A 230,686-nucleotide genomic window follows, 5' to 3' on the forward strand; every position below is an offset into this window, starting at 1 on the left:
CTCTCATCGAAGGGTCGATCAGCGTGCTACGCCACGCCGCATGGGCGGTCGACGAGTTGCCGGCGGTCGAAGCCATCGAAGCGGCGCGGGTGGCCAAGATCTACTGCGCGCGTGCGGCGTTGACCGTCTGCGAGACCTCGATCCAGGTGCATGGTGGCATTGGCAACACCTGGGAGTGCCTCGCCCACATCTATCTACGGCGCGTGTTGGCCGCCACCGAAACGTGGCCCGTCAAGCTGGAGGAGCTGACCATTGGATTTCCGTGATTCGACAGAGGAGGCGGCGTTCCGGGAACGGTTGCGCGGCTGGCTGACCGAGCAGAAGGGCAAGTTCCCGACATCCGGTGACGAGTACTGGGCCGCGCAGGGTGCCTGGCACCAGGCGCTGTACGAGCAGGGCTTCTTCGGCACGTCCTGGCCGAAAGAGTACGGGGGTCAGGACCTGCCCCCGGTGTACGACGTCATCGTCGACGAGGAGATCGCGAAGGCAGGAGCCCCGGCGCGCCCCAGCCTCGGGTATCTGGTCGTCGCGTTCGGGCATCACGGGAGCAAGGAACTGCAGCAGCGCTTCCTGCCCGGCATGATCAACGGCACCGAAAGGTGGTGCCAGGGCTTCTCGGAACCGGGCGCCGGTTCGGACCTTGCGTCGCTGACCACCACGGCCACCCGCGACGGTGACGAGTACGTTATCCACGGTCACAAGATCTGGACGAGCTACTCCGATGTCGCCGACTGGTGTCTGCTACTGGCGCGCACCGACAAGGATGTGCCGAAGCACCGTGGACTCTCCGCGTTCGTCGTCTCGATGCATCAGCCCGGCGTGGAGCAGCGGCCATTGAAGATGATCAGCGGCGTCACCAAGGAATTCGGTCAGGTGTCCTTCGACGGCGCCCGGGTGCCCGCCGAGAACTTGGTGGGCAGCCTCGGTGAAGGCTGGAAGCTCGCGATGACCGTCGTCAGCCACGAACGCGAACCGTCGACCCTGGGCTTCTCCGCCCGCTACGGGAAGCTGGTGCGCCAGTTGGCCTCCCGGACCGAAAGTAGTACGCCGGAAGAGTTGTCGTGGGCGTGGGTGCAGACGGAGATGCTGAGGCTGCACGTGCGTCGGCGGTTGTCCGAGCAACTGGACGGCATCACCCACGGGCCGCAGGGGTCGTTGGACAAGCTGTTGATGACGTGGGTCGAGCAGTCCGTCGGCCATGCGGCGCTGGCCACCGTCGGTACGAGCGATCCCGAACTGTTCGGCGCGTACATGTACAGCCGCGCGCAGAGCGTGATGGGCGGAACCTCACAGATTCAGAAGAACATCATCGCTTCGCGCATCCTCGGGTTAGGGGTCTGAAATGTATGGAATGCCAGATGAAATCGATGTCAAGACCGACGGCGGTCTCCGCATCATCACCCTGAACCGGCCCGACGATCTCAACGCCGTCAATGACCCGCTGCATGTGGGTCTGGCCAAGATCTGGGAAGAACTCAACGAAGATGTCGGTGCGCGCGCGGCGGTGATCACCGGTGCGGGCCGCGCCTTCTCGGCGGGCGGGGACTTCAACTATCTGGACGAGTTGCGCAACGACGAAGCCCTGCGCCAGAAGACGATCAAGCACGGGCGCGATCTCGTCATCGGCATGATTCGGTGTCGCATCCCGGTCATCGCCGCTGTCAACGGTCCGGCGGTCGGGCTGGGCTGCAGCCTGGCGGCCCTCTCGGACATCGTCTACATGGCAGAGACCGCGTTCTTCGCCGATCCGCATGTGTCGATCGGACTGGTCGCCGCGGACGGCGGTCCGCTGGTGTGGCCGTCGCAGATAAGTCTGTTGCAGGCCAAGGAGTTTGCCTTCACCGGGATGCGGATCAAGGCCGCACGCGCGCTCGAGCTGGGGATGGTCAACCACGTCGTCGAAGACCCGCTGGCCGAGGCGATCGCGTGCGCGAAGAAGGTCATGGAATTGCCGCAGCAGGCGCTCGAGAGCACCAAGCGGTTGATGAACATACAGCTCGAGAAGGCGGTGATGGCGTCGCTGGACTACGCGAACCTGTCCGAGTACGTCTCGTTCGGGACCGCCGACTTCAACAAGATCGTGGACGGGCTGATCGCCAAGGACAAGTAGCTGATCATCCCCAACAGCCGCGAGCGACCGTGTTTGTACGCAACACGCCGTTATTCGACGGCATTTTGCGGTCGCTCGCGGCTAGCAAGCGTGGGCTCTCGCGCTACGAAGTGATCAGTTCTTCGGAGCGCTGGATCGTGCCCGTGATACCGCCGGCGTCCTGCTGAGCCAGCAGCACCGCGGCGTCGGCCATCGCCTCGGGCGGTTCGACCATCTCCGGCGGTATCTCCACACCACCGCCGCCGGCCTGCCACCCTTCGGTGAGCACGACCCGCGACGGGCTCAGACAATTCACAGCGATGTTGTCCGGCTTGAGATCTGAGGCCAGACCCAGATACAGCCGCTCCACCGCGGCTTTCGAAACCCAATAGGCGTTGGCGCCGTGGTCGATCATGCCGGCGCCGGTCGTGGTGATCGCCATCAGTGAGCCGCCGCCGCGCGCTCTCACATGCGGAACGACGGCCTTGGTCACCAGGAACACCCCGGTGAGGTTGACGTTGAGGCACAACTGCCACCGCTTGAGCGGCGTTGACTCGATCGGGCCGAGCCACAGCACACCGGCGTTGGCGACCAGGATGTCGATACCGCCGAACTCAGAAACCGTTGAGGACACCGCATTCTCGACCGACTCTTCGCTGGTGACGTCGCATTGCACAGGCAAGGCGCGACCACCTGCTGTCGTGATGCGCTCGGCGACGTCATGAATCGTGCCCGGCACCTTGCCCTGTTCCTCGGAACGCGCTGCGACCGCGACCGCGGCCCCCTCCCGGGCCAGCGCCGCGGCAACAGTCGCGCCGATGCCACGGCTGGCACCTGCGACGAAGGCGACCTTGCCGGTGAGCTGCATACGGCCGCCCTTCTTGCAACTGACACTCTCTCAGTCAGAGAATATCATTCTCGTATCTGTCGCAGCCGGGATAAGGTGGACGCGATGTCCATCGACGAGCTCATCGAAGCGGCGCGCGGCGGGTCGACCCGGGCGGCCGGCCGTCTGCTGAGCCTGGTCGAAAGTCCTCGGCGCGCCGAGGTGCTCGATTCACTCGGCGCGGTGCAGGCCCCGCGTGTAGTCGGGGTGACCGGCCCCCCGGGCGCGGGCAAGTCGACGACGGTCGGCGCGTTGGTCTCCGCGTACCGCGAACGTGACATGCGGGTTGCGGTGCTTGCGGTCGATCCGTCATCGCCCTACACCGGGGGAGCGCTGCTGGGTGACCGCATTCGAATGGCCGCGCATATCAACGACTACGACGTCCTCATCCGATCGGTGGCAACACGCGGCCACCTCGGCGGGCTGGCCGCGGCGGTTCCGGCGGCCATCAGGTTGCTCGCCGCATTGTCCTACGACCTTGTTGTGTTAGAGACCGTCGGTGTCGGACAGTCCGAAATCGAGATCGCCGCGATCGCCGACCCGACGATCGTGGTCCTCAATCCCGGTGCGGGCGACGCGGTTCAGGCGGCGAAAGCCGGTCTGCTGGAGGTTGCGGACATCGTCGTCGTCAACAAGGCGGATCGCGAAGGTGCCGATCAGACCGTGCGCGACCTGAAGGCCGAGACAAAGGCGCCGATCCTGAAACTCGTTGCCGCAGAAGGACAGGGCATCCCCGAATTGGTGGAGGTCATCGAGGTCCACCATCGCACCGACAGCCCGGAACGCCGCATGGCGCGTGCGCGTGCGCAGATCCTGTCCCTGGCGCAGACGCGTCTGCGAAGTCACCCCGATCTGGATCGCCTCGCGTCGCAGGTCGCCGACGGTGGGTCAGATCCATACAGCGCCACCGACCAACTGTTCGTCACCCCCGTAGAGCCTTAGCCGATCGCAGGCGCGTCCGCCGGAAACGGCTGCGTCGTCACCTCCCCGTCGGTGTTTCGCAGCAGCGCGTCGTACCGGCGGTGAAGGATCAGCCACGCGCTGCCGTCGCGGACGTACTCGTCGTGGTAGACGCCCGAGATGATCAGGTTGGTGCCCGCGGCGCGCTGACCGGTCTCCTGAACGAACCAACGGCCAACGGCGCGATTGGGATTCGACTCGTCGATTACGACCACCCCGGACATCAGCGCCTGCAGGAAGACGTTCCAGCCGTCGAGCATCGACGTGAAGAACGACAGCATCGCGTCGCGGCCGGTGAAGCGGCCCAACTCCGGCGCGTACCAGGTGCCCTCGGTCGTGAGTGTGCTTGCCACGCCTGCCGGGTCCCGTCGGGATGCGGCATCGGCATACCGGTGGACGAGGCTGCGGATCTCCTGCTCATCGCCCATGCGGTGCAACGTCATTCGGGGAGGCCGAGCATGCGGCTGGTCATCTGCTTCAGCTGTGTGCGCAGCGTCTCACCGTCGACGTCGGCAAGCAACGGGTGCATGACCGCGACGCTGATCGCGCTGGAGAGCATCGCCGCGTGCAGACGCGCCTCGACACCGGCTTCCGTGCCGAGCAGCGCGGCGTAGAGGCGCTCGATGAACCGTTGAAATGGTTCGTACTCGGCCTGCAGGCGGATGATGACCGGATCGAACATCGGGACACGGAAGGCGTCACGGCGGTCGATCGCCTGCTCGACCATCCGGTCGAGCAGCACCGCGCGTGCCCGCAGCGGATGCCCCTCGGCCTCGGCGGCTTCCAGCACGTCCTCGAGCTTGCTCATCTCTCGCTCCGTGATGGCGATGACGATCTCGTCCTTCGTCTTGAACTGGCGGTACACGGCCGCCTTCGTCACACCCATCTCGTCGGCGATCATCTGTAACGAGGTCCCACTGACGCCGTGCTCGGCGATCAGCTTCAACGCCGCATCAAGCACGCGGGTCTGGGCGGCAGTGCGGGTGATCTCGCTGAACTTGAGGCCATCCTTTGTGGACGTCACATCGACGAGGGTAGCCGATCGGCTACTTGGCTGGTCGTTTTGACGTCGACCGCGACGAGACGAAAACCGTCTCAGCGAGCATGCGGCGACACCAAGCGCGGTAGGCGTCGACGGTCCACCCGTCGCGGTGGACGATCCGCAGGTAGGTCTCGACGCTGCAGACCACCGCCGCAGTTTCGACCAGTTCGTCGAAGGGCACATCGACACGGATCCACTTTCGGTCGCCGAGCGCGCCGAGTACCCGGCGAAATTGGCTGTTGATGCTCGCGATCAGGGCGTTGAGATACTGCTCGAGTTCGGGGTCTGCGTTGGCGCCGCCGAAGAGTGCAGGCGCCAACGGCGCGGTCCGCTGGTGGATGACCACCGCGGCCTCGGCAAGGTAGTCCAATGCCTCGTCAAGGTCGTCGATCTCCAGAAGTCTGCGGCCGATGTCGAGGTTCAAGACGCTCTCTTCACCGGCCACGCCGACCGCGGAGTATTCGACCGCGGCGATCAGCAGCGCGGCCTTCGGGCCCTGTCCCTGAACGGTTTCGGCGGACACCCCGGCTGCCGCGGCGATCTTCGCGAGTGTCGTGCGCGCGTACCCGTCGGCGGCGAACCGTTCAGCGGCCGCGGCGACCACCCGCGACCGCGTCGCCTCCGCCTGCTGCTGCCGCAGTTGCGATCGGTACGCCCGCGAAGGCTGACCCGATATTGACTTGGGTGCCACAGTAATGAATACTACACAACCATAGTCATTCGCCGATTGGGCGGGGGAACAATGTCATCGATCGTCATCGTCAGCTTCCCCGCACACGGTCATGTGGCGCCGCTGTTGACGGTCGCCGAGAACTTCGTCAATCGTGGCGACGACGTCCGATTTGTCACCGGTGCACTGTTCGCCGACAAGGTCGCCGCCACGGGCGCGACCTTCGTGCAGGTCCATCCCGACGCCGACTTCGACGAGACGCCGCTGAGTGAGCGGTTTCCCGAACGCGCGAGGTTGAAGGGCCCCAGTGCGGCTGCGCACGATATCGAGCACGTCTTCGCCAAGCCCGTCAAGTATCAGTACGCCACGATTACGGCGGTTCTCGCGGCGCAACCCGCCGACGTCGTGATCGCCGACCCGGTTTCCCTTGGTGCGGCGTTCCTTCTGCGGGACCGCCGGCCGGTACGGCCGGCGGTCGTCATGTGCGGCATCATTCCCCTTCCCCTCGAGAGCCTTGACACCGCGCCGTACGGCATGGGTCTGCCGCCTGCACAATTCCTCAATCGGCAGCGGAATAGGCTGTTGGCCAGAGTGAATCGCCGGATCCTGCGGCGACCGCTCAACGTGATCAACGACCAGCACATCGAGGTGCATGGCTGCCCGTGGCCAACCACGCTGATGGACTGGGGCCGTCACGCCGATGCGCTTGTGCAATTCACGGTTCCATCGTTCGAATATCCAATGTCCGATGCGCCGGACAACCTCCACTTCGTGGGACCGTTGTCCGCCAACGGGTCCCAGGCTCCACTGCCCGAATGGTGGTCCGATCTCGACGACACGCGCCCCGTCGTCCACGTCACCCAGGGCACGGTCGCCAACACCGATTACGACCAAGCGATTACGCCGACGCTGCGTGCGCTCGCCGACCAGGATGTGCTGGTTGTCGTCGCGACGGGCGGGCGTCCCGTTGAGACGTTGCCGCCGCTACCCGCCAACGCCCGCGCGGCCAGCTTTCTTCCCTACGACGAATTGCTCCCGCGTACTTCGATTTTCGTGACGAACGGCGGGTACGGCGGAGTCCAATACGCGCTGCGTTACGGGGTGCCGATCGTCGCCACCGGCGGTAAAGAGGACAAGCCCGAGGTCGGTGCCCGCATCGCATGGTCGGGGGTCGGGCGGCGGATCAGAGCTGAACACCCGACGTACAAGGCGATGCGGCGCGCCATCCTGGACGTCCTGAACGGCCCGCGCTATCGCCAGGCCAGCAGTCGCGTGGCGGCGGACATGGCCGCAGCCCCCGGCTTCACGGGCCTGGCGGACATCGTCGATCGGCTTGTTGGCAGTCCCGCTGCACCGCAATCAGATTCCTGCGAAGTAGAAGCCCAACAGTAGTGCGACGAGGCCGATGAGCCATCCTCCGGTCGTCAATTTGAGCCACCGCGGCGCAAACCGAACCTCCATGAAGTGCCAGATGACCAATTGCGTCTTCACGGCGGCGATGAGCAACACGACGAGCGTGACCGTCACATTGACGACATGGGCTGAGCCCCCGCCACGAGCGGTCAGCCACGACACCACGGTCACGATGGTGAGCAGTGCCCACACCAGGGTCAGGGGGTTGCGGATATAGGACGCCATTTCACCTCATCAGATACAGCAGCGCGAACAACAGGATCCACAACAGATCGACCATGTGCCAATAGGTTGCCGCGGTTTCCACGAACGACATCTTGGGTCGCGCCGAGATTCGCAGACTGCGAATGACGAAGCCGAGAATCACCAGCCCGAGCATGACGTGACACAAGTGCAGCCCTGTCATGACGTAGTAGTACATGAAGAAGAGATTGGTCCCCGGCGTCAGGCCGGCGGTGACTTCGGGAACGTACTCGAACGCCTTCATGACCGGGAAGGCCACGCCAAGAGCGAACGCGATGACGAACAGTCGAATAGCCTCCGGCACTTTGCCGTTGCGCGCCGCCGAGGTCCCCAGCGCGACGAAAAGAGAACTCGTCAGCAGGATCACGGTGTTGATCGCGCCGATGTCCAGATTGAGCCGCGCCTGGCTCTCGAGAAACAGGTTGGCGTCCTGCCCGCGGTAGTACACGTAGCCGATGAAGTAGACGCCGAAGATGAGCAGATCGCCAATGACGAAGAACCACATGCTCAACTCGCCGGGAACGTGGTTGCGCAGGGGGGTGATTCGCCCGGTGTCGCGGATGTCGGAAGCGGATTCCGCGGCGACGTTCGTCATGCATTCGCCTTCGGTCGCGGATCAGAGGGCACTGGTTCGGGATATAGCCACGCGGTCTCGAGGGTGTCGTCGCGCTGATTCTTGATCGCCCGATAGATGCAGACGTAGACGATGATCTGCCACGACACGTAGAGCACCATGGCGAACCAGAACGTCATCAAGCCGTTCCAGGCGAACGGCCCCGATTTCGAGATCCACACGGGCGCGGCCATCAGTTCGGTGACGTACTGCCAGACGGTGTAATAGCCCAGCCATTTCGGAAGAATGTTGTTCTTGTCGAGGATGATCGCCAGGCCGAAGGCCATCCACATGACGCAGAAGCAGCCGAGTGAGCCGATATAGGCGAGGTAGCCGAAGTCATAGAGCATCGCCAGCGTCGACGGCTCGTAGCCGGAGCGAAACGCGCCGACGCCGAAGCAGAACATCGGGAAGAGCATGCCGACGATCGCGCCGGTCATCGATCCGATCATGACCGAATAACGCAACACCGGGCTGACCGACATCCGTTTGATCTGTATGAGATAGACGGCGTTTCCCACAGATGCGAGACCGAAGCACAACGTCAGGATCGCGCAGGCGATGAGCAGATTGTGGGACTGCATGAACTCGACGACCACGGGCATGGGACTGTTCGGCGGTCGGGGCGGCATCATCCAACTCAGCGGTACGAACACGATGCCGAAGATGTTGAAGAAGATCGGTACGAGCCAGAACGCAATCCACTGATCCCGCTTACGATTCCGGGGCCGCGGTGGTGCGGATTCAACCGGAGACCCGGGCGCCGCGATGACGGTGTCGCTCATGCCAGGCTCTCGCGCTCGTCGCCCTGACGGTTGACCACACCCAGCAGGACGAAGAACATCACGACGGCCCAGATCACGAGTACCGCGTTGCGCAGTATGAATGACACGGCGCCGTCCCACGCCAGCGGTCCGGTCTTGTACAGGATCGAAAATGCGCTCGGGATGAGCAGTAGTGCGGCCGCCACGTTGAAATGCGCCACCCAGCGCGGAAATATCGGATCCGGCCGTTCGTCGAGGTAGATGCTCACCGCAAGACAGAAGTTCTGCACCACGATGGTGCCGACGGGCGCGATGAAGAAGAACCACGCCATGTCGTTCAACAGGCTGATCAGCTCCGGGTCGCGGTCAGGGCGGAATGCGGCGACGCCCCAGCAGTAGTCGGCGAGGATGAACGCCGTCGTTCCGACGCCGACGCAGATGATGTACGCGTAGGTGAAGACGCTGCTCGACGTGGCGGTGCGCGATATCTGTACGGCGATGACCGCGAACAACGGCACCAGCGATCCTGCGATCAGATTGCACAGGATCACGACTCCCAGGATTCCCGTGACGTTCTCGCTGAAGATCGTCGCGACCTGTTCGGGGCTCAGATTCGGCGATAGCGGCGGAGAGAACAGCGGGAACAAGAAAAAGCCGATGATGAACAGCGCGCCGGCCGGGGGTGCCGTCCACAGCATGATGCGTTGACCACGGGTCGTCATCGACGCCGGTTCACGCGGCCTGTCGCGAGTCGCGGTGGCTGGCTGGCTCCTGCCTTCGGATCTCTCGTCGTCGTTCATGAGTTCGGTCATCGGTGTGGATGCCCTCCTGGCTCGTCGGCACGCGAGCGACTGTTCGACCATCCTGTCGAGCACATATCGCGCGTTCGCAGCACGAGGGTAGCCCAATATTTGACCGTTTGGTAGCCGATCGGCTACTTTGAAGTAGCCGATCGGCAACCGCCGATGGCAGGGGATTCTGTGCGCTCGCCTACCGGGTGCGGGCCGACACCGCCATACCCGCGCGAAAGCCGAATACCATTGCGGGGCCTAGCGTCCCGCCCGCGCCGCCGTACGCCTTGCCGGTCGCACCCGCCATCGCATTACCCGCCGCGAAGAGGCCCGGGATGGCCGCGCCGCTGACGTGCAGCACCCGCCCGTCGCGGTCGGTGCGCGGACCGCCCTTGGTGCCCATCGCACCGATCGATACCGGGACGGCGTAATACGGGGGAGTGTCGATGGGGCCAAGGGTCTTACCCGCCGAGGTGGTGGCCGTGTCGTCACCCCAGTAGCCGTCGTAAGCGCTTGAGCCGCGGCCGAAATCGGGATCCTGTTCGTGGGCGACGTTGTCGTTCCACGCTGCGAGCGTAGCCGCCAGGCCAGCCGCGTCGATACCCGTCTTCTCGCCAAGCTCGGTGAGATCGGCCGACGGCGTGAACCAGTCCGGTGCCTCCTCCTCGGGCAGAACACCCAGGAACCCGTATCGCTTGAAGTGCTGTGAGTCGAAAACGATCCACGCCGGATCGTTCGCATAGCCCCGCTTCGGGTCGAGGAAATGGAACGGCCCGGCCATCGAGTTGTACTCGCCCGCCTCGTTGAGGAAGCGTTTGCCTGCACGGTTGACGATGATGCTTCTGGGCCGGGTGCGTTCGAGCCGCACGCTGCGGCTGCGCGGGTGCCCCCCGAAGGTATCGCCGGGCAGCTGCACGATCGGCACCCACCACGCCTCGGCCATATTCGCCAGGTCGGCGCCGTGTGCCATAGCCATTCGCAAGCCGTCCCCGGTGTTGTGCGGCGGGGACACCGCGCCGCGCATCGGGCCGCGAAGATAGGCCTCGACCAGCTTCTGATCCCATTCGAATCCACCGGTGCCCAGCACCACGCCGCGACGCGCGCGAACGTTGAACTCGCTGTCGCCCTGTGTGATTCGGGCACCCGTGATTCCCAGCGCATCGGAGTACAGCTCCACCGCGCGCGCGTTGGTGTGCGGGACGACGCCCTGGTCGAGCAGCCCCTTCAGCAGTCCGGCGATCAACGCGGTCCCCGCCACGCAGTAGTCGCCCGAATGATCGTCGACCGAGGCGTGGATGCGGGCGCGGGTCTCGGCGTCGATGCCGACATTGCTGAAGTCGGCGGGGAACGACGTGATGCGCTCACTCCACTCGCCGAGCCGGGACCGGTCGAAGGGTTTGGCATTGAGTGACCGTCCGCCTGCCGGGCGTCCGCCGGGGAGTTCGGGCTTGTAGTCCGGGAATCCCTCGGCCACCTCGAACCGTAACTCGCTGTGGGCCTCGACGAAATCGAGCATCTCCGGCCCGGTGCGGACGAACGTGTCCACCAGGTCGTCGTCCATGAAGCCGAGCGACTGCGCACGCAGGTAGCTCATCGCATCCTCGACCGTCAGCTCACCCTCGGCCGCGCGGTCATGTGCCGGAATCCAGATGATGCCACCGGAAACCGCTGTCGTACCGCCGACGGTCGCGGCTTTTTCATACACCTCGACCGAGGCCCCGTTGGCCGCCGCCGTCAGCGCCGACGTGAGACCGGCGCCACCACTACCCAGCACGACGACATCGACCTCATGATCCCAATTGGTCACGTGCTCAATCCTTTCGGCGATCCTCAGGACAGGATCGCGGACAATTCGTTCGCCGCCTTGATCACCGCGTCCTTACCGTTCATCACCACGTCCTCGCGGTGCGAGATGAGGTTGATGCATGTGGGCGGCGACGGCGGTTGCCTGCGTACCGGCACGGCCAGGCCGTAGGTATTCGGCTCGACCTCGCCGTGGGTGATCACCCAACCCTGTTGCCGCGTCAGGGAAACCAAATCGCGTTCAGCGGGTCGCGGCGGCATGCTCGCCAGCAGCGCGAGCCCGGCGGCGCCGCGGTCCAGCGGATACCGGCTGCCCTCGTGAAAGGACAGTTGGTAGTACACGTTCGTCGGCACGATGACCGCGATGGCCACCTGTTGGTCACCCTCGGCGACGAGCAGCGACACCGTGCTGCCGAGTTCGTCTGCCAGCGCGCGGAGGGTGGGCAGGCTCAGCTGGCGCAAGTGGTTGTCAAACGATGCGCCGAGTACCGCGAGCGCTGCGGCCGCGCGGTAACGGCCGTCGTCCCCCTTGGCTACGAGCCGGAACTGAGACAGCGTGGACAGCAGGCGATACGCGATTGTGCGGTGCACGCCGATGTCGTCGGCGACCTGCTGGGCCGTCAGACCGGATCGGGAGGTCGCCACAAGCTGCAGTGCGGCCAAACCCCTCGCCAACGTCTGCGAGCCGGGCGCACCCGTCGGAGCGGCATTGGTGCTGGCCCCGCCGACCGAATCAGACATCGCGTCTACCTGACTTTCCTTGACATCTGCCACTCACGAGAGTGATGCTCTGACTATAGTGCACATGCATGTGCGATAAATGAGCACATCGCTTACAAGATACGAGAATCTAATTCTCGCCGTCAAGAGAGGTTGACGAGTGCCGGAAACGTCTCCGCTGCTCGACTTCGAGAGCGTCTGGAGTGACCTCCAGGGGGTCGCGTTCTCGCAGGGGTACATCGACGCCGCCGGCGTTCGTACCCGCTATCTGCACGCCGGCGACCCGGCGAAACCGGCCCTGATCTTGTTGCACGGGTCGGGCGGGCACGCGGAGGCCTACGTCCGGAATCTCGAGTCGCACGCCGAGCGCTTCTCGACGTGGTCGATCGACATGCTGGGTCACGGATACACCGACAAACCCGGGCACCCTCTCGAGGTGCACCATTACGTCTCCCATTTGATGGCGTTTCTCGACGCCATCGGCGCGGAACGCGCCCACATCAGCGGTGAGTCGTTGGGTGGCTGGGTCGCCGCACGCGCCGCAGCGGACCATCCGGACCGGATCGACCGGCTGGTGCTCAACACCGCGGGCGGATCGCAGGCCGATCCCGAGGTCATGAAGCGCATCGTCGCGTTGTCGATGGCCGCTGCGGAGAACCCGACGTGGGACACCGTGCAGGCGCGCATCAAATGGTTGATGGCCGACAAGTCCAAGGATTACGACGACATCGTCGCCAGCCGTCAGCGCGTGTACCGCCAGCCGGGATTTGCCGCAGCGATGAAGGACATCATGGCGCTGCAGGATCCCGAGATCCGCGCGCGAAACCTGCTCGGCCCGGAGGAGTACGGGTCGATCACCGCGCCGACCATGGTCGTATGGACCAGCGATGACCCGACCGCAGATGTCGCCGAGGGCCGCCGTATCGCGTCGATGATCCCCGGCGCGCGGTTCGAGCTGATGCCCGGCTGCGGGCACTGGCCGCAGTACGAGGACCCCAAGACCTTCAACCGTCTGCATCTCGACTTTCTGCTGGGGCGGTGATGAGCGCTTGCGCGAAGAACAGAGAGCCGAGATGACCGAGCCGGTGGACGTCGCCGTCGTCGGAGCCGGACCGTCCGGGCTGACTCTGGCGAACATTCTTGGGCTGCAGGGTGTCCGGACGCTGATCGTCGAGGAGCGCGACACCCTCATCGACTATCCCCGTGGGGTTGGACTGGACGACGAGGCGTTGCGCACGTTTCAGTCCATCGGTCTGGTCGACCGCGTCCTGCCGCACACCGTGCCGAACCAGATCCTGCGATTCTTCGACGCCAAACGCCGGTTGCTCGCCGAGATGGCACCGCCGGACGCGCGTTTCGGCTGGCCCAAGCGCAACGGCTTTGTCCAGCCGATGGTGGACGCCGAGCTGTGCGGTGGGCTCGACCGCTTCGATCATGTCGGCGTGCGGTGGGGACACCGGATGGAGAACTGCGTCGAAACTCCCGACGGTGTCACGCTTGAATTCGCAGACGGCAAGGAGCCCGTGCGTGCCCGCTACGTTGTCGGGTGTGACGGCGGGCGCAGCGCCACCCGACGGCTGATGGGAGTGTCTTTCGACGGCACCACATCGTCGACCCGCTGGCTGGTGGTCGACGTCGCGAACGATCCGCTCGGTCACCCGAACAGCGAAGTGGGAGCCGACCCCAAGCGGCCGTACGTGTCGATCTCCATCGCCCACGGCATCCGCCGCTTCGAGTTCCTGATTCACGACGACGAGTCCGACGAACTCGCCGATGATCCGGCATTCGTCAGACGCATGCTCGCGCAACGGGTTCCGCATCCCGAGCGGGTCGACATGATCCGCCATCGCGTCTACACCCACCACTCGCGTATCGCCGGCTCGTTCCGCAGGGGACGCCTGATGCTGGCGGGCGACGCCGCACACCTGATGCCGGTGTGGCAGGGCCAGGGGTACAACAGTGGTATCCGCGACGCCGCCAACCTGGGATGGAAGCTCGCCGCGGTCATCAACGGCCAAGCCGGCGACGCCCTCCTGGACACTTACGACATCGAGCGCCGCAAACATGCACGAGCAATGATCGACCTGTCCACCATGGTGGGCCGCGTGATCTCGCCGACGAACCGGAGGGTGGCCGCTCTTCGCGACCGCGTCATCCACGGCGCCTCGCTCGTCCCGACGCTGAAGCGCTACGTGCTCGAGATGCGGTTCAAGCCGATGCCGCGGTATCAGCAGGGGGCGGTGTTCCACGCCGAGAACAGTCCGGACAACTCACCGACGGGCACGCTGTTCATCCAGCCCCGCGTCGATACGCGCACGGATCAGAACGTCTTGCTCGACGACGTACTCGGCGCCGGTTTCGCCGTGCTGTGCTGGAGTAACAATTTGCGTGCCGTTCTCGGCGACGAGGCGTTCAGCCGCTGGAAGGCGTTGGGGGCCAGCTTCGTCGAAGCACGGCCCATGACCCAGCTGTATTGGACCGGCCACGACGACGCCGATGTGACGGTCGTCGGTGACCGGACAGGCGCGCTCAAGTCGTGGTTCGACGTCTTCACCGACTCCGTGCTGTTCGTGCGCCCCGATCGCTGCATCGCGGGCGCATGTATCGCGCAGCGCGCGCCAGAACTGAGCACGTCGCTGTTCGACGTCCTCTGTTTGACCCAGGAAGGAGGCTCGATTTCCCATGGCGAAACTGGCCCTGTGTTGCATGTCGCACAGTCCGCTACTGAACCTTCCGGGACCGTCGCGGGATCTTCTTGACGACGTCGAGTCCGCACTGGCAGCCGCGCAAGGTTTCGTGGCGGACTTCGACCCCGAACTGGTCGTGGTCTTCTCGCCAGACCACTACAACGGCTTCTTCTACCGGACGATGCCCCCGTTCTGCATCGGTACCGCAGCCCAGGGTGTCGGCGACTACGGCACCTATGCCGGCCCGTTGAATGTTCCCGGGGACATCGCAGACGCCTGCGCGCGTGCGGTTCTCGAATCTGGTGTGGACGTGGCGCTTTCGGCCGGCATGGACGTCGACCACGGAACGGTGCAACCGCTGGAGAAGCTCTTCGGTGACGCGACGTCGCGACCGGTGATCCCGATCTTCATCAACTCGGTCGCCACCCCGCTGGGGCCGCTTCGCAGGGTGCGGGCACTCGGTGCCGCCGTCGGCACCTTCCTGGCCACCTTGGGCAAGCGGGTGCTCGTCGTGGGTTCCGGTGGTTTGTCGCACGATCCGCCGGTGCCGACGCTGGCCACCGCACCGCCTGCCGCGCTCGCGCGCATCGTCGGTGGGGAACCGATGACGCCGGAGCAGCGGAAGGCACGACAGGTGGCGGTGATGGACGCTGCGCAGGCGTTCGCGCACGGCGACAGCCCGCTGCAGCCGCTGAACCCCGAATGGGATCAGGCGTTTCTCGACCTGGTCGACTCGAATCGCCTCGACGAGGTGGACGCGTGGTCGAACGGCTGGATCGAGCAGCAGGCCGGTCATTCGGCACACGAAATCCGTACGTGGATCGCCGCGTTCGCTGCGCTGGCGGCGCACGGCCGGTACGAGACGGGCCACCGGTTCTATCGCGCGGCACCGGAACTCATCGCCGGTTTCGCCGTCAGGACGGCGGTGTGCAAGTCGTGACCACCGATATGTTCGACCACACTGTCGATGTGCTCGTCATCGGCTCCGGTGGTGGCGGAATGACCGCGGCGCTGGCCGCCGATGCGTTCGGCCTCGACACGCTCGTAATCGAAAAGTCGCCGCAATTCGGTGGTTCCACCGCGCTCTCGGGCGGCGGTATCTGGGTGCCTGGGGCGCCGTCGCAGCGTGAAGCCGGCTACGTACCCGATCCCGACGGTGTCTTCGAATACCTGCGGCGGATCACCGGTGGCCTGGTCAGCGACGCACGGTTGCGCGCGTATGTCGACAGCGCGCCGGAGATGATGGAGTTCCTCGAGCGGCACAGCCGGTGGTTCGAATTCGTCTGGAAGCCCGGGTACGCCGATTACTACCCCGAATTGCCCGGCGGCTCGGAGTTGGGCAGCACCATCAACGTCCCCGCGATCGACCTGCGCGAGCTCGGTGACGAGGAGCAGAATCTGCTGCGGCCGTTGGCCCTGGTGCCCAAGGGGATCTGGTTCGCCCCCAAAGATCTTCGGCTGTTCTATCAGGTGCGACAGAACTGGCGCGGAAAGGCCGTGCTGGTGAAGCTCATCTGGCGGATGTTTCGCGCTCGGGTCTTCGGTGACCGGATGGCCGCGATCGGCCAATCGCTGGCGGCCAGGATGCGTCTGGCGCTCAAGGAACACGACATCCCGCTCTGGCTGAGCGCACCGATGACCGAGCTGATCACCGACGTCGACGGAACGGTTACCGGTGCGGTGGTCGAGCGCAACGGGCAAGCTCAGCGCATCGGCGCGCGGCACGGTGTCATCCTTGCCGCGGGCGGCTTCGACCACGACATGGAGTGGCGCAGGCAGCATCTGCCGGTTCTCGAGAAGGACTGGAGCTTCGGTAATCCCGCGTCGATGGGTGACGGGATCAGGGCGGGGGAGAAGGTCGGTGGCTCGACCGACCTGCTCGACGAGGCGTGGTGGTTCCCCGCCATGTGCTGGCCCGACGGCAGGCTCCAGTTCATGCTCAACGAGCGAATGATGCCGTCACAGTTCGTGGTCAATGGCGAGGGTAAGAGGTTCATCAACGAGGCGGCGCCCTACATGGACTTCGCGCACGCGATGATCGAAGGACACAACTCCGGCGTCGCGCACATCCCGTGCTGGCTCGTCACCGACATCCGTTCGTTCCATCGCTATGTCGTCGGTGGCCATCTGCCCATCCCGAAGGTGCCGTTCGCGCCGGTGCCCACGGGGTGGAAGGTACCCAAGGCATGGCTGGAGTCCGGAGTCGTGCTGGAGGCCAACAGCTTCGAGGAGCTCGCGACCAAGATCGGCGCACCCCCTGCACAGCTACGCGCCACCGCCGATCGCTTCAACGAGTTGGCCCGCAAGGGTCACGACGACGACTTCAACCGCGGGGATTCCGCCTACGACAACTACTACGGCGACCCGACGCTGCCCAACCCCAACCTGTATCCGCTGGGCAAGCCGCCGTACTACGCGTTCCAGATCATCCTCGGCGACCTCGGCACCTCGGGTGGGCTGCGCACCGACGAGTACGCGCGCGTGCTCCGCTCCGATGACAGCTTCGTGAAGGGGTTGTACGCCGTCGGCAATACGTCGGCCGCGGTGATGGGACGCAGCTATGCCGGTGCGGGCGCGACCATCGGGCCGGCCATGACCTTCGGCTACGTGGCCGCCAAGCACATCGCAGACCAGTTGCCCGACAACGCTCTTCAGTCTGGGCCTCAGACCGGTTCGACACTCAAGATCGAAAGGTAACGAAATGAAGATCTCGCTGTTCTATGAATTCCCGCTGCCGCGGCCGTGGAGTGACGACGACGAGCACAAGCTTTTCCAGGACGGGCTCGACGAGGTGGAGGCGGCCGACAAGGCCGGCTTCTCCACGGTGTGGCTGACCGAGCACCACTTCCTCGAGGAGTACTGCCACTCCACTGCACCCGAGATCTTCCTGTCGGCGGCGAGTCAGCGCACCAAGGACATTCGCCTCGGCTTCGGCATCATGCACCTGCCGCCGGCGGTCAACCATCCCGCGCGGGTGGCGGAGCGCGTCGCCACCCTCGACCTGCTTTCCAACGGGCGGGTCGAGTTCGGCACCGGCGAGTCGTCTTCGGTGGGTGAGCTCGGCGGGTTCGGCATCGATCCGGCCGACAAGCGTGCGATGTGGGAGGAGGCCCTCGAGGTCTCGATCCGCTGCATGACCGAGGAGCCGTTCACCGGTTTCAAGGGCCAGCACGTCGAGATGCCACCGCGTAACGTCGTTCCCAAGCCGTTGCAGAAGCCGCACCCGCCGGTCTGGGTCGCCTGCACGCGCCCCGCCTCGGTATCGATGGCCGCCCAAAAGGGCCTCGGTGCACTGAGTTTCGCATACACCGGTCCCGGCCCGCTGACCGAGCGTGTCAATGGATATTACAAGGAGTTCGAAGAGAGCGCCGTACCGGTCACACCGCAGATGAACCCCAACATCCTCGCGATCGGGGGTGACCTGTCGATGATGGTCGCCAAGACCGACGAACAGGCCATCGAGCGGCTCGGAAAGGGCGGCGGCTTCTTCGCGTTCGGGATCATGCACTACTACATGACCGGCATGCACACCCCGGGCCGGACCGGTGTGTGGGAACGTCACCTCGAGGAGATCGAAAAGGATCCGAGCATCGTCTACGGCCCGGACCGCGGCCCGATCGGCAGCCCGGCGACGGTGCGCGAATTCCTGCGCGGCTACGAGGAAAGCGGTGTCGACGAACTGATCCTGCTCCTCACGCCGCGTCGGCACGAGGAGACGATGGAGTCCATCGAGCTGATGGGTAAGGAGGTCCTGCCCGAGTTCATCGAGCGCGACGAGAAGGCCAGGGCCGAAAAGGCCAAGCGACTCGAGCCCGTCATCGCGAAGGCCGAGGCACGCAGACCCAAGTCGAAGGCACCGCTGTTCGACGAGACCTACGCCTTCGGTGGTCTGCCCACCGGTCGCGAGAACTACACCGCCAACGAGGTGTCGCTGGCGATGGATGAGATGAACGCCGGTATCGAGGCGGCGGCGGCGAAACTCAAGGCGGGCGAGGGGTGGGCGAGCAGGAACCCTGCCGCGGACGCGAGGAGTGGCGTGACCGGAGCTGATAAGAGTTGATTCGGTGACTGACGAGCTGTGGCGTTACGACGGCCGCCGGGTCGTCGTCACCGGATGTGCTTCGGGTATCGGCGCCGAGGTGGCGCGCCAGCTCGCCGGTCTCGGTGCCGAGGTGATCGGCCTCGACATCCGGCCGCCAGAGTTCGACATCGGCGAGTTCATCTCGCTCGATCTTCACGACCCGGAATCGATCGACGAGGCGGCGGCGGCGAGCGGCGGTCGCGTCGATGCCCTGTTCAATATCGCTGGGGTGTCGTCGGGTATCCGCGATCCGCTGCGGGTGGTCACCATCAACTTCCTGGGTACGCGGCGATTCACCGAGGTGCTGGTGCCGTCGATGCCACCGGGGTCCGCCATCGCCTGTGTGTCGTCGTTGGCGGCGTCGGCCTACCGGGAGAACGCCGCGGTGACGGCGGGCCTGGTCGACACTGAGACGATGGCCGAGGGAATCGAATGGTGTGAGCGCCATCAGGAGGCGGTCGCCGACGGAGGGGGCTACCGGCTGTCCAAGGAGGCGATCATCCTGTACGGGATGGCCAATGTCGCGGCGCTGGGCGCCAAGGGAATCCGGATCAACTGCACCGCACCCGGCGTCACGGACACGCCGATTCTCGACCAACTGCGGTCGGCGTACGGCCAGGAGTTCCTCGACTCCTTCCACACGCCGTTGGGGCGCGCGGCCACGCCCGAAGAACAGGCCAGCGTGCTGGTCTTCCTGAACAGCACGGCGGCCAGTTACATCACCGGACAGGTGATCTGGGTGGACGGCGGCACGACCGGTGAGACAGACCTGGCGGGATCGGTGACGCGACGATGAGGGGCGAACTATGGCCAGCATGACCGACTTCCGGCGGGTCGCCGACGACGTCCGCAACTGGGGGCGTTGGGGCGACGACGACGAAATCGGCACGCTCAACTTCATCACCGCGGAGAAGATCGCCCAGGCCGCCGGTTTGGTCCGACACGGCAAGCTTTTTCCGCTCGGTGTCGATTTCGGATCATCCGGGCCACAGGGCGCATTCCACTTCCGGCAGAACCCGTTACATGTGATGACGATCGACGGCGGCGATGCGAGCACCCTGGCCGAGTACGGTCCGCCCTGGCTGAAGAATCCCGCCGCGATGCAGCTGAGCGAGTACTGGACCAGCGGCCCGATGCGTTTCAACGACGACGTCATCATCATGCCGCTGCAGGCCGCGACCCAGTGGGATGCGCTATCGCACGTCTACTACGAGGACAAGCTGTACAACGGATTCCCGGCGAGTTCGGTCACCAGCCTCGGCGCCTTCCACTGCGGTATTGACAAGGTCGACGGCAGGGGCATCGCGTCCCGCGGCGTGCTGCTCGACATCGTGCGCCTGCGCGGCGTTGAAACGTTTTGTGAAATGGGTGACCCGATCACCCCCGCCGAACTCGACGAGGCCGCCCGGCAGCAGGGTGTCACCGTCGAACGCGGTGACATCGTCCTGGTCAGAACCGGTTGGTGGGCACGATTTCTCGAAACCCGTGACGGTGCCGAACCCGGTGCGGGCCTGGACTGGACCTGCGCGTCGTGGCTGCACGATCACGAAGTCGCGGCGGTCGCGGCCGACAACCTGATGGTGGAGAACCCGGTCCCCGGCGTCGACGGTTGTTTCCTGCCGATGCACATGCTGTGTCTGCGTGACATGGGGTTGATGCTCGGCGAGTACTGGGATCTGACGGCCTTGGCGGAGGACTGCGCCGCCGACGGAGTCTACGAGTTCCAGCTCATCGCACCTCCTCTGAGGGTGACCGGCGCTGTCGGATCGCCCGTGAACCCGATCGCAATCAAGTAGGTGGGAGTCATGACCGCAAGCACAACCACCGGCGGAGCGCCGCTGATCGTCGGTCTTGGCGGAACGCTTCGCGCCAACTCATCGACCGAGCGGGCGATTCGCTACTGCCTGGCATCGGTCGAACGCCAGGGCGGACGCACCCGCTTCTTCAGCGGGCCTGACCTCGACCTCCCGATGTACGCACCACACGAGCTGGAGCGCACCCCCAAGGCGCTCGAACTGGTCAAGGCCCTGCGCGACGCCGACGCCGTCGTCGTCGGGTCGCCGGGATACCACGGTGCGATATCGGGTTTGGTCAAGAACGCGCTCGACTACATCGAAGATCTCCGAGAGGATCCGCGCGTCTACCTGGACAACACGCCGTGGGGTTGCATCAGTTGCGCCTACGGCTGGCAGGCGGCAGTGGGCACCCTGGGCCAGCTGCGTTCCATCGGACACGCACTGCGGGCCTGGCCGACACCGCTCGGTGTGGCGATCAACTCCGCCGACAAGATCTGGGACGACGCAGGGGAGTTGACCGACACGTCGGTGTGCGACCAACTCGACATGCTGGCCACCCAGGTGCTCACCTTCGCGCAGACCGCGTGGGAAACCACGTGAGCGCAGTGCGGAAGACCATTGTGGTCGACGGCCTTGTCACGGGTTATCTCGAGGCAGGACAGGGCGATCCGGTCATTCTGCTGCACGGCGGTGAGTTCGGTGTCAACGCCGAGATCGCGTGGGAGAACAACGTCGCCGCGCTCGCGCACCAGCATCGCGTCCTCGCACTCGAGATGCTGGGTTTCGGTGAGTCCGCGAAGGTCATCGACTTCAACGACGGTCGTGGGATGCGAATTCGGCATATCGCGCGGTTCTGCGCGGCGGTCGGCGTGGAGTCCGCGCATTTCGTCGGGAACTCGATGGGCGCGGTCAACCTGTTCGTCGACGCGACGTCCGAGTCTCCAGTATTGCCTGTGCGCAGCATGGTGACGATCTGCGGCGGAGGCGAGATCCAGCGCAACGAGCACTCGGCCGCCCTCTACGATTATGACGCCACGCCAGAAGCCATGCGGCGCATCGTTGAAGCCCTCTTTCACGACCCCTCGTATGTGGCCGACGAGGCCTACGTACAGCGACGCTACAAGTCGAGCATCGCACCTGGTGCGTGGGAAGCATTGGCGGCGGCGAGGTTTCGCCGGCCCGGGTTGGAACCACCGCCGCTGCCGTCGAGCGCACGGGCCTACGACCGGATCACCGTGCCGACTTTGATCATCGAGGGCGGCGGCGACAAACTGCTCCCGCGTGGCTGGGCGGCCGAGATTGCCGCGCAGATCCCCTGCGCGCGTTCGGCGGTGATCCCCGATACCGGGCACTGCCCGCAGATCGAACAGCCCGCGGCGGTCAACGACCTGCTGCTGGCGTTCCTGGCCGAGCAGCGTGAAGGAGCAGCGACATGACGGACGAACTGGCCGGCAAGGTCGCGATCGTCACCGGGGGCGCGTCGGGTCTTGGGGAAGGGCTGGCACGTCGGTTCGCCGCCGAGGGCGCCAAGGTACTGATCGGCGACGTCGACACCGACACCGGCGCCGCACTCGCCGCGGAGATCGGGGACAACGCGCTCTTCGTCGAAGCCGATGTGTCCGACGTCGATCAGGTGAGCGGGCTCGTGACGACGGCCGTTGACCGTTTCGGCGGCCTGCACGTCATGGTCAACAACGCTGGGGTGTCAGGCACGATGCACCGCCGGTTCCTCGACGACGATCTCGCCGACTTTCACAAGGTGATGGCGGTCAACGTGCTGGCGGTGATGGCGGGAACGCGCGATGCCGCCAAACACATGTCGCAACACGGCGGCGGCTCGATCATCAACCTGACGTCGATCGGCGGCATCCAGGCCGGCGGTGGTGTGATGACATACCGGGCATCGAAGGCCGCCGTCATCCAGTTCACCAAGTCGGCGGCAATCGAGTTGGCCCACTACGAGATTCGGGTCAACGCCATCGCGCCCGGCAACATCCGCACCGCGATCGTCCGCAAGTCGGCGACGGGGGAGGACCTCGAGAAGCTGGAACAGTTCGAGGCGAAGATCCGCGAACAGATGCGCAACGATCGGCCGCTCAAGCGTGAGGGCACGATGGAGGACGTCGCCGAAGCAGCGCTGTACTTCGCCACCGACCGCTCACGCTATGTCACCGGCACCGTCCTACCGATCGACGGCGGCACGTCCGCCGGCAAGGTGATCGCGCGTAAGCCCAAGTCCGACTAGCGGCCCTCGTCGGCGCGGTCGGCATGTTCGGCGACCAGTCGGGGGTATCGGCCGCGGTCGGGCCGAAAGATGTCGTGGGGCGAGTCGGGGAATTCGACCAGCTGTGCGTGTGGGAACAGCGTCCGGTACCGCGACCACTGCGCATCGCCCACCAGAAAGCGTTCGCGGCTGCGAACGGCGAGCAGCGGAAGTTGTTCTCGGGCAAGACGACCCCACATCGACCGCTCCTGCGCGGCGAGAAACGTCTTATTGGCGGCGGCCACGTCGAGCCGCTCGCTCACCGGCGTCCCGCGCCAGCGACCGGCGAGCAGGCGGCACGACATCTCAGGAGTCAGCACCTTCTCCTCGGGCACGTAGTCGCCGATCGCTACGGAGCGAATGCGTTCGAAGTTCGCGATCGCCCACGTCAGCGCGTAGGTGGTGCCCCGAGAGAACGTCACCACGTGGACCGGCCCGTCGGTGATGGCGTCGACCACCGCGCCGACGTCGGTGCTCAAGGTGGTCGCGTCATATCCGCTCACGGGAGCGCTGCTGCGACCATGGCCCCGCAGGTCGATCACGACGGTTCTGCGGCCGAACAGGGACAGGACTTCGGCGTAGTCCTCGGCCACGCACGTCATGCCGGGCACGAAGACCACGGGCGCGCCACGGTCGTCGCCGCCGGAGTCGAGGTAGTGGATCCGGGCGTCGCCGCTGTCGGTGAACCGCGAGTTGGCCATCGTCAGCGGGACTCTATGTTTCGCCGATATCGGCGCAGGCGCGGACCCCCGGAAAGCGTTCAAAAGCTTTAAATCAGTCGCTTGACTTAAAGACGGTGGCGCGGTTCACTGATCCTGTGACCACAGCCAGCAGGACCGTTCGCACCGAGCGCGCCAGCATCACGCGCGAGGCGATCCTTGCTGCCGCCGAGCGGTTGTTCGCCGAACACGGTGTTTACGCCGTTTCCAATAGGCAGGTCAGCGAGGCGGCCGGGCAGGGAAACAACGCCGCGGTCGGCTACCACTTCGGCACCAAGACCGACCTCGTGCGCGCGATCGAGCAGAAGCATCGCGTGCCCATGGAGCGAATGCTGGCGCGAATGGTCGCCGACACGGCCGACTCGACCGACCTGCGGGACTGGATTGCATGTTTGGTGTGCTCGCTCACCGATCACCTCGATCAGCTCGGTAACCCGACCTGGTATGCGCGTTTCGCCGCCCAGGCACTCGCCGACCCGGCCTACCAGAAGATCGTGGTGAAGGACGCGCTGGCTTCGCCGTCGGTGCTGTTGGTCGTGCAGGGCATCACGCGCTGCCTGCCCGACCTGCCGATGACCGTCGTCACCGAACGCAACATCATGGTCCGCAACCTGATGATGCACACCTGCGCCGACTTCGAGCGCGCCTTCGCCGAGGGTGCCCACATTTCGTCGATGCCCCGCACCACGTGGGGCTCGGTCGCATCCGGTCTCATCGACGCGATCGTCGGACTGTGGCAGGCGCCCATCACGGAGCGACCGTGAGGGTGAGTGTCGACCAGGACAAGTGCGTGTCCTCCGGGATGTGCGTCATGAACGCGAGTGACGTCTTTGACCAGCGTGACGACGACGGCGTCGTCGAGCTTCTCATCACCGAACCCGGTCCCGATCAAGCCGAAGGAACCCGAAAGGCCGCCGCGGCCTGCCCAGCGTTGGCCATTCACATCGAGGAATGACGGAGAATTCATGTCAGAGACCCTTGCCACAGAACACGTTTCGGCCGAGGTCCCCGAATACCCGATGGAACGGGCCGATCGCTGCCCCTTCGCCCCGCCGCTGCCGATGCTCGAGATGGGCGAGGCCAAGCCGCTGTCCCGGGTGCGGATCTGGAACGGCACCACACCGTGGCTGATCACCGGCCACGAGGTGGCACGGGCGCTGTTCGCGGATTCGCGCGTCAGCGTCGACGACCGGCGTGAGGGCTTCCCGCACTGGAACGAGCACATGCTGTCGACGGTGAACAAGCGGCCACGGTCGGTATTCACCTCCGACGCCGAGGAGCACACCCGGTTCCGCCGGATGCTGTCAAAGCCGTTCACGTTCAAGCGTGTCGAGGCCCTGCGCACGGCCATCCAGGAAGTCACCGACGAGTGCATCGACGACATCCTGGCCGGGCCCCAACCCGCCGACATCGTCGCCAAACTCGCGCTGCCGGTGCCGACGAAGGTCATCAGCGAGATGCTCGGCGTTCCCTACGAGGACCACGAATTCTTCCAGCATCACGCCAACGTCGGGCTGGCTCGCTACGCGTCCGCGGAAGAAGGCCAGAAGGGGGCCATGAGCCTCCACAAGTACCTGATCGATCTGGTCGAGAAGAAGATGGAAAACCCATCCGAAGACGCGGTTTCCGACCTGGCCGAACGGGTGACCGCGGGCGAGATCAGCGTCAAGGAGGCTGCTCAGCTGGGCACCGGCCTGTTGATCGCAGGCCACGAGACGACCGCGAACATGATCGGCATCGGTGTGCTCGCCCTGCTGGAGAACCCCGAACAGGCTGCGCTCCTTCGTGATTCCGACGACCCCAAGTTCATCGCCAATGCCGCCGAAGAGCTGATGCGGTACCTGTCGATCATCCAGAACGGTCAGCGCCGGGTGGCCATCGAGGACATCGAGATCGCCGGAGAGACCATTCGCGCCGGCGAGGGGATCATCATCGACCTGGCCCCGGCGAACTGGGACGCGACCGCCTATCCCGAACCGGACAAACTCGACTTCACCCGCGATGCCGGTCAGCAGCTCGGCTTCGGCTACGGCCGGCATCAGTGCGTCGGGCAGCAGCTCGCGCGCGCCGAACTGCAGATCGTGTTTCACACGCTGCTGCGCCGTATCCCCACGCTCAAGCTGGCGATCCCGTTCGGCGAGGTGCCCTTCAAACACGACCGCCTCGCCTACGGGGTCTACGAACTTCCGGTGACCTTCTAGCACCGACCAGCCCGCCCCACAGCCCGATTGGAGTACCAACGATGTCTACCCCGACAGCTACAGGATCGCCCACCCACCCCCGGACGACCACCCTCTATCCCCCCGAAGGCTTCGGTGCTCCCAAGAACCGGCAGGGACACGCCTCAGCGGACGGCTCAACCGGGCTTCCCAAGGGCACCGAGATCTTTTCGGCGGACAACCACATCTCGGTCGCCGACGACATTTTCTACGAGCGATTTCCCGAGGAGCTCAAGGGTGCGGCGCCGCGCATCTGGTACGAGGACGGCGCGTACATGGTCGGCATGAAAGGCAAGGCCTGGACAGGTGGCGACTTCGGACGCGTGCTCATGCAGTACGACGACCTCGCCGGCGCCGCCTCCAACAACATCGAAGCGCGCATCCGCGAGCTCAAAGAGGACGGCATCGACACGGAGCTGGCCTTCCCGAACGCGGTGCTGGCGTTATTCCACTACCCCGACAAGTCCCTGCGCGAGCGCGTGTTTCGGATTTACAACGAACACATCTCCGACCTGCAGGAGCGATCCAATGGCCACTTCTACGGCGTCGGTCTGATCAACTGGTGGGATCCCAAGGGCACCAGGAGCACCCTCGAGGAATTGAAAGCCCTCGGGCTCAAGACATTCCTGCTGCCGCTGAATCCCGGCAAGGACGATGAGGGCAACATCTACGACTACGGCAGCACCGACATGGATGCGGTGTGGGACGAGATCGAGGCTTCCGGCGTCCCGGTCAGCCATCACATCGGGGAGACGCCACCCAAGACGCCGTGCCAGAACAACAGTGTCGTGGTTGGCATGATGGTCAACGTCGACTCCTTCCGCGAACAATTCGCGAAGTACGTGTTCTCCGGAATCCTTGACCGGCATCCGTCACTGAAGATCGGCTGGTTCGAGGGTGGGATCGCCTGGGTGCCAACCGCACTGCAGGACGCCGAGCACATGCTGGCTTCCTACCGGCACATGTTCAACCACGAATTGCAACACGACGTCCGCCACTACTGGGACAACCACATGTGTGCGTCGTTCATGGTCGACCCGCTCGGCCTCCAGCTGATCGACCGCATCGGAGTCGACAACGTGATGTGGTCGTCGGACTACCCACACAACGAGAGCACCTTCGGCTACAGCGAGAAGTCGTTGGCCACGGTCGTCGAGGCCGTGGGCCCTGAGGATGCGGTGAAGATCGTGTCCACCAACATCAAGAAATTCCTGGGTATCTCGTGACGGCCGTGTCGTCTCCGTCGTCAGCGGGTCTGGCGCTGCTCGACATTCCGGATCTGCCGGATCGCGCCCGGATGTACCGAGAATGCGGCGCCCGACTTCGCGATTCCATGCGGGAAAAGGGCGTCGACGCGCTCGTGTTGCTCGGCAACGGCAACGTCGTGTACGCCACCGGCGCGAGCTGGCCTCTGCTCGATGCGGGGCTGTCCCACGTCGAGCGACCGGTCGCGATCGTGCTCGCCGACGATGAGCATCCGCACCTTTACATGCCGTTCGCCGAGGGCAGCGCGTTCGACACCGAGATTCCCGCGGACCACGTCCACGGTCCGCTGTACCTCGAATTCGACGAGGGCGTCGACCATTTCGCGAAGGTGCTCGCGAGCCTGGTCCCGACCGGTGCCTCCATCGCGGTCGACGAGCTCACCGGCGCGATGCGACGAGCCGCTGAACGGCTGTTCCCCGCTGGGCCGCCGACCGATGCCGCACTCGTTGTGGGTCCGGCCAAGCTGGTCAAGACCGTGGACCAGATCGCCGCTGTCAGAAGAGCCTGCCGCATCACCGAGGAGGCCCTCCTCGATGTCCAGCCGCTGGTCGCCCCGGGCGTGACCCAGATGGATCTCTCGGCGCGATTCGTACGGCGCGCCTTCGAGCTTGGCGCCACGACGAACATGATCGAGGGCATCTGGCAGGTGATGCCGACTACCCGTAGCAGCGGTGCGGTCTGGACGACCACCGGCGACCTGGCGCTGCCGCTGCTGCCCACCGAGAAGCGGTTGGCCAAGGGCGACGTGCTGTGGACCGACATCAGCATCACCTTCGAGGGGTACTGCTCCGATTGGGGCCGTACCTGGGTGGTGGGGCAGGACCCCACGCCCGAACAGAACGCGAATTTCGCCAAGTGGCGGTCGATTCTCGACGCCGTGCTCGCCGTGACGAAGGCAGGCGCCACGGCAGGCGACCTGGCACGCGCGGCAATTGCGGCCAACGGCGGCACCAAGCCGTGGCTGCCGCACTTCTACCTCGGCCACGGCATTGGCACCAACGCTGCCGAAATGCCGATGATCGGAACCGATCTCGGCGAGCAGTTCGACGATAACTTCGTGTTCCCGGCTGGCATGCTGCTCGTACTCGAGCCCGTCGTCTGGGAGGACGGCACCGGCGGCTACCGCGCTGAGGAGATCGTGGTCATCACCGAGGACGGATACCAGTCCATCACCGATTACCCCTACGCGCCCTACGGACTGAGTTGACACATGGCTGAAGAGATCATCCCCGACGACCTCACCCTGCGCACCGGGCGGCGCGAGCGCGCCATCGCTGCAATGGACGCCCACGATCTCGACGTCCTGGTACTGGGTCGCCAGGCCAACGTCCGTTATGTGACCGGGGCGCCCCAACTCTGGGTCGCGGGCACCCGTCCGTTCGCGCCGATCTGCCTACTGGTGCGTGCCACCGGCGAGATCCACCTCAACAGCACCTGGGATGAGGGCATCCCCGAGGAGATCGGCCACGACCATCTCTACGGACTGGCCTGGAACCCCATGACCATCATCGAGGTGCTCAAGGGCATCGACGGCGCGGCGACCGCGCGTCGCGTCGGAACCGACGCCTTGTCACCGTCGTTCGCGAAGCTGCTACCGATCGCATTCCCCAACGCGGAACTCGTCGATGCCGAGGTGGCGATGAAGGCGGCCCGGCGGACCAAGACGCCCGACGAGATCCGGGTCTTGAGAAGCGCACTCGGCGTCGCCGAGCGCGGGCTCGCGGCGGCGGTGTCGGAGCTCGCGGCGGGCACCACCGAGCAGGCACTCAACGGCGTCCTCATGGAGGCGATGACCGCGGGTGGATACAGCACCTCGGCGACCCAGGACGGTGCATGGATCACGTCGCCCGACCACTCGTGGCGCGTCGGTCGGCGCGACCGCAGGATCGCCGAGGGGGACCTGGTGGCCTTCGCTGCCGGCGCGCTTGCCGACGGTTACGTCGGTGAGGTCGGCAGGACATGGCCCGTCGGTGACGTTCCCGGCGCCGATGCCCTCTTCGGTCGGTCGAATGAGCTGTGGGAGAGGCTGATCGACGCGTGCCGACCCGGCGCTTCGGCCGGCGATCTGCTTGCGGCCTACGACGCCGCAGGTGAGGCACTGCCGCCGATACCCGTGGCACACGGTCTCGGCCTCGGCTTCGACCCACCGGTGATCTCGCCCGACCTGCCGCAGACCTCGGCGCACGAGCGGCTCGAGCCGGGCACCGTGCTCGCCGTCACCGCCTACGTGTGGGAACGGGGCGTCGGTGCGGTGTTCCGCCGCGATGCCGTGCTCATCACCGACACCGGAGCCGAAGTGCTCACGGCCAGCCCGTCGCCGGCGCAGGCCGCGGCCGGAATCAGCTGAAGGAGAACCCATGTCTGAGAACGGCAGTCGACCATCCCCCGAAGAGCTCATCCTCTACGACAAGGACCCGAAGACCAAGATCGCGACGATCACCTTCAATCGTCCCGAGTACCTCAACGCGCCCACGTCGATGGCGCGGCTGCGGTACGCCGATCTGCTGCGCGCGGCGACAGTCGACAATGACGTCAAGGTCGTCGTGATCCGCGGCGTCGGTGACAACCTCGGGAGCGGTGCCGACCTTCCGGAGTTCATGGAGGGGTACGACAACACCGACCTGCGGCTGGCCGAGTTGCGGCTGGAGGACGACGGCGTCGGCGAGGTCAACTATCCACCGTCGGGAACGTTCCGCAGCGGGGCGACAATCAGCGCGTGGTACGCGAATGTGCAGGCGGGCAATCGGCCACTGCAGGAGCTGAAGAAGATCAGCATCGTCGAGGCCAAGGGCTACTGCTACGGATGGCATTTCTACCAGTGCGCCGATGCGGATCTCGTGATCTCTTCCGATGACGCCCTGTTCGGGCACCCCTCGTTCCGTTACTACGGCTGGGGACCGCGCATGTGGACGTGGATCCAAATGATGGGCCTGCGCAAGTTCCAGGAGATGGTCTTCACCGGACGCCCGTTCACCGCCGCCGAGATGTACGACTGCAACTTCCTCAACAAGGTGGTGTCGCGGGATCAGCTCGAGGCTGAGGTCGACAAGTATGCGCGCGCGTGCGCGCGAAACCGGCCCGTCGACACGGTGTTCCAACAGAAGATCTTCTTCGAGGTCTACAAGCAGCACCAGGGCGAGTACATGGGCAGCCTGCTGTCCGCGTTCTTCGAGTCCATGGGTAGCGGTGTCGCCAACGACGATTCGGACGACCTCGACATGATGGAATCGATCGACAGCGGGCTGGCCGCCGCGGTCAACGACAACGACAGCAAGTTCCCGCCGGACTTCCGGTTGAGCAAATCGAACCGCAAGAAGGACACGTAGCACCTGTGGGGCCGCTGAACGGCTATACCGTCATCGACCTGTCCGTCGGCATCGCGGGTGCCTACTGCACCAAACTGCTCGCCGAGGCCGGCGCCACGGTCATCAAAGTCGAGCCGCCCGAGGGTGATCCACTGCGCCGATGGTCGGCCTCGGGTGCCGAGATCGCACCGGGTGACGACGGGGCGTTGTTCAGTTTCCTCGCGTGTTCGAAGCACAGCGTGGTCGCGGACCCGGACGACGACATCGATGACGTCAACGCGTTACTCGACGGCGCCGACGCGGTCGTGTGGTCGCGCGGGTCGACCGTCGCCGAACATGTCGTGCTCACACCTGCCGCGATCCTGTCCGCACACCCCCACCTGACGGTCACCTCGATCACGCCGTTCGGTCTCGACGGGCCCTGGTCTGACCGTCCCGCAACGGAGTTCACGCTGCAGGCGTGGTCTGGCGGTATCGTCGGCCTCGGTCGCGGCTCGGCCGATCGCGCACCCGTGTACGTCGGCGGGCAGGTCGGTGAGTACCTGGCGGGTGCCTATGCGAGCGCCGCGACGCTGGCGTCGCGATTGCGGGGCGGCGCAGAACTGGTCGACCTGTCGATGCTGGAGACCCAGATCCTCGGCCTGACCTATTACCCGGTGGCCTACTACGAGATGCTGGGCAGGCCATGGCGCGATGCCAGGCGGTTGACGGTGCCCGGGATTGCCCGCGCCAGAGACGGTCTCATCGACATCGGCTGCGGCACCGCGCAGCAGTGGTTCGACCTGTGCGCGATGACGGGGCATCAGGACTGGATCGACGAGGATTCGCCGCTGTCGATCACCGAGCAGGCCAACGAGAAGTCCGATGAGCTGTACGCGTGGGTCGAGAGTCAGACCGTCGACGAGATCAGGGACCTGGCCACCGCGTTCCGGATACCGAACGCCCCGGTTGCCAACGGGGCCAACGTCACCGGTCTCGATCACTTCGTCGAGCGTGGCTCCTTCGTGGTCAACCCCCGTGATGGCTTCTCCCAACCCGGCCATCCCTATCGGATGTCGCCGATGGTGCTTCGCGAGCCGGAACCTGCGCCGCGGCTGGGTGAACACACCCAGCACTACCGTTCGCGCGACAGTCATCCGCGTCGCGAAGGCGACGCCATCTCGGTCGGCCTACCGTTCAGTGGGCTGCGTGTACTCGATATGACGACGTTTTGGGCGGGCCCGTCGTGCACACACATCCTCGCGATGCTCGGCGCCGAAGTCATTCACGTGGAATCGACCCGGCGTCCCGACGGCACCCGGCTGATCGCTGGTATTCCCGTCACCGAGGACCAATGGTGGGAGAAGTCGCCGATCTTCTCCGGGCTCAACACGAACAAGAAGGGGTTGACTCTTGATCTGCAGAGCGCGGCCGGTCGCGAGGTACTCAACCGCCTCATCGCCACCTGCGATGTGATCGTCGAGAACTTCACGCCCCGCGTGATCGATCAGATCGGTCTCGATTTCGCTGCCGTGCAGGCTATTCGGCCGGACGTCGTCATGCTGCGGATGCCCGGCTTCGGTTTGGACGGCCCGTGGCGCGACAACCCGGCCTTCGCCTACGTGATCGAAGCCGCATCGGGAATCAGCTGGCTGACCGGTTATCCCGACCGCAACCCGTACGAGCCTTATTCGGTCGGCGACCCGAACGCCGGCATTCATGCTCTCAACGCCCTGCTCGTGGCGCTCGAGCACCGGCGCCGCACCGGGCACGGAATGCTCGTCGAGGCCGCGATGGTCGACGCCGCACTGAGCGTGGCCGCCGAACAACCCATCGAGTTCTCCGCCTACGGCGCACTGCTGAACCGCGACGGCAACCGCGGACCGACCGCCGCACCGCAGAACTTGTACCGCACCAACGAGATCGACGAGTTCGGGCGTGCCGACTGCTGGGTTGCTGTCGCGGTTGAGACCGACGAGCAATGGGCGGGTCTCTGCGAGGCCGTCGAGCGCCGCGACTGGGCGACGGACGCCGAATTGAGCACCGCGACGGGCAGGCGCGCCCGCCACGACGACATCGACGAGCACATCGCTAAGTGGTGCATAGACCGTACCGGCGACGACATCGTCGACGCTCTGTGGGAACGCGGTGTGCCGGTGGCCAAGGTCATGCAACCGCACCGCCAGACCGAGATTGCGCAACTGGCGGCTCGCGGCTTCTTCGAGGACGTCGGGCATCCGGTCAACGCCCGAACGCCGCACAGCACCCTGCCGTTCACGTTCTCGCGCGGCCCGGAGCGCGTCCACACCGCGCCGGCTCCGCTACTCGGCCAGCACAATCACGAACTGCTGTCCGAGCTGGGACTCACCAACGACGAGATCGCCGAGCTTGAAGCGCAGGGCGTGATCGGACATGCCCCGGCGATGGGGCCCAGCAAGGCCAAGACGGGCTAGCCTCGACCGGTGACCATCGAACCGTCGGACATCCTGCTCACCGGCCGGGTCGCGGTGGTGACCGGCGGGGGAGCGGGGATAGGGCGCGGCATCGCCGACGGGTTGACGAGGTTCGGGGCGAAGGTCGCCGTCTGGGAGCGCGACGCCGAAACCTGCGCATCGACCGCGGAAAGTCTTGGCGCACTGGGCATCGTCGTCGACGTGAGAGACAGCGGGCAGGTCGATGCGGCACTGCAGCGCACCGTGGACAACCTCGGCGACGTCTCGATTCTGGTGAACAACGCCGGCGGAGTGTTCAAGTCGCCGCTGCTGGACACCACGGAGAACGGCTGGGACGCGCTGTACAAGAGCAACCTTCGCCATGTGCTGCTGTGCACGCAACGGGTGGCGCGGCGTCTGGTGGCGGCCGGCCTGCCTGGCAGCATCATCAACGTCACGTCGATCGAGGGCGCCCGTGCGGCACCGGGCTATGCGGCGTACGCGGCGGCGAAGGCCGGCGTCATCAACTACACGAAGACCGCGGCCCTCGAGCTGGCGACCCACAACATCCGCGTCAACGCCTTGGCCCCCGATCTGACACTGACCGAAGGCATCATCGCGCTGTCCGGCGGCAGCATGCAGGACAGCGACGCTCCCGGCATTCCGATGAACCGGCCCGGCCATGTCGATGAGATGGCCGGGGCCGCAGTATTTCTCGCATCCGAGCTGTCGAGCTATATCACCGGCCAGACCATTCACGTCGATGGTGGCACGCACGCCGCGAGCGGCTGGTATCACAACCCGCAGACTGGCGATTACCAACTGGGTCCGGATTGATCGCCACTCGACGCCTCAGTGCGTCCAGCCCTCGGCGATCTGATCGTCGAATGCGCGGTCGATACGCTCGAACCTGCGCTGGATCGAGGCACGTGACGCCTGGTGTGGGATGACGTAGAGACGGTTGGCGAGAATCGCTTCGGCTGTCAGCCGCGCGACGTCCTCAGCCCGAACCTCGGGGTCCGTCGCCGCCGACGGCAGCTCCTGCGGGGGTTCGTCCGACGACGCGGGGCCGTAATCCGAGCTCCTGACCGCCTGGCTGTTGGCCATCAAGCCGGTGTCCACGATCATCGGGCAGAGCACCGAGACCCCGATCCCGTTGGCGCGTACCTCCCGCGACAGCGTCTCCGCCAGAGCCACGACGCCGTACTTCGCGACGCAGTACGGTCCGAGACCCACGTTCGGGATGAGGCCGGCGAACGACGACGTGAAAAGTATGTGGCTGTCTTCGGCCTGCGCGATCATCCGCGGAAGAAACGCCTCGACACCGTGGATGGGTCCCCACAGGTCGACGTCGATCACGAAGCGCCAGTCGTCGTGGCTGGTCTCTGCGATCGACCCCGCATACGCGATGCCCGCATTGTTGAAGACGACATGCACGGTGCCGAAGACCCGGAATGCCTCGTCGGCGAGGTGGACGACGTCGTCGAGCTTGCGGGTGTCGCAGACCACGCCGTGCGCGTCGAACCCGTCGTCGCGCAGCGTCGACACCGCCTCCTGCAGGCCGGCTTCATTGATGTCGGCCAGCATGAGACGGGCGCCGCGACGCGCGAATTCGTGTGCGGTGGCGAAGCCGATTCCGCTCGCCCCTCCGGTGATGACTGCAGCGCGCCCTTGAAAACTGTCCACGGCGCGACCCTATGCGGTCAGCGCGATCCGTTCGGCGGATCCCACGACGGATCGCCCAATTCGGCGCGAATGACGCCCCACGGATCGGCGTAGATACCCGGAGCTTTCCAGTAAGCGCTCCTGCGCTTCATCACCGCCCGGACGACCGGCACGATCAGGCGCGCCGGGTGTCGCTTCCACCCGAACGTGTCCGTGAGCTCGGCCATCATCTCCGACCACGAGTAGTGCTGGAACTTCAGCGCTTCCTGCGCACGCATGGTGTCCATCCAGTCGGTCACGAACCAGTCGGTCTCGCTGGCAGGGTTGCCCGGCCTTCCCTGGGGAATCGCCCCCGCCATACCCAACGCCTCGACAAGGGCCGGCGCGAGGTCGCCATAGCAGCGGCGGTGTGACTCGTCACCGGCGATCAAGAGGATTTCGCGTGCGGCGTCCGCGGTGGTCGCCGCCGCACATGCCCATGCGACATCGCGGACGTCGACGGTCTGCACCCTGTTGTCGCTCGGTAGTGCGCTCGCGAACAACATGGCGTCGGCGCTGAGCGGCAGCGCCGTGAGATCGGCGCTGAGCACGCCGCCGAATCGCAGCACCACCCATTCCAGGCTCGACGACCGGACGATCTCCTCGGCCTCTGCCTTGGTCCCGCTGTAGATGTCGACGGGTCGCATCGGGTCGTCTGTCGTCAGCGGCAGGGGAGTGAGATGCGGGTTGCGGGGGCCGAACACCGCATTGCTGGACGCGTGGACGAACCTGGGTGGATTCGGTTGCGCCTCGGCGATGCGTACCAGCGTCGCCGTCGCGTCGACGTTGACCCGCCGCGCCACTTTCGGGATGCGGTAGATCGCGGGGGCGATGATCGCGGCGAGGTGGATGATCGCGGACGGGGTGGTTTCGGAGACCAGTCGCTGAACCTGTTCGGTGTCGGTGAGATCGGTCCACCGCGTTTCGACGCCTGGCGGGAGCTTGTGCGCGGCTTTGACGTTGGCGGGTGTCTCCAGGTCGGCCACCACCACCCGCCGCCCCAGCGCCGCCAGCCGCCGCACGGTCGCGGAGCCGACGAGGCCGAAGCCGCCGGTGACGAGTACGCTGTCCGACATATGTCTCCTACCTGCGGATATGTTATTCTCTTTTTCGGAGAGTACTACTACTCGAGGTATCTCGGGTAACGGGGCACAAAGTTGGGAACAAACACATCATGAGCGACGGGGCGGACAAAAAAGTAGCCAAGTGGGATCCCGATCTCACGCGTCAGATTGCGGGCCGGGTCGGCCCCTTGATCAAGCGCTACTTCCGCGCGGAGGTGCGCGATCTGGACCATGTGCCGGCCGCAGGCGGGGCCCTGGTGGTGTCCAACCATTCCGGTGGCATGTTCACGCCCGACGTGCTCGTCTTCGCGCCGGAGTTCTACAAGAAGTTCGGTTTCGACCGTCCGGTCTACACACTCGGGCACGACATGATTTTCTTCGGTCCCATCGGGGACCTGCTGCATCGTGCTGGAGTCATCGAGGCGAATCGGGAGAACGCCGCCCAGGCGCTTCGGGACGGCGCGCTGGTGCTGGTGTTCCCCGGCGGCGATTACGACTCGTATCGTCCGACGTTCACCGAGAACGTCGTCGACTTCAACGGCCGCAAGGGTTACGTCAGGACGGCGATCGAATCCGGGGTGCCGATCGTGCCGATGGTGTCGATCGGTGCGCAGGAGACCCAACTGTTCCTCGCCCGCGGCGACTCGATCGCCCGGCGGCTGGGTCTCCATCGTCTACGGGCGGAGATTCTGCCGATCAGCGTCGGGTTCCCGTTCGGGCTGTCGGTGTTCTTCCCGCCCAACCTGCCGTTGCCGTCCAAGATCGTCACCCGGATCCTGGAGCCCATCGACGTCGCCGCTGAGTTCGGTGAGAACCCCGACGTCGAGATGGTCGATCTTCATGTCCGGGCCGTGATGCAGAAGGCGCTCGACGAACTCGCCAGCGAACGCCGCTTTCCTGTGCTTGGCTGACGGATCGTGGCAGACACTCTGGGACTCCTTCAAACGCTCTGGCGCGCGCGGCTGATAGCCCCGATGCGCCCCGACCGGTATCTGCGGATGGGCGCGGCGGTACGCCGGGTCGGCATGACCGCCACGTCGGGCTTCGCGACGGCCGCGCAGCGGTGTCCCGACCGGCCCGGCCTGATCGACGAACGCGGCACCCTCACCTGGAAGCAGATCGACGATCGTTGCGATGCCCTCGCCGCGGCGCTGCAGCAATTAGGAGGAGCGGCACTCGGTCCTGATGTCGCCGCTGGCGCGGCTCCGAAAACCATTGCCGTGATGTGCCGTAACCACCGGGGTTTCATCGAGTCGCTGGTGGGAGCCGACCGCATCGGCTCCAACGTCCTGCTCCTCAACACGTCGTTCGCCGGTCCCGCACTCGCCGAGGTCGTCGAGCGTGAGGGCGCCGATGTCGTCATCTACGACGAAGAGTTCACGGAGATCGTGAGCCGGGCGCTCGAGGGCAGGCCGGAAACCACACGCATCCTGGGTTGGACCGACCGCACCGACGTCGAGCTGACCGTGGACAAGCTGATCGACCGTCATGCCGGTCAGCGGCCCCGGCCCAGCGAGCGTAAGAGCGATATCATTCTGCTCACGTCGGGCACGACGGGAACACCCAAGGGCGCCAAGCGTTCTGCCGGCAGCGGTGGTGCCGGCGATCTGAAAGCGGTGCTGGACCGGACCCCCTGGCGCGCGGAGGAACCGATCGTCATCGTCGCGCCGATGTTCCACGCATGGGGGTTCTCGCAGCTGTTGTTCGCAGCCTTGCTGGCCTGTCCGATCATCACGCGGCGCAAGTTCGACCCAGAAGCGACGCTGGACCTGATCGATCGCTACAGCGCGACAGGCCTGGCAGTGGTGCCCGTCATGTTCGACCGCATCATGGATCTGCCCGACGACGTGCGCAACCGGTACAGCGGTAGGTCATTACGCTTCGCCACCGCATCGGGGTCACGCATGCGTCCCGACGTCGTCACCAAGTTCATGGACCAATTCGGCGACGTGATCTACAACAACTACAACGCCACCGAGGCGGGCATGATCGCCACCGCGACGCCTGAGGATCTGCGCGTCGCACCCGACACCGCGGGAAAGCCCGCCGACGGCACCGAGATCCGGATCCTCGACGAGTCGTCGAACGAGGTGCCCACCGGTGAGACGGGGCAGATCTTCGTTCGCAGCGGCACACTCTTCGACGGGTACACCTCGGGCACCACCAAGGACTTCCACGAGGGTTTCATGGCATCGGGGGATGTGGGCTACCTCGACGAGAACGGCCGGCTGTTCGTGGTCGGCCGAGACGACGAGATGATCGTCTCGGGCGGCGAGAACGTCTACCCCATCGAGGTCGAGAAGACGTTGGCCGCGCACCAGGAGGTGGCCGAGGCCACCGTGCTCGGAGTCGACGACGAGCAGTACGGCCAGCGATTGGTCGCGTTCGTCGTGCTCGAGCCGGGTGCGTCGGCTACACCGGACACCCTCAAACAGCACGTGCGCGAGAACCTCGCCAATTACAAAGTGCCGCGCGAGATCACGGTGCTCGACGAACTGCCCCGCGGCAGTACCGGCAAGATCCTGCGCAACGAACTACGCAACTCCTAGCCCAGCGCGGGGGCAGGCGCCATCGCCGTGTCGACGGTGCTCAGCGGCGGCAACCCAGCGGCCGCGCGGATCTCGTTCAGCCCATGGACCATCGCGTCGGTCGCCTCGTGGATGTCGTCGAACGTCTCGTCGTCGGACAAGATCGAGATGTCCACCTGGTCGACGTAGCTCCACACGGTCATGTTGAACGCGCTGCCCGCCGAGAGCACCCCGATGGAGTAGATCTCACTGACCGGCGCGCCGCCGATGTGGCCACGCTCGCGCGGACCGGGAACGCTGGACACCGCGACGTTCATCAGCCGGTTGTGCGCGGCGCGCTTCGATTGCCATCGAAGCAGTGCCGGGGTCACGGGCGGCGGTAGGTACTCCATCAGCTGTCCCTGCAGCTTCGGTCCGAGGAGTTCGTAGTCCTCCTTGGCGCGGGCGGTGGACAACGAGGTCAGCCGGACCCGTTCGAGCGGATCGTCGATGTGGATGGGCAACGACACCGAGAGCCCGCCGATCTCGTTGCCGGTGACGCGATCCGGTGACAGGTCCGTGCTGACCGGCACGGACGCGATCAGCGGACGGTCCGCGCGCCCGTCATATCGCAACAGCAGTTCGCGCAGCCCGCCCGCGGCCGTGGCCAGAACGATGTCGTTGAACGTGACGCCCAGTGTCTTGGCGGTCTCCTTGACCTCGGCCAACGACAGTGACGCCGTGGCGAAGGTTCGCACCGGAGAGATCACATGATTGAGGAACGTCGGTGGCGTGTGAAACATCTTCGCCAGGTCGGGATGATCGCTGCGCTCCTTCTTGCGCCGCCACAGCCGGGTGAATCCCTTGGCTGCGTCCCGCGCCAGCCCGGGCAGCGCCGCGGCGTGCGCGACGTGATCGCGACCCGCCGCCGCCAGCAGTTCGGTCGGTGTCGGCTCTTCGCAGACCACGTAGTCGTCGTTCTCGTCAGCCGTCGAGCCGGTCAGGTCCATGAGCCGGGCGAGCAGATTCGCCGAGGCCACGCCGTCAGCCAGGGTGTGGTGCACCTTGCCGATGAGCGCGAAACGGTCGTCGGCCATGCCCTCGGCGAAATGAAACTCCCACAACGGACGAGTGCGGTCCAGCGGCGTGCTGGCGATCCGGCCGATCACCTCGTCGAGTTCGCGACGGCCGCCGGGAGCGGGCACCTGGACACGGCGCAGGTGGTAGTCGAGGTCGACGGGGCAGTCCTCGATCCACATGGGATGGTGCAGTTTCCAAGGGATGTCGATCAGCCGGTAGCGCAGCGGATCGAGCAGGTGCAGCCGACGGGCCACGGTCCTACGGAACACGTCGAAGGTGAACTCGCCCGGATAATCGGCGGCATGGATGATTGCCACCTTGAGCGTGTGGGTGTGCAGATTCGGCGTCTCGCTGTACAACAGCATCGCGTCCATGCCATTGAGTCGCTTCACATCCCACCCCTTCGGACGGGTTCTATGCAACCACTCGGTACCCCATGATCGGGTGCTTTCGGCGAACGGGTTGGCGCGGAGCTGCTTAGGCGGTGATCGCTTCCAGCGCCGAGCGCGTGTCGAGGTCGACGAACGCGGCGCCGTAGCGCTGGGCCAACGCGAGGCAGATGTCGGCGCCCTGCCAGGCGTCCCCGCCGGACAGCGTCGCCATCCAGATGGCCAGCCCGTGCGCGACGGAGGCTCGGTAGCGCAGCCACACCTCGTCGGCGCTGGGCAACTCGTCGGCGGGCAGCTCGAGCGCCCCGCGGTATTCCGCCACCAGATCGCGCTCACCGCGTCTGCGGTCCTCGATGGTGAGCGCGCCCTGCAGGAAGTAGCCGAGATCGAGCGACCAGTTGCCGCGACGGGCCATCTGCCAGTCCAGGAAGCCGACCTCGTCGTCGGGCAGCAGGTAGGTGTTGCCGATGTGCGGATCGCCGTGCAGCAGCGTGGGCGGCGACTCAGAAGATCCCGCCAGCGTGCCGATGTAGCGGGCCCAGATGTCGACGAACAACTCGTCGCCGCTGAGCGCCGGAATCTCCGGGGGTACCGTATCGCCCAGCCGCTCGCGCGCGATGTGCAGCGGCGCGTACCGCATGCCTTCGAATGCGACGAACGGTTCGAGCCAACTGAGGGTCGGGTGGGTGTCGAGCCGTTGACCCCAGAACCGGCTGTGCATCCGCGCAAGCCCACGAACACCGTTGGCCACCTGATCGATGGACATCGGCCGGGTCGAGTCACGCGGATCGGCGCCCCTGGCGACGACGTCCTCCATGATCATCAGGAAGTCGGAGCGGTCCTCGTCGATCAGCGCCGCGTAGACGGTCGGGTGGTCGAGTCCGAGCTCGACGCCCGAGGTGAATAGTCGCGGTTCGTGATACAGCCCGCTGGTCAGCGCAACGAGTTCGACGTGCTCGGGATCGACGGCCTTGGCGAATACCGTCGCGGGGCCCGAACCAGCCGAATACGTCAACGCCAACCGCGCCCGCTTGTTGGTGCCGTCGTCGCGCAGCACCACCGTCACACCGTCGACGACCGCGCCGGGATGGTGGCGCGTGAGTGCCGCCGTCATCCAGTCGGGGCTGATGTCCTCCCAGCCGCGCGGCAGCGACAGCTCCGCGACAGTCACGTTGCGCCAGAACCTATTTCAGGCAGCTGCCGCCGTCGACCGGCAGCGTCACGCCGGTGACGTAGCGCGCCTCGTCGGACGCCAGGAACAGCACGGCGTTGGCAATGTCCTCGGGCTCGACCCAGCCGATCGGCAACGTGTGCATCATCTGTCCGACGACCTTCATATCTTCCGGGCCGGGGTTTTCCAGGTCGGGGCGGAACAACCGCATCGTCGGCTCGTTCATGAACAGGGGGGTGTTCACGTTGGTCGGGTGCACGGAATTGACCCGGATGTTCTGTGCGCCGAGCTCGACGGCGAAGGTGCGCATGAGGCCCACCACACCGTGCTTGGCGGCGACGTAATGGCCGGTGTGCGGGTAGGCCTTGAGACCGCCGACTGAGCTGGTCAGGATGATCGAGCCGCCGCGGCCGCCCTCGAGGATGTGCGGCACACCGGCTTTCACGGTCTTCCACACGCCGCCGAGGTTGACGTCGATCATTGCGGTCCAGTCGGTTTCGCTGGTCTTGTCCAGTGTCTGGCCACCGTTGCCGATGCCCGCGTTCGCGACGATGATGTCCAACCGGCCGAGCTGCTCGACGCCCGCGTCGACCGCGGCCTTCAACGCGTCGTAGTCGCGGACATCGACCTCTGCGGTGTAGATGCGACGGTTGTGGCCCTTCACCAGATCCGCAGTTTCGGCCAGATCCTCCGGCGTGGACGCCTCGATCAGGTCGACTGTGTCGATCTTCTTACAGATGTCGACGGCGATGATGTCGGCGCCCTCGGAGGCCAACCGCACCGCGTGCGCGCGGCCCTGCCCACGCGCCGCGCCGGTGATGAACGCAACCTTGCCTTCTACACGTCCTGCCATGTCTATCAATCCTTTTGGTGGTGGTTGGATATTTCAGGGAACGAAGGTGGGCATGGATTTCCAGCCGCGGACCGCCGTCGTCTGGGACGGCTCGGCATTCGGCCAGTCGACCTCCCAGGTCGGGAACCGCTTGAGGATCTCCTCGAGCGCGATGCGGCCTTCCAGACGGGCCAGCGCGTTGCCCATGCAGAAGTGCGTGCCCGCACCGAATGTCATGTGCGAGTGCTGCTCTCGGTGGATGTCGAAAACATCGCCATTCGGTGGGAACCGGCGGTGGTCGCGGTTGGCCGCTCCGATCAACAGGAGTATCGCGCTTCCTTCCGGAATCGTCTGGCCGTGGTACTCGGCGTCGCGCGCGACGTACCGGGCCATCTGCAGTGCCGGCGGTTCCCAGCGCAGGATCTCTTCGATCGCCTGCGGGATCAGGTCTGGGTTCTCCACGAGTTCGCGGCGCTGATCGGGGTTTTCGGCCAACGTCTTGCCGGCCCAACCGATCAGGCGGGTGGTGGTTTCGGCGCCGGCCGTGGCGACGACGGTCAGGTACATGAGCAGTTCTTCTCGGCGCAGCCGTCGCACCGTGCCGGTCTCGTCGGTGAATTCGACGTTGAGCAGGTCGGTCATGATGTCGTTGGACGGATGCTCGGTGCGGTAGTCGATGAACTCGGCGAATACCTCGCCGGTGGCCATCAAGTCGACTTCCTTGCTCTCCAACGTCGCTTCGCCGTGGTCGGCCACCCGACGCTGATGCTCTTCCGGAATACCCAGCAGCATTCCGATCACCCGCATCGGCATCTGCTCACCCAGGTCGTTGACGAAATCGAACTTGCCGCTGCCGACGAGCGGGTCCAGGCACCGTGCGGTGAACTCGCGGATCTGCGGTTCCAGGGCGAGCACCTTGCGTGGCGTGAACATCCGAGACAGCAGATTGCGCTGGATGTTGTGTAGTGGGGGGTCCTCGAAAATCAGTGTGCCGGGCGGGATCTCCATGCCGGACTTGATGATTTCGAGCAGTGCGCCGCGGCCGGAGATGAATGTCTCGTGGTCGATCAACGCCTTGTTGACATCTTCGTAGCGGCTCAACGCGTAGAAGTCATGCTTGTCGTTGTAGTACAGCGGCGCTTCCTCGCGGATGCGGGCGAACACCGGGTACGGGTTCATGTTCAGCTCGACGCTGTACGGGTCGTAGTACAGCTCGTCCGCCGTTTTCACGTCGGAATTCTCAGCACTGATCGTCACGGGTCGCCTCTCGCAGGACCAGAAAGGTATAAGACAAATGGCTGTCGTTTGTCTCACAACTCTGGCATCGGCTCCACAATGGTGTCAACCGGCGACTCGTTTCGGGCAATTTATACTCTCCGCTTAACAGAATCGGCTTCTCATCGTTGTTCCGCGAAGCGCAGAAGAGCCTCTTGGCCGTAGGACGCGACCAGCACGCCGTCCTCGGTGAGCACATCGCCGCGACCGAAGCTGCGGCCATGGGCGAGAACCGGGCTGTGTTGGCGCAGCAGCAGCCAGCCGTCGGTGCGAAACGGCCGATGGAACCACACCGTGTGCGACGTGACGGCCGAAGTGAACGTCGTACCGTTGCCCCGCTGATCCGCTCCCTCGATCGGGCGCAGGGCGGTGCCGATGAGCGTCAGGTCCGTGGCGTAGGCCGCCAGTGCCGGCGCCATCTCCTGGGCGACGGCTGGGGTCCGCATCCAGAACTCGAACTGCGGGGCACCGATGGTCGTCGCGTTGAGATCGATGGACGCCCTTGTCTCCCAAGGGATCAGGTCGAGCGGCAGCATGTACTCCGGACCGAGCACCGGCCCTACGCTCTCGACTTCCTGATGTTCGGGGCCGCCCTCGACGGCGTGCATGCTGACCGACGCCGTGGCGATGACACCACGGCTCTGGGTGGCCGTGATGGTGACCGTCCCGAACGACCGCCCCTCGTGCGCCCGGACAGCCTCGTAGCGGACCGGTTCATCGGCTCTGCCCTCGCGGGTGAAGATCGCGTGCTGGGATTTGACGGCTTTCTCCGGACAGGTGAGCGCTGCGATCCGGAGGAACTGGCCGAGCAATTGGCCACCGAACACCCGGTGGTACTCCAAGTGTTGATTCCGGCCCTCGTACTCTGCGGTCACCCCGTCGCCGGTCGAGGTCTTGGTGATGTCCAGGCAGCCGAGCAGATCGGTCCAGAGATCGGGCACCCGCCCAGTGTAAGTCAGATTCTCGGCGCTGAGAACGTAATTCTCAGGCCGATCAAGCCCTAGCTGGCGGTGAATCCGTGCGCGCAGAAGTCCCAGAGTTCGTCGGCAGTGATCGGGCGCGATGCCGCGTCTTCGGACTCTTCGCCGCTGGACTGTGCGTTGAACATCACGGTCTGCATGGTTATCGCGGCCATCCGCTTGGGGTTGATACCGGCACGCAGCTGACCTGCGGCGCTGGCTTCTTCCATGAGCTCGGTCAGCAGCGCCAGCAGCGGCGCGTGGGCGATTTTGACCTCGGACGGATGTGAGACGAGCAACCGAGGGGCGAAGTCGGTGAACAGGGGCCGCTTGGCCGTCGGGTCCGGACGCGAGGACTCGAACAGCAGCTGGATCGCCACCCGTAGCCGCTCGATCGGCTCGTCCGGGCCGCTGGTGGCGGCGCGGATCTGGTCGGCGGACCGGGACAGGGCGTCTTCGAACAACGCCAGCAGCAGCTCGTGCTTACCGTCGAACTGCAGGTAGAAGCTTCGTAGCGACTGGCGTGAACGGTCGACCACCTCTTGTACGGTGAAGTCGGTGCTGCCCTTTTCGATGATGATCGCCTGGGCGGCGTCGAGGAAGCGCTGAACGCGCTGAGCGGCCCGGAGCTTCGCGGTTTTGATCGATCGCTCGACCGCGCGCTGCTTCCAGGCGGGTTCTTCGCTGGGGATGGTCACCGGCGGCTCGGATGCTGTCCGAGTGGGGAGAACATGGACTGACTGTACCGGAGAACGTCTTGCCATTGCGGTCCTCGACCCCCTCGCGGCCAACGTGTCAGAGATTGTAACTTTCTCACGTGGAGAATAGTATTCTCCTTTTACTGGCAACAGTAGTCTTACCAAAATTTTGATCCGCCGGGAGCACTGTGCAGCTGACCTTCGACGCTGACGTCGAGGCGTTCCGTGCGGAGTTCGTCGCGTTTCTCGATGCGCACCTGCCGCACGACGCCGAGGCGCTGGAACGGTCGGGTTCCAGCAGCCACGTTCCCGAGTGGGCCAGACGCTGGCAACGGCTCTTGTTCGACAACGGCTGGCTGTGTCCCGGCTATCCGCCCGAGTTCGGCGGCCGCAACGCCACGATCCTGCAGCAGTACGTCCACCAAGAGGAATTGGCACGGCGCCGGACCTACCTCACCTTCAACCCGCAGGGCGTTGGCATCATCTCCGCGTCGCTGATCTCATTCGGCAACCACGAGCAGCAACGGCGCTGGGCGGTGCCGATCCTGCGGGCCGAGATGACCGCGTCACTGGGGATGAGTGAACCCGGCGCGGGCTCCGATCTCGCGTCGCTGCGTACCCGCGCGGTCCTCGACGGTGACGAGTTCGTCGTCACCGGCCAGAAGGTGTGGACGTCAGGCGCGCACGACGCGGACGTGCTGCTGACTTTTGTTCGCACCGATCCGAACGCGCCCAAACACAAGGGCATCAGCGTCCTAATGATCCCGACCGATCTGCCCGGGGTGGTGCGGCGCCCTTTCGCCTCGATGTGCGATGTGGAGGACCTCGATTTCAACGAGGTGTTCTTCAACGAGGTACGGGTACCCGCGAAGAACCTCGTCGGCCCCTTGAACGAGGGGTGGCGCGTCGCCAACGGATCCCTCGGCCACGAGCGGAACATGTTGTGGCTCAGTTACGCAGATCGGCTGGAGGAGATGGTCGAGGACTGGCGGCCATCGTCGACGTTGGACCGCGACCGCTTCGCCACGCTGGTCATGGACAACCAAGCGCTACGCCTGCTCGGGTCGGTCGCACTGGCCAAGGCCGCACGCGGCGACGAGGATCCGTCGGCCATGTCGGTGCTCAAGCTCCTCGGCTCGGAGGCGTCGCAGTTGGCGGCGGAGTACGCGCTGTCGGCGACGGGTCCCGATGCGCTGGCCTCACCCGGTTTCTCGGGTCCTTACAGCGCACAGCATCTCGATCTGTACCGCTCGGCGTGGTTCGAGCGCTATGCCCGCACCTACGGCGGCACGATCGCCGGTGGGACCTCTGAGATTCAACGCAACATCATCGCCCAACGAGTGTTGGGCTTACCTCGCAATTAGGAATCACGTGTACATCGATTACGAAGTCGCAGAAAAAATCGCCACCATCACGCTGAATCGGCCCGAGGCCGCCAATGCGCAGAACACGGAGTTCCTCGACGAACTCGACGCGGCGTGGACCCGCGCGGCGGAGGATCCCGAGGTGGCGGTGATCATTCTGCGCGCCAATGGAAAACACTTCTCGGCGGGTCATGATATCCGCGGGGGTGGGCACGTCCCAGACAAGATCACGCTTGAGTTTCTGGTTCAGCATGAGCAACGTCGCTATCTCGAGTACACGCTGAAGTGGCGTAATACGCCCAAGCCGTCGATCGCCGCGGTCCAGGGACGCTGCATTTCCGGCGGACTGCTGCTCTGCTGGCCTTGTGACCTCATCCTGGCCGCCGACGACGCGCTGTTCTCCGATCCGGTCGTGCTGATGGGTATCGGGGGAGTCGAATACCACGGCCATACCTGGGAACTGGGGCCTCGCAAGGCGAAGGAGATCCTGTTCACCGGACGGGCGATGACCGCCGACGAAGTGGCCGCCACCGGAATGGTCAACAAGGTGGTGCCTCGCGATCAGCTCGATGCCGAGACCAGGTCGCTGGCCGAGCAGATCGCGAAGATGCCGACTTTCGCTCTGCGGCAGGCCAAACGCGCGGTCAACCAGACGTTGGACGTGCAGGGCTTCTACGCGGCCATCCAGTCGGTCTTCGACATCCACCAGACCGGCCACGGCAACGCGCTGAGCGTCGGGGGCTGGCCCGTGCTCGTCAATCTCGACGAGATGAAGGCCAACATCCAATAGCGTCTCCCCGGTCTCAGGCGCGGCTGGTTTCCGAGGGGACGTCGTATCGCTCGATGTAGTCGGCGAACCGGTCCCTGATCTCGCCGGCCTGCAACCCGTAGTCCTCGAGCCGATATCCGTGGGTGCCGAAGCGGCCCTTGGGATTCGCCGCGACGCAGGCGGTGAGGGCGGCGCGGTCCCGCTCGTCGAGTTCGCGTCCACAGGCGGCGTAGATCTTCTCGACGGTGCCGATCGGATCGCCGACGAGGTCGGCGTATTGGACGTCGACGATTTCGCGCTCGGAATGTGCGCGTCGGAACGCTTCGCTGCGATCGATCGACTCGGCCAGCAGATCGGTCCAGTGCGCGGCGATGTACGCGGTGTGGTCGGCGTCGCTGAACGTACCGGTGAGCGTCGATATCAGGCTGCATGCCGATGCGCACAGCACCGTCGGATCACGATGCAGAAGAACAAGTTTCGCATCCGGGTACTCCGCGGCCAGCGCCGGTAGCGCGATCGCGTGGTTGGGGCTCTTCAAGGTCCACCGGCCGCGGCGGCCGCCGCTCTGCAGCACCTGTAGCACCCGCCGGTGATAGGCGTATGCCGATGTGTAATCCGCGCCGAGCAACCACCGACTGTAGTCTCCGACGTTGGCCATCGCCTCCCAGGTCAGGCTCTTGAAATCCTGGCCAAGAAGCGTGATGCACTCGGTCGGACCCTCGGCGTCCTCGTGATGGACGATCTTCATCTGCGGATTCAGCGACTCGAGCATCTCGATGGCCTCGTTGGCGGCATCGACCCGGGGACCGGAGCGGTAGTTCTCCGGCGAGGGCGGCGGCACGCTGTCGGCGGCCTCCCATCGCAACAGCGCGCGGTTCGCGGGATCCTGATCGAACAGTTGGCTCAGGAACGTCGTGCCCGCCCGGAACAGGCCGATAACCACCAGCGGGGCGTCCACCGGTTCGTCGCGGATCGCGGGGTGGTGGTTGTGCCAATCGTGGATTCGCAGTCGGTTGACGAGGCCGCCGATGATGTTCTGCTCCAACGCGAACCGGCCGATGTCGTTGAGCTGGGCCTGCTCGTCGATCGATGCGCAGAGCACGGTCAGACCCTCGACGAAGTCGTCGGGTCCGAAGTCCTCGGAGCCGGCGGTTTCTACCGCAGCCGACATGACGGCATCCGGGTTGAGCCCCGGCGCCTGCGTGCTAGTCACCCGCGACCGTCACGACCGTGCGCCCCATGGTGCGACGCTGCTCGTGGTCGTCGAGTGCCGCAGCGACCTGATCCATGGTGATCGTCCGACCCACCACGGGTCGAACCGACCCGGCGGAGACGAGTTCGAGCAGCGCCGCATGCACCTCGCGGCCAACCTCGGCTCCGAACATGTTGAGACCGAACCGGCGGAAGTCGACGGGCAGCTCGCCGTAGCCGAGGATGACGCCGAGGACCGAGAAATTGCCCATCGACACCTTACGCAGCGGACGGCCGGTGAGTCCCGATTGCGGGTCGTCGTTGAAACCGACTGGCAGGTAACGGCCCTCGCGGGCCATGCAGGTCCACACGGTCTCGGTGTGCTCGCCGCCGACCAGGTCGACCGCGACGTCGACGCCGCGTAGGTCGGTGCGCGCGTTCACCTCGTCGAACAGGTCGGCGGAGGTGTGGTCGATGAAGGATGCGCCGAGCTCCTCGCACAGCCGTCCCTTGTCGGGACCGCCCGCGACCGCGATGACGCTGGCTCCCGCGGCGACGCCGAGCTGGATGACCGCTGTGCCGACAGCGCTCGCGCCGCCGACGACGAGCAGCGTCTCGCCCGCAGTCAGCTTCGCGCGCCGGTGCAGCGCCAGGTAGCCGACGTGGAAGGGCAACGTGAAGGCCGCTGCGGAGACATCGTCGAGATCCGCTGGTGCATCGAATGTTCCGGTCACCGGCGCCACCGCGAACTCGGCCATACCACCCAGCGACTGGTTGGTCATGGCCACGACCCGTCGGCCCACCCATTCGGCCGCACCCTCGCCCGCCGCGTCGACCACGCCGCAGACGTCCATGCCGAGGGTGAACGGGATCTGGCCCATGACGCTGGCCACGGTGCCGCGGCAACGGGCGATGTCGCCGAAATTCACCGAGGCCGCCGACACCGCGATGCGGACCTCCCCAGGACCGGGCTCGGGGATCGGAACGTCGGCGACTTCAAGTGCTTCTGTGGGATCGCCGTGCCTGACGACGCGCACTGCCTTCACAGCGAGTTACGGTAATAAGCAGGGTTGCTTATGTCAACGAGCTGCGGGCGCGGCCACCGCGGCGGCGGCCATCGCCACCAGGTTCGCGACGAACGGTTCATGCTCGAGCTGTGGGCGGCCGTGGCGTGCACGTCGCTCGAGCAACCGAGCGCGGTCCGCGATGGCCCGGAGGATGAACATCACCATCAGTGAGAACCGTTCGGTGCGAAGCTCATCGGTGAGATGTCCGGTGCGCTCGGTCAGCAGCGCGAACACGTCGTCGCCGCCGGTGCTGGCCAGCACGGCCTGCAACTCGGCGCTGTACTGCGCCCGGTCCTCACCGGTCAGCTCGGCGATGATCAGCAGGCAGCATCGTCCGCGCCAGCCGCTGTCCGCGAGTTCGGCAGCTGGCCGCACGAGCGCTTCGATGACGGATTCGAGCCCCGCCTGGCGCCTGGCCGCCTCGAGCAGTTCACCTTCGCGGCGGGCGAGGAACTCCGCGTGTCGCTCGATGACCGCGCACAGCACACCGTCGCGCGAACCGAAGTGGTAGCGCAGTGCCGCCCGGTTGCGCTGCCCGGCCTGGCGGGTGATGTCGATGAGGGAGGCGTTGAAGACCCCGTCGTGAGCGAAGGCGCGGGCTGCGGCGTCCAGCAGTCCCGCCCTGGTCTTCGACGCGTCGGGTGGCACCCGTGAAGTCTAGGGTCCTTCGGCGTGGGTGCGAGCGACCGCAAAATGTACGCGCAACGCGGCGTGTCTACGTACAGACGCGGTCGCTCGCGACGCCGTGTGAGCCCGGACGAGACAAGGGGGGGTCGTTAGAGGTGGGCGAGACGGGGGACCGAGCCGCGGGCGCGCAGTCCCGCTCCGGCCCTGCGCGTGAGTTCTCTTGAGCTGCCGAGCAACCCGTCGAGAACTAACGTACGTTCGATGTGGTGGTGCAGCTCGTGTTCGGCGGTGAAGCCGATGCCGGCCAGCACCTGCTGGCAGTGTTTGGCCGCGGTGAGCGCTGCCTTGCCCGCGGCCGCCTTGGCCAGCAGCGCGGTCAGGTCGGGGTTGTCGTCGCCGGGTAGCGTCAGCGCCGCCTCGGCTCCTTCGATCGCCACGAGTGTTTCGGCGAGGCGGTGCCGGATCGCCTGGAACGACGCGATCGGCCGACCGAATTGGACACGGTCCAGCGCATGCTGGCGGGCGAGGGTCAGCATCGCCCTGGCGCAACCCGCCAGCCACCATCCGACCGCGCGTCGCGCGTCGGGCAGTCGAGGATGCCCGCCCTCTTCGACCCGGCGCAGTGGCAACCCGCCCAGGGCCGTACTCTCGTCGGCGCAGGCGTAGTCCCACACCACCCAGCCGCCGCCCGCGTAGGGGAGCGCCGGGTTCGAGCCCTCGTCGGGGCTCGAGGCAAGCAATACGACATCGTTGAGAACTGAAGCGTGCGAGCCTGTTTCACCCAACAGGCGGAACACGAGCGGGATGGCCACCTCTGACATGTCGGACAGCATCTCGGACCAGCCGAGCTCAGCCAGTGCCGCATCCAGTTCGGTGCCGGAGGTCGACAGCATCGTCTTGCGCAGGCCGTCTTCGAGGAGTTCCAGTGATTGGGCGTCCCATTCCGATGGTCCGGCCACGATCACTCCTTCCCGAGGTCGAGCAGTCGGCGGGCGATGATGTTGCGCTGAACTTCGGCGGTGCCGCCGTAGATCGTGGCGGCCCGCGAATACAAATACTCGGTGCGCCACTCGGTGTCGTCCAGCTCGATGACACTCGGGAGCAGGTCGTGCGCAGAGTCGTAGAGCTGCTGTTCGGCGCCGGCGAGTAAGACCTTGTCGATCGACGTGTCCGGGCCGAGCTTGTTGCCGTCGGCCAACCGGAGCTGGGTGGCCCGCGAGCGGCAGCGCAACATGTGCAGAGCCAGATATGTCTCGCCCAGCTCCGAGTCCACCGACTGGCCGAGGTTCTTCACCTCGGCGACCAGTGCGTCGAACCGCGAGTACAGGTAGGCGATGCGCTGCCAGAAACATGTCGAACGCTCGTAGGGAAGCAGGTCCATCGCGAGTTGCCAACCGTCGCCAGGGTTTCCGAGCATGCGGTCGGCAGGCACCACCACGTCGTCGAAGTACACCTCGCAGAATTCGTCGACGCCGTGCATCGTGCGCAGGGGGCGGACATCCACGCCGGGACTGTCCATGTCGACGAAGAAGGCGGTGATGCCCGAATGCCCGGGTCCTGTTCGGGTGAGGAGCACGCAACGCTTGGCGTACTGCGCAAAGCTCGTCCACACCTTCTGGCCGTTGATCACCCAATCCCCGGTCGAGCCGCGCTGTTCGGCACGCGTGGCAAGCGAGGCGAGATCACTACCCGAGCCGGGCTCGGAGAAGCCCTGGCACCAGGTCTCCTGGCCGGACAGAAGCCGAGGCACCATCTCGGCGGCGAGTTCGGGGCGCGCGTAGTCGATCATCGTCGGGGTCAGCACTTCGAGCATCGAGTACGGTCCTGGATCGTCGAGGCGACGGCCGACCACCTCTTCGCCGACGATTGCGCGCAGGATCATCGGGCCACCGAGGCCGCCTGCCGATTCGGGCCAGCCCCAGCGCATCCAGCCGGCGTCGTAAAGCTCCTTCAGCACGCGGGCATGCTGCGCCTGATGAGCGTCGAGCGAGTGGTCGCCGGGCGGGGGAGTCAGGTCATGGCTATCCAGCCATGCGACCAGTTGTGACCGGAACTCGGCGACTGTCTCGAACTCGGTGCCAGCCGTCAGGTCGCTGGTCATCCGGGCTCCGGAGCCGCCCCGGCGGCGACATCGGGCTCCGGAGCCGCCCCGGCGGCGACATCGGCCTCCGGCCGGCCGATCGCGTGCGGGCGTCCGGAGTCGTGCTCTCCGCTGCGCCGGATGAAGGTCATGGCGCGAGTCTTGAGCCGCCAGCCGTCGTCGGTGCGCACGTAGGTGTCCTTGTAGTAGCCGATTCGCATGTCGTGCTTGGAGTGCTCGATGAAGCACAGCGGCTGTGTTCCGGTGGCGGCGTCCGGGTTGTCGGGGTCGAGGTCGATCAGCGCGGTACCCGTCATGAACAGGCCCTTCGGCGCCGCATCGACCAACTCGGGAAAGCGGGCAAGCGTGTAGGTCGAGCCGAACGCACTGTAGGTGCCGTCGGGGGTGAAGACAGAGATCAGCCCCTCGATGTCGCCTTGGGTGATGGTGACGGCGTATTTGGCGAGCGTCTGCTGGATCTCGACCAGATCCTCGATCCGCTGTTGACTAGGTGACACTGTCATGTCGGTAGACCTTACCGCCCTTCATTACAAAGCTGACGTCTCGTGTAACGCCGATATCGGCGAGCGGATCGCCGGGCACGGCGATGATGTCCGCGAGATACCCCTCGGCGATGCGGCCGAGGTCCGGCTTGTCGATCAGGTCGGCGGCGACGACGGTGGCCGCACGCAGCACCGCGTCGGCCGGCATACCCCAATCGACGAGCGTAACGAGTTCATCGGCATTCTTGCCGTGCGGGATCGCCGGGGCGTCGGTGCCGACGGCGATCTTCACCCCGGCCTCGTACGCTGCCTTGATCGACGTGCGCGCCTTCGGGAACATCTCGGCGGCCTTGTCCTGCAACTCTTTCGGAGCCCTCGACACGTCCATCGCTTCGGCCAGCCTGCGGGTGGTGACCAGGAACCGGTCGTTGTCCACCAGCATCTGGATGGCTTCGTCGTCCATCAGGAAACCGTGCTCGATGCAGTCGATACCGCATGCCACGGCGTGCTTGACCGCCTCCGCGCCGTGGGTGTGCGCGGCCACCTTCAATCCGCGCCGGTGCGCTTCGTCGACGATGGCCCGCAGTTCCTCATCTGAATAGTGTTGTGCGCCAGCTTCTCCGGTCAACGACATCACCCCGCCGGATACGCACACCTTGATCAGCTGGGCGCCGTGCTTGATCTGATAGCGCACGGCCTTGCGGATCTCGTCGACGCCGTTGGCGATGCCCTCCTCGACCGTCAGCTCGAGCGCGCCGGGCATGAACGCCGCGAACATCGTCGGGTCGAGGTGGCCGCCGGTCGGTGTGATGGCGTGACCGGCGGGCACGATGCGGGGGCCCTCGATCCATCCGGCGTCGATGGCCTTGCCGAGTGACACGTCAAGCAGGTATCCGCCTGTCTTGACGAACAATCCAAGGTTGCGCACCGTGGTGAACCCCGCACGTAGCGTGCGCCGCGCGTTGCCGACCGCGCGTAGCACCCGGATCGCCGGATCGTCCTGCACCTGGGACAAACCGGGGGTTTCGCCCCGCCCGCCCATCAGGAGGTTGACCTCCATGTCCATGAGGCCGGGCAGCAGGATGGCATCACCGAGATCGATGACTTCGCCCTCGACGTCACCGCCGAGGGCGATGATGCGGTCGTCCTCGATGCGGACGATTCCCGGTCGGACGATCTCGCCCGCGTCGACGTCCAGTAGACCCGCGGCTTTGAGGGTCAGCATCGATGAGCCGCTTGCGCGAAGAGCGTTGGCACAGCTAGACCACCGGCTCCTTGATGAGATTGATGTAGGCGGCGCCGCTGTCGAGCACCCGGGGCTGTTTCCACACCTCGATGGGAAAGCTCACCATCACGATCGACTGGCCGAGGTGCACCAGAGCCTTCGCGTCCTCCGGCATTCCCTTGAGCGGGAAGCGGGCGTCGACGTAGACCATGATGTCCTCGAGCCTAGCCATGCCCGCGTCGTAGAGTTCCTGCATCTCCTCCATGGAGGAGTTCAGCCGCTTCTGGTAGCGCTCTTCCTCGGTCGGCAGGCACCAGTCGCTGAACCGCTCGAGATCCGCGAATTCCTCTGGAAGCTTAGACATTTGCGGCATCCTTCTCGGTCTTGCTGTGAGCCGCGCCGTTGGCCGACCCTTGTCCCGTCCCATCGCTCGCCCCGGCCCCGTTTGCGGCCGCCAGCGACTCCTTGTACCGGTCGACGTACTTGTGCGCGGTGTGGTGCAGGTGGCGCAGCAGGACTTCCTGGTCGCACAGCGGGAAGTCGAGAACGGCGCGGGTGCCGATCTGTGTCTGCGTGGCTTCCAACGTATTGGCGTCCTGGAACGCGTACTCCTTGAACGTCACCGCGGCCAGTTCCTGGGAGAGCCGTTCGCGCAGGTTCTTCGGGGGCACGAAGTACAGGTCGGCCTCGAAGATGTGGGTGTCCACACCGGTGGGCCAGTAGTTGTACGTCAGATACCAGCCCGGCACCCAGAACAGCAGGGTGAAGTTCGGGAAGAACTCGAACGAGTCCTGGCCCCAAGTCTTGTGGCGGCCCGGGTTGATCGCCGGCGGCAACTCGTCGGGCAGGATGCCCTTGATGGCGGGCCGGTCCCACGGCCCGAACAGTCCACTGTGCAGGATTCGCTCGATGGGCTTGACCATGTTCAGGTCCTTGGGCGGGCTCATGCCACCCCAGGACGAGATCATCGAGTGATCGCCCTTGATGTCGTAGTGCAGCGCCTCGAAGCCGAACTTGGCCAGTTTCTCGGCTTCCTCCTTCTCCGCCTGCTTCATGTGCAGGATCGGCGCGTGGTAAAACTCGACGAACGCGTCGATGAAGAGCTTCCAGTTCGACTTGATCTCCGCGCGGTAGCTGTAGTGCTCGGTCATCTCGTGGAAGGGATAACCCTTGAGACCCTGGCCGAACTCGCCCAGATACTCCTCGAGCGAGACCGCGTTGTCATCGAAGTTGACGAAGATGAAGCCCTCCCACACCTCGCAGCGCACCGGCTTGAGCGGGTAGTCGGCCTTGTCGATGTCGAAGAACTCCTGCTCCTGCTGGATGAAGGTCAGGTCGCCCTTGAGGTTGTAGCGCCAGGCGTGGTACTTGCAGACGAACTGGCGGCAGGTGCCGGAGACCTCTTCGCCGGGATAGTCGTTCCACACCAGCTTGTTGCCGCGGTGGCGGCACATGTTGTAGAAAGCGCGGATCTGGTCGCCGTCGTTGACGATGACGATCGACGTACCCGCTCCGACCGACGGCAGCTCGCGGGTGATGTAGCTGCCCTTCTTGGGAATCAGCTCGATGCGACCCATTTGCAGCCAGGTCTTGCGGAAGATGGCCTGCTGCTCCAGCTTCCACTGCTCCGGATCGATCGAGTCCTCGTAGTTGACCGGTGCGGTGCCGAGCTCGGGCCAGTTCTCGGTCCAGCTGCCGACGTCGGGCTTCTTGAAAAATGCCACGGTTTGTCTACCTCTCTGCGTGCTATTCGGAGTCGGGTTCCACGCCAAACGTGTTGATGGCCATGGCGAGTGCGCCATAGCAGCCGATCGTGAAGACGAGGTCCATGCGTTGACGTTCGTCGAGGTGTTCCGAGAGCGTCGCCCATGTGGCATCGGCGATCTCCGACTTGTCCTCGAGTTCGTCGACTGCCGCAAGGACCGCCCGGTCGAGCTCGTCGACGGCCTCGCCGCGCTGGATGCCTTCGATGACGTCATCGGACAGGCCGGCCTCACCGCCCATGCGAACGTGGTGGCGCCACTCGTACTCGCAAGCGCGGCGATGCGCGACGCGCAACACCGCGAGCTCGCGCAGCCGGTCGGGCAGTGGCGAGCTGAACATCAAGTGGTTGTTGAAGCGAAGGAAGGACCTGGTCAGCTTGGGGTGGCGGACGAGCGTCGCGAGCAGATTGCCCGCCGCCTCCGGATTGCGGCGCTCGGGAGGCAGCATGCCGGACAAGGCGTGGTCGACGGCGCCATCCCACTGGTCCGCGGGGAGCGGGGGCACACGCACCGGGCGGTTCCTCTCGTTCACGAGAATCAGGTTCTCATATTTCGCCAATAGATTTCCACCTTTCCGGCCGATGGTCAATGCCGTCGCCTGGATGTGCGGGTCGGTGGCCTGCCACTTACAGTCCAACGGTGCTGCTGGAAGGCTATGCGCGTCGTTTCGGACATTGATTCTCGTCGCAAGAGAAGCTAGTTTCCTCAGATAGAGAACCTGACTGGGTAACTAGTGTGGGTGCTATCACAGATTTCGACGGAGGGAACAGGCGTGAACAAAGAAGACATGATCCTGATCAGCGTTGATGATCACATCGTCGAGCCGCCGGATATGTTCAGGAATCATCTGCAGAAGAAGTATCTAGATGAGGCGCCGCGGTTGGTGCATAACCCCGATGGTTCTGATACCTGGCAGTTCCGCGACATCGTGATCCCCAACGTGGCGCTCAACGCGGTCGCGGGCCGCCCGAAAGAGGAGTACGGGCTCGAACCCCAAGGACTGGATGAGATCCGGCCGGGCTGTTACAAGGTCGACGAGCGGGTCAAGGACATGAACGCCGGGGGCATCCTGGGCTCGATGTGTTTCCCGTCGTTTCCCGGGTTCGCGGGCCGGTTGTTCGCCACCGAGGATCACGAGTTCTCCCTGGCGCTGGTGCAGGCCTACAACGACTGGCATGTCGAGGAGTGGTGCGGGGCCTATCCGGCGCGGTTCATCCCGATGACGCTGCCGGTGATCTGGGACGCCGAAGCGTGCGCCGCCGAGATTCGGCGCAACGCCAAGCGTGGGGTGCACTCGTTGACGTTCACCGAGAACCCCTCGGCGATGGGATACCCCAGCTTTCATGACTTCGATTACTGGAAGCCGATGTGGGATGCACTCGTCGACACCGACACCGTGCTCAACGTGCACATCGGGTCCTCGGGGCGGCTGGCCATCACCGCCCCCGACGCCCCGATGGATGTGATGATCACCCTGCAGCCGATGAACATCGTGCAGGCCGCCGCGGATCTGTTGTGGAGCCGCCCGATCAAGGAATACCCCGACCTCAAGATCGCCCTGTCCGAGGGCGGCACCGGCTGGATTCCGTACTTCCTGGAGCGTGCCGATCGCACCTATGAGATGCATTCGACGTGGACCGGTCAGGACTTCGGCACCCAGAAACCCTCGGAGGTGTTCCGCGATCACTTCCTGACCTGTTTCATCTCCGATCACGTCGGGGTGCAGCTACGCAACGACGTCGGCATCGACAACATCTGCTGGGAAGCCGACTACCCACACAGCGATTCGATGTGGCCCGGGGCCCCTGAGCAACTCGACGAGGTCCTCAAAGAGCACCACGTCCCCGATGTCGAGATCAACAAGATGACCTACGAGAACGCCATGCGCTGGTATCACTGGGATCCCTTCACCCACATCACCAAAGAACAGGCCACCGTCGGCGCCCTACGCAAAGCCGCCGAAGGCCACGACGTCACCATCCAAGCGCTGTCAAAGAAGGAGAAGACGGGCGCGAACTTCGCCGACTTCGCCGCCAACGCCAAGGAATTGACCGGCAACAAGGACTGAGTCCCACCGCGATTTCGGCGTGCCTGGTAACGCTCAGCGGGACCGAGCGCGCCGAAATCGCTATGCACGAATAGGAGAACACGTGTCTGGGGGCATGAGTTTCGAGCTGACCGAAGATCAGCAGATCATCCGCAAGTCCGTCGCGGAGCTGTGCAGCAGGTTCGACGACGAATACTGGATGAAAAAGGATCTGGCGCACGAATTCCCGCAGGAGTTCTACGACGCGATCGCCTCCGGCGGCTGGTTGGGCATGACCATCCCCGAGGAGTACGGCGGACATGGGCTGGGCATCACCGAGGCGACCCTGCTGCTGGAGGAGGTGGCACGGTCCGGCGCGGCGATGAACGGTGCCAGCGCAATCCACCTCACGATTTTCGGGATGCAGCCCGTCGTCAAACACGGCTCCGACGAACTCAAGGCCGCCACCTTGCCCCGCATCGTCAACGGCGATCTGCACGTGTGCTTCGGTGTCACCGAACCCGGTGCGGGACTGGACACGTCGCGCATCACCACGTTCGCCAAACGCGAGGGCGACAAGTACCGCATCAATGGGCGCAAGGTGTGGATCTCGAAGGCGCAGGAATCGGAGAAGATCCTGCTTCTCACCCGCACCACGCCTTTTGACGAGGTCACCAAGAAGACCGACGGTATGACCTTGTTCCTGACCGATCTGAATCCTGACCACGTCGACATACGCCCGATCAAGAAGATGGGCCGAAATGCGGTCAGCTCCAACGAGGTATTCATCGACGACCTCGTCGTCGGTGTCGAGGACCGTGTCGGTGAGGAAGGCAAGGGGTTCAAGTACATCCTCGACGGGCTCAACCCTGAACGAATGCTGATCGCCGCCGAGGCCCTGGGCATCGGCCGCGTCGCGCTGGAGAAGGCCGTGAAGTACGGCAACGAGCGCGTCGTCTTCGAGCGCCCGATCGGCATGAACCAGGGCCTGCAGTTCCCGCTCGCCGACTCGTTGGCACGCCTGGACGCCGCCGAGTTGGTGCTGCGCAAGGCGGCGTGGTTGTACGACAACGGCAAGCCGTGCGGGCGTGAGGCGAACACCGCCAAATACCTCTGTGCCGACGCCGGATTCGGTGCCGCCGACCGGGCTCTGCAATTGCATGGCGGCATGGGGTACTCCGAGGAGTACCACGTATCGCGGTACTTCCGTGAGTCGCGGCTGATGAAGATCGCGCCGGTCAGCCAGGAGATGATCCTGAACTTCCTCGGCGAACACGTACTCGGCATGCCAAGGAGCTACTGAATGGGTTACTTCGACCTGACCGGCCGTGCCGCACTGGTCACCGGTGCCGGCGCAGGCGGCGGCATCGGAGCGGCGGTTGCCGCGGCGCTCGCCGATGCGGGCGCGGCCGTCCTGGTGACCGATCTCGATGCGGACGCGGCATCGGCTGTGGCCGAAAGAATCCGCGCCAACGGCGGTAAGGCTGACTCGTGCGCGCTGGACGTGAGTGACCGCGAGGCGGCCGATGCGGCCGCCGCGCAGGCCGCCGGGCTCGGCGGGGGGGCGCTGCACATCCTGGTCAACAACGCCGGTGTCACGTCGCCCGCGATGTTTCCCAAGCTGACGGACGAGACGTTCCGATTGACGTTCGACATTCACGTCATGGGCACATTCCACTGCACTCAGGCCGCACTGCCGCACATCCCGACCGACGGCACCGGCCGCGTCATCAATGTGACGTCGGCGGCGGGGCTGACCGGAACGCTCGGCCAGGTCAACTATTCGGCGGCGAAGGCCGGCCTCATCGGTTTCACGAAATCACTTGCCCGCGAGCTGGCCCCGAAGAACATCATGGTGAACGCCCTTGCACCGCTCGCCGCGACACCGATGACGGAGACCATCCGGACCAACGAGAAGTTCGCGGCCAACATGATGAACCGCATTCCGCTCAAGCGCTGGGCCGAACCGTCTGAGATCGCGGGCGCCTTCGTGTTCATGGCGTCCGACGCCGCGTCCTACATCACGGGTCAGGTGTTGCCGGTCGACGGCGGCATGGTGATGTAGGTACATGAATGCACCGCTGGCGGGCGTGACCGTCGTTGCGATGGAGCAGGCGGTCGCCGCCCCGATGTGTACTCGTGTGCTCGCCGATTTCGGTGCGCGCGTGATCAAGGTGGAGAACCCCAACGGGGGTGACTTCGCCCGCGCTTACGACGATGTCGTCAACGGGCCGGGAGGTCTTGCCGCGCACTTCGTGTGGTGCAACCGGGGCAAGGAATCCGTCACCCTGAACACGAAATCGCCGCAGGGTTTGGACCTCCTGCACCGACTTCTTGACGGCGCCGACGCGTTCGTCTCCAACCTTGCGCCGGGATCCACCGCACGGATGGGCATCTCGGCCGCCGACCTGGCGCAGCGCCACCCCAACGTCATCCCTGTCGAAATCGACGGCTACGGACCGGGTGGTCCCATCTCGCACAAGCGCGCGTACGACCTTCTGGTGCAAGCTGAATCCGGGTCGTGTGCCATCACGGGCTATCCCGGGATGCCCGCCAAGCCCGGGCCCGCAATCGCTGACTTCACGGCTGGCCTCTATGCCGCGATCTCGATTCTGGCGCTGTTGTTCGCGCGCGGAAAGCGACCCGATGGCGCCACCGCCCCGTCGGTCGAACTCAGTCTGTTCGACGTCATGACCGATGTCATGGGCTACGCGCTGACCTACACGCAGCATTCGGGCATTGACCAGGAGCCACTCGGCGTCGGATCTCCCGCGGTCGCGCCGTATGGCGCGTTTCCGACCCGCGACGGCCAGACCGTCGTGCTCGGCACGACCAACGACCGCGAGTGGCAACGCGTTGCACGCGAGATCATCGACCGGCCCGATCTCGCCGACGATCCGCGCTTCGCGACCAATCCGGGGCGCTGCGAGCACCGGACCATCCTCGACGAGGCCATCGGATCATGGTGTGCCCAGCATGATCTGGCCGACATCCAGAAGACGGCCGACACCGCGGGTATCGGCAACTCGCGCTACAACCTGCCGAGCGAAGTCGTCGTGCATCCCCAATTGGCCGCCCGGGACCGCTGGCGCACCGTGGGTACCTCGGCGGGCGATATCCAGGCGCTGCGGCCGCCGCCGGTGATCAGTGGATTCGAACAGTCGATGGGTGCGGTGCCGGGGCTGGGTGAGCACACGGACAGCGTCCTGAGTGAGATGGGTTTGACCGCAGACGATCTCAGCCGGCTTCGCGCCGACGGCGTGATCGGGCCCGCATACCCATGACCTCAGAACAGGTCCTGCTCACCGAAGACCGCGACGGCGTGCGGACGCTCACGCTGAACCGGCCAGACCGGAAGAACGCCATCAATCCCCAGCTGTGGGAGGAGTTGGCCGACGCGCTGCGCGCCGCCGCACGGGACACCGAGTTGCGGACACTGGTGATCACCGGGGCGGCCGGGGCGTTCTGCTCGGGTGCGGACATCGGCACCGCGGAGGACATTCATCCCCGGCACAAACTGCGCAGGCTCAGCGAGGTTGCGCTGGCGCTGCACGAACTGACCGTCCCCACCGTCGCGAAGGTGAACGGCGTCGCCGTCGGCGCGGGCTGGAATCTCGCCCTCGGATGCGACTTCGTGGTGGCGACGCCCGAGTCGCGGTTCTGCCAGATCTTCTCCAAGCGCGGATTGTCGGTCGACCTCGGCGGCTCGTGGCTGTTGCCCAAGCTCGTGGGACTGCAGCAGGCCAAGCGGCTGGTGCTGCTGGCGGACATGATCGGTGCCGACGAAGCGCGATCCCTGGGCCTGGTCACCTGGATCAAGGCGGCCGACGAGATCGACGCCTTCGTCGACGACCTGGCGGCTCGCCTCGCCGCGGGCCCGCCCGTCGCACTGGCGCAGAGCAAGGCCCTGCTCAACGACGGCGCCGCGGTGACGTTGCGCGAGGCGCTGGCAAATGAGGCCCGCGCGCAACCGGGCAACTTCGCCACAGCAGACTCAACGGAGGCGTACGCGGCATTCGCGCAGAAGCGTGAGGCGGCGTTCACTGGTCGATGGGCCGTGCCGCCCAGATCGGAGTAACAAGATGCGTGAAACCGTGATCGTCGAGGCGGTGCGTACCCCCGTCGGCAAGCGCAACGGGGGACTGTCGGATATGCATGCAGCGGACCTGTCCGCCATCGTGCTGAACGCGCTCGTGGAGCGGGCGGGCATCGATCCCGACATCGTCGACGACGTGGTGTGGGGTTGCGTATCGCAGGTCGGTGACCAGTCGAGCAACATCGGGCGCTACTCGGTGCTGGCGGCGGGCTGGCCGGAGCACATTCCGGGCACGACCGTCAACCGTGCCTGCGGGTCGAGCCAGCAGGCGCTCGACTTCGCCGTGCAGGCCGTCATGTCCGGCCAGCAGGACGTCGTCGTGGCGGGTGGTGTCGAGGTCATGAGCCGGGTCCCGCTGGGGTCGGCACGAGCGAGTGGCATGCCGTATGGCCCGAAAGTGCTTGAGCGCTATGGCGACTTCTCGTTCAACCAGGGCATCTCGGCGGAGTTGATCTCGCAGAAGTGGGGCTTCTCGCGAACCCGGCTCGACGAGTACTCGGTGCGCTCACACGAGCTGGCCGCGGCCGCCCAGGACAACGGGGCGTTCGAAACGCAGATCATGCCGGTGTTCACCGACGGCGAGCCCGTCGTGGCCGACGAGGGCGTGCGGCGGGGGAGCACCGTCGAGAAGCTCGCCGGGCTCAAGCCCGCCTTCAAGGAGGACGGCGTCATCCACGCGGGTAACTCGTCGCAGATCTCCGACGGGGCCGCCGCGCTGCTGATCATGACCGCGGAGAACGCCGTCACGATGGGCCTGCGACCGATCGCGCGGTACCGCGCCGGCGCGGTCACCGGGGCGGATCCCGTGCTGATGCTGACCGGTCCGATCCCCGCGACCGAGAAGGTTCTGCACAAGGCGGGTATCGGCATCGACGAGGTCGGCGTGTTCGAGGTGAACGAGGCCTTCGCGCCGGTGCCCCTGGCCTGGCTGGCCGAGACCGGTGCCGACGAGGCGAAGCTCAACCCGCTCGGCGGCGCCATCGCACTCGGCCACCCACTGGGCGCGTCGGGCGCCGTGTTGATGACCCGCATGCTCAATCACATGCGGGACAACGGTATTCGCTTCGGCCTGCAGACCATGTGCGAGGGCGGTGGCACAGCCAACGCCACCCTTGTAGAACTCATCGCCTAGGGAGGACGCTGCGTGCGTAGAGATCTTTTCACCGAAGACCACGAGGCTTTCCGCGAGCTCGCGCGCGACTTCGTCGAGAAGGAGGTGGTTCCGCACTATCCCGAGTGGGAGAAGGGCGGACGCATGCCGCGCGAGGTGTTCAAGCAGATGGGGTCGCTGGGTCTGCTTGGTACGGCCATTCCCGAGGAGTACGGCGGTGGCGGTCAACCCGATTACCGATACTTCGTCGTGATGCAGGAGGAGGCGGCCCGGGCGCTGGTGACCCTGTCGACGGTGCGCACCCAACTCGAAGTGATCCTGCCGTACTTCCTGCACTACGCGAACGAGGAGCAGCGCAAGCGCTGGTTCCCCGGGCTGGCGGCCGGTGAACTCCTCACCGCTGTCGCGATGACCGAACCGGGTACCGGTTCCGATCTCGCGGGTATGCGCACGACCGCCGCGCGCGACGGTGACGACTGGATCATCAACGGCGCCAAGACATTCATCACCGGAGGTATGCAGGCCGACCTGGTGATCGTGGTCGCCCGCACCGCGACCGATCCGGACAACCGTCGCAAGGGGCTGACGCTGTTCGTCGTCGAGGACGGCATGCCCGGGTTCACCCGCGGCCGCGAGCTGGAGAAGATGGGCTGCAAGGTGCAGGACACCGCCGAGTTGTCCTTCGTCGACGTACGCGTACCCGTCGCCAACATGCTCGGCGAGGAGGGCGAGGCCTTCGGCTACCTCGGCCACAACCTGCCTCAGGAGCGGCTCACCGTCGCGGTGGGGTCGGTGTCGCAGGCGCGGTCGGCCATCGCCGCGGCGATCGACTACACCAAGAGCCGCAAGGCCTTCGGCACGCCGGTCGCGTCGTTTCAGAACACAAAGTTCGAGTTGGCCGCCTGCTCGACCGAGCTCGAGGCCGCCCAGGCCATGCTCGACCGGGCGATCATGCTGCACGTCGAAGGGGAGCTGGCGCCCGCCGACGCGGCGCGGGTGAAGCTGTTCTGCACCGAGATGCAGCAGCGGGTCATCGACCGGTGCCTGCAGCTGTTCGGCGGATACGGCTACATGATGGAGTATCCGATCGCCCGGCTGTACACCGACGCGCGCGTGGCCCGAATCTACGCAGGCACCAGCGAGGTCATGAAGGTGATGATCGCCAAGTCACTCGGCCTGTAGCTGCGATTTCGGTGTAGTTCGTCGCGTTGAGCGCGACTCGCTACACCGAAATCACGATCAATTTTCAACGAGACCCTTGTCACAGGGGAGAAACCTACCTACTGTGTGTTCACTAGGTTGGTTCGACGAAGGAGCCCCGTGACAGCCCCACGGCCCTATGCGAGCCTCCTCGCCAAAGGTGAGGATCGCAGGCAGCGGATACTCGCCGTCGCTGAGCGGCTACTGGCGCGCAACGGCTGGCGGAACACCTCGTTGGCGCAGATCGCGAAGGAGGCCGGGGTGAGCCCGGCGGGTCTGCTGCACCACTTCGAGTCCAAGGAACAGCTGCTCAACGCGGTTCTCGATGCCCGTGACGCCGACGACGAGATCCATGCCGACTACCGCTCCGGCGATCTGATCACCGAACTCAGCCGCGTGCCCGAGCGATTCGACCGTGCCCCCGAGTTGGTCGGGACGTTCACGGTGCTGCTCGTCGAGAACATCGCACCGGATGCGCCGCTGCACGACCGGCTGCACCACAGGTACCGCGAAGCGGTGAGCATCATCGTTGATCTCATCAAACAAGGCCAGAGCGACGGCCGGTATCGCCCAGATTTCGACGCGGCCGGAAAGGCCGTCGAGATTCTCGCATTTATCAACGGAATGGAGACCCTATGGCTACTCGATCCCTCAATCCCGCTGGCCGAGGTGTTCAAGGGGTACGCGGAATCACTGGGTCGCGACTTCTCTCCGAGGAGCTCGATGTGAGGTACCGACTCGACGTCGTCGCCCCGACCGCGCTGGACGCGGTGCGCTGCGCCGGCGGCTGGATCTACGACCGCGTGATGGCCGGTTGGGACGTCACTGTTCTCATCGGGAGCAAGGACGATCTGCGGCCGCTGCACATCCTCGGCGCCCAGACGCTCGACCTGCAGGCAGTGCTCGACCAGTGGGAGGACCGGCCCCACCCGCAGACCGTCGCCGTCGCCGCCGATCTCTTCGACCGCGATCCGCGGGTGCTCCAGCATGTGCGCAACGCACTCGAGCAGGGTGCCACCGAGGTGACGTTGTGGGGCGAAAGCCTGCCCGCCGAGTTGGACGGCAGCGTCGACTCCGCCCAGCATCACTTGAGTGCTGCCGCAAGGGCTTTCAAATCCCGTGCGCTCGCCGCCGCCAACGATCCGGAAGCGAATTCCGTCGCGGCCAGCGAGACGTTTCGATGCGGAATGATGGCCTCCGTCGCCGCGGATCTGGTGCCCGCCAGCTAGCGATTTGTGCACGTTTTGGTGCGCTCACCGCTCCTAAATGTACACAAATCGCGGTCAGGTGAGGTCGATCAGGATCTTGCCGATCGCGCGGCCCTCGGCGACGTGCTCGAGCGCCCGGACCGTCTCGGCGAGCGGATAGACCGCCCCGATGTGCGGGCGCACCGCGCCGCTCACCAGAAGTGCGCGCAGCTCGTCCTCGTTACGGGCGAATTCGTCGGCGGGAACATCCTGGAACTGGAAGCCCAGGACGTGAACCCCCTTCACCAGAACAAGATTCAGCGGGATGCGAGGGATGTCGCCGGAGGCGAAGCCCACGGTGACGAACCGTCCGCCTCGGCGCAGCGAGCGCAAAGCCGGCTCGGACAGGTCGCCGCCCACCGGATCGACGACCGCGTCGGCTCCACCGGGCAGGGCTTCACGCAGCAAGTCCCGCAACGCGCCTGAACGATGGTTGATCAGATGTCGCGCTCCGTAAGAAGCTGCGGCGTCGAGCTTCTCGTCCGACGACGCCACGGCGGCCACTGACGCGCCGAGTTGCGTGGCGAGTTGCACCGCCGCCATTCCGACGCCGCCGCCCGCGCCGAGCACGACCACCTGGTCGCCGGATTGCACTCGCGCCACCGATCGCAGCGTGTGATAGGCCGTGCGGTATGCGACGCCGAATGCCGCAGCGGTGCGGTCGTCGACACCGTCGGGGATCCCGGCGAGCCCGGCTGGGTCGACGGTGACCTCCTCGGCGAACGCGCCGTACATTCCGGTGCCGGTGACTCGGTCGCCAACGGCAAAATCGGTTGTGTCTGCGCCGTTTTCGATGATCACGCCGGCGAATTCACTGCCGGGGACGAACGGGACAGGCACGGTGACCTGATACTGGCCGGCGATCAACAGCACGTCTGGGAAGTTGACGGCGGCGGTCGCAACACGGACGCGGACCTGCCCCGCGGCGACGGCCGGAGACGGCTGGTCGTCGATGCGGACCACTCCCGGCGGTCCGTACTGCGGGCAGACCGCGGCTCTCACTGGTAGTCGCTGGATTCCGCGAGGTCGGCCGCCGAACGCATCAACGACGTGATGACCGGCCCGTAGGCGAGCAGCTTCCCGTTGTCTCCCGCGCGCTGAAAGCCCTGCTCCAGGACGATCGCGAGCTTCCACTTGGCCAGCACCAGGTAGTAGTCGAGATCGTCGACCTGACGCCCGGACACCTTCGCGTAGTGATCGATCACGGCGGTACGCGACGGCATGCCGCGCATGTCGACGTAGCTCATGGCCGACGGTTCATCGGTGTCCTCGGGCCAGCTCTGCACCATCCATCCCAGGTCGAGCTTCGGATCTCCGACCGTACCCATCTCCCAGTCGACGATCGCGGCCATTTGCGCCGGGGCGCCGTGTCGGTACATCACGTTGGCGAACTGGTAGTCGCCGTGCATCAGACCTGGGATGAAGTCCAGCGGGCGGTGGTTACGCAACCACTGCGTCGCGACGTCGAGGCCGTCGATCTCACGGCCCTTGATCCGCTCGAAGAACGCGGTCCACCGGTCGACCTGGCGTTCGTGGAACCCGTCGGGACGGCCAAGATCCTGCAGTCCCTTGGCTTTCCAGTCGACCTTCGACAAGAGCGCGATGCCCTCGGCCAGTTGATACGACAGTCCGGGACGTGCCGCCATATCGCTGTCGAACGGTTCGGGCCACTTACCGTGCTGGTCCATCGGGGACCAGCCGTCGACGTAGCCCATCAGATAGAAGGGTCGGCCGAGAATCGACGCGTCTGCGCAGACACCCACCGCCGCGGTATGCGGTACGTCGGTGCCGTCGAGCGCCTCGATGATCCGCCATTCGCGCAAGATGCCTTTGTCCCGGTCGGGCGGGGCACCCGCGGGGGGCATGCGGAGGACGCACACATTCTCGCCGCGGGTGACCTTGTAGATGACGTTCTGCGTACCTCCGGAAAGGAAGTCGGCTTGCAGGGGTTCGCCCTTGCCGGGGAGCTGCGCCCCGTCCATCCAGTCGGCGAGCCGCGCGGTGTCGATTTTCTCCTCGGTCACAGATTGCCCACCTCATTCTCGAGAAAGTCTGCGTACTTCGCCCGTGCCGCCTCGCGCTTGCGCGGTTCCCATTCGGTGGGCCACGTGTCCTCGGTGGGCCGGTAGTCCCTTAGCACCTGCTTGGCCACCGTCGTCTTGTGCACCTCGGTGGGTCCGTCGGCCAGCCCCATCACCGCGGCTCCGGTGACCATCCCGAGGAACGGCATCTCGTTGGTGACACCGAGAGCGCCGTGGACTTGCATTGCCCGCCAAGCGATGTCGTGCAGGACCGTCGGCATGGCGACCTTGACCGCGGCGATGTCCTTGCGCACCTTCTTGTAGTCGTTGTACTTGTCGATCTCCCACGCGGTGTAGAGCACCATCAGCCGGAACTGCAGCAGCTGGGCATAGGAGTCGGCGATGTAGCCCTGCACGAACTGCTTGTCCGACAGTCGACTGCCCTGCGTCTCGCGACTGAGCGCGCGTTCGCACATCATGTCCAACGCCCTTTGTGACATGCCGATGGTCCGCATCGCGTGGTGGATGCGCCCGCCGCCGAGCCGCGTCTGTGCGATGACGAACGCCTGGCCCTCGCCGCCAAGCAGCGCCTCAGCGGGCACCCGGACGTTGTCGTAGTGGATCAACGCGTGGGAGCCCTGGCCCTCGGGTTCGCCGTACAACCCGATGTTGCGGATGATGTTCACCCCCGGGGTGTCAGTAGGCACCAGGAACATCGACATCCCCTGGTACGCACTGACATCGGGATTCGTCACCACCATGACGATGAGGAACGAGGCCGTGCTGGCGTTGGAGGAGAAGAACTTGTGGCCGTTGATCACCCAGTCGTCGCCGTCGCGTACCGCGGACGTCGTGAACAGCGTGGGATCGGCGCCCGCGTGCGGTTCGGTCATCGAGTAGCAGGAGAACAGCTCGCCGTTGAGCAACGGCATCAGGTACCGCTGCTTCTGCTCGTCGGTGCCGTAGTGCGCGATGATCTCGGCGTTGCCGGTGTCGGGCGCCTGGCAGCCGAACACGATCGGTGCCCATTGCGAGCGGCCGAGGATCTCGTTGAGCAGCGCGAGTTTCAGCTGCCCGTAACCTTGTCCGCCGAGTTCGGGTCCGAGGTGAGTGGCCCACAGCCCGCGCCGTCGGACCTCCTGCTTCAGGGGGTCGATCGCATCGCGCCGCTTGCCTTCCAGCGGTGTGAACTGCAGGTGCGGAAAGGCGAGGTCCAGCGGTTCGATCTCCTCGCGGACGAACTCGTCAGCCCAGTCAAGCACCTTCTGATACTCGGGGTCGGTTTCGAAATCCCACGCCATGTGGGTACTCCTCTCAGTTGTAGGTCACTGGAAAACGACGACGACCTTGTCGGCCGCGCCGGGGGTGGACGCGATTCGCAGCGCCTCGTCGACATCCGCGAACGGGATTGTGTGGCTGACGATTACCGCGTACTTCTCCCAGTTCGCGACGATGTCGGAGGTGACTTCGAAGATCTCGTCCGGGTAGCCGATCGATCCGACGATGGTGATCTCGTTGCTCATGACGTTCAGGAAGTCGACGCCCACGGGCTCCTTGTGCACCGCGACGACGCACAGTCGCGCGCCCGTCTTGGCGGCGCCCAACGCCGCGTTGATCACCGGCGGCGCACCCGCGGCGTCGTAGTAGATGTCCGTACCCGCCTTGCCGGGAAACATCGACTCACCGGCACCGTGCAGTTCGATGAGCCGTTTCGCGACGTCCTCCTCGGCGGAGTTGATCACGGCGTCGGCGCCGACGGAGAGGGCCTTTTCCAGTCGTGCGGGAATCAGGTCGGCAACCACGACGTGGCCGACGCCGATGGATTTGAAGCCGATGGTGGCGCCCAATCCGATCGGTCCCGCACCAAAGATCACGACCTTGTCGGACGGTTTCGGTTGGCACCGGTTGACGCCGTGGCGGGCCACCGCCATTGGTTCGTTGAGTGCGGCCACCTCGAAGGGAATGTGATCGGGAACGACCTCGACGCTCGTGCCGCGGACGGCGTCCTCGATGAGCAGGTGCTCGGCGAGCGCACCGAATTTGCCACCGTTGCCGATGATTCCACTCGGCGCGATCATCGGGTTGACGACCACGTGGTCGCCGATTGTGAAACCGGTGACCGCACTTCCGATCTCGACGACCTCGCCGGCTGGTTCGTGGCCCAGTGGCATGTGTCCCTTGCCGAAGCCTCCCATCGAGATGTACAGGCTGTCGGATCCGCAGATTCCGCAGGCCCGCATCTTGATCAGGACGTCGTTTGGTCCGACCGTCGGCTTCGGCACGTCGATCACCTGGGTTTCGTTCGGCCCGGTGATCACCGTCGCCTTCATCGTCGCGCCTTGAGGTTGAACCCGGCGACCAGTGCGGCGATATCGGTGGTGACCACCTCGGAGAAGGACTTGTCGCCGAAACCTCCCGACGCCCAATGGCGCACGCCCTCGCTGACGTGCATCCCGGCGAGGTGCGACAGGTGCTTCACGTCGACATGGGCCGCAAGCTTGCCATCGGTTTGAGCCTTGACGAACAGTTCGCCGAACATGTCGGCATCGGTGTCGCTGCGCTCGTCGCCGGACAGTATCCGGTGCTCGTGGCGGTACCCCTCGAGAATGGTCTCGACGATCAGGTCGCGCGGGTTGCGGGCCATCGACCGTTCGAGGCTGCGCAACGCCTCGGCGATCACGTGCTCGATCTCATAGTCGGTGTCGAGCATCGCGTGCACCTTCTTCTGTGCCGCCCGCGTCGACAAGAGGCCGACTTCGAACAACACATCCTCTTTGGCGGGGAAATAGAAGTAGAACAGGGCGCGGGAGACGCCGGCGGCCCGGCAGATGTCGGCGACAGTGGTCTGGGCGTATCCGTTGGTGCGCCACAGTGCCATGGCCGCCTGCACCAGGCTGCGCTTCGTTTCGTGCGACCGCGCACGCTGGAAAGACGCTCGCCGCTGACCACTGTCAGCACCGTTGGCCACGACAGATTTGGGCACAGCCGCACTGTAACAGCTAAATTGGGGCTTGCATATAGTTGACGTTTGTCTAACTATCTAGGGGTGGCAGGTTCCCTCGATGGCAGACGAATATTGGTGACCGGCGGTGCAACGGGTATCGGTGCGGCGGCGGTCGAGGTGCTCAGCGGGGCGGGCGCGCAGGTCGTGGCGACGTATCACTCGACACCCCCGCCCGACGTCGATGGCGTTTCATGGCTGCAGTGCGACGTGCGCGACGCTGCTGCCGTCGACGACATGGTGGCCACCGCCGCCCAGCAGATGGGTGGCCTCGATGTGCTGTTGCACGCGGCCGGCATGTGGCAGGCGGGCATCCCCGGCCAGATCACCGGCGACGACATCGACTTCCTGATGGACACCAACATCAAGGCGACCATCTTCACCAACCAGGCCGCCTACGCGGTGATGCGCCGCAGCGGCGGCGGCCGCATCATCAACTTCGGGTCGGGGGAGGCCGTGATGGGCAGTCCGATCTCGGCGGTCTACGCCGCGACCAAGGGCGCGGTGTCGGCCTGGACCCGCTCGATCGCCAAGGCGTGGGCGTCCGAGAAGATCTCGGCGATCGCACTGGCCCCCGCCGTGCAGACACCCGGAGCCGACCGGCTGCGCGAGTTCCTGGGACCTGCGGCCGCGAAGTTCATCGATGAGGAGATCAAGAAGACGATTCCGCTCGGCGGCGCGCTCGGCGATCCGGTCGAGGATCTCGGTCCGGCGTTGGTGTTCTTCTGCAGTGCAGATTCACATTTCATGACCGGACAACTCGTGGCGATTGACGGCGGCCTCGTCATGCTGGGCGCCTGAGTCAAGGACAAGGAGCAACGATGCCCAACCAACTGCACCACGTCGTCATGCGCAGCCATTCGGCTGCGACCTTCACCGCGTTCCTGACTGACGTGGTGGGGATGACGGTGACAGCCGAAATGCACATTCCCGGAGAAGTATTTGAAGCTACGTTGGGATGGCCACCGTCCGACGGAGCCGACGTGACGATCTTAGGTGGCGGCGAAGGTGGCTTGATCGAGGTGCTCGACGTGCCCGAACACTTGCGTGATTTCGCTCCGGAGGGCCTGGCCGCTCTGTCGTTTCTGACCGACGACTTCTCCGGTACCAAGGACAAGGCGAGCACGTTCACGGACGACGTCACGGTATTCGACACCGGGATTTCGGGCGTTGACCTGTTCTTCTGCACGATGGGTGGGGTCCACATCGAATTCATGGGTGCCTATGCGCCAGAATCGAATTCCGACACAAGCGAGGCCACGAACTCCTCAGTGCGGCGGCGTGATTCGCTGCGAGCCTTCGCGTCGTCGCCAAGAGGGACCACCCGGACGGCAAGATCGGTGACGCCGGCGTCGCGGTAGCTGCGCAGCCGGGCCAGCACTGTTGCTTCGTCGCCCGCGGCCATGGTGTCCCCGACGTCCTCGGCGTCACCGTGTTCGAGCAGCCGGACGTAGTTGGGGGAGAAGTCGGCGTGGCCCAGCACCTCACTCGCGTACTCGCGAGCGCCGTCGGTTTCATTGTTCGAGCAGAGCGCGACGGGCACCCCCGCCACGACACGAGTTCCGGACCGCCCGGCGGCCTGCGCGGCCTCCGTGATGCGCGGCACCACGTAGTCGCCGATGGCCCGCTCGTCGGCCATCCACAGGATGGTTCCGCCGGTGCGTTCGCCTGCGATGCGCAGCATTGCGGGTCCGAGTGCGGCCACGAGTACCCGCATCTCGAAGTCCTCGGTGACATCCACCGGGCTATTCACGCGGAAGCTGTTGTTGTCCACTGCGATCGGGCCGGGACCGGCGAACGCCGCGTCCAGCACATCGAGGTAGTCGCGCACCAGCAGGGCCGGCTTGTCGTAGGGAAGTCCGAGTTGGTCGGTGATGATCCAGTGGTGAGACGGGCCGAGGCCCAGCGAGAAGCGCCCCGAGCAGGCCACCTGGGTGGTCATGGCCTGCTGCGCCAAGATGAGCGGATGGCGCGTCTGGATCGGCACCACCGCTGTCCCGATCTCGATGCGCTCGGTCACCTGACCAAGCAGCGCGACCGCTGTCATCGCGTCGAGGTAGCCGGGAACCTGGGGAATCCAGAACGACGCGAAACCGTCACGCTCGGCGGCCTTGCCGTCGTCGAGAAGCCCGGTCAGCCGGTCGGCGCGTGAACGCTCCTTGTCCGAACCGATCATCAGGCCGATCCGCATCAAAACCTCCTACGGCACATAGCGATCCCATTCGTGCGGTACGACGGGGTAGAACGGTGCGGCCAGCAGCGGTTCGACTCCGCCCTGGTCCCATCGCGAAGTCAACACCGGCTCAAGGCGTTCCGCGGTGGCAAGAGGATCGTCGTCGAGAAAGCAGTAGGTGACGGTTTGACCCACTGGTGCACTCGCCAGTCTCGCATCGACGTCCAGCGTCGCCGCCGACCAGATGCCGGCCACACCGTCGACCGCGAGCAACGGATCTGCCGGCGCGTCGCCACGTTCGAGCAGCAGGTACACACCCTTCACCGGCCACCACGGCAGCACGTCGGCGCCCACCTTGACCCGCGGTGCGGCAGACTTGCTCCGCACGTCGTAGACACCGCGCTCGACGGGTGGCAGCAGCGGCAGTTTGCGCTTGCCGCCGATCAGCGCCTTCGCCAGTGCGAGAAAGCCTTCCATGCCGCCGGGGTCTGTGAAGAAGTACGTCATGACATGGTCGATGGTGTCGTAGGGTTCGGTCTCCGTAGCGCGGGCGGCGCGGCATGCGGGCGTCGACACCAACCGCAGGGACGCGCGCACGGCCGACAGTCGGTGTTGTTCGGGACGGTGATCGAGTGTGTGCCAGCGCAGGTATTCGGCATCGGTACCGTCGGGGTGCCGCGTGGCCATCGAGACGAACAACGTGGTGATGTCGCCACGGCCGGTGGCAAGGACGTCATCGATTTCGTCGGACGGCGTTCCGGGCAGCTGCATCAAATGTCCTTAGGGCGTCAGTGGTTCGAACAAAGCGATTTCAGGATGACGGGCCGCGACCATGCGCCGGAACCCGTCACGCCAGTGCACTTTGGTCGCACCGAGTATTTCGTGCATGTAGGTGACGTCGGGCCATAACGGTGTGTGTGCGTCCGCGGTGTAGGTGAAGACCGGTTCGACGCCGACGAGCTCACCGAGGTAGGCGCAGTAGTCTTCGGCGCTGACCGTCTCGCTGCCGGCCCAGTTCACCACGATGGGCGGCGTCGCCGCGACCTCCATCGCCCGGATGCCGAGTTCGACGTAGTCGTCCTCGTAGAGCGGGTTGTAGTTGTTGGGTTTGTCGGGATGCAGCCGAATCGGCGTGCCCGCCAACATCATGTCGAGCCGGTCAGCGGGGGCTCCGCCTTCCGGGCCGTAGGTCGAGCAGATGCGGATGATCGTGAGCGGTATGTCGAACTGCTTCGCGATCCAGGTGCACACGGCCTCGGCGGCGATCTTGGAGAAGCTGTAGTTCGGACGCAGCGGAACGCCCGGCGGATCCGATTCCCGCAGCGGCCGCTGTCCCTGGTACCCGTACACCGATCCGGTCGAGCAGAACACGAAACCCTTTGCGGTGCGGCAGTGGTACAGCAGATCGCCGGATTTCTGCGCGTTCGTGTCGACACATTGTTCCCAATCACCGGAGCCGGCGTCGACGGCCGCGTGGAACACGTAGGTGAAATCGGTGGGGAGCGCGGAGAAGTCGCCGACGCTCATGTCGAATGTCACCGGCGTGATGCCGGCGGCCGTGAGCTTGTCGCGATCCGCGGGGTCCCTCAGCCGTGCGGCACCCCAGACCTCGTTGCGCTGTGCCAACGCCCGCGCGATCGGGAACGCGATTTTTCCCGTGGCGCCGGTGATCAAGATCTTCTCCGCATCGAGCATCCCTTCAGTCATAGCGCACGGCGACCCAAATGTTAAGTACTTGATACTGTTGATCCGTGCAGCTCACCTTCGATGCCGACGTCGAGGCGTTTCGCGCGGAGTTCATCGACTTTCTCGACGCACACCTGCCTCCGGAGGCCGAGGCGGAGACCGAGCGGTCCCGGTCGACCTCACACGTACCGGAGTGGTCGCGCCGGTGGCAGCGCCTCCAGTTCGACCACGGCTGGCTCCTTCCGGGCAATCCGCCCGAGTTCGGCGGCCGCAACGCGGGCATCCTCGAACAGTTCGTTCACCGCGAGGAACTCGCGCGACGCCGCATCTATCACGCGTTCAACCCGCAGGGCGTCGGCATCATCGCCGCCTCGCTGCTGTCGTTCGGCACCGAGGAGCAAAAGCGGAAGTGGGCGGTGCCCATCCTGCGTGCCGAGATGACGGCGTCGCTGGGCATGAGCGAACCGGGTGCGGGCTCGGATCTGGCGGGTTTGCGTACCCGTGCCGATATGGTGGACGAGCACTTCGTCGTCAACGGGCAGAAGGTGTGGACCAGCGGCGCCCACGACGCCGACGTCATCCTGACCTTCGTGCGCACCGACCAGGACGCGCCGAAACACAAAGGGATCAGCGCGCTGATCATCCCGACCGATCTGCCGGGGGTGGAGCGCCGGCCGTTCGCGTCGGTGTACGGCCGCGACGATGTCGACTTCAACGAGGTGTTCTTCTCGGATGTGCGGGTGCCGGCGGAGAACCTCGTCGGGCCACTCGGCGGTGGATGGAAGGTCGCCAACGGATCGCTGGGCCACGAACGGACCATGATGTGGATGGCGTTCGCCAACCGGCTCGAACAACTGCTGGAGGATTACCGTCCCGTCGGCGAGGTGAATCGGGACCGGTACGCGACGATCGCAATGGACTATCAAGCGCTGCGTCTGTTGGGTTCGGCGGCGCTCGGACAGGCTGCGCGCGGTGAGCGTGACATCCCCGGTGTGTCGGTGCTCAAACTGCTCGGATCCGAGGCCGAGCAGAGCGCGCTGCGGCACGCGCTGGACGGCGCGGGTGTCGCCGGTTTGCTCAGCCCGTCGTTGACCGGGCGCCACAACCCCTACAGCCCAGATCTTTTCACCGCCAGCTGGTTCACCCGGTACATCAGTAGCTATGCCGGCACCATCTCCGGTGGCACGTCAGAGATTCAGCGCAACATCATCGCGCAGCGCGTGCTGGGGCTGCCCGCCCGGTGAGCGAACTGGGGGTGGCCAGGGCTCGAAGCGCACCGAGGAACAACTCGTCCATTCGCGGGCTCAAATCGGCAAGGGCCGGGGCGCTGGCGAAGCTGGTGGAGCCGAACACGCGTTCCAGCACGCCGGTGTCCGTGGAGGCACCGATCGAAAGGCACAGGCAGGCAACGCCGTCGGCGCGTAGTTCTTCCAGGGCTTTGCTGGCGTCAGCCTCCGCGTAACGACCTTCGTAGCCCTCGTCGTAGGGGAAGCCGTCGGACAGGACGAGCAGCAGTTGATTCGGTGTGCCGGAACGGCTCTTGAGTACCTCGCCCGCACCGCGGATGCCTGCGCCGAGACGCGTGTAGCCAGACGGTTGAAGTTGGTTGAGCCGCGCCCGGCCAGCCGCGCCGAACCGCTGGTCGAAGCTCTTGATGGCGGGCAGGTGGACCGCACGCCTGCCGTGTGAGCGGAACGCATAGACGGCGACGCGATCGCCGAGCTCATCGAGCGTCAGGGCCAGCGTCGCCGCCGCTCGCCGTTGATGGTCGTGCACCGCGAGGCCCTCGGCATCGGTATCGGTGGCCGATCCTGACGCGTCGAGCAGAATGAGGACGCCCAGATCGCGAGTCAGCCTGCGGCGCTCCACGTATACGTTTTCAGGCGGTGAGAATCCTGAGCGCAGATCGACGAACAGGTCCATGAGCGCCTCGATGTCCAGCTCTTCGCCATCAGGCCTGGCGCGCAATATCTTCGGGGCGAGACCGATGCGCGACAACCGCCGCCGGAGCACGTCGTCGTGCGTCACGCCGGCTGCGCTCACATCTGCCGCGGATGTCAGGGGAAACTCGATCACACGGCACCACTCGGGCCGGTACCGGCCGTCGAAGACGTCCCACTCCGGATATAGCGCTCCGCCGATGCCCAGCGACGCGCCAGGCCTGCCGTCGTCGGTGAAGCGGATCGGGGTGGGAAGCGGTCGCGCGTTCAGACCGGCCGACCGTGCCCGGCGGGTTGAGCGGATTTGCATGCCGCCGCCTGCGGTGTCGCTGCCCTCCGATCGCGAGCCACCGAGGATCTTGCGCAGGAAGTTCGCAACCGCATCCGTCGTGGTGACCGGTGTCTCGAACATCTTCAGAATCTTGCTTCTCTGCGCGGGGTCGTCGTCTTCGTCGTCACCCTCAGCCGGATCACCGAGTGTGAGTTCCAGCCGCAGGTCTTTATCGGTTGCGGCCGAACCGGTCTCGTCGGCAGACGCCAACAGCAGGGACGGCTTGAGCGTGCCGAACCATGGCGGTGCACCGGAGACGCTCTTGCGGGTCCGCGCCATGTTCAGCGACTCGTCGGCCGTCGCGGTCGTCGGCTCCTCGTCGGGACTCACGTCGATGGCGGGCAACCGGTCGGCGAGAACGCGCAGTACCCGACGTCCCTCCAAGGCCAAGTACCGACGAGCTACCGACGGTCGGCCCCGTAACCCTTTGAGCAAGCGCGCATCCAGACTGCCAGCGCCGAGCAACGCGCTCTGGACCAGCACCTCGCGGCGCTGCCGCTCGACGGATACGCCCGCGGACACCAACACGATCTGGCCGTTGGTGTGGGCGCTCTGGCCGGCGGGTGCCTCTGCGATGTCGAGCGCCCGGCCCGCGATGAAGGAGGCCAACAGCCGGAACCGTTCCGGGTGGGAGGGGCTCACTGTCTAGGCAGAACGGCGTCAACGAGTTCATCGAGGGCGCGGATGACGTCGTCGTCGTCGGAGAGCACCTGAACGACGGCCGCGTGGACAGCGCTGCGCAACTCCAGTCCCTCGGCAGCCAGGCCTCCGGCGAGAATCAACATGCGTGTGGAAGACACCTCGCGCAGCGGTGAGCCGTCCAGATTTCTGATGGCGTAAGCGAGTTCGACCAGCGCCCGGGCGGTTTCGGTGTCGATCCCAGCTTCGTGGGCGACCACCTCGGTTTCGATCTCAGGGGACGGGTAGCCGAGCTCGATGGCGACAAAGCGCTGACGGGTGGATTCCTTGAAGTTCTTCAGCACGCTTTGGTACCCGGGGTTGTAGGAGACCACCAGCTGAAATCCGGGCGCCGCCTTCAGCGTCGTGCCGAGCCGGTCGATCGACAACACACGACGGTGATCGGTGAGCGGGTGGATCACGACAGTGGTGTCCTGGCGCGCCTCGACCACCTCGTCGAGATAGAAGATGGCACCGGCTCGCACCGCGCGGGTCAAAGGTCCGTCCACCCAGACCGTCTCGCCGCCCTTCAACAGAAAGCGGCCGATCAGATCGGCCGACGTCATGTCCTCGTGACCCGCGACGGTGATGAGCTCACGGCCGAGTTCGTGAGCCATCGCCTCGATGAAGCGCGTCTTCCCGCAACCGGTGGGCCCCTTCAGCAGAACCGGCGAACCGCGGCGGGCTGCCGCCCGAAACACCTCGAGCTCGTTCCCGACAGCACGGTAGTACGGCGCAGTCGAGCTCGTCTCGGCCATCGGCCGAATATTACTGAGAGCCATTGCCGTTCGCGCCTTGAATCGGCACGACAGGCGGGATCTCCACCCCTTCCGGTAGCACGAGTTCGCCGTCGTGGTTGACGAATCCTGAGCGGTGGGTCGTCAGTGGTAGGTCAGGATTCGGACACGGTCGGTCGGTTCCGTCGCCGCAGATGCCAGGGTTGAAATACGAACGCTTCTGCACGTCTTCGGGCCACGGATCAGCTTGCGTACCAAGCCAGGTGGCAGGCACGTTGTAGAAGAGGAAGAAGCATGCGCTCACGCCGCCGAAGATCGCCAGGAAGCGAACGAACTGCTGTTTGACGAACCCGCCGCGGATTTGGTCGAGTCCACGTTCGACGACGGTGCGGCCGCGGTCATCGGTGAAGAAGCGCAGGCAACAGAGCGCCGCCTGGACGCCACCCCACATCAAGCCTTCGTAGATCGGATATTGGTAATAGGTGCCGGCATTGATCGACAGTGACTGGATGGCGCCTGGGTAGGAGTAGAAGCCGATCGGCAGGAGGATCAGCCCCTCCATGATGAAGTCGAAGACGATGGCGATCGCGTAGGTGACCAACACGAGCCGAAGGTTGCTGATACCCGGCCAACGGCTCTTGATCTTGCGCATGAGCGCGCATCCGACGATGGTGAGCAGCAGCACCCCGTACATGTAGCCGGGAATATTGGTCAGCAGCGGTTCGGGCACCGTATGTCCCGGTTCCTCGTGCGCCACCCAGCCGGGAATGTACGGTGCCCAGGAACCCTGATTGAACAGCCATGCGTTGTACGTGCACCAGGTGCTGTAGTAGTTGAGCATCGGGTCCTGGAACATCATCAGTGCCATCGACACCAGCAGCATGCCGTCGAGCGTGATGCGCCGTTCCCGCCACCACGGTCGAATGATGAAGAACCACAGCGCGAATGGCAGGCCGATCCATAACACGACCGCGTTGGCGATCAACGGAATCTTCATGTACATCGGTGGTTCGCTCGGGCCGCTCGCCACCGGCTCGAAATAGGGCCCGCTGACCCACCGGACGAAGAGATACACCGTCAGCGCCAGGAAAACGGCCCCGACAGTCGCCCATATCTTGATGGAACTCGACGGCCGCGGGGTCTCCGTGCCGAGCACCGCGGTGCGACTGATCGACTCGGTGACGGTGGGCTTTTTCGACGGTCCGCTCACAACGACTCCTGGCTTGGAATGATGAACATGTTCCGGAAAGATACCAATGAGTATCTGAGTATCCAATAGGTTTCTCAGATTCTGTGTCAGACTTTAGTCATGGTCGAGCGCTGGACGCGGGAACGACGCGTCGAACACACTCGCTCCCTGCTGCTCGACGCCGCCGAGGAGGTGTTCGCCGAAAAGGGCTTCACCCCAGCCAGTCTCGATGACATCGCGCGCGCAGCCGGCTACACCAAGGGCGCCATTTACAAGCACTTCGCGGCCAAGGAGGACCTTTTCCTGGCCGTCAGCGATCGCTACTGGCGCCGATATTTCGACAACTTCGCCGAGGTGATGGCCTCTGCGAAGCAGGTCGGGGCGCGCGAATTCGACGAAATCGCCAAGCGATGGCGCAAGCTCAGCCGGGACCGCGGCGCCGAGCATGCCGCCCTTGGCCACGAGTTCACGCTGTACCTGCTGCGCAATCCGGAAGCGCGGGAGCGGGTGGCTGCCAAGAGGTCGGAGGTCGTCGAGGCGCTGGCGAAATTCATCGTCGACGGCATGGACCGGCTGGGCGGCACCCTGCTAATTCCGCCGCTGACGTTCGCGCAGGTGCTCGTCGCGACCAGCGATGCAGTCGTGCTCGGCAGCGAACTCGACGGCGTCGACCTCTACCGGCCGGTCATCGAGATGTACACGTCGGCGATCAAGTTGCCGTGACGTGCTGTTGGGTCGGCCTGAGCGCCCCCGCCCGTCTGGTCAGGTAGTCGATCTGAAGGTGGATCGAATACAGCACCAGCGGCGGCAGGACGATGAACGGAATGTTCTCACCGATGAACTTGAACCACAGCCCATACGCGCCCTGGCCGATGTCGTTGAATCCGGCGCCCACCTCGGCGAGGAAGTACACCGCGGTGCTGCTCATCAGCACTGCGATGCCGGCGAACGTCACCCATAGGCACCGGATGCGTGACTCGGTCGACAGCGTCGGCCGGATGAGTCGCGTCCACATCGTGATGACGACGATGCCGGTGGTGACCCCGACGACCTCCAGCGCGAACATCCACGGGTTGCCGCTGACGTAGCGGGTGTCGGCCAATCCGTATTGCCACCACAGCCACTTCCAGCCGGGGTCGGTGGTCGGCGTCCACATTCCGAGCGGGTGGCCGATCAAGAACATCAGCTCGTACCCGATCTGGCTGAAGGCCGTGTAGGGCAGGTAGAAGAGCGTGAGTTCGGCGGCCTTGTCGAGCCGAGTTCGATTCTCGCCCGGTGCATCCCAGAGGATGACGAAAGGCAGCAGGATCACCGGGATTCCGAACAGCAGATTCGCGATGACGTCGACCGTGAAGGAGGGGGGGATGAGCCCGACAGTCACGCCGATGGTCATCAATACGAAGACCGCGGCGGTGAAGATCGCGACCGCGAGATAGATCCTCGCTCGATGGGATGCCCACGGCTGGGCGAAATTCGGTTCGTGTTCAAAGGTGCTCGCCATCATCACGGGGCCTGCCATCTCGTGTATCAACTACTTGCGATTGATCTCGCGAGCATATACGGTCAGCGCTACAGGGCCCATAAGAATTGCTCGTCGCGTGCACGACATCTTTCAGCCTCGCGTGCGCGCCACACAGCGATATCGACAGGAACAGGCGATGGCGCGATTCCCTAAACCACCCGAAGGCAGTTGGACAGAGCACTATCCGCAACTGGGGACAGGTCCGGTGTCCTACGAGGACTCGGTTGACCCCGAGTTCTACGAAGTCGAGCGCAAGGCGGTTTTCCGGCGGGCGTGGCTGAACGTCGGTCGTGTCGAACAGATTCCGCGCAAGGGCAGCTACTTCACCAAGGAACTAAAGGTCGTCAACACCTCCATCATCGTGGTGCGCACGACGAACGGAGAAGTCAAGGCGTATCACAACATCTGTCGCCACCGCGGCAACAAGCTGGTCTGGAACGACATGCCGCTGGAAGAGACCAGCGGGGTGTGCCGACAGTTCACCTGCAAGTACCACGCATGGCGCTACGACCTCGACGGCAACCTCACCTTCGTCCAGCAGGAGGGGGAGTTCTTCGACCTCGACAAGAGCCGATACGGCCTGGTGCCGGTGCATTGCGAGGTGTGGGAGGGCTTCATCTTCGTCAACTTCGCGAAGACACCCGAGCAGTCCCTGCGCGACTTCCTCGGGCCGATGATCACCGATCTCGAGGGTTATCCGTTCGAGAAGATGACGTCGCGCTTCTACTACCGCTCCGAGGTCAAGGCCAACTGGAAGCTCTACATGGACGCGTTCCAGGAGTTCTATCACGCACCCGTTTTGCACGCGAACCAGTCGCCGACGGCCTACTCCAAGGCGGCGGCCGAAGCGGGGTTCGAGGCGCCGCATTACCGCATCGAAGGTCCGCACCGGTTGGTGAGCACGTCGGGTATCCGCGCGTGGGAGATGGCCGACGAGATGCGCAAGCCCATCGAAGATATCTGTCAGAGTGGGCTTTTCGGGCCGTGGGACAAGCCGGATCTGGGAGAGATGCCGAGAGGCCTCAATCCCGCGAAATGTGATCCGTGGGGGCTGGATTCGTTCCAGCTCTTCCCCAACTTCGTCATTCTGTTCTGGGGCCAGGGCTGGTACCTGACGTATCACTACTGGCCGACGTCGCACAACACGCACATCTTCGAGGGAACCGTGTACTTCCCGGCACCGCGGACGCCCCGCGAGCGCATCGCGCAGGAACTCGCCGCCGTGTCCTTCAAGGAGTACGGCCTGCAGGACGCCAACACCTTGGAGGCCACCCAGACGATGGTCGAATCACGCGTGCTCGACAACTTCGTCCTCTGCGATCAGGAGGTGCTCATCCGCCATCTCCATACCGAGACCGCCGCATGGGTCGAGGACTACCGGCGCAAGACCGCGGGCGTGTGACATGACGACCGCAGCTTCGACGACGCCGACTCCCGCCCGCCCGTCCAAATTACCGCCGGAGTTCGCCGACCTCGAAGAGTTTTCGGACTGGTGCCTGGGCAGCGAAGCCGAACGCTACGCCAAACGGTTGGCCAGTTCGATGCAGGAGATCCAAGCGTTCTACGACGCGATCACCGCACGCGCGGAAGAGGCCATCGCCTACTGCGACAAGTTCTCGCTGGACGATATGCCGGAGGACGTGCTCAACCTGATGCATCTGTTGTATTCGATGATCCAGGCGTCGTTCCCCGTCGAGTGCTGGAAACAACCCAAAGTGCCTGACTCGGGTGCGACGACATTGGACTGCGTATCGGAACCGGTGCCGTGACACCTCGGATCACCGTCCTGCGTGGCGCGCGCTGGGCCGACGTCGAGGCCGGCGAGGTCCGCTCGCCTGCCGTGATCGTCGTGGAGGGTGACCGCATCCTTGCCGTCAATCCAGTTGACCTGCCTCCGAATCCGGACGAGGACATCGACCTGGGCGACGTGACCCTGCTGCCGGGCCTGATGGACATGGAGCTCAACCTGCTCATCGGCGGTCCCGGCGGTCCGGAAGGGCTGCCAAGCCCCATGCACGGCGTGCAGGACGACCCCGCGTACCGCACTCTGCGTGGTGCGGTCAACGCGCGCACCACACTCGAGGCCGGATTCACCACGGTTCGCAATCTGGGCTTGATGGTGAAGACCGGCGGCTACCTGCTGGACGTCGCGCTTCAGCGGGCGATCGAGCAGGGCTGGCACGTCGGGCCGCGGATATACCCGGCCGGGCATGCGGTTACGCCTTATGGCGGACATCTCGATCCGACGGTGTTCCAGCGCCTGGCCCCGGGCATCATGCCGCTGTCCGTCGCCGAGGGCATCGCCAACGGTGTGGACGAGGTTCGTGCGTGCGTCCGGTACCAGGTCAGGCATGGAGCGAAGCTGATCAAGGTGTCGGCGTCGGGGGGCGTGATGTCACACAGCACTGCACCGGGCGCCCAGCAGTACTCGGACGACGAATTCGCCGCGATCGCGGACGAAGCGCATCGCGCCGGGGTACGGGTGGCCGCGCATGCCGTGGGGGACAGCGCTATTCGCGCCTGCATCCGCGCGGCAATCGACTGCATCGAGCACGGTTTCCTGGCCACCGACGACACCATCAAGCTGATGGCCGACACCGGCACGTTCCTGGTGTCGACCACCTACCTGACCGAGGCCATGGCGGTCGATCGAATCGCTCCCGAGCTTCGCAAAAAGGCCGAGGTGGTCTTCCCGCAGGCCCAGGCCATGTTGCCGAAGGCGATCGCGGCCGGTGTCCGCATCGCCTGCGGCACGGATGCGCCGGCGATTCCGCACGGGCAGAACGCAAAAGAACTGTGCGCGCTGGTATCCCGCGGGATGACGCCCATGCAGGCCTTGCGCGCGGCGACGATCACCAGCGCCGAACTCATCGAAGCCGACGGCGAGCTGGGACGTCTGGCCGCCGGCTGTCTCGCCGACATCGTTGCCGTACCGGACGACCCGTCACGCGACATCGCCGTCACGCTGGATGTCGGGTTCGTCATGAAGAACGGCGTCGTCTACAAGCGCTAGCGCACCGCTGAGAGGAGCAAGCGTGGAACAAACCGACAACATTCTCTGGCTGCTGAAGCAGGCCTGGTACTTCTCCTTGACGACGGTCAACGATGCGGTGAGCGACCACGGGGTGAGTACTGCGCAAATCGGTGTGTTGCGACAGTTGGCGACCGAGCCGGGTCTGTCCGGCGCCGACCTGGCACGGCGCATGCTGATCAGTCCCCAGGGTGTTCAACTCGCGCTGACCGCTCTCGAGCGACGTGGCCTGATCGTGCGAAAGAAGGATCCGCAACACGGCCGCATCCTGCAGGCATTTCTCACCGACCAGGGGCGTGATGTAGCCGAGGCTGTGGTCAACGACGCAATCGCCGCGCACGACAAGGTTTTCGGGGTACTGAGCAAGTCCGAGCAGCAGACGCTGCGCGACCTGCTGGCGCGCGTCGTCGAACAGGGCACCGGGCACGAATTGTTCGACGATCACATCGGACAGTAGGGGAGTATTCAGTACTTGAGATTAATGACAAGTACTTGATATATTGAGCGGGATGGGCGACAACAACGGAGCCGACGGATTCGCGCCGTTACGCGTCAAGCGGGTCGTGCGCGAGACCAGCGACGCCGTTTCCCTGGTGCTGGGTGTGCCCGACCACTGCTCGGCACGGTTCCGGTATCGGGCAGGCCAGTTCCTGACGCTGCGGGTCAATGTGGACGGTCAGGATCTGCGGCGCTGTTATTCGATGTCGTCGGCGCCGGTGGAAGACGAGCTTCGGATCACCGTCAAGCGCGATCCCGGCGGCGTGGTGTCCAACTGGCTCAACGACGCCGCCACCGAGGGTGTCGAGATCCATGCGGCGCCACCCGAGGGACGCTTCTGCCTACGCGACAACGGCGACGAGATCGTGGCGTTCGCGGGCGGCAGCGGCATCACGCCGATCATGTCGCTCATGCGGACGGCCCTGAGCGGATCGTCGCGTCGTATTCGGCTGTTCTACGCCAATCGCAATCGCGATTCGGTGATTTTCGACGAGGCGCTCGCTCGACTTGCCGAGCAGCACGCCGACCGTCTGGCGGTCGCGCACCACATCGATGACGACAACGGTGTGGTGACTCCCGAAGCGGTACGGACTTTCCTCGAAGATGCCGGTGCGGCCGACTACTACATCTGCGGCCCGCGTCCCTTCATGGACACCGTCGAGGCTGCGGTTCGGGAATCCGGTGTGCCGTCGCAGCGTGTGCACCTCGAGCGCTTCACGGTCGACCCGGTGCCTGTCGACGTCGGCAACAGTTCCACGGAGACGACCGAAACGGTCGTCATCGAACTGGATGGCAAGAAGACGACCGCCGACTACCGGTCCGGCAACACGCTGCTGCAGACAGCGCGCATGTCCGGTTTGCGGGCGCCGTCGTCGTGCGAGACGGGTTCGTGCGGAACGTGTATGGCACGCATAGTCACCGGGAGTGCCCGGATGCTGAACAACGATGCACTCGATGACGACGAAGTGGCTGAAGGCTGGGTGCTGACGTGTCAGTCTCTACCTACCAGCCAAACAGTCCACGTGGTCTACGAGTGATGGAGCGGAGGAGCGTGCGATGACGCGGGTGGCGGTGGTGACCGGCGGCGCCTCCGGTATGGGCGAAGCGACCTGTCATGAGCTTGGCAGGCGTGGGCACAAGGTGGCTGTTCTCGACCTCAACGGCGAAGCGGCGCAACGGGTCGTCGAAGAGTTGCGCGCTGAGGGCGTCACGGCATTCGGGGTGGCCGCTGATGTCAGCGACCGCACCGCCGTTGAGGAAGCCTTCGCGAAGGTGCGCACCGAACTGGGCCCGGTGCACATCCTGGTAACCAGCGCGGGCGCCGTGGACTTCGCGCCGTTCACCGACATCAGCGTGCAGGCCTGGCAGCGACTGATCGACGTCAATCTCACGGGCACCTTCCACTGCTGTCAGATCGCGGTGCCGGACATGCTGGAAGCCCGCTGGGGCCGCATCGTCATGATCTCCTCGTCCAGCGCGCAGCGCGGATCGCCGGGGATGGCGCATTACGCCGCGTCGAAAGGCGCGCTGTTGTCGCTGACCAGATCGCTTGCGCGGGAATACGGTCCGACGGGTATCACCGTCAACAACATTCCGCCGTCGGCGATCGAGACGCCGATGCAGCACGCGGGGCAGGCGGCCGGACACCTGCCCTCGAACGAGCAGATGGCCGCGAGCGTCCCGCTCGGCCACCTGGGCACCGGTGCCGACATCGCCGCCGCCGTCGGCTTCCTGTGTTCCGAAGAGGCCGGTTTCATCACCGGCCAGACGCTGGGTGTCAACGGCGGGTCGGTGATGTGACGACCACGAGTTCTCCGAGACGACAGGGAGGTTCGCATGGGTAAGTGGCCCAAACCGGCCGAGGGTAGCTGGACGGAGCATTACCCGGAACTGGGCACCGGACCGATCTCGTTCCGCGACTCGATCTCACCGGAGTTCTACGAACTCGAGCGCGAAGCGGTCTTCAAGCGCGCCTGGCTCAATGTTGCTCGCGTCGAGGAACTGCCGCGGGTCGGCAGCTACCTCACCAAGGAGATCGAGGTCGCCAGGACGTCGGTGATCGTCGTCAGGGGCAAGGACCAGCAGATCCGAGCCTTCTACAACGTCTGCCGTCACCGTGGAAACAAGTTGGTGTGGAACGACTATCCCCACGAGGAGGTCAAAGGCACCTGCCGCCAGTTCACGTGTAAGTACCACGGGTGGCGTTACGACCTCAAGGGTGATCTGACGTTCGTGCAACAGGAGGGCGAGTTCTTCGGACTCGACACCTCGCAGTACGGATTGAAACCCGTGCACTGCGACGTGTGGAACGGTTTCATCTTCATCAATTTCGACCATGAACCTCGGTGGACGCTGCGTGAATTCCTCGGCCCCATGATCACCGCGCTGGACGACTATCCATTCGAGATGATGACGGAGCGTTACGAATTCGAAGCGCGGAACAACAGCAACTGGAAGATCTTCGCCGACGCGTTCCAGGAGTACTACCACGTGCCGTCGCTGCATTCGCAGCAGGTGCCCAGCGCCGTTCGTCAACCCAACCAGACGTTCGAGTGCGGACATTTCCAGATCGACGGACCCCACCGCCTGGTCTCGACGGCGGGTACTCGCCGGTGGCTGCTCGACCCGGAGTTCATGTATCCCGTCGAGCGGGTCACCCGAAGCGGACTCGTGGGTCCGTGGCGTACCCCTGAGACGCATCATTCGGCCGGCCTGAATCCGGGCGGTATCGAGCCGTGGGGCATCACCAATTTCCAGATCTTCCCGAACCTCGAGATCCTGATCTACCACGGGTGGTATCTGCTGTATCGCTACTGGCCGACGTCGCACAACACCCATAAGTTCGAGGCCTACAACGCATTTCATCCCGCACGTTCGGTGCGCGAGCGCATCGAGCACGAGGTCGCGTCCGTGGTGCTCAAGGAATTCGCGCTGCAGGATGCGGGCATGCTCGGCGGCACCCAGGCGGCGCTCGAATACGGCCTGGACGAGCCGATAGTCAACGACTACCCGCTGAGTGATCAGGAGATCCTCGTCCGCCATCTGCACAAGGTGGCCGTCGACTGGGTGGAGGAGTACCAGGCCGAACGCATGCCCGAGCCGGAGGCGAGAATGGGCCACGGGGTGGGGGTCGGATCATGACTCGACTGCCCAGCGCCTTCGCCGAGTTCGAGCAGTACGCCGAAAAGTGGTGTCTGGCAACTGAACCGGAGCGGTGGAGCACCCGGTTGAGCACGCCCATGTCGGAGATACGCGAATTCTACGATGCGTTCACGCCTCGCTTCGAGGAGGCGATCGACTACTGCGACAAGTTTCCGCTCGACGATGTGCCCGACGACGCGCTGAATCTGCTGCATCTCGTCTACTCGATGATCATGGTGTCGATGGCCGTTGAAGTCTTCGGCACCCAGAAACCCGCCGACTCCGCCGACGCGGTCATGCATCGCGTCAGTGCGCCAGTGCCGTGACGGATAGGACGAACATGAGTCTGCTGACGATCAACAAACTCACCTCCTCGGTCGGTGCCGAGGTCGTCGGGCTGGATCCCGACCGGCTGGCCTCCGACGATGCGCTGGCCGAAGCGGTGCTCGAAGCGCTGGAAGACAATGGCGTGCTGGTCTTTCCGGGCCTCGGACTGGCGCCGGAGGCGCAGGTGGCGTTCTGCCGTCGACTCGGCGACATCGATCACTCATCCGACGGCCATCATCCGGTCGCAGGCATCTACCCCGTGACGCTCGACAAGTCGAAGAACGCGTCGGCGGCCTATTTGCGCGCGACCTTCGATTGGCATATCGACGGCTGCACCCCGACCGATGACGAACCTCCCCAGAAGGCCACCGTGCTGTCGGCGAAGCAGGTGGCCGAGCACGGCGGCGAGACCGAGTTCGCCAACTCCTATGCGGCCTATGACGCATTCAGCGACGAGGAAAAGCGGCGGTTCGGATCGCTGCGGGTGGTGCACTCGCTGGAGGCCTCGCAACGTCGGGTCAACCCCGACCCCTCGCCCGAGCTGGTCGCGCGGTGGCGCAGCCGCCCCACCCACGAGCACCCGCTGGTGTGGACACATCGCAGCGGCCGCAAGTCGCTGGTGCTCGGGGCATCGGCGGACTATGTCGTCGGAATGGACCTCGACGAAGGCCGGGCGCTGCTCGCCGAGCTGCTGAACCGCGCCACCCAGCCCGACCTGGTCTATTGCCACAGCTGGTCGGTCGGGGACACCGTCATCTGGGACAACAACGGCGTCCTGCACCGAGCGGCGCCCTATGACCCCGATTCACCTCGGGAAATGCTGCGAACCACCGTTTTGGGACACGAGCCGATCCAATAGTGGTGTGGACGCGCTGTGCGGGTGCACAGCTGCCTCGTTGACGCCGACGTGCCCACTGTGGAAATCTAATACCCACATATGAGAATCACATTCTCGTAGTCAGAGGAGTAGCGCATGACGGAGGACCTCACCTCGGTCGATTTCTTCCGGGACAGTCGACTGACGGATGACCCGTTTCCGTTCTACGAGGCACTTCGCAACAAGTGCCCCGTCACCCGTGAGGATCACTACGGCGTGACGATGGTGACCGGCTGGCAGGAGGCCGTCGACGTCTACAACGACGCGGAGACGTTCTCGTCGTGCCTCTCGGTGACCGGCCCGTTTCCCGGGTTTCCTGTTCCCCTCGAAGGGGACGACGTCACCGACCTGATCGTGAAGCACCGCGACGAGATCCCGTTCAGCGATCAGCTGCCGACGCTGGACCCCCCGACGCATACGAATCACCGCGCGTTGTTGATGCGGCTGATCACGCCCAAGCGCCTCAAGGAGAACGAGGACGCGATGTGGCAGCTCGCCGACGACATCCTCGACGACTTCCTGGCACCGGGCGAGGGTGAGTTCATCAAGGGCTTCGCCGGTCCGTTCACGTTGCGCGTCATCGCCGATCTGCTGGGTGTGCCCGACGAGGACCGCGACGACCTCCTCGAGCGGCTCGCGCGCGGCACCCACGGCAGCTCGGTGGGCAACGCCGACAAGACGATGAACAAGACTCCGCTGGAATACCTGTATGAGGTCTTCGCCACCTACATCGAGGACCGGCGGGCCGAGCCGCGCGATGATGTGCTGACGGGACTGGCGACGGCGTCGTTCCCGGACGGCTCGATGCCCGAGGTCGCTGACGTCGTGCGGGTGGCCACCAACGTCTTCTCGGCAGGGCAGGAAACCACGGTGCGGCTGCTCAGCACGGCGCTCAAGGTGATCGGCGACCAGCCCGACATTCAGCGCCGGCTGCGCGAAGATCGCAGTCTCCTCGGCAATTTCATCGAGGAGTGCCTGCGCATAGAGAGCCCGGTCAAAGGCGATTTTCGATTGTCACGGGTGCCGGTGACCGTCGGCGACCAAGAGCTCGGGGCCGGCTGCACGCTGATGGTGATCAACGGGGCGGCCAACCGCGACCCGCGGCGGTTCGATGATCCTGACACCTTCGATCCCGACCGCAAGAACGCCCGTCAGCACCTGGCCTTTGGCCGCGGCATCCACAGCTGTCCCGGCGCTCCGCTGGCACGTGCCGAAACGCGCGTCGGGCTCGAGCGTCTGCTCGATCGCACCACCGACATTCGCATCAGCGAGAAGCACCACGGCCCGGTGGGCAATCGCAACTATCAGTACATCCCGACGTACATCCTGCGCGGGCTCACCCAGCTGCATATCGAGTTCGACGTCCGATGAAGGTCAGCGTTGACGAAGACAAGTGCGCCGGCCACGGCATGTGCCTGACGCTGTGCCCCGAGGTGTTCGAGATGACCGACGACGGTTGGGCGGTCGCGAAGCCGGGTGAGGTGCCTGCGGAGCTCGAGAGCGCAGCCAAGGACGCCATCGCGAACTGTCCAGAACAAGCTATTTCTGAAATCGACGGTTAATAAAGGAGATCGAATGCCCAAGGCGTACATCCTCATCACCGAGGACGTCAAGGATCCGGCCGGGATGGCGGAATACGGCAAGCTCGCGAGCCAGGCCATGGCCGGTGCCACGCTGTTGTCGTTCGACTCGAAGGCCGAGGTGATCGAAGGGCAGTGGCACGGTACCCAGACCGTGCTGCTGGAGTTCGAATCCGAAGAGGCAGCCAAGGAGTGGTACTACTCCGATACCTACCAGGAGGCGGCCAAGCTGCGTCAGGCCGCCGCCGACTGCAACGGCGTCATCCTGCACGGCCTCTGATTTTTTTCCGCGAGCAGACGCGAAAACCCCCATCTCGATTCGAAATTAGGGGTTTTCACGTCCGCTCGCTGAGAGTTAAAGCACGCGGACCGGAACGTGTGACCAGCCGGCGACGTTCTGCATGGCGACACGCTCGCACTGGCCCCACAGCACTTCGTACCGCGGCATGCGGTCCAATAGCCGCTCGAGCGCGATCGCGGTCTCCATCCGGGCGAGCGCAGCGCCGAGGCAGCTGTGCACGCCGTACCCGAAGCCGAGGTTCTGTGCCTCGGTCCGGTCGCGATCGATGTCGAAAGTGTCAGGATCGGTGAACGCGTCCGGATCGCGGTGTGCCGAAGCCTGAAGCAGGAACACGGGTTTGCCCTCGGGGATCGTGACACCGTGGAGGTTGACCTCGCGCATCGATCGGCGGACGTTGTAATGCACCGGTGGTTCGTAGCGCAGAAGCTCCTCGACCGCGGCGGGGATCTTGCTGCGATCGTCGAGCAGCTTCTGCCACTGTTCGGGGTGGCGCGCGAACTCGACCACGGCGTTGCCGACCAATTTCGTGACCGTTTCGGCGCCGGCACCCCCGAGAAGCGTGGCGAATCCCGCAATCTCGAAGTCTTCGAGTGACTCGACCCCACCGTCCTCACGCTGGATCTCGGCAGCGACCAGCCGGCTGAACATATCGTTTTGCGGTTCGTTGCGGCGTTCCTGGATCAGCTGGAAGTACAGACCCATGGCTTCCGCGATGGCCGCCATGCCCTCCTCAGACATGTCGATCTGGCCCGGTTCGCGATGGAGCGAAGTGTCCACCCACTCACGGACTTGCTGGCGCTTGTCCTCGGGGACACCGAGCATCGTTGTGATGATGTCGACTGGGAAGTACGCCGAGAAGTCCTGTACGACATCGAAGCTCGCGGGGTCGGCCGCGTTCAGGTAGCGGTCGATCGTCTCGGTCACCATCGGACGCATCGCCTCGATCGCACGCGGGGTGAACACCTTGTTGACCAGGCTGCGCATGTGGCGGTGCTCGGGTGGGTCCATGAGGATGATCATCTTCATGGGGGGCGGCTCACCGGACCGGACCATCGCGAGGTCGAGGCCGTACGCCGAGGAGTAGGTCGCAAAATCCTTATAGGCCGCCGCGACGTCCTCGTGGCGGGACAACGCGTAGAAGTCCTCCGCCTCGTTGTAATAGACGGGCGTTTCCTCGCGCATGCGCCGGTAGATGTCCCAGGGCCCGTTGAAGTACTCCTCGGAGAACGGGTCGAAGACGACCTTCGATGCGGTCATTCGTCTTTGATGAAGATCGCCTGGCGCGGGCACTGCCGCACAGCTTCTTTGACGTGCTCCTCGTTTTCAGGTGTTACCTCGTCCTGGAGGACATGCAGATAGTCCTGGTCATCCAGGTCGAAGATCTCGGGGTCGATGCCCATGCACACCCCGTTGCTCTCACACAGACCGAAGTCGACTTCGATTTTCTGGGTCACTTCAGCACCCTCACTGGAACGTTGTGGTAACCCGCGACGTTCTGCATCGTCACCCGATGTAAGCCGTCCCAGTCGACCTCGTAACGCGGCATGAAGTCCAGCAGGTGCTCGAGCGCGATCACACTCTCCAGGCGGGCCAGTGCCGCCCCCAGGCAACTGTGAATTCCGTAGCCCAGGCCCATGTGCGGCGACTGGGTGCGGTCGCGGGTGATGTCGAATTCTTCGGCGCGGTCGTAGGCCCGAGGGTCACGGTTGGCGGCCGCCTTCATGATGAAGACCGGCTTGTGCGCGGGCACCGTGCCGCTGGGCACGTGTGCTTCTTTGAGCGTGTAGCGCACGTTGTACTGCACCGGGCCGACGTAGCGCAGCAGTTCCTCGACGGCATCGTGAACCTTGCTGCGGTCGTCGAGCAGCAACTGCCACTGTTCCGGATGCTTGGCGAACTCGACGACGGCGCTGCCGATCAGCTTGGTGACCGTCTCGGCGCCGGCGCCACCGAGCAGTGCACAGAAGCCGGTGATCTCGATGTCGTCCAGCTTGCGCATCTTGCCGTCGGGACCGGGAATCTCGGCCGTGATGAGTCGGCTGATCATGTCGTCCTGCGGATTCTGGCGCCGTTCCTGCACCAGGCCGTAGTAGTAGATGCCCGAGTCGATATTGGCCTGCATGTTCTTCTCGGACAGCTCGATTTGGCCAGGCTCACGTTCGAGGCTCGTGTCGATCCAATGCCGCACCTGCTGGCGGAACTCTTCGGGGACACCGGCCATCCGGGTGATCACTTCGACGGGAAACGGGCCTGAGAAATCCTGGACGACGTCGAAACCGTCCGGGTCGCACTTCGACAGGTAGTGCTCGACGACCTCGATGACGGTTTCACGCTGCGACTGAATGGCGCGGGGCGTGAACGCCTTGTTCAGCAGGCTGCGCATGTGGCGGTGGTCGGGTGGATCCATGAAGATGATGGACTTGTGCGGCCCCTCCTCGGACCGCACCATCGACAGGTCGCAGCCACGAGACGAGGAGAAGGAGTCCGTGTCCTTCAAAGCCGCGGCGACGTCCTCGTGCCGGGTCAGCGCGTAGAAGTCCTCTTCCTCGTCGTAGTAGATCGGCGCTTCGTCGCGCATGCGCTTGTAGATCTCATACGGGTTGTCGAAGTAGTCCTGCGAAACCGGGTTAAATTTCAATTTGGGCTTGGTCATGGTCTCTCTTTCGCCGCGTGGCTAACGTCTACGTGCGTTACGCAAGGCTGCATTTGTGTAACGTATAGTATGCCTCACAAGAGGCTGCTGAGACAGCGGAATCGCATCTGTTTCATGGTTGAATTCCGGCGTTGATGACGTTGTCGAGGAGCCCGATCGTCTCACCGAGCTCGGCAGCGATCTTGCGCACGACCTCGACGTCCTTTCCGATGAACTCGCGGGTCCGTTCGACGAAGGAGTCCACCGATCCGCCCGCCGCGACAAAACCCGCGACCCGGCTCGACCCGCTGCCGTGCGTGATCGCCTCCAGCAGCTGTGCCTCGTCCACGCCAAGGCGATCGCCCAGCGCGACGGCCTCCCGCAACAACCCGATCTGGGCGGCGAACAACGCGTTGTTGGTCAACTTGACGGCCTGGCCCGCGCCCAGCGGACCGACGTGCAGAATCGGGTCGCCATAGGCGGCGAGTACCGGCCGGACGCGCGCGACCGCATCAGTGGGACCACCGACGAAAATCGTCAGCCCGCCGCCGGCGATGTTGTGCGGGCCGCCGCTGACGGGGGCGTCCAGCACGTCGACGCTGGGGGAGTGTGCCGCGATCGTCTGCACGGTGCGCGGACTTCCGGTCGTGTGCACGACGAGGGCGGAGCCGGGCGACATCGCCGAGAGCACGCCGGGCGAGCACACCTGCACAACCTGCTCGTCGGTGAAGACGCAGACGATGAGAACGTCTGCGTCCCTGGCGATGTCGTGGAGACCCGCGACCGCCTGTGCGCCGAGCGCAGTGACCTCCTGGCGCTTTTCGTCCGTCCTACCGAGTGCGCGGACGTGATGGCCGGATTCGACGAGACGGGACACCATCGGGCCGCCCATGCGACCCGCCCCCACGAATCCGACGCAAGTCACCGCGGATGGTCCATCGATTCCAGGGCGGTGTCCGCCGCGGTGAACACCGAGCCTTCGGGCGCTGACGCGGCGGCGGCGATGCTGGCTGCGTGACGAACGTCCTTCTGCAACAACGCGCCCGCGATCGGCGCGAGGCCTTCGACGGTCCCGCCGAAGATCGCGATGCTTCCCAGCGCCTTGCTGGTCGCCGATCCCCCGTTGAGCACCTCGGCCAGCCGAACCCGCGGGATGCCGAGGGACTCGCCCAGGTCGAGTGTGCTCAGCGCGCTGCCCAGGTTCGCGGTGAACAGCAGGTTGTTGAGGATCTTGGTGACCTGTCCGCTGCCGAGCGGACCGAGATGAACGATCGGATCGGCGTAGGTCGCGAACACCGGGCGGCACCGCTCAGCGACCTCTTCTTCGCCTCCCACCATGACGAGCAGCTTGCCCTCCTCCACGGCGGGGCCTCCGCCGCTCACGGGTGCGTCGATCACCGAAACACCCTGAGCGGCAGCCTTCTCCGCGATCTCCCGGCACGTGTCGGGGTGCACGGTGCTGTGGATCGCCACCACGCCGCCGGAGGCCAGACCTGCCAGCACGCCGCTGTCGCCGTAGAGCACTTCCCGTACGTCGTCGTCGCCGACCACACATAGGCAGACCAGGTCACTCGCCGCTGCCAACTCAGCGGGTGAACCCGCGGTCTTCGCGCCGGTGTCGGCATAGGGATCGAGGCTGGCCGCCCGACGCGCCCACAGCGTCGTCTCGAACCCGCCTTCGACGATCCGTCGTGCCATGGGACCGCCCTGACTGCCCAACCCGATGAATCCGACGCGCATCAACCCGCCTCCATAGCTTCCGATGTGTTCTGCTGCGCGACAACGCATTCCTCGGCGAACGACAGCACTGCGCTGTGGTACGCCGCCGCGTTGTGCGATAGGGACATATTGTGTCCGGTGTTCGGTTGCTCGTTGGTCACGAATCGCGGTGATGACGTGAACATGGCGGCGATCTGCCCCAGGGCCTCGGCATCCGATCGCCACACGCGCTCGTGTTCGGCGGCGCTGAACTGCACCGGCACCCGAACATGCGGCGCCAGCGCGGGAAAGTCCTGCCGCGGCCAGCTCTTCGTCATGCCCACTTCGTAGAGCGCGCCGGTCGACGAGTTCGTCATGCCGGACAGCACGTCGGGCGGATACAGCTCGGCGGGCTGCCAGAGCACCTCGCGCAGACCGGTCGGCCGACCGGTCGCCGTCGCCGACTTCATGATCTCGGCCATCGCCGCGTCGTATTGCACACCCGTGCCCGCCAACTCGAGTCCGATGACGCCGGCTTGGTCAGCCCGATCATCTACGGCCAGACGCACCGCCAGCTCACAACCGGCGGAGTGGCCGACGAGAAACAATCCCGCACCGCGCGGGTTGGCGCCGAGTATCTTGTCGATCGCGCCGTAAACGAGCGCAACACGTTGCTCCGGCAGCTCCATGGCGTCAGGGTAGGGCGCAGAGCTTCCGTACCCGGGCCGGTCGAGTGCCACCATGGTGAAGCCGTGGTCGGCTCCCATCCGGAGCAGTGACAGCGACGGGTGCCCCGGGCAATCGAAATACGCTGCGGTGCTGGATCCGCCGTGGAACGCGACCACGACAGCCTTGGGTTCGTCGACCGCCGCGATCAGTCCGGACATGGGCACGCCGTCGACGAAGACGACGCGTGGTCTCGGAGCCGCCCCGGCGGCGACATCGGGACGCGGGGCGTCGCTCACGCGTCGGTCCGCATCAGGATCGCGCCGCTGGGTGTGAGGCCGCCGCTGCTGACCACCGCAACACGGGCGTCTTTGACCTGACGTTCGCCTGCGTCGCCGCGCAACTGGGTGACCGCCTCGTGAATGAGCCCCATGCCGTGTGTGCGGCCGTGGGAGAGCTGGCCGCCGTGGGTGTTCAGCGGGATCACACCGTCGCGGGCGATGGCCTTGCCGCCGTCCAGAAAATCCTTCGCCTCGCCGATACCACAGAACCCGAGTGCCTCCAGCCACGACAGACAGTTGAACGAGAAACCGTCGTAGAGTTCGGCGACGTCGACGTCCTTGGGCCGCAGTGACGTTCGCGTCCACAGGTGCGCGGACTGACCCAGCACCTGGGGTTCATGGGTCATCGTGGTCTGATCCCAGTCGGTGCGTTCGACGATCTGGGTACCGACCGCTTCGAACAGCACCGGCTTGCGCGGCATGTCCTTGGCGGCGTCGACCGCCGACACGATCACCGCGACGGCGCCGTCGCACGGGACGTCGCAGTCGTACAGCCCGAACGGTGTCGTGATCGGTCGCGCGTTCAGGTAGTCGTCCATGGTCATCGGATCGCGATAGATCGCCGTCGGATTCAACGCGGCGTTGGCGCGCTGGTTCAGCGCGATCCAGCCGAGCGTCTCGCGTGTCGTCCCATAGCGCTGAAAGTGCCGCTGCGCGTTGAGCGCGAGCACGTGCGCGGCCGAGGTGGCGCCGAACGGTATCTGCCAGCTGGAGGTCCGCGGTCCACCGGGCGGGCTCGCCTTGCCCTCCTTCATCAGCTGCTGGAACGTCGCCTCCCACAGCGTGCGGAAGCACAGCACATGCCGCGCCATCCCGGTGGCGATGGCCATCATGGCGGCGATGACAGAACCGCCTGGGCCGAAGGTGTCCATGCCGCCGTTGATCCATGTCGGGCGGATTCCGAGCGCACCCTCGAGCGCGACCACGCCGCCCTCGCCCATGCCTGCGATGTCCAGTCCCGGGTAGGTTGACAACCCGTCGATGTCCTCCAGCGTCAACCCCGCGTCGGCGATCGCTGCCTCGCACGCATCGATGGTGAGCGACAGCGGCGGCACCATCAGGCGACGGCCCAGACGGGATGCGCCGATACCGGTGATCGCCGACTGCTCTTCGAATTTCGTGGTGGTCAGCGGTGAACTCACATGCCGCGCGAAATCGGTAGGTGCGATTTCGTCCTCGGGCAGCGGACCGGATTCCTTGTCCGCCGTGGGACGGAACAGCGGAAGCCAGACGGCCCCGGTTTGATCGGTGAGCTTGTCGAAGGTGACCTCGACCATCTGCCCCAACGTCAGCTCGTCGGGATCGCACTCCACGATGTTGGTGGTCAAGCGGACACGCGGATCCTCGACGACGGCAACCTGAGCCACCACATACGGCGGGGGCAGGTCGGGGAAGCCGAACCTGTGGTTGACCGTGAATGCCGAGAGGGTGGCGCGTCCGGAGACATCGCGCACGCCCATGTTGCGGCTGCGGCAGTATCGGCACACCGGCTGTGGTGGATGAATCAATGCCTCGCAGTCCTGGCATTCCTGGATGCGAAGGACGCCGTCACCGCCTGCGGTCCAGAAGAACTCGTTCTGAGCATTCAGTTCGGGCAGGGGTCGAGTCACCTGACGAACTCCGAAATAGCCTCGCTGCCGTTGTTTTTCGGGTCCGGCTCGGGTGACTCCTGCACATCGGGGTGCGCCGCTCCGTCGCCTGAAGGCCGGTGCTCACCCATGTATACGATGGCGTGGACCGGGCAATCGAACAGCGCGCGCATCACTGCGTCGCGATCCTTCTCGGGCACAGTGCCATCGCCGATCAGCGATGCGTAGCCCCAGTCGTCGAGCGAGAAGTACCCTGGCGCGTGCTTGGCGCAGATGCCGAAGCCGTCGCAGAGAGTCCGATCGAGCCGGATTCGCAAGCCGTCACTCATGTCCCACCGCCTCCACTTCATAAGGCCGCATCTCGTTGAAAGCGCCGGTGCGGCAGGACGGGCATTCGTTGGCGAGGTGGCTGGTGATCAACTGCGGGTAGTGGCGCAGCAGGCTCGCCGCGACGTTCGTGGCGCCGTCGAGGGTGCCGCATGCGCCGCGGCCACGCAGTACCACCGACCAGCGCTCCAGGCGCGTGACGTCCTCCTGGGTCGCCGCTCCGTCGCGCAGTGCTGAAACGACGGCCGCCATTGCCGCCGTGCCGTTGAAGCACGACCCGCATTGGCCGGCGTTCTCCCGATCGAAGTACGACATCACCGACGCCGCGACGGCGACGGGGCAGTCGTCGGTGAGAATCGAGATCGCACCGCAGCCAAGGCCGCTGCCGAGGCGGCGAATCGTCTCATGGTCGAGCGTCGCGTCGAGGATGTCGGTGTTGACCAGGCCGGCGAAATAGCCGCCCATCAACACTCCGCGCACCGAGTCCTCCGGCACACCGTGCAATGTCAGCAGATCGGAAAACGCGGCGCCATGCGGAATCTCGTACAGCGCTGCAGGCCTGCCGCCGCCCGTGATCGTCGCAAGGAACGTCCCCGGCGACATCGGCGTGCCGACCGCTCGGAAACTCTGTGCGCCGTGCTGGTGGATGTGCGGGAGATTGGCGAGCGTCTCGACATTGCTGACGGTCGTCGGCAAACCTGACACCCCCTCCTCGAACGGCCGGGGTGGTTTGTCGGTCGGTTTTGCGGGCCCGCCGTTGATGCGGCGTACCGCTGCGGTCTCCTCGCCCGCGACGTACCCGGGTTCGACGCTGATCACCGCGACGTCCGTCGCACCGAAGATCTGGGGGTCGAGTTCCGACAGCGCACTGTTCACCGCGACGGCCGACTGTTCGTCGGAGACATACACATACGCGCGGCTCGCGTTGACCATAGCGGCGGCCAGGCGCAGGCCGTCCAGCACGAGATGCGGCCGGTTGCGCAGCAGCCAGCGGTCTTTCACCGAAGCCGGCTCGCCCTCCTCACCGTTCGCGACGATGACCGTCGCGACGCCACGGCGACCGGCGTCGCGCACCGTACGCAACTTGGTCCCCAGCGGGAAGGCCGCACCGCCGCGCCCGAGCAGACCGGACAGGTCGACCTGCTCCAGCAGTGCGTCCGCGTCCGTCAGCGGCCGGTAGCCGCCGGCCTGCACATACTCGGCGAGCTCCTCGGCCTTCAGCTGGGTGGGCCGCAACAGTCGTGGCGTACATTCTGGCCACGTGGCGACGGTGAGTTCGGTTGCGGTGAAGGTCATCGCGTCGCACCTCTGGATAGGCTGACGGGCATGAGGACTGCCGTGGTGCGCGTTGGCGTGGATCTAGCCGGCGAACTCGCGCCCGCAGAGTTAAGCGATGGCATGGCGCGCCTCCGCGAATCGGCCGGCGCAGCGGGCGTCGACGTGGTGGAGAACAACCTCGCCGGCCTTCCGCCGCAACGACGTGAGGTCGAGCTGTTGATCGCTGGGGACGATGCCGCCGAACTCGAACGCATCGCGGTGAGTTTGTGCGCCAAGGCTTTCGGCACGAACCCGGTGCCCGGTGTGCTGACTTTCATCAGCAGGGGCACGGACGACGACGCGCACGGCGTGCTCGCCGGACTGGGGCTCACCGGCGAAATCGAACGCGTACCCGGTGACGACGGCTGGGACGTGATCCATGTGACGCTGCGCAAGTCCGACCTCGAGCGGGTGCCCGAGAGTCGCGTCCACACCGCCCTGGAGGCGTCGCTCAACTGCGAAGTGCACATTCGCACTGTCTAGCGCCATCAAGTGCTGTCTCTTCTTCGCGGAAGCGCTCATCAGTCGTCCAGGAACTGGAGGATCGCGGGCGCGGCCTGCACCCAGGTGTCGAACAGGCAGAAGTTCTTCCCGCCGCTGGCGGCGAACTTCTCACCGGCACGTTCCCAGGCGTCTTCCGGCCATGGCGGGTCGATCAAGGTGGAACCCTTGATCAGGCAGCTCACCTCCAGCGAGGTGCGCTTGGGATGGTCCCAATCGTTCTCGCCGCCACGGATGATCAACGTCGGAATGGTGATGTTGTCGAACATCTCGTCCTCGACGCCGGGGATGGTCTGGCCGGGCTTGGGCACGAAAGCGTTGAGCCAGCGCCGCATCAGCTTGAGGAACTCGTCGACGTCGAGTGCCCGGAACCGCGCCTCGTTGTCCGGGTTCTCGGCGATGCGCTCCTTCCACTCGGCGACGTGGAGCAGGCCCTCGACGCCCATGCCCTTGGCGGCCAGGATGCTGGGCACGACATAGTGTCCGCCGAGCACGAACGAGCCGTAGACCCCGCCGACGATGTTCCACACCACCAGTTTTCGCACGATCTCCGGGTAGAGCATCGTGGTCAGCATGGAGTCGCGGGCCCCGCCGGACCCACCCGCGATGATGCACGGACCGACGTCGAGTCCGGTGATCAACGCGTGCAGAGTCTCGGCGCGCATGTGTGATTCGCTCTTGCCGTAGAACTGCACGTCCGACTTGCCACAGTTCGGCCTGTCCCACAGCAGGACCCGGTAGCCGCCCTCGGCCAGCGCCTCCGCCAACGGCCGCAGCCCCGGGATGTCCTTGCTGAATCGGCCTCCCGGTGTCAGGGCGATGAATTCGCCTTCTTCGCCGAGGATTTCGTAGACGACGCGGCCGCCCTTGTATTCGAAGATCTCTTCGCCGGGCTTGAGCTGCAGGCCGGAGGACTCAGTGGTTGTCATGCTTGCACCATCACATCGTTGCCGACGACCCGAACGGGATAGGTCCGGATACTCCACTCGGGTTTGACCGCGGTCGTGCCTGTCGCCAGTTCAAAACCCCACTGGTGCCACGGGCAGTAGATGAATTCGAGGTCACGCACCATCACCGCGTCGCCAGGAACGTCGTCGTCGACGATCGTGCGGCCGCGCGGGCGGCCCGAGCACAGCGGACCACCCTCGTGCGGGCAGTAGTTCGCGATGGCGTAGAACGTGCCGTTGACGTTGTAGACGCCGACGCCGTGCCGGCCTATGGGCACCAGTTTGTGTGTGCCCGGCGGGATCTCGTCGACGGTGGCGACGATATGTTCGCGCCCTTGCGCGAGCCGGGGCGTCTTCTGCTCGTCCAACTCAGAACACCCGCACCTGGCCCTCGAGGGCCGGAACCGTATCTGGCAGGTGGTATGTCGCGATGCCGTTGCGGAACATCACCGCCTCGCGGGCGTGCTCGGGCAGGTGCTTGACCAGCCAGCGGGGGTCGTCGAACGTCCAGTGCGGATAGTCGCTGCTGAACAGCAGGATCTTCTCGCACTCCATCCACTCGAACGCCCGGGTCAACTCGGTCTTGTCCTCGGGGTAGTCCAGCGGCTGGGTGGTGAACTTGATGTGGTCCTTGACGTACTCCGACGGCTTGCGCTTGATGTCCAGCCACGACTTGCGGGCTTCGTAGATCGCGTCCATCCGCCACATCAGCGGCAGGATCCACGTGAATGCGTGCTCCACCAATACGATTCGCAGTGTCGGGAACCGGTCGAAGAGGCCGTCGAAGACCATGCTCATCACCTGGTTCGCGGCCAGCAGCGAGTAGGTGACCATGAAATCGTGGTTGTAGCTGGGGAACCCGACCGGCGGGATCGGCAGTTCCTCGTGGTGGCTGCGCGACAGGTGGCAGCTCACGGTGATGTCGTGTTTGGTGGCGGCTTCCCAGATCGGGTTGTACTTGGGGTCACCCCACGCCGGACGGGGTTCGGCCTTGATCAGGATCTGTCCCATGTAGGGGTGGCCGGCCCAGCGCTCGATCTCGCGAGCGGAGTCCTCCGGCGCTTCGATCGCCGCGCAGATCGAACCCCTCCAGCGCTCGTGCCAGTTGTTGTGACTGTCCAGCCAGTGGTTGTCCTGCCAGTCGTTCAGGGCACAGCTCATCGCGTGGTTCACCTCGGGGAAGCGCGCCGGGTAGGCGGCCGGCTCAAGGATCGCGATGTCGGCGCCGGCCTCCATGATCAACTGCTTGAACGCCAGATCGGGGTCGCTGCCCGCGAAGTTGCCGTCCGACGGAAACGTGTCCACCCGCATCGCATACGCGTGTGCGTAGTCAGGCGCGTCGTAGTAGATCTGGTCCCCGACCCGGCGCGTCAGGAAGTACTTGCTGCGCCACGGCTCGGGGATGTACTGCGTCAGCTCGCCGGCCCTCGGCGTCGGATGCACGTCGGAGTCGACGCAGCGAACCGCGATGCGCTCGGCCGCGGGCTTTCGCTCGTTCACGGTGACCGTCATGGTGCCTCCCTTAACGAAGTCTTCTCTTACTGTGCGCTGACGCCGGCCCCGACGTCTATGCCATACAGCTGTGCGGCGTTGCGCCAGCAGAGCTTTTCGCGTTGTTCCGCCGAGTACGAACTGGGCACCGTCAGCTCGTTGAGCTGCCAGTGCGGATAGCTCGACCCGTACATCACCATGTCGTCCTTGCCGGTGAAGTCGAGCCATTCACCGGCGAATTCGACATCGCCGGGCCCGTCCATCGCGCCCTGGATGAAGTAGGTGTGGCCGGGCAGGTAATCGCTGGGCATCTTCGGCGCCCACGGAGTCTGCTCGAGGTGGGGGCGACCGAAGCAGTCCATCCGCCACATGAACGGTGTCAGCAGGTCACCGGCCCCGTCGGCCCAAACGAACTTCAGCGTGGGCATCTTCTCGAACACCCCTTCGACGATCAGGTTCATGAGGTGATACAGGAAGTTCAGCGCCATGAAGCTGACGTAGTGCTCGTAGGTCCTCGGAACCCCATTCGGTGTCGGCGCGTACTGCACGCCCGCGCCGACCTCGATGTGCACCGCCACCGGGAGATTCGCCGCCGCGGCCGCTTCCCATAACGGCCAGTACTGAGGTTTGCCGTAGAGCTCTCGCGACTGCAGCGGGACGCCGATCTGTACGACGCGTGGGTGGTCGGCGTATTTCGCGATGTCGCGCAGCGCTCCGGTGACGTCGTCGGGATTGACCCGGATGGTGCCGCGGAACCGGTCGGCGTAGGAATTGTCCTCGAGCCAGCGCGACACCATGAGCTCGTTGTGCGCCGCGGCGATCGCGGTGCCGAGATGGCGGTCGGGCATGATCCCACGCGTCATCGGGTGCAGGATCGCGATGTCGACGCCGCGTTCTTCGAAGAGCTGCCGGCCGACGAACTCGGGGTCCGATCCGGGATAGCGGCGTTCGCCTTCGGTGTTCGGGGCGTACTCGCCGCCGGGGGCGCCGTACCAGTCCATCTCGTAATCCGGGAATCCGCGGCTCTTGAACGGCTCGCGCATGAAGCCGCGCAGGTCCTTGTTCGACTTGCTGAAGATGTGCACGCTGGCATCGATCACGGGTGTCTTACCGAGCTGGCTCTCCTCGGGAAGTGTGTTCACGCAAGACCTCCGATGTCCATCCGGGTGACCGGAGCGCACGAAGGGCTGTGACATGCGCCGGCACCGGACATAAAGCCATAGTAAAGGCTTGTTCTTCAAAGGCAAGAATCTTGTTCTCCAGCGGAACGCTTACTTCTTCGCAGGTCAGGGTGTGCGCTGGTCAGTCGCTTGGCGCCCCGGCCGTGAAACGAGGTAGTCGAATCCAGAGAACGGTTACAGCACCTAACGAGAATGTTATTCTCGTGCCAACCCACGACGTAGTGACGAGGTCCTCGGGAGGCCACACGTGTTACTGGAATTCGACGCCGATCAGCGGCTGTGGCAGGAGACCGTGCGGGACGCGGTCACCAAGGCTTGCCCGGCGTCGCTCGTTCGAGGAATCGCCGAGAACGGCGAAGACCCCATGCCGCTGTGGAAGACCTACGTCGACGCGGGCTGGACCGAGCTCAACGATCCGGAGAACGCCGTAGAACTCGCGATCGTGGCCGAGGAATTGGGCCGCGCCACCGATCCGACCCCGTTCCTGGCGACATTGACCCAGTTCGCGCCTCTCGCCGGTGACCGGTTCGATCCGCAGCTGGCCGGCACGGCCGTGTACAGCGGGGTGAGCGCTCATCGCGACGCCCAGGGTTGGGTCCTGAATGGAACGGCGCATCACGTACTCGACGGTGACCGCGCCGAGAAGCTCGCGGTGGTCACCGAGGCCGGGGTCTTCGTCGTCGACGCCGGCGAGGCCGCCACTCGGCGCAGCGACGTCTTCGATCCGGTGCTGCACGTCGCGGAGGTCACCTTCGCCGGTACGCACGTACCCGACACCGACCGCGTCCCCGTCGACACCGAAAAGGCCCGGCACGTGGCCCTCACCGGCATGGCCATCACGACGGTCGGCGCCTGCCAACGCATCCTCGATCTGGTGCTCGAGCACGTGAAGCAGCGTCAGCAGTTCGGTGTGGCGATCGGAACCTTTCAGGCCGTGCAGCACAAGGCCGTCGACATGCACGTCGCGACCGAGCGTGCCCGCGCGCTGTCCTACTTCGCCGCCTTGACCATCGCAGCCGACGACCCTCGACGCCGGCTTGCCGCGGCGATGGCCAAGGCGTCGGCGGGAGAGGCGCAGGCACTGGTGTTTCGCCATGGCCTGCAGCTGTTTGGCGCCATGGGATTCACGTGGGAGAACGACCTGCAGTTCGCGTTGAAGCGAGCCAAGGCCGGCGAACTGCTGCTGGGCGGGGCTGCAGAGCATCGCGCGGTGATCGCCGCGGAATACAGGAGCTCCTAATGCAATTGACCTTCGATTCCGACGTCGAGCAGTTCCGCGCCGAGTTCGCGGCGTTCCTCGACGAGCACCTGCCCTCGGAGAGCGAGACCCAGGAGCGACCCAAGTCGGTGTCGCACATGCCCCAGTGGGCACGTGACTGGCAGCGGCTGTTGTTCGACAACGGCTGGTTGCTGCCCTCCCAGCCGCCAGAGTTCGGTGGCCGCAACGCAACGGTGTTGCAGCAGTTCGTGCACCTCGACGAACTGTGCCGACGGCGGATCTACCACAGCTTCAACCCGCAGGGCGTGAACATCGTTGCGGCGTCGTTGATCTCCTTCGGTTCCGATGAGCAGAAGCACCGTTGGGCGGTGCCGGTGTTGCGCGGCGAGATGACGGCATCCCTCGGTATGAGCGAGCCGAGCGCGGGGTCCGATCTGGCGTCGCTGCGCACCCGAGCTGAGTTTGTCTCAGACGTCGACGAGCCCTACTTCGTGGTCAACGGTCAGAAGGTGTGGACGTCCGGCGCACACGACGCCGACTTCCTGTTGACGTTCGTGCGCACCGATCCCGATGCCCCCAAACACAAGGGCATCAGCGTGCTGATCATCCCGACCGACACTCCCGGTGTGGTGTGCCGGCCCTTCGCCGACATGTGCGGTGAGGACAATCTCGACTTCAACGAGGTGTTCTTCACCGACGCAAAGGTGCCGGCCGAGAACCTCGTCGGCCCGTTGAACGGCGGCTGGGCGGTCGCCAACGGCTCTCTCGGCCACGAACGCACCATGATGTGGCTCGGCTTCGCCGATCGGATCGACAACATGATCGCCGATTTCTGGCCGCGCACCGAGCTGGAGCGCGACCAGTACGCGACGACGATCATGGACTATCAGGCGCTGCGTGCCATGGGTTCGGCGGCGCTGGCCCGCGCCGCGCGCGGCGAGATGGACACCGCGTCGGTGTCGGTGCTGAAACTCTTCGGTTCTGAAGCCGAACGTCAGGCGTTCGAGAACGCGTTGACCGCGGCGGGAGCCGAGGGCCTCACCCACCCGTCGACCACGGGTCCTTACGAACACATGAACCTGGACCACTACTTCGTCAGCTGGTTCGAGCGCTACGCGCGCAGCTTCGGTGGCACCATCGCAGGCGGCACGTCCGAGATCCAGCGCAACATCATCGCGCAACAGGTGCTCGGTCTGCCGCGGCGCTGATAAGTGACCGAGCCCGCTCCCACCCGAACCCACCCGGCGACGCTGCTCATCGACCGGCCCCACGTCGGCGTTGTTCTGCTGCAACTCAATCGGCCCAAACAGCTCAACGCGATCAACGAGGCGATGCGCGACGAGTTGATCGCGACGCTCGCCGCAATTGGCTCCGACGCATCGGTCCATGCCGTCGTGATCACCGGACAGGGACGCGGATTCTGTTCGGGGATCGACGTCCGCAACTTCTCGCCGCAGGCGCTGGAGGCCTCCGATCCCGCCATCGACCGGTTGCGGTTCCAGGAAGCGATGGCCGCTCTGCCACAGGCGATCCGGAATCTGCCCCAGCCCGTCATCGCGGCGGTGAACGGCCCGTGCGTGGGCGCGGGCTTCGCGCTGTGCCTGTCGTCTGACATCCGGATCTGCTCGACATCCGCGACGTTCGGTAACGGTGCGATCCTGCTCGGGTTGTCCGGTGCCGAAATGGGCATGAGCTACCACCTGCCACGGATCGTCGGCACCAGCGTCGCCGCCGATTGGATGATGACCGGCCGCACGGTGACGGCGGCCGAAGCCGACCGTCGCGGCCTGGTCAGCCAGGTGCTCGAGCCGGACGAATTGATGCCGCAGGCACTCGAAATCGCCCGCGCCGTGGCCGAACTCCCGCCCTTCGGCACGCAGCTGACGAAACGTGCGCTGCAGGTGAACACCGACGCGACGGGTTTCGGCGCGGCACTGGAGCTCGAGAATCGCAACCAGGTGCTCAGCCACGCCACGGACGAAGCCGAGGCGCGGCGGCGACCGAAGTGATCGCGGTACGGAAGGGCGGTACTCGATAGTGGCGTGGGACTTCTCCACCGATTCCGAATGGACGGAGCAGCTGGCCTGGGTAGAGCAGTTCGTCCGCGAGGAATGCGAGCCCATCGACTATGTGGTCAAGGAGTCGCACGACCTCAATGACCCCGTGCGCCAGGCGCTGGTCCCGCCACTGCAGGACATCGTCAAGGAGCGCGGGCTGTGGGCCACCCACCTCGGCCCGCATCTCGGCGGACCCGGTTACGGACAGGTGAAACTCGCGCTGCTCAACGAGATTCTCGGGCGATCGGAATGCGCACCGATCGTGTTCGGATCCCAGGCACCCGACTCCGGCAACAGCGAGATCCTCGCGCACTACGGCACACCGGAACTCAAGGAACGGTATCTCGAGCCGCTGCTGGACAACCGGATCGTGTCGTGCTTCTCGATGACCGAACCGCAGGGCGGCGCCGATCCCAAGGTATTCACCACCATGGCAGTGCAAGACGGCGATCACTGGGTGATCAATGGTGAGAAGTGGTACTCCTCGTTCGCATCGATGGCGTCCTTCATCATCGTGATGGCGATGACCGATCCCGACGCGCCGCCCTACCAACGCTATTCGATGTTCGTCGTGCCCGGAGACACGCCGGGCATCAACGTGCTGCGTGACGTCGGCCTCGGCTACCAGCCGCCAGGCGGCGGACGCGAAGGCTACGTGCGGTACGAGAACGTCCGGGTACCCGCCGATCACATGCTCGGTCCTCGCGGTGGTGCGTTCGTGGTGGCGCAGACCCGGCTGGGCGGCGGCCGCATCCACCACGCCATGCGCACAGTCGGACTCGTGCGGCGGATCTTCGACATGCTGACCGAGCGGGCCGTCTCGCGCTACACGCAGGGAGAGCTGCTCGCCAACAAGCAGATGGTGCAGGAGATGATCGCCGACTCCTGGATGGAAATCGAGGCCTACCGCCTGCTGACCCTCCAAACCGCCTGGAAAATCGACAAATACAACGACTACAAGGCGGTACGCGGCGATATCTCGGCGGTGAAGGCGATGATGCAGAAGGTGCTGCATGACGTCTCGGCACGCGCCCTGCAACTGCACGGATCGCTGGGTACCTCGCATGAGATGCCGTTCGTGCAGTACATGACGGAGTCGTTCGTGCTCGGGCTGGCCGACGGGCCGACCGAGGTGCACAAGGTGACACTGGCGCGGCTGTTACTCAAGGACGTCAAGCCTGCACCGGACGCATTCCCGTCCGAGCACCTGCTGCGGCTGCGGGAAGCCGCTGAGGCGAAGTTCGCCGACAAGCTCGCAGGCATTGCGCGAACCTAGGAGGGCACGATGACGTGTGACGGCAAGGTGGCCCTGGTCACCGGCACCAGCCGCGGGTTGGGCAAGGCCATCGCGAAGCGTCTGGCGGCAGAGGGGGCCACCGTCGCCCTCACCGCGCGCACCGCCGAACCCGACCCGAAATATCAAGGCTCCCTCAGCCAGACGCTGGCGGAAATCGAACAAGCGGGCGGCTCGGCGATCACCGTCGCCGCCGACCTCGCCAAACCCGAAGACCGCGAACGGATGTTCAGCGAAGTCGTGGAGAAGGTCGGCGCACCCGACATTCTCGTCAACAACGCGGCCGTCACATTCCTGCGGCCACTCGACGAATTCCCCGACCGTCGCGTCCGTCTGATGATGGAGATGCACGTGCTGGCCCCGCTGCACCTCACCCAAATGGCGATCCCCGCAATGCGCGAGAGGAAGCGGGGGTGGGTCCTGAACGTGACCTCCGTCGGCGGCAATCTGCCTGACGGACCGCCGTTCTCCGCGTTCGATCGCGAGGCGGGTTTCGGCATCTACGGCACAGCGAAGGCCGCGCTCAACCGGTTGACGAAAAGCCTTGCGGCCGAGCTGTACGACGACGGCATTGCCGTGAACGCCGCAGCACCGTCCAACCCCGTCGCCACCGAAGGCGCGGGTGCGCTCGACCTCGCCAAGACCGACACCGAAGACATCGAGCTCATCACGCAGACGGCGTTCGTGTTGTGCACGGGCGATCCGAAAACGCTGACCGGCCGTATCGCTCACACGCAGCCGTTCCTGCGTGAGGTCGGCTGGCTGTGAAGGTCCAGCCCGCTGCGTATCTGCGGACCACACTTCCGCTGGACCTCTCGGTACTGACGCAGCTCGACAGCGGCCGTTACCACTCGATCTGGCTGCCCGATCACATGGTCAGCTTCTGGCCCGACTCGATCTGGACTCCTGAATTCACCGACCTGGCAACGGTTTCGCCGTCGCCGCACCGCCACCTCGACGCCGTGGCGGTAGCCGCGGCGGCGGCAGTGCTGACCGAGAACGTACCGCTGGTCACCAGCGTGATCGATACCGTGCGCCGTCATCCCGCACTGCTCGCACAGAGCGCGCTCACCATCGACCATCTCGCCAAGGGCCGTTTCGTGCTCGGCCTGGGCAGCGGCGAGACCGAGAACACCGTGCCCTACGGATTCGACTTCACCAAACCGGTCAGCCGATTCGAAGAGGCGCTGCACGTCATCCGGCTGCTCTGGGATAGCGACGGTCCGGTCGATTTCGACGGGCAGTTCTACCACCTGCGCCATGCCCGGCTCGACACCGAGCCGTATCAGGGTGCCACCCCGCCGATCTGGATCGGAGCAAGCGGGCCGCGAACCCTGGAGATCGTCGGCCGCTACGCCGACGGGTGGTGGCCCACCGGTGCTTGGGATCCCGACGACTACGCCCAAAAGCTCGCCACCGTAAGGGCTTCGGCGGAGCGGGCCGGCCGCGATCCGATGGCCATCACGCCGTGCTACATCCAGGTCTGCCTGATCGGTCGCGACGCCGCCGCCCTCGCCGAGATTCTCGACGCACCGCTCGTCAAGGCGTTCCTTCTGCAGGTATCCGCCGAACTCCTGCGCAGCCTCGGCTTCGAACATCCGATGGGAGAGCACTGGCGTGGCTACCAGGACATCGACCCCGCCACACTGACCCGCGAGCGCGTCGTCGAGTTTCTCGACCGGGTCGAGCCGGAATCGATTCTCGCCGTTGTCCCACACGGCACGCCGAAGCAAGTGGCGCAGGAGATCAAAAACTATGTCGACGCGGGCCTTCGCGTGCCCAAGATCCTGGATTATGGCGGTATGGCCGGACTCTCGTACTCCGCCGCGTCCGCGGAGAACGTGCGCGACGTCGAGGACGAACTGATGCGCCTGTGCGGAGAGGTCCAGTGACTGGCGCGCTGAACGCGGCGGGCATGTTGGACTGGGCGCAGACCGAGACTGGTCTGACGGACTACGGCGACGCCACGCTGCCGCAGCGATTCGCCACGGCCGTCGACCTTCTCAACGGCATCGGCTTGGACGCCGACGGTAGGGCGCGGGCTGAGGACGTATGCCACTGGCTGCTCACCTCGCGACTGGAGTTCTTCGAGGACCGACACCGGTATCCGGTCGCCGACGAAGTGATCGAGCGGCCGATGTTCGTGACCGGCGAACCGCGCTCGGGCACCACCCTGATGCACGCCCTGATGTCGGTGGATCCCGACGCGCGGGCGCTCCGGTTCTGGGAGGTGATGTATCCGTCCCCGCCACCCGGAATGGCCGGCGATGACGACCCTCGCCGGGAGCGCGCCGACGCCGACTGGCGCGAGATCAACGGACAGATGCCGAAATGGCTGCACAGCCATCCCTACAACGACATGCTCGGCGACGGGCTGCCGGAGGACGAACGCACCTGGGCCTTCGACTTCCGCGTGATGACACCGACCGCGTGGTGGCGGGTTCCGATGCAGACGGTGGTCGGGGGTCTGCCCACCGATGACGCCGCACAGTACCGCATCCACAAGGCGATGCTGCAACAGTTCCAGTACGGGCGCCCGCGCAAGCAGTGGGTTCTGAAGGGATTCCACGGCTTTCGTCTGCGGGAGTTCTTCAACTGCTATCCGGACGCGACCCTGCTGTGGCTGCACCGAGACCCCGTGCAGGTCGCCGCGTCGCGCACGATGATGATGGCCGACATCCTCGAAGGCATCGTCGGCCCGATCGACCTACAGCAGGCGGCGAAAACGCATCTCGAGTTGACGCGGGCAAGCATCGCCAACACCATGACCAACCCGCTCACCGACGATCCCCGGATCCTGCACGTGCGCTACACGGATTTCCTCGCCGACCCCGTCGGCACCGTCGCCCGCTACTACGAATTCCGCGGCCGGACCCTGAGCGCCGATGCCCGAACGGCCATGCGCGCCTATCTGGAGAACAACCCGGGCGACCGGCACGGGAAGTTCCGCTATTCGACCAAACTCCTCACCGACATCGGTGAGGATCTCGAGGCGTTGCACGCAGAATTCCAGCCGTTCCGTGATCGATTCGGTGTCGCAATCGAACAGCGGAGGTGAGGGTGCATAGTCGGCTATCGGTGCACAGTGTGACGTTTCTCGGCACGCCGCTCCCAGAGCAACATTCGATGTGGTCCGCACTCGGACTTACCCGGCTGAGCCTGATCGATTCCCAGCTGGGTGAACCCGGGCTGGTGCCGCTCATCGAGCAACACGGCTACTCGGTCGACACCGTGTACCACCTGTTCGAGTCCGGCGATCAGCTGTCCCGCGTCATCGAGAACGCCGCCGCTCTCGGAACTCGCGTGGTGTACATGCTGACGGGCGGTCGAGGTGAATTGGACTGGGGCCAGGCCGCCGAACGCTTCTGCGCGGCGGTCGCTCCATGCCTACGTGAAGCAGAGCACGCCGACGTCGCACTTGCCATCGAAAACGCATCCGCTCTCTATGCGGATATTCACATCGCGCACACCCTGCGCGACACGATCACGCTGGCCGAGATGGCGGGCGTCGGTGTCTGTATCGACTTGTTTCATTGCTGGGCCGAGGCCGACCTAGGCGGTCTCGTCGAACGCGCGCTGCCGCGGACGCTGCAAATTCAGCTCAGCGACTACGTCCTCGGTGACCGGGCACTCCCGGCCCGCGCCGTCCCGGGGGACGGGACGATCCCGATCGAGCCGTTCATTCGGCAGGTACTCGCCGGCGGCTACAGCCATGGCTTCGATCTGGAGTTGATCGGCCCTCGTATCGAGGCCGAGGGCCGGTTCGAGGCTGTGCGTCGCGGCTGCGAGATGGTATCGACGATGCTGAAACGACTTGGCGCGTAGGGGATAGCGATGGCGCTTGGAGACGGTTCTGATGACGCCGCGCTGCACGCCGCGTGGATCGACTTCTGCGACCGTCTCAAGGTGGCCGGCGAACGGGTCTTCAAGGACCTGAACCCCACCTCGGGTCTGCAGCGGGCCGACGGCTTCAGGTTCTTGACGCAGAACCTCGGTCAGGCCTTCGATCTTGGGCTGGAGACCAGGGACACCCGCTATCCGGCGATTCATACGTTCTGCAATCCCACGCGCAAGCTCGGCGGCGACTGCGCCGACTTCCTCTATCAGCAGGCGTGGATCGACGGCGAATCGACGTATCGCGTCGTCGGAAACCGCGGCACCGCACGATTTCTCAACATCACCGTGCAGGGACCGCGATCCGACGGTCCGGGCGTACTCCACGAACCATTCGGCGACGTGCCGGAGGCCAATCTGTTCGGCCACGAGCTCACGTCCGCAGACGACGGCAGCTTCGAGGTCTGGGTCGGCGGCCAGCAACGCGGGACGAACTGGGTACCCACCACGGCGGGGTCGCGCAAGTTGTTCATCCGCCAGGGTTTCGACTCCTGGGACGAGCGGCCCGCTCGTTTACAAATAGAACGTGTCGGCATGGATACTCCCAAGCCTGCGCCGACTCCCGTGTCGATGATCGACGCGATGGGCTGGGCGGGTGACTTCGTCACCGGCCTGATGGACGACTGGCCGGAGTTCCCGTTCCGCTACGGCGGGGTGGACGCCGCGAATCCCAACCGCTTCCCGGCCGCCGGCGCGACCGACGCCGATGCGAAACGCGGTCGCGCCGCGACAAATATGCATTGGGTACTGGCCGCCGACGAGGCGCTCATCATCGAGTTCGACGCGCATGAGGGCCTGTGGATGTTCACCAACATGGGTGTCTTCTTCAACAGCATGGATTATCTGTACCGGCCGGTGAGCTACACGCCGAGCCGCACCGCGGTGGACAGCGACGGCAAGGTGCGGCTGGTGCTGGCGCACGATGATCCGGGATATCACAACTGGATCGACACACAGGGATTCGAGCGAGGCAACATGACCTACCGGCACATGCTGGAGGGCGAGCCGGCCGAGTTGCACACCCGGGTGGTCACGCGCGCGCAACTCGCCGATGCGCTGCCGCCCGCGACCGTGACCGTCACTCCCGAGGAGCGCGTCGCGCAGATGTGGGCGCGGTTCAACGGAATTCGGCAGCGTTACGTCTTGTGATTTCGGTGCGCATACGGGCGCGCTGCGGTCGTCAGCGCACCGAATCACCTAGAGGCGTTGGAGTCTGAACGTCCAGAACTGCTGTCCGGGCGGGCCATTGAAGCAGCCGACGTCGTAGTTCGAGGTGATTGTGCCGGCCAGCGTGTTGTCATCCCAGACCCACGTCTCGTGTGTGGGCATGGCGTAACCGGGAGTGCACTGCAGACCGTCGGACACATCGACCTTCAGCGTCCACTGGCCGTTGGCCAGATACGCATTTCCCTGATAGTAGTTGTAGAACTTCAGCCGAGGCGCCGCGCTGATATAGCGGCAGTCCGGTGTCGCGTCGGGGCTGCATCGCGCGACGAACCAGAACCACGAGGCGCGTTGGTACCTATTGGTCTGGACATCGAAGTTGCCGGGATGCAGGAAGGCCTGGGCAGGCGGCGCGACCACGGTCGCGGTCGTCATCAGGACAGCGGCGGCCACCGCGGTCAGGACCTTGATGGGCTTCATCGCGTCCTCCCAATTCGTTTGCCGGTGCTCATCAAACCACCTCGCTGACGATCTCGGTCGAGATCAGTCGATGACGACAGCTTCCTTGTGTTCGGTGATGGGTCGGGCCGGCTGCTGTTCATCGCAGATCCGCTGAAGTTTCTCCAGCGTCTCGTCCAGTCCCGGACCCAGTGGCTTACCCGGCGTGAACGTCGCGGGCAGGTGCTTCATGCCCTGGATGACGCCGATGGTCTCGTAGTGTTCGGTGCCCTCGGGGTCACACACGTAGTCGGGCATGCGGTCTAGCACCGCGGTCAGCATCGACTTGAAGACCGTGCGGGCGACGTTGGAGCCCACGCAACGGTGGACACCGATCCCGAAGCTGAAGTGACGGTTGCCCTTCCGGTCCATGATGAGCTCGTTGGGCTTTTCGAAGACCGACGGGTCGCGGTTGGCCATGGCCCACGAAATCCACAGTCGCTCGCCTTCTTTGAATTTCGTGCCCTCGACCTCGACATCGTCGGCGAAGGTGCGGCCGTCGCCTGGTGCCGGCGTGTAGAAGCGTAAGAACTCCTCGGTGGCCGGGTTCATCAAGGTGTCGCGCTCGCGACTGAGCAGCTCGCGCTGGTCCGGGTTCTCCGACAGCCACTCCAGCGAGTGCGCGGTGAGCGCAGTGGTGGTGTCGAAGCCGCCGCCGATGATCAACCCGAGATTGCCGAGAATCTCCAGGTCAGGGGCCGGTTCACCGTCGATACGCAGTTGCAGCAGTGCGTTGATCAGGCCCGGTCGCGGGTTCTCGCGAACTTCGTTCATCGTGGTGATCATGTCGATACCCATCTGCCGGTTCATCTCGGCGACGCGTGCGGCGTCGGGCGAGTGCTCCGGGGTGGACACCGACAGATGCGCCGGCTCGCTGTAGACCGGCCACTTCTTCAGCTCGATGCCCATCATCGCCAGCGTCAACACCGCGGGCACGATGTTGGCCAGGTCGTCGACGAAGTCGATGCGGCCAGACTCGATCTTCTCGTCGATGGCCGCCCGGGTGATTTCGTCGACGAACGGTTGCCATCGCCGGACCGCGGCAGGGGAGAGGTAGGGGTTCAACGCGCCGCGATAGATGCTGTGCTCGGGTTCGTCCATCTCGAGGATGCCGCCCCGCACCACCGTGGCTCGTTGCGCCTTCGGGATCGTTATTCCCTGATAGCCCTTGCGCTCTCCGTTGATGTCGTGATCGTTGGACACCACCGGGCAGCGCGCCAACTCGAAGACGTGCTTGCTGTCGGCGGCAACCCAATGCCCGTCGTAGACGTCGGTCCAGGCCATCGGGCACCTGGACTGCATCTCCTCGGTGATCTTCTCGAATTGCACCCGATACTCCGGGGTGTGCCGGTCGAAGTGATACCGATTCTTTTTCCGCTCGTTGTCGGCGGCGCGGATGTCGTCGACACTCAAGACTTGTCTCCCTCTGGCTGGTCTGGTCACTCTTCGATCGAGATGGCCTGCTCGGGGCACGACTGCACGGCTTCGCGTACCGCGTCCTCCTGGTCGGGCGGCACCACTTCGTGCACCGGCGAGGCAGTGCCGTCAATATCGCTGAGCTCGAAGGAATCTGGCGCGATCATCGAGCACAGCGTGTGGCCCTGGCAGCGTCCCGAGTCGACGAAAACCTTCACCGTGTCCCCTTCTCAGATAGTGCCCGCTCTTAAATGTGGTAGTCGTACCACTTGAGGTAACCGCCGGCATCGACGCGCTGCTGGGTGCCGGTGATGTAACGGGCCTCCTCCGATGCCAGGAAAAGCACCATGTTGCTGATGTCCTCGGGTTCGATCCAAGGCACCTTCATGGCCTGCTGGACGTAGAACACGGGTTCGGCGTCCGCCTTCGTCGGGTGCTCCAGGTCGGGACGGAACGACTTGTACATCGGCTCGCTCTGCAACATCGGAGTGTTGCAGTTCGTCGGGTGAATCACGTTCGCGCGGATGCCTCGTGGCGCGAGTTCGGCCGCGAGGTTGTGGACATACTGCGACAAAAGGCGCTTCGAATGGAGATACGCGGCGCCACCGGGATCGGTGCCCGGGTTGTCGTTCTTGCTGACGTCCATCAGGGCCGCGGTGGACCCGGTGGCGATGATCGACGCACCTTCGCGGAGGTGTGGGAGTGCCACATGGATGGCGTTCATGGTGCCAATCAGGTTGGTATTCATGACGTCTACCCAGGCCGCCATGTCACCCGAGCCCTTCATGCCCGCGATTCCGGCCGACGTGACGACGATGTCGAGCCCGCCGAGTTCCGAAACTCCCGCTTCGAGCGCGTGCTTCAGCTGCGTGGCGTCACTCACATCGACCTGTGCGGTGACGACGCGCTGTCCCGTCTTCTCGACGAACTGCGCCGTCTCCTCGAGGTCCTCCGGTGTGGCCATCGGGTAGCCAACCGTTGCGAAATCTTCACATCGGTCGACGGCGATGATGTCGGCGCCCTCCTCGGCCAACCGGATGGCGTGACTGCGACCCTGGCCGCGACCCGCGCCGGTCACGAATGCGACCTTGCCTTGTACTCGTCCCACTGAGATGTCCTTTCGATCTGGCTGGTGTTTGGTTACGTGTTGCGGCCACCGTTGACGCCCAGGATCTGACCCGTGATGTAGCCGGCCTCCTCCGAGGCCAAAAACGCGCAGGCGGCCGCGATGTCCTCGGGCTTGCCGATGCGCCGCACCGGCGTCGAGTCGATGGTCTGCTGGACGGTGAGGTAGCCGCGCTCCTCGGACTTCCGCAACATCGGGGTGTCGATGAAGCCGGGCGGCACCGCGTTGACGGTGATCCCGCTGGGGCCATACTCCAGCGCGAGCGACTTGGTGAGTCCGTTGACCGCCGACTTGGCCGCCACATAGGGGGACATGAACGGCTGGCCGGAATGCGTGCTCGACGATGAGATGTTGACGATGCGCCCCCACCCGGCCTCGATCATGTCGGGCAGCACCGCCTGGATGCAGTGGAAGACGCCGTTGAGGTTCACGTCGACGACCCGCTGCCACTCCTCGAACGAGATGTCGGTGAATCGCTTGAACTTCTCCAGCCCCGCGGCGTTCACCAGAACCGTCACCGGACCGAGCTGGGCGCGCACGGCATCGAGGGCGGCGTCGACCTGAGCGCGGTCGGTGACGTCGGCGACGTACGAGTTGTCAGCGTCCGATGGATTGAGGTCCAGAATCGCCACGTTCATGCCGTCGGCGCGCAATCGGTGCGCCACTGCCTGCCCGATGCCGGAGCCACCTCCGGTCACGACAGCGTTCTTCAACTCCACACCTGCCGGTCATGCATTAAGAATCGTCCTTCCGATTATGAGAACCGTACTCTCGGGTGTAGCAATCCCGCAAGACACGGTAGAGGTCAGATTCGCACTGGTGAGACGTTTCATCGGCGATTGTCGCACCGTTAAGTGCAGGCAGTGAGAGTTCCGGTCTTTTCCTTGAGTTCTCTTGATACGAATGTATGATTCGCCGGTGATGAGAATGAAGTTTCCATCACATTGGGATGTGTGCTGAGGAGGATGATGCAGGAAACGACCATCTCGGGTAGCGGGTCAGCCGCCGACACCGCCGCACGCGGTGCCGATCGGCGACTGCTGATAGACGGGCAGTTACTCGATACGTCTCGGACGTTTCCCAGCCTCAACCCGGCCACCGGCGAGGTGCTCGGACACGCACCGGACGCCACCGTCGGCGACGCCCAAGCGGCGGTCGCCGCTGCGCGGCGCGCCTTCGATGAGACCGACTGGTCGACCAACACCGAATTGCGGATCCGCTGCCTCGACCAGCTGCACCAGGCGCTGGTCGACCACCGCGACGAACTCGCCGCGCTGACCATCGCCGAGGTCGGCGCGACCGAAGCGCTGTGCCAGGGCGCTCAACTGGACCAGCCGATCGCGATCGTCCGCTATTACGCAGACCTGTTGAAGACCTACCCGATGACCGAGGATCTCGGGAACATCGAAAGCCGGGGCATGCAGCACCACCGCTGGGTGGAGAAGGAAGCGGGCGGCGTCGTCGCCGCGATCATCGCCTACAACTATCCGAACCAGCTGGCCCTTGCCAAGCTCGCGCCGGCACTCGCGGCGGGCTGCACAGTGATCCTGAAGTCCGCCCCCGACACCCCGCTGATCACGCTGGCGCTTGGGGAGCTGATCGCCAACCACACCGACATCCCCGCCGGCGTCGTGAACGTCCTCAGTGGCGCCGATCCCGAGGTCGGTGCCGCGCTGACCACCAGCCCCGATGTCGACATGGTCACCTTCACCGGTTCCACACCGACCGGCCGCCGCATCATGTCGGCGGCCAGCGACACCCTCAAGAGGGTGTTCCTGGAACTCGGCGGCAAGTCGGCGGCGATTGTGCTCGACGACGCCGACTTCAACACCGCGGCGCTGTTTTCGGCCTTCAGCATGGTCACCCACGCCGGTCAGGGTTGCGCGCTGACGTCGAGACTGCTGGTGCCGCGCAGTCATCATGACGAGATCGTCGAGATGATCAAGAACAATTTCGCACTGGTGCGCTACGGCAACCCAGCCGACCCCGGCACCTACATGGGTCCGCTGATCAGCGACAAACAGCGCGACAAGGTCGACGGCATGGTGCAGCGCGCCGTCGAGGCGGGCGCCACGCTGGTCACCGGAGGCGAGAAGGTTGACCCGGGCTACTTCTACACCCCGACGCTGCTGACCAACGTGGACCCCGACAGCGAGATTGCTCAGGAAGAGGTCTTCGGTCCGGTGCTCGTGGTCATCGCCTACGAAGACGACGACGATGCAGTGCGGATCGCCAACAACTCGATCTACGGGTTGTCCGGTGCCGTGTTCGGCAGCCAGGACCGTGCGCTCGCGCTCGCCCGCCGCATTCGGACTGGCACCTTCTCGATCAACGGGGGCAACTACTTCAGCCCTGACAGTCCGTTCGGCGGCTACAAACAGTCGGGCATCGGACGCGAGATGGGCACCGCGGGGCTCGAGGAGTTTCTCGAGTCGAAGACGTTCGCGACGGTGGTGAGCTGATGAGTGCGCCGCTTGACGGAATCCGCGTCCTCGAAGTCGCGATGTACGGCTTCGTGCCTTCGGCAGGCGCCGTGCTGCGCGAGTGGGGCGCCGACGTCATCAAGGTGGAGCACGCGGTGACGGGCGACCCGCAGCGCGGACTGCGCCAGACCGGGCTACTCCGGGTCGAGGGCGATCCCAATCCAAACATCGAGCACGCCAACCGGGGCAAGCGCAGCATCGGTCTCGACATGACCGTGCCCGAGGGCAAAGAGGTGCTGCTGGAATTGGCACGGCGCGCAGACGTGTTCCTGACGAGCTTCCTGCCAGGGCATCGGCAGAAGTTCGGTATCGATGTCGACGACATCCGCGCCGTGAACCCGAAGATCATCTATGCCCGGGGCAGTGCATTAGGGCCGCGTGGTGAGGAGTCGGTCAAGGGCGGTTATGACATGACCGCGTTCTGGTGCCGGGCGGGCACCGCCGCCACCATCACGCCGCCGGGGACTCCGGGCATGGTCGGACCGCCCGGCCCCGCCTACGGCGACACCATCTCGGGCACCAACCTCGCGGGCGGGATCGCTGCCGCATTGCTCAAGCGCGAGCGGACCGGCGAGCCATCGGTGGTGGACGTGTCACTGCTGGGCAGCGGTCTATGGTCGCTCGGGCACACGGTCGCGTTGACGAAGCACCTCGGTCAGCGGATGGAGGCCTTCCCCCCGGGTGTGCACGGATCACCGATCAATCCGCTTGTCGGGCTCTACGCGACGGCCGACGACCGCTACATCTCCTTTGTGATGATGCAGCCCACCAAGTTCTGGGCAGACGTGTGCAAGCACATGGATCTCGATGAACTGGCCGACGATCCGCGGTTCGCCACCGTCGAGTCGATCGCCGAGAACACCGAGGCCGCTGCCGAAATTCTCAAGGAGGCCATGAGCAAGCGTCCGTTGGTGGAGTGGAGCCAGCGATTCTCGACGCTGCTCGGACCGTGGGCGCCTGTGCAGGACACCCTGCAGGCGGTCGAAGACCCACAGATCCGCGCCAATGAATACATGGTGCCCGCGGGTGAACTCGAACTGGTCGCGAACCCGGTGCAATTTGACGTCAGTGCGCCTCAATCCGGTCCCGCTCCGGGATTTGCGGAGCAAACTGACGAAGTCTTGCTGGAACTCGGATTGGATTGGGATCGGATCATCGAACTGAAGACGGCCGGGGCCGTCACCTAGACAACGAGAGAGGCCAGGGATACAGCCCAAATGCCCTACGTCACTTCGATCGGTAGCGACGTGCTGCACCGAACTGGAGTACGCCCCACGTCGGATGTTCACGATTCCGACGCGGGCAACGCGCTGATCGGCTATGAAGGTGTCGGGTTCGCCGAGGGGTTGCGGGGGCTACAAACTCATCGAATCGGACGTCACAACTGTCGCCGGGAAGATCTGCGTGGGGCGCAGATCAACTTGGTGCACAATTGCTTTCGGTCGGCGGGGGTGTCGGCAGTGACCATCGCGGGAGGAGCCACCTATGGCGCGGGGTAGCGGGCCGGAGCGGTGGTCGCCGGGGTTGCCGCAGCTGAGCAGCTTCGCGGGTCCGATGCAGGCTGTCGGCGGTTTCTTTGCGATGTCGGCCGATGCGGTGCGGTTCATCTTTCGCCGACCGTTTCAGTGGCGCGAGTTCCTCGACCAGTGCTGGTTCATCGCCCGGGTGGCGTTGGCGCCGACGTTGTTGGTGGCGATTCCGTTCACGGTGTTGGTCAGCTTCACGCTCAACATTCTTCTTCGCGAGTTGGGCGCGGCTGACCTGTCGGGGGCGGGTGCGGCTTTCGGCGCGGTGACGCAGGTCGGCCCGCTGGTGACGGTGTTGATCGTGGCGGGTGCGGGTTCGACGGCGATCTGTGCGGATCTGGGATCGCGCACCATCCGCGAGGAGATCGACGCGATGGAGGTGCTTGGCATCAACCCGGTGCAACGGCTGGTGACTCCGCGCATGCTGGCCGCTGGGTTGGTGGCGTTGCTGCTCAACAGCTTCGTGGTGATCATCGGCATCCTGGGCGGTTATTTCTTCTCGGTGTTCGTGCAGGACGTGAACCCGGGTGCGTTCGCCGCAGGCATCACGCTGTTGACCGGTGTGCCCGAGGTCATCATCTCGTGTGTGAAGGCGGCGCTGTTCGGTCTGATAGCCGGGCTGGTCGCCTGTTACCGGGGGTTGGTCATCAGCGGGGGCGGCGCCAAGGCGGTAGGCAACGCGGTCAACGAGACGGTGGTCTATGCATTCATGGCGCTGTTCGTGATCAACGTGCTCGTGACGGCCATCGGCATCCGGATGACGACGGGCTGAGGGCACCCATGGGAACTACGACGGTCCTGAAGTCGACGTATCCGCGGCTCGCGCGGGGCGTACGGCGTCCGGTGGAGTGGTTGGGCGGCATCGGCGACCACATGATCTTCTACCTGAAGGCCTTGGGTGGAATACCGCACGCGATGGTGCACTTCCGTAAGGAAGTCATCCGGTTGATCGCCGAGATCTCCATGGGTGCAGGGACGTTGGCGATGATCGGTGGCACCGTCGTCATCGTCGGCTTCTTGACGCTGGCCGCAGGTGGGACGCTGGCCGTGCAGGGCTATTCGTCGCTGGGCAACATCGGTATCGAGGCGTTGACCGGATTCTTGGCGGCCTTCATCAACGTGCGTATCGCCGCACCGGTGGTTGCAGGTATTGGACTGGCGGCCACCTTCGGTGCGGGCGTGACCGCTCAGTTGGGAGCGATGCGCATCAACGAGGAGATCGACGCACTGGAATCGATGGCGATCCGGCCGATCGAGTATTTGGTGAGCACGCGCATCGTCGCCGGAATGATCGCGATCACCCCCCTCTACTCGATCGCGGTCATCTTGAGTTTCGTGGCCTCGCAATTCACGACGGTGGTGTTGTTTGGTCAGTCGGGCGGGCTGTACGACCACTACTTCGACACGTTCCTCAACCCGATCGACCTGTTGTGGTCGTTCCTGCAGGCGATCTTGATGGCGATCACGATCCTGTTGATCCACACATATTTTGGTTACTTCGCCAGCGGTGGACCGTCTGGTGTCGGTGTCGCCGTTGGCAACGCGGTACGCACCAGCCTGATCGTCGTCGTCTCGGTCACCTTGTTGGTGTCACTGTCCATCTACGGCTCCAACGGCAACTTCAACCTCTCCGGATAAGCGACAAACAGCCATGAACTCAACCACCGCGCGCGCATTGACCGGACTCGCCGCGATCGTCGCGATCGTGGCCGTCGTCGCGCTGGCAATCGGACTGTTCCGGGGCTCGTTCACCGAAACCGTTCCGGTAACGGTGGTTTCGGAACGCGCAGGCTTGGTGATGAATCCTGACGCCAAGGTGAAGATGCGCGGCGTGGAAGTCGGCAAGGTCGCCTCGATCGCGACGCGACCCGACGGTTCGGCCGTCCTGCAGCTGGACATGAACCCGTCGCAGCTGCACTTGATTCCCTCAAATGTCGATGTGGACATCACGTCGACGACGGTGTTCGGCGCCAAGTACGTCGAACTCGTCCCGCCGAAGGACCCCTCGGCTGAGAAACTGCATGGCGGACAGGTGATCCAGGGCCAGCACGTCACCACCGAGATCAACACCGTCTTCCAGCAGCTTGTCACCGTGCTGGACAAGATCGATCCGGCGAAACTCAACGAGACCCTCGGCGCGGTCGCGACCGCGTTCAATGGCCGCGGGGAAAAGCTCGGCCGAACTCTCGAGGACTTCAACGCATTTCTGGCCAAGATCAACTCGAGCCTGCCGAACCTGGCCCACGACATCGAGGCATCTGTGCCGGCGTTCGCCGCCTACGGTGATGCGGCGCCCGATCTCATCGGCACTTTCGACAACTCGATTCGGCTCAGCAACTCGATCGTCGAGGAACAGCAGAATCTCGACGAATTCCTCATCAGTGCAATCGGTTTGGCTGATATCGGTAACGAGGTGATCGGCGGCAATCGTCAGGCCCTGACCAATGTCCTGCAGCTGCTCGTGCCGACAACGACCCTTGCGGGGCTGTACCACGAGACGCTCGGCTGCACCATCGGAGGCCTGGTCCCGTTCGTGAAAGGTATCAACCAGTATTCGCACATCATGTTCAATGCCGGACTCACGTTGGGTACCGAGCGTTACCGCTGGCCTGAGGACCTACCCAAGGTTGCAGCCACGACCGGCGGCCGTTCCTTCTGCAAGGAACTCGGCCTGCCCAACGTGCCGGCGGAATTCCGGCCGCCGTTTCTGGTGGCCGACACCGGGTCGAATCCGTTCAAGTACGGCAATCAGGGCATACTGCTCAACTCCGACGGGCTCAAGCAGTGGCTGTTCGGTCCGCTCACCGGGCCACCTCGGAACAGCGCGATGACCGGAATGCCGGGGTGACGCGAATGCGGGGAACATTCATCAAGTTCGGCATCTTCGGGATCGTCATGATCCTGTTGACGGCCTTCCTCTTCGCGACGTTCGCCGAAGTGAGAACCGGTGCTACCAACGACTACTCCGCGCTCTTCAAGGACGCATCGCGGCTGGAAACCGGAGACACGGTGCGTGTCGCCGGCATCCGGGTAGGGACCGTGCAGGGCGTGTCCTTGGATGCCGACCGCAATGTGCTGGTGAAGTTCGACGCCGGGCGGGACATCAAGCTGACCGACGGCACACGGGCGCAGATCAAATACCTGAACCTGGTTGGCGACCGTTACCTCGAGCTCGTCGACGCACCCGGATCGACGAAGATCATGCCCGCGGGCGCTCGGATACCCATCGATCGCACGGCGCCGGCGCTGGACCTCGACCTTCTGCTCGGCGGGTTGAAACCGGTCATTCAGGGCCTCAACCCGCAGGATGTCAACGCACTCTCGGCATCGCTGCTGCAGATACTGCAGGGCCAGGGGGGCACCATCGAATCGCTGTTCTCCAGGTCATCGTCGTTCTCGAATGCGTTGGCGGACAACAATCAGGTGATCGAGCAACTCATCGACGAACTCAAGACGACGCTGAAGACGCTTTCGGACGACGGTGACCAATTCACCGAGGCGATCGACAAGCTCGAACAGCTCGTGCGCGGCCTTGCCGAGGATCGCGACCCGATCGGGGAGGCGATCACTGCGCTCGACAACGGCACCGCCTCACTGAGCGATCTACTCGGCCAGGCACGGCCTCCGCTGGACGGCACCGTCGACCAGGTGAAGCGGCTCGCAGAATATCTGGATGCGGACAAGGCCACCTTCGACGCCACGCTCCAGCGACTGCCCGATATCTACCGCAAGCTGGCCCGCGTGGGTTCGTACGGCGCGTTCTTCCCGTACTACATCTGTGGAATCGCCTTCCGGGCAAGCGATCTCGAAGGTCGCACCGTCCAGTTCCCCTGGATCAGGCAAGAGACGGGGAGGTGTCGGGACGAATGAACAAGTACCGCGGATCCTCTCTCATCAAGGCCGGTTTCATCGGCATTGTGCTGATCATCCTCGTGATCGCGATCGGGTTGCAGCCGGAGCGCCTGTATTCCTGGGCCACTGCCCTGCGCTATCAAGCGCTGTTCACCGAAGCCGGCGGTCTGGCCGCAGGCAACGATGTGACGGTTTCCGGAATCAAGGTCGGGTCGGTCTCGTCGATCGAACTCAAGAACGGCGACGCGCTGGTGGGTTTCACGATCGACGGCAAATACGCGCTTGGCTCGGACACCACCGCACACATCCGCACCGGCACCCTGCTCGGCGAACGTGTGCTCGCGCTGGAGTCCGACGGCAGCGGCACGTTGTCACCGAACCAGACCATCCCGGTCACCAGAACCTCGTCCCCGTATTCGTTGACCGACGCGGTCAGTGAGCTGACCGCGAACACCGCGGGCACCGAAACCGACACTCTCAACCAGTCATTGGACACGTTGGCGCAGACGCTTGACCAAGTCGCACCGCAGTTGGGACCGACGTTCGACGGTCTGTCGCGGGTGTCGAAATCACTGAATGGCCGCAACGACAGCCTGGCGGAGCTGCTGAAGACCGCTGGCGATGTGACCGGGATACTGTCCGAACGCAGCCAGCAGGTCAACTCGCTGATCCTCAATGCGAATGACCTACTCGGCGTGCTCGATGACCGGCGCCAGGCGATTGTCGAACTGCTCGCCAACACCTCGGCTCTGTCGCAGAATCTGACCGGACTCGTCGCCGAGAACGAGCAGGAACTCGCTCCGGCGCTGGAGAAGATGAATGCGGTCAACCAGATGTTGGAGAAAAACCGTGACAACATCACCAAGGCTCTGGCGGGCCTGCGGAAGTACGAGGTGACTCAGGGCGAGATCGTCGCCAACGGCGCCTACTACAACGCGCTGGTCCCCAACATCCAGCCGGCGCAGCTGCTGCAGCCGTTCCTGGACTACGCCTTCGGCTTCAGGAATGGCGAGAACATCGGTCAACCACCCGACACGGCCGGACCGCGTGCGCAACTTCCGTTCCCCGTCAACGGGATTCCACAACCAGGAGATCTCCCTGATGATGGCAACCCGTAGGCGTCTGGCGACATGGGTCGCCGTGCTGCTGGCCGTCGTACTGGTGGCCGGAGCGATCTTCCTGGTGCGCCAGGTCTTCTTTGGACCCAAGACCATCACCGCTTATTTCCCAACGGCGACCGCCATTTATCCCGGCGACGAGGTGCGGGTGTCCGGCGTCCAGGTCGGCACGATCAAGAGCATCGAACCCGAGGGGACGCAGACCAAGCTGGTCCTCGACGTCGACCGTGACGTACCGGTACCTGCCGGCGCCAAGGCCGTGATCGTCGCCCAGAATCTGATCGCCGCGCGTTATGTGCAGCTGACTCCGGCGTACCGCCAAGGCGACGGACCCCAAATGGGTGACGGCGCAGTGATTCCCAGCGACCGGACCGCAGTACCTGTCGAGTGGGATGAGGTCAAGACCCAATTGATGCGGCTGGCAACCGAATTGGGGCCCGAGCCCGGCTCGCAGGGCGCGGTCACGGACACCTCGGTCGGCAGGTTCATCGACAGCGCGGCCAACGCGATGGACGGCAACGGTGAGAAACTTCGGTCGACGCTGGCTGAACTGTCCGGCGTCGCACGGATCTTCGCCGAGGGCAGCGGCAACATCGTCGACATCATCAAGAACCTGCAGATTTTCGTGAGCGCGCTGCGTGACAGCAAGCAGCAGATCGTGATGTTCCAGAACCGGTTGGCCAGTCTGACGAGCGTGGTGAACAACAGCAGGTCCGATCTGGATGCAGCGCTGTCGGACCTGTCGGTCGCGATCGGCGAGGTGCAACGGTTTGTGGCGGGCAGTCGCGAACAGACGTCGGAGCAGATCAGAAGCCTCGCCGCCGTTACCCAAAACCTGGTCGACAGTCGGTTGCCGCTCGAGAACGTTCTGCACGTCGCACCCAATGCGATCGCCAACTACCTGAACATTTACTACCCGCCGACCGGCGGAGTGACCGGGGCGTTCTCGTTCGTCAACTTCTCGAATCCGGTGTGGTTCGTCTGCGGCATGATCGGCGGTGTCGCCAACACCACGGCGCCCGAGACCGCGAAGCTCTGCGAGCAGTACCTCGGTCCGGCGTTGAGACTGCTCAACTTCAATAACCTGCCGCTGCCGATCAATCCGTACCTGCGGCCCAGCCCCAAACCGGAGAGTCTCATCTACACCGATCCCAAGCTCGCGCCAGGAGGAGCGGGTCCGGGTGATCCCCCCGAGCCGCTGCCTCCAGTCTCGGCCTACATCGGCGCCGGGGATGTGGCACCGCCGCCCGGTTACGGGGGTGTCGGACTGCCCGAAATGCCCAGGGGGCTATATGGGCACGACGAGGTGGCCGCCGTACCGTCGCCCGCGCTCTTCCCGGGCGCGCCCATCCCGGGGCCGCCCAATATCCAGACCGGCCCGGCGCCGTCTGTGCAGAACATGTTGCTTCCGCCGACCCCCGCGGCCGTCCCGCCGCCGCCGGGGCCGCTGTTGCCTGCGGAAGGAGCGCCGTCATGATCCGCCGCAACTGTGTGAAAGCAATCGTCGTTTCGGGCTGCTGCCTGGCTCTGACGATGACGGGTTGTGCGTATCAGGGTGTGAACTCGCTGCCGCTGCCGGGTGCGGTCGGCCGCGGGCCCGACTCGGTGCAGTACACCGTGCAGGTCCCAAATGTCGCAACGCTGGAATCGAATTCGCCGGTCATGATCAACGACGTCATCGTCGGCAGTGTCGGCAAGATGACCGTTGACGCCTGGCATGCGAACGTCGAGATATCCGTCAAGCCGGATGTGGTCGTCCCGGCGAACGCCGTGGCGTCGGTGGGGCAGACCAGCCTGCTGGGATCGATGCATCTGGCGCTGAATCCGCCGCTGGACGAACAGCCGAGCGGTCGTCTACAGCCCGGTGCCACCTTGCCGTTGAACCAGTCCTCGACCTATCCCACCACCGAGCAGACGCTGGCCTCGCTGTCGACCGTCGTCAACGCGGGCGGGCTGGGACAGATCGGCGACGTCATCCACAACTTCAGCGCTGCGATATCCGGGCGCGAGCCCGAGATCCGTGAGCTGCTGACCCGTCTCAACGATTTCGTGGGAACGCTGGATGCCCAGCGCGACAACATCGTCGAGTCCATCAAGGAGTTGAACCGCGTGGCGGGCACCTTCGCGAACCAGCGCGAGGTGATCGACCGGGCGTTGCGCGAGATACCGCCCGCTATAGACGTGCTCGTCAAGGAACGGCCCAACCTGACGACGGCGCTGGAGAAGCTGGGGACCTTCAGCGACACCGCCACTCAGCTGGTCAATGACGCCGGCGACGATCTTGTGAAGAACCTGCAGGGCCTGGAGCCGGCGCTCAAGTCGCTCGCAGACATCGGTCCCGATCTCAGCCAGGCGCTCATCTTCGCGACGGCGTTCCCTTACGGTCCGGCCTTCGCCGACAAGATCGCCAAAGGCGACTACATCAACCTCATGGCCACGTTCGACCTGACCTACCCGCGGTTCAAGCGTGGAATCCTGCTCGGAACCCGCTGGGGTGATGAGAACGCCAAGCTCATTCCGGCGCCGGGTGACCCCTACTTCATGAACTATGCGTACGACCCGATCATGGTCGGGGTTGCGCCGCCCCCGAGCGATACGGTGGCGATTACTCCGCCGGTCGCGAACCCGGGGCAGCAGAATCCGGGTCAGCCGATTACCACCATGTACGGTCCGGTGTTGCCGATCGTTCCGCCGCCGCCGGCGAGGCCCCAATTCGGGCCCGAACCGACGCTGCAGGAATCGCAGATTTTCGCCGGGCCGTACGGTCTCGAGGGCACGCCCGCCGCGCCGGCGGCAGCCGCGACGCCCGCACCTGCACCGCCGGCGGGAGCTGAATTGCCGGCACCGCCGGCGGGAGCTGAATTGCCGGCACCGCCGGCGGGAGGTGGCGGCTGATGCTGACCCGCTTCGTCCGAAACCAGCTGATCATCTTCACGATCGCGTCGATCGTCGGTGTGACGGTGATGCTGTTCGCCTACATGCAATTACCGACTCTGCTCAACGTCGGCCGTTTGACCGTCACGATGGAATTGCCTGCGACGGGCGGTTTGTACCGCTTCGCAAACGTGACCTACCGCGGTGTGCAGATAGGCAAGGTCAAGTCGGTGACGCTCACCGAGAACGGTGCCGAGGCGGTGCTGTCACTCAACACGTCGCCGAAGGTCCCTGCCGACCTCGAGGCGAACGTCCTCAGCGTGTCGGCGGTCGGCGAGCAGTACGTGGATCTGCGTCCGCGCACCGATTCAGGGCCGTACCTGGAGGATGGCTCGCGGATTTCGGTGTCCGACACCACGATTCCGCAGCAGGTCGGCCCGATGCTGGACCAGCTCAGCACGCTGGTGGACAGTATTCCCGGCGACCGGATCTCCGACCTGCTCGATGAAACGTTCAAGGCGTTCAACGGGGCGGGGCCGGACTTCGGCTCGCTGTTCGACTCCGGTGCGACACTGTCCGAGCAACTCAACAGTGTCTCCGACGAATCGCGCAGCCTGATCGATGACAGTGGGCCGCTGCTTGATTCGCAAGCCGAGACCGCCGACTCGATCCGCACGTGGGCACGCAGCTTGGAGGGCGTGAGCGCCCAACTCGTGCAGAACGATCCCCAGATCCGCGCGCTGCTTCAACGCGGGCCGGGTTTCGCGCAAGAGGTCTCCGGGCTACTGAACCAGATCAAGCCGACGCTTCCGGTGCTGCTGGCTAACCTCACAACGCTTGGCCAGATCCTCGTCACGTACAACCCGTCGCTGGAGCAACTCCTGGTCGTCTTCCCGAACGCCCTGTCCGCCCAGCAAGCTTTCGGTCTCGGCAAGAACAATCCCACCGGCTTGGCCAACAGCGATTTCTCCCTTACGATTTCCGACCCGGTGCCGTGCACGGTGGGCTTCCTGCCGCCGTCGCAGTGGCGGTCACCGGCCGACACGACCGTCATCGACACACCGGATGACCTGTACTGCAAACTGCCGCAAGACTCTCCGATCGGCGTTCGTGGCGCCCGCAACTATCCGTGCATGGGACACCCCGGTAAACGCGCCCCGACTGTAGAACTGTGCAACGACCCCGAGGGCTTCAAGCCCATCGCGCTTCGCCCGCACTCAACCGGCCCGTACCCCTTCGACCCGAACATCATCGCGCAGGGTTTCGCGGTCGATGACCGGATCGACTTCCAGGAGCGGATTTACGCACCGCTGGAGGGCACCCCTCTGCCTCCTGGAGCAGTGCCGTCAGGAACACCGCCCGGCGTTCCTAATCCGCTCTATGCCCCGATCTCGCCGGGGCCGGCGGCGGCTGCACCGCCACCACCGCCACCACCACCGTCGCCTCTGCCCCTGCCTCCGCCTCCGCCAGGCAATTCGGTGAACGGTGTGCCCATCCCGGCCGCCCCCGCCGGGGCCGTCGCACCGGCTCCCGGCACCCCTCCGGCGACCGAGGTTCCGCACGGCGGGGGAGTGCCGGCAGCGCCGAGTGCGTTCAATGGCAATGAATCCGACGGACCGTCCGTCGCCATGGTGCCCTACGACCCAAACACCGGGCAGTTCGTGACGCCCGACGGGCAGGTGCAGACGCTGACAAATGCTGCGGCCGGACATGCTCCCAAATCGTGGAAAGACCTGCTGCCGACCTGATTTGCGCTAGGCGATTTGCTCGAGTTTCATCGGTGTCTCGATGACGAGGGGCTTGTTGGTGCCACAGGAACCGCTGGGGCTGTTCGTCCGCTGGCGGCCCACCAGGAAATTCGTGATCTTCATGTTGCGTTCGCCGGGCACCGGGTCGAATCCCCAGAACTGGAATCGTTGCTCTCCCGGGGCGACGCCACCGCCGGGGCAGAACTGCCATTCGGGGATGTTGCGGTCGACGACCCAATATGTGTTCGGGTAGCCGTACCAGAGCCGCGCGGTCCACCCCGCCGAACTCACTGCCGTGCCTTCGCATTCGACCGGGCTGACACAGTCGGAGGACAGTGTCCACGTCTCGTCGATCGTCGGCATGTCCTTGCGAACGTCGTTGACCAACGCGAAGTCACCGTTGGCGTAATAGCGGTAGGTGCCGTTGAGCTCGTTCCCGAAGTCCGATGCGTGCGCGGCCGGGGTGACGGTCAGCGTCGCGGCGACGGACATTGCCGCTACGGCGCCCGCGACGACCTTGTAACTACGCATGGCTCAAAGCCTATCTCGCCTGGTAGCGATCATCTTCAAAAGCGAGAATTTGATTCTCTGCCGTGTGAGAATATCCGGGTGCGATCCATCATCGCAGTGCTTGCTGCAGCCCTGACCGCAGGCTCGATCGTGGCGTCGCCTGCGGCGTCCGCCGGACCGACCCAGTGCAACGAGCCGAGCTGCGTTCCGGGTATCCAGCCGGGCGTGGTGCTGGGCTCGTACTGCAATCAGACCAAGTACTACTCGTTCGGCGTTACCTCATGGGGACGACTGGTGTTCTGCGGGACGCCGAGGCGCTACGAACCACGCTGGTTCCGGTCACCCGAAATGCGCGGAATCAAGGACTACATGAGTGACTGCGCCGGCTATGACGGCGAGGTCGCCCAAGCGCCCGACGGCATGTTCCTCAGTTGCGTGACGCGCGAGGACGGCTTCCCGAGATGGGAAAGCGGAGAACAGCTTCGGCCCGCCCCGTGAGTTCCTAGCCGACAGGCTTGAACTCGATGTTGATCTCTGTCAGCCCGCGCAATATGAACGTCGGCTCGTACTCGTAACGCCGCGCGTCGATCGGCCCGTGCTTCTCCTCGCTGACGGTGATGTCGGTCAGCCGGTCAAGGAGGCGCTCGATCGAGACCCTGCCTTCGACACGCGCCAGGGGAGCGCCGGGGCACGAGTGAATGCCACGGCTGAACGCAATGTGTTCGCGCACATTCTTGCGATCGAGGGAGAACTCGTGCGGATTCTCGAAGCGGGCAGGGTCGCGGTTGGCGGCACCGGGACTCACCATCACCGTGGTTCCCGCGGGCACCGGGGTGTCGCCGAGTGTCGTTGTCTTGCGGGCCATCCGGAACACGCTCTTCACCGGGCTGTCCATCCGAAGGCACTCCTCGACGAACACCGGGATGAGGCTACGGTCGTCACGCAACTGCTGCTGGATGTCGGGCCGGTCGCTCAGCACCCGCATCGCCGCGCCGAGCAGCTTGGCGGTCGTCTCCTGGCCGGCCGCGAACAGGAACGTCGCGGTCCGCACCACATCGACCACCTCGGGGGTCGAACCGTCGGGATACTTCGCGGTCGCAATCGAGGTGAGCACGTCGTCGCGCGGGTTCTGTCGGCGTTCCTCGATGTACTGCGAGAACTTCTCGTCCGCCCACGCGAGCGGGTTCACGGCGATCACTTCGTGGTCGAGGCTACCGATGTTGGTTCCCTCGCCTTGGGCGCCGAACGCCTGACGAAAGTCCTCGTGGTCCTCTTCGGGCACGCCGAGTAGGTCGGCGACCACCAGGAGCGAGAACGGCTTGGCGTACGCGTTGAGGAACTCACAGTGGCCCGCGTCGATGAACTCGTCGATGTGGCGGTCGGCGAGCCGCCACATGAAGTCCTCGTTCTCCTTGAGGCGCTTGGGCGTCAGCAGCCGCGAGAGTACCGACCGCGCATCGGTGTGATGCGGCGGATCCATCGTGACCATGTGCTCGTGCATGATGATCTCGGTGCGGTGCTCCTCGAGCTGCGCGCAGATGTCGTCACCCTCGGGCGTAAACGGCATCGGCGTGAAGGGCCCCATGACCGCGACGCAGGACGAGTAGTTCTCGGTGTCCTTGTAGACGGAGTTCGCCGCTTCCCAGCCGGTCACGGCGAGCACGCCGTTGTTGATCGGACAGCACACCGGATCCTTGCTGCGTACATGGTCGTAGTACGGGTGAGGATCGGGCACCAACGACGGATCGGTGAAGTAGTCGACCGAGTCGAAATCTGTGGTCATCGTCTTGTGAGCCCTCCAAGGTCGGCGCTTACTCGCGTCGTGGGTGTGACTGAATCGGTCGCATCGACGAGCCGGCTAGCCAAATATGCTGAGCACCTGCTTAGCATGGCGCTAAGGTCAGGGTCAAGGACGCGCGGCCGGTCGGCACTACGATCGGCGTGTCGTAACACGCGACGTCGGAAAAGAGGACTGACGCCATGACATCGGTGCGAAGGATCGGGGCGCCGGAGGCGAAGAACCGCGGTGTCCTGCTCGATGCCGCCGAGCAGCTGCTTCTGGACGAGGGCTACGCCGCGGTCACATCGCGCCGGGTCGCTGAAAAGGCCGGACTGAAACCCCAGCTCGTCCACTACTACTTCCGCACCATGGAGGATCTCTTCCTCGCGGTGTTCCGCCGGATGGCAGAAGCCGGGCTCGGTGTGCTGCAGACAGCACTGAAGTCGCCGCAGCCGTTGTGGTCGCTGTGGAGGTTCAGCACGCAGCCCGAGGCGACGAGGCTGACGATGGAATTCATGGGCCTGGCGAATCACCGCAAGGCGCTGCGTGCCGAGATCGTCTACCACGCAGAACGATTCCGGGCTGAACAGAACGCCGCGATCGCCGCCGCGCTCGATCGGTACGGCGTCGCATCCGACGACGTTCCGCCTGTGGTGTGGACGGTGTTCGCGACGAGTGTGTCCCAGGGGCTGGTGATGGAACGCGCGCTGGGCATCACCACCGGTCATGCCGAGACGTTTGCGTACTGCGAGCAATGGATCCGCCGACTGGAGGGCGAGCCACTTACAGACGCTTGAGCGTGAAACAGCTCTCACCAGTTGCGAATCGAGCAGAGCGCGCCCTTGGGTCCCTGATGAGTTTTGACGACGACTCCGTCTATCGCAAGCACGCAATGGACGTTGGGAGTCAAGCCGGGTTCGCCTTGCGCAACGACCATCGCCCATTCGTCGGGATTGGCCAGCTGCACATCGAGATTCCACTGCTGATTCGGTCCGACGTCGGCCTCGACCTTCGGGGTGTAGGCGTAGGGGTTGTGGCTGTAATCGGCCCAGTTGGGTGGGTCGACATCGCGGTAGTAGATCTTCAGGTACGCAGGCCCCTCGGCGAACACCGTGTACTTCACGTTGTGCAGCGGAGCCTGAGCCGTCGCCGGCACGCTCGCCGCGGCGACGCCCGAAGTCGCCAGTGCTGTTGCCGCAGCGAGCCGCAGCAACGCTGTCGGCGTCCAAACGCGGGGTGTGGCCGGAAACTTCATTCCCCGAATTTTAGAACCATGTTTTCGCACGGTGGGCCGAATGCTCGATCTGGCTCAGACCGAAAGAATCGTCGCCGAGGCGGTGCCCGGCGCGCCGTAGACCTGCGCCAAACCGACCTTCGGCTCCCCGGGAACCTGCCGGTCACCCGCCTCGCCGCGAAGCTGGCGCACCAACTCGTGGACCTGCCGCAGACCCGAGGCGCCGATGGGTTCGCCGTTGGCGATCAGACCGCCGTCGGTGTTGATCGGGATGGTGCCGTGGATCTCGGTGGCGCCATCGGCCAGCAGCTTCTCCTGCTCGCCGTCCGCGCAGAGGCCGGTCTCGGCCATGTGGATCACCTCTGCACCCGCATCGGTGTCCTGCAACTGGGCGATGTCGACGTCGTCGGGACCGATTCCGGCCGCCTCGTAGGCCGCCTTGGCGGCGTACACCGTCGGCGACGGGTCCTCGTCGAGAGGCGCACTCGTGGCGTGCACCTCGTAGGCACCGTACGTGCGGGTCCGAATCTCGCTGGCACGCACGAACACCGGCTTGTCGGTGAACTTGTGGGCGATGTCCCCGCGGCACATGATCACCGCGGCCGCCCCCTCGTCCGGAGCACAGAACATGTACTGGGTGAGCGGGTAGTTCAGCACCGCAGAGTTGAGGATCTCGTCGACCGAGATCTCCTTGCGGCGGAACGCGTTCGGGTTCAGCGCACCGTTGCGGAAGTTCTTGTTCGCCACCCGCGCCAACGTTTCCTGGGAGATGCCGTGCTTGTGGATGTAATGGTTGGCCTTGATGCCGAAGAACTTGGTAGTGACGAACTGGCCGTTCTCGGCATACCACTGGGGCAGGGCCAGTTTGGCTGGGTCGTCGGTGAATGCGCCGCGGGGATGCTTGTCCAGGCCGATGGCGATGCCGATGTCGTACTTGCCGAGTCGGATCGTGTCGGCCGTCTGCTGGATCGCCGATGCCGCGGTCGCGCACGCGTTGAACACGTTCGTGAAGGTGATGCCGGTCAGCCCCACCAGGCGGGTGACAGCGTCGGGGTTGGAAACCTCGTAGCTGCCGCCGAAGCCGAACTGGATGTCCTTCCAGTCGACACCCGCGTCGGTGAGGGCGAGCTGGATCGCTTCGGCGCCCATCTCCATGGCTGTCTTGTCGAACCGGCCGAACGGATGGAGTCCCACTCCGATGATCGCAACGTCGTTGGTCATGTCACGGTCCTCTCTAGACGGGCTGGAAGGCGAAGGTGATGATCTCGTTGCCCTCGTCGTCGGTGGTGAACGGCACCATGGTCAGCTCGACCTGCATGCCGAATTGCAGCTTCTCGGGGTCGTTTTCGGTCAGCCGGCCCTCGACGCGGATCACGTCATCGAGCTGGACCAGGCCCACGCCGAACGGCACGAAGTCCTTACCCGCGGGCCCCTTGTACGGGGCGCCGGGCGGAAAGCCCTGCGTCGTCCAGGCGACCAGGGTGCCCTGGCGGGGGAGATGCACGTCGGTCATCTCGCCGCCGCTGCACTTTGGGCAGCGCTGCTGGACAGGGAAGGTGGTCGCTCCGCACACACCGCAGCGACTGCCGATCAGCTGCGGGTTCTCGTCGGGCCACGTGGAGATCTCGGGGGCGAGCGCTTTCTGGGTGGACACGGAGTGACCATAATCGGAAATGACGTTCTCGTCTAGAGAGAACAATGTCCGCATCAGCTGTTGCCGCCGCTCACATGACTCGAGAGATGTCGGCCTCGATCGCCGTCACCTTCGCGGGATCCACGCCCCACGGCTGATCCACCCCGACACTCCGATCGAGGTCCCACAGCACACATTGCTCACCCGGCCTCCCCACCATCGACCAGGCGATCACCGTCCTTCGCAGTTGCTCCTCCGCCGAATCGGTGACGGTGCCTGCGGGTGCCCCGCCCTCGGGATGGTGATGAAGGAACCGGCCGTATGCCCTTTCGCAGAACGCGGCGTACCGGGCGGTGCACAGGATCAGGCCGTGCCATGCCTCGTCAACGGCGTGAGATGGCATCCCGATGACCTGATCGTCGCGCAGGGCCGCGCCGCAACACCTCAACCATTGCCGGAGACCGGTGTCGATGAGCTCCCGGGGCTGCCACGGACACGTCTTGAACACGGCGGGCGGAAGTTCGAGTTCCGACGCCGCAACCAGCACGCGATCGACCGGATCGCCGCGCCAACGCCGCACGTCATCACCCTATGCGTACCGATGGGGACTCGGTGTTCTTCTCGCATTCATGGTGCTGGCCGCGGTTGCAACGCGTTAGCCTGCCCGTGTGGATGCCGACAAAGCGCAGATCGCCGACGTTCTGATCCGCTACGCCACCGGAATCGATTTCAAGGACTGGGCGCTGTTGCGCACCTGCTGGACCGAGGATGTCGACTGTGACTACGGCGAGGTCGGGCGTTATTCGGGTGTCGATGCCATCAGCGGGTTGATGGAGCAGCTCCACAGCTCGATGGGGCCCACCTACCACCGGCTGTCCAACTTCACGATCACTGTCGACGGCGATCGGGCCACCGCCAGATCCTATGTCTTCGCGCATCTGCAGGCGGTTCCCGACGATCCGGCCACTTGGGTTGAGGCCCTTGGTCATTACGACGACGAACTCGCCCGTACTCCCGACGGATGGCGCATCGCCCGCCGCACCACGCAGATCGCGCGGGTGCAGTCCGGTGTCACGGTGATCCCGCAGTCATGAGCATCCTGCCCGGACCGATCCGACAGATCGGTTACATCGTCGAGGATCTCGACGACGCGCTCGTGCCGTGGATCGACCTGGGTGTCGGCCCGTTCTTCGTCATGCGGGGTATTCCCATACGAGCGTCTTATCGCGGCGACCCGTGTGAGGTCACGATCTCGATGGCGCTAGCCAACAGCGGGGAGATGCAGATCGAGCTGATCCAGCAAGAGGACAGCACCCCGAGCATCTACACCGAATTTCTCGCGGCCAGTGGTCCTGGCTACCACCAACTCGCGTACTGGACGGATGATTTCGACGCGACGATGGCATCTGTGCGTGATGCCGGCTGGCCGGTGGTCTGGCTCGGAGACGAGAACGTCGGAACACGGTTCGCCTATCTCGAGCCGCCGAATAGTCCCGCCACCGTCATCGAGATCATGGAAGACAACGAAATCACTTCCGGCATGGGTAAATTCGTACGTGATGCCGCAGTCGACTGGGACGGTAGCGATCCGATCCGCGTCCTCGGGGGGTAGGCGCTACTTGTCGCGCTTCATCACCTTGTCGGCGGCTGACCAGTGTTCGTCTGAAACCCACAGGCGCGCAAAGGCTGCGACAGCCTCCGTCGTCGTCGCCCCCTTCATGACGCGCTTGATCTCTCCTGCCGGACGGCCGGCCATGGCGCGGGCGAGATCACGCCAGCCGCTGTCGAACGATGCCCGCGGGATGACGCGGTCCACCAGCCCCAGCCGTTCGGCCTCCGCTGCACCGACGATGGTGCCGCTGCCCGCCAGCAGCAGCGCTTGGCTGTAACCCACCAGCGCGACGAGACGTTCGGCGCCGCCCCACGCCGGCATGATCTCCAGCGCCACTTGGTTGAATCCGATCTTGATGTCGTCGGCCGCGACCCGGATGTCCGCAGACACCGCGAACTCGGCGCCCCCGCCCAGTGCGTGCCCGTTCAATGCCGCGATCGTCGGCCCGGGAAAGCCGGCGATCCGGTCACAGATGGTCCGCATGCGGAAAGCCATCGCCGAGGCGTCGAGCTCGGTGCGCAGCGCGCTGAGTTCCTTGAGGTCGCCGCCGGAGACAAAGGCGCGGTCACCGGCGCCGGTGATGACGAGCGCCCGGGCACCGTCAGCGCTGTCGAGCGCCTTCTCCAGTTGGTCCATCGTCTCCAGGGAAATGGCGTTGCGGGCATGCGGTCGGTCGATGGTGATGACCGCCAGCCCGTCGTCCAGCTCGAGGTCCACCATCTAGCGTTCTCCATTCCCGGTATTGGCATTCTCTCTAGCGGAGAATAGCATCGGGCCCGACGCGGAGGTGCAGCCGAATACATGCGAAAAATCCCTGAGTACCTGACGAAACGCTACGTCGCCGAAGGTTGGTGGACACAGGAAACACTCGGGGACCTGGTGGCCGGCGGACTGGCGGCCAATCCAGCGACGGCCTTCAACGTGCATTCCGCGGTGCGGCCGTACTCCGGCACCTTCGGTGACGTCGAAACCCAGGCCCGCAGGCTGGCGGCGGGACTTCGGTCGCGCGGCGTGGGCGCGGGTGACGTCGTCGCAATCCAATTGCCCAACTGGATGGAGGCCGCCGCCGCGTTCTGGGCCGCGACCTTCCTGGGTGCGGTGGTCGTGCCGATCGTGCACTTCTACGGGCGCAAAGAACTCGGTCACATCATGACGACGGCACGGCCGAAGGTCTTCATCACCACCGCCGAATTCGGCCGCATGACCTTTCAGGCCGACCTTTGCGCGGACGTGCCGATCGTCGGGCTGGTCGGCGAAACGTTCGACGACCTTCTTGCGGACGACCCCATGCCGGGCACCATCGCGGCGGACCCCGCGAGCCCGGCGCTGATCGCCTTCACCTCGGGTACCACGAGCAATCCCAAAGGCGTCATCCACAGCCACCAGACCCTCGGTTTCGAAACGCGGCAGCTTCTCGAGAATTACCCGCCTGACCGCGGCAGGCAGCTGACGGCGACCCCGGTGGGGCACTTCATCGGGATGCTCGGCGCATTTCTCATCCCGGTGCTCGAAGGAGCGCCCATCGATCTGTGTGACGTGTGGGACCCGGGCCGGGTACTCGAGCTCATCGAACGCGACGGTTTGTCGATCGGCGGCGGGCCGCCGTATTTCGTCACGAGCGTGCTCGACCATCCGGACTGCACGCCGGACCACGTGCGCCACTTCACGACGGTCGGGTTGGGCGGCTCGACGGTTCCGGCGGCAGTGACACGGCGCCTGGCCGATCTCGGCATGTTCGTGTTCCGTTCCTACGGCAGTACCGAGCACCCGTCGATCACCGGGTCGCGCCGCAGCGCGCCGGAAGACAAGCGCCTGTTCACCGACGGCGACGTCCGGCCCGGGGTGGAGATCCGGCTCGGGCCCGACGGCGAGATCTTCAGCCGAGGGCCAGACCTGTGCCTCGGCTATACCGACGAGGCGCTCACCGCGAGCGCGTTCGACGCCGACGGCTGGTACCGCACCGGCGATGTCGGTGTCCTCGACGACGACGGCTACCTCACGATCACCGATCGCAAGGCCGACGTGATCATCCGGGGCGGCGAGAACATCAGCGCGCTGGAGGTCGAGGAGGTCCTGCTCGGTATGCCGGCCGTCGCCGAAGCCGTGGTCGTCGCGGTGCCCGACGACCGTCTGGGCGAGCGCGCGGCCGCAGTGCTGCGCGTTCGCGACGGCTCGGAGATGCCGACGCTTGACGAGGTGCGAGAACACTTCAAGGCGCAGGGTGTCGCGGTCCAGAAGTGGCCCGAGGAGCTGCACCGGGTGGACGATTACCCGCGCACTGCGAGTGGCAAGGTTCAGAAGTTTCGCGTCAGGCAGTCATTGCATGCGTGAGCGGTAGGCAACCCCGCCGGTAACGTCATTACCACTACGGCGAAAACCTTGTTACCATCGCGCTAGGAGAATAGGATTCTCGTCAGAGGATAAGGAGTCTTTCATGGGCCAGCTGTCGCACCGCGTCGACATTCCGTTTCCGCTGTTCGATGCGGACAACCATCTCTACGAGCCGCCGGAGGCGATGACCAAGTACCTCCCCAAGGAGTACAAGGATATCGTCCAGTACGTCGAGATCAATGGCCGTACCAAGATCGCGCTCAAGGGCGTGATCAGTAACTACATCCCGAACCCCACCTTCTCCGTCGTCGCCAAGCCGGGCGCCTGGGAGGAGTACTTCAAGTTCGGAAACCCCGACGGCAAGAGCAAGCGCGAGCTGTTCGGTGAGCCGATGCGCGCCATTCCGGCGTTCTTCGAGCCCGAGCCGCGCCTCGAGAAGATGAACGAGCTGGGCATCGACCGTTCGCTGATGTTCCCGACCCTGGCCAGCTTGATCGAGGAACGCCTGTCCGACGATCCGGTCGCCATCCACGTGATCATCCACGCGCTCAACGAGTGGCTGCATGAGGTATGGGGCTTCAACTACCAGAACCGGATCTTCACCACGCCGGTGATCACCCTGCCCATTGTCGAGAAGGCCATCGAGGAACTGGAGTGGTGCGTCAAGCGCGGTGCTCGCGCGATCCTCATCCGTCCCGCACCGGTGCCGGGCTTCCGCGGCCCGCGTTCGTTCGCGCTGCCCGAGTTCGATCCCTTCTGGGAGCGCGTCGTCGAGTACGACATCTTCGTCGGTATGCACTCGTCTGACAGTGGCTACTCCCGGTACACCTCCGAGTGGGACGGTGCGGCCCAGGAGATGCTGCCGTTCCAGACCAACGCCATGTCGATCCTCAACGAGTGGCGCCCGATTCAGGATGCGGTGGCTTCCTGGGTGATTCACGGTGCGCTGTTCCGGTTCCCGAAGCTGAAGGTGGGCATCGTCGAGGCCGGCTCGAAGTGGATGTTCCCGCTGTTGGATTCAATGGCAGAGGTATGGAAGAAGGCGCCGGAGGCCTTCCTCGGCAACCCGATCGAGGAGATCAAGAACCGCATCTACGTCAGCCCGTTCTACGAGGAGGGCATCGACGAGCTCATCAACCTGATCGGCGTGGAACAGGTGCTGTACGGCTCCGACTGGCCGCACCCGGAGGGCCTGGCTGAGCCGACCCACTACGTGACCGCGCTCGAACATCTTGCGCTCGAAGACCAGGCGAAGATCATGGGCGGCAACCTCGGCCGCCTTGTCACCGTGTGACGGGTAGTCAACCTTTCCAGACCATCCCCGAGATGGTCTTGAGCGCGGCGGACCGCTTCGGCGATGCAGAAGCGGTTGTCGACGGTTCGCTGCGCCTCACCTTTTCCGGGGTCGTCGATCGGATCCGTCGTGCGGCAGGGGCGTTCGCGGACCTCGGTATCGAGAAGGGCGATCGGGTAGCCATCTGGGCGCCGAACTCCGCGGAATGGATGATCGCCGCGTTCGGAATCATGACCGCGGGTGCGGTGCTGGTCCCGGTGAACACGCGGTTCAAGGCTGACGAGGCCGGCGACATCATCGTCCGCAGTGGGGCCAAGGCCGTCATGGTCCAACAGGGCTTCCTGAACCAGGATTACTCTCTGCCCTCTTTGAACACCGGCCGGCGTCCGCCGGTCATCGACCTGAAGTCGGGCTTCCTGGCCTCTGGTTCACCTCTGCATCGGCAGGTCAGCGGAGACGACATCTCCGACATCATCTTCACATCGGGCACGACCGGCAGGCCCAAGGGCGCCAGGATGAATCATCTTCAGACGCTACGAGCCTACGAGGAGTGGGCCACGCTGGCGGACCTCCGTGAAGGTGACCGCTACCTGATGATCAACCCGTACTTCCACACCTTCGGGTTGAAGGCCGGATTGGTCGCGTCGTTCCTGCGCGGCGCGACAATGGTGCCGCTTGCGGTGTTCGACATCGATCGCGTGGTGGAACTCGTTGCGGCCGAACGCATCACGATGCTGCCCGGCCCGCCGACGCTATACCACTCGCTACTCACGGTCGCTGACAAGACCAAGCTCGCCACGCTGCGGGCCGCGGTTACGGGCGCCGCGGACATCCCGGTCGAACTCATCAGGCGCATCCGCGACGACCTGCCCTTCGAATCGCTGATGACCGGCTACGGGCTCACCGAGGCGGGCAACGTCACGTTGTCTCGGCCGGGTGATTCACCCGAGGACGTCGCGACCACGGCGGGCCTGCCGTGCGAGGACGTCGAGGTGCGGATCGCCGATGACGGCGAAGTGTTGGTGCGTGGCTACAACGTCATGCAGGGATACCTCGATGACCCCGTCGCCACCGCCGAGGCGATCGATCGCGACGGCTGGCTGCACACCGGCGATCTGGGCACCCTCGACGCCGCGGGACGGCTGCGGATCGTCGGCCGCAAGAAAGACATGTTCATCGTCGGCGGATTCAACGCCTATCCCGCCGAGATCGAGGGCTTTCTGCTCGAGCATCCGGCGATCGCGCAGGCCGCGGTCATCGGCGTGCCGGACGAGCGGATGGGTCAGGTGGGCAAGGCGTTCATCGTGGTGAAGGCCGACGCAGGAGCGATGAGCAGCGACGACGTCATCGAGTGGAGCCGCGGACGAATGGCGGGTTTCAAGGTGCCCCGGTATGTAGAGTTCCTCGACAAGCTGCCGTTGAACGCCACCGGCAAGGTGGTGAAGGACGACTTGAAGAAGCTGCACAGCTGAGCGCGTGCACAGCGTGTAAATAGCATTTCCGCAGGAAGGGCGGCATCAGTCCGGCCTTTGAGTGGAGGGTATCGTCGCGGCGATACGCAATAAAAGAAAATGGCATTCTCGTGAGTAGTGGGACATACAGACAAGGAGGTCGCTGTGCCGTCATTCAGGCGCCGCGCGTCGGCGACCGACACTGATCAGCGCGCCGTGGAACCGCCACTGGAGGCGGACGGCACGACCGACGATGCGCTGACACTGGCCGAGGAGGCCGAAGCCGAGGCGGCCGAGGCCGAAGCCGCTGCCGCCGCGGCGCGCGCGAAGGCAAAGGCGATCCGGTTGCGTCGCGAGGCGCAGGAGGCCGAAGCCAGAGCCAAAGCCGAGGCCGACGCGGAGAACCAGGCCGACGACGAGGTCGCGGCGGATGAAGCGGTGGAGACCCAGGCCGCCGTCGAGGGCGCTGCCGTTGATTACGACCAGGAGGCCGCTCCGAAGGGACGCCGCTGGGGGCTCATCGTCAAGGTGGTGGCGATGACACTCGCGGTCCTCTGCACCGCCGCATTGATAACCGCCAGCGTGCTCATGGTGAACGAGCACCGGAAGGCAACCGAGAATCAACAGCTCAATGCAGAGTTCGCCGCCGCCGGCCGGCAGGGAGTCGTGACGCTGATGTCGCTGGACTTCAACACCGCCGAAGACAACGTTCAGCGCATCATCGAGAACACCACCGGCCAGTTCAAAGCGGACTTCGAAGACCAGGCTGCGGATTTCGTCAAGGTCGCTCAGGATTCGAAAGTCATCACGGACGTGACCGTCACCGCCGCCGCCGTCGAGTCGATGACCCCGAATCAGGCGGTCGTGCTGGTTGCGGCCACCTCCCGCGTGACCAATTCCTCAGGCGCCAAACAAGAGCCGCGCGCATGGCGATTGCAGGTCAGCCTGGAACGAGTGGACGGCGGACAGATCAAGATGGCGAAAGTCGAGTTCGTGCCATGAGCGCCGACGAGAACACCACAGTGCCGGCGGACGACCCGACCGCCGAGGAAAGTAGCCAAGCCGTCGAGATCACTGAGTCCGGCGAATCGACAGACGATTCCAGCGACGGCACCGCCGAGGCCTCCGCCGAGAAGGTATCCGATGAAAAGCCCGCGCGCGGCGGCGACCGGGGCATCGTCCGCCGAAATATCGGGGCCATCCTCGTCGCGGTCGCACTGGTTGCCTCTGCCGGCGTTGCCGGGTGGCTGTACTTCTCTCAGTACCGGATAGACCAGCAGACCAACGCGGACGCAACGAACGTCGCTCTGGAAGCCGCGAAAAACGGCACCGTGGCGTTGTTGTCGTATTCGCCGGAGTCTCTCGACAAGGACTTCGCCGCCGCCAAGTCGAATCTGACCGGCGACTTTCTCTCGTATTACACGCAATTCACCGAGCAGATCGTCACTCCCGCGGCCAAGGAAAAGCAGGTCAAGACGGCCGCATCGGTAGTGCGGGCAGCGGTGTCAGATATGCAACCCGACTCCGCCACGGTGTTGGTGTTCGTAAACCAGGTCACCACCAGCAAGGAGAATCCGGACGGCTCGTTCGCAGCGAGCAGCGTCAAGGTCGGACTGAAGAAGATCGACGGCCGCTGGTTGATCAACACCTTCGACCCGGTCTAGCGGCGCGCGAAAGTGGAGCTTTCGGCCGTTGTGCCGCTGCCGGTTTCGGTCGTCGACAACCCGGCGGCAGCGTTCCTATCGGTGGGGACCGAGCCGCCGTTGCCCCGAATCGTGCGATCGATGCTCGACACGGTGGAAGAACCGAGTCGGACTGTCATCGCCACTGCCGCGTCGCTTGTCGGCGACGTGCGCACCGCTCTCGCGTCCCGGGATCTGGCAGCGGTGAGTGTCGCGGCGGTAGGTGGATTGGCTCACAGGGCCGACTGTCTCGGCGCGGCGCTGGAATATCTGCAGCGAGCGGCGTTCTCGACGAGCCACGTGCTCGTCTACGACATCGCCACACCGTTGGCGCCGGCCGACCTTGCCGCCCGTGTCGTCGAAGGCATGCGCTGTGGTGGCGCAGTCGTGATGCCGGCACTGGCGGTGACCGACAGTGTCAAGGCCGTCGACGGACACGGGTCGATCACCGCCACCGTCGATCGGTCGGTGTTGCGCGCCGTCCAATATCCGCGCGGTTTCACCGTCGACGCGTTGGCCGGACTGCTCGAACGGGGCGCGTCGGCAGACTTCGACGAGATCGCGGTGGCCATCGATGCCGCGGTGCCCGTCACCTTCGTCGACGGTGACCCCGATGCGTTCCGTGCCGAGCTGCCCGAGGACGCCGAGTTCGTCGAAGCGATCACCGCGAGCAGGATCAGCGGCGCGTGAGAAGGCGTTCGGCGACCGCGATGTCCGCAGCGTAGGTCACCTTGAGGTTGCGCTGTTCGCCGCGGAAGGTGCGGACCTCGACATCGGTGAACGCTTCCACGCACGACGATGTGTCCGTCCCCTCGAACCCTTCACGTTCGGCCGCGCGGTATGCCTGCAGCAGCGTCGCTGCGCGAAAGGCCTGGGGGGTCTGGACGCGCACCAATGCTGCGGAGCCGGCCAACAATTCGACGTCATGGCCGCGGGTGCGAATCACATCCGCGACCGGCATCGCGGGGATGGCGCCACCGAACTCGCGGGCGACCGACAGCGCGGTGACGAACATGTCCGGCCCGGCGACCGGCCGGGCGGCATCGTGGATGATGACGACGTCGACGGCCCCAGAGTCGATGTCGGTGGCAAGATACCGCAGCACATTGGACTCCGACGCGTGCCTGGTGTCGCCTCCCTCGACGAACTCGACTGTGGCCGTTGGTACTTCACTCTGCAGCGTATCCCTGGCCAACTCGTACTCTCCGCGCCGGAACACCAGCACGGTACGAGCGATCTCGGGCACTCGTGTCAACGTGTCGATCGACCACGCCACCATGGAGCGGCCTGCGATCCGCAGATAGGCCTTGTTACCGTCGGCGCCGACCCGGGTTCCCAGACCGGCTGCCAAGACGACGGCGACGGCGTCGGGGCCCGGCCTTGCGCTCATGCTCTCATCTTGTCACTGCGGACCGTCCCGCCGCGGTGCGCTGTTGCCCCGGCCAGTCGCAAGGTCTGACCGCCCCCCGGTCGACCGTCAGTCTTCTGCGTGCCGGTCGTGGTCCCACCGCTCCAGGCGCACCTGCAGGTTGTACAGGCCGATCGCGGCGAGCGGAACGCAGACCGAGATGCTCACCACCCAGAACGCGTTCACGAGGTCCTCGGTTCGGCGGCGCAGCGGTCGGCGATCATCTGCAGAGCCGTCTTGCGCTTGAGGTGGTAGTGGTCGCGATCGCTGATGACCCACTGCTCGAACCACCTGTCGAGGAGGTCGCCCGCCCGAAGCAGCGGAAGCAAGTCGGCCATCAACTGTGCGTCGGCATTGTCGTCGAGCAGCAGCTCGATGAGATCGGCCGAGTGGTGAAAGTCGACGTAGACGTCTGGAGAGAGCTGAAGGTACTGCGGATCCACCGTCAGCAGGGGCCCGGCGCCGGCGGGCCGGAGGCGCCACAGCGCCGATCGCAGGCTCGCGACGGCCTTGGGGAGATGGACGTTCGGCCAGAGCTTGGTGCACACCCAGAGGCGGTGCACAGGTTTGCGCTTCATCGCGACGAGCGCGACAAGCCGTTGAGAGGCGGGAGGCAGGGTGACGTGCCGATCGCCGTGATACACCGCGAAGTCGCCGAGCAGGCTCACTGAGAACTGGTCCACGTTTCGATCGTGGATCCCGCTACCCGCCAGGGCGTGAGTAGTGCGCTACTCCATATCTCACCGATGTCGTGCGGTGCCTCGCCAGGGGATGCGGTGAAATGTAGCCGGAAAGGACAGACCACATGACTGAAGCGCAGCGACCGACGATCATCCAGCACCGGGTGCGCCGGATGACGGGTCGTGACCCCGACGAACAGCACCGTGTTGCGACGCCGCTGGAGCTGCTGTTCGACCTGACGTTCGTCATCGCGTTCGGCATCGCCGCCAATGAGTTCGCCCACCTCCTGGCCGAAAATCATATCGGCGCGGGCCTGCTCGGCTTCTCCCTCGCCACGTTCTCGGTGTGCTGGGCGTGGATCAACTTCAGCTGGTTCGCCTCGGCGTATGACACCGACGACTGGGTCTACCGGCTGATGACGATGCTGCAGATGGTCGGCGTCATCATCATGGCGCTCGGCTTCCCGCCGATGTTCGCCTCGATCGAACACGGCCAGCACGTCGACAACCGCGTCATGGTGGGCGGGTACATCGTCATGCGAATTGCCCTGGTGGGGCAGTGGTTACGCGCGGCCAGCCAAGACCCCGAACACCGGTCGGCGTGCCTGACCTACGCGCTGTGGGTGACCCTCGCACAGGTCGGCTGGTTGGCCGCCCTGCTGCTGCACACGTCGGTTCCGGTGACGCTCATCGTGGTCGCACTCCTGATCGGGGTGGAGACTCTGGGCCCGCTGTTGGCCGAGACCCGCAGGGGCGGCACCCCGTGGCACGCGCACCACATTGCCGAACGCTACGGCCTGCTGGCGATCATCGCTCTCGGCGAAGGTGTGGTCGGAACGGTGGCGTCGTTGTCGGCCGTGGTCGGCGCGCAGGGCTGGACGTTCGACGCCGCGTTCGTCGCCGTCGCAGGCGTGGGGCTCACGTTTGGCATGTGGTGGTCGTATTTCGTGGTGCCGCACGCCGAACTGCTGCACGCCCACCGCGACCGCTCGTTTTGGTTCGGGTACCTGCCGATCGTGATGTACGGCGCCATCGTGGCAACGGGCGCCGGTCTGCACGCCGCCGCCTACTACATCGAGCACCACTCGAAACTGAGTGCGGCCGAGACCGTCTTGACTGTCGCTGTGCCGGTTGGGCTGTACATCGCCTCTATCTACGCGCTCTACATGGTGATCGTGCGCAAGGCAGAACCCGTTCTCGTGCTGCTGCTGGGACTCACCGCCGTGGTGCTGGCCGTTGCGGTGTGGCTGGCCGATTCGGGCCGTTCGATGGCGAACTGTCTGCTGGTCGTCACATTGGCGCCGCTGGTGACGGTGATCGGATACGAACTGCTTGGCCATCACCGTGCCAAGGAGAAGGCGACACCCGCTTGATCGGAGCTATCGCGGCGCGGGATGCGGTTCGAAACCCTCGATCACGAGATGTGGACTTGCGTTCTCCGCCCGCATCACGGCGCGCGCCTTGCGGCGCGTGATGAGGATGCCCACCACCGCAAGCGCCCAGACGGCGTACTGAACCGTCCACGCCAGCCGAAACGATTCGAACGAGATGTCGCCCACCGCGTCGAGGATGACGCCCATGAACTGCATGACCAACAGCGACGCGATGAAACCGCCCATGTTGACCATGCCCGACGCGGTGCCGAGCGTGGCCCGAGGATTGAAGGTTCGGGCGAAGTCGAACCCGACCATCGATCCGGGGCCGCCGACCGAGATGACCACCACGAGAACCACCAGTAGCCACAGCGGCGCCCGGCCGGGCAGCGCCAACACCACGGACCAGATGACGGCGTTGCTGGCGATGATGCAGAGCACCAGCCGCGACCTGCGGTTCGGATGACGTCCGGTGAAGATGCCGACCAGAATGCCGGCGGAGATCGCGGCGACCACCGACAGAGTTAGCAAGGTGCCTGCGATGGTTGCCGAAAGACCCTGAGCGACAGTCAGATACGGCACACCCCACATCAGCGCAAACACCGTCACCGAGAACTGTGTGCCCATATGCGTGAAGAAGCCCAACCGGGTCCCCGGTCGCAGCCACACCGTTTTCACGCTGACCAGTATTTCGCGCAGCGACGTGGCTTCGGCTTCGACGATGCGGCCCTCGGGAGTGTCCTGGACCAGCAGCAGGGTGAGGACGATCGACAGCACTCCCAGCGCGGCCACCGAGACGTAGGCGGTGGTCCAGCCCGAGCCGGCGAGCAGAGCGAAGAACGGGATGGCGGACAGCACCTGGCCGAGCTGGCCGCAGATCCCGGTCAGCTGCGTGACCAGCGGCACCTGCCGGGGGCTGAACCAATGCGGAACCAGGCGCAGCACGGAGATGAAGGTGAACGCGTCCCCCAGTCCGACGACCGCGCGCGCACCGATCGCGACCGGCAGGGATTCGGTGAAGGCCAACGCCAGCTGGCCCGACGCCATCAGCGTGGCACCCGCGACGATCAGCGTTTTGGAACCGAACCGATCGAGCAGTAGCCCGGCCGGTACCTGCGCGCCCGCGTAGACGACGACCTGCAGCACCACAAACGCCGACAAGACGGTGGGGCTTGCGGTGAATCGGTCGGCCGCGTCCAGGCCGGAAACCCCGAGCGTGGTGCGGTCGAGGACGGCGACGATATAGGCGAAGAGTCCGGTGGTCCACACGATCCAGGGACGCACGCCGAAACCTCACTACCGCCGATTTGTCTTAATGTCTGCCAAATTCATCCTCCCGCAACGACCGCTCAGGAAGCCAATCCGTCAACCGTGAAATCACTCACCCGATCGGCCAGCCTCGACAAACAAAGTTGGCTGAGAGGTTGCATTCAAATATGATCAAAAATTACCACAGAGGTAAATATGCAGATAGAAACCCATTACAGGAGTAGCTAAAGACTCATTCTCCTGTTAGGTAACCATTCGCTAAATCTGCACGTGCGCGCTAGAGTGGAGCGATGAACCGTCGCGGTCCACGGCTACTCCGCGCCCCGATGTCGATCGGGGCGGTTTTCAATGGCTGAGTACCGTCTGGAAGAACTCGCCCAGATATCCGGCGTCAGTGCCCGCAATATCCGCGCCTACCGCGAACGCGGGCTGCTCGACGCGCCCCGCCGCGTCGGCCGTTCGGCGTTCTACGACGACTACCACCTGTCACAGTTGCGCACCATCAACCAGCTGCTGCGCCGCGGCTTCAACTCGGCCCACATCGCCGAGTTCTTCGCGAGCATGCGTCAAGGCGCCGACCTGGCCGACATCCTGGGTATCCAGCGAGCACTGTTGGGGCCCACGCCGAACGACGAACCCGACGGTGCGTCCGACGCCGGCGACCAACGGCCCTCCGGCGGTGAGCCGGCCCCAAAACCCCGTGCCGTCCGCATCGATCCCGACAGTGAGGCGGCGCGAAAGTTGATCGAACTCGGCTTCGCCGAGGCACGGGCCGGCAGCGTCGTCGTCGTCGACCCGTCGATCGCCGAGATTCTGGGCCGCACGTCCGATCAGCTGCTTTACGTCCGCGCGCTGCTGCGAATCTACGAGTCGTCGCGGGACGCCGCCGACGGCCTGGTCAGTGGCTTCGTCCGGGCGCTTGGCGATTCCGTCGAGGCGAAGTTCGGGAAGGACCATCGGCCTAAGCCGCGCGAGCTCGACGACCTGGGGCAGATGGCGAGGGACTACCGCGAGCTATGGGGTCACGTCTTGTCGATTCGCATGGAGGAGTCGCTGCGGCGGCAGCTGGCGACGGTGGCCACCGGCCACCCAGCCGGCGGCTTGCTGAGCGAGCTCCTGCGTCGGTGTGCGGGCACTACACCCGGCTGACGGCAGGATCTCCGCCGAAGCGCTGCGCCAGCCACACCGGGATTATTGCGACAATGGTCAGCGCGGCGGCGACGACGTTGATCACGGGGGCCTGGTTGGGCCGGAAGAGGTTTCCGAAAATCCAGATCGGGAGTGTCTGCACGGCCGGGCCTGCCGTAAACGTCGTGACGACGATCTCGTCGAAGGACAGGGCGAACGCCAGCACCGCACCCGCGACCACCGATCCCCGCATCGTCGGGAAGGTCACGTAGCGGAAGGTCTGCCACGGCGACGCGCCGAGGTCGGCCGAGGCGTCCTCCAGGCTGCTTCCCATCCGGCGCAGCCGCGCCTGAGTGTTGTTGAAGACGATCACGATGCAGAACGTCGCGTGCCCGATGATGACGGTGGCCATGCCCAGCGACATGCCGAGTGCGGATGTGAACGTCGCATTCAGCGCAATGCCGGTGACGATCCCCGGCAGCGTGATCGGTAGTACCACAAGCAGACTCACCACATGCTTGCCGAAGAAGTCGTAACGCCGCACGGCGAAGGCTGCCATCGTGCCCAGCACCAGCGCGATGACCGTTGCGCCGAGACCGACGACAACCGAGTTCACGAGTGACTGCCACATACCGTGGCTGTTCCAGGCGTCCGACCACCAGTGCAGCGTGAATCCCGTCGGGGGAAAAGCGAATGTGCGGGAGGTGTTGAACGCGTTGATCACCACGAGTAGCAGTGGCGCATAGAGGAACAGCAACACGAGCAGCGTCCAGCCCCGGACGAGGCGACGGGCGGTGTTCGACAGCATCAGATGTTCTCCAGCGCGCCCGTGCGCCGCATCGCCAACAGATACGCCACAATCGCCAGCAGCGGGATGATCGACAACGCGGCGGCCAGCGGCTGGTTGTTGGCGGTGACGAGTTGGCCGTAGATGATGTTGCCGAGCAATTGAGTCTTGCCGCCGACGATCGTCACCGCGATGTAGTCACCGAGCGACAGCGAGAAGGTGAATATCGAGCCCGCGGCGATACCGGGGAACACCAACGGCGCCAGCACCATTCGGAGGGTGGACATGTCGGAGGCGCCGAGGTCGGCGCTCGCGTCGAGCAGCGAGTCCGGAACGCGGGTGAACGCCGCGAACACCGGAAGGACCATGTAGGGCAGCCACAGGTAGGTCAGTGTCACGATGGTGGCGGCCAGGCCATACCCGGGTGTGTAGTCGGTCGCCCAGACCAGTGGGCCTTCGGGGGATAGAAGCATGCGCCACGCGTATGCCTTGACCAGATAGCTGGCCCACAGCGGGGTCGTCACGGCGACCACGAGCGCGAGCCGCACCCGCGGTGACGCGACCTTGGCCATGTAGAACGCCAGCGGCACGGCGAGCACGGCGCAGATCACGGTGACGGCCAGCGCCACCGATACGGTGCGTACCGCCGCTGTACGGAAAAGCTCGTCGGTCGCCACCCGCACGATGTTGTCGAAGGTGAACGAGTGCACCACCGCGCCGGTGAAGGCGTCTGTGCTCCAGAAGGCCGAAACCAGGAGCACGGCAAGGGATCCGAGATATGCGACCACCAGCCAGGCCAAGGGTGGCACGAGCAGGAAGCCGAGGCTGATACGCCGTCGCACGGACCCCGACGAGGCGGCCCCGAGCAACATCACCCCTTGATCTGCTGCCACTTGTCGACCCACTCGTTGTAGGCCGTGCAATTATCCCCGCTGCCGTCCACGCAATTCTTCTGCGGTGTGGTCCAGTAATGGATCTTGGCGGCGAAGTCTTCGTCGGTGGCGTGGTAGATGTCGCAGAAGTCCGGTTCGACGGTGTACTTGCACGCTTCGGTGTTGGCCGGAGCCTCGCCGAAGAACTCGGCGACCTGGGCATTGACCTCCGGCGAGGAGATCCAATTCATCCACTTGTACATGCAATTGGGGTGCGCGGCCTTCGACGAGATCATCCAGGTGTCCGACCACCCCGTTGAACCTTCTTTGGGCAGAACGGTGTTGACCTGCACCCTGTTTTCCGAGCCGATCGTGTTCGCGATGACCTGCCATGTCGTACCGATGACCGAGGTGCCGGATTCGAACGCCTGCACCTCCTTGGTGTAGTCCGACCAGTACTCGCCGATGCTCTCCCGCTGCTTCTTGAGCAATTCCGTTGCCGCGTCGAGCTGTTCGGGCGTCAGCGAGTACGGATCCTTGATGCCGAGTTCCGGCTTCGACTTGGACAGGTACAGCGCCGCGTCGGCAATGTAGATGGGGGAGTCGTACGCGGTGACCCTGCCCTTGTACTTGTCCGCATCGTCGAATACCGCCGCCCATGAGTTCGGGGCATCGCGAACGACCTCGATGTTGTACATCAGCAGATTGGCGCCCCAGCCGTGAGGGATCCCATACATCTTGCCGTCCACCGAATTCCACGGTTTGTCTTTGAGGAACGGCGAAATAGAGGCGTAGTTCGGCACGAGATCGGTGTTCACCGGGGCGACATCTCCGGCGTAGATCAACCGCAACGTCGCATCGCCGGACGCGGATACGCCGTCGTACTGGCCACTGCGCATCAGCTGCACCATCTCGTCGGAGGTGTTGCCGAGCTTCACGTTGACCTGACAACCGGTCTGTCGCTCAAACGGCGTCACCCAGTCGGCGGTGCTGTCGTTCGAACCGTCCTCGGCGTAGCCCGCCCATGCGATCAGGTTGAGCTCGCCCTCGCCGTCGCCGATGGCCTCCATGGGCTCCAGCTTCGGCGGCGGCTCGTCTCCGCCGGGTTGGTCGGTGCATCCGGTGATGCCGGCCAGCACGAGGGCGGCGCACGCGGCGAGCACAAGACTGACTCGTGTTCTGGACGGCATCGCTACTCCTCGTTCGTCAGGGTGTGTGCAGCTTTTTCTGGCCAGGCCAACGTGATTGGACTGCCGTGATGTAGGTCGGGCGGCAGCCAGGTGCTGGCGGTGAGGACCGTGGCGGTGAGATCGACGCCGATCTGCGTGCGCGCGGTGATCCTGGTGGTGGGGCCGGCGTAGATGAGCTCAGACACCGTGGCCGCGACCGTGCGCACGCCGGGCACCGAGTCGGTGTCTGCCGCGAAGACGCCGATACGCTCGGGCCGTACCACGAACGTTCCGGAACGTCCCACGAGTGCTTCGGCGACGGCGCCGACAAGCACGTTCGAGGTGCCGACGAAATCAGCCACGAATCTGTTGACCGGGTTTTCGTAGACCTCGCGCGACGGACCGACCTGCTCGATGCGCCCGTGGTTGAACACCGCGAGCCGATCGCAGAGGCTCAGCGCCTCGTCCTGGTCGTGAGTGACGATCACGAACGTGATGCCGACTTCGCGCTGGATCTCCTTGAGTTCGATCTGCATCTGCTCGCGCAGCTTGAGGTCCAGCGCCCCGAGCGGCTCGTCGAGCAGCAGCACCCGTGGCCGTCCGACCAGTGCGCGTGCGAGCGCGACGCGCTGACGTTGCCCGCCCGACAACTGCTGTGGGCGTCGGGACGCATGCTCGGTGAGCCGGACCAAGTCGAGTTCGTCGCTGGTTCGACGTCTGCGCTCCGCCTTGGGGACCCCGCGCACCTTCAGGCCGTACTCGACGTTCTGCGCGACGGTCATGTGCGGGAACAGTGCGTACTCCTGGAACACGGTGTTGACGTCGCGGTGTCGCGCCGGACGGGCGGTGACGTCTGCGCCGCCGAGCCTGATGGTCCCGGCGGTGGGCTGCTCGAATCCCGCGATCATGCGCAGGACGGTTGTCTTTCCGGATCCGGACGGGCCGAGGATCGCGAACAGTTCGCCGTCCGCGACTGTGAGGTCGGCGCTCTGGACGGCCACGACGCCGCCGCCGAACTCCTTTCGGACGCCGATCAGCTCGACCTGCGGTTCTTGATCGCCCGCGGGGACATCCACAGCAGATCCAGCGCTGATGGTGTCCGAGGGCATGGTCAATCGTAGGAATCGGAATGGTCGCGCCGCAGTTCATCGCGGATTTCACGCCAGCTCGTGTTCGCTCGGCTACCTCGCCGTGACAGTAAATCTTGATGCAGGTGTGACCAGTGGCGCTGTCGTGAAAAGTGATGTTGCTGTCGTACTCTGTGGCACGTGTCAATTTCCCGGCGCGACGTGCTGAAAGGTGCCGTCGCGTTGCCCGCCGCGCTTGCCGCGGGCGCAGGTCTGCAGACGCTGGTGTCCGCGGCTGCTCCCGTGACGGCTTCGGCGGCGCCGTTGGGCGTCCTGCTCGACTATGCAGCCGGGGTGATCAGCGCCAGAGACATCCGGGCGTCGGGCGCGCTGGGCGCCATTCGGTACGTCTCCGACCGCAGGCCCGGGGGTGCCTGGATGCTGGGTAAGCCGATCCAGATCGCCGAGGCGCGTGACCTCTATCAAAATGGTCTGAAGATCGTGTCCTGCTACCAGTACGGCAAGCAGGACACCGCCGACTGGCTCGGCGGGCAGAACGCCGGTGTCGCGCACGCCAAGCGGGGATGGGAGTTGCACGTCGCCGCCGGTGGTTCCTACGGAGCGCCGATCTACACGTCGATCGACGACGATCCGACGTACGAGCAGTACAAGCAGCAGGTCGCGCCGTATCTGCGGGGCTGGGAGGCGGTGCTGGGACATCAGCGCACCGGCGTCTACGCCAACTCGAAGACCATCGAGTGGGCTGCCCAGGATGGGCTCGGCGCGTGGTACTGGCAGCACAATTGGGGATCACCCGGCAAGATCGCCCATCCGGCGGCCCATCTGCACCAGGTCGAGATCGACAAGCGCTCCGTCGGAGGCGTCGGGGTCGACATCAACCACATACTCAAGCCGCAATACGGCCAGTGGGATTAAAAACCTTACCGGTCAGTAAGTAGCGCCAGCAAACTTCCGATGGTGGCCGGCCTCGCTGACAAGACAAATCATGTCCAGTTGTCGACTCTGCACGCCGCAATGCCGCAGGTGAAGATGGCCGAAAAATTTAGATAACGATTCGATAACAATACCGCCTTGATCAGCGCTGTTACACCTACTCGACCGTAACCACCTGCCAACAGGACGTTTGTCCCGGATAGCTGAGGCCGGTTGGAGGGCGCGCGTTATCTCAGAGACGGTTACCCGTGCGTAGAACTCGCTAGTAACCATTTCGGGCGCGAAAATGGTGTCGTCTCTTATGACACTCTTAGCACGGCTGGGATGTCCGCTGGACCGGATGAACAAGTCGGGATTCGACGCCGAATCGCATGGTCCCCGCAGGGGAGCGCGGGCCAGTCAGCTTCTAGCGACGCCACAGCCACCACAGACGACGAGCGATACGCGCAGATAGCACCGAGGGAGAAATAAAGACGTGACGATCAACGAGCAGCACCGGGTGCCGGCAGAGTCAACCACCGAGCGCCCGGGGGCCCGCCCCTCCGCGCATGCGCTCGTCGATCGGTTGAACGCCGGTGAGCCCTACGCCGTCGCGTTCGGTGGGCAGGGCGCCGCGTGGCTGGAGAACCTCGAAGAACTGGTCAGCTCGGCTGGCATCGAGTCCGAGCTCAGTGAAGTCGTGGGCGAGGCCGAGCTGCTGCTGCAGCCCGTCGCCCGCGAGCTGGTGGTCGTGCGGCCGATCGGCTTCGAGCCGATGCAGTGGGTGCGGGCCCTGGCCGCCGAGGAGTCGCTGCCCGCCACCAAACAACTCGTCACCGCGGCGATCTCGGGCCCCGGCATCCTGCTTGCCCAAATGGCCGCCATCCGCGCGCTCACCAGGCAGGGCCTGGATCTGTACAACACCCCGCCGGTCGCGATGGCGGGCCACTCGCAGGGCATCATGGCCTGCGAATCGCTGCGGGCGAAGGGCACCAAGGACGCCGAGCTGCTGGCTCTGCTGCAACTGATCGGCGCCGCCGGTTCGTTGATGTCCCGACGACGGGGCATGGTCGGTCGCGGCAACAAGACGCCGATGGTGTCGGTGACCAACGTCGACCCCGACCGCATGCGTGAGCTGCTCGAGGAATTCAGTACGGATGTCCGCACCGTGCTTCCGCCGGTGCTGTCGATTCGCAACGGCAGGCGCTCCGTGGTGATCACCGGGACGCCGGAGCAACTGGGTCGATTCGAGCTCTACTGCAGCAAGATCACCGAACGGGAAGAGGCCGAGCGCAAGAACAAGCTGCGCGGCGGAGCGGTGTTCGCACCCGAATTCCACGGAGTGCAGGTCGAGGTCGGCTTCCATACCCCGCGCCTCGCCGACGGCGTCGCGGTCGTCGAGGGCTGGGCCGAGAGGTGCGGTATCGACGCCGCGATGGCGCACGAGATGACCGAGGCGATCTTCGTCCGTCCCATCGACTGGGTGGCCGAGATCGAGCGGCTGCACGAGTCGGGCGCCAAATGGATCGTCGACCTGGGCCCGGCCGATACCGTGACTCGCCTGACCGCGCCCGTCATCCGGGGATTGGGCGTCGGAATCGTTCCCGCCGCCACCCGCGCCGGTCAGCGCAACCTGTTCACCGTCGGCGCCGAGCCCGAGGTGCTGCCCCCGTGGTCCAGCTTCGCGCCGACCACGGTCGAGCTGCCCGACGGCTCCGTGAAGCTGTCCACCAAGTTCACCCGCCTGACCGGCCGGTCGCCGATCCTGCTGGCGGGTATGACGCCCACGACCGTCGACGCCAAGATCGTCGCCGCGGCCGCCAACGCCGGCCACTGGGCCGAGCTGGCCGGTGGCGGTCAGGTCACCGAGGAGATCTTCTCCGACCGCATCGCCGAGCTCACCAACCTGCTCGAGCCGGGCCGCGCCGTGCAGTTCAACACGCTGTTCCTGGATCCCTACCTGTGGAAGCTGCAGGTCGGCGGCAAGCGGTTGGTGCAGAGAGCGCGTCAGTCCGGCGCTCCCATCGACGGCGTTGTGGTCAGCGCGGGCATTCCCGATCTCGAGGAAGCCGTCGAGCTGATCGACGAGCTGAATACCGTCGGCATCAGCCACGTCGTGTTCAAGCCGGGCACGGTCGGCCAGATCAAGTCGGTCATCAACATCGCCGCCGAGGTCCCCGGGAAGGACGTCATCGTCCACATCGAGGGCGGACGCGCAGGTGGTCATCACTCGTGGGAGGACCTCGACGACCTGCTGCTGGCGACCTATGCGGATCTGCGCAAACTGTCCAACATCACCATCTGCGTCGGCGGTGGCATCGGGACGCCCGAACGAGCGGCCGACTACCTGTCGGGCGCATGGGCCAAGGCCTACGGCTTCCCCGAGATGCCGGTCGACGGAATTCTCGTCGGTACCGCGGCCATGGCGACCCTGGAGGCCACCACCTCGCCGGCCGTCAAGCAGATGCTGGTCGAGACGACCGGCACCGATCACTGGATCAGCGCCGGAAAAGCCAACGGCGGCATGGCTTCCAGCCGTAGCCAGCTGGGCGCGGACATTCACGAGATCGACAACGCCGCCTCTCGGTGCGGCAGGCTGCTCGACGAGGTCGCCGGCGACGCGGATGCCGTGGCGGCCCGTCGTGACGAGCTGATCGCGGCGATGGCCAACACGGCCAAGCCCTACTTCGGCGACGTCAGCGGCATGACCTACCTGCAGTGGCTGAACCGTTACGTCGAGCTGGCGATCGGTGACGGCGACAGCACCGCCGACACCGCAACGCCGGGCAGCCCGTGGATCGCCGACACATGGCGGGACCGGTTCGCCGACATGCTCAAGCGAGTCGAGGCGCGACTTCATCCGCAGGACTCCGGCCCGATCGAGACTCTCTTCGCGGATACCGCCGAAGGCCAAGCGCTGCTTGAGGATCCGCAGACCGCGATCGATCGGCTGCTGCAGCGCTACCCGGATGCCGGGACCCTGAAGCTGCACCCCGCCGATGTGCCGTTCTTCATCACGCTGTGTAAGACGCCGGGCAAGCCCGTCAACTTCGTGCCGGTCATCGACAAGGACGTACGCCGCTGGTGGCGCAGCGACTCGTTGTGGCAGGCCCACGACGCGCGCTACACCGCCGACGAGGTGTGCATCATCCCCGGCACGCAGGCGGTCGCCGGGATCACGCGGGTCGACGAGCCGGTCGGCGAACTGCTGGACCGCTTCGAGCAGGCGTCGATCGACGCGCTGGTCGCCTCGGGCGCCGAGCCGACGCCGGTGGTGTCGCGCCGCCAGGCCCGCGAGGACGTCACCGGTGCCCTCGCGGTCGTACTCGATTCGCCCGACGTGCTGTGGGCAGGCCGTACCGCCATCAATCCGGTACACCGCATCGGCGCATCGGATGAGTGGCAGGCCAACGAAAACCGCAGTGCCACACACCCGTCCACCGGCGCACGGCTCGAGCTGAACGCCGACGGCCCGAATGCCGGGACTGTCACCCTGAGTGTCCCGCTGAGCGACATCTGGATCGACATCCGCTTCACTCTCCCGTCCTGCACCGTCAACGGCGGCATGCCGGTCGTGACCGTCGAGGACGCGTCGAAAGCGATGCGTTCTGTCCTTGCGATCGCCGCAGGTGTCGATGGCCCCGACGCGCTGCCACCGGTGCACGACAACACCGCATCGGTCACCGTCGAATGGGATCCGGAGGAGGTCGCCGACCACACCGGCGTCACCGCGACCTTCGGGGCGCCGTTGGCGCCGGGTCTCACGCTGGTGCCGGACGCACTCGTAGGCCATTGTTGGCCCGCGGTTTTCGCAGCGATCGGAGCCGCGGTCACGGACGACGGAATCCCCGTCATCGAGGGTCTGCTGAGCCTGGTGCACCTGGACCACGCTGCGCACCTGCTCGTTCCGATGCCGAAGACGACGGCCCAATTGACGGTCACCGCAACGAGTTCGGCCGCCTTCGACACCGAGTACGGACGCGTTGTCCCGGTGAGAGTCGACGTCACCGATGCCGACGGCACCACCCTGGCGAAACTCGAAGAGCGGTTCGCGATCCGCGGTCGCACGGGCGCCGTCGAACTCAGCGACCCGCCGCGCGCCGGCGGTGCGATCACCGACAACGCGACCGAGACGCCGCGTCGCCGCCGTCGCGACGTCACCGTCGCCGCGCCGACCGACATGCGCGCCTTCGCGGTGGTGTCCGGGGACCACAACCCGATCCACACCGACCGGGCGGCCGCGCTGCTGGCCGGCCTGAAATCGCCGATCGTGCACGGGATGTGGCTCTCGGCCGCCGCGCAGCACGTTGTGGCCGCCACCGACGGCAAGGCCGCCCCGCCGGCTCGTGTGGTCGGCTGGACGTCGCGATTCCTCGGCATGGTGCTGCCCGGTGACGACATCGACTTCCGCGTCGACCGTGTCGGAATCGACCGTGGCGCAGAGATCGTCGAGGTCGCCGCGCGCGTCAACAACGAGCTTGTGATGTCGGCCACGGCGCAACTGGCCGCCCCGAAGACGGTGTATGCGTTCCCGGGCCAGGGCATTCAGCACAAAGGCATGGGAATGGAGGTTCGCTCCCGGTCCAAGGCCGCGCGCAAGGTGTGGGACACCGCCGACAAGTTCACCCGCGAGACCTTGGGCTTCTCGGTGCTGCACGTCGTGCGCGACAACCCGACCAGCCTGATCGCCAGCGGTGTGCATTACAGCCACCCCGACGGCGTGCTGTTCCTGACGCAGTTCACCCAGGTCGCCATGGCGACGGTGGCGGCCGCCCAGGTCGCCGAGATGCGTGAGCAGGGCGCGTTCGTCGAGGGTGCGCTGGCGTGCGGGCACTCCGTCGGCGAGTACACCGCCCTGGCCTGTGTCAGCGGTGTCTACGAGCTGGAGGCACTGCTGGAGGTGGTGTTCCACCGTGGCAGCAAGATGCACGACATCGTTCCTCGCGACCACCTGGGCCGGTCCAACTACCGGCTGGCCGCGATCCGGCCGTCGCAGATCGACCTCGACGATGACGACGTGCCCGGATTCATCGACGAGATCGCCGAGCGCACAGGCGAATTCCTGCAGATCGTGAATTTCAACCTGCGTGGCTCGCAGTACGCGATCGCCGGGACGGTGCGCGGGCTCGAGGTGCTCGAGGAAGAGGTCGAGAAGCGTCGCGAGATCAGCGGCGGTAAGCGCTCGTTCATCCTGGTGCCCGGTATCGACGTGCCGTTCCACTCGTCCGTGCTGCGGGTCGGCGTCGCCGACTTCCGCCGCTCGCTCGAGCGCGTCATGCCCCGCGGTGCGGATCCCGACCTGATCGTCGGCAAGTACATCCCCAACCTGGTGCCGCGGCCGTTCACCCTGGACAAGGACTTCATTCAGGAGATCCGCGATCTGGTGCCCGCCGAACCGCTCGACGAGATCCTCGCCGACTACGACACCTGGCGGAACGAGAAGCCGAGTGACCTGATGCGCAAGGTCGTGATCGAGCTGCTGGCATGGCAATTCGCCAGCCCGGTGCGCTGGATCGAGACTCAGGACCTGCTCTTCATCGAGGAGGCCGCGGGCGGTCTGGGCATCGAGCGGTTCGTGGAGATCGGTGTGAAATCCGCGCCGACCGTCGCGGGCCTGGCGACCAACACGCTCAAGCTCCCGGAGTACTCGCACAACACGACCGAGGTGCTGAACTCGGAGCGCGACGCCGCGGTGCTGTTCGCCACGGACACCGACCCCGAGCCGGATCTCGATGCGGACGACGGTGCCGACACGGCGCCCGCGCCCGTGGAGTCCGCCGCGCCGGTCGAGGCCGCACCCGCCCCCGCCGCCGCGCCCGCGGCGACGGGTGGGCCCAGCTCCAATGTCGCGCCTGCCGGCGCTCCGCGTCCCGACGATCTGGTCTACGACGCGGCCGACGCCACCACGGCGCTGATCGCGCTGTCGGCGAAGATGCGCATCGATCAGATCGAGCCGCTGGACTCCATCGAGTCGATCACCGACGGTGCGTCGTCGCGGCGCAACCAGCTGCTCGTCGACCTCGGCTCGGAGTTGAATCTCGGTGCCATCGACGGTGCCGCAGATGCCGACCTCGCCGGGCTGAAGGGTCAGGTCACCAAGCTGGCCCGTACGTACAAGCCTTACGGCCCAGTGCTTTCCGACGCCATCAACGACCAGCTTCGTACGGTCCTCGGGCCGTCCGGCAAGCGGCCCGCTTACATCGCCGAGCGAGTCAAGAAGACTTGGGAGCTTGGTGACGGCTGGGTCAAGCACGTCACGGTCGAGGTGGCGCTGGGCACCCGCGAGGGTTCCAGCGTGCGCGGTGGTGAATTGGGCGGCTTGCACGCAGGCGCGCTTGCGGACGCGGCGTCCGTCGACAAAGTCATCGACGCCGCGGTGTCGGCGGTGGGTTCACGCCACGGTGTGGCCGTCACGCTGCCCGCTGCAGCCGGTGGCGGTGGCGGTGTCGTGGACTCCGCGGCACTCGGTGAGTTCGCCCAACAGGTGACCGGGCCCAACGGTGTACTCGCTTCGGCGGCGCGCCTGATCCTGGGGCAGCTCGGTCTGGAGACGCCGGTCAGCGCGCCGGAAGCGACGGATGCGGAGCTCATCGATCTGGTAACTGCCGAATTGGGTTCGGATTGGCCACGTTTGGTCGCTCCGACATTCGACGGCCGCAAGGCAGTGGTGTTCGACGACCGCTGGGCCAGCGCACGTGAGGATCTGGCCAGGTTCTGGTTGTTGGACGAGGGCGAGATCGACGCCGACTGGCAGCGTCTTTCCGAGCGGTTCGAAGGCGCCGGCCACATCGTCGGCACCCAGGCCACCTGGTGGCAGGGCAAGGCGCTGGCGGCGGGCCGCAACATTCACGCGTCGCTGTACGGCCGCGCGGCCGCAGGCGCGGAGAACCCGGGCAAGGGGCGCTACACCGACGAGGTCGCGGTGGTGACCGGTGCATCGAAGGGCTCCATCGCGGCATCCGTAGTGGCCCAACTCCTCGACGGCGGGGCGACGGTCATCGCGACCACGTCCAAGCTCGACGACACCCGGCTGGCGTTCTACCGCGATCTGTACCGGGACAACGCCAGGTTCGAAGCCAAGCTCTGGGTCGTGCCCGCCAACATGGCGTCCTACAGCGACATCGACGCGCTCGTCGAGTGGGTCGGTACGGAACAGACTGAAAGCCTTGGGCCGAAGTCCATTCACCTCAAGGATGCGCTGACACCAACGCTTCTGTTCCCATTCGCGGCGCCGCGGGTGGCCGGCGACCTGTCGGACGCGGGATCGCGCGCCGAGATGGAGATGAAGGTCTTGCTGTGGGCCGTTCAGCGGCTGATCGGCGGGCTGTCGCACGTCGGCGCGGAACGCGACATCGCGGCGCGGATGCACGTGGTGCTGCCTGGCTCGCCCAACCGCGGGATGTTCGGCGGTGATGGTGCCTACGGTGAATCCAAGTCCGCACTCGACGCGTTGGTCACCCGGTGGAAGGCCGAGTCGTCGTGGGCACAGCGGGTTTCGCTGGCGCACGCGCTGATCGGCTGGACCAAGGGCACCGGACTGATGGGTCACAACGACGCCATCGTCGACGCCGTCGAAGAAGCCGGAGTGACGACATATACCACCGACGAGATGGCGAAGATGTTGCTCGATCTGTGCGACATCGAGTCGAAGGTGGCCGCTGCACGCGAGCCGCTGCAGGCGGACCTGACCGGCGGATTGGCCGAGGTCGAGCTGGACCTGGCCGAGTTGGCCGCCAACGCGCGCGACCAGCAGGCGGCCGGCGGAGCCGAGAGCGACGACGCCGACGGCAACGATGCCGGCACGATCCGCGCGCTGCCATCCCCGCCGCGTGGCTACCGGGCTGCGCCGCCGCCGGAATGGGACGACCTCGATGTCGACCCCGCCGATCTGGTGGTGATCGTCGGCGGCGCCGAGCTCGGACCCTATGGTTCGTCACGCACCCGCCTCGAGATGGAGGTCGACAACGAGCTGTCGGCGGCCGGCGTGCTGGAGCTCGCGTGGACCACGGGCCTGGTCAAGTGGGAGGACGATCCCACCCCGGGTTGGTACGACGTCCAGACCGGCGATTTGGTCGACGAGGGCGAGCTGGTGGAGCGTTATCACGACGCGGTGATCGAGCGGGTCGGCATCCGCGAGTTCGTCGACGACGGTGCGATCGATCCGGATCACGCTTCACCGATCATGGTTTCGGTCTTCCTCGACAAGGACTTCACGTTCGTCGTGTCGTCGGAGGCCGAGGCCCGGCCGTTCGTGGAATTCGATCCGGAGCACACGGTCATCGCGCCGGTGCCGGACAGCAGTGATTGGCAGGTGACCCGCAAGGCGGGCACCGAGATTCGCGTGCCGCGCAAGACGAAGCTGTCCCGCACGGTGGGCGCGCAGATCCCGACGGGCTTCGATCCGATGGTGTACGGCGTCCCCGCGGACATGGTGTCGTCGATCGACCGGTTGGCGCTGTGGAACCTCGTCACGACCGTCGATGCCTTCCTGTCCGCGGGTTTCACTCCTACCGAGCTGATGCGCTGGGTCCACCCCAGCCTGGTGGCCAGCACGCAGGGCACCGGCATGGGTGGAATGACGTCGATGCAGACCATGTACCACGGCAACTTGCTCGGCCGGAACAAGCCGAACGACATTTTGCAGGAGGTTCTGCCGAATGTCATTGCAGGACATGTGGTTCAGTCCTACATCGGCAGTTACGGCTCGATGATCCACCCGGTGGGCGCATGCGCCACCGCGGCGATCTCGGTCGAAGAAGGTGTGGACAAGATCCGCCTCGGTAAGGCCGAGTTCGTGGTGGCTGGCGGTTACGACGACCTGACGCTGGAAGCCATCATCGGATTCGGTGACATGTCGGCCACAGCCGACACCGAGATGATGCGGGCCAAGGGCATCAGCGACTCGAAGTTCTCGCGCGCCAACGACCGTCGCCGGCTCGGGTTCGTCGAGGGACAGGGCGGCGGAACGATCCTGCTCGCCCGCGGTGACCTGGCGCTGAAGATGGGTCTGCCGGTGTTGTCCGTCGTGGCCTACGTGTCGTCCTTCGGTGACGGTGTGCACACGTCGATCCCCGCTCCGGGGCTCGGTGCGCTGGCAGCTGGTCGTGGCGGCAAGGGATCGCAGTTGGCACGTTCGCTGGCGAAGCTGGGTGTGGGTGCCGACGACATCGCAGTGGTGTCCAAGCACGACACCTCGACTCTGGCCAACGATCCGAACGAAACCGAGTTGCACGAGCGTCTTGCGGATTCGATGGGCCGGTCGGCCGGTGCGCCACTTTTCGTGGTGTCACAGAAGAGCCTGACCGGTCACTCGAAGGGTGGTGCCGCGGCGTTCCAAATGATGGGGTTGTGCCAGATCCTGCGCGACGGCGTCATTCCGCCGAACCGCAGCCTGGACTGCGTCGACGAAGAAATGTCCGGAGCCGGACACCTCGTCTGGCTGCGCGACAGCCTCAAGTTCGGCGACAAGTTCCCGTTGAAGGCCGGTCTGATCACCAGCCTCGGCTTCGGACACGTGTCCGGACTGGTGGCGCTGGTGCACCCGCAGGCGTTCATCGCGGCGCTGAGTCCTGATCAGCGTGAGGACTACAAGCGTAGGGCTGAGGCACGCGTGCTGGCCGGACAGCTGCGACTGGCGTCGGCGATCGCGGGTGGACGGCCGCTGTACGAGAAGCCTGCCGACCGGCGATTCGGTGGAGACGTCGCGGAGAAGCGGCAGGAAGCAGCAATGCTTCTGGACGAGTCTTCGCGCCTCGGTGAGGACGATGTGTACCTGCTCTCAGGGCAGTGAGATAGGTTCTTGCGCATGGCGGTAGTCGGTGTGGGGATCGATCTCGTCTCCATCCCCGACTTCGCCGAACAGGTCGACCAGCCGGGAACGGTGTTCGCCGAGACGTTCACGCCCGGCGAGCGGCGTGACGCCGCCGACAAGAGCTCGTCGGCGGCGCGGCATCTGGCGGCGCGCTGGGCGGCCAAGGAGGCGGTGATCAAGGCGTGGTCGGGGTCGAGGTTCTCCAAGCGGCCGATGCTGCCGGAGGGCATTCACCGCGACATCGAGGTCGTCACCGACATGTGGGGCCGACCCAAGGTGCGCCTCACCGGCGCAATCGGTGAACACCTGAAGGACGTGGTCATTCACGTGTCGATGACCCACGAGGGCGATACGGCGGCGGCGGTCGTCATATTGGAGTCGCAACCCTAACGGGCCAATCTGCGTTTGCTCACCAAGGATTGGCGACCAGCTAGCCTCGAAGGGTGAGCGATCTCGTGCAGCGGGTGCGCGACGTGTTGCCGTCGGTGCGCCGCGACTTGGAAGACCTCGTGCGTATCGAATCGGTGTGGGCCGATCCGGCCCGTCGTGGTGAAGTACAGCGCAGCGCCGATGCAGTGGTAAAGCTGTTGTCGGACGCGGGCTTCAAGAATGTGCAGATCGTCAGCGAGGGCGGCGCCCCCGCCGTCATCGCCAGGCATCCGGCGCCGCCGGGAGCGCCCACCGTGCTGCTCTATGCCCACCACGACGTTCAGCCCGAGGGTGACCACACACAGTGGAACTCGCCACCGTTCGAGCCCACCGAGCGCGACGGACGCCTCTACGGACGCGGCACGGCCGACGACAAGGCCGGCATCGCAACGCATCTGGCGGCCTTCCGGGCCCACGGTGGCAACCCGCCCGTCGGCGTCACGGTGTTCGTCGAGGGGGAGGAGGAGTCGGGATCGCCGTCGCTGTCCCGACTGCTGGCCGCACACCGTGAGACGCTGGCGTCCGACGTGATCGTCATCGCCGACTCCGACAACTGGAGCACCGACGTGCCCTCGCTGACGGTGTCGCTGCGGGGTCTGGCCGACTGTGTCGTCGAGGTCGCGACGTTGGATCACGGCCTGCACTCGGGTTTGTGGGGTGGCGTCGCCCCCGATGCGTTGACGGTGCTGGTGCGACTGCTGGCCAGTCTGCACGACGATGAGGGAAATGTGGCCGTCGAGGGATTACACGAAGCTGCCGCTGCGGACGTCGACTATCCGCCGGAGCGGGTCCGCGCGGAAACGGGACTCTTAGACGGGGTCCGCGAAATCGGTTCCGGGTCGGCGCCGCAACGACTTTGGGCCAAGCCCGCGATCACGGTGATCGGTATCGACACCACGCCGATCGACAAGGCGTCGAACACGTTGATTCCGCGGGCGCGGGCGAAGGTCAGCATGCGCGTCGCGCCGGGCGGCGACGCGGGGGAGCACCTCGCGGCGCTGACCCGTCACTTGGAGCAGAACGCGCCGTGGGGTGCGCAGGTGACCGTCACTCCCGGCGACGTCGGCCAGCCGTACGCCATCGACGCCACCGGAGCCGTCTACGACGCCGCCCGCGCGGCGTTCCGGCAGGCGTGGGGCGGTGAGCCCGTCGACACGGGCATCGGTGGTTCCATTCCGTTCATCGCCGAGTTCGCCGAGGCGTTCCCGTCGGCCAAGATCCTGGTGACCGGCGTGGAAGACCCTGCGACACAGGCGCACAGCGTCAATGAGAGCCTGCACCTGGGAGTCCTGGAGCGTGCCGCGATCGCCGAGGCGCTGCTGCTGGCGAACCTGGGGTCAGACGGACAGATCGCGACGTAGCTTGGCCACGTGACCGGTGGCGCGGACGTTGTACTGCGCCTCGGCGATCTTGCCCTTCTCGTCGACCACGAACGTCGAACGAATAACGCCCTGAACGGTTTTGCCGTACATCATCTTCTCGCCGTAGGCGCCCCACGCGGTGAGTACCTCGCGGTCGGGGTCGGACAGCAGCGGAAAGGTCAGCTTCTCCTTGTCGCGGAACTTGGCCAGCTTCTCGGGCTTGTCGGGAGAGATACCGATCACGTCGAGTCCGGCTCCGTTGAGTTCGCCGAGGCTGTCCCGGAAGTCGCACGCCTGCTTGGTGCAGCCCGGCGTGGAGGCAGCGGGGTAGAAGTACACGATGACCTTGCGCCCCTTGTAGTCGGAGAGCTTGACGGTCTTGCCGTCGGCGTCAGGCAGGCTGAACGCGGGGGCTTTGTCGCCCACCTCGAGTCGCGGAGTCTGTGACACGTGAGCGGATCCCCTCTCATGGACCGGTGCACTTCGATTGATGCGAGCTGATCTAGGGTAGTTGCGCAAGGCAACGGAGTTGGAGCAGGGCTTGACGCGTATGGGAGATGGATGTGGCGGACCGCGACCCCGACACCATCAAGCAGGAGATCGACCAGGCTCGCGACCAGCTGGCGCTGACGGTCGACTCCCTGGCTGAGCGTGCCAACCCACGTCGGCTGGCCGACGACCTCAAGGCCGGGTTGGTGCAGTTCGTCAAGAAGCCGCCGGTGGCCATCTCGCTGGCAGGCGTGGGGACTGTGGTCATCGTGCTCGTCGTGCGCCGTATCAGGCGCTGAGGCGGCTCAGTTCAGCGCCGGCGGCCGGAGCGGAACAGGTCCGAGAACCACGAGCTCGGCGGATTGGCGACACGGCCGATACGGCTGCAGTTGTACACCGCGACCGGGCCCTGCCCAGTTACGTCGTCGTCGCCGTGTGCGCCGTGCGCACCAGCTGCGAACGCTGCGCCAATCTGCGCCATCAGCTAATTCCCTGTCCTTCGGTTTCGGCTATCAACAGCGGGCCGGTGCCCTCGTCGTCAGCTAACGCGGACTCTAGCATCATTGCGACTCTTTTGGCAGCTTGAACCGGGACAATCTGTGGAAAGAGTTACCTCCGCAACGATCATCGGCCCTGCGCAAGCGCGAGGATGACTGGTTTTCTGTAACTTCCAGCACACATGTCGGGGTCAGGCTCGAAGCCGTACTGGATATTTACGCAAACGAAAGCGGCAACCGTCCGAATGTGATAACTGAAGGCGGCCGATGTGAGACCCTGCGATACGCGGAGTCGATGTGCCGCCGGGATCGAGAGGCCTTCGACGGCTCGGCCCTAGCCGAAATGGGGCGATCCGCGAGCACGCCTGCGGTGCCTACGCCGTTTATGGGACATTGGAGTGTCGACGGCGCCAGTCGCCGGTCACCCGCCGACTAACTCCATCGGTGGATCAGTGAAGGGGGCGGTATGGAGGCTCAGACTTTCCCGGTCAGGTTCCTCGCCGAGAGCGGCGAATTCGACGACACCGCCTATGCCCGAGGGATGGCGCGGTTGGTGCAAGCGGTCCAGGAACTGTCGCTGGCACGAAGCCTGCCGGAGGTGCAGCGCATTGTCCGTACCGCTGCTCGCGAACTCACCGGTTGCGACGGCGCGAGTTTCGTGTTGCGCGACGATGACAAGTGCTACTACGCCGACGAGGATGCGATCGCCCCGCTGTGGAAGGGGAGCCGGTTTCCCCTGGAGGCCTGTGTCAGCGGGTGGGCGATGCTCAACCGCGAATCGGCGGTGATCCCTGATATCTATCGCGATGCCCGCGTCCCCCACGCGGCGTACCGGCCCACATTCGTCAAGAGCCTGGTGATGGTTCCCATCCGCAAGCTCGACCCGATCGGGGCGATCGGCAACTACTGGGCGTGTGCGCGGCAGCCCTCCGAGCAGGAGGTCTCCCTACTGCAGGCCCTGGCAGATGCGACGTCGATCGCGATGGAAAACGTGCAGGTCTACTCCGAACTCGAACAACGGGTGCATGACCGGACAGTCGCGCTGGAGCGGGCCAACGACGAGATCCGCCAGAAGACCGGCCGCCTCACGGCGGGACTGGACAGCGCATCAGCCTATGTCTCGTCGATCCTGCCGGGTGAACTGGAAGGGCCGGTGCGAGTGTCCTCGCGCTACCTGCCGTCCCAGCAGCTTGGCGGGGACAGCTTCGACTACCGGTGGATCGATGACGATCATCTGATCGCCTATCTGATTGACGTCTCCGGGCACGGTATCGGCCCCGCACTGTTGTCGGTGTCGGTGCACAATCTGTTGCGCTCGGGCTCCCTGCCCTTGACGACACTGCTGGCCCCTGATCAGGTGCTGGCCGAACTCAACCAGCTCTTCGAGATGGACAAGCACGACGGGAACTACCTGACGATGTGGTTCGGGGTGTACGAATTGTCCTCGCGCACGCTTCGCTACGCCAGCGCGGGTGCCCCGCCGGCCATTGCCGTCGGTCCCGATGCCACCAGCACCGAGTTGTCCACCGCTGGAAAACCTCTCGGGATGTTCGACGATGCCGTCTACACCTCGCGCAGCTACGCCGTGCCGCCGGGCTGCCGCATCCTTCTCTACAGCGATGGCGCCTATGAGGATGCCTGCGTCGACGGGCACCCGTTGTCCCCGACGGATTTCAAAGACCTGTTCACCCGGCTGCACGAATCGTCCCTGGACGTCCTCGTCGAAACACTGCGGGGTCTCACGCCGTCGGGCACCTTCACCGACGACTGTTCACTCGTCCGACTGGAATCCGGCTGACGACGTCGGCGACGAGGTGAACGTGATGCCAGTGGACGGCGAGGCTGGTGCTGGGGTCTGCGCCGGAATCCCAACAGGGATTTTGCTGGTGCGCCGTCAGGGTTTCGAACCCCGGACCCGCTGATTAAGAGTCAGCTGCTCTACCAACTGAGCTAACGGCGCTGCGTGTGAGACGATAACAGGCCGCGCGGCGCGCGCGAAATCGTTACTCGCCCGCCGCTGGAGAGCGACGCTGTCGTCGCGCCTCGGGTCGTCGGTGCCCTTAGACTATTCCCAGAGATTCTTCTATTCGTGAGGTGGAGCAAACAATGTGGCAGGTCAGGTCCGTGGCCGGTCCGCGTCGCAATCGTCGATGGCTGACCGTCATCGCGCTCATTCCCGCGATCGTGCTTGGGCTGTCGGCGTGCAGTAGCAATTCCGCGCCGCCGCAGCCTCAGGTCATCGCCGACAAGGGCACGCCGTTCGGCGACCTGCTCATTCCCAAGCTGGCCACGACGGTCAAGGACGGGGACGTGGGGGTGAGCGCCGCGTCGCCGGTGACCGTCGGGGCGGAGGACGGCGTGCTCGGCGCGGTCTCCATGGTCAACGAGGACGGCGAGCCCGTGCAGGGCAAGCTGAGCAAGGACGGCCTCCAGTGGGCTACCACCGAGCCCCTCGGTTACAACAAGCGCTACACGCTGACCGCTGAGGCGCTCGGCCTGGGCGGTGCCACCTCTCGGCAGATGACATTCGAGACGCACTCGCCGGAGAACCTCACGATGGCCTATGTGGTGCCCAGCGAGGGCGAGGTCGTCGGCATCGGTCAGCCGGTCGCCGTCCAGTTCGACGAGAACATCCCGAACCGCCTGGCTGCCCAGCAGGCCATCAAGATCACGACCACGCCGCCCGTCGAAGGCGCCTTCTATTGGCTGAACAATCGCGAAGTACGTTGGCGGCCCGCGAATTACTGGAAGCCGGGCACCAAAGTCGAGGTGGCGGTCAACACCTACGGCGTCGACCTGGGCGACGGACTGTTCGGCCAGGAGAACATCACCACGCACTTCTCCATCGGCGACGAGGTGATCACCCGCATCGACGACAGCACCAAGACGATGACGGTGACGCGCAACGGCGAGGTCATCAAGACCATGCCCGTCTCGATGGGCAAGAACAGCACGCCGACCAACAACGGCACCTACATCGTCGGTGACCGCCGCTCCCACATGGTGATGGATTCGTCGACCTACGGCGTGCCGACGAACTCACCCAACGGCTACCGCACCGAGGTCGACTGGGCCACCCAGATCTCCTATAGCGGCATTTATGTGCACGCCGCACCATGGTCGGTGGGTAGCCAGGGCTACAGCAATGTCAGCCACGGGTGCATCAACGTGAGCACGAGCAACGGGCAGTGGTTCTACGACAACTCCAAGCGCGGCGACATCGTGGAGATAAATAACACAGTCGGCTCGATCCTTCCGGGCACCGACGGCCTGGGCGACTGGAACATTCCGTGGAGCCAATGGAAGTCGGGCAACGCGAGCGTCTGATCGTACAAAAAAGTCAGGGAGCGGATTCCGCTCCCTGACTTGTTTGGGTGGCTGACGGGACTCGAACCCGCGACAGCCAGGATCACAACCTGGTGCTCTACCAACTGAACTACAGCCACCATCGCCGCAGCATCTGCGGCGTCGTCGATACTAGCCGCTCGGGCGCTCTGCAGCCGAATCGATATCCGCAGAGTCGCCGTTCGGCGGGCCTAGCTGACCGGCGATCGCGGCGATATCACTGGTCGAGGGCCCGGGCGGGGCGACGAAGGCCGTCTGACGGTAGTACTTGAGCTCGCGGATCGACTCGTGGATGTCGGCCAGGGCGCGGTGGGCCAGACCCTTTTCGGGCTGGCCGAAGTAGATCCGGGGATACCAGCGCCGGCACAGTTCCTTGATCGAGCTGACGTCGATCATGCGGTAGTGCAGGAAGTCGTCGAGCTTGGGCATGTCCCGCGCGATGAACCCACGATCGGTGGCGATCGAGTTGCCGGCCAACGGAGCCGTCTTAGCCTGTTTGACGTGCGTGCGGATGTAGTCGAGGACGAGTTCTTCGGCGGCCGCCATGTCGACCGTGGACGCCCGCACCTCCTCGGTCAGGCCCGATCGGGCGTGCATGTCCCTGACCACATCGATCATCGACGCCAGCGCCTCATCGTCGGCGTGGATGACGACGTCTATGCCTTCGCCCAGGATGTTGAGGTCGGCGTCGGTCACCAGCGCCGCGATCTCGATGAGCCGGTCGGTCCCCAAGTCGAGGCCGGTCATCTCGCAGTCGATCCACACGAGTTCGTCACGCACAGCGCTCAACAGTACTGTTTGCGACCATGACCAACGCGTCGAGCGTCAATGCAGCCCAGCAAATCGCCGCCGGTTATGCGTTCGAGGGCCCGGCCCTGGAGTTGGGCACGGTCGTCGTCGACGGTCTCTGCGACCCGACGGCGCGGGTCCGCATTCCGTTGGCCACCGTCAATCGGCACGGCCTCGTCGCGGGCGCTACCGGTACGGGTAAGACGAAATCGCTGCAGGTGATGGCCGAGCAGTTGTCCGCGGCCGGTGTGCCCTGCCTGATGGCTGACATCAAGGGCGACCTGTCGGGACTGTGCGCGCTCGGCGAGCCGAACGACAAGACCGAGCAGCGCGCCACGGACACCGGCGACGACTGGACGCCCACCGCCCATCCGGTGGAGTTCTTGTCGCTCGGCACCGGCGGAATCGGCGTGCCGGTGCGAGCGACCATCTCTAGTTTCGGCCCGATTCTTTTGTCAAAAGTGTTGGGGCTCAACCAAACCCAGGAGTCCACGCTGGGGTTGATCTTTCACTGGGCCGACCAGAAGGGCTTGCCGCTGCTAGACCTCAAGGATCTGCGTGCGGTGATCCAGTTCCTCACCGGCGACGACGGCAAGCCCGAACTGAAGGCACTCGGCGCGGTGTCCAAGACCACGGCCGGCGTCATCCTCCGGGCCCTGGTCAACCTCGAGGCCGACGGTGGCGACACGTTCTTCGGTGAGCCCGAACTCGAGCCCGAGGACCTGATGCGCGTCGACGCGCAGGGCCGCGGCGTCATCACGCTGCTCGAGGTCGGTGAGCAGGCGGCGCGGCCGGTGATGTTCTCGACGTTCCTGATGTGGGTGCTCGCCGATCTCTTCACGACGCTGCCCGAGGTCGGTGATCTCGACAAGCCGAAGCTGGTGTTTTTCTTCGACGAGGCCCACCTGCTTTTCAGCGACGCGTCGAAGGCCTTTCTGGAACAGGTCGAGCAGACCGTCAAGTTGATCCGCTCCAAAGGTGTCGGGGTGTTCTTCTGCACCCAGCTGCCGACCGACGTGCCCAACGCGGTGCTTTCGCAGTTGGGGGCGCGGGTCCAGCATGCGCTGCGCGCCTTCACCCCCGATGACCAGAAGGCGTTGTCGAAGACGGTGCGGACTTACCCGAAAACTCAGGTCTACGACCTGGAGACGGCGTTGACGTCGCTGGGCATCGGCGAAGCGATCGTCACCGTGCTTTCGGAAAGCGGTGCACCGACACCGGTGGCGTGGACCAGGATGCGGGCCCCGCGCTCGCTGATGGACACCATCGGGTCCGAGGCGATCGGTGCGGCCGCCAAGGCCAGCCCGCTGCAGGCCGAGTACGGCCAGACGATCGACCGCGACTCGGCCTATGAGCGGCTGTCGGCCAGGATGGCGCCGCCAGAACCGCCCGCGCCGGCGGCCGAACCGCAGCTGCCGCCGCCGCTCCCGGTCGATGTCGGGGGAGCGACGGCCTCAGGCGAGGTGAAGAGCCGGGGGACTGCCGAACCCGGAATGCTCGAGAAGGTGATGGACAGTCCGGCGTTCAAGAGTGCGATGCGCTCGGCGGGCACGGTGATCGGCCGCGAGATCACGCGCAGCATTTTCGGCACGGGCCGTCGCCGCAGGCGCTAGCCGCCGCCGAGCTTCTTGTAGACGGCGCCGACGATCGGCGTCACGATCGCCCGCGGTGTGTAGCCGGCGCCGACCGACATCGCCTTGCTGGTGATACCGGGAACGATGCGCATCTTGTTGCGCTCCAAGCCATCCAGCGACAGCTTGGCGGTGTACTCGGTGGAGATCCACAAGAAGTCCGGGATCAGCTTCTCCACGAGCGACTGTTCGGTCTCCGACGGAAGCGTTTCGCGCACCGGTCCGGGAGCGAGCAGCGTGACGTGCACGCCGTCGCGCTTGAGTTCACCGCGCAGCGACTCACTGAACGTATTGACGAACGCTTTGCTCGCCGCATAGGTCGCGTTGTTCGGTATCGGCGAATTGCCTGCGGCGGAACCGGAGATCAAGATGCCGCCGGCCTTGCGCGCCACCATTCCCGGCAATACCGCGAGCACAAGGTCGTGCACCCCAAGGACATTGAGTTGCACCTGGGCCTGCTCACCATCGGCGGGCAGGGAAGCGACGGGTCCGAACGTCGCGGTACCGGCGTTCGCGCACAGGATCGAGATGTTACGGACGGCCAGCTCGTCACAGAACTTCCCGCGTTCGGCGGGATCGGCGAGGTCGACGGGACGCACCTCGACCGTCACGCCGTACTGGCCGCTGATCCGGTCGGCCAGCGTCCGCAGGACGTCTTCTCGGCGGGCGGTGATGATCAGGTGGTGCCCGCGCGCGGCGAGTTCGAGGGCCAGAGCTTCGCCGATATTCTGCGACGCTCCGGTGACGACGGCGCGGGCATCTTCGCTGGGAGCGGGTACTGGCATGGGCCGGACTATATCGTGGGGCCCCATGAGCGAACTGACGTCGTCCGCGCCGACGGTGCGACGGTCGCAGATCCTCTCCTGGGCGGTATGGGACTTCGGTTCGACGGGGCTGAACGCGGTCGTGGTCACCTTCGTGTTCTCGATCTACCTCACCAACGCCGTTGGTGACGGACTGCCCGGCGAAATCAGCGCGACGAGCTGGCTCGGGTGGGCGCTGGGCGCTGCCGGCCTGGCCGTCGCACTGCTGGCCCCCCTCACCGGCGTGTGGGTCGAAACGCCGTGGCGGCGACGACGCGCGCTGGCCGCCCTCAGCGTGATGTCGGTCGTGTCCACCGTGGCGATGAGCGTGGTCCGCGAGGACTGGCGCTACTTGGCGCTGGGTCTTTTCCTGGTGGCCGCCACCTCGGCGTGCAACGACCTGGCGAGCGTGCCGTACAACGCCATGCTGCGCCAGCTGTCCACTCCCCGCACCTCGGGTCAGATCTCGGGATTCGGTATCGGCTTGGGCTATTTCGGCAGTGTCGTCTTGCTCTTGGTGGTCTATTTCGGATTCGTCTCCGGCGACGGTGATCACACCGGTCTGTTGAATCTGCCCAGCGCCGACGGCCAGAACGTCCGCGCCGCCATGATCTTCACCGCGGTCTGGTTCGCCCTGCTCGCGCTGCCGGTTCTCATCCTGGTCCCCAGCCCGAAACCAGACATCGAGGTGCCGGTCGAGGCAAGCGGCTTCTTCAGTGGATACCGAAAACTGTGGACCGAAATCCGCAGCGAATGGCACAGGGATCATCACGTCGTCTACTACCTGATCGCCAGCGCCGTGTTCCGTGACGGACTCACCGGCGTATTCGCCTTCGGCGCAGTGCTCGGAGTCAAGGTGTACGGCGTCTCCTCGGCCGACGTGCTGTTGTTCGGGGTGAGTGCCAGCATCATCGCCGCCATCGGCGCGATCATCGGGGGCTACCTCGACGACAAGATCGGCGCCAAGCCGGTGATCGTGGGCTCGCTGGCGTCGATGATCGTGGTCGGTCTCATCCTGATGACGCTGTCGGGTGTCCTGGCGTTCTGGATCTGCGGACTGTTGCTGTGCTTGTTCATCGGGCCGACGCTCTCGGCCGCCCGGACGCTGATGCTGCGCATGTCGGCCGAGGGTAAAGAGGGCGTCGCCTTCGGCCTGTACACCACGACCGGCCGGGCGGTGTCCTATCTGGCTCCGGTGTTGTTCTCGACGTTCATCGCCATCTTCGGTACCGACCGAGCGGGCATCGGCGGCCTCGTCGTGGTGCTCTTGGCGGGGATGCTGGCGATGCTGGTGGTGAAGACGCCGGGCCGGGTGCAGGCAACCTAGCCGGTTGGGGCGCAGATCGTCAGGCCGGCACCCGTGCGCTGCTCGAGGGTGACGCCGTTGACCGAGATCGAGCAGGTCACTTCGCGCCCGACGTTGATGATGCTGATGCTCGCGGAAGCGTCTGCAGGTTCGGCCAATTGGACTTCCTTGCTCCACGGCAGCATGACGTTGAACTCCGTCTGCAGCAGTCCGCCGTTGTCGACATAGGTGATGTTGATGGCCCGGCCGTCACCGGTGACGTTGTAGACCACGGTCTCGGTGGGGCCGGCTGGGGTGGTGCCGGTGGTGGTGGGCACGGTGGGCAGGGTCGGGGGTGGGGTCACCGGAGCCGAGGGCGTGCGCGACGTTGTCGTCGACGGGGTTCGGGTCGGCGTGGTGCGCTCGGTGAGCGACGGCGGCGGCGCGACGACGGTCTCCTGACGGGAGCTGTTGTCGTAGACGACGACCAATGCGATCACCAGGCCGATGACGGTCAGTACCGCCGCCGTGGCCAGCACCCACAGCCAGCGGGGTGACTTCGGCTCGTCCGGCGGTTGTCCGGCGCCGTCGGGCGGATACTGCCCACCGTATTGGTCGTACCGGCCGGTTGAGTAGGGGTCGTAGCCGTACGGCAACTGCTCGGTCGGGGGCGGCGCTGAGGGGGCCTGATAGGTGGGGCCGTACGGGGCCTGGCTCGCATATGCGGGATCGGGGCCCTGATAGCCGCCGTCCAGCGGCTGCGTCGGGTTGGGTCCGTAGTTGGCGCCCGACTGCTCATCACGTCCGCGGTGTGGTGAATCGGTCATGCCCACCTCATGGCTGCGAGGGTACCTGTGCAGGCGCTCAGGCTGCCCTCGCGGCAAAGGTTCGGTGCGTCCGCACTGTCGCGATCACCACGTTTACCGCCCGCGACCTCGGTTTACTCTGGTTCCGATGGCTGAGCAGGTTCGTCGCGTCTACGGGGCATCGATGTCGCCGGACGCCACCGCGTTCGCGCACATAGTCGACGACGGCGGATACCCGCGCGCCGTGCAGCGGTTCTTGCGCGGCTGGCGGGCGAGTTCCTCTCGTGACGTCGAATTGCCTGTCGACGGTCCGGTGAATCGGGTCATCCATTCCGCGGACGGATATTGGCTCGCGTGTGAGGTGGCACCCGAGGGCGGGTCTCGAAGCCAGATCTGGGTGGTGACAACCGATCCCGACGACCGCGACGCTCGCCGCATCGACAACTGGCCCGCCGGAGCCGCCGAAGGCAACGCGGAACTGATCGGTTGGGACGGTACCCGGGTCGCGGCGATCCTGACGGGTGACGACGGTGTCGGCAGCTCGTGCCTGATCGACCCGGCCGACGGGATCACCGTGGTGCTCGACCGGCGGTCGGGCGGCAGGCTGGTCGACGCGTGGGCGGGGTCCGCACTCGTGCGCGTCGGACCACGCGGCTACCGCGACCTCATCATGTTGCGCGGGTCTACCGAAATCGCTTTGCTGCCCTACGATCCCGGTTCCACCACCGACAACGGAATCATCCTCGATGACCACGTTCCGCGCCGCCTGCGAGCTGGTCTGGAGGGCGACTCTTACGAGCTGTATCAGCCGTCGACCGCGACCGGGCTCACCGGCACAGAGGGGTATGTGCGTGCGCTGATCCGCAGCGAGAACGGCGCCGAACACGCCCGGCTGCTCGAAGTCACCACCACCGAAGACGGGGTGTCGTATCAGGTCATCGCGGAGCGGCCGGGATACGAACTCGACGAGTTCACCGTCAGCGACGACTTGTCCACCGTGGCCATACTGTGGAATATCAACGGCGCCAGCGAATTACAGATCCTGGAACTCGCTGACTACACGGCATACCCGCCGATTCCGCTGCCCGGGATGGTGGCCAGTGAGCTAAGTATCAGCGCCGGCGGGTCGATGCTGGCGATGACGGTCGAAAGCCCCTCGATGCCTGCGACTGTCGAACTGGTCGATCCCCGTACTCGCGAGTGGGAGCCGGTCGACCGTGAGCCGAGTCTCGGTCCGGTGTCAGCCGATCCGACGCTGGAGACCATCACGGCGCGTGACGGTCTGACGTTCACCGGATGGCTGTTCCGGCCACCCGACGGGATCACGCCGATCGGCGCGATGTTGTTCCTGCACGGCGGGCCCGAAGGTCAGGGCAGGCCCGGCTACAACGAGTTCTTCCCACCCCTGCTCGAAGCCGGCATTTCGGTGTTCCTGCCGAACGTGCGCGGATCCGGAGGGTTCGGACGTTCCTTCATGCATGCCGACGACAGAGAGAAGCGATTCGCGGCCATCGACGATGTCGCGGATGCGGTCAACTTCCTGGCCGAGAACGGTCACGCGCATCCCGATCGCATCGCGTGCTGCGGTTGGTCATACGGCGGCTATCTGACGCAGGCTGCGCTTACCTTCCATCCCGAATTGTTTGCCGCGGGCATCAGCATTTGCGGTATGAGCGATTTGAACACGTGGTACCGCAGCACCGAGCCGTGGATCGCCGCTGCCGCCTATCCGAAGTACGGCCATCCTGTCAGCGACCGCGACCTGCTCGAGGAATTGTCACCGCTGCAGCGGGTGGATGCGATGACCGCACCCCTGCTTCTCGTCCACGGCGCCAACGACACCAACGTCCCCCCGGACGAGTCGCTGCAGATGTACACCGCATTAAAAGCGCTCGGGCGCACCGCCGAACACCTGGTATTCCATGACGACGGCCACGAGATCGACAAGCGGGAAAACCGCGCCGTACTGGTCAAGGCCATGTGCGACTGGCTGTTCACAGCTTTCTCACCGCGCCGGGAACCGTAGCCGAATCGTTGCCATTCCCAGGTTTGGGAAATTTTCTGCCGGGTAAACACGCTGCGTGCGCGCCGATTTGGGGCGCAATTAGAGATGGAGGCGCAGCATGCGAGGTGGTGGGCTACTCGGAGTTCTAGTGCTCATCTGGTTGCTGATCGGCGCGTTTGCGGCCTATCAGCGCGGTTACTTTGAAACTGGCGCAACCAACTGCGCGACTGCGGGGAGTATCGCACTCACGGTCGTCGTCGGCCCGCTGAACTACGCGGGAGTCAATCCGAAGGTGGCGGACTGCAATATCCCGGAGCCCAGTCAATAGTCCACTAGCAGTTGATAATTCAAAAGAAATGGGGTCACGATGATTATCCTCGGAATCATCCTCGCCGTACTCGGTTACATCCTCGGCATCAGCGTTTTGACGACAATCGGTGTCATCCTGGTCGTTATCGGAGCCGTCTTCTGGATTCTCGGGTCCGTCGGACGTCCCGTCGGTGGCCGTAGAGCCTGGTACTAACCGCTCACGGTCTCCGCGGCCGAGGTCAGCGCAGCAACCGTCATCGCTCGAAGGACGGCACGCTCGCTGGCCTCGGCCCTTTTTGTGGCACTTGGTTTCACCGAATGTGGGGTCGAATTCAGCAGTCCGAACGTCGCGTGCGCCATCAGCCGGGCATCGTCTTCCCGGAGAGACTTATTCAACTGCCGCAACACATCGACCCAAATCTCGACATACTGCCGCTGGGCCTTTCGGACCTGACGTTTGGCGTTCGGCGGCAGGTTGGGAAGGTCACGATCCTGGATGCGGATCAGATCCGATTCGCCGAGTGCGAAGTCCAGGTGAAAGTCGACCAGCCCATCGAGCGCGGACCGCGCGTCGTCAGCCCGCGCGACGACCTCGGTCGCGCCGGCCAGCAGGCGTGTGCTGATTCCCACCAGCAATTCGACGAGCAGCGCTTCTTTGTTGGGGAAGTGGCGGTAGATCGCCGGTCCGCTGACGCCGGCAGCGGCGCCGATGTCCTCCAGACGCACGGCAAGATATCCCCGTTCGGCGACCAGTCGTTCAGCCGCTGCGATCAGTTGCGATCGGCGGTCCGATTTGGCCTTGCTGCGGCGCGTCGCGGCCAGATCAGGCACCGAAGTGGAGGCCATCGACACACTCCAAACGCGCTGGTGGACATTTCGGTTAATCGTGACTAACATACCACGAGTTAGTCGTCATTAACTCAACTGAACGGGTTTTCTGCGATGACAACGCGGATCTCGCATCGCGAGGAGCACCTCGAGCTGGTGGGTCAATTGCGCGCCAAGCTCGCCGCTGCGGCGCTCGGTGGCCCCGAACGTGCCCGCGAGCGCCACGTCAGCCGCGGCAAGCTGCTACCGCGTGACCGCGTCGACGGGCTCCTCGACCCGGGCAGCCCTTTTCTCGAGCTGACACCGCTGGCCGCCGACGGCATGTACGACGACGAATGCCCCGGCGCGGGCATGATCGCCGGCATCGGACGCGTCTCAGGGCGCGAATGTGTGGTCATCGCGAACGATGCGACCGTCAAGGGCGGGACCTACTATCCGATCACCGTCAAAAAGCACCTGCGCGCTCAAGAGGTAGCCGGACAGAACAGGCTGCCGTGCATCTACCTGGTTGACTCGGGCGGGGCGTTCCTGCCGCGCCAGGACGAGGTGTTCCCCGACCGCGAGCACTTCGGCCGCATCTTTTACAACCAGGCCAACCTGTCCGCCGCGGGCATCGCTCAGATCGCGGCGGTGCTCGGCTCGTGCACGGCCGGGGGCGCGTATGTGCCGGCCATGAGCGACGAGGCCGTGATCGTCCGCAATCAGGGCACTATCTTCCTCGGAGGCCCGCCGCTGGTGAAGGCGGCGACCGGCGAGATCGTCACCGCGGAAGAACTCGGCGGCGGCGATCTGCACTCCAAGACCTCCGGTGTCACAGACCATTTGGCGCACGACGACCGCGATGCTTTGCGGATTGTGCGGCGAATCGTCGGCACGCTGGGCCCGCGTGAGCCGCTGCCTTGGGATGTGAGGCCGACGGTGCACGCGGTCGCCGACCAGACCGAACTGTACGACGTGGTGCCCGTCGACTCGCGTGTGCCATACGACGTTCACGAGGTGATCACGCGCATCGTGGACGGCGGGGAGTTCGCCGAGTTCAAGGCCGAATACGGCAGCACGCTGGTGACCGGATTCGCGCACATCCACGGTCACCCGGTCGGCATCATCGCCAACAACGGGGTGCTGTTCAGCGAGTCGGCCCTCAAGGGTGCCCATTTCATCGAACTCTGCGACAAGCGCAACACACCACTGCTGTTCCTGCAGAACATCTCCGGCTTCATGGTGGGACGCGACTACGAGGCGGGGGGCATCGCCAAGCACGGCGCGAAGATGGTCACCGCGGTCGCCTGCGCAAGGGTGCCGAAACTGACCGTCGTGATCGGCGGTTCGTACGGCGCGGGCAACTACTCGATGTGCGGGCGCGCGTATTCACCCCGGTTCCTGTGGATGTGGCCGAATGCGAGGATCTCGGTGATGGGTGGTGAGCAGGCCGCCTCGGTGCTGGCGACGGTGCGTGGAGAGATGACTCCCGACGAGGAGGAGACGTTCAAGGCGCCCATCCGCCAGCAGTACGAGGATCAGGGCAACCCGTACTACTCGACGGCCCGGCTGTGGGACGACGGCGTCATCGATCCCGCTGACACCAGAACCGTTCTCGGCCTCGCACTTTCAGTGGTCGGACAGGCTCCACTCGAGCCCGTCTCCTACGGCGTTTTCCGGATGTGATCACGTGACCACCATAGATACAGTCTTGATCGCCAACCGCGGTGAGATCGCCGTGCGCGTGATCCGCACGCTGCGTGCGATGGGTATCCGTTCGGTCGCGGTGTTCAGCGACGCCGACACCGGCGCCCGTCACGTCGCCGAGGCCGATGTGGCGGTGAACATCGGGCCTGCCGCGGCCCGGGAGAGCTATCTCGACATCGACGCGGTGGTCGCGGCGGCCCGGCGCACCGGGGCGCAGGCGGTGCACCCGGGTTACGGGTTCCTCTCGGAGAACGCACAATTCGCGGCTGCCCTGCAGTCCGCTGGCATCGTGTTCATCGGCCCTCCAGTCGGCGCGATACAGACGATGGGTGACAAAATCGCCGCCAAGGCCGCGGTGTCGGCGTTCGGAGTTCCTGTCGTTCCCGGTGTGTCGCGGCCCAGCCTCACCGACGCAGACCTGATCGCCGGTGCTGACGAGGTCGGATACCCGGTCCTGGTGAAGCCGTCCGCGGGCGGCGGCGGCAAGGGCATGCGCGTCGTACACGAGCCGGCGGAGCTGGCGGCCGCGCTGGCCAGCGCCCGCCGGGAGGCCGCGTCGGCCTTCGGCGACGACACGCTGTTCCTCGAACGTTTCGTGTTGAACCCGAGACACATCGAGGTGCAGGTGCTCGCCGACGGCTTCGGCAACGTCGTGCACCTAGGCGAACGCGAGTGCAGTCTGCAGCGTCGGCATCAGAAGGTGATCGAAGAGGCGCCGTCGCCCCTTCTGGACGCGGCAACCCGTGCCCGCATCGGTGCCGCGGCCTGCGATACGGCCCGCAGTGTGGAGTACACCGGCGCGGGCACCGTCGAGTTCATCGTGTCCGCCGACCGGCCCGACGAGTTCTTCTTCATGGAGATGAACACCCGCCTGCAGGTCGAGCACCCGGTGACCGAAATGGTCACCGGCGTCGACCTCGTCGAACAACAGGTGCTCATCGCGGCGGGGCACAAGCTGCCGTTCAGCCAGGACGACATCACTTTGACCGGGCACGCCATCGAGGCGCGCGTCTACGCCGAGGACCCCGGCCGTGGCTTCCTGCCGACTGGCGGCACCGTGCTGGACCTTGCCGAACCCGGTGGCCGCGGCGTCCGCGTCGACTCCGGGCTGAAAGCCGGCACCATAGTCGGCAGCGACTACGACCCGATGCTGTCGAAGGTCATCGCGCACGCCGAGGACCGTGCCGGCGCCATCCGCGCCCTCGATACGGCCCTGTCGCAGACTGCTGTCCTCGGTGTCGTCACGAACATCGAGTTTCTGCGATTTCTGCTGGCCGATCCTGACGTCGTCGCCGGTGACCTCGACACCGGTCTACTCGACCGCCGCATGCCGGACTTCGAGCCCGCGGAGCCGGGTGACCGTGAGTTGATCGCCGCGGCTGCCCACAAGTGGCTGCGCGGCTGGCCCGACCCGGTCACCGACCTGTGGGCGGTGCCATCGGGATGGCGGCTCGGAGAGCACGCGCCGACGGCGCTTCGCCTGCATTCCGGCGACCGCACCGACCACGTCTACCTCACCGGCAACCCCGGATCCGCGACCGCTGCCGTGGAGGACAGCGAATCCCGTTCGTTGTCAGCGTCTCTCGACGGTGACAAGTTGTCGTTGACGCTGGATGGGTTGCGAACCGAGTACCTGGTCGCGGCCGTCGACGGGCGGACCTGGCTGTCCGGTGACGGGCACACCGCCGTCGTCGACGAGGTTCGGGAAGCGCCCGTGCGCCCCGACGACGAACTGGGCGGCGACGCCGAGCTGACGAGCCCAATGCCGGGTTCGGTTGTCGCCGTCGGTGTTTCCGACGGCGACGCGGTCGAGGCCGGAACCGTCGTAGTGACCGTCGAGGCCATGAAGATGGAACACGCACTGACCGCCCCGGTCGCGGGTGTGGTCGAGCTACTCGTCGCCGTCGGCGACCAGGTCAAGGTGGGCCAGACATTGTCCCGGATCACCGCTAGTGAGAAAGCAGAACAGGCATGAGCATCAAGCGAGTAGCGGAGGCGGATCGCGCATGAGCAACAGTCTGGCGACGGGCATGCTGCCCGATCACTATGAGCAGCTGGCCAAGACGGTCCGCGATTTCGCCCAGAGCGTGGTCGCGCCCGTCGCCGCCAAACACGATGAAGAGCACTCGTTTCCGTACCAGGTCGTCGCCGGCATGGCCGATATGGGGTTGTTCGGCCTGCCATTCCCCGAGGAATACGGCGGTATGGGCGGTGACTACTTCGCGCTGTGCCTGGCGCTGGAGGAGCTCGGCAAGGTCGATCAGAGTGTGGCGATCACGCTGGAGGCAGGTGTTTCGCTGGGTGCGATGCCTGTGTACCGCTTCGGCAACGAGGAGCAGAAGCAGGAATGGCTGCCGCTGCTGGCGAGCGGAAAGGCGCTGGGTGCATTCGGTCTGACCGAGGCGGGTGGCGGTACCGACGCGGGCGCGACTCGAACGACAGCGCGGCTAGACGACGGGCACTGGATTATCAATGGCTCCAAGCAGTTCATCACCAACTCGGGCACCGACATCACCAAGCTCGTCACCGTTACCGCAGTAACGGGGGACACGGACGGCAAAAAGGAGATCTCGTCGATCCTGGTGCCGGTTCCGACGCCGGGATTCACCGCCGAGCCTGCCTACAACAAGGTCGGGTGGAATGCGTCGGACACCCACCCGCTGAGTTTCGACGACGTCCGGGTACCGCAGGAGAACCTGCTGGGCGAACGTGGTCGCGGTTACGCCAATTTCCTGCGCATCCTCGACGAGGGACGGATCGCCATCGCAGCGTTGTCCGTCGGTGCCGCGCAGGGCTGCGTCGACGAGTGTGTGAAGTACGCCAAGGAGCGGGAGGCGTTCGGTCAAAAGATCGGCGCGTACCAGGCCATCGCATTCAAGATCGCTCGCATGGAGGCGCGCGCATACTCAGCCCGAACCGCCTACTACGACGCGGCGGCACTGATGTTGGCGGGCAAGCCGTTCAAGAAGGCCGCGGCAATCGCCAAGCTGGTGGCCAGCGAGGCGGCGATGGACAACTCCCGCGATGCCACGCAGGTGTTCGGCGGCTACGGCTTCATGAACGAGTATCCGGTCGCGCGCCACTACCGCGACAGCAAGATCCTCGAAATCGGTGAGGGGACAACGGAAGTGCAGTTGATGCTGATCGCGCGGGAGGCCGGCCTGTGAGCGGAGGCGAAGAGCACAAGAAGGTCATCGTCCAACGCGGTCTGTGGTTCGAGGAATTCGAAACCGGTGTGCTGTATCAGCACCGCCCGGGACGCACCATCACCGAGGCGGACAACGTGCTGTTCACCACTCTGACCATGAACACCCAGGCGCTGCATCTCGATGCGGCGTTTTCCGATGCGTTGCCCCCGTTCAACCAGCGGCTGGTGAATTCGATGTTCACGCTGTCGACACTGGTCGGGCTGTCGGTGGCGCAACTGACACAGGGCACCATCGTCGGAAACCTCGGCTTCGGCGAAGTCGCGTTCCCGAAGCCGCTCTTCCACGGTGACACGCTCTACGCCGAGACCGAGATCACCGAGAAGCGGGAATCGAAGAGCAGGCCGGGGGAAGGCATCGTCACCTTCTCGCACGTTGGCCGCAATCAACACGGTGACGTCGTGGCGACCGCGTCCCGCAAGACCATGGTGCGCAAGCGGCCCAAGGGGACGGCCTGATGGCGTTGGGCAACAACGGTCCGGCTTGGCTGTTCTGTCCCGCCGACCGCCCTGAACGGTTCGAGAAGGCCGCCGCCGCAGCCGATGTCGTTATCCTCGATCTCGAGGACGGTGTCGCCGCCAAGGACCGCGAAGCCGCACGCCAAGCGCTGATCGACACTCCGCTGGACCCCGCCCGCACGGTCGTCCGGATCAACCCGACCGCGACGTCCGATCATCAGCTCGACCTGGAGACGCTGGCGCGCACCGACTACACCGTCGTCATGCTGGCTAAAACCGAATCACCGCGCCAGGTCCGCGATCTCGTACCGCGCGAGGTGGTCGTGCTGATCGAGACACCGCTGGGCGCCTTGGAAGTCGGCGAACTGGCGCGCATGGACAACGCGTTCGCGGTCATGTGGGGCGCGGAGGATCTGTTCGCCGTCACCGGCGGCACCGCCAACCGGTGGCCCGACGGTAGTTACCGCGACGTCGCCAGACATGTGCGGTCGCAGAGTCTGCTTGCCGCCAAGGCGTACGGCAAGATCGCGTTGGATTCCGTTTATCTCAACATCAAGGACCTCGACGGCCTCCGCGCGGAAAGTGACGACGCGGTCGCAGTGGGCTTCGACGCCAAGGTTGCCATCCACCCATCGCAGGTTGCGGTCATTCGTGATGCCTACGCGCCGACAGACGAGCAGGTCGACTGGGCACGGGCGGTTCTCGCGGCTGCCCGCGATGAGCGGGGAGTGTTCCAACACGAGGGTTTGATGGTCGATGCCCCGGTGCTTCGGCGCGCAGAACGGATCGTCGCGTCCGCCACGTAGGGACGAGTTTCGCGGGACCGGCTTCATGCCCGCCTCTGAGCGTCACCCCGCATAGCGTGCATGATTTGCCAATGGCGTTGTCAGGCAGACAAGGGTCGCTGGACTCCATCAACCACACGCTGGCCAGGGTGATGCGGCTGAGCGGCAGTCGCTCCATGTTCGCCCGGCAGGCAGCGGCCGCCGGTGTGGATCTGGCGCAGCCGTCCTACGTCCTGCTCCGAACCCTCATCGACGAGGGACCGCTCCCGATGGGTGGTCTGGCGCGTATCGCTCACATGGACGTGGGCATGGCGGCGCGGCAGGTCAACGCACTCGTCGAGGCGCGGCTGGTCACTCGACAGCCGGATCCCGCGGACCGACGAGTGTCACTCGTTGCGGCGAGCCCTGAGGGCCACCGGGTCGCGGGAGCACTGCAGGACGTGCGGCGGCGTCACTTGCAGCGGGCACTGTCCGGATGGTCGGCCTCCGAGCTGGAGGACTTCGATCGGCTTCTGATGCGGTTCCTCGCAGACACCACGGCGACTTCGATCGACGACGAACCATGAAGACAGGCGTCGAGAAGAGTGCGCTCTCGTAGTTGCTTGACATTGTCAAATTACTAGGGCTAGCCTTCTTGCATGGGTGCCGGGTGGCGCTACTACTTCGACTGGGCCAACTACCGCACGATGCTCAGGCTGTTGCGCGAGGAGCCAAATCCGGCGCGACGCCGAAAAATGTTCTGCGCGTTCCTGATCGGTGTGCCGACGATCGCCGCCATCCACGCCGTCTGCTTTGCGCTGGATCCCATCCTGTTCCCGTCGCTGCGCAGGACACAGGTACGCGAGCCGACGTTTTGTGTCGGACATGCCCGCAGTGGCACCACCTATCTGCATCGGTTGATGGCCAAAGACCCTCAGTTCAGCTACGTGCTGATGTACGAGATGTTCTTTCCGTCGCTTCTCGAGAAGCGGTTCCTGCGGCTGCTGTTCCGAATCGATGACGTGACGGGGAAGCGCTTCCGGCGCAGGCTCGATGCGATCGAAGAGAGCGCGTTCGCTGAGACCAATGACATGCACAAGACGGGGTTCTTCGCACCCGAGGAGGACGACTTCCTGTTGACGTGGTCGCTGGGTTCCGGCTTCTGGATAGTGATGTTCCCCTACATGGGTGAGCTGGATTTCTACCACGTCGACCGCTGGAGCGAAGACAAGCGTAGGCGTGTGATGACCTTCTACAAGGAATGTGTCCGGCGCCAGATCGTCCTGAATGGCGGAGGAACTCACCTGAGTAAGAACCCGACCTTCTGCGGCCGCGTCGAGGCCCTCATCGAGACATTCCCGGATGCGAGATTCGTTGTGCCAGTGCGTAACCCTTACGAAACGATCCCGAGCCTCCTCAAGATGCTGCAAAAAGAGTGGACGCTGCGCGGACGCGACGACCAGTTGATCAAGAACTCGCTGCGCGTTCTGGCCGACCAGTCTTTCGATGCCTACGAACATCCGCTCGAGGTGCTGGCGCGACATCCGGAAACGCGTTCGTGCGTGGTCGACTATCGGGACCTGGTGAGCAGGCCTGCGCTCACGATGCGTTGCGTCTACGAGGAGTTGGGTCTCGAGCTCGGGCCCGCGGTCGCCGAGGCAATCGACTCGGCATTGGGACAAGGCCATGAGTCGGCTCATCGATACTGCCTCGAAGAATTCGGCCTTGATCCACACGAGATTCACACCCAGTTGGCCGGCCTCTTCGAGCGCTTCAACTGGGAGACAGAAGGAGACGACGCAATTGTCAACTGAGTCAAGCGCGACCGCACTCCGCGCCGCCTGGACCGACTTGATCGACGGACTGAACAGGGCAAGGGACGCGATCGACTCACCGGATCTACACGCGCCCCCAGAGACCGAGCGGGGGCTCGCCGAGGGATACCGCTACCTACTCGGCTTCACATTCGGTGCGATCGAGCGCGCCTTGTGTGAAGACCCCGCGTTCCCATACTTCCGCCGCGCAATTCAGCCGGTGGACAAGGCGACCATCGACAATGCCGACGCGCTGTACCTGTCGGCGTCGATCGACGGTGGCGCCAGTTACCGGGTGCGGGGCAGGCTGGTGGGCCACAAGGCGCCGCAGTACATGATTTTCGAAGCGCACACCGCGTACGCCGGAGACTCGGGCACATTGGCGGAGCTCAGCCCGACCGAACGCGCCATCACTGGATCGCTCGACAGCACGGGCCTGGTCGTGGCCGACGATGGTCAATTCGAGATCCTCGTCGCCCCGGCGCGGCCCGCCGATCACGTCGGCAACTTCATCGCCTCGCGTCAGGTCATCGGCGACGACACGAAAGATGCCCGATTCTTGATCGTGCGCATGCTTTTTCACGACTGGGAGAACGAGCTATCGCCCGATCTGCAGATCGTCCAGGCCGGCAGGGAGGGTGCGCATCCGCCGCCGATCGACCCGTCTGCCGCGGCCATCAAGATGCGTCGAGTCGGCGCGATCGTCGAGAATCAGATGAAGTTCTGGAACGAGTTCTACGACGTCGTCTTGGAGGCACACGGTGACCGGAACGGCGATGGCCAAACGTTCATGCCTCGCAACGGACTCAACGAACCCGCGCGGGCGAACCTCGCGACGGGCGGCGGTCAGTGCACCAACGTCTATTCCGGCGGAATGTTCGACCTCGGCCCGGATGAGGCCCTGCTGGTTGAGATCGACGCCCCAGTCGAGCCGTCCTACACCGGCTTTCATCTCGGCAATCTGTGGGGTGAGTCGTTGGACTATGCCAACCACGTGACCAGTCTCAACGGATTTCAAGCCGAAGCAGACACCGACGGCATCACCCGGTTCGTGATCGCCCACCGCGATCCCGGTGTGCCGAACTGGCTGGACACCACTGGCCAGACGCAAGGGTTCCTCACCGCGCGGTGGACCTACCCTGAGCCTCCTGACGAACTCCCGAAGGTCAATGTCAGCAAGATGGCGTTCGGCGAGGTGCGTCCACACCTCCCCGCCGCCACCCGCGTCGTCTCTCAAGACGAACGCAATGAGCAGATCCGGATCCGTCAGGAACACGTTCAACGGAGATATCGCCAGTACTGACGCGCGACACGTCCTCACCGCCGGCCGCGATCAGATGCTGTCTTCCAATGCGAGGGCATAATGGTTGATGCCCCAGTACTGCGGCGAGCAGAGCGCATCGTCGCGTTAGCGCCACACCCCGGCAGCTAGCGGACGAGCCCCCCACCAGGGGTTCTGCTCCGATCGCCTCCGTGCTGAGCACCTCAGTCGCCTGACGGCGCGACCCGCCGTCAGTGACCCTAGGAGGCGGTATGGCAGGGATCGATGCGACCCCGCGGACGTCTGGGATAGAGCCAGGCGTCGAGCTGGATCCGATACAGCTGGTCGCGCCCGATGGGACGCCGACCGCCTCAAGCAGGTCCTCTCAATACCGACGGAACCTCCCGCCCGAGACTCTGGCCTGGCTCTACGAGTCGATGGTCGTCACCCGCGAACTCGACATCGAGTTCGTCAACCTGCAGCGACAGGGTGAGCTGGCACTCTACGCATCCTGCCGTGGTCAGGAGGCCGCGCAGATCGGTGCCGCAGCTTGCCTGCCCAAGACCGACTGGCTGTTCCCGCAGTACCGAGAGATCGGCGCGTTTCTGCTGCGCGGACTCACCCCGGCGCAGATGGGTGCGGTCTGGCGCGGCAAATGGCACGGGGGGCTGCAGTTCACCGAGAAGTGTGTCGCGCCGATCTCGATCCCGATCGGAACCCAAGGTCTGCATGCGGTCGGCGCGGCGATGGCGGCGCAACGCCTGGGCGAGGATTCGGTGACCTTGACGTTCATGGGCGACGGCGCCACCAGCGAGGGCGACGCGCACGAGGCGCTGAATTTTGCGGCCGTGTTCAACGCGCCATGCGTGTTCGTCGTACAGAACAACCACTGGGCGATATCGGTTCCGGTCAGTAGGCAGCTGGCCGGGCCGTCGATCGCGCACCGGGCCATCGGCTACGGGATGCCCGGAGTTCGGGTGGACGGCAACGACGTGCTGGCCTGTTACGCCGTGACGGCCGAGGCCGCCAAGCGTGCCCGAGGAGGCGGCGGGCCGACGCTGATCGAGGCGATCACCTACCGGATGGGTCCGCACACCACCTCTGACGACCCCACCCGCTACCGCTCCGACGAGGAACTCGAATACTGGGCGGCGCGCGACCCGATTCAGCGCTACCGGACGTACCTGCAGTCGGTAGGTGTGTGGAGCGAGCGGCTCGAGGAGCGGGTTGCCGCCAAATCGAAGCGATTGCGCGCCGAGCTGCGGGAGGCGGTTGTCGACGCCGACGATTTCGACATCACCGACGTGTTCGACACCGTGTACCACGACATCACCCCGGACTTGCTGGCGCAGCGAGAACAAGTGCTGGCGGAGATCGCGAAGGAGGCCTGACGTGACTCAGATCATCGAGCGGCCGACCTTCCACGGAGACGACGAACCGCAACGTCCGTTATTGACCACCGTGCCGGACGCCCCGACGCTGACCATGGCCCAAGCGATCAACCGCGCACTGCACGACGCGATGGCAACCGACGAACGCGTGCTCGTGTTCGGTGAGGACGTCGCCACGCTCGGCGGTGTCTTCCGGGTCACCGAGGGGCTCGCTCAAACCTTCGGTGAGCAACGGTGTTTCGACACTCCGCTGGCGGAGTCGGCAATCATCGGCATCGCGATCGGCATGGCGATCCGCGGCTTGGTACCCGTCCCGGAGATCCAATTCGACGGGTTCGCCGCGCCGGCGTTCGACCAGATCGTCAGCCATCTCGCGAAGTACCGGATGCGAACCCGCGGCGACATCGAGATGCCGGTGACCATCCGGATTCCGTCGTTCGGCGGAATCGGGGCCGTCGAACACCATTCGGAGTCGACCGAGAGCTACTGGTTGCACACCGCGGGGTTGAAGGTGGTGGCGCCCTCGACCCCGACCGACGCGTACTGGCTGCTGCGACAGTCGATCACATGCCGTGATCCGATCGTCTACCTGGAACCCAAGCGCCGGTATTGGTTACGTGAACCCGTCGACACCGTCACCCCTGGCCTGCCGATCGGGCGTGCGGCGATCCGGCGTAGCGGAGACGACGTCACGGTGGTGACCTACGGACCGCTGGTCGCCACAGCCGTCAGCGCCGCCGAACTGGCGGCGCAGCACCACGGTTGGAGTATCGAGGTCATCGACCTTCGGTCGCTGAACCCGTTGGACTTCGATACGGTCGCCGAATCGGTGCGGCGCACCGGTCGCGCTGTGGTCATGCACGAGGGGCCGCGCACGCTGGGCTTCGGTGCTGAACTCGCGGCGCGCATCCAAGAGGAGTTGTTCTACGACCTCGAGGCACCGGTCCTGCGCGCCACCGGATTCGACACCCCGTTCCCGCCGGCACGGCTGGAAAAGCTGTGGCTACCGGGAGTCGACCGGCTTCTGGATTGCGTCGAGCGGACGCTGGAGGCGCCATGACCGACCAGGTGCGGGACTTCCTCGTTCCCGATCTCGGTGAGGGGCTGGAGGACGCGACGATCACGAGCTGGAGCGTCGCGGTCGGCGACACCGTCGAGCTCAACCAGACGCTGTGCACGGTCGAGACCAACAAGGCCGAGGTGGAGATCCCGAGTCCGTTCGCGGGGCGGATCGCCGAGCTCGGCGGCGGCGAAGGTGAAACGCTGAATGTCGGTGCGGTGCTGGTCCGTATCGAGACCGACACGCCGACGGCTGTGGAGACCAAGCGTAACCCGGTCCTGGTCGGCTACGGCGCCGACGACGAGATGGACGAAACCAGGCGAACCACGCCGCCCACGTCGACACGACCACGCGCGAAGCCCCCGGTACGAAAGTTGGCATCGGAGCTGAACGTTGACCTCAACGCGCTGGTGGGCTCGGGCGTTGACGGTGTCATCACCCGCGAGGATGTCTTGACGTCGGCGGGCCGGTCCGCGCCGAGCCCCGACATGGTGGCGGTGCGCGGCGTGCGGGCGGAGATGGCCCATCGAATGTCGCTGTCGCGCAGGGAGATACCCGATGCCCATGCCAGCGTGCAGGTCGATGGGACGAACCTGGTGCGGCTGCGCGACCGCATGCGTGACCAGGTGGGCGACGACGTGTCGATCACACCGTTCGTACTCACGTTGCGGCTGTTGACGATTGCGCTCACCCACCACCAGAACCTCAACGCGACTTGGGTAAATACCACCGAAGGTCCGCAGATCCATCTGCACTCCGCGGTGCATCTGGGATTCGGAGTCGCGGCACCGCGCGGCCTGCTGGTGCCCGTCGTCAAAGACGCCCAGGACAAGACGACCCGCGAGCTCGCCGACGTGGTCGCCCGGCTGATTCGGGACGCGCGGTCCGGCACGCTCAGGCCGACCGAACTGCAGGGCTCGACGTTCACGGTGTCCAACTTCGGCGCGCTCGGGCTCGATGACGGCGTCCCGGTGATCAACTATCCGGAGGCGGCGATCCTCGGGATGGGCTCGCTGAAGCCGCGCCCCGTCGTCGTCGACGGAGAAGTCGTGGCGCGGCCGACGATGTCGCTCACGTGTGCGTTCGACCATCGCATCATCGACGGCGCGCAGGCCGCCGCATTCTTGGCCGAACTGCGCGGCCTCATCGAGTCGCCCGAACTGGCGCTGTTGGACCTCTAGCTCACCGGCGCTTGGCGGCCTCGAGTCGGCGCGCGAACTCCGGTGATTCGATGGAGGTCGCCTGCGGGCCCAGCTCGGTGTCCACCGCGATGCGGTGCTGGTCGCTGTCGACGAATCCGGGGTTGGCGGTAGCGCGCATCGAGGCTTTGGTCGCGAGAACCACCTCGCGCGGCGCAGCGGCCGGTCCCGCGGCGAGTTCGCGCGCGGCGGCCACGGGATCCTCGGCGACCTTGAGCGCGAGTCCGTGGCGCACCGCCGTCTCGGCGTCGAAGCTCATCCCGAACAGTAGCGACGCGCGGGCTACCTGCGGACCGACCGCGCGCTGCAGCATCCACGTGGCACCGCCGCCGGGATGGATGCCCAGCTTCTGAAAGCGCGGATCGAAGAGGGCGTGGGGACCGGCGATGCGGACATCCGCGGCTAGTGCGAGGTTCAGCCCGGCGCCGACTGCCGCGCCGTTGACGGCGGCGATCGTCGGCAACGTGCAGTTGGCGACCGCGAGGAATCCGTCGTAGATCACGCGCAGGCCGTCCTCGGTGGCCTCGCCGAGCGCGGTCAGATTGGCGCCTGCGCAGAACGCCTTCCCGGCGCCGGTGACGATCAGCGCATGCACATCTGTGTTGGCCTCGGCGGCATCCACCGCGGCACGCAACGCCGCAGAGATCTCGAAAGTGACCGCGTTGCGGCGGTCGGGATCGTTGATGGTGATGACGGCGACGTGGTGGTCGACGTGAACCAGTACGAGATCAGACACGCGGCTCAGCCTAGTGACCGCTCACAGCCCTCTGTGAGTCAGGCGATCGTCAACGTGACGTTGTGTAGCGCCACCGCGACATCGGTGGGCAGGATGTCGACGAACGTCGCGGCGTCGCGCTGGGCGGGGCCGGAAGCGATGACGTTGCCCGGAAAGCTGGGGCTGCACGGGAAGTTGTGGCAGCGGTACCAGAACCCGGGCGCACTTTGATACGGAAACATGCTCGGGGCCTGATTGACGCGGTAGTGGCCCGGCGGGATGAACGCCGTCGCCCATCCGTCGCGCGGATTGGTGGTGACGTTGAAGACGCCGTTGCTGCCGTAGCTCGGTGGAGCGGCGTCCGCAGGGACGGCCAGTCCCAGCGCCATCAGTGCGGCGCCCGCTGCCGTCGCGACCTTCGTCTTCACGTCGTGGAGTGTATCCACAGCGTCGCCCGGCCGAGGCAGATCTCGCGACGACAGCACCCGTCACGCCGCCGCGGCGCCACCGTTGTTCGCGTCGGTGGATCCGCCGGGTTCGGTGCCGTCGCCGGCGCCGTTCCCGCCGGCTGGCTCGGTCGGCGACGGATCTGTCGGCTGTTCGACGTTCTCGCCGTCCTTCGGTTTGTCTGGCACGGCGCCGACAGGGCTTTCCGAGCCCTCTCCGAGGGTGCCGGGCTTGACCTTGAGTCCGTCCCGAACGACGTTCAGCAGGGGCTTGTTGGTCAGTTTCGGCTTCTGCGGTTTCAGATAATCCGGCACCGCGGTCGCCTCGGCGGCCTGCTCGAGTTGCTCGGCGATCGAAGGCTTGTCTTCCGCCGCAAATGGCTCGGCCGTGTCGGTGGTCGGCTCAATCCTGTTCATAGACGGCGGATTTTCCTGCCGCAGCGGACCGAGCGCCGCGGCGACCGTGCGCTCGATCACGCCGGGAAGCTTCGCCAAGGCGGTCACGATGTCAGCGCTCGACGGCAGGAACGCCCCGGGTCGATAGGCGCTGGGATCGCTCGGAATCGGGTTGCCGCCGTAGTAACCGAAGTCGACGGCCAACTCCAGAACTGGATTGAGGACATCGGCGATGTAGTCACCGAAGTAGGTGCGAATCAGCTTGGTCAGCGGCAGCTCGTCCGTCGTATAGGTGACATACGTGGTGTTGTCCCGCGTCGTGATGTAGGCCGTGATTCGGTCGCTCGGCGAGCTGCATCGCGCGTCGGGGCAGTCCAGCACGGCGCCGCTTTCGGTGATCGCGCACGTGTTGGCGTTGCACGTGACCGACGGTGTGCCGTCGGCATTGACCGGCAGATCGATCTCCGCCTGATTCAGGCGCGTGTTCAGGTACGCCGCCAGCGAATTGACCGCCGAGAACGGGTTCAGCACGTAGGAAGGGGCATTCGAGTTGTAGTCGTACTGGTAGCCGACGTTCACTGCCGCCTGGGCCGGAACCTCGCTGGGGGTGGGAATGGGGTTGACCCCGATGAGGGCGAACCACGGATACCGGGTGCCGAAGCCGCCGTCGGGACGAGCGACGTCGTTGTCCAGAATGAAGACGGTGTCCGCGTAGGCCGGATCGTCCCTCAGCAACAGCAGACTCGCGTTCGCCGCACCCCAGCCCGAGGCGAGGACGGCGTTCTGCTCGCCCGCGTTCTCGTCCAGCGCAGCCCTGATGCCGGCGGGGCCCTCACGGAAGTTCACACGGACGATGTCCGTGCCGTCGGCCCCGGTGTACATCGGGTCGCGGAACTTGCCGCCGAAGAAGTTCTCGACGCCCTCTCCGGTCGGATTTGTCGAGCTCCCGACCACGATGAGTGCGGCCAGGTCGACAAGGGACGCGGAGATGGAGGCGGGTTGCGTGACCGCAACGGCGCCGACGCTGGTAGCGACTCCCACCGCGACAGCGCCGATCGCGACCTTGAGCGTGCGCTTTCCGTCAGACTTCGCCATTGATCCGCCCCTTGTAAGCATTTCGCAGCAAACGTATTGCCGACGGGCATGTTACGCGAGATCGCCACTTCTCGGCACTCGGGATGTCCGTGATTTTGCCGATCAGGCGCCCACTGCTTCGTCGAGCACAGCGGCGGACAGTCGGCACCCCGTATGCACGTCCCGCCACAGGCGGGTAACCGGATCGGTCACGTCGAGCGCATGGCGACTGTTGCCAAGGATGTGGTCGGCGGCGGACCTCGCCCTGGCCACCGCTTGCCGATAGGCCCGGGCGTCGGCCGCTTCGGCCTCCGGACGCCGCAACGCGTCGACGATCTGGAGCCTGGTCGCGTCGATGTCGGAGGCGGCCCGGGCCACTTGCGCAGGGGCGGCGTTGGCGAGCTCGCCGCCGCTGTAGGACGTAGCAAGCCGAGCCCGCATCTGTTCGACGTGGTGGCGCCAGACTCCCTCGGCCGCCCCTGTCACTGCTGCGGCCGCACCGGCCATGGCGATTGCCGCGGCACGGTGGTCACTTGGAAAGGCGTGGCTGTCGTCGACGACGTGACCGGCGATCGTCACGTCGCAGACGCCTGCGACGGTGAAACCCTCGCGATGCGGTTCGATCCGTGCGGCGGCACGCGGCACGAGGACGCGGCGGGCGTTCTCCGTGGGCAGCACCAGCCAGTCGGCATATTGGGCGCCGACGACCGATTCCCACCGGCCGACCAGCCGCTGATCGGGCCCGACGGCACCCGAGCCGCGATAAGCGATGGTAGCCACCGCTTCCGGATCCGAACCCCATACCGCGTGGACAACAGCCTCTGGGAGAGTCGCGATTTGGTGGGTGGCCGCATGGAACATCGCCGCGAGCCACCCGAGCGATCCGTCGAGAGACGCGAGTTCGCAGATCTGCGAAACGAACTCGTCGGCACCCAATTCCGACCCGCCATGCCGCGCCGGGCGCATCGCGTGGCCGGCTATCGAACCGTGCAGCCCGACAAGTGATTCAGCCGTGACCGCGTCGGATTCGCTGGCCAGCTTGCCGAGAATGACGCGGACGACGCGCGGCACGGTCGTCTGCTCGGCCATACTCACCTCCACGCGGGCGCCGAACTGGTATTGAGAAATCGTGGCACGAAAAAGGCAGCTGTGAAGCAGACTACGACGCCGTCGGTGCTCGATTCGGTTCGAGAGTTGATTCCCGAGATCGCCGCGGCCGCGCCAGATGTGGACCGGCGACGCGCGGTCGACCCCGAAATGATCGCGCGCCTTCAGGACACCGGCTACTTCGCGCTGCTGCGACCGCAGGGTTTTGAGAGCGAGGGCGACCCCGACGACTATCTGACCGCCACGCATGAACTCTCCTCGGCGTGCATGTCGACCGGCTGGCTCGCCGGATGGCTGGCGATGAACAGCTGGGGGCTGTCGGTGCGCAACGAAAGGGTGCAGCAGGACATCTGGGGTGACGACCCGCGCACGCTGCTGTGCTCGTCCTACGCCCCGACCGGACGGTTGGAGTCCGTCGACGGCGGGTTCCTACTATCCGGTCGATGGGCCCGATGCACCGGCGCGCGCCATGCGGCGTGGTTGAGCGCCGCGGCGCTGCGCGTGGGGCCTGACGGCGCCGCCCAGGACTTCATGGCAGTGCTGGTGCCGCAGGCTGACTACGTGATCGAGACGACCTGGAATGGGTTGGGACTGAGGGGGATTGGTGCGGACGACGTCGTCATGTCCGGCGTATTCGTGCCAGAGCATCGCGCGTTCAGCTGGCTGAACTTCGATCCGAACGCTGCGACGAAGCTGCTGGACCGGTTGCCGCAGCCGACGTTGTACACCCTGGCCGGAACCATTCCGCTGCTCGGGGCGGCGCAACGAGTGCTGGCAGAGCGGGCGCCGGACTCTTCGACACCGCTGGATCCGATCGCGATGGCCCGCGCGGACATTGAACTGTCGATGCTTCAGATCAGACGCAATCTAGCCGATCTGATGGACCGCGTTCGCGCCGGCGGATATCCGGATGCGGAATTGGTGCTTCGCGCGCGTCGGGACCAGGTGATGGCGTGCGAGCGGGCGGTCGCGGCGATCCGCACGGTCGTGCACAATCCGGGTCCCCACGCTGATCACGCTCTGCTGGAACGAATCTGGCGTGATGTGCAAACCGCGCAACGCCACGTGTCGAGCAATGTGGAACAGGTACTTTCTGTGGCCGGTCGGTTCGCGATGGGTCTCAACGTGGATGACCTCATCTGGTAGCGCGGGTCACACCCAGTCGTCGGACGACAGGGTGCGTAGCACCCGCGACATCATGTCGTCGGTGACGGTCGTGGAATCGGTGTCGTTCCGCGTTGCGGGTATCGCCCTGCCGATGTGCTCCGATATGCCTCTTGCAGCGCGCGTGAGGAACGGCGCCATCCGGTTGAGCCAGCGGGCGGGCATCGGGCCGGTGAGGGAGAGACCGGCCACCTCGCCGTCGGCCATTCGGATGGGTGCTGCGACGCTCGACAGACCCACGGCCAGTTCCTGGTCGTCGTAGGCGAGTCCGTGCCGGGATCGGATCAGCGCCAGCTCCCGGTGCAGCGTGGCCAGGTCGGCGATGGTCGCCGGGGTGCGCTTGGGGAGCGGATCGGCCAGGATCGCGTCGACGTCCTCGGCGGGCTGCATGGCCAGCATCGCCTTGCCCAGCGCGCTGGCGTGGGCGGGGGTGCGGCCCGCGACGCGTGTCGGAATCGCGACATCGCTGCTGCCACCGACCTTGTCGAGATAGACGATGTCCGCTCCCAGCAGCACGCCGAGATGTACGACGAGGGATGTGTCGGCGGCAAGACGTCTGAGCACCGGCGACGCTATGCCGCGCAACTCGGAGTGATCGACGGCGCGATTCGCCGAGAGAGACGACGCAGCAAGGCAATAACCGTCCGGCCCGCGGGTGAGCAACCCTGTCGCGTGAAGTTGATTGAGGATGCGGTGAGTCGACGAACGCGGCAGGCCGGTGTGGGAGGCCACGTCGTCGAGGCGTAGCTGCTTTCCGGCGCGGTCGAACGAGTTGATGATCAACGCGACCCGCGCCACCATCGACGCCGGCGCGTCAGACGCACTGTTCGCAGGACCGACCAAGGCCCCTCCCGTGTCGCGGTTGAGTCAGTTCACTGTAGGTGGCAGAAAAACAGTCGGCCCCTTGCAGGGGCAAGGGGCCGACTGCTCTCATTTACGCCGCGTTGCTTTGCGAACCTCCGCCGTCACTATCACTGTCACTGTCACTGTCACTGGGACCGGTGCTGCCTGCGGTGCCGGTGGTGCCGACCGTTTCCGAGGTGGTGCTGTCCTCCTTGTCAGCGGCACGTTTCGGAGTAAACCTCGAGACGAAGTCGCGGACATCGTCGGCCGTGATCGGACCACGATCACCGGCCCGAGTAGGCCTCGTGGTGCGCGCCGGTACGGACTCGGCACCTTCGCTCGCCTCGTCAGCGTCGACCGCCTCTGACTTCTTGGTGGAGCTGCGTGGCTTGGCGCCGAACGAGCTCGTGGCAGCGGAAACGCGCGCGGCGATGTCGGTGGATTCCGCCGTCGCCGAGTTGTCGGTCGTCGCTGTGACCGAGGCGACCTGGCTGTGCGGTGTCGGGGTGTTTTCGGTGTCACCGGACTCGGCGGGTTGCGACGTCAGCTTGCTAATCTCGTTGGTGATTTTGGCGGTGACGGCGCGGCTGAACTTGGCGAACGAGAACTGCGTGTCCGCGGCGCCGCGATTGACCGCGGTGAGGATCGTCCTGACGTCCCGCGTGGCGAACGCGTCGGCGACCTCATCGAAAGTCGCGGTCAGCTGACGCGTCAAGGTGCGCTGCTGAAGCGCGATTTCGGCGCTGAGTGTGGGTTCAGGGCTGAACCGCTGCCCGTTCCAGTCGACCAACGTCCAGCCGTCTTCGTTGTTGCCTTCGATGACGACGTAGTCGGTGTTGCCCAACGCAGCCGTCTGCAGCAGCTGTAGCTTCTGGATCGGGGTCAGGTTGTTCACGTTCATCATCGTCCAGAACATGATGGCGCCGCCGTGCGAGTACACGATCGCGTTGCGGTCACCGTTGTCGTACATCGTCTGCAGCGCACCGTCGACCCTGGCGTCGAACACATACCCGTTGAGTCCATCCGTACCGGGCATGACGGTGCCCTTGTTGAAACGATCCACTGGGATCTGGGGGATGACGCCGGGCAGTGCCCACCCGATGGGATACAGCCCGTACCCCCGCGAAGCGTTGGCCTCCGGGGTGCCCTCGAAGACACCGGCCTCGATCTCCTGAAGGCCGGGTAGCACCTGCACCGGCAGGCCCAGGTACTGCGACATCGGGGCCGCCGTGAGCTGGGTCCGCACCATCGTGGATGCGTAGATGGCGTCGTAGTTGTTGTCGCCGAGTAGGTCGACCACATCTTCAGCCTGCTGCTGACCCAACGGGGTGAGCACCGGGCCCGGGGTCGACGTGTCGATCAGTCCGGAGGCATTGCCCTCGGATTGACCGTGGCGGACGAACGTCACCCGCATCGTCTCGGCCGCCGAGGCGGGCACCGCCGCGCCAACGAGCATGGCGATCGCGGCCACAACGACGCCGAGGATCCGGTACATCGCCGTTCTGCGCTGACGCCCTGGCAACCTCACTGGTATTCGTGAACCCGCCTGGATGGCGCCTTCAGACGCACCGTTCATTGAGCAATTCCTCCCGCCGTTGGTGTGGACAGCTCACGGTGAACGGAAGGTGAACACGGGACAACCCGCAATCTCATTCAGCGGGACTTGCGCGTCGCAACGAGCGAGCTATGCGGTGTTCAGGCGCGGTGTCGCGTGTGGCGAGCGCTCCTCATTTTGCGCCCCCGGCAGGATTCGAACCTGCAACCTACGGAGTAGAAATCCGCTGCGCTATCCGTTGCGCCACGGGGGCAAGTGATACGACACGCGACCCAGAAACTACCGACGTATCGCAACGACACCTACATGTAGCCGTCGTTCTCCTTTCACATACGCCTCCCGAGCAGGGCGAAACCGGGTATTGGGTCACTCTGTCGGTGAGCTACGAAGGCAGCGCACCTACCTTAGCCGAACTCCCGCAAACCGATTGATGGGTCATCGATTACTCTAAAACGATGGCGCACCACACGAAAGACAAGGGTGATTTGGGCATCGCCAAAGCCCATGCCGATTTGGTGAGTCAGGGATTCACGGTCTTGTTCCCGGCGACGGAGCATGCGCCGTTCGACCTCGTCGCGTACGCAGCGGGAGAATTCAACCGTCTACAAGTGAAGTATCGATCGGCGCGCACAGGCGCCGTCACCGTCACGTTCCGATCCATGTGGGCGGACCGCAACGGGACGCACACGACACGGATGGATAAAAGCGCAATCGATACGGTGTGCATCTACTGCCCGGAGACCGACGAGTGTTACTACATCCCGCCCGATGCGTATGGCGCATCGGTCACGCTCCGGATAGCGCCCAGCAGGAACGGCCAAAAGGCGGGAGTTCTGGACGCTGCAGCCTTCCGTAAGCTGCCGAGTCCGCTGACGCGTCGCGACAGCCACTAAAGGCCCGTCGCACTCCCGCGCAGCGGACTAGCGTGGTGACCACCGAATGGGCCTATGGGAAGGGGAGCGACGGGCAATGAGCGATGTGCCGGACCTCGACGCCGACGGACTCCCGGAGGAACTGAGCGCGTTCGATCAGATCCTGCATCGCGGTGAAGCCAACCCGCGCACCCGGTCGGGGATCATGACCGTGGAGATCCTGGATGCCGAGCCGGACTGGGAGCAGTTCCGGCGACGGTTCGACAACGCCTCACGCAAGGTGCTGCGGCTACGGCAGAAGGTCGTCACGCCCACGCTGCCGACGGTGGCGCCGCGGTGGGTCATCGATCCCGATTTCAACCTCGACTTCCACGTCCGCCGAATCCGGATCGCCGAGCCGGGCACCCTGCGCCAGGTGCTCGACCTCGCCGACGTCGCCGCGCAGTCGCCGCTCGACATCTCCCGGCCATTGTGGACCGCGACGCTGATCGGGGGGCTCGAAGGCGGCGGTGCTGCGATCATGATGCATCTGAGCCACGCCATCACCGACGGTGTTGGCGCCGTCGAGATGTTCGCCAACATCTACGACCTCGAGCGCGAGCCCGCGCCGCGAGCAATCCCTCCGTTGCCGATTCCGCAAGACCTCTCACCCAACGACTTGATGCGGCAAGGGGTCCGGCGCCTCCCCGGCACGATCGCCGGCCGCGTGCGCGGCGTCGTCGCCGGCACCGCTCATGTGGTTACCGAAGCGATTCGCGACCCGGTCTCGCGCATGGGCAGCGTCGTCGGCTACGCGATGTCCGGTGTCCGCGTGATGGGCCCGGTCGCCGAGCCGTCGCCGGTGCTGCGCCGGCGCAGCCTGTCGTCGCGCAGCGAGGCCATCGACATCAAGTTCGGCGACCTGCATCGCGCGGCCAAGGCGGCGGGTGGCTCGATCAACGACGCGTACCTTGCGGGTTTGTGTGGCGCGCTGCGGCTCTACCATGAGGCCAAAGGTGTTCCCATCGATGCCTTGCCGATGGCGGTGCCGGTCAACCTTCGATCCGAGGCCGACCCCGCCGGTGGAAACCGGTTCGCAGGGGTCAATCTCGCTGCGCCAATCGGGCTGCAGGACCCCGAGGTGCGAATCAAGAACATCCGTTCACAGATGACGAGCAAGCGCGAAGAGCGGGCGATCGACATGGTCGGTGCCATCGCCCCGGTGATCAGCCTGCTGCCTGACTCGGTGCTCGAATCGATGGCGGGTTCGATCGTCAACTCCGACGTGCAAGCCAGCAACGTGCCCGTTTACGCGGGCGACACCTTCATCGCCGGGGCAAAAATCCTGCGACAGTACGGAATTGGTCCGCTGCCCGGTGTGGCGATGATGGTGGTGCTGATCTCTCGGGCGGGGTATTGCACCATCACCACACGCTACGATCGCGCCGCGATCAACGACCCGGACCTGTGGGCACGCTGCCTGTTGTCGGGATTCGACGAAATCCTGGCTCTGGGTGGCGACGGCCGCGCAGAGCCGGCGTCGTTCTCCGCGGAGCCGCCCGAAACTGCCCAAATCTCACCGAACGGAAGTGCGCTGCAATGACTTCGGGAAACGGCCAAGGCGCGCCGGCCATCGGCAGGACCATGCGACTGCCCGGTTCCGTCGCCGAAATCGAGGCGAGCCCGGCCGGACCTGAGGTCGGCGCGTTCTTCGATCTCGACGGCACGCTGGTCGCCGGCTTCACCGGTGTGGTCATGACGCAGGACCGGCTGCGGCGCCGCCAGATGTCGGTCGGGGAGTTCATCGGCATGGTGCAGGCCGGGCTCAATCACCAACTCGGTCGCTCCGAATTCGAGGACCTCATCGGCAAGGGCGCCCGAATGCTGCGTGGCAACTCCCTCGATGACATCGACGAGCTGGCCGAGCGTCTGTTTGTCCAGAAGATCGTCGGCCGCATCTATCCCGAGATGCGTGAGCTCGTCCGCGCACACATGGCCCGCGGCCACACCGTGGTGCTCAGTTCGTCGGCGTTGACGGTGCAGGTCGAGCCGGTCGCGCGGTTCCTCGGCATCAAGAACGTGTTGAGCAACAAGTTCGAGACCGACGAGGACGGTCTGCTGACCGGAGAGGTGCTCAGGCCGATCATCTGGGGTCCGGGCAAGGCCAGGGCGGTGCAGGCGTTCGCCTCCGAGAACGACGTCGATCTGGCGAAAAGCTATTTCTACGCCGACGGTGACGAGGACGTCGCGCTGATGTATCTGGTCGGCAATCCGCGGCCCACCAACCCGGCGGGCAAGCTCGCGGCGGTCGCCGCCAAACGTGGCTGGCCGGTACTGAGATTCAGCAGCCGCAGTGGCAGCAGCCCGGTGTCACAGCTGCGCACCGCCGCGGGCATCGCGACGATGATGCCGATCGCCGCGGGCGCTATCGGACTCGGCCTGCTAACCCGCAACCGGCGCACCGGCGTCAACTTCTTCACGTCGACGTTCGGCCGGACGCTTCTCACGACCATCGGTGTCGATCTCAATGTGCTCGGCAAGGAGAACCTGACGGCCGAACGGCCTGCGGTGTTCATCTTCAACCACCGAAACCAGGCCGACCCGCTGATCGCCGGGAGACTCGTCGAATCCAACTTCACGTCGGTCGGAAAGAAGGAACTCGAGAAGGACCCGATCGTCGGCACGATGGGCAGGATCATGGACGCGGCGTTCATCGACCGTGACGATCCGCAGAAGGCGATCGAGGGACTGAAGAAGGTCGAGGAGCTCGCGCGCAAGGGGCTCTCGATCCTCATCGCGCCCGAAGGCACCCGGCTGGACACCACCGAGGTCGGCCCGTTCAAGAAGGGCCCGTTCCGTATTGCGATGTCGGCGGGAATCCCCATCGTGCCCATCGTGATTCGTAACGCCGAAGTGATCGCCGCCCGCGATTCGAGCACGTTCAATCCCGGCATCGTCGACGTCGTCGTGTATCCGCCGATCCCCGTAGACGATTGGACTCATGACAACTTGTCCGAACGCATCGCCGAGGTACGCGAACTCTACCTCGACACGCTGAGGGACTGGCCGCGGGACGAGCTGCCCACTCCAGAGCTGTACCGCCGCGCGGCTCCGGCCAAGAAGGCGCAGAAGTCTGCGGCAAAGAAGGTTCCCGCCAAGAAGGCGGCCACCAAAGCGGCCGCCAAATCGACGGCCAACAAAGCTGCGGCGAAGAAAACCCCCGCCAAGAAGACGGCGACGAAAAGGGCTGCGCCGAAGGGCCGGTCGTGAAACCCACCGCGGACCAGATGGCACCGTTCACCGCTACCGACGACTCACTCGTGCTGGCATCGGTGTCGTCGCCGGCCGAGCAAGAACTGCTCAACGACTGGCTGGAACAGCAGCGCCGCGAGCATCCCGACGCCAAGGTGGACGTGTTGCGGCTGCCCGACGACGATCCGCCTCCCGGCGTGCTCGCTCAGCTCGTCGCCGAGCTGGAGGCCGACGAGGATCGGTCCGTTGTCCCCGTGCGGGTGTTCTGGGTGCCGGGCGGACTACCGACCCGTTCGAAGGTGGTGTCGCTGCTGTCGGGTCGCGACACCTACCGGCCGCCAGAGCTTCTGCAGCGCCGCATCCTGCGCAAGGATCCGTCTCGCGCGCGGGTGGTCGCCGGCGAGCCCGCCAAGGTTTCGGAGCTTCGGCAGCAGTGGGCCGACACCACGGTCGCCGAGAACTCTCGGGAGTTCGCGCGATTCGTGATGCGTCGCGCGGCGTTGGCGATCGAGCGTGTCGAGCTGCGCCTGCTGGGACCGGAATACAAGTCCCCGCGCCTGATGAAGCCAGAGATCCTGGCCTCATCGCGGTTTCGCGAAGGCCTGGAACAGATCCCGGATGCGACGGTCGAAAAGGCGGGGGAGATGCTCGATGAGCTCTCCACCGGCTGGAGCCGCTTTTCGGTCGACCTGATCCCGTCGCTGGGCCGCGCCATCTTCAGCCGCGGGTTCGATCCCAACGTCGACTACGACCGCGCCGAGGTCGAGGCGATGCGCGACAGCCTGGAGAACCATCCCGCGGTGCTGTTGTTCTCCCACAGGTCTTATCTCGACGGTGTAATCGTCCCGGTGGCCATGCAGGAGAACCGATTGCCACCGGTGCACACCTTCGCGGGCATCAACCTGTCCTTCGGGTTCATGGGTCCGCTGATGCGTCACTCGGGCGTGATCTTCCTGCGCCGCAAGCTCGACGACCCGCTCTACAAATACGTGCTGCGGCAGTTCGTCGGCTACATCGTCGAGAAACGCTTCAACCTCAGCTGGTCTATCGAGGGCACCCGCTCACGCACCGGAAAGATGTTGCCGCCCAAACTCGGTCTGCTCGCCTACGTCGCTGATGCGTACCTCGACGGCCGCAGCGACGACATCCTGCTGCAGCCGGTATCGATCAGCTTCGACCAACTGCACGAAACCGCCGAATACGCCGCATATGCGCGAGGAGGCGAGAAGACGCCCGAGGGTTTGTCCTGGATGTACAACTTCATCAAGGCGCAGGGTGAACGCAACTACGGCAAGATCTACGTCCGCTTTCCCGCGGCGGTGTCGATGCGCGAATACCTCGGTGCCCCACACGGTCCGATGGCCACCGACGAGGCCGCCAAACGCCTGGCCATGCAGAAGATGGCCTTCGAGGTGTCGTGGCGGATCCTGCGGGCAACGCCGGTCAATGCGACCGCGCTGGTGTCGGCGCTGCTGCTGACCACCCGCGGTGTCGCCCTGACACTCGATCAACTGCACCACACCTTGCAGGATGCGCTGGATTACTTGGAGCGCAAGCAAACTCCGATGACCAACAGCGCGTTACGGTTGCGCACTGCCGACGGGGTGCGCGCCGCGCTCGACGCGCTGTCCAACGGTCATCCGGTCACGTGCGTCGACGGTGGCCGCGAGCCGGTGTGGCGGATTGCGCCCGAGGACGAGCACGAGGCGGCGTTCTACCGCAACACGCTCATCGACGCGTTCCTCGAGACGTCGATCGTCGACCTGGCGCTGGCGTACTCGGGGCGCGCCGAAGGTGACCGCTTGGAAGCGTTTTGGAGCCAGGCGATGCGGCTCCGCGCTCTGTTGAAGTTCGATTTCTACTTCGCCGACTCGGCAGCCTTCCGCGAGCATGTCGCCGAAGAGATGTCCTGGCACCAGGACTGGGAGTCGCACGTCGCGTCGGGAGACGTCGACAGCGTGCTGCGCGCCAAACGTCCGCTAATCGCCGGTGCGATGCTGCGACCGTTCTTCGAGGCGTACGAGATCGTGGCGGATGTGTTGCGTGAATCGCCCCCCGACATCGACGAGAAGGCGTTGACCAAGCAAGCGCTGGGTCTCGGCAATCAATACAGCGCGCAGCATCGGGTGCAGAGCAACGAGTCGGTGTCCGCCCTGTTGTTCGCGACGGCGCGTCAGGTGGTCGCCGACCAGAATCTGCTGACACCGGCCGCCGATCTGGACGAGCGACGCGCAGCGTTCGCGACCGAGTTGCGCGGCATTCTGCGCGACATGGACAAGGTCGAGCAGTTCTCCCGCGAGCAGTTCTATGCGCGCGAGGTCGCGCGCCGCAACCTCCGCACCGAACCGGCCTAGCAGCTCGCCCACCACGCATTCCGGATATCGCCTGCGGGCTGGCGACTGGCCACGCCATACGCTGAACGCATGACGACGGTCGCATCCCGCGTGCGCACCGGCCCGGTGTGGCCGGTGCTCGTCGGGGTCGCTGTGCTGGCCGGGGCGACCGCCGCGGGCCTGGGCGCGCTGTCGCTCGCGGATGCGCTGACGGCGACGGGGCTGCCCGATCCGGGCCCGGTGACCACGTATGGCCTGCCGTTCGTCCGAGCAGCGGGGGAGATCGCCGCCGTGATCGCCGTCGGGTCGTTCCTGTTCGCCGCATTCCTGGTACCTCCGCAGGCCAACGGGGTGCTCGACGCCGGCGGCTATCGTGCGCTGCGGCTCGGCACTGTCGCCTCCGGCGTGTGGACCGTCTGCGCCGCGTTGCTGGTCCCGCTGACCGTGTCCGACGTCACCGGGCAGCCCATCTCCTCGCGCCTGGACCCGTCCGCGATCTGGTCGGTGGCGAGCCTGGTCGAGATCGCCGGGGCGTGGCGGTGGACCGTCTTCATCGCCGCTGCCGTGACCATCGCCAGCATCCCGGTCCTGCGCTGGTCGCCGACGCCGCTGCTGTTCGCGGGGTCCCTGGCCACCCTGCTGCCGCTGGCGCTGACCGGTCATTCGGCCTCCGGCGGTTCCCACGATCTGGCCACCAACAGCCTGCTCATCCACCTCGTGGCCGGCGCGCTCTGGGCCGGCGGGTTGCTGGCGCTGCTGGTGCACGCGCTGCGCGGTGGCGAGCACGCCTACCTGGTGGCGCGTCGATTCTCGGCGGTCGCACTGTGGTGCTTCGTCGCCATGGCGTTCAGCGGTGTCGTCAACGCCCTCGTCCGGGTTCAGCCCTCAGATCTGTTCGACACCGCGTACGGCTGGCTGATCCTGGCCAAGACGGCGGCGCTGTGCGTACTCGGTGCGCTCGGTTGGTTGCAACGCCGCCGCGGTGTCGCCGCGCTGGAGGCGGACCCTGGGGCGCGCGTTCCGTTGATCAGGTTGGCACTCGTGGAAGCGGTGGTGTTCGGCCTGACGTTCGGTATCGCCGTCGCGCTGGGGCGGACACCGCCCCCTGCGCCCCCCATCTTCAATCCCTCCATCCCGGTGATCGAAATCGGCTACGACCTGGCAGGTCCACCAACGCTGGCCCGCATCCTGTTCGACTGGCGCTTCGACTTGGTATTCGGCACGGCAGCCATCGTGTTCGCCGTCGTGTACACGGTTGCCGTCATCAGGCTGCGGCGCCGCGGCGACACATGGCCGATCGGCCGGACCGTGGCATGGCTCCTGGGTTGTCTGGTCCTCCTGTTCGCCACGTCATCAGGCGTCGGCCGGTATATGCCGGCCATGTTCAGCATGCACATGGCCGCGCACATGCTGCTGTCGATGCTCGCGCCGATCCTGCTCGTGCTCGGGGCTCCCGTCACGCTCGCATTGCGGGCGCTACCCGCCGCTGGCCGCGACGATCCGCCGGGGCCCAGGGAGTGGCTGCTCGCCGCCCTGCATTCTCGGGTGTCGCGCGTGCTCACCAATCCGTTCGTCGCGACGTTCCTGTTCGTGGCGGGTTTCTACGGGCTGTACTTCGGCGGCATCTTCGACGCGGCGGTGGACAGCCACCCCGCCCACCTCGCGATGAATCTGCACTTCCTCCTGACCGGCTACCTGTTCTATTGGGTGGTGATCGGCGTCGATCCGACTCCGCGGCCGATCCCGCCGCTGGGCAAGGTCGGCATGGTGTTCGCGTCGTTGCCATTCCACGCGTTCTTCGGGGTGGTGTTGATGAGCACGAACACGGTACTGGGAGAGCCGTTCTACAAGTCGCTGCAGCTGTACTGGCACAACGACCTGCTCGGCGACCAACGGCTGGGTGGTGGAATCGCCTGGGCGGCAGGCGAGTTGCCGCTCGTCATCGTGATGGCCGCGCTGCTGATTCAGTGGCGCCGCAGCGACGAGCGCACCGCGAAGCGGCTGGACCGCGCCGCGGATCGCGACGACGAGGCCGACCTCGCCGCGTACAACAGGATGCTCGCCGAGCTTGCCCGCCGCGAGGAGCAGTCCCAGTAGCGGTCGTTAGACCGCCCGTGCCGCAATGGCGACGGGCCAGCTGCCATAGCGACTTATGTCGGGGCCGGTGGCGGCTGAAGCATCGCAACTGAATCCGGTTCGCCATGTGCCGTCCTCGAACTCGACCTTGCCCAACTGCATGGGCGCGGGGAGCGCCGCGAGGAACAAGCCGAGTGCCCGTGGCGAGAGCAACCAGCGATGACCCATGATGGAGGCGCCCGCAGCGCCGTCGGGCACGCGGGTGACGGCGGGCTTGGGCGGGTCGGTCGGCAGCACCGACATCCGGTACCTGGGGGCCGTGGTGATCTCGCCGGCCCACTGCGCGCCCAAATCCGTGAGTTCGTGAGACAGCGGTCCGCCCCGCAGGTGCGCGCCGAACACCACCAACTCCAGATCCTCGCTCATGGGCCTTCAATGTACGGGGCATCGTGACCGGCACGCGCGGTAGACGCTTGCCGAATGGCACGTTAACGCACGCATTTTCGCGAGATAGGTCACGCTGCATGCCACGTGGCGGTGACACTATTGGTGCCGTGACCGGTGTCGACTTCTCATTGCTGGACGTTGCGAGCGACCGACCCCTCGAGGAGCCGGACGCGTTTCTGCGCGCGGCGATCGCATGGCATTTCGGCGGCGACACCGCTGATCTTCGAATCGGGCGGAACCACCGGGGCACCGAAGCGCACCGCCCAGCTGCCTGATTGGGTCGAGCAGGTAACCCGTTGGCAGGTAGAGAATTTCGCGGCAGGTGGCTTTATCCGCGGCAGCGGACTGGTGTGCCTGATGCCGAGCGGTCCACATGGCGTCGGCTACTTCTCGCGCGAGGTTTCGCGGCGGTTGGGATCGGCGGGTTGTGCGGAGGCACTCGAAGGCTGACCCGCGGCCTATCCACAACGGCGGATTGATCCACAGCCGCGGGGCGGCGCCGACCGTATGTGGTCTCGATGTCGGCGGCCCGACGGTCAATGGTCGTGTCACCGACGCGCCGGGTCGCCGGCCGTCGCACGTAATGAAAGGAAGCATCATGTTCGAGACGCCGTTTCACATCGTCGGCAATATCGTCACCGATCCAATCCACCGTCAGGTCGGCGAGCAGGAGATGGTCAGGTTCCGCGTCGCCAGTAATTCCCGCCGCCGCACTGCCGAAGGAACATGGGAGCCGGGCAACTCGTTGTTCGTGACGGTGACCTGCTGGGGGCGCGCGGTCGCTGGTGCCAGCGCCGGTCTCGTGAAGGGCGATCCGGTGATCGTCGTCGGACACGTCTACACCAGCGAGTACGAGGACCGTGACGGCAACCGGCGCTCGTCGGTCGAGGTACGGGCGACATCCGTCGGCCCAGATCTGGCCCGCTGCACCGCCCGCATCGACCGGACCAAACAACCGGCCGACGCGCAGGTCACCGACCTTGCCGACGAAACCTCCGACGCCAGCGATGACGGCGTCGCCGACGAGTCAGGCCGGGAGCTGCCACTGTCGGCGTAGCCGCAGGCACACGGTCGGCTCGACCGTGGGGGCCACGCCTAGGATGGTCGGCGGCGATAAACGACTCGACCCTCTTTTGAAAGGCAACACCACGGCATGGCCGAATTCATCTATTCGATGCGGAAGGTCCGCAAGGCGCACGGCGACAAGGTCATCCTTGACGACGTCAGTCTGAACTTCCTTCCAGGCGCGAAGATCGGCGTTGTCGGTCCCAACGGGGCTGGTAAGTCGAGCGTCTTGCGGATCATGGCCGGGCTCGACACCCCCAACAACGGCGATGCGCTGCTCCAACCGGGTGCGACGGTCGGCATCCTGATGCAGGAGCCCGAACTCGACGAGACCAAGACGGTCCGCGAGAACGTTGAAGAAGGCGTTGCGATCAAGGCCAAGCTCAACCGCTACAACGAGGTCGCCGAGCTGATGGCCACCGACTACAGCGATGAGCTGATGGAGGAGATGGGCAAGCTCCAGGAGGAGCTCGACGCCGCCGACGCCTGGGACATCGACTCCCAGCTCGAACAGGCGATGGACGCGCTGCGCTGCCCACCGGCCGACGAGCCCGTCACCCATCTGTCCGGCGGCGAGAAGCGGCGGGTGGCGCTGTGCAAGCTGCTGCTGTCCAAGCCCGACCTGCTGCTGCTCGACGAGCCGACCAACCACCTCGACGCCGAGAGCGTTTTGTGGCTCGAACAGCATCTCGCCAGCTACAAGGGCGCCATCCTGGCCGTCACGCACGACCGCTACTTCCTGGACAACGTCGCGGAGTGGATCCTGGAGCTCGACCGCGGACGCGCTTACCCGTACGAGGGCAACTACTCCACCTACCTGGAGAAGAAGGCCGAGCGCGTCGCCGTTCAGGGTCGCAAGGATGCCAAGCTGCAGAAGCGACTGCAGGAGGAGCTGGCCTGGGTCCGGTCTGGCGCCAAGGCGCGCCAGGCCAAGAACAAGGCCCGCCTCGGACGCTACGAAGAGATGGTCACCGAGGCGGAGAAGACCCGCAAGCTCGACTTCGAGGAAATTCAGATCCCGGTCGGCCCGCGCCTCGGCAACGTGGTCGTCGAGGTGGAGCATCTCGACAAGGGGTTCGAGGGGCGCACCCTCATCAAGGACCTGTCGTTCACTCTTCCGCGCAACGGAATCGTCGGCGTCATCGGCCCCAACGGTGTAGGTAAGACCACGCTGTTCAAGACCATCGTCGGTCTCGAGCAGCCGGACAGCGGCACCGTGAAGGTCGGCGAGACGGTCAAGCTCAGCTACGTAGACCAGAGCCGCGGCGGCATCGACCCCAAGAAGACCGTGTGGGAAGTGGTTTCCGACAAGCTGGACTACATCGAGGTCGGACAGAATGAGATCCCGTCGAGGGCGTATGTCTCGGCATTCGGTTTCAAGGGTCCGGATCAGCAGAAGCCCGCCGGCGTGCTGTCGGGTGGTGAACGCAACCGGCTCAACCTCGCGCTCACCCTCAAAGAGGGCGGCAACCTGATCCTGCTCGACGAGCCGACCAACGATCTCGACGTCGAAACGCTGTCCTCGCTCGAGAACGCGCTGGAGAATTTCCCCGGCTGTGCAGTCGTGATCTCGCACGATCGCTGGTTCCTCGACCGCACGTGCACGCACATCCTGGCGTGGGAGGGCGACGACGACAACGAGGCCAAGTGGTTCTGGTTCGAAGGCAACTTCGGCGGCTACGAGGAGAACAAGATCGAGCGGCTCGGTGCCGACGCGGCACGTCCGCACAGGGTGACCCACCGCCGCCTCACGCGAGACTAGTGTCCATCGTGCGGACCACGTGGTCGCCTGCTCGTCGAGCCGGCGACGACGTCCAATGACGGGCGGTCCACGGGTACAGGCGAGGAGCGTCGCATGTCGGTGAATCCGGGAGCCATCGGCGGACCAGCTGGTCCCGGTCGCGCCGGACCTTCAGCACCTCACGCGCTGAGCCCGGAAGACGTCGCGCGGCTCGCGCACGCCTATCTCGATACCTACCGCGGCCCGCACGATGCACCCGCGTCCGACGCGTCGCTGACCCTGCCGGTCGATATGTCGTCGCGCCAGATGATGGGCCCGGCGCTCGTGACCGCGCATCATCGCCTTGGGCAGCGTCGGGCGGTCGGCGAAACGCGGGTCGCGGTATACGGCGGGGACGACCCGAAGGGCTTCGGTCCGGCGATGCAGGTCGTCACTGATTACAGCCCGATGGTGATGGATTCGGTGACCGTGCTGCTGCACCGATTCGGCGTCTCGTACTCGGCGATCATGAACCCGGTCTTCCGGGTGCGACGAAGCTCGAACGGCGAGCTGCTCGACGTCCGGCCGTCCGCCGACCCGGCGGCGTCGCGTGAAGGCGTCGATGAGTCTTGGATCCATGTTCAACTCGGCCAAGCCGCGGACAGCGGCGCGCTCACCCAGGTTGCCCAGTTGCTGCCCGGCGTCCTGGCCGACGCACGGCAGGTCGCGCTGGACTCCAGCGCGATGGGTGCCTCGATGCGCCAACTGGCGTTCGAACTCGATAACGACCACAACGGCCGATTCCCCGGGCGGGATCGCAAAGACGTTGCAGCGCTGCTGCGGTGGCTCGCCGACGGGCACTTCGTGCTGCTCGGCTACCAACGCTGCTCCGTCGACAATGGTCGATCTTCGGTGGACCCGGCGAGCCGGCTCGGCGTCCTCCGGCTGCGCCAGGATGTGCTGCCGCAGTTGACGCACAGCGACGAGCTGCTTGTGCTGGCTCAGGCGACCATCCCCAGCTACCTTCGTTACGGCGCGTACCCTTACATCGTCGTCGTACGCGAGCAGTTGGGTCCGACGGTGATAGAACACCGTTTCGTCGGCCTGTTCACCGTCGCGGCGACCAATGCCAATGTGCTTGAAATACCGCTGATTTCCGGGCGAGTGCGCGAGGCGTTGGCGCTCTCGCAGCGCGATCCGAGCCACCCGGGCCAGTTGCTGCTCGACATCATCCAGACCATTCCCCGTTCGGAGTTGTTCGCGCTGTCGGCACGGGCGCTGCTCGACATGGTCAAGGCGGTCGTCGACCTCGGGTCGCGACGCCGCACCCTGTTGTTCATGCGGGCCGATTCGCTCGCCCATTTCGTCTCGTGTCTGGTGTACCTTCCCCGTGACCGTTACACCACCGACGTGCGGCTGGAGATGCAGAACATCCTGGTGCGCGAGCTCGGCGGGGTCAGCATCGAGTACACCGCACGCGTCAGTGAATCACCATGGGCCGTTGTGCATTTCACGGTCCGCATGCCCGACGGCTCGCGTCCGGCGGACATCGATGCCTCGCTGGAGAACGAAACCCGCATCCAGGGTCTGCTGACCGAGGCGGCCCGCACGTGGGGAGATCTGCTGACCGGTGCGGTCAGGACTGGTTCCATCGACCAAGCCAAGGCAGCGCACTACGCGTCGGCGTTCTCGGAGTCCTACAAGCAGGCCTTCACGCCGCATGAAGCGATCAACGACATCGCCATCATCGAAGAGCTGCAAGATAATTCGATCAAGCCTGTGCTCCTGGACGCCGTCGAGGAACACATCGCGCAGCTCACCCTGTATCTCGGCGGACAGTCCGCGTCCCTGAGTGCCCTACTCCCGATGCTGCAGTCGATGGGTGTCGTGGTGCTCGAGGAACGGCCGTTCACCGTGACCCGACCCGACGGTTTGCCGGTGTGGATCTACCAATTCAAGATGTCGCCGCACAGTTCCGTACCGGAGGTGCCGCCGGGCCCTGAACGCGAGGCCGCCCAGATGCGCTTCGCCGATGCGGTGACCGCGATCTGGCACGGCCGCGCCGAGATCGACCGGTTCAACGAACTCGTCCTGCGGGCCGGCCTCACCTGGCAGCAGGTAGCCGTCGTACGCAGCTATGCGAAATATCTGAAGCAGGCGGGTTTTCCGTACAGCCAGTCACACATCGAGTCCGTGATCAACGACAACGCCGCGACGGCGCGATCGCTGGTCGAATTGTTCGAGGCCCTGTTCTGTCCGACCGCGCCGACAGACGATGCGCCGCGACGACGCGACGCCCAGGCCGCCGCAGCAGCCGTCGCCGCCGACATCGACGCCTTGGTCAGTCTCGACACCGACCGAGTTCTGCGCGCGTTCGCGTCGATGATTCAGGCCACGCTGCGCACCAACTACTTCGTCACCCGGCAGGAGTCCGCGCGCGCACGAAACGTCCTGTCCTTCAAGCTGAACCCAGGCCTGATCGACGAACTCCCGCTGCCGCGACCCAGGTTCGAGATCTTCGTGTACTCGCCGCGCGTCGAGGGCGTACACCTGCGATTCGGGCATGTGGCCCGCGGCGGACTGCGCTGGTCGGATCGCAGAGAGGACTTCCGCACCGAGATCCTGGGCCTCGTGAAGGCTCAGGCGGTGAAGAACGCCGTCATCGTGCCGGTCGGCGCCAAGGGTGGGTTCGTCGTCAAGAACCCGCCCCCGGCCACCGGCGACGCCGCAGCCGACCGAGACGCCCAACGCAGCGAGGGCGTGGCGTGCTACCGACTCTTCATCTCCGGTCTGCTCGACGTCACCGACAACGTCGACAAGGTCACCGGGGCGGTTGTGACGCCGGCCGACGTCGTGCGCAGGGACGGCGACGACGCGTATCTCGTGGTCGCCGCCGACAAGGGCACCGCGACGTTCTCAGACATCGCCAACGAGGTGGCGCTGTCCTACGGCTTCTGGCTCGGCGACGCCTTCGCGTCGGGCGGATCGGTGGGCTACGACCACAAGGCGATGGGTATCACCGCCAAGGGTGCGTGGGAATCGGTCAAACGGCATTTCAAAGAGATGGGCGTCGACACCCAGTCCGAGGACTTCACCGTCGTCGGCGTCGGTGACATGAGCGGCGACGTGTTCGGCAACGGAATGCTGCTGTCCAAGCACATTCGACTGCGCGCCGCGTTCGACCATCGGCACATCTTCATCGACCCGAACCCCGACGCGGCGACGTCGTGGGACGAGCGCAAGCGACTGTTTGAACTGCCGCGGTCCAGCTGGGAGGACTACAACGCCTCGCTGATCAGCGAGGGCGGCGGCGTGTACAGCAGGGAACAGAAGGCGATCCCGATCAGCTCGCAGGCCCGCACGGCACTGGGCATCGAGGACGGCGTCGAGGAACTCACCCCACCCGCGCTGATGAAGGCGATTCTGATGGCGCCTGCGGATCTGCTGTTCAACGGCGGTATCGGCACCTACATCAAGGCCGAGACGGAGTCCGATGCCGACGTCGGCGATCGTGCCAACGATCCCGTGCGGGTCAACGGTAATCAGGTGCGCGCCAAGGTCATCGGCGAAGGTGGCAACCTGGGCGTGACTTCACTGGGGCGGGTCGAGTTTGATCTCGCAGGGGGCCGGATCAACACCGATGCGCTGGACAACTCGGCAGGCGTCGACTGTTCCGACCACGAGGTCAACATCAAGATCCTGATCGATTCACTCGTCACCGCGGGCAAGGTCAGTCCGCAGGACCGCACCGAACTGCTGCTGTCGATGACCGACGAGGTCGGTCGTCTTGTTCTCGAGGACAACGTCGATCAGAACGATCTGCTGGGCACCAGCCGCGCGAACTCGGCCAGTCTGCTCCCCGTCCACGCACGCATGATCAAGGACTTCGTCCACGATCGTGGGCTGAACCGGGAACTCGAGGCGCTGCCATCCGAGAAAGAGATCAGTCGTCGCTCCGAAATCGGAATCGGTTTGACTTCACCGGAACTCGCGACGCTGATGGCTCACGTCAAACTTGCTCTCAAGGACGACGTGCTCGCCAGCGACCTGCCCGATCAGGACGCGTTCGCTGCTCGCCTGCCGGTGTATTTCCCCGCCAGGCTTCGCGAGGAGTTCGGCGCGGACATCCGTGCGCACCAGCTGCGTCGGGAGATCGTCACCACGATGCTGGTGAACGACCTCGTCGACACCAGCGGCATCAGCTACGCCTACCGGGTCGCCGAAGACGTCGGTGTGGGGCCGGTGGACGCGGTCCGAAGCTATGCGGCGACCGACGCCATCTTCCGGATCAGCGACGTGTTGCGTCAGATCCGCGTGGCCAGCGAAAACGGGGTGTCGGTGGTGGTGTCGGACCGGATGACATTGGATCTGCGGCGGCTCATCGACCGGGCCGGGCGCTGGCTGCTCAATTACCGGCCGCAACCGCTGGCGGTCGGGGCCGAGATCAATCGGTTTGCGGCCAAAGTCGCCGCCCTGACTCCGCGCATGTCGGAGTGGCTCCGCGGCGACGATCAGGCGATCGTGTCGAAGGAGGCCGGCGATTTCAGTTCGCAGGGAGTGTCTTCCGACCTGGCGTACATGATCGCGACGGGGCTGTACCAGTACAGCCTGCTCGACGTCATCGACATCGCGGACATAGTCGACCGCGAACCGGCCGAGGTCGCGGACACGTACTTCGCGTTGATGGATCACTTCAACACCGACAGCCTGCTCACGGCGGTGTCACGGCTCGAACGGGATGACCGTTGGCATTCTCTGGCGCGGTTGGCGATTCGCGACGACATCTACGGTTCGCTACGTGCGTTGTGCTTCGATGTGCTGGCCGTGGGCGAGCCCGACGAGACCGGCGAGGAGAAGATCGCCGAGTGGGAGTCGACCAACAGTTCGCGAGTCGGCCGTGCGCGGCGAACGCTCGCCGAGATCTACGAGGGCGGAGAACTCGACCTGGCCACCCTGTCGGTGGCCGCCCGTCAGATTCGCAGCATGACTCGGACGAGTGGAACGGGGACGTCTGGGTGACACATGGTTTCATCGCGCCGGTGCACGTCCGTTGGTCGGACATCGACATGTATCAGCACGTCAACCACGCGACTATGGTCACACTCCTCGAAGAGGCCCGGATTCCGTTTCTGCGTGAGCCGTTCGGTCCTGAGATCGACACCATCGGCCTGCTGATCGCGGACGTGCACATCTCCTACAAGGCGCAGGTGCGACTGATCGATTCGCCCTTGCAGGTGACGATGTGGACGAAGAAGGTGCGGTCTGTCGATTTCACCATCGGATACGAAGTGCGGCCGGTGGGTGCGTCTGCCGACTCGAAACCCGCCGTGATCGCCGATACACAGCTGGCCGCCGTACATATCAGAGAGCAAAGACTGCAACGACTTTCAGATGGTCAGAAGGCGTATTTGCGGCAATGGTTGAGATGACTCAACCCGAGCGCGGTATCTGGCTGCACGACGCCGCTGATCGCGAAGACCTCGCGGCCTTCGTCGAGCGCGCCTTGCGACTGGACGACGCGGCGGTGATCCGGTTACGTGAGCGCGAGGGCGGTCTGGTCACGGCCTGGGTGTCGACCGGGTTCGACGTGCTGGCCAGTCGCGTGGTCGCCGGTGAAGTCAAGCCTGCCGACCTGTCCGTGGGTGCCGACGCGTTGGCCGCGGGTCTGGCCGCGATGGATGCCAGCGGATATGTCGAGACGGGCTTCGCGATGGACTCCGCGTGGCGCGGTGCGTTGCCGCCCGAGTCGGGCTTCGAGCACCTCGATGACGTGCCTGCCGGTGTCATGCTCGATCTGGCGCAGCGAGGAATGGCGCTCGCCAAGGAGCATTCCAGCTCGCACGGTCCACCCGCGTCGCTGCTGGACCAGGAGGTGGTGGCGGTCATCGCCGGCGACGCCAGCGTTGGTATACCGATGCGCTGTGTATTCGCCTTGACCGCAATGGGTTTCCTGCCGCAATCGGGTGATGCCGTCGGCGGCGACGAGATCGTGCGAGTGCGTGCGCTTCCGTCATGGTTGCGCGTCGACGCTCGCTTCGGTTCGGTTTATCGACGACGCGGCGACCCGGCATTGGTCCTGCGGTAAAAGCCTTCGCGGAAACTAGACCAGCCAGGCGGCGGCGTTCGGCGGCAGCTTGCCGCCCACCAGTTCAGCACTCGCCAACAACACCTCATCGTCGGGCAACGCTATCGCGTCGGCGCCGGCATTGAGCACGCATACCAACCCGCCGCTATTCCGGAACGTCAACGTGTCGGCCGGGGAGTCGAGCCATTCGATCGTCGGACCGGCGAACTCGGCTCGATCCCGCCGCAATTCGATTGCTCGCCGGTAGAACGTCAGCGTCGACGCCGGATCACCGTCCTGCCGCTCGACGGTCAACGTCGCCCAGTCCTCAGGCAGCGGCAGCCAGGTGTCAGAACTGTCCGAGAAGCCGAACGGAGGCGCGTCGCCCTCCCACGGCACCGGCACCCGGCTGGCGTCGCGCCCGCGCCGCGTGTGACCCGAGCGCTCCCACACCGGATCGCGCAGCGCCTCGTCGGGCAGGTCGACGTTGGGCAGGCCCAGCTCTTCGCCGTTGTAGATGAACACCGCGCCGGGCAGTGCCAGCATCGCCAGCGTCATCGCCTTGGCGCGGTCCAGACCGACGGCTCCGCCGCCGTACCGGGTCGGTTCACGGTCGACGTCGTGATTGGCCAGCGTCCAGCTCGGCGTCGCATCCACGAGATGCGCTGCGGCAAGCGAGTTCTCGATGGCATGACGGATGTCGGTGGCGTCGAACTCCGCGCGCAGCAGGCGGAAGTTGAAGGCCAGATGCAGCTCATCTGCCCGCACGTACTGCGAGAACTGTTCGTTGTCGTACACCCAGACCTCGCCAATCGCGACTGCGTTGTCGAAATCGTCGAACACCCCGCGGATCTGCCGGTGGATGTCGTGCACGCCGTCGTTGTTGAACCGCGGGTCGTCGTCCATATCGGCCAGCAGCACCTCGGCCTTGACGTGCTCCATGTCGGGCAGTCCCGGCGGCTTGGCCATCCCGTGTGCGACGTCGATGCGGAACCCGTCGATGCCACGCTCGAACCAGAACCTCAGCGTCTTCTCGAGATCATCGAAGACCTCCGGGTTGTCCCAGTTCAGATCCGGCTGTTCGGCGTCGAAGAGGTGCAGGTACCACTGCCCGGGATTGCCGTCGGCTTCGACGACGCGCGTCCACGCCGGCCCGCCGAAGATCGACACCCAGTTGTTCGGGGGATGAACACCGCCGGGGCCGGTGCCGTCGCGGAAGATGTAGCGCTCGCGCTGATCGCTGCCAGGGCTGGCGGCCAGCGCCGCCTGGAACCAGGGGTGCGCCGAGCTGGTGTGGTTGGGCACCAGATCCATCGTCACCTTGATTCCCACGGCGTGCGCGGCCTCTGTCAGCCGGTCCAGCGCTCCGATGCCGCCGAACATCGGGTCGACGTCGCGGGGGTCGGCCACGTCATAGCCGTTGTCGGCCATCGGCGACACCATGACCGGGTTGAGCCAGATCGCGTCGACCCCGAGTGCCTCGAGATAGTCCAGCTTGGCGATCACACCGTCGAGATCTCCGAGACCGTCGCCGTTGCTGTCGTAGAACGACCGCGGATAGACCTGATAAAACAGCGCGTGCGACCACCAAGGCTCACGGGCACTCACGTCCTGACTCATCGCCGCCAAATCTACGTCAACGGCCCGCTCGCACCGTCGAGGAAACGGCGCGTTCACCGCAGCTTGGCCCGCTCGTCAGAAGGGTGAGTTGACCATCGAGTGCGCGGCCATCTCCAAGTAGGCCAGGAGCTCGGCGCGATGCTCGTCGTCCAGCGTCTGCGAGTCGATCTCCGCGACGGCGGTGTGCATGCAGCGCAGCCATGCGTCGCGCTCGAGATAACCGATCCGAAACGGTGCGTGCCGCATTCGCAGCCTCGGATGACCGCGCTGGTCAGAGTAGGTCCTCGGCCCGCCCCAATACTGCTCGAGGAACATCCGCAGCCGCACCTCGGCGCCGTCGAGGTCTTCCTCGGGATACAGCGGGAGCAGGATCTCGTCCTCGCGCACCAACTGGTAGAACCGCGACACGAGGGTGCGGAACGTGTCATGGCCACCGACTTCGTCGTAGAACGACCGCTGGGGCTGAGTCACTCCACCATTGTGTCCTGCCGCCACGAAGCGCTGCCCAGCCGGTCGCGTCACCCGATGTTCATTGGACTGACCAGCGAACACGAGCAGAATTGTCGTGCGATTGACAGGAATCCGTGGTGGACTGTCCGACGGAGGACGTATGGCGCATCGCAAGAAAGGCCCGTCCAAGAGGGCTGGCCACCGGCTTCACGACGCCGCAGCCGGCTTGTCCGGGCCCGCAGTGTCGCATTCGCAGTCGCGCGTCCTGCACAGCGTCGAAACCCATCCGCCCAGTACCAGGGAAGGCTCGCTGTGGGGCCGGCGGCGGGTACTCCTGCTGAACTCCACGTACGAACCGTTGACCGCTCTGCCCATGCGGCGGGCGGTCATCATGCTGATGTGCGGAAAAGCCGACGTGGTCCACGACGATCCGGGCGGCCCCGTCATCCACTCCGCCAGCCGCTCCATCGTGGTGCCCTCGGTCATCCGGCTGCGGTCCTACGTCCGAGTGCCTTACCGTGCGCGCATCCCGATGACCAGGGCCGCGCTGATGCACCGCGACCGGTTCCGCTGCGCCTATTGCGGCGCCAAGGCTGACACCGTCGACCATGTGGTGCCACGCAGTCGCGGCGGCGAGCATTCGTGGGAGAACTGTGTGGCGGCCTGCTCGACGTGCAACCACCGCAAGGCCGACCGTTTGCTCTCCGAACTCGGCTGGTCGCTGCGCTCGGTGCCGGTACCGCCGAAGGGCCAGCATTGGCGACTGCTGTCCAGCGTGAAGGAACTCGATCCGGCATGGGTTCGGTATCTGGGCGAAGGCGCGGCCTGAGCTATGGCCCTTGGCTCTTCGCGCAGGCGCTCATCGCTGGCTGTCGGCTCTTCGCGCAGGCGCTCATCGCTGGCTGTTGGCTCTTCGCGCAGGCGCTCATCGCTGGCTGATACGGTTTGCGCGTGAGCACAGCACTTACTCATTCCCTCCTTGGCGGGGTTCCACTGGCCGTGCTGCTGGTGTTGATGTTCTTGATCTACGTCGTCGGTCCAAAGCGCAAGGGCCCGCATCCGGCTACCTACAAGATGTCCGACAAGTGGACGCATGACCCGATCCTGTGGGCAGCCGATGAACCCGCCGATCACGGCGGTCATGGGGCTGGCCATGGTTCGCACCCCGTCACGGTAGGAGGCGGCGCAAGTGGCAAGTGGTGACGTCGTAACTACTCGTTCCACGGAACTCGCCGAGCTGCCGCGCGGCTGGGTCGTCACGAACAGCGGCCGGATCTCCGGGGTCACCGAGCCCGGCGAGTTGTCGGTGCACTACCCCTTCCCGGTCAACGATCTGGCGTTTCTCGACGACGCGCTGAAATACGGTTCGCGCGCCGCCAAGGCCCGTTTCGCGGTGTACCTCGGGGACCTCGGCGCCGATACCGCGGCGACCGCCCGCCAGATCCTGGCGAAGGTGCCGACACCGGACAACGCCGTGCTGCTCGCGGTGTCCCCCGACCAGCGCGCGATCGAGGTGGTCTACGGCAGCGAGGTCAGCGGCCGCGGCATCGAGGAGTCCGCACCCAAGGGAGTGACCGCCGCCGCGGAGCTGTTCAAGGACGGCAAGCTCATCCCGGGCCTGATCAAGGCCGTCGAGGTGATGAGCGCCGGGGTCTCACCAGCAGCTCATTAGCCGGCGTCGGCCAACAGCGCCGCACGGATCTCGACGTATCGCTGGAGAAATCTGCGTTCGTCGAGGCGCTTACGGCGCATCCATCCGGTGACTTCGTCGTTGCACTTGCTGGTGTTGCACCTGGCGCAAGCGGGCACGACGTTGTCGATGGTGTAGCGCCCGCCGCGGGATATCGCCATGACGCAATCGCGCTGTAGTGCAGCGTCGGTCGCCCCGCAGTAAGCGCAACCTTCCCAGGCATCCTTGATGGCTGCCCACTGCTCGGCGGTCAGGTCATGGTCGACGGCGGCCATCCGTTTCTTGCGCTTGCGCGCAGCGCGCGCTCGTCTCGTCCGACTGACCGCCATCCACAAAGAATGCCGCGCGAGTGACCGCAAAGTGCACACGGTTTACGGCGTGTCGCCGTACAAACACGGTCACTCGCGGCTTCGCGTGGGCCTTGCGAAAGTCAGCTGGCGTCGAAACCCCGTGCACGCAGCGACCGCTCGACCCCGGCGCGGCCTTCGAGCACCAGCCGGCGTAGCGGCGGCGGCACGTCTGGGTCAGACAGGAACCTGTCGGCGGCGTTTAACCCCTCCTGGCTGATGTCCCATGACGGATACAGCCCGACGACGACGGTCTGTGCCACCTCGCTCGACCGCCGTTGCCAGACGCCGGAGATGGCGCTGAAGTACTTGTCGCGGAACGGCTTCAGCAGTTCTTCCTGACCCGGGCGCACGAAGCCGATGGTGATCGACCGCGCGGTGACGTTGGCCAGGGTGTCGTCCTCCATGACCTCCTGCCAGTCCGCTTCCTTCACCGCCAACTGAGGCCGCGCCGCCGCGGCCTGCGCGGCATGCCGCCCACCTGCAGCCGTCGGATCGCGTTCGGCTTCCGCGTCGATGAACGGTGATTCGGGGCCGTCCGCGTCGATGACGCCTGCGGTGGCCAACGCGGTGACAATGCGCCAGCGCAAGTCCGTGTCGATCACCAGGCCCGGCATGTTCACCGCCTCGGGCTCGTTGTCCAACAGCGTCGACAGCACAGCAATGTGGTTGGGGGAGAGCACCGATGCGCACAGCGCATTGACGAACGCCAGCTGGTGGTCAGAACCCGGTGCCGACTCGCGTGCACGGTCCAGCAGTGCATCGCCGAATGCCGGCCAGCCGTTCTCTTTCGCCCAGACCGGGTCGGCGTAGGAGCCGAGCGCGGTCTGTGCCTGCAACAGGAGGCGTTGCGCGACACCGACTTCGGATTCGGCGTGCACACCGCTGATGACGAGGGCGACGAAGTCGCGGGCCTTCAGTTCGGCGTCACGGGTCATCTCCCACGCCGCCGACCACGCCAGCGTGCGGGGGAGCGGCTCGGCGATATCGGCGATCCTCGTGAGCGCCGTCTGCAGCGACTGCGGGTCAAGGCGTAACGAGCAGTACGTCAGGTCGTCGTCGTTGACCAGGACGAGCTGTCCCCGCGAAACTCCCTGCAGCGCAGATACTTCGGTAACATCACCCTCGATGTCGAGCTCCTCGCGGTGCGTTCGCACCAGCTTGCCGCTACCGTCGTCGTCATAGATTCCGACCGCGAGGCGGTGCACGCGTGTCTCCCCGGCGCCCGGTTGCGCCCCGCTCTGGGCGATCGCGAACCGGGTGAAATTGTCGTCGGCGTCGAGGTCGAATTCAGCACGCAGCGTGTTGAGTCCGGTGGTTTTGAGCCACTGCCTGCCCCAGCCGGACAGGTCGCGTCCGGACGCCTTCTCCAGCGCGCCCAGCAGGTCGCCGAACGTCGCATTCGCAAAAGCGTGGTCGCGGAAGTAATCCCGCAGGCCGGCCAGGAACGACTCGAGTCCCACGTAAGCCACGAGCTGCTTCAGGACGCTGGCGCCCTTGGCGTAGGTGATGCCGTCGAAGTTCACCTCGACGGCGTGCAGATCGGGGATGTCGGCGGCCACCGGATGCGTCGACGGCAACTGATCCTGCCGGTATGCCCAGGACTTCTCGACGTTCGCGAACGTCGTCCAGGCCTCTTTGTACTCGGTCGCCTCGGCCTGGCACAGCACCGAGGCGAACGTCGCGAACGACTCGTTGAGCCACAGGTCGTCCCACCACTGCATCGTGACCAGATCGCCGAACCACATGTGCGCCATCTCGTGCAGGACGGTCTCCGCGCGTCGCTCGTACGACGCCCGCGTCACCTTGCTGCGAAAGACGTAATCCTCGAGAAATGTCACGGCGCCGGCGTTCTCCATAGCGCCCGCATTGAACTCCGGCACGAACAGCTGGTCGTACTTGCCGAAGGCATACGGCACGCCGAAGTTGTTGTGGTAGAAGCCGAATCCCTGCTTCGTCTCGGTGAAAAGCCGCTCCGCGTCCATGAATTCGGCGAGCGACTTGCGGCAGAACAGGCCGAGCGGAATGTCGCCGTGCTCGTCGTTGTAGTTGTCGTCCCAGCGCGCGTACGGGCCGGCGATCAGCGCGACCAGATAGGTGCTCATCCTCGGTGTGACGGCGAAGGTGTGCCGTTTGCCGGCGCCCGCGTCTTCGGCGTCGGTGGTGGCGCCGTTGGAGACGACCTCCCAGTGCGACGGGGCCGTGACGGTCACCTCGAAGGTCGCCTTGAGGTCGGGCTGGTCGAAGCACGCGAACATCCGCTTGGCGTCGGCGGTTTCGAACTGTGAGTACAGGTAGACCTCGTCGTCGACCGGGTCGACGAACCGATGCAGGCCTTCACCGGTGTTGGAATAGCGGCATTCGGCGTCGACGACGAGGACGTTGCTTTCGACCAGGCCCGTCAGCGGAATACCGGTGGACTCGTCGTAACTCGACACGTCGATGTCGCGGCCGTTGAGGACGGCGCTGCGGACGCGATCGGCGGCGATGTCGATGTAGGTGTCGGCGCCGGGCAGCGCTTCGAAGTCGACGGTCGTCACCGATCGGAACGTGCGCTCGCCGGGCTTGCCGGCGCCGTCGGTCAGATCGAGGTCGATGCGGTAGTTGCCGACGGTGACCAGTGCGGCGCGTTCGACGGCTTGGTCACGGGTGAGGTTGGGAAGTGCCACGTGTCCAACCTAGTGGTCGGTCTCGTGGTGAGGCGCGCTAGAACCCCGGTATCCCGAACCCGTTGAGCCCGGTGAGCCCGTTCAGGCCGCCCAGTCCGTCGAGCCCCTCCAGGACGGTGCCGTTGCCGATCCGGGCCATCATCGATGGGCAGTACATCGATATGGCGATCCCGGTGAAGAAGGCCGCCATGTCGGGGTTGATGCCGTTGTTGGAAACGGTGGAGTACACCGACGCCAGGTTCTTGCCCGGTTCGACGAGCATCGGGCAGACCGACTGTCCGAGCCTTTCCGTGCTTACGGCATCGCCGTACCCAATGCCGGCGTCGTTCAGCGCGTTGAGGAACGTCGTGTCCACCGGCTCGGCGGACGCCGGCGCCGCGAGACAGAGTGCCATCGCGGGTCCGGCCAGGGTCATGGCGATCGTGCGTTTCGTTTTAATCACAGGTGAAACACTGATTGACAACAGTCACATCGACAACACGCTTGTATAACTGTTTGCACACTATGCGTGTCCTGTGCGCCGGTATGTCGCAATGCGTGGCAGCGGGAACATGCGGGCGGGGTGCAAGGTTGTCTGAATGGACGTCTGACCAACTACCGAGAGGTTTTCATGCCCGAGAAGTCTGTCGCCGGTTTCTGGTTCGACCCGCTGTGCCCGTGGTGCTGGATCACGTCCCGTTGGATCCTCGAAGTCGAAAAGGTGCGCGATATCGAGGTGCAGTGGCACGTGATGAGTCTTGCGGTGCTCAACGAGAACAAAGACGATCTGCCTGAGCAGTACCGCGAAGGTCTCAAGCAGGCGTGGAAGCCGGTCCGGGTGGCGATCGCCGCAGAGCAGGCCAAGGGCAGCGAAATCCTCGCGCCTCTGTACACGGCGATGGGCACTCGCATCCACAACCAGGGATATGGAGACTTCGACTCCGATTTCACAAAGGTCATCAAGGAGTCGCTGGAAGAGGTCGGACTGCCGGCCGAGCTGGCCGAGGCCGCCAACACCGACAAGTACGACGAGGCGCTGCGAGAGAGCCATCACGCGGGTATGGATGCCGTCGGCGACGACGTCGGCACCCCCACGATTCACGTCAACGGTGTCGCCTTCTTCGGCCCGGTGCTGTCGAAGATCCCACGCGGCGAAGAGGCCGGAAAGCTGTGGGACGCCTCGGTGACGTTTGCGTCCTATCCGCACTTCTGGGAGCTGAAGCGCACCCGCACGGAGCCGCCGGTATTCGATTGACCGCTCGCGGTCGCCTTCGGCTGACGAGCGTTAGCGCGCCCCGAGCCACCACGAATACAGCGCCGTGAGGTCGTCGCCCGATGCCGACCCCACGAACAGATCCGAAGTCTTGGTCCACGACACCGTCGGCGCGCCTTCTCGGGGGCCGCTGGCTGTCGTGCAGACCACCATGCCGCCTCCCCATGCGACCGGCTGCGCGCCGGCCGCTCCCGGACATGCGACAGGACTACCACTGCCCGCCAATATGCCGAAGGCCGTGTCCACGTCGGCAGTGCTCCCGTACAGCGAGTAGACGGCGCTGTACGGCCCGCCCGGTTGACTGTTCCGGCCGCAGCCGAGCCTGGCGACGAACGGGTCTTCGGGGTACTGCCGGCCGACTTGGCAATCGGTCGAGCCCGCGGGGATCAGAGCGGCCAGTTCGTCATTGCGTGCCTGATCGCTTGCTGGGTCAGCGGCGGCTGGTGCCCAAGTACCGAGAAGTGTGGCCGCCGAAAGACAACCGACAGCGATCGCTCGTGAAGGCTGAAACAAATCGAACATTTGCCGCTCTCCGATTCCGGCGCCCATGGCCGTGATAAGCCGCGATGTTATGCCTGCGCGGAGGTTTGCACGGCGACTTCGCAGTTTGTCAGCCCTCCCTCGCCGGTATGCGAGCACGCTGGCAAGAACCGTCTGCCAGAATGGCCGCCATGCGCGTCTACCTGGGAGCCGACCACGCGGGCTTCGAGTTCAAGCAGCGGATCATCGAGCACCTCACCGCCAACGGGCACGAGCCCGTCGATTGCGGGGCGTACGCGTACGACGCCGACGACGACTACCCGGCGTTCTGCATCGCGGCCGCCGAGAAGACTGTCGCCGACCCGGGCAGCCTCGGCATCGTGCTCGGCGGCTCGGGCAACGGCGAGCAGATCGCCGCGAACAAGGTGCCCGGTGTGCGGTGTGCGTTGGGGTGGAGCGTCGAGACGGCCAAACTCGCGCGCGAGCACAACAACGCGCAGGTGATCGGCATCGGCGGGCGCATGCATACGGAAGAGGAGATGCTCGCGATCGTCGATGCGTTCCTAACCACGCCGTGGTCGAAAGCCGAACGGCATCAACGTCGTATCGACATCCTGTCCGAGTACGAGCGCACCCACGTCGCGCCGCCTGTGCCCGGCGCGCCGAGCTAGGGGATGCCGGAAGGGCACACGCTGCACCGGCTTGCCCGGCTGCATCAGCGCCGCTTCGGCCGGGCACCGGTCATGGTGTCCAGCCCGCAGGGCCGATTCACCGAAGGGGCCGCGGCGGTCAGTGGACATGTCCTCAAGAAGGCCACTGCGTGGGGTAAGCACCTGTTCCACCACTACGACGGCGGTCGTGTCGTGCACGTTCACCTCGGGTTGTACGGGACGTTCACCGAACTCCCGCTGCCCATGCCACTGCCGGTCGGTCAGGTGCGGATGCGGATGGTCGGTGCCGAGTACGGCGCCGACCTGCGCGGCCCGACGGTGTGCGAGGTAATCGACGAGCCGGAGATCGCCGACATCGTCGCGCGTCTTGGCCCAGACCCGTTGCGCCGCGACACCGACGGGGCATTGGCGTGGCACCGAATCCGCAAGTCGCGCAGACCCATCGGTGCACTGCTGATGGACCAGTCGGTGATTGCAGGCGTGGGCAACGTGTACCGCAGCGAGCTGTTGTACCGACATCTCATCGACCCGTACCGGCCGGGCACGCACATCGACGAGAGCGAATTCTTCGCGATGTGGGCAGATCTCGTCGAGTTGATGAAGGTGGGCGTTCGGCGGGGCAAGATCATCGCGATCCGCCCCGAGGACGACCATGGGTTGCCGGCATATGGACCCGGCAGGCCGCGCACCTACGTGTACCGGCGTGCAGGAGAGCCATGTCGGGTGTGCGGCACCGAAATTCGCACTGCGGAGTTGGAGGGCCGCAACCTGTTCTGGTGCCCGACCTGCCAGAAATAGGAATCGACTCTGCTGGGGCTAGAAGCCGCCGAAGTCGCCTCCGAAGTCGCCGCCGCCCCAATCGCCGCCCCAGCCGCCATCGCCGCCGCCGAAGTCGCCCCCGCCGCCGTCGGCGTAGTCACCCCCGCCGTCGCCGCCCTGATCGAATCCTTGGTCGTATCCCTCCGCGAAGCCCTGCTCGTAGCCGGTGCCGGCCATCCCCGAGAACAGCGCGCTGAACAGGAACATCGATCCCACACCCCACGCGCCGGCGACCAGTGCCGGCTTCCACCACGGCTCCGAGTACCAGCCAGCGGGCACGGGGCGGCCGGCGACGCGGCCGCCGGGGTAATAGTTCGGTGTGCGCTCGGACGGAGCCGGTGACGCCTCGATCTCGCGACCTTCGAAGTTCACCTTCCGGTCCTCGGTGACGGTGCCGGCCGAACGTTGGCCGGCAAGCGTTTCCAACTCGGGACCCGGGTCGATGCCCATTGCGGTGCGGGCGGCACGCACGTAGTAGAGGCCTTCGAGCGCACTCTCCTTGGCGAGCAGCGCCTGCTTGGCGGTGTTTGCCTGCTCGATCTGCGAACCCGCCGCCGTATACCGCTCCGATGCGTCGGCAAGCGCCTGCTTGGAGGCGTCGTCGGTGCCGGTCAAGTTGATGACCTGGCCGCCGAGGCGTTCGATCACGCGACGCGCATCGGCTTTCGCGTCCTCCAGTGAGGCGGCATTGCGCCGGTCGGAGGCCCTCATCGCTCCGTACACCACCGCACCGAGAGCGACGACGACCACGACAACGAGGACAAGCAGGACGCTGTTCATGGCGTCCAGCGTACCGACAGGAAACAGTCAAGATCGGTCGCGAACATGCAGCGGGTTACGCCCAGAGCGGAGACCTACAGGGCAAGAGTCCTGCGCAGGTGCCAGGCGACATCACCGTCGGTGTCCTTGTCGGGATGGCTGAAGTACTCAGTGTGCGCGGACCCGGGTTTGAGCCGCTCGGGCTGATTGCCGCTCACCGCGATGTCGCGGATGCCGGCGCCGAACAACGGACCCAACTCGCCGCCGAACCAGTCGCCGCGGAGGCTGCCCCGAGTCACGGGAAACCACATGTTCGTCCATCGCGTGGCGGCGAACGGAGACTCAGGTTGGCATCCGGCGACTACGCCGCGACGCATCAGTTCCTCGAACAGCTCACGCCGCATGGCGCCGTCCGACGTCTTTATGCCGTTGAGCAACGGCGGCCGAGTAAGCAACAGATCCGCAAGGAACAGCGGTGCGCCGACGGTGACGAAATCGGTTATGTGCGAAGGCTTTCCCTGCTTGTGAAACTGTGCCCAGAATAGCGTCAGCGCGTCATACGCGATGTACGTGCCGGTACCGTGGGCAACCACGACGATGCGCGTGTAGCCCTCCTCGTGCAAATCGCGGAGAAGGTCGACCAGGCCGCCGCGAACGGCTCGTCGCGCCGCATACGAGGGCGGCGACGGATCCAGGTAGCGGGCGGAGTCGACCAAGGGCGCGGTCTTCTTGTTCACCAACGCTCGCGCCAGCATGCGGTAGAGGCCGAACCAAAAGATCAACACGGCCGCGCTGATGGTCAACCCGATGATCCACGCCGGAACATCCGAATTCAGCGCGTAGCCGGACACGAACAGTACGGGGATCAGCAACAGGGCCGACAGCACCACGATCCAGACCCGACGCCAAATCCCGACCAGCGCGTCGGGCACATTGCCGGGCCGCCGCAGAAAGAGCCGCAGCGCCGTCGATGCAACGCCGGCGTACTTGCCCGCCGTCATGAGGAATGGCCAGTGGTATTCGAAGAAGTCGACCAGACCGGGGGCGACGTAGCGACGTGCTTCGTAGGTGTCGGTGACCTCGGCCGGCCGCGGTTGATAGTTCCATTTCCCGTCGAGCGGATGAAGTGCCGTCCTCACGAAACCTTCGAACGTCTCCATCGGGCTTTTTTCGCCCATTCCATGCACGATGACGACCGCTGTGGGTCGCGGATCCTCCGCTGCCATGTCACCTTCCAAGACTGTTTGTCGCGAGGAGAGTCCGCGATCCCGATGAATTCTCGACCACAATGCGTGCGCGCGCCTCGAATCTCGGCAGACCGCGCGCGCCGGTGCTGCCTTTCCGCAATCGCGTACACCACCCTGCTCTGCCAAATATGGTTTCGCATAACGCGGGGATCGAGCGATAGGGGACGCGTGGTTCAAGAGCTCGGGCGTGAGGCCATGACAGCCGAAGTCGTCGGTGAAGGCTTCGTGCTCGCTCCCGAGGTCGAAGATGCCCGGATGCGCTCTGTCGAGCAGTTGCACTTGCTGGGCTCAGAACCCGAGGAGCGATTCTCCCGTATCACCCGAATGGCGCGACAGGTGTTCGGTGTGCCGATGGCCGCGGTGTCGCTAATCGATCGTGATTGCCAGTGGTTCAAACAGAACGATGGTCTTGACCTAGCCGGCACGGTGCCCCGGGAGCAGACCATCTGTCGGGCGACCATCGCGCGCACGTACATGAACGTCGATGAACCGGCGCTGATCATCGAGGATGCGCGCCAGGAACCAGATTTCTGCGAACTGCCCGCGATCAAGGCCGAAGGCGGCGTCCGCTTCTACGCCGGCTACCCACTGTTCGGCCCTGGCAGTCACCCTGTCGGCACCTTCTGCATCTACGACACGAAACCGCGCTCGCTCGACAGCGAGCAGGTCGAGACGTTTCGCGAGTTGGCCGGTTGGGTTCAGCGGGAACTGGAACGGTTCGACGAGATGGATCGGGCAACGCAGGTGCAAAGTCATCTGCTGCCGCGACCGCTGGGCGATCTGCCGGGATACACCGTGTGCGCCTTGTGTTTGCCCGCCTTCGCGGTCGGCGGCGACTTCTACGACCATTACAGCTCGCAGCGCGGCGTGATCTTCACCGTCGCCGACGTGATGGGGAAGGGGCTCGGCGCCGCAATCCTGACCGCCAGCGTGCGATCAGCTCTTCGCGCGGCGTCGCGGGCTGTCGACGAAATGGATCACGGTGCTGACCTCGCCGACGCGGTGAACTCCGTGTCGGCGCAACTGTCCGACGATCTCACCAGCACCGAAACCTTCGTCACCCTGTTTCATGCGCGACTGGATATCGCCACGGGAGCAGTGCGCTACGTCGACGCCGGACATGGTCTCGCCCTGATAGTGCGGAAAACCGGTGTCGTCGAGCGGTTGTCGAGCGCGGGTCTGCCGCTCGGCGTGATGCCCGACGAGGAGTGGGTGTCGCACGATGTGATGCTCGAAGACGGTGAAACGCTCGTCATCGCGTCCGACGGTGTGCTGGATCTGATCGGTGACGGCACCGATGTCCGACCTGCGTTGGAGTTTGTCGCTCAATACCCCGATCCCGTCGAGCTGTGCTCTCGAGCGCGTGCAATTGCCGAAGCGGGCGCCGCACTGGACGACGTCACCCTGGTCGCAATCCAGAAGACGCCCGACAAGTGAGCGTTTGCCTACTGCATTCTTCCTGGTATTTCGTTGTGAGCATGCTTAGGCTCAGCCCAGCCGGGCACGGGACTGCGCTGAGCGCGGCCATTCCGCTGGATATCTACGTATGAGAACCGGCTTCAACCGTCAGCCTTAAGCGCTGCTTCCTGCGCGAGCTGAACACGGGACCTCAGCCCGAGTTTGGTGTAGACGTGCGTCAGGTGAGTTTGCACGGTGCGAGGGGAGACGAAGAGCCTTGTCGCGATGTCCTTGTTCGCGAGGCCTTCACTTACCAGCCTGACGACGTCGCGCTCGGTCGGCGTCAGCGCTGCCCACCCGCTCGTCGGACGTTTGCGTTCGCCGCGGCGGCGCTGCGCATACGCGATCGCCTCGTCGGTGGACAAGCGGTGCCCTTCTGCCCACATTGCATCAAAGTCTCTGTGACCCAGAGCATCTCGCAGCTCCGACACCGATGCCTCGTACACGGGGAGGAAGGCCTTCATCTGAACCTCGCCGGTGCGCTGTCGAATGGCTTCTGCCGCGCCGAGGAAGCGCGCAGCTTCCTGGTGGTTGCCGGCGCCAATCGCCAGCACGGCGAGTCGGTCGAGCGCGGGGGCGGCACCGCCGTGAGCAGATACGCCGACCAGGCTCGTCAAGGCGTCATGGGCATCGCGCGCGGCCCGCTCGGGCTCACCCTGAAAGATCTTGACGAGCGCCCGCGCGGTGAGCGCCTGCGCACGATGGGATCCGGTCGTCGCCGAGACCGCTTCGTCGGCCCACTGGCGGGCCACGCTCAAATCGCCGCGGGCCAGAACAGCATAGGCGCCGAAGGTGATCCAGATGGCCGCCATCCTCGGGTAGGCACTGAGGCGGGACCTGCACTCGACCGCCGCCTCGTATGCGGCGGCGACGTCGCCCGCGGCGAGGTGCGCGAAGGTCAACCCCGCGGAGGCAAGTCCGGGGTGGAACCCGCCGAGTCGGGTAGCGGCCTCGAGGGCGGAGATGGCCGACCGCTCAGCGGCACTCGGCGCTCCGCTCCAAGCCTGCATGACGGCGAGGAGGGACAACGCAGGCGCTCTCCACAGCACGTCGCCGACAGCGTCGAGTTCGGCGACCAATGCAAGCAGTATGTCGACGGCTCTGCCGGCGTCTCCGCCCAGCCCTGTTGCCGTCCCCAACGCCCACCGGCAGCCTTGCGAGTCGAGCCTGTTGCCGACGGCGTCGGCCAGATCCCGCCCCTCCTCGGCAGCCGCGCGTGCGGTTACCGGGTCCCCCGCCATCACCGCCCCGTAGGCGTGCAGCCCCAAAATCTGGCTGAGGCGCCATTCGTCGTTGAGCGAACGGGCTAGGTCGATCGCCTCGGCGAGATGAGGCTGGGCCCGATCGGGATCGAAGACAGCGATTCCGCAACAGGCGGTCAGCGCGCGCAGTAACAGCTCGGGATCGTCGGCCGCACGCGCGATCGTCAGCGCCTCCAAGGCCGCTTCCAAACGATCGGTGGCACCGGTGTAGACGTCGAGCACAGCATTCGTGGCCAGCAAGCACGCGAAGGCGGTCGGCTTCGCCTCGCGCAAGCCCGCGCCTCCATCGAGAAGCACGTTGTCACACCACGCCATGCCCTCTCGCATGCGGCCCCGCGCAAGCCACAGCGGCTGCAGCGAGCACGCCAGCTGGGACGCACGCTCCAGGTCGGATTCCTCGCGGCTCCACGTGAATGCGGCACGCAGATTGTCGATCTCGGTCTCGACCCGTTCGAGCCGTTGCTTGTGATCGCGACCCGAGGAGCCCTCCAAGGACGCCGCCATCGCCGCGAAGTGATCCCGGTGGCGTTTGCGCGCCGAATCGCCTTGGCCCGACTCGGCGAGCCTTTCCTGCGCGTACTGACGGACCGTCTCCAACAGTCGGTACCGTGTTCGCCCACTGGCACTTTCGACCACTACCAACGACTTGTCGACTAACAGAGTCAGCAGATCGAGGACCTGATGGCGCGCAACGTCGCCACCGGCGGCGACGGCCTCCGCGGCGTCCAGGTCG

Annotated in this window: 219 protein-coding genes, 3 tRNA genes and 5 pseudogenes (2 of these 227 only partly in view); 128 read left to right on the forward strand and 99 right to left on the reverse strand. The window is 65.3% G+C overall.

Annotated elements, in window-relative coordinates; genetic code table 11:
* The 3 genes in view from M1248_RS00295 to M1248_RS00305 are tightly spaced (at most 1 nt apart) and all read left to right on the forward strand, a layout consistent with a single transcriptional unit that may run on beyond the window.
* Positions 1-266, forward strand: partial view of an acyl-CoA dehydrogenase family protein gene (locus M1248_RS00295; protein ID WP_163729999.1) — the 3' end only. The gene continues 547 nt to the left of window position 1, outside the view; 266 of the gene's 813 nt are visible here — the last part of the coding sequence; the start codon falls outside the window, past its left edge; its stop codon occupies positions 264-266.
* Positions 253-1,341, forward strand: coding sequence for an acyl-CoA dehydrogenase family protein (locus tag M1248_RS00300; RefSeq protein ID WP_163729998.1), 1,089 nt, complete (start codon positions 253-255; stop codon positions 1,339-1,341). Before M1248_RS00295 ends, M1248_RS00300 begins: the two co-directional genes overlap by 14 nt.
* Before the next feature lies 1 nt (position 1,342).
* Complete coding sequence (locus M1248_RS00305) at positions 1,343-2,110, forward strand: enoyl-CoA hydratase/isomerase family protein (RefSeq protein ID WP_163729997.1); 768 nt, start codon at positions 1,343-1,345, stop codon at positions 2,108-2,110.
* A 103-nt stretch (positions 2,111-2,213) separates the two neighbouring features.
* Here the strand turns inward: M1248_RS00305 and M1248_RS00310 are convergent, their stop codons facing one another.
* Positions 2,214-2,957, reverse strand: coding sequence for an SDR family NAD(P)-dependent oxidoreductase (locus M1248_RS00310; protein WP_317147210.1), 744 nt, complete (start codon positions 2,955-2,957; stop codon positions 2,214-2,216).
* Positions 2,958-3,041: 84 nt separating this feature from the next.
* Here M1248_RS00310 and meaB point away from each other — a divergent pair, with 84 nt between their 5' ends.
* Entirely contained in the window at positions 3,042-3,917 is an 876-nt protein-coding gene (gene meaB, locus M1248_RS00315; protein ID WP_317147211.1) for a methylmalonyl Co-A mutase-associated GTPase MeaB, read from the forward strand.
* Here meaB and M1248_RS00320 read toward each other — a convergent pair.
* The 3 genes from M1248_RS00320 to M1248_RS00330 are packed head-to-tail and all read right to left on the reverse strand — an operon-like array spanning position 3,914 to position 5,668.
* Positions 3,914-4,378 carry a nuclear transport factor 2 family protein gene (locus M1248_RS00320; RefSeq protein ID WP_317147212.1) on the reverse strand — a complete coding sequence of 155 codons (465 nt, stop codon included), beginning with the start codon at positions 4,376-4,378 and terminating at the stop codon, positions 3,914-3,916. The genes meaB and M1248_RS00320 overlap by 4 nt on opposite strands.
* Complete coding sequence (locus M1248_RS00325; protein WP_163729993.1) at positions 4,375-4,959, reverse strand: TetR/AcrR family transcriptional regulator; 585 nt, start codon at positions 4,957-4,959, stop codon at positions 4,375-4,377. Before M1248_RS00325 ends, M1248_RS00320 begins: the two co-directional genes overlap by 4 nt.
* Positions 4,960-4,981: 22 nt before the next feature.
* On the reverse strand, positions 4,982-5,668 hold the full coding sequence (locus tag M1248_RS00330) for a TetR/AcrR family transcriptional regulator (RefSeq protein WP_317147213.1): 687 nt from the start codon (positions 5,666-5,668) through the stop codon (positions 4,982-4,984).
* A 51-nt stretch (positions 5,669-5,719) separates the two neighbouring features.
* On the opposite strand from M1248_RS00330, the gene M1248_RS00335 reads away from it, so the two are divergent.
* The gene (locus M1248_RS00335; protein WP_317147214.1) at positions 5,720-7,039 is read left to right on the forward strand and encodes a glycosyltransferase; all 1,320 of its coding nucleotides are present in this window, start codon (positions 5,720-5,722) and stop codon (positions 7,037-7,039) included.
* Here the strand turns inward: M1248_RS00335 and M1248_RS00340 are convergent.
* The 6 genes from M1248_RS00340 to M1248_RS00365 form a co-directional block, all read right to left on the reverse strand.
* The gene (locus tag M1248_RS00340; RefSeq protein ID WP_317147215.1) at positions 7,007-7,285 is read right to left on the reverse strand and encodes a cytochrome C oxidase subunit IV family protein; all 279 of its coding nucleotides are present in this window, start codon (positions 7,283-7,285) and stop codon (positions 7,007-7,009) included. The genes M1248_RS00335 and M1248_RS00340 overlap by 33 nt on opposite strands.
* A 1-nt stretch (position 7,286) precedes the next feature.
* Positions 7,287-7,898, reverse strand: coding sequence for a cytochrome c oxidase subunit 3 (locus M1248_RS00345; protein WP_317147216.1), 612 nt, complete (start codon positions 7,896-7,898; stop codon positions 7,287-7,289).
* Entirely contained in the window at positions 7,895-8,701 is an 807-nt protein-coding gene (locus tag M1248_RS00350) for a hypothetical protein (protein ID WP_317147217.1), read from the reverse strand. The genes M1248_RS00345 and M1248_RS00350 overlap by 4 nt, the downstream gene beginning before the upstream one ends.
* On the reverse strand, positions 8,698-9,402 hold the full coding sequence (locus tag M1248_RS00355; protein WP_317147449.1) for a hypothetical protein: 705 nt from the start codon (positions 9,400-9,402) through the stop codon (positions 8,698-8,700). The genes M1248_RS00350 and M1248_RS00355 overlap by 4 nt, the downstream gene beginning before the upstream one ends.
* Before the next feature lie 268 nt (positions 9,403-9,670).
* Entirely contained in the window at positions 9,671-11,278 is a 1,608-nt protein-coding gene (locus M1248_RS00360; RefSeq protein ID WP_317147218.1) for an FAD-dependent oxidoreductase, read from the reverse strand.
* 23 nt (positions 11,279-11,301) lie between these two features.
* Complete coding sequence (locus M1248_RS00365; RefSeq protein WP_163729987.1) at positions 11,302-12,015, reverse strand: IclR family transcriptional regulator; 714 nt, start codon at positions 12,013-12,015, stop codon at positions 11,302-11,304.
* A gap of 157 nt (positions 12,016-12,172) precedes the next feature.
* Between M1248_RS00365 and M1248_RS00370 the strand changes: the two genes are divergently transcribed.
* Genes M1248_RS00370 through M1248_RS00415 form a run of 10 tightly spaced genes read left to right on the forward strand, consistent with a single transcriptional unit; the run spans position 12,173 to position 22,803 of the window.
* Positions 12,173-13,036: an alpha/beta fold hydrolase gene (locus M1248_RS00370; protein WP_163737443.1), complete on the forward strand. Its 864-nt coding sequence runs from the start codon at positions 12,173-12,175 to the stop codon at positions 13,034-13,036.
* Between the two features lie 31 nt (positions 13,037-13,067).
* Positions 13,068-14,753: a bifunctional 3-(3-hydroxy-phenyl)propionate/3-hydroxycinnamic acid hydroxylase gene (locus M1248_RS00375; RefSeq protein WP_317147219.1), complete on the forward strand. Its 1,686-nt coding sequence runs from the start codon at positions 13,068-13,070 to the stop codon at positions 14,751-14,753.
* Positions 14,701-15,621 (forward strand): 3-carboxyethylcatechol 2,3-dioxygenase, encoded by a 921-nt coding sequence (locus tag M1248_RS00380; RefSeq protein WP_317147450.1) that lies wholly within the window; start codon positions 14,701-14,703, stop codon positions 15,619-15,621. The genes M1248_RS00375 and M1248_RS00380 overlap by 53 nt, the downstream gene beginning before the upstream one ends.
* A gap of 8 nt (positions 15,622-15,629) precedes the next feature.
* Positions 15,630-17,378: an FAD-binding protein gene (locus tag M1248_RS00385; RefSeq protein ID WP_317147451.1), complete on the forward strand. Its 1,749-nt coding sequence runs from the start codon at positions 15,630-15,632 to the stop codon at positions 17,376-17,378.
* Between the two features lie 4 nt (positions 17,379-17,382).
* Entirely contained in the window at positions 17,383-18,741 is a 1,359-nt protein-coding gene (locus tag M1248_RS00390; RefSeq protein WP_163729984.1) for an LLM class flavin-dependent oxidoreductase, read from the forward strand.
* 4 nt (positions 18,742-18,745) lie between these two features.
* The gene (locus M1248_RS00395; RefSeq protein WP_317147220.1) at positions 18,746-19,558 is read left to right on the forward strand and encodes a coniferyl-alcohol dehydrogenase; all 813 of its coding nucleotides are present in this window, start codon (positions 18,746-18,748) and stop codon (positions 19,556-19,558) included.
* A gap of 10 nt (positions 19,559-19,568) precedes the next feature.
* Positions 19,569-20,558, forward strand: a complete 990-nt coding sequence (locus tag M1248_RS00400) for a cyclase family protein (RefSeq protein WP_163729983.1) — start codon at positions 19,569-19,571, stop codon at positions 20,556-20,558.
* Between the two features lie 9 nt (positions 20,559-20,567).
* The gene (locus M1248_RS00405) at positions 20,568-21,158 is read left to right on the forward strand and encodes an NADPH-dependent FMN reductase (protein ID WP_163729982.1); all 591 of its coding nucleotides are present in this window, start codon (positions 20,568-20,570) and stop codon (positions 21,156-21,158) included.
* On the forward strand, positions 21,155-21,994 hold the full coding sequence (locus tag M1248_RS00410; protein ID WP_317147221.1) for an alpha/beta fold hydrolase: 840 nt from the start codon (positions 21,155-21,157) through the stop codon (positions 21,992-21,994). The genes M1248_RS00405 and M1248_RS00410 overlap by 4 nt, the downstream gene beginning before the upstream one ends.
* Positions 21,991-22,803 carry an SDR family oxidoreductase gene (locus tag M1248_RS00415; RefSeq protein ID WP_317147222.1) on the forward strand — a complete coding sequence of 271 codons (813 nt, stop codon included), beginning with the start codon at positions 21,991-21,993 and terminating at the stop codon, positions 22,801-22,803. The genes M1248_RS00410 and M1248_RS00415 overlap by 4 nt, the downstream gene beginning before the upstream one ends.
* Here the strand turns inward: M1248_RS00415 and M1248_RS00420 are convergent.
* Positions 22,800-23,522 carry an alpha/beta fold hydrolase gene (locus M1248_RS00420; protein WP_317147223.1) on the reverse strand — a complete coding sequence of 241 codons (723 nt, stop codon included), beginning with the start codon at positions 23,520-23,522 and terminating at the stop codon, positions 22,800-22,802. The genes M1248_RS00415 and M1248_RS00420 overlap by 4 nt on opposite strands.
* Before the next feature lie 116 nt (positions 23,523-23,638).
* On the opposite strand from M1248_RS00420, the gene M1248_RS00425 reads away from it, so the two are divergent.
* The 9 genes from M1248_RS00425 (at position 23,639) to M1248_RS00465 (ending at position 33,578) form a co-directional block, all read left to right on the forward strand.
* Positions 23,639-24,304, forward strand: coding sequence for a TetR/AcrR family transcriptional regulator (locus M1248_RS00425; protein ID WP_410506596.1), 666 nt, complete (start codon positions 23,639-23,641; stop codon positions 24,302-24,304).
* A complete protein-coding gene (locus M1248_RS00430; protein ID WP_163729977.1) occupies positions 24,301-24,495 on the forward strand; it encodes a ferredoxin in 195 nt (64 codons plus the stop codon). Before M1248_RS00425 ends, M1248_RS00430 begins: the two co-directional genes overlap by 4 nt.
* A gap of 10 nt (positions 24,496-24,505) precedes the next feature.
* A complete protein-coding gene (locus M1248_RS00435; protein ID WP_317147225.1) occupies positions 24,506-25,741 on the forward strand; it encodes a cytochrome P450 in 1,236 nt (411 codons plus the stop codon).
* A gap of 41 nt (positions 25,742-25,782) precedes the next feature.
* Complete coding sequence (locus M1248_RS00440) at positions 25,783-26,985, forward strand: amidohydrolase family protein (RefSeq protein WP_317147226.1); 1,203 nt, start codon at positions 25,783-25,785, stop codon at positions 26,983-26,985.
* Between the two features lie 71 nt (positions 26,986-27,056).
* The gene (locus M1248_RS00445; RefSeq protein WP_410506607.1) at positions 27,057-28,232 is read left to right on the forward strand and encodes a M24 family metallopeptidase; all 1,176 of its coding nucleotides are present in this window, start codon (positions 27,057-27,059) and stop codon (positions 28,230-28,232) included.
* Positions 28,233-28,235: 3 nt separating this feature from the next.
* Positions 28,236-29,372, forward strand: a complete 1,137-nt coding sequence (locus M1248_RS00450; protein ID WP_317147228.1) for a M24 family metallopeptidase — start codon at positions 28,236-28,238, stop codon at positions 29,370-29,372.
* A 10-nt stretch (positions 29,373-29,382) separates the two neighbouring features.
* The gene (locus tag M1248_RS00455) at positions 29,383-30,351 is read left to right on the forward strand and encodes an enoyl-CoA hydratase/isomerase family protein (protein WP_163729972.1); all 969 of its coding nucleotides are present in this window, start codon (positions 29,383-29,385) and stop codon (positions 30,349-30,351) included.
* A gap of 5 nt (positions 30,352-30,356) precedes the next feature.
* The gene (locus M1248_RS00460; protein ID WP_317147229.1) at positions 30,357-32,762 is read left to right on the forward strand and encodes a CoA transferase; all 2,406 of its coding nucleotides are present in this window, start codon (positions 30,357-30,359) and stop codon (positions 32,760-32,762) included.
* Between the two features lie 9 nt (positions 32,763-32,771).
* Positions 32,772-33,578: an SDR family NAD(P)-dependent oxidoreductase gene (locus M1248_RS00465; protein ID WP_163729970.1), complete on the forward strand. Its 807-nt coding sequence runs from the start codon at positions 32,772-32,774 to the stop codon at positions 33,576-33,578.
* A 15-nt stretch (positions 33,579-33,593) separates the two neighbouring features.
* Here M1248_RS00465 and M1248_RS00470 read toward each other — a convergent pair whose 3' ends face one another.
* Both M1248_RS00470 and M1248_RS00475 read right to left on the reverse strand, forming a co-directional pair.
* The gene (locus M1248_RS00470; RefSeq protein ID WP_163729969.1) at positions 33,594-34,427 is read right to left on the reverse strand and encodes an SDR family NAD(P)-dependent oxidoreductase; all 834 of its coding nucleotides are present in this window, start codon (positions 34,425-34,427) and stop codon (positions 33,594-33,596) included.
* A gap of 17 nt (positions 34,428-34,444) precedes the next feature.
* Positions 34,445-35,521: an NAD-dependent epimerase/dehydratase family protein gene (locus M1248_RS00475; protein ID WP_163729968.1), complete on the reverse strand. Its 1,077-nt coding sequence runs from the start codon at positions 35,519-35,521 to the stop codon at positions 34,445-34,447.
* Between the two features lie 98 nt (positions 35,522-35,619).
* On the opposite strand from M1248_RS00475, the gene M1248_RS00480 reads away from it, so the two are divergent.
* Both M1248_RS00480 and fadD12 read left to right on the forward strand, forming a co-directional pair.
* A complete protein-coding gene (locus M1248_RS00480; RefSeq protein WP_163729967.1) occupies positions 35,620-36,420 on the forward strand; it encodes a lysophospholipid acyltransferase family protein in 801 nt (266 codons plus the stop codon).
* Between the two features lie 63 nt (positions 36,421-36,483).
* Positions 36,484-38,058, forward strand: coding sequence for an acyl-CoA ligase FadD12 (fadD12, locus tag M1248_RS00485; protein WP_317147452.1), 1,575 nt, complete (start codon positions 36,484-36,486; stop codon positions 38,056-38,058).
* Here the strand turns inward: fadD12 and M1248_RS00490 are convergent.
* The 6 genes from M1248_RS00490 to M1248_RS00515 form a co-directional block, all read right to left on the reverse strand.
* A complete protein-coding gene (locus M1248_RS00490) occupies positions 38,055-39,488 on the reverse strand; it encodes a WS/DGAT/MGAT family O-acyltransferase (protein WP_163729966.1) in 1,434 nt (477 codons plus the stop codon). The genes fadD12 and M1248_RS00490 overlap by 4 nt on opposite strands.
* An 85-nt stretch (positions 39,489-39,573) precedes the next feature.
* Positions 39,574-40,656, reverse strand: a complete 1,083-nt coding sequence (locus M1248_RS00495; RefSeq protein WP_317147230.1) for a phosphotransferase — start codon at positions 40,654-40,656, stop codon at positions 39,574-39,576.
* Between the two features lie 13 nt (positions 40,657-40,669).
* Complete coding sequence (locus M1248_RS00500) at positions 40,670-41,509, reverse strand: mycofactocin-coupled SDR family oxidoreductase (RefSeq protein WP_163729965.1); 840 nt, start codon at positions 41,507-41,509, stop codon at positions 40,670-40,672.
* Positions 41,510-41,542: 33 nt separating this feature from the next.
* Positions 41,543-42,667 (reverse strand): cytochrome P450, encoded by a 1,125-nt coding sequence (locus M1248_RS00505; protein ID WP_232076562.1) that lies wholly within the window; start codon positions 42,665-42,667, stop codon positions 41,543-41,545.
* Between the two features lie 218 nt (positions 42,668-42,885).
* Positions 42,886-43,704: an acyl-CoA thioesterase gene (locus M1248_RS00510; RefSeq protein WP_174262069.1), complete on the reverse strand. Its 819-nt coding sequence runs from the start codon at positions 43,702-43,704 to the stop codon at positions 42,886-42,888.
* Between the two features lie 59 nt (positions 43,705-43,763).
* Positions 43,764-44,486 (reverse strand): TetR/AcrR family transcriptional regulator, encoded by a 723-nt coding sequence (locus M1248_RS00515; protein ID WP_163729963.1) that lies wholly within the window; start codon positions 44,484-44,486, stop codon positions 43,764-43,766.
* A gap of 122 nt (positions 44,487-44,608) precedes the next feature.
* On the opposite strand from M1248_RS00515, the gene M1248_RS00520 reads away from it, so the two are divergent.
* Both M1248_RS00520 and M1248_RS00525 read left to right on the forward strand, forming a co-directional pair.
* Positions 44,609-45,784: an acyl-CoA dehydrogenase family protein gene (locus M1248_RS00520; protein WP_317147231.1), complete on the forward strand. Its 1,176-nt coding sequence runs from the start codon at positions 44,609-44,611 to the stop codon at positions 45,782-45,784.
* A 7-nt stretch (positions 45,785-45,791) separates the two neighbouring features.
* Entirely contained in the window at positions 45,792-46,574 is a 783-nt protein-coding gene (locus tag M1248_RS00525; protein ID WP_317147232.1) for an enoyl-CoA hydratase, read from the forward strand.
* Between the two features lie 13 nt (positions 46,575-46,587).
* Here M1248_RS00525 and M1248_RS00530 read toward each other — a convergent pair whose 3' ends face one another.
* The 10 genes from M1248_RS00530 to M1248_RS00575 form a co-directional block, all read right to left on the reverse strand.
* Positions 46,588-47,766, reverse strand: coding sequence for a sulfotransferase (locus M1248_RS00530; protein ID WP_317147233.1), 1,179 nt, complete (start codon positions 47,764-47,766; stop codon positions 46,588-46,590).
* Complete coding sequence (locus M1248_RS00535; protein ID WP_163729959.1) at positions 47,759-48,790, reverse strand: zinc-binding alcohol dehydrogenase family protein; 1,032 nt, start codon at positions 48,788-48,790, stop codon at positions 47,759-47,761. The genes M1248_RS00530 and M1248_RS00535 overlap by 8 nt, the downstream gene beginning before the upstream one ends.
* Positions 48,791-48,823: 33 nt before the next feature.
* Positions 48,824-49,459 carry a TetR/AcrR family transcriptional regulator gene (locus M1248_RS00540; protein WP_163729958.1) on the reverse strand — a complete coding sequence of 212 codons (636 nt, stop codon included), beginning with the start codon at positions 49,457-49,459 and terminating at the stop codon, positions 48,824-48,826.
* Between the two features lie 128 nt (positions 49,460-49,587).
* Positions 49,588-50,331 (reverse strand): acyl-CoA dehydrogenase family protein, encoded by a 744-nt coding sequence (locus M1248_RS00545; protein WP_317147453.1) that lies wholly within the window; start codon positions 50,329-50,331, stop codon positions 49,588-49,590.
* Between the two features lie 68 nt (positions 50,332-50,399).
* A complete protein-coding gene (locus tag M1248_RS00550) occupies positions 50,400-51,539 on the reverse strand; it encodes an acyl-CoA dehydrogenase family protein (protein ID WP_317147234.1) in 1,140 nt (379 codons plus the stop codon).
* Complete coding sequence (locus M1248_RS00555; RefSeq protein ID WP_317147235.1) at positions 51,536-52,042, reverse strand: nuclear transport factor 2 family protein; 507 nt, start codon at positions 52,040-52,042, stop codon at positions 51,536-51,538. Before M1248_RS00555 ends, M1248_RS00550 begins: the two co-directional genes overlap by 4 nt.
* Entirely contained in the window at positions 52,026-53,246 is a 1,221-nt protein-coding gene (locus M1248_RS00560; protein WP_317147236.1) for a metal-dependent hydrolase family protein, read from the reverse strand. Before M1248_RS00560 ends, M1248_RS00555 begins: the two co-directional genes overlap by 17 nt.
* 34 nt (positions 53,247-53,280) lie before the next feature.
* Positions 53,281-53,610 carry a hypothetical protein gene (locus M1248_RS00565; protein WP_163729954.1) on the reverse strand — a complete coding sequence of 110 codons (330 nt, stop codon included), beginning with the start codon at positions 53,608-53,610 and terminating at the stop codon, positions 53,281-53,283.
* Positions 53,603-54,970: an aromatic ring-hydroxylating dioxygenase subunit alpha gene (locus M1248_RS00570; protein ID WP_317147237.1), complete on the reverse strand. Its 1,368-nt coding sequence runs from the start codon at positions 54,968-54,970 to the stop codon at positions 53,603-53,605. Before M1248_RS00570 ends, M1248_RS00565 begins: the two co-directional genes overlap by 8 nt.
* 22 nt (positions 54,971-54,992) lie before the next feature.
* A complete protein-coding gene (locus M1248_RS00575; RefSeq protein WP_317147238.1) occupies positions 54,993-55,520 on the reverse strand; it encodes a carboxymuconolactone decarboxylase family protein in 528 nt (175 codons plus the stop codon).
* A gap of 261 nt (positions 55,521-55,781) precedes the next feature.
* Between M1248_RS00575 and M1248_RS00580 the strand changes: the two genes are divergently transcribed.
* From M1248_RS00580 to M1248_RS00620, 9 genes are all read left to right on the forward strand, one after another.
* Positions 55,782-57,077, forward strand: coding sequence for an amidohydrolase family protein (locus M1248_RS00580; RefSeq protein WP_317147239.1), 1,296 nt, complete (start codon positions 55,782-55,784; stop codon positions 57,075-57,077).
* A gap of 94 nt (positions 57,078-57,171) precedes the next feature.
* Positions 57,172-58,338, forward strand: a complete 1,167-nt coding sequence (locus M1248_RS00585; RefSeq protein WP_317147454.1) for an acyl-CoA dehydrogenase family protein — start codon at positions 57,172-57,174, stop codon at positions 58,336-58,338.
* Positions 58,339-59,100, forward strand: coding sequence for an SDR family NAD(P)-dependent oxidoreductase (locus tag M1248_RS00590; RefSeq protein WP_163729950.1), 762 nt, complete (start codon positions 58,339-58,341; stop codon positions 59,098-59,100).
* A gap of 4 nt (positions 59,101-59,104) precedes the next feature.
* Complete coding sequence (locus M1248_RS00595) at positions 59,105-60,319, forward strand: CaiB/BaiF CoA-transferase family protein (RefSeq protein WP_317147240.1); 1,215 nt, start codon at positions 59,105-59,107, stop codon at positions 60,317-60,319.
* Complete coding sequence (locus tag M1248_RS00600; RefSeq protein WP_317147241.1) at positions 60,316-61,113, forward strand: enoyl-CoA hydratase/isomerase family protein; 798 nt, start codon at positions 60,316-60,318, stop codon at positions 61,111-61,113. Before M1248_RS00595 ends, M1248_RS00600 begins: the two co-directional genes overlap by 4 nt.
* Positions 61,114-61,117: 4 nt before the next feature.
* On the forward strand, positions 61,118-62,263 hold the full coding sequence (locus M1248_RS00605; protein ID WP_317147242.1) for a thiolase family protein: 1,146 nt from the start codon (positions 61,118-61,120) through the stop codon (positions 62,261-62,263).
* A 12-nt stretch (positions 62,264-62,275) separates the two neighbouring features.
* Entirely contained in the window at positions 62,276-63,424 is a 1,149-nt protein-coding gene (locus tag M1248_RS00610) for an acyl-CoA dehydrogenase family protein (protein ID WP_317147243.1), read from the forward strand.
* A gap of 138 nt (positions 63,425-63,562) precedes the next feature.
* Entirely contained in the window at positions 63,563-64,171 is a 609-nt protein-coding gene (locus tag M1248_RS00615; RefSeq protein WP_163729942.1) for a TetR/AcrR family transcriptional regulator, read from the forward strand.
* Positions 64,168-64,671, forward strand: a complete 504-nt coding sequence (locus M1248_RS00620) for a hypothetical protein (RefSeq protein WP_317147244.1) — start codon at positions 64,168-64,170, stop codon at positions 64,669-64,671. Before M1248_RS00615 ends, M1248_RS00620 begins: the two co-directional genes overlap by 4 nt.
* A 54-nt stretch (positions 64,672-64,725) precedes the next feature.
* Here M1248_RS00620 and M1248_RS00625 read toward each other — a convergent pair whose 3' ends face one another.
* Genes M1248_RS00625 through M1248_RS00645 form a run of 5 tightly spaced genes read right to left on the reverse strand, consistent with a single transcriptional unit; the run spans position 64,726 to position 69,693 of the window.
* Positions 64,726-65,691, reverse strand: coding sequence for an NADPH:quinone oxidoreductase family protein (locus M1248_RS00625; RefSeq protein ID WP_317147245.1), 966 nt, complete (start codon positions 65,689-65,691; stop codon positions 64,726-64,728).
* Positions 65,688-66,671, reverse strand: coding sequence for a phosphotransferase family protein (locus M1248_RS00630; RefSeq protein WP_317147455.1), 984 nt, complete (start codon positions 66,669-66,671; stop codon positions 65,688-65,690). Before M1248_RS00630 ends, M1248_RS00625 begins: the two co-directional genes overlap by 4 nt.
* A 38-nt stretch (positions 66,672-66,709) precedes the next feature.
* Positions 66,710-68,011, reverse strand: coding sequence for an acyl-CoA dehydrogenase family protein (locus M1248_RS00635; protein ID WP_317147246.1), 1,302 nt, complete (start codon positions 68,009-68,011; stop codon positions 66,710-66,712).
* Positions 68,012-68,035: 24 nt separating this feature from the next.
* The gene (locus M1248_RS00640) at positions 68,036-69,040 is read right to left on the reverse strand and encodes a zinc-dependent alcohol dehydrogenase (RefSeq protein ID WP_317147247.1); all 1,005 of its coding nucleotides are present in this window, start codon (positions 69,038-69,040) and stop codon (positions 68,036-68,038) included.
* A complete protein-coding gene (locus M1248_RS00645; RefSeq protein ID WP_174262068.1) occupies positions 69,037-69,693 on the reverse strand; it encodes a TetR/AcrR family transcriptional regulator in 657 nt (218 codons plus the stop codon). The genes M1248_RS00640 and M1248_RS00645 overlap by 4 nt, the downstream gene beginning before the upstream one ends.
* Positions 69,694-69,756: 63 nt before the next feature.
* Here M1248_RS00645 and M1248_RS00650 point away from each other — a divergent pair, with 63 nt between their 5' ends.
* Positions 69,757-70,512 carry an SDR family NAD(P)-dependent oxidoreductase gene (locus M1248_RS00650; RefSeq protein WP_163729936.1) on the forward strand — a complete coding sequence of 252 codons (756 nt, stop codon included), beginning with the start codon at positions 69,757-69,759 and terminating at the stop codon, positions 70,510-70,512.
* Between the two features lie 421 nt (positions 70,513-70,933).
* Here M1248_RS00650 and M1248_RS00655 read toward each other — a convergent pair whose 3' ends face one another.
* From M1248_RS00655 to M1248_RS00665, 3 genes are read right to left on the reverse strand one after another with little or no spacing between them, the layout of a single operon-like run.
* On the reverse strand, positions 70,934-71,902 hold the full coding sequence (locus M1248_RS00655) for a TIGR03564 family F420-dependent LLM class oxidoreductase (RefSeq protein ID WP_317147248.1): 969 nt from the start codon (positions 71,900-71,902) through the stop codon (positions 70,934-70,936).
* A 9-nt stretch (positions 71,903-71,911) separates the two neighbouring features.
* Entirely contained in the window at positions 71,912-72,655 is a 744-nt protein-coding gene (locus tag M1248_RS00660) for a hypothetical protein (protein ID WP_317147249.1), read from the reverse strand.
* 9 nt (positions 72,656-72,664) lie between these two features.
* Positions 72,665-73,591, reverse strand: a complete 927-nt coding sequence (locus M1248_RS00665) for an NAD(P)-dependent oxidoreductase (protein ID WP_317147250.1) — start codon at positions 73,589-73,591, stop codon at positions 72,665-72,667.
* A gap of 44 nt (positions 73,592-73,635) precedes the next feature.
* On the opposite strand from M1248_RS00665, the gene M1248_RS00670 reads away from it, so the two are divergent.
* Positions 73,636-74,814, forward strand: a complete 1,179-nt coding sequence (locus M1248_RS00670; protein ID WP_317147251.1) for an acyl-CoA dehydrogenase family protein — start codon at positions 73,636-73,638, stop codon at positions 74,812-74,814.
* On the opposite strand, the gene M1248_RS00675 is transcribed toward M1248_RS00670, so the two are convergent.
* Genes M1248_RS00675 through M1248_RS00685 form a run of 3 tightly spaced genes read right to left on the reverse strand, consistent with a single transcriptional unit; the run spans position 74,777 to position 78,466 of the window.
* Positions 74,777-76,450 carry a nitric oxide reductase activation protein NorD gene (locus M1248_RS00675; RefSeq protein ID WP_317147252.1) on the reverse strand — a complete coding sequence of 558 codons (1,674 nt, stop codon included), beginning with the start codon at positions 76,448-76,450 and terminating at the stop codon, positions 74,777-74,779. The genes M1248_RS00670 and M1248_RS00675 overlap by 38 nt on opposite strands.
* A 29-nt stretch (positions 76,451-76,479) precedes the next feature.
* On the reverse strand, positions 76,480-77,277 hold the full coding sequence (locus M1248_RS00680; RefSeq protein WP_410506597.1) for a CbbQ/NirQ/NorQ/GpvN family protein: 798 nt from the start codon (positions 77,275-77,277) through the stop codon (positions 76,480-76,482).
* A 10-nt stretch (positions 77,278-77,287) separates the two neighbouring features.
* Complete coding sequence (locus tag M1248_RS00685) at positions 77,288-78,466, reverse strand: spirocyclase AveC family protein (protein WP_317147254.1); 1,179 nt, start codon at positions 78,464-78,466, stop codon at positions 77,288-77,290.
* A gap of 99 nt (positions 78,467-78,565) precedes the next feature.
* Between M1248_RS00685 and M1248_RS00690 the strand changes: the two genes are divergently transcribed.
* The gene (locus M1248_RS00690) at positions 78,566-79,168 is read left to right on the forward strand and encodes a helix-turn-helix domain-containing protein (RefSeq protein ID WP_317147255.1); all 603 of its coding nucleotides are present in this window, start codon (positions 78,566-78,568) and stop codon (positions 79,166-79,168) included.
* On the opposite strand, the gene M1248_RS00695 is transcribed toward M1248_RS00690, so the two are convergent.
* On the reverse strand, positions 79,155-79,964 hold the full coding sequence (locus M1248_RS00695; protein ID WP_317147256.1) for an emopamil-binding protein: 810 nt from the start codon (positions 79,962-79,964) through the stop codon (positions 79,155-79,157). The two genes, M1248_RS00690 and M1248_RS00695, sit on opposite strands and share 14 nt — an antisense overlap.
* Before the next feature lie 139 nt (positions 79,965-80,103).
* On the opposite strand from M1248_RS00695, the gene M1248_RS00700 reads away from it, so the two are divergent.
* The 12 genes from M1248_RS00700 (at position 80,104) to M1248_RS00755 (ending at position 89,701) form a co-directional block, all read left to right on the forward strand.
* Positions 80,104-81,369 carry an aromatic ring-hydroxylating dioxygenase subunit alpha gene (locus M1248_RS00700; RefSeq protein ID WP_317147257.1) on the forward strand — a complete coding sequence of 422 codons (1,266 nt, stop codon included), beginning with the start codon at positions 80,104-80,106 and terminating at the stop codon, positions 81,367-81,369.
* Between the two features lies 1 nt (position 81,370).
* Positions 81,371-81,736 (forward strand): hypothetical protein, encoded by a 366-nt coding sequence (locus M1248_RS00705; protein ID WP_317147258.1) that lies wholly within the window; start codon positions 81,371-81,373, stop codon positions 81,734-81,736.
* The gene (locus tag M1248_RS00710) at positions 81,733-82,980 is read left to right on the forward strand and encodes an amidohydrolase family protein (RefSeq protein ID WP_317147259.1); all 1,248 of its coding nucleotides are present in this window, start codon (positions 81,733-81,735) and stop codon (positions 82,978-82,980) included. The genes M1248_RS00705 and M1248_RS00710 overlap by 4 nt, the downstream gene beginning before the upstream one ends.
* A 22-nt stretch (positions 82,981-83,002) precedes the next feature.
* The gene (locus M1248_RS00715; protein ID WP_163729925.1) at positions 83,003-83,455 is read left to right on the forward strand and encodes a MarR family winged helix-turn-helix transcriptional regulator; all 453 of its coding nucleotides are present in this window, start codon (positions 83,003-83,005) and stop codon (positions 83,453-83,455) included.
* Positions 83,456-83,507: 52 nt separating this feature from the next.
* Positions 83,508-84,533 carry a ferredoxin--NADP reductase gene (locus M1248_RS00720; protein WP_317147260.1) on the forward strand — a complete coding sequence of 342 codons (1,026 nt, stop codon included), beginning with the start codon at positions 83,508-83,510 and terminating at the stop codon, positions 84,531-84,533.
* Between the two features lie 19 nt (positions 84,534-84,552).
* On the forward strand, positions 84,553-85,296 hold the full coding sequence (locus M1248_RS00725) for an SDR family NAD(P)-dependent oxidoreductase (protein ID WP_317147261.1): 744 nt from the start codon (positions 84,553-84,555) through the stop codon (positions 85,294-85,296).
* Between the two features lie 36 nt (positions 85,297-85,332).
* Positions 85,333-86,637: an aromatic ring-hydroxylating dioxygenase subunit alpha gene (locus M1248_RS00730; protein ID WP_317147262.1), complete on the forward strand. Its 1,305-nt coding sequence runs from the start codon at positions 85,333-85,335 to the stop codon at positions 86,635-86,637.
* Positions 86,634-86,963: a hypothetical protein gene (locus M1248_RS00735; protein WP_163729921.1), complete on the forward strand. Its 330-nt coding sequence runs from the start codon at positions 86,634-86,636 to the stop codon at positions 86,961-86,963. Before M1248_RS00730 ends, M1248_RS00735 begins: the two co-directional genes overlap by 4 nt.
* A gap of 14 nt (positions 86,964-86,977) precedes the next feature.
* Entirely contained in the window at positions 86,978-87,823 is an 846-nt protein-coding gene (locus M1248_RS00740; RefSeq protein ID WP_317147263.1) for a TauD/TfdA family dioxygenase, read from the forward strand.
* Positions 87,824-87,937: 114 nt separating this feature from the next.
* On the forward strand, positions 87,938-89,212 hold the full coding sequence (locus M1248_RS00745) for a cytochrome P450 (protein ID WP_317147264.1): 1,275 nt from the start codon (positions 87,938-87,940) through the stop codon (positions 89,210-89,212).
* Positions 89,209-89,403, forward strand: coding sequence for a ferredoxin (locus tag M1248_RS00750; protein WP_163729918.1), 195 nt, complete (start codon positions 89,209-89,211; stop codon positions 89,401-89,403). The genes M1248_RS00745 and M1248_RS00750 overlap by 4 nt, the downstream gene beginning before the upstream one ends.
* A gap of 13 nt (positions 89,404-89,416) precedes the next feature.
* Entirely contained in the window at positions 89,417-89,701 is a 285-nt protein-coding gene (locus tag M1248_RS00755) for a DUF1330 domain-containing protein (RefSeq protein WP_317147265.1), read from the forward strand.
* 75 nt (positions 89,702-89,776) lie between these two features.
* Here M1248_RS00755 and M1248_RS00760 read toward each other — a convergent pair whose 3' ends face one another.
* The 9 genes from M1248_RS00760 to M1248_RS00800 all read right to left on the reverse strand — a co-directional run bounded on the left by M1248_RS00760 (position 89,777) and on the right by M1248_RS00800 (position 98,271).
* Positions 89,777-90,979: a cytochrome P450 gene (locus M1248_RS00760; RefSeq protein WP_317147266.1), complete on the reverse strand. Its 1,203-nt coding sequence runs from the start codon at positions 90,977-90,979 to the stop codon at positions 89,777-89,779.
* Positions 90,976-91,176: a ferredoxin gene (locus M1248_RS00765; protein WP_083125713.1), complete on the reverse strand. Its 201-nt coding sequence runs from the start codon at positions 91,174-91,176 to the stop codon at positions 90,976-90,978. Before M1248_RS00765 ends, M1248_RS00760 begins: the two co-directional genes overlap by 4 nt.
* Positions 91,173-92,375 carry a cytochrome P450 gene (locus M1248_RS00770; protein ID WP_163729915.1) on the reverse strand — a complete coding sequence of 401 codons (1,203 nt, stop codon included), beginning with the start codon at positions 92,373-92,375 and terminating at the stop codon, positions 91,173-91,175. The genes M1248_RS00765 and M1248_RS00770 overlap by 4 nt, the downstream gene beginning before the upstream one ends.
* 112 nt (positions 92,376-92,487) lie before the next feature.
* The gene (locus M1248_RS00775) at positions 92,488-93,279 is read right to left on the reverse strand and encodes an NAD(P)-dependent oxidoreductase (protein ID WP_317147267.1); all 792 of its coding nucleotides are present in this window, start codon (positions 93,277-93,279) and stop codon (positions 92,488-92,490) included.
* The gene (locus M1248_RS00780) at positions 93,276-94,094 is read right to left on the reverse strand and encodes an NAD(P)-dependent oxidoreductase (protein WP_163729913.1); all 819 of its coding nucleotides are present in this window, start codon (positions 94,092-94,094) and stop codon (positions 93,276-93,278) included. The genes M1248_RS00775 and M1248_RS00780 overlap by 4 nt, the downstream gene beginning before the upstream one ends.
* Positions 94,094-94,939 carry an alpha/beta hydrolase gene (locus M1248_RS00785; protein ID WP_317147456.1) on the reverse strand — a complete coding sequence of 282 codons (846 nt, stop codon included), beginning with the start codon at positions 94,937-94,939 and terminating at the stop codon, positions 94,094-94,096. Before M1248_RS00785 ends, M1248_RS00780 begins: the two co-directional genes overlap by 1 nt.
* A 74-nt stretch (positions 94,940-95,013) precedes the next feature.
* Positions 95,014-96,669: a thiolase C-terminal domain-containing protein gene (locus M1248_RS00790; protein WP_317147268.1), complete on the reverse strand. Its 1,656-nt coding sequence runs from the start codon at positions 96,667-96,669 to the stop codon at positions 95,014-95,016.
* Positions 96,666-96,977: a ferredoxin gene (locus tag M1248_RS00795; RefSeq protein ID WP_410506598.1), complete on the reverse strand. Its 312-nt coding sequence runs from the start codon at positions 96,975-96,977 to the stop codon at positions 96,666-96,668. Before M1248_RS00795 ends, M1248_RS00790 begins: the two co-directional genes overlap by 4 nt.
* Entirely contained in the window at positions 96,970-98,271 is a 1,302-nt protein-coding gene (locus M1248_RS00800) for an NADH-ubiquinone oxidoreductase-F iron-sulfur binding region domain-containing protein (RefSeq protein ID WP_317147269.1), read from the reverse strand. The genes M1248_RS00795 and M1248_RS00800 overlap by 8 nt, the downstream gene beginning before the upstream one ends.
* Before the next feature lie 30 nt (positions 98,272-98,301).
* Here M1248_RS00800 and M1248_RS00805 point away from each other — a divergent pair, with 30 nt between their 5' ends.
* The gene (locus M1248_RS00805; RefSeq protein ID WP_317147270.1) at positions 98,302-98,775 is read left to right on the forward strand and encodes a hypothetical protein; all 474 of its coding nucleotides are present in this window, start codon (positions 98,302-98,304) and stop codon (positions 98,773-98,775) included.
* 38 nt (positions 98,776-98,813) lie between these two features.
* Here the strand turns inward: M1248_RS00805 and M1248_RS00810 are convergent, their stop codons facing one another.
* The 4 genes from M1248_RS00810 to M1248_RS00825 are packed head-to-tail and all read right to left on the reverse strand — an operon-like array spanning position 98,814 to position 102,373.
* On the reverse strand, positions 98,814-99,722 hold the full coding sequence (locus M1248_RS00810) for an alpha/beta hydrolase (RefSeq protein ID WP_317147271.1): 909 nt from the start codon (positions 99,720-99,722) through the stop codon (positions 98,814-98,816).
* Positions 99,719-100,108, reverse strand: coding sequence for a Rieske (2Fe-2S) protein (locus tag M1248_RS00815; RefSeq protein ID WP_317147272.1), 390 nt, complete (start codon positions 100,106-100,108; stop codon positions 99,719-99,721). Before M1248_RS00815 ends, M1248_RS00810 begins: the two co-directional genes overlap by 4 nt.
* A gap of 1 nt (position 100,109) precedes the next feature.
* Complete coding sequence (locus M1248_RS00820) at positions 100,110-101,252, reverse strand: amidohydrolase family protein (protein ID WP_317147273.1); 1,143 nt, start codon at positions 101,250-101,252, stop codon at positions 100,110-100,112.
* Positions 101,253-101,278: 26 nt separating this feature from the next.
* Entirely contained in the window at positions 101,279-102,373 is a 1,095-nt protein-coding gene (locus tag M1248_RS00825; protein WP_317147274.1) for an amidohydrolase family protein, read from the reverse strand.
* Positions 102,374-102,659: 286 nt separating this feature from the next.
* Here M1248_RS00825 and M1248_RS00830 point away from each other — a divergent pair, with 286 nt between their 5' ends.
* From M1248_RS00830 to M1248_RS00870, 9 genes are read left to right on the forward strand one after another with little or no spacing between them, the layout of a single operon-like run.
* A complete protein-coding gene (locus M1248_RS00830) occupies positions 102,660-103,652 on the forward strand; it encodes an acyl-CoA dehydrogenase family protein (RefSeq protein WP_317147275.1) in 993 nt (330 codons plus the stop codon).
* A complete protein-coding gene (locus M1248_RS00835; protein WP_317147276.1) occupies positions 103,652-104,839 on the forward strand; it encodes an acyl-CoA dehydrogenase family protein in 1,188 nt (395 codons plus the stop codon). Before M1248_RS00830 ends, M1248_RS00835 begins: the two co-directional genes overlap by 1 nt.
* 3 nt (positions 104,840-104,842) lie before the next feature.
* Complete coding sequence (locus tag M1248_RS00840; protein ID WP_410506599.1) at positions 104,843-105,640, forward strand: enoyl-CoA hydratase/isomerase family protein; 798 nt, start codon at positions 104,843-104,845, stop codon at positions 105,638-105,640.
* Positions 105,641-105,668: 28 nt separating this feature from the next.
* Complete coding sequence (locus M1248_RS00845; RefSeq protein ID WP_317147277.1) at positions 105,669-106,964, forward strand: acyl-CoA dehydrogenase family protein; 1,296 nt, start codon at positions 105,669-105,671, stop codon at positions 106,962-106,964.
* A 9-nt stretch (positions 106,965-106,973) separates the two neighbouring features.
* Entirely contained in the window at positions 106,974-107,750 is a 777-nt protein-coding gene (locus tag M1248_RS00850) for an SDR family NAD(P)-dependent oxidoreductase (protein ID WP_317147278.1), read from the forward strand.
* Positions 107,747-108,874, forward strand: coding sequence for an LLM class flavin-dependent oxidoreductase (locus M1248_RS00855; protein WP_317147279.1), 1,128 nt, complete (start codon positions 107,747-107,749; stop codon positions 108,872-108,874). The genes M1248_RS00850 and M1248_RS00855 overlap by 4 nt, the downstream gene beginning before the upstream one ends.
* Entirely contained in the window at positions 108,871-110,040 is a 1,170-nt protein-coding gene (locus M1248_RS00860) for a sulfotransferase (RefSeq protein WP_317147280.1), read from the forward strand. Before M1248_RS00855 ends, M1248_RS00860 begins: the two co-directional genes overlap by 4 nt.
* Before the next feature lie 2 nt (positions 110,041-110,042).
* The gene (locus tag M1248_RS00865; RefSeq protein WP_317147281.1) at positions 110,043-110,807 is read left to right on the forward strand and encodes a sugar phosphate isomerase/epimerase family protein; all 765 of its coding nucleotides are present in this window, start codon (positions 110,043-110,045) and stop codon (positions 110,805-110,807) included.
* Between the two features lie 9 nt (positions 110,808-110,816).
* Positions 110,817-112,025, forward strand: coding sequence for a DUF1214 domain-containing protein (locus tag M1248_RS00870; RefSeq protein ID WP_317147282.1), 1,209 nt, complete (start codon positions 110,817-110,819; stop codon positions 112,023-112,025).
* Positions 112,026-112,073: 48 nt separating this feature from the next.
* On the opposite strand, the gene M1248_RS00875 is transcribed toward M1248_RS00870, so the two are convergent.
* From M1248_RS00875 to M1248_RS00895, 5 genes are all read right to left on the reverse strand, one after another.
* Positions 112,074-112,520 carry a hypothetical protein gene (locus M1248_RS00875; protein WP_317147283.1) on the reverse strand — a complete coding sequence of 149 codons (447 nt, stop codon included), beginning with the start codon at positions 112,518-112,520 and terminating at the stop codon, positions 112,074-112,076.
* A gap of 63 nt (positions 112,521-112,583) precedes the next feature.
* Positions 112,584-113,951 (reverse strand): cytochrome P450, encoded by a 1,368-nt coding sequence (locus M1248_RS00880; protein ID WP_317147284.1) that lies wholly within the window; start codon positions 113,949-113,951, stop codon positions 112,584-112,586.
* A gap of 26 nt (positions 113,952-113,977) precedes the next feature.
* Entirely contained in the window at positions 113,978-114,172 is a 195-nt protein-coding gene (locus M1248_RS00885; RefSeq protein ID WP_083125735.1) for a ferredoxin, read from the reverse strand.
* 29 nt (positions 114,173-114,201) lie between these two features.
* Complete coding sequence (locus tag M1248_RS00890; RefSeq protein WP_317147285.1) at positions 114,202-115,062, reverse strand: mycofactocin-coupled SDR family oxidoreductase; 861 nt, start codon at positions 115,060-115,062, stop codon at positions 114,202-114,204.
* Between the two features lie 32 nt (positions 115,063-115,094).
* Positions 115,095-115,793 carry an SDR family NAD(P)-dependent oxidoreductase gene (locus M1248_RS00895; RefSeq protein ID WP_317147286.1) on the reverse strand — a complete coding sequence of 233 codons (699 nt, stop codon included), beginning with the start codon at positions 115,791-115,793 and terminating at the stop codon, positions 115,095-115,097.
* Positions 115,794-116,048: 255 nt separating this feature from the next.
* On the opposite strand from M1248_RS00895, the gene M1248_RS00900 reads away from it, so the two are divergent.
* Genes M1248_RS00900 through M1248_RS00950 form a run of 11 tightly spaced genes read left to right on the forward strand, consistent with a single transcriptional unit; the run spans position 116,049 to position 128,681 of the window.
* Positions 116,049-117,542 (forward strand): aldehyde dehydrogenase family protein, encoded by a 1,494-nt coding sequence (locus M1248_RS00900; RefSeq protein WP_317147287.1) that lies wholly within the window; start codon positions 116,049-116,051, stop codon positions 117,540-117,542.
* Positions 117,542-118,750: a CoA transferase gene (locus M1248_RS00905; protein WP_317147288.1), complete on the forward strand. Its 1,209-nt coding sequence runs from the start codon at positions 117,542-117,544 to the stop codon at positions 118,748-118,750. Before M1248_RS00900 ends, M1248_RS00905 begins: the two co-directional genes overlap by 1 nt.
* A 30-nt stretch (positions 118,751-118,780) precedes the next feature.
* A complete protein-coding gene (locus M1248_RS00910; protein ID WP_317147289.1) occupies positions 118,781-119,062 on the forward strand; it encodes a hypothetical protein in 282 nt (93 codons plus the stop codon).
* Entirely contained in the window at positions 119,049-119,861 is an 813-nt protein-coding gene (locus M1248_RS00915) for an ABC transporter permease (RefSeq protein ID WP_317147290.1), read from the forward strand. The genes M1248_RS00910 and M1248_RS00915 overlap by 14 nt, the downstream gene beginning before the upstream one ends.
* Before the next feature lie 8 nt (positions 119,862-119,869).
* The gene (locus tag M1248_RS00920; RefSeq protein ID WP_317147291.1) at positions 119,870-120,727 is read left to right on the forward strand and encodes an ABC transporter permease; all 858 of its coding nucleotides are present in this window, start codon (positions 119,870-119,872) and stop codon (positions 120,725-120,727) included.
* Between the two features lie 13 nt (positions 120,728-120,740).
* The gene (locus tag M1248_RS00925) at positions 120,741-121,937 is read left to right on the forward strand and encodes an MCE family protein (protein ID WP_317147292.1); all 1,197 of its coding nucleotides are present in this window, start codon (positions 120,741-120,743) and stop codon (positions 121,935-121,937) included.
* Positions 121,934-122,959 (forward strand): MCE family protein, encoded by a 1,026-nt coding sequence (locus M1248_RS00930; RefSeq protein WP_317147293.1) that lies wholly within the window; start codon positions 121,934-121,936, stop codon positions 122,957-122,959. Before M1248_RS00925 ends, M1248_RS00930 begins: the two co-directional genes overlap by 4 nt.
* Positions 122,956-124,059: an MCE family protein gene (locus M1248_RS00935; RefSeq protein WP_317147294.1), complete on the forward strand. Its 1,104-nt coding sequence runs from the start codon at positions 122,956-122,958 to the stop codon at positions 124,057-124,059. The genes M1248_RS00930 and M1248_RS00935 overlap by 4 nt, the downstream gene beginning before the upstream one ends.
* The gene (locus M1248_RS00940; RefSeq protein WP_317147295.1) at positions 124,043-125,536 is read left to right on the forward strand and encodes an MCE family protein; all 1,494 of its coding nucleotides are present in this window, start codon (positions 124,043-124,045) and stop codon (positions 125,534-125,536) included. The genes M1248_RS00935 and M1248_RS00940 overlap by 17 nt, the downstream gene beginning before the upstream one ends.
* Entirely contained in the window at positions 125,533-126,954 is a 1,422-nt protein-coding gene (locus tag M1248_RS00945; protein ID WP_317147296.1) for an MCE family protein, read from the forward strand. Before M1248_RS00940 ends, M1248_RS00945 begins: the two co-directional genes overlap by 4 nt.
* The gene (locus tag M1248_RS00950; RefSeq protein WP_317147297.1) at positions 126,954-128,681 is read left to right on the forward strand and encodes an MlaD family protein; all 1,728 of its coding nucleotides are present in this window, start codon (positions 126,954-126,956) and stop codon (positions 128,679-128,681) included. The genes M1248_RS00945 and M1248_RS00950 overlap by 1 nt, the downstream gene beginning before the upstream one ends.
* A gap of 6 nt (positions 128,682-128,687) precedes the next feature.
* On the opposite strand, the gene M1248_RS00955 is transcribed toward M1248_RS00950, so the two are convergent.
* Positions 128,688-129,212 carry a hypothetical protein gene (locus tag M1248_RS00955; protein WP_317147298.1) on the reverse strand — a complete coding sequence of 175 codons (525 nt, stop codon included), beginning with the start codon at positions 129,210-129,212 and terminating at the stop codon, positions 128,688-128,690.
* Between the two features lie 78 nt (positions 129,213-129,290).
* On the opposite strand from M1248_RS00955, the gene M1248_RS00960 reads away from it, so the two are divergent.
* The gene (locus M1248_RS00960; RefSeq protein ID WP_317147299.1) at positions 129,291-129,689 is read left to right on the forward strand and encodes a hypothetical protein; all 399 of its coding nucleotides are present in this window, start codon (positions 129,291-129,293) and stop codon (positions 129,687-129,689) included.
* A gap of 4 nt (positions 129,690-129,693) precedes the next feature.
* Here the strand turns inward: M1248_RS00960 and M1248_RS00965 are convergent, their stop codons facing one another.
* Positions 129,694-130,974 (reverse strand): cytochrome P450, encoded by a 1,281-nt coding sequence (locus tag M1248_RS00965; RefSeq protein WP_317147300.1) that lies wholly within the window; start codon positions 130,972-130,974, stop codon positions 129,694-129,696.
* Positions 130,975-131,171: 197 nt separating this feature from the next.
* On the opposite strand from M1248_RS00965, the gene M1248_RS00970 reads away from it, so the two are divergent.
* The gene (locus M1248_RS00970) at positions 131,172-131,768 is read left to right on the forward strand and encodes a helix-turn-helix domain-containing protein (RefSeq protein WP_317147301.1); all 597 of its coding nucleotides are present in this window, start codon (positions 131,172-131,174) and stop codon (positions 131,766-131,768) included.
* 14 nt (positions 131,769-131,782) lie between these two features.
* On the opposite strand, the gene M1248_RS00975 is transcribed toward M1248_RS00970, so the two are convergent.
* Genes M1248_RS00975 through M1248_RS00990 form a run of 4 tightly spaced genes read right to left on the reverse strand, consistent with a single transcriptional unit; the run spans position 131,783 to position 134,418 of the window.
* Positions 131,783-132,226, reverse strand: coding sequence for a hypothetical protein (locus M1248_RS00975; protein ID WP_317147302.1), 444 nt, complete (start codon positions 132,224-132,226; stop codon positions 131,783-131,785).
* A 54-nt stretch (positions 132,227-132,280) separates the two neighbouring features.
* Complete coding sequence (locus tag M1248_RS00980; RefSeq protein WP_317147303.1) at positions 132,281-133,426, reverse strand: thiolase family protein; 1,146 nt, start codon at positions 133,424-133,426, stop codon at positions 132,281-132,283.
* Positions 133,427-133,439: 13 nt separating this feature from the next.
* Positions 133,440-133,913, reverse strand: a complete 474-nt coding sequence (locus M1248_RS00985; protein WP_163729878.1) for a Zn-ribbon domain-containing OB-fold protein — start codon at positions 133,911-133,913, stop codon at positions 133,440-133,442.
* A 16-nt stretch (positions 133,914-133,929) separates the two neighbouring features.
* Complete coding sequence (locus M1248_RS00990; protein WP_317147304.1) at positions 133,930-134,418, reverse strand: hypothetical protein; 489 nt, start codon at positions 134,416-134,418, stop codon at positions 133,930-133,932.
* 88 nt (positions 134,419-134,506) lie between these two features.
* Between M1248_RS00990 and M1248_RS00995 the strand changes: the two genes are divergently transcribed.
* Together M1248_RS00995 and M1248_RS01000 are read left to right on the forward strand one after the other, a co-directional pair.
* Positions 134,507-134,932, forward strand: coding sequence for a nuclear transport factor 2 family protein (locus tag M1248_RS00995; RefSeq protein WP_317147305.1), 426 nt, complete (start codon positions 134,507-134,509; stop codon positions 134,930-134,932).
* Positions 134,929-135,450 (forward strand): VOC family protein, encoded by a 522-nt coding sequence (locus M1248_RS01000; RefSeq protein WP_163729875.1) that lies wholly within the window; start codon positions 134,929-134,931, stop codon positions 135,448-135,450. The genes M1248_RS00995 and M1248_RS01000 overlap by 4 nt, the downstream gene beginning before the upstream one ends.
* Positions 135,451-135,453: 3 nt before the next feature.
* Here the strand turns inward: M1248_RS01000 and M1248_RS01005 are convergent, their stop codons facing one another.
* Entirely contained in the window at positions 135,454-136,170 is a 717-nt protein-coding gene (locus tag M1248_RS01005; RefSeq protein WP_163729874.1) for an enoyl-CoA hydratase/isomerase family protein, read from the reverse strand.
* Between the two features lie 81 nt (positions 136,171-136,251).
* On the opposite strand from M1248_RS01005, the gene M1248_RS01010 reads away from it, so the two are divergent.
* The 6 genes from M1248_RS01010 (at position 136,252) to M1248_RS01035 (ending at position 142,898) form a co-directional block, all read left to right on the forward strand.
* A complete protein-coding gene (locus tag M1248_RS01010; RefSeq protein WP_317147306.1) occupies positions 136,252-137,781 on the forward strand; it encodes an AMP-binding protein in 1,530 nt (509 codons plus the stop codon).
* A gap of 103 nt (positions 137,782-137,884) precedes the next feature.
* Positions 137,885-139,075 carry an amidohydrolase family protein gene (locus M1248_RS01015; protein WP_163729872.1) on the forward strand — a complete coding sequence of 397 codons (1,191 nt, stop codon included), beginning with the start codon at positions 137,885-137,887 and terminating at the stop codon, positions 139,073-139,075.
* Entirely contained in the window at positions 139,072-140,547 is a 1,476-nt protein-coding gene (locus M1248_RS01020; protein WP_317147307.1) for a FadD3 family acyl-CoA ligase, read from the forward strand. Before M1248_RS01015 ends, M1248_RS01020 begins: the two co-directional genes overlap by 4 nt.
* Before the next feature lie 144 nt (positions 140,548-140,691).
* The gene (locus M1248_RS01025) at positions 140,692-141,528 is read left to right on the forward strand and encodes a hypothetical protein (protein ID WP_317147308.1); all 837 of its coding nucleotides are present in this window, start codon (positions 140,692-140,694) and stop codon (positions 141,526-141,528) included.
* Positions 141,525-142,190 (forward strand): hypothetical protein, encoded by a 666-nt coding sequence (locus tag M1248_RS01030; RefSeq protein WP_317147309.1) that lies wholly within the window; start codon positions 141,525-141,527, stop codon positions 142,188-142,190. Before M1248_RS01025 ends, M1248_RS01030 begins: the two co-directional genes overlap by 4 nt.
* Before the next feature lie 12 nt (positions 142,191-142,202).
* Positions 142,203-142,898, forward strand: coding sequence for a 2-C-methyl-D-erythritol 4-phosphate cytidylyltransferase (locus tag M1248_RS01035; protein ID WP_317147310.1), 696 nt, complete (start codon positions 142,203-142,205; stop codon positions 142,896-142,898).
* Here the strand turns inward: M1248_RS01035 and M1248_RS01040 are convergent.
* Both M1248_RS01040 and M1248_RS01045 read right to left on the reverse strand, forming a co-directional pair.
* On the reverse strand, positions 142,885-143,598 hold the full coding sequence (locus M1248_RS01040) for an IspD/TarI family cytidylyltransferase (protein ID WP_317147311.1): 714 nt from the start codon (positions 143,596-143,598) through the stop codon (positions 142,885-142,887). The two genes, M1248_RS01035 and M1248_RS01040, sit on opposite strands and share 14 nt — an antisense overlap.
* A 200-nt stretch (positions 143,599-143,798) precedes the next feature.
* On the reverse strand, positions 143,799-144,299 hold the full coding sequence (locus M1248_RS01045; protein WP_317147312.1) for a transcriptional regulator: 501 nt from the start codon (positions 144,297-144,299) through the stop codon (positions 143,799-143,801).
* A gap of 122 nt (positions 144,300-144,421) precedes the next feature.
* Here M1248_RS01045 and M1248_RS01050 point away from each other — a divergent pair, with 122 nt between their 5' ends.
* A complete protein-coding gene (locus tag M1248_RS01050; RefSeq protein ID WP_317147313.1) occupies positions 144,422-145,669 on the forward strand; it encodes a low temperature requirement protein A in 1,248 nt (415 codons plus the stop codon).
* A gap of 6 nt (positions 145,670-145,675) precedes the next feature.
* On the opposite strand, the gene M1248_RS01055 is transcribed toward M1248_RS01050, so the two are convergent.
* Complete coding sequence (locus tag M1248_RS01055) at positions 145,676-146,953, reverse strand: MFS transporter (RefSeq protein WP_317147314.1); 1,278 nt, start codon at positions 146,951-146,953, stop codon at positions 145,676-145,678.
* Positions 146,954-147,286: 333 nt separating this feature from the next.
* On the opposite strand from M1248_RS01055, the gene M1248_RS01060 reads away from it, so the two are divergent.
* Complete coding sequence (locus tag M1248_RS01060; RefSeq protein WP_163729863.1) at positions 147,287-148,087, forward strand: MerR family transcriptional regulator; 801 nt, start codon at positions 147,287-147,289, stop codon at positions 148,085-148,087.
* On the opposite strand, the gene M1248_RS01065 is transcribed toward M1248_RS01060, so the two are convergent.
* Genes M1248_RS01065 through M1248_RS01080 form a run of 4 tightly spaced genes read right to left on the reverse strand, consistent with a single transcriptional unit; the run spans position 148,074 to position 152,003 of the window.
* Entirely contained in the window at positions 148,074-148,874 is an 801-nt protein-coding gene (locus M1248_RS01065; RefSeq protein ID WP_317147315.1) for an ABC transporter permease, read from the reverse strand. The genes M1248_RS01060 and M1248_RS01065 overlap by 14 nt on opposite strands.
* Positions 148,874-149,725 (reverse strand): ABC transporter permease, encoded by an 852-nt coding sequence (locus M1248_RS01070; protein WP_317147459.1) that lies wholly within the window; start codon positions 149,723-149,725, stop codon positions 148,874-148,876. Before M1248_RS01070 ends, M1248_RS01065 begins: the two co-directional genes overlap by 1 nt.
* Positions 149,725-150,915, reverse strand: a complete 1,191-nt coding sequence (locus M1248_RS01075) for an ABC transporter substrate-binding protein (protein ID WP_317147316.1) — start codon at positions 150,913-150,915, stop codon at positions 149,725-149,727. The genes M1248_RS01070 and M1248_RS01075 overlap by 1 nt, the downstream gene beginning before the upstream one ends.
* A 2-nt stretch (positions 150,916-150,917) precedes the next feature.
* Positions 150,918-152,003 (reverse strand): ABC transporter ATP-binding protein, encoded by a 1,086-nt coding sequence (locus M1248_RS01080; protein ID WP_317147317.1) that lies wholly within the window; start codon positions 152,001-152,003, stop codon positions 150,918-150,920.
* A 159-nt stretch (positions 152,004-152,162) separates the two neighbouring features.
* Between M1248_RS01080 and M1248_RS01085 the strand changes: the two genes are divergently transcribed.
* The 4 genes from M1248_RS01085 (at position 152,163) to M1248_RS01100 (ending at position 164,495) form a co-directional block, all read left to right on the forward strand.
* Positions 152,163-152,897 carry a DUF1906 domain-containing protein gene (locus M1248_RS01085; protein ID WP_163729859.1) on the forward strand — a complete coding sequence of 245 codons (735 nt, stop codon included), beginning with the start codon at positions 152,163-152,165 and terminating at the stop codon, positions 152,895-152,897.
* A 493-nt stretch (positions 152,898-153,390) separates the two neighbouring features.
* The gene (locus M1248_RS01090; protein WP_317147318.1) at positions 153,391-162,684 is read left to right on the forward strand and encodes a polyketide synthase; all 9,294 of its coding nucleotides are present in this window, start codon (positions 153,391-153,393) and stop codon (positions 162,682-162,684) included.
* Between the two features lie 15 nt (positions 162,685-162,699).
* A complete protein-coding gene (locus M1248_RS01095) occupies positions 162,700-163,095 on the forward strand; it encodes a holo-ACP synthase (protein WP_317147319.1) in 396 nt (131 codons plus the stop codon).
* A 53-nt stretch (positions 163,096-163,148) separates the two neighbouring features.
* Positions 163,149-164,495: a dipeptidase gene (locus tag M1248_RS01100; protein WP_317147320.1), complete on the forward strand. Its 1,347-nt coding sequence runs from the start codon at positions 163,149-163,151 to the stop codon at positions 164,493-164,495.
* Here the strand turns inward: M1248_RS01100 and bcp are convergent.
* Entirely contained in the window at positions 164,472-164,945 is a 474-nt protein-coding gene (gene bcp / locus M1248_RS01105) for a thioredoxin-dependent thiol peroxidase (RefSeq protein ID WP_163729855.1), read from the reverse strand. The genes M1248_RS01100 and bcp overlap by 24 nt on opposite strands.
* Before the next feature lie 113 nt (positions 164,946-165,058).
* On the opposite strand from bcp, the gene M1248_RS01110 reads away from it, so the two are divergent.
* On the forward strand, positions 165,059-165,283 hold the full coding sequence (locus tag M1248_RS01110; protein ID WP_163729854.1) for a DUF3618 domain-containing protein: 225 nt from the start codon (positions 165,059-165,061) through the stop codon (positions 165,281-165,283).
* A gap of 11 nt (positions 165,284-165,294) precedes the next feature.
* On the opposite strand, the gene M1248_RS01115 is transcribed toward M1248_RS01110, so the two are convergent.
* Complete coding sequence (locus M1248_RS01115) at positions 165,295-165,465, reverse strand: hypothetical protein (protein ID WP_165799778.1); 171 nt, start codon at positions 165,463-165,465, stop codon at positions 165,295-165,297.
* 557 nt (positions 165,466-166,022) lie between these two features.
* Here M1248_RS01115 and M1248_RS01120 point away from each other — a divergent pair.
* A complete protein-coding gene (locus M1248_RS01120) occupies positions 166,023-167,279 on the forward strand; it encodes a GAF domain-containing SpoIIE family protein phosphatase (protein ID WP_317147460.1) in 1,257 nt (418 codons plus the stop codon).
* Between the two features lie 86 nt (positions 167,280-167,365).
* Here M1248_RS01120 and M1248_RS01125 read toward each other — a convergent pair.
* Positions 167,366-167,441: transfer RNA gene (locus tag M1248_RS01125), tRNA-Lys, on the reverse strand.
* 146 nt (positions 167,442-167,587) lie between these two features.
* On the opposite strand from M1248_RS01125, the gene M1248_RS01130 reads away from it, so the two are divergent.
* Positions 167,588-168,808: an Ig-like domain-containing protein gene (locus tag M1248_RS01130; protein WP_163729852.1), complete on the forward strand. Its 1,221-nt coding sequence runs from the start codon at positions 167,588-167,590 to the stop codon at positions 168,806-168,808.
* Between the two features lie 46 nt (positions 168,809-168,854).
* On the opposite strand, the gene M1248_RS01135 is transcribed toward M1248_RS01130, so the two are convergent.
* Positions 168,855-168,927, reverse strand: a tRNA-His gene (locus tag M1248_RS01135).
* A 31-nt stretch (positions 168,928-168,958) separates the two neighbouring features.
* On the reverse strand, positions 168,959-169,606 hold the full coding sequence (gene orn, locus M1248_RS01140) for an oligoribonuclease (RefSeq protein WP_163729851.1): 648 nt from the start codon (positions 169,604-169,606) through the stop codon (positions 168,959-168,961).
* A gap of 26 nt (positions 169,607-169,632) precedes the next feature.
* Between orn and M1248_RS01145 the strand changes: the two genes are divergently transcribed.
* Positions 169,633-171,228, forward strand: coding sequence for a helicase HerA-like domain-containing protein (locus tag M1248_RS01145; protein WP_163729850.1), 1,596 nt, complete (start codon positions 169,633-169,635; stop codon positions 171,226-171,228).
* Here the strand turns inward: M1248_RS01145 and cmrA are convergent.
* Positions 171,225-172,031, reverse strand: coding sequence for a mycolate reductase (gene cmrA / locus M1248_RS01150; protein WP_163729849.1), 807 nt, complete (start codon positions 172,029-172,031; stop codon positions 171,225-171,227). The genes M1248_RS01145 and cmrA overlap by 4 nt on opposite strands.
* Positions 172,032-172,056: 25 nt before the next feature.
* Here cmrA and M1248_RS01155 point away from each other — a divergent pair, with 25 nt between their 5' ends.
* Positions 172,057-173,376, forward strand: coding sequence for an MFS transporter (locus M1248_RS01155; RefSeq protein ID WP_163729848.1), 1,320 nt, complete (start codon positions 172,057-172,059; stop codon positions 173,374-173,376).
* On the opposite strand, the gene M1248_RS01160 is transcribed toward M1248_RS01155, so the two are convergent.
* A complete protein-coding gene (locus M1248_RS01160; protein ID WP_163729847.1) occupies positions 173,373-174,161 on the reverse strand; it encodes an MmpS family transport accessory protein in 789 nt (262 codons plus the stop codon). The two genes, M1248_RS01155 and M1248_RS01160, sit on opposite strands and share 4 nt — an antisense overlap.
* A 127-nt stretch (positions 174,162-174,288) precedes the next feature.
* Between M1248_RS01160 and M1248_RS01165 the strand changes: the two genes are divergently transcribed.
* From M1248_RS01165 to M1248_RS01175, 3 genes are all read left to right on the forward strand, one after another.
* The gene (locus tag M1248_RS01165; RefSeq protein WP_163729846.1) at positions 174,289-176,166 is read left to right on the forward strand and encodes an alpha/beta hydrolase family protein; all 1,878 of its coding nucleotides are present in this window, start codon (positions 174,289-174,291) and stop codon (positions 176,164-176,166) included.
* A 97-nt stretch (positions 176,167-176,263) separates the two neighbouring features.
* The gene (locus M1248_RS01170) at positions 176,264-176,473 is read left to right on the forward strand and encodes a hypothetical protein (protein WP_083125781.1); all 210 of its coding nucleotides are present in this window, start codon (positions 176,264-176,266) and stop codon (positions 176,471-176,473) included.
* 39 nt (positions 176,474-176,512) lie between these two features.
* Positions 176,513-176,668: a DUF6131 family protein gene (locus tag M1248_RS01175; protein WP_099038799.1), complete on the forward strand. Its 156-nt coding sequence runs from the start codon at positions 176,513-176,515 to the stop codon at positions 176,666-176,668.
* On the opposite strand, the gene M1248_RS01180 is transcribed toward M1248_RS01175, so the two are convergent.
* Positions 176,665-177,300 carry a TetR/AcrR family transcriptional regulator gene (locus M1248_RS01180; RefSeq protein WP_163729845.1) on the reverse strand — a complete coding sequence of 212 codons (636 nt, stop codon included), beginning with the start codon at positions 177,298-177,300 and terminating at the stop codon, positions 176,665-176,667. The two genes, M1248_RS01175 and M1248_RS01180, sit on opposite strands and share 4 nt — an antisense overlap.
* Before the next feature lie 96 nt (positions 177,301-177,396).
* Between M1248_RS01180 and M1248_RS01185 the strand changes: the two genes are divergently transcribed.
* The 12 genes and pseudogenes from M1248_RS01185 to M1248_RS01240 all read left to right on the forward strand — a co-directional run bounded on the left by M1248_RS01185 (position 177,397) and on the right by M1248_RS01240 (position 190,103).
* Positions 177,397-178,947 (forward strand): carboxyl transferase domain-containing protein, encoded by a 1,551-nt coding sequence (locus M1248_RS01185; protein WP_317147321.1) that lies wholly within the window; start codon positions 177,397-177,399, stop codon positions 178,945-178,947.
* 4 nt (positions 178,948-178,951) lie between these two features.
* Positions 178,952-180,943, forward strand: coding sequence for an acetyl/propionyl/methylcrotonyl-CoA carboxylase subunit alpha (locus tag M1248_RS01190; RefSeq protein ID WP_317147322.1), 1,992 nt, complete (start codon positions 178,952-178,954; stop codon positions 180,941-180,943).
* A 31-nt stretch (positions 180,944-180,974) separates the two neighbouring features.
* Positions 180,975-182,135, forward strand: a complete 1,161-nt coding sequence (locus M1248_RS01195; protein WP_317147323.1) for an acyl-CoA dehydrogenase family protein — start codon at positions 180,975-180,977, stop codon at positions 182,133-182,135.
* The gene (locus M1248_RS01200; protein ID WP_317147324.1) at positions 182,132-182,632 is read left to right on the forward strand and encodes a MaoC family dehydratase; all 501 of its coding nucleotides are present in this window, start codon (positions 182,132-182,134) and stop codon (positions 182,630-182,632) included. The genes M1248_RS01195 and M1248_RS01200 overlap by 4 nt, the downstream gene beginning before the upstream one ends.
* Positions 182,632-183,438, forward strand: a complete 807-nt coding sequence (locus tag M1248_RS01205) for a CoA ester lyase (RefSeq protein WP_317147325.1) — start codon at positions 182,632-182,634, stop codon at positions 183,436-183,438. Before M1248_RS01200 ends, M1248_RS01205 begins: the two co-directional genes overlap by 1 nt.
* Before the next feature lie 71 nt (positions 183,439-183,509).
* Complete coding sequence (locus M1248_RS01210; protein WP_317147326.1) at positions 183,510-183,983, forward strand: MarR family winged helix-turn-helix transcriptional regulator; 474 nt, start codon at positions 183,510-183,512, stop codon at positions 183,981-183,983.
* A gap of 72 nt (positions 183,984-184,055) precedes the next feature.
* The gene (locus tag M1248_RS01215; protein WP_317147327.1) at positions 184,056-185,210 is read left to right on the forward strand and encodes a sulfotransferase; all 1,155 of its coding nucleotides are present in this window, start codon (positions 184,056-184,058) and stop codon (positions 185,208-185,210) included.
* On the forward strand, positions 185,200-186,513 hold the full coding sequence (locus tag M1248_RS01220; protein WP_163729837.1) for a DUF1214 domain-containing protein: 1,314 nt from the start codon (positions 185,200-185,202) through the stop codon (positions 186,511-186,513). The genes M1248_RS01215 and M1248_RS01220 overlap by 11 nt, the downstream gene beginning before the upstream one ends.
* A gap of 36 nt (positions 186,514-186,549) precedes the next feature.
* Positions 186,550-186,642: pseudogene (locus M1248_RS01225) on the forward strand (CoA ester lyase); the annotation flags it as partial.
* 101 nt (positions 186,643-186,743) lie between these two features.
* Positions 186,744-187,862 (forward strand): pyruvate dehydrogenase (acetyl-transferring) E1 component subunit alpha, encoded by a 1,119-nt coding sequence (gene pdhA / locus M1248_RS01230; RefSeq protein ID WP_163729836.1) that lies wholly within the window; start codon positions 186,744-186,746, stop codon positions 187,860-187,862.
* Position 187,863: 1 nt separating this feature from the next.
* Complete coding sequence (locus M1248_RS01235; protein WP_163729835.1) at positions 187,864-188,922, forward strand: alpha-ketoacid dehydrogenase subunit beta; 1,059 nt, start codon at positions 187,864-187,866, stop codon at positions 188,920-188,922.
* Complete coding sequence (locus tag M1248_RS01240; RefSeq protein ID WP_317147328.1) at positions 188,919-190,103, forward strand: dihydrolipoamide acetyltransferase family protein; 1,185 nt, start codon at positions 188,919-188,921, stop codon at positions 190,101-190,103. The genes M1248_RS01235 and M1248_RS01240 overlap by 4 nt, the downstream gene beginning before the upstream one ends.
* A gap of 1 nt (position 190,104) precedes the next feature.
* Here M1248_RS01240 and M1248_RS01245 read toward each other — a convergent pair whose 3' ends face one another.
* The 4 genes from M1248_RS01245 to M1248_RS01260 all read right to left on the reverse strand — a co-directional run bounded on the left by M1248_RS01245 (position 190,105) and on the right by M1248_RS01260 (position 193,841).
* Positions 190,105-190,857: an enoyl-CoA hydratase gene (locus M1248_RS01245; protein WP_163729833.1), complete on the reverse strand. Its 753-nt coding sequence runs from the start codon at positions 190,855-190,857 to the stop codon at positions 190,105-190,107.
* Between the two features lie 38 nt (positions 190,858-190,895).
* The gene (locus M1248_RS01250) at positions 190,896-191,225 is read right to left on the reverse strand and encodes a hypothetical protein (protein ID WP_163737400.1); all 330 of its coding nucleotides are present in this window, start codon (positions 191,223-191,225) and stop codon (positions 190,896-190,898) included.
* 99 nt (positions 191,226-191,324) lie between these two features.
* Positions 191,325-192,773, reverse strand: coding sequence for a PE-PPE domain-containing protein (locus tag M1248_RS01255; RefSeq protein ID WP_317147329.1), 1,449 nt, complete (start codon positions 192,771-192,773; stop codon positions 191,325-191,327).
* A gap of 102 nt (positions 192,774-192,875) precedes the next feature.
* Positions 192,876-193,841 carry a hypothetical protein gene (locus M1248_RS01260; RefSeq protein WP_317147330.1) on the reverse strand — a complete coding sequence of 322 codons (966 nt, stop codon included), beginning with the start codon at positions 193,839-193,841 and terminating at the stop codon, positions 192,876-192,878.
* A gap of 60 nt (positions 193,842-193,901) precedes the next feature.
* Here M1248_RS01260 and M1248_RS01265 point away from each other — a divergent pair, with 60 nt between their 5' ends.
* A complete protein-coding gene (locus tag M1248_RS01265) occupies positions 193,902-195,005 on the forward strand; it encodes an acyl-CoA dehydrogenase (protein WP_317147331.1) in 1,104 nt (367 codons plus the stop codon).
* A 6-nt stretch (positions 195,006-195,011) separates the two neighbouring features.
* Here the strand turns inward: M1248_RS01265 and M1248_RS33285 are convergent, their stop codons facing one another.
* From M1248_RS33285 to M1248_RS01280, 4 genes and pseudogenes are all read right to left on the reverse strand, one after another.
* Complete coding sequence (locus tag M1248_RS33285) at positions 195,012-195,422, reverse strand: IclR family transcriptional regulator C-terminal domain-containing protein (RefSeq protein ID WP_410506608.1); 411 nt, start codon at positions 195,420-195,422, stop codon at positions 195,012-195,014.
* Between the two features lie 312 nt (positions 195,423-195,734).
* A pseudogene (locus M1248_RS33290) lies at positions 195,735-195,824 on the reverse strand (IclR family transcriptional regulator); the annotation flags it as partial.
* A 133-nt stretch (positions 195,825-195,957) separates the two neighbouring features.
* Positions 195,958-197,442 carry a histidine phosphatase family protein gene (locus M1248_RS01275; protein WP_317147332.1) on the reverse strand — a complete coding sequence of 495 codons (1,485 nt, stop codon included), beginning with the start codon at positions 197,440-197,442 and terminating at the stop codon, positions 195,958-195,960.
* Positions 197,443-197,601: 159 nt separating this feature from the next.
* Positions 197,602-197,674 (reverse strand) — tRNA-Arg (locus M1248_RS01280).
* Between the two features lie 202 nt (positions 197,675-197,876).
* Here M1248_RS01280 and M1248_RS01285 point away from each other — a divergent pair.
* The 5 genes from M1248_RS01285 (at position 197,877) to M1248_RS01305 (ending at position 205,954) form a co-directional block, all read left to right on the forward strand.
* Entirely contained in the window at positions 197,877-198,314 is a 438-nt protein-coding gene (locus M1248_RS01285; RefSeq protein WP_163729828.1) for a group I intron-associated PD-(D/E)XK endonuclease, read from the forward strand.
* 76 nt (positions 198,315-198,390) lie between these two features.
* Positions 198,391-199,875: a wax ester/triacylglycerol synthase family O-acyltransferase gene (locus M1248_RS01290; RefSeq protein ID WP_163729827.1), complete on the forward strand. Its 1,485-nt coding sequence runs from the start codon at positions 198,391-198,393 to the stop codon at positions 199,873-199,875.
* Positions 199,872-201,542: an HAD-IB family hydrolase gene (locus M1248_RS01295; protein ID WP_410506600.1), complete on the forward strand. Its 1,671-nt coding sequence runs from the start codon at positions 199,872-199,874 to the stop codon at positions 201,540-201,542. The genes M1248_RS01290 and M1248_RS01295 overlap by 4 nt, the downstream gene beginning before the upstream one ends.
* Entirely contained in the window at positions 201,539-203,878 is a 2,340-nt protein-coding gene (locus M1248_RS01300) for a glycerol-3-phosphate 1-O-acyltransferase (protein ID WP_163729825.1), read from the forward strand. The genes M1248_RS01295 and M1248_RS01300 overlap by 4 nt, the downstream gene beginning before the upstream one ends.
* Before the next feature lie 69 nt (positions 203,879-203,947).
* Positions 203,948-205,954: a cytochrome c oxidase assembly protein gene (locus tag M1248_RS01305; protein ID WP_317147333.1), complete on the forward strand. Its 2,007-nt coding sequence runs from the start codon at positions 203,948-203,950 to the stop codon at positions 205,952-205,954.
* 6 nt (positions 205,955-205,960) lie between these two features.
* Here the strand turns inward: M1248_RS01305 and M1248_RS01310 are convergent.
* A pseudogene (locus M1248_RS01310) lies at positions 205,961-206,344 on the reverse strand (allophanate hydrolase); the annotation flags it as partial.
* A gap of 143 nt (positions 206,345-206,487) precedes the next feature.
* Here M1248_RS01310 and M1248_RS01315 point away from each other — a divergent pair.
* The 6 genes and pseudogenes from M1248_RS01315 to M1248_RS01340 all read left to right on the forward strand — a co-directional run.
* Positions 206,488-206,800, forward strand: a pseudogene (locus tag M1248_RS01315) (phenazine antibiotic biosynthesis protein); the annotation flags it as partial.
* A gap of 178 nt (positions 206,801-206,978) precedes the next feature.
* The gene (ssb, locus tag M1248_RS01320) at positions 206,979-207,437 is read left to right on the forward strand and encodes a single-stranded DNA-binding protein (RefSeq protein WP_317147334.1); all 459 of its coding nucleotides are present in this window, start codon (positions 206,979-206,981) and stop codon (positions 207,435-207,437) included.
* A gap of 96 nt (positions 207,438-207,533) precedes the next feature.
* A complete protein-coding gene (ettA, locus tag M1248_RS01325) occupies positions 207,534-209,207 on the forward strand; it encodes an energy-dependent translational throttle protein EttA (protein WP_083125809.1) in 1,674 nt (557 codons plus the stop codon).
* Positions 209,208-209,300: 93 nt separating this feature from the next.
* A complete protein-coding gene (locus M1248_RS01330; RefSeq protein WP_317147335.1) occupies positions 209,301-214,184 on the forward strand; it encodes an NAD-glutamate dehydrogenase in 4,884 nt (1,627 codons plus the stop codon).
* On the forward strand, positions 214,181-214,594 hold the full coding sequence (locus M1248_RS01335; RefSeq protein WP_163729821.1) for an acyl-CoA thioesterase: 414 nt from the start codon (positions 214,181-214,183) through the stop codon (positions 214,592-214,594). Before M1248_RS01330 ends, M1248_RS01335 begins: the two co-directional genes overlap by 4 nt.
* Entirely contained in the window at positions 214,591-215,250 is a 660-nt protein-coding gene (locus tag M1248_RS01340) for a hypothetical protein (RefSeq protein WP_317147462.1), read from the forward strand. Before M1248_RS01335 ends, M1248_RS01340 begins: the two co-directional genes overlap by 4 nt.
* Before the next feature lie 15 nt (positions 215,251-215,265).
* Here M1248_RS01340 and M1248_RS01345 read toward each other — a convergent pair whose 3' ends face one another.
* Both M1248_RS01345 and M1248_RS01350 read right to left on the reverse strand, forming a co-directional pair.
* Positions 215,266-216,849: an alpha-amylase family glycosyl hydrolase gene (locus tag M1248_RS01345; RefSeq protein ID WP_317147336.1), complete on the reverse strand. Its 1,584-nt coding sequence runs from the start codon at positions 216,847-216,849 to the stop codon at positions 215,266-215,268.
* A gap of 75 nt (positions 216,850-216,924) precedes the next feature.
* Positions 216,925-217,320, reverse strand: a complete 396-nt coding sequence (locus tag M1248_RS01350) for a globin (RefSeq protein WP_083125814.1) — start codon at positions 217,318-217,320, stop codon at positions 216,925-216,927.
* Positions 217,321-217,459: 139 nt separating this feature from the next.
* Here M1248_RS01350 and M1248_RS01355 point away from each other — a divergent pair, with 139 nt between their 5' ends.
* From M1248_RS01355 to M1248_RS01365, 3 genes are all read left to right on the forward strand, one after another.
* The gene (locus M1248_RS01355; RefSeq protein WP_317147337.1) at positions 217,460-218,128 is read left to right on the forward strand and encodes an HNH endonuclease; all 669 of its coding nucleotides are present in this window, start codon (positions 217,460-217,462) and stop codon (positions 218,126-218,128) included.
* 122 nt (positions 218,129-218,250) lie between these two features.
* Positions 218,251-218,502 (forward strand): hypothetical protein, encoded by a 252-nt coding sequence (locus M1248_RS01360; protein WP_163729816.1) that lies wholly within the window; start codon positions 218,251-218,253, stop codon positions 218,500-218,502.
* Positions 218,489-218,971 (forward strand): DUF5130 domain-containing protein, encoded by a 483-nt coding sequence (locus tag M1248_RS01365; RefSeq protein ID WP_163729815.1) that lies wholly within the window; start codon positions 218,489-218,491, stop codon positions 218,969-218,971. Before M1248_RS01360 ends, M1248_RS01365 begins: the two co-directional genes overlap by 14 nt.
* Here M1248_RS01365 and M1248_RS01370 read toward each other — a convergent pair.
* The 3 genes from M1248_RS01370 to M1248_RS01380 form a co-directional block, all read right to left on the reverse strand.
* Positions 218,968-219,318, reverse strand: a complete 351-nt coding sequence (locus M1248_RS01370) for an HNH endonuclease (RefSeq protein WP_174262064.1) — start codon at positions 219,316-219,318, stop codon at positions 218,968-218,970. The two genes, M1248_RS01365 and M1248_RS01370, sit on opposite strands and share 4 nt — an antisense overlap.
* Before the next feature lie 101 nt (positions 219,319-219,419).
* Positions 219,420-222,005, reverse strand: coding sequence for an aminopeptidase N (pepN, locus tag M1248_RS01375; RefSeq protein WP_163729813.1), 2,586 nt, complete (start codon positions 222,003-222,005; stop codon positions 219,420-219,422).
* Positions 222,006-222,042: 37 nt separating this feature from the next.
* Positions 222,043-222,420, reverse strand: coding sequence for a DUF732 domain-containing protein (locus M1248_RS01380; RefSeq protein ID WP_317147463.1), 378 nt, complete (start codon positions 222,418-222,420; stop codon positions 222,043-222,045).
* A gap of 195 nt (positions 222,421-222,615) precedes the next feature.
* On the opposite strand from M1248_RS01380, the gene M1248_RS01385 reads away from it, so the two are divergent.
* The gene (locus tag M1248_RS01385) at positions 222,616-223,239 is read left to right on the forward strand and encodes a DsbA family protein (RefSeq protein ID WP_317147338.1); all 624 of its coding nucleotides are present in this window, start codon (positions 222,616-222,618) and stop codon (positions 223,237-223,239) included.
* 30 nt (positions 223,240-223,269) lie between these two features.
* Here the strand turns inward: M1248_RS01385 and M1248_RS01390 are convergent, their stop codons facing one another.
* Positions 223,270-223,779 carry a hypothetical protein gene (locus M1248_RS01390; protein WP_317147339.1) on the reverse strand — a complete coding sequence of 170 codons (510 nt, stop codon included), beginning with the start codon at positions 223,777-223,779 and terminating at the stop codon, positions 223,270-223,272.
* Between the two features lie 149 nt (positions 223,780-223,928).
* Here M1248_RS01390 and M1248_RS01395 point away from each other — a divergent pair, with 149 nt between their 5' ends.
* A complete protein-coding gene (locus M1248_RS01395) occupies positions 223,929-224,408 on the forward strand; it encodes a ribose-5-phosphate isomerase (RefSeq protein WP_207568591.1) in 480 nt (159 codons plus the stop codon).
* Positions 224,409-224,411: 3 nt separating this feature from the next.
* Complete coding sequence (locus M1248_RS01400; RefSeq protein ID WP_317147340.1) at positions 224,412-225,206, forward strand: Fpg/Nei family DNA glycosylase; 795 nt, start codon at positions 224,412-224,414, stop codon at positions 225,204-225,206.
* 18 nt (positions 225,207-225,224) lie between these two features.
* Here the strand turns inward: M1248_RS01400 and M1248_RS01405 are convergent, their stop codons facing one another.
* Together M1248_RS01405 and M1248_RS01410 are read right to left on the reverse strand one after the other, a co-directional pair.
* On the reverse strand, positions 225,225-226,007 hold the full coding sequence (locus M1248_RS01405; protein WP_317147341.1) for a DUF1542 domain-containing protein: 783 nt from the start codon (positions 226,005-226,007) through the stop codon (positions 225,225-225,227).
* Positions 226,008-226,081: 74 nt separating this feature from the next.
* Positions 226,082-227,212, reverse strand: coding sequence for a hypothetical protein (locus tag M1248_RS01410; RefSeq protein WP_317147342.1), 1,131 nt, complete (start codon positions 227,210-227,212; stop codon positions 226,082-226,084).
* Positions 227,213-227,428: 216 nt separating this feature from the next.
* Between M1248_RS01410 and M1248_RS01415 the strand changes: the two genes are divergently transcribed.
* A complete protein-coding gene (locus M1248_RS01415; protein ID WP_317147343.1) occupies positions 227,429-228,670 on the forward strand; it encodes a SpoIIE family protein phosphatase in 1,242 nt (413 codons plus the stop codon).
* A 122-nt stretch (positions 228,671-228,792) separates the two neighbouring features.
* On the opposite strand, the pseudogene M1248_RS01420 reads toward M1248_RS01415, so the two are convergent.
* Positions 228,793-230,686: pseudogene (locus M1248_RS01420) on the reverse strand (helix-turn-helix transcriptional regulator); it runs 1,354 nt beyond the window's last position.

It is taken from the genome of Mycobacterium sp. 29Ha, from assembly GCF_032883055.1.
GTDB classification, from domain to species: domain Bacteria; phylum Actinomycetota; class Actinomycetes; order Mycobacteriales; family Mycobacteriaceae; genus Mycobacterium; species Mycobacterium gallinarum.

Coding starts and splice junctions, on each gene's coding strand:
- M1248_RS00750 (WP_163729918.1), top strand. CDS start 89,209: ATGAAGGTCAGCGTTGACGAAGACAAGTGCGCCGGCCACGGCATGTGC.
- M1248_RS01215 (WP_317147327.1), top strand. CDS start 184,056: ATGGGTGCCGGGTGGCGCTACTACTTCGACTGGGCCAACTACCGCACG.
- M1248_RS00560 (WP_317147236.1), bottom strand. CDS start 53,246: ATGCTGACCCTCAAAGCCGCGGGTCTACTGGACGTCGACGCGGGCGAG.
- M1248_RS00785 (WP_317147456.1), bottom strand. CDS start 94,939: ATGTCCGGACTGATCGCGGCGGTCGACGAACCCAAGGCTGTCGTGGTC.
- M1248_RS00700 (WP_317147257.1), top strand. CDS start 80,104: ATGGCGCGATTCCCTAAACCACCCGAAGGCAGTTGGACAGAGCACTAT.
- M1248_RS00595 (WP_317147240.1), top strand. CDS start 59,105: ATGAATGCACCGCTGGCGGGCGTGACCGTCGTTGCGATGGAGCAGGCG.
- ettA (WP_083125809.1), top strand. CDS start 207,534: ATGGCCGAATTCATCTATTCGATGCGGAAGGTCCGCAAGGCGCACGGC.
- cmrA (WP_163729849.1), bottom strand. CDS start 172,031: ATGCCAGTACCCGCTCCCAGCGAAGATGCCCGCGCCGTCGTCACCGGA.
- M1248_RS01305 (WP_317147333.1), top strand. CDS start 203,948: ATGACGACGGTCGCATCCCGCGTGCGCACCGGCCCGGTGTGGCCGGTG.
- M1248_RS00810 (WP_317147271.1), bottom strand. CDS start 99,722: ATGACAACCACTGAGTCCTCCGGCCTGCAGCTCAAGCCCGGCGAAGAG.
- M1248_RS00970 (WP_317147301.1), top strand. CDS start 131,172: ATGACATCGGTGCGAAGGATCGGGGCGCCGGAGGCGAAGAACCGCGGT.
- M1248_RS01060 (WP_163729863.1), top strand. CDS start 147,287: ATGGCTGAGTACCGTCTGGAAGAACTCGCCCAGATATCCGGCGTCAGT.
- M1248_RS00755 (WP_317147265.1), top strand. CDS start 89,417: ATGCCCAAGGCGTACATCCTCATCACCGAGGACGTCAAGGATCCGGCC.
- M1248_RS01185 (WP_317147321.1), top strand. CDS start 177,397: ATGACAACGCGGATCTCGCATCGCGAGGAGCACCTCGAGCTGGTGGGT.
- M1248_RS00965 (WP_317147300.1), bottom strand. CDS start 130,974: ATGACCACAGATTTCGACTCGGTCGACTACTTCACCGATCCGTCGTTG.
- M1248_RS00770 (WP_163729915.1), bottom strand. CDS start 92,375: ATGACCAAGCCCAAATTGAAATTTAACCCGGTTTCGCAGGACTACTTC.
- meaB (WP_317147211.1), top strand. CDS start 3,042: ATGTCCATCGACGAGCTCATCGAAGCGGCGCGCGGCGGGTCGACCCGG.
- M1248_RS00305 (WP_163729997.1), top strand. CDS start 1,343: ATGTATGGAATGCCAGATGAAATCGATGTCAAGACCGACGGCGGTCTC.
- M1248_RS00350 (WP_317147217.1), bottom strand. CDS start 8,701: ATGAGCGACACCGTCATCGCGGCGCCCGGGTCTCCGGTTGAATCCGCA.
- M1248_RS00695 (WP_317147256.1), bottom strand. CDS start 79,964: ATGGCAGGCCCCGTGATGATGGCGAGCACCTTTGAACACGAACCGAAT.
- M1248_RS01405 (WP_317147341.1), bottom strand. CDS start 226,007: ATGAACAGCGTCCTGCTTGTCCTCGTTGTCGTGGTCGTCGTCGCTCTC.
- M1248_RS00680 (WP_410506597.1), bottom strand. CDS start 77,277: ATGGCCGAGACGAGCTCGACTGCGCCGTACTACCGTGCTGTCGGGAAC.
- M1248_RS00665 (WP_317147250.1), bottom strand. CDS start 73,591: ATGACTGAAGGGATGCTCGATGCGGAGAAGATCTTGATCACCGGCGCC.
- M1248_RS00690 (WP_317147255.1), top strand. CDS start 78,566: ATGGTCGAGCGCTGGACGCGGGAACGACGCGTCGAACACACTCGCTCC.
- M1248_RS00450 (WP_317147228.1), top strand. CDS start 28,236: ATGGCTGAAGAGATCATCCCCGACGACCTCACCCTGCGCACCGGGCGG.
- M1248_RS00875 (WP_317147283.1), bottom strand. CDS start 112,520: ATGAAGCCCATCAAGGTCCTGACCGCGGTGGCCGCCGCTGTCCTGATG.
- M1248_RS01415 (WP_317147343.1), top strand. CDS start 227,429: ATGACAGCCGAAGTCGTCGGTGAAGGCTTCGTGCTCGCTCCCGAGGTC.
- M1248_RS00950 (WP_317147297.1), top strand. CDS start 126,954: ATGCTGACCCGCTTCGTCCGAAACCAGCTGATCATCTTCACGATCGCG.
- M1248_RS00940 (WP_317147295.1), top strand. CDS start 124,043: ATGATGGCAACCCGTAGGCGTCTGGCGACATGGGTCGCCGTGCTGCTG.
- M1248_RS01130 (WP_163729852.1), top strand. CDS start 167,588: ATGTGGCAGGTCAGGTCCGTGGCCGGTCCGCGTCGCAATCGTCGATGG.
- M1248_RS00345 (WP_317147216.1), bottom strand. CDS start 7,898: ATGACGAACGTCGCCGCGGAATCCGCTTCCGACATCCGCGACACCGGG.
- M1248_RS01180 (WP_163729845.1), bottom strand. CDS start 177,300: ATGGCCTCCACTTCGGTGCCTGATCTGGCCGCGACGCGCCGCAGCAAG.
- M1248_RS01345 (WP_317147336.1), bottom strand. CDS start 216,849: ATGAGTCAGGACGTGAGTGCCCGTGAGCCTTGGTGGTCGCACGCGCTG.
- M1248_RS00925 (WP_317147292.1), top strand. CDS start 120,741: ATGAACTCAACCACCGCGCGCGCATTGACCGGACTCGCCGCGATCGTC.
- M1248_RS00780 (WP_163729913.1), bottom strand. CDS start 94,094: ATGCGCGTCGGATTCATCGGGTTGGGCAGTCAGGGCGGTCCCATGGCA.
- M1248_RS00985 (WP_163729878.1), bottom strand. CDS start 133,913: ATGCGGACATTGTTCTCTCTAGACGAGAACGTCATTTCCGATTATGGT.
- M1248_RS01380 (WP_317147463.1), bottom strand. CDS start 222,420: ATGACCCTGGCCGGACCCGCGATGGCACTCTGTCTCGCGGCGCCGGCG.
- M1248_RS00390 (WP_163729984.1), top strand. CDS start 17,383: ATGAAGATCTCGCTGTTCTATGAATTCCCGCTGCCGCGGCCGTGGAGT.
- M1248_RS01120 (WP_317147460.1), top strand. CDS start 166,023: ATGGCGCGGTTGGTGCAAGCGGTCCAGGAACTGTCGCTGGCACGAAGC.
- M1248_RS01285 (WP_163729828.1), top strand. CDS start 197,877: ATGGCGCACCACACGAAAGACAAGGGTGATTTGGGCATCGCCAAAGCC.
- M1248_RS01355 (WP_317147337.1), top strand. CDS start 217,460: ATGGCGCATCGCAAGAAAGGCCCGTCCAAGAGGGCTGGCCACCGGCTT.
- M1248_RS01260 (WP_317147330.1), bottom strand. CDS start 193,841: ATGGCCGAGCAGACGACCGTGCCGCGCGTCGTCCGCGTCATTCTCGGC.
- ssb (WP_317147334.1), top strand. CDS start 206,979: ATGTTCGAGACGCCGTTTCACATCGTCGGCAATATCGTCACCGATCCA.
- M1248_RS00405 (WP_163729982.1), top strand. CDS start 20,568: ATGACCGCAAGCACAACCACCGGCGGAGCGCCGCTGATCGTCGGTCTT.
- M1248_RS00805 (WP_317147270.1), top strand. CDS start 98,302: ATGAGGACTGCCGTGGTGCGCGTTGGCGTGGATCTAGCCGGCGAACTC.
- M1248_RS00905 (WP_317147288.1), top strand. CDS start 117,542: ATGAGTGCGCCGCTTGACGGAATCCGCGTCCTCGAAGTCGCGATGTAC.
- M1248_RS00915 (WP_317147290.1), top strand. CDS start 119,049: ATGGCGCGGGGTAGCGGGCCGGAGCGGTGGTCGCCGGGGTTGCCGCAG.
- M1248_RS00340 (WP_317147215.1), bottom strand. CDS start 7,285: ATGGCGTCCTATATCCGCAACCCCCTGACCCTGGTGTGGGCACTGCTC.
- M1248_RS01115 (WP_165799778.1), bottom strand. CDS start 165,465: ATGGCGCAGATTGGCGCAGCGTTCGCAGCTGGTGCGCACGGCGCACAC.
- M1248_RS00420 (WP_317147223.1), bottom strand. CDS start 23,522: ATGGCCAACTCGCGGTTCACCGACAGCGGCGACGCCCGGATCCACTAC.
- M1248_RS00660 (WP_317147249.1), bottom strand. CDS start 72,655: ATGCAGCTGCCCGGAACGCCGTCCGACGAAATCGATGACGTCCTTGCC.
- M1248_RS01370 (WP_174262064.1), bottom strand. CDS start 219,318: ATGGCGGTCAGTCGGACGAGACGAGCGCGCGCTGCGCGCAAGCGCAAG.
- M1248_RS00505 (WP_232076562.1), bottom strand. CDS start 42,667: ATGAACCCGTACCCGGTGTTCGCCCGCATCCGCGAGGAAGCGCCGCTG.
- M1248_RS00445 (WP_410506607.1), top strand. CDS start 27,057: ATGTACCGAGAATGCGGCGCCCGACTTCGCGATTCCATGCGGGAAAAG.
- M1248_RS01170 (WP_083125781.1), top strand. CDS start 176,264: ATGCGAGGTGGTGGGCTACTCGGAGTTCTAGTGCTCATCTGGTTGCTG.
- M1248_RS00545 (WP_317147453.1), bottom strand. CDS start 50,331: ATGCTGTCGACCTCCGGCACCGAACTGGATGCGGCACTGGCTGAGCTC.
- M1248_RS01000 (WP_163729875.1), top strand. CDS start 134,929: ATGAGCATCCTGCCCGGACCGATCCGACAGATCGGTTACATCGTCGAG.
- M1248_RS00980 (WP_317147303.1), bottom strand. CDS start 133,426: ATGACCAACGACGTTGCGATCATCGGAGTGGGACTCCATCCGTTCGGC.
- M1248_RS00745 (WP_317147264.1), top strand. CDS start 87,938: ATGACGGAGGACCTCACCTCGGTCGATTTCTTCCGGGACAGTCGACTG.
- M1248_RS01295 (WP_410506600.1), top strand. CDS start 199,872: ATGACTTCGGGAAACGGCCAAGGCGCGCCGGCCATCGGCAGGACCATG.
- M1248_RS01385 (WP_317147338.1), top strand. CDS start 222,616: ATGCCCGAGAAGTCTGTCGCCGGTTTCTGGTTCGACCCGCTGTGCCCG.
- M1248_RS01030 (WP_317147309.1), top strand. CDS start 141,525: ATGAGCGCCGACGAGAACACCACAGTGCCGGCGGACGACCCGACCGCC.
- M1248_RS00870 (WP_317147282.1), top strand. CDS start 110,817: ATGGCGCTTGGAGACGGTTCTGATGACGCCGCGCTGCACGCCGCGTGG.
- M1248_RS00435 (WP_317147225.1), top strand. CDS start 24,506: ATGTCAGAGACCCTTGCCACAGAACACGTTTCGGCCGAGGTCCCCGAA.
- M1248_RS01155 (WP_163729848.1), top strand. CDS start 172,057: ATGAGCGAACTGACGTCGTCCGCGCCGACGGTGCGACGGTCGCAGATC.
- M1248_RS01165 (WP_163729846.1), top strand. CDS start 174,289: ATGGCTGAGCAGGTTCGTCGCGTCTACGGGGCATCGATGTCGCCGGAC.
- M1248_RS00605 (WP_317147242.1), top strand. CDS start 61,118: ATGCGTGAAACCGTGATCGTCGAGGCGGTGCGTACCCCCGTCGGCAAG.
- M1248_RS01160 (WP_163729847.1), bottom strand. CDS start 174,161: ATGACCGATTCACCACACCGCGGACGTGATGAGCAGTCGGGCGCCAAC.
- M1248_RS01400 (WP_317147340.1), top strand. CDS start 224,412: ATGCCGGAAGGGCACACGCTGCACCGGCTTGCCCGGCTGCATCAGCGC.
- M1248_RS00500 (WP_163729965.1), bottom strand. CDS start 41,509: ATGGCAGGACGTGTAGAAGGCAAGGTTGCGTTCATCACCGGCGCGGCG.
- fadD12 (WP_317147452.1), top strand. CDS start 36,484: ATGCGCCCCGACCGGTATCTGCGGATGGGCGCGGCGGTACGCCGGGTC.
- M1248_RS01250 (WP_163737400.1), bottom strand. CDS start 191,225: ATGGCGCTGGGACTGGCCGTCCCTGCGGACGCCGCTCCACCGAGCTAC.
- M1248_RS00730 (WP_317147262.1), top strand. CDS start 85,333: ATGGGTAAGTGGCCCAAACCGGCCGAGGGTAGCTGGACGGAGCATTAC.
- M1248_RS00565 (WP_163729954.1), bottom strand. CDS start 53,610: ATGTCTAAGCTTCCAGAGGAATTCGCGGATCTCGAGCGGTTCAGCGAC.
- M1248_RS01040 (WP_317147311.1), bottom strand. CDS start 143,598: ATGAGCGCAAGGCCGGGCCCCGACGCCGTCGCCGTCGTCTTGGCAGCC.
- M1248_RS00740 (WP_317147263.1), top strand. CDS start 86,978: ATGAGTCTGCTGACGATCAACAAACTCACCTCCTCGGTCGGTGCCGAG.
- M1248_RS00760 (WP_317147266.1), bottom strand. CDS start 90,979: ATGACCGCATCGAAGGTCGTCTTCGACCCGTTCTCCGAGGAGTACTTC.
- M1248_RS01205 (WP_317147325.1), top strand. CDS start 182,632: ATGGCGTTGGGCAACAACGGTCCGGCTTGGCTGTTCTGTCCCGCCGAC.
- M1248_RS00455 (WP_163729972.1), top strand. CDS start 29,383: ATGTCTGAGAACGGCAGTCGACCATCCCCCGAAGAGCTCATCCTCTAC.
- M1248_RS01340 (WP_317147462.1), top strand. CDS start 214,591: ATGACTCAACCCGAGCGCGGTATCTGGCTGCACGACGCCGCTGATCGC.
- M1248_RS01210 (WP_317147326.1), top strand. CDS start 183,510: ATGGCGTTGTCAGGCAGACAAGGGTCGCTGGACTCCATCAACCACACG.
- M1248_RS00820 (WP_317147273.1), bottom strand. CDS start 101,252: ATGACGGTCACCGTGAACGAGCGAAAGCCCGCGGCCGAGCGCATCGCG.
- M1248_RS01065 (WP_317147315.1), bottom strand. CDS start 148,874: ATGCTGTCGAACACCGCCCGTCGCCTCGTCCGGGGCTGGACGCTGCTC.
- M1248_RS01080 (WP_317147317.1), bottom strand. CDS start 152,003: ATGCCCTCGGACACCATCAGCGCTGGATCTGCTGTGGATGTCCCCGCG.
- M1248_RS01395 (WP_207568591.1), top strand. CDS start 223,929: ATGCGCGTCTACCTGGGAGCCGACCACGCGGGCTTCGAGTTCAAGCAG.
- M1248_RS00400 (WP_163729983.1), top strand. CDS start 19,569: ATGGCCAGCATGACCGACTTCCGGCGGGTCGCCGACGACGTCCGCAAC.
- M1248_RS01005 (WP_163729874.1), bottom strand. CDS start 136,170: ATGGTGGACCTCGAGCTGGACGACGGGCTGGCGGTCATCACCATCGAC.
- M1248_RS01390 (WP_317147339.1), bottom strand. CDS start 223,779: ATGTTCGATTTGTTTCAGCCTTCACGAGCGATCGCTGTCGGTTGTCTT.
- M1248_RS00550 (WP_317147234.1), bottom strand. CDS start 51,539: ATGACCAGCGACCTGACGGCTGGCACCGAGTTCGAGACAGTCGCCGAG.
- M1248_RS00655 (WP_317147248.1), bottom strand. CDS start 71,902: ATGCGGATCGGCCTGATGATCGGTTCGGACAAGGAGCGTTCACGCGCC.
- M1248_RS00310 (WP_317147210.1), bottom strand. CDS start 2,957: ATGCAGCTCACCGGCAAGGTCGCCTTCGTCGCAGGTGCCAGCCGTGGC.
- M1248_RS01330 (WP_317147335.1), top strand. CDS start 209,301: ATGTCGGTGAATCCGGGAGCCATCGGCGGACCAGCTGGTCCCGGTCGC.
- M1248_RS01050 (WP_317147313.1), top strand. CDS start 144,422: ATGACTGAAGCGCAGCGACCGACGATCATCCAGCACCGGGTGCGCCGG.
- M1248_RS01075 (WP_317147316.1), bottom strand. CDS start 150,915: ATGCCGTCCAGAACACGAGTCAGTCTTGTGCTCGCCGCGTGCGCCGCC.
- M1248_RS00635 (WP_317147246.1), bottom strand. CDS start 68,011: ATGGCGTGGGATTTCGAAACCGACCCCGAGTATCAGAAGGTGCTTGAC.
- M1248_RS01070 (WP_317147459.1), bottom strand. CDS start 149,725: ATGTTGCTCGGGGCCGCCTCGTCGGGGTCCGTGCGACGGCGTATCAGC.
- M1248_RS00705 (WP_317147258.1), top strand. CDS start 81,371: ATGACGACCGCAGCTTCGACGACGCCGACTCCCGCCCGCCCGTCCAAA.
- M1248_RS01145 (WP_163729850.1), top strand. CDS start 169,633: ATGACCAACGCGTCGAGCGTCAATGCAGCCCAGCAAATCGCCGCCGGT.
- M1248_RS00735 (WP_163729921.1), top strand. CDS start 86,634: ATGACTCGACTGCCCAGCGCCTTCGCCGAGTTCGAGCAGTACGCCGAA.
- M1248_RS00415 (WP_317147222.1), top strand. CDS start 21,991: ATGACGGACGAACTGGCCGGCAAGGTCGCGATCGTCACCGGGGGCGCG.
- M1248_RS00380 (WP_317147450.1), top strand. CDS start 14,701: ATGTCGCACAGTCCGCTACTGAACCTTCCGGGACCGTCGCGGGATCTT.
- M1248_RS00515 (WP_163729963.1), bottom strand. CDS start 44,486: ATGGCAAGACGTTCTCCGGTACAGTCAGTCCATGTTCTCCCCACTCGG.
- M1248_RS01175 (WP_099038799.1), top strand. CDS start 176,513: ATGATTATCCTCGGAATCATCCTCGCCGTACTCGGTTACATCCTCGGC.
- pdhA (WP_163729836.1), top strand. CDS start 186,744: ATGGCAGGGATCGATGCGACCCCGCGGACGTCTGGGATAGAGCCAGGC.
- M1248_RS01255 (WP_317147329.1), bottom strand. CDS start 192,773: ATGGCGAAGTCTGACGGAAAGCGCACGCTCAAGGTCGCGATCGGCGCT.
- M1248_RS00355 (WP_317147449.1), bottom strand. CDS start 9,402: ATGACGACCCGTGGTCAACGCATCATGCTGTGGACGGCACCCCCGGCC.
- M1248_RS00320 (WP_317147212.1), bottom strand. CDS start 4,378: ATGACGTTGCACCGCATGGGCGATGAGCAGGAGATCCGCAGCCTCGTC.
- M1248_RS00910 (WP_317147289.1), top strand. CDS start 118,781: ATGCCCTACGTCACTTCGATCGGTAGCGACGTGCTGCACCGAACTGGA.
- M1248_RS01410 (WP_317147342.1), bottom strand. CDS start 227,212: ATGGCAGCGGAGGATCCGCGACCCACAGCGGTCGTCATCGTGCATGGA.
- M1248_RS00600 (WP_317147241.1), top strand. CDS start 60,316: ATGACCTCAGAACAGGTCCTGCTCACCGAAGACCGCGACGGCGTGCGG.
- M1248_RS01015 (WP_163729872.1), top strand. CDS start 137,885: ATGGGCCAGCTGTCGCACCGCGTCGACATTCCGTTTCCGCTGTTCGAT.
- M1248_RS01195 (WP_317147323.1), top strand. CDS start 180,975: ATGAGCAACAGTCTGGCGACGGGCATGCTGCCCGATCACTATGAGCAG.
- M1248_RS00920 (WP_317147291.1), top strand. CDS start 119,870: ATGGGAACTACGACGGTCCTGAAGTCGACGTATCCGCGGCTCGCGCGG.
- M1248_RS00975 (WP_317147302.1), bottom strand. CDS start 132,226: ATGAAGTTTCCGGCCACACCCCGCGTTTGGACGCCGACAGCGTTGCTG.
- M1248_RS00900 (WP_317147287.1), top strand. CDS start 116,049: ATGCAGGAAACGACCATCTCGGGTAGCGGGTCAGCCGCCGACACCGCC.
- M1248_RS00365 (WP_163729987.1), bottom strand. CDS start 12,015: ATGTCTGATTCGGTCGGCGGGGCCAGCACCAATGCCGCTCCGACGGGT.
- M1248_RS00375 (WP_317147219.1), top strand. CDS start 13,068: ATGACCGAGCCGGTGGACGTCGCCGTCGTCGGAGCCGGACCGTCCGGG.
- M1248_RS00630 (WP_317147455.1), bottom strand. CDS start 66,671: ATGGACGGGGCGCAGCTCCCCGGCAAGGGCGAACCCCTGCAAGCCGAC.
- M1248_RS00955 (WP_317147298.1), bottom strand. CDS start 129,212: ATGCGTAGTTACAAGGTCGTCGCGGGCGCCGTAGCGGCAATGTCCGTC.
- M1248_RS00640 (WP_317147247.1), bottom strand. CDS start 69,040: ATGAAGGCGACGGTGATCACCGGGCCGAACGAAACCCAGGTGATCGAC.
- M1248_RS00475 (WP_163729968.1), bottom strand. CDS start 35,521: ATGTCGGACAGCGTACTCGTCACCGGCGGCTTCGGCCTCGTCGGCTCC.
- M1248_RS00590 (WP_163729950.1), top strand. CDS start 58,339: ATGGGTTACTTCGACCTGACCGGCCGTGCCGCACTGGTCACCGGTGCC.
- M1248_RS01010 (WP_317147306.1), top strand. CDS start 136,252: ATGCGAAAAATCCCTGAGTACCTGACGAAACGCTACGTCGCCGAAGGT.
- M1248_RS33285 (WP_410506608.1), bottom strand. CDS start 195,422: ATGCTGGCCATGCAGCCCGCCGAGGACGTCGACGCGATCCTGGCCGAT.
- M1248_RS00335 (WP_317147214.1), top strand. CDS start 5,720: ATGTCATCGATCGTCATCGTCAGCTTCCCCGCACACGGTCATGTGGCG.
- M1248_RS00945 (WP_317147296.1), top strand. CDS start 125,533: ATGATCCGCCGCAACTGTGTGAAAGCAATCGTCGTTTCGGGCTGCTGC.
- M1248_RS00850 (WP_317147278.1), top strand. CDS start 106,974: ATGACGTGTGACGGCAAGGTGGCCCTGGTCACCGGCACCAGCCGCGGG.
- M1248_RS00555 (WP_317147235.1), bottom strand. CDS start 52,042: ATGACAGTGTCACCTAGTCAACAGCGGATCGAGGATCTGGTCGAGATC.
- M1248_RS00385 (WP_317147451.1), top strand. CDS start 15,630: ATGTTCGACCACACTGTCGATGTGCTCGTCATCGGCTCCGGTGGTGGC.
- M1248_RS00835 (WP_317147276.1), top strand. CDS start 103,652: ATGCAATTGACCTTCGATTCCGACGTCGAGCAGTTCCGCGCCGAGTTC.
- M1248_RS01290 (WP_163729827.1), top strand. CDS start 198,391: ATGAGCGATGTGCCGGACCTCGACGCCGACGGACTCCCGGAGGAACTG.
- M1248_RS01275 (WP_317147332.1), bottom strand. CDS start 197,442: ATGAACGGTGCGTCTGAAGGCGCCATCCAGGCGGGTTCACGAATACCA.
- M1248_RS00720 (WP_317147260.1), top strand. CDS start 83,508: ATGGGCGACAACAACGGAGCCGACGGATTCGCGCCGTTACGCGTCAAG.
- M1248_RS00795 (WP_410506598.1), bottom strand. CDS start 96,977: ATGAGTGACGGCTTGCGAATCCGGCTCGATCGGACTCTCTGCGACGGC.
- M1248_RS00935 (WP_317147294.1), top strand. CDS start 122,956: ATGAACAAGTACCGCGGATCCTCTCTCATCAAGGCCGGTTTCATCGGC.
- M1248_RS00440 (WP_317147226.1), top strand. CDS start 25,783: ATGTCTACCCCGACAGCTACAGGATCGCCCACCCACCCCCGGACGACC.
- M1248_RS00725 (WP_317147261.1), top strand. CDS start 84,553: ATGACGCGGGTGGCGGTGGTGACCGGCGGCGCCTCCGGTATGGGCGAA.
- M1248_RS00480 (WP_163729967.1), top strand. CDS start 35,620: ATGAGCGACGGGGCGGACAAAAAAGTAGCCAAGTGGGATCCCGATCTC.
- M1248_RS01095 (WP_317147319.1), top strand. CDS start 162,700: ATGGCGGTAGTCGGTGTGGGGATCGATCTCGTCTCCATCCCCGACTTC.
- M1248_RS01240 (WP_317147328.1), top strand. CDS start 188,919: ATGACCGACCAGGTGCGGGACTTCCTCGTTCCCGATCTCGGTGAGGGG.
- M1248_RS00585 (WP_317147454.1), top strand. CDS start 57,172: ATGAGTTTCGAGCTGACCGAAGATCAGCAGATCATCCGCAAGTCCGTC.
- M1248_RS00800 (WP_317147269.1), bottom strand. CDS start 98,271: ATGACCTTCACCGCAACCGAACTCACCGTCGCCACGTGGCCAGAATGT.